At 37.6% G+C, this 230,686-nt stretch carries 221 protein-coding genes, 2 tRNA genes, 1 other RNA gene, 1 riboswitch and 6 other annotated features (1 of these 231 cut by a window edge); of the genes, 195 read left to right on the top strand and 29 right to left on the bottom strand.

Going from position 1 to position 230,686, the window contains the following annotated elements:
- Positions 1–38, bottom strand: the start of a protein-coding gene (ytvI, locus tag NSQ77_RS01120; protein ID WP_339228367.1) for a sporulation integral membrane protein YtvI. Its footprint begins 1,069 nt before the window's first position; the window shows 38 of its 1,107 coding nt (coding positions 1–38); its start codon is at positions 36–38; its stop codon lies beyond the left edge, outside the window.
- A gap of 388 nt (positions 39–426) precedes the next feature.
- Between ytvI and citZ the strand changes: the two genes are divergently transcribed.
- The 20 genes from citZ (at position 427) to NSQ77_RS01020 (ending at position 21,845) form a co-directional block, all read left to right on the top strand.
- Positions 427–1,548 carry a citrate synthase gene (gene citZ / locus NSQ77_RS01115; RefSeq protein ID WP_339228366.1) on the top strand — a complete coding sequence of 374 codons (1,122 nt, stop codon included), beginning with the start codon at positions 427–429 and terminating at the stop codon, positions 1,546–1,548.
- Positions 1,549–1,616: 68 nt separating this feature from the next.
- Entirely contained in the window at positions 1,617–2,891 is a 1,275-nt protein-coding gene (gene icd / locus NSQ77_RS01110; RefSeq protein ID WP_339228365.1) for an NADP-dependent isocitrate dehydrogenase, read from the top strand.
- A 191-nt stretch (positions 2,892–3,082) separates the two neighbouring features.
- On the top strand, positions 3,083–4,021 hold the full coding sequence (mdh, locus tag NSQ77_RS01105) for a malate dehydrogenase (protein WP_339228364.1): 939 nt from the start codon (positions 3,083–3,085) through the stop codon (positions 4,019–4,021).
- Positions 4,022–4,709: 688 nt separating this feature from the next.
- Positions 4,710–5,402, top strand: a complete 693-nt coding sequence (locus NSQ77_RS01100) for a response regulator transcription factor (RefSeq protein ID WP_339228363.1) — start codon at positions 4,710–4,712, stop codon at positions 5,400–5,402.
- Complete coding sequence (locus tag NSQ77_RS01095; protein ID WP_339230915.1) at positions 5,402–6,766, top strand: ATP-binding protein; 1,365 nt, start codon at positions 5,402–5,404, stop codon at positions 6,764–6,766. The genes NSQ77_RS01100 and NSQ77_RS01095 overlap by 1 nt, the downstream gene beginning before the upstream one ends.
- Positions 6,767–7,005: 239 nt before the next feature.
- Positions 7,006–9,648: a DNA polymerase I gene (gene polA / locus NSQ77_RS01090; RefSeq protein WP_339228362.1), complete on the top strand. Its 2,643-nt coding sequence runs from the start codon at positions 7,006–7,008 to the stop codon at positions 9,646–9,648.
- A gap of 14 nt (positions 9,649–9,662) precedes the next feature.
- Positions 9,663–10,490 carry a DNA-formamidopyrimidine glycosylase gene (mutM, locus tag NSQ77_RS01085; RefSeq protein ID WP_339228361.1) on the top strand — a complete coding sequence of 276 codons (828 nt, stop codon included), beginning with the start codon at positions 9,663–9,665 and terminating at the stop codon, positions 10,488–10,490.
- Positions 10,491–10,504: 14 nt separating this feature from the next.
- Entirely contained in the window at positions 10,505–11,104 is a 600-nt protein-coding gene (gene coaE, locus NSQ77_RS01080; RefSeq protein ID WP_339230914.1) for a dephospho-CoA kinase, read from the top strand.
- A gap of 189 nt (positions 11,105–11,293) precedes the next feature.
- Positions 11,294–12,325 (top strand): glyceraldehyde-3-phosphate dehydrogenase, encoded by a 1,032-nt coding sequence (locus NSQ77_RS01075; protein ID WP_339228360.1) that lies wholly within the window; start codon positions 11,294–11,296, stop codon positions 12,323–12,325.
- Between the two features lie 282 nt (positions 12,326–12,607).
- Positions 12,608–13,006: a cytosolic protein gene (locus NSQ77_RS01070; protein ID WP_339228359.1), complete on the top strand. Its 399-nt coding sequence runs from the start codon at positions 12,608–12,610 to the stop codon at positions 13,004–13,006.
- A 28-nt stretch (positions 13,007–13,034) separates the two neighbouring features.
- Positions 13,035–13,499 carry a transcriptional regulator NrdR gene (nrdR, locus tag NSQ77_RS01065; RefSeq protein WP_339228358.1) on the top strand — a complete coding sequence of 155 codons (465 nt, stop codon included), beginning with the start codon at positions 13,035–13,037 and terminating at the stop codon, positions 13,497–13,499.
- A 28-nt stretch (positions 13,500–13,527) separates the two neighbouring features.
- On the top strand, positions 13,528–14,871 hold the full coding sequence (locus tag NSQ77_RS01060; protein ID WP_339228357.1) for a DnaD domain protein: 1,344 nt from the start codon (positions 13,528–13,530) through the stop codon (positions 14,869–14,871).
- Between the two features lie 26 nt (positions 14,872–14,897).
- Positions 14,898–15,824, top strand: coding sequence for a primosomal protein DnaI (dnaI, locus tag NSQ77_RS01055; protein WP_339228356.1), 927 nt, complete (start codon positions 14,898–14,900; stop codon positions 15,822–15,824).
- Positions 15,825–16,029: 205 nt separating this feature from the next.
- The gene (gene ytxC / locus NSQ77_RS01050; RefSeq protein ID WP_339228355.1) at positions 16,030–16,878 is read left to right on the top strand and encodes a putative sporulation protein YtxC; all 849 of its coding nucleotides are present in this window, start codon (positions 16,030–16,032) and stop codon (positions 16,876–16,878) included.
- Between the two features lie 62 nt (positions 16,879–16,940).
- Positions 16,941–17,170: a binding site (T-box leader), on the top strand.
- A 133-nt stretch (positions 17,171–17,303) separates the two neighbouring features.
- Positions 17,304–19,247, top strand: a complete 1,944-nt coding sequence (gene thrS / locus NSQ77_RS01045) for a threonine--tRNA ligase (RefSeq protein ID WP_339228354.1) — start codon at positions 17,304–17,306, stop codon at positions 19,245–19,247.
- 147 nt (positions 19,248–19,394) lie between these two features.
- Positions 19,395–19,524 (top strand) — a sequence feature (ribosomal protein L20 leader region).
- A 68-nt stretch (positions 19,525–19,592) separates the two neighbouring features.
- The gene (gene infC / locus NSQ77_RS01040; RefSeq protein ID WP_339228353.1) at positions 19,593–20,096 is read left to right on the top strand and encodes a translation initiation factor IF-3; all 504 of its coding nucleotides are present in this window, start codon (positions 19,593–19,595) and stop codon (positions 20,094–20,096) included.
- Between the two features lie 80 nt (positions 20,097–20,176).
- Positions 20,177–20,371, top strand: a complete 195-nt coding sequence (gene rpmI, locus NSQ77_RS01035; RefSeq protein WP_339228352.1) for a 50S ribosomal protein L35 — start codon at positions 20,177–20,179, stop codon at positions 20,369–20,371.
- A gap of 63 nt (positions 20,372–20,434) precedes the next feature.
- Positions 20,435–20,791, top strand: coding sequence for a 50S ribosomal protein L20 (rplT, locus tag NSQ77_RS01030; RefSeq protein ID WP_339228351.1), 357 nt, complete (start codon positions 20,435–20,437; stop codon positions 20,789–20,791).
- A 90-nt stretch (positions 20,792–20,881) separates the two neighbouring features.
- Positions 20,882–21,160 carry a DUF1294 domain-containing protein gene (locus NSQ77_RS01025; protein WP_339228350.1) on the top strand — a complete coding sequence of 93 codons (279 nt, stop codon included), beginning with the start codon at positions 20,882–20,884 and terminating at the stop codon, positions 21,158–21,160.
- An 85-nt stretch (positions 21,161–21,245) separates the two neighbouring features.
- Positions 21,246–21,845, top strand: coding sequence for a VTT domain-containing protein (locus NSQ77_RS01020; RefSeq protein WP_339228349.1), 600 nt, complete (start codon positions 21,246–21,248; stop codon positions 21,843–21,845).
- 74 nt (positions 21,846–21,919) lie between these two features.
- Here NSQ77_RS01020 and NSQ77_RS01015 read toward each other — a convergent pair whose 3' ends face one another.
- Positions 21,920–22,312 carry a sigma-w pathway protein ysdB gene (locus NSQ77_RS01015; RefSeq protein WP_339230913.1) on the bottom strand — a complete coding sequence of 131 codons (393 nt, stop codon included), beginning with the start codon at positions 22,310–22,312 and terminating at the stop codon, positions 21,920–21,922.
- A 184-nt stretch (positions 22,313–22,496) separates the two neighbouring features.
- Here NSQ77_RS01015 and dut point away from each other — a divergent pair, with 184 nt between their 5' ends.
- The 3 genes from dut to NSQ77_RS01000 all read left to right on the top strand — a co-directional run bounded on the left by dut (position 22,497) and on the right by NSQ77_RS01000 (position 25,369).
- Positions 22,497–22,931 (top strand): dUTP diphosphatase, encoded by a 435-nt coding sequence (gene dut, locus NSQ77_RS01010; protein WP_339228348.1) that lies wholly within the window; start codon positions 22,497–22,499, stop codon positions 22,929–22,931.
- Between the two features lie 165 nt (positions 22,932–23,096).
- On the top strand, positions 23,097–24,182 hold the full coding sequence (locus NSQ77_RS01005; RefSeq protein ID WP_339228346.1) for a M42 family metallopeptidase: 1,086 nt from the start codon (positions 23,097–23,099) through the stop codon (positions 24,180–24,182).
- Positions 24,183–24,385: 203 nt separating this feature from the next.
- Positions 24,386–25,369, top strand: a complete 984-nt coding sequence (locus tag NSQ77_RS01000; RefSeq protein WP_339228345.1) for a ring-cleaving dioxygenase — start codon at positions 24,386–24,388, stop codon at positions 25,367–25,369.
- A gap of 159 nt (positions 25,370–25,528) precedes the next feature.
- Here NSQ77_RS01000 and NSQ77_RS00995 read toward each other — a convergent pair whose 3' ends face one another.
- The 6 genes from NSQ77_RS00995 to sspI form a co-directional block, all read right to left on the bottom strand.
- Entirely contained in the window at positions 25,529–26,167 is a 639-nt protein-coding gene (locus NSQ77_RS00995; RefSeq protein WP_339228344.1) for a lytic transglycosylase domain-containing protein, read from the bottom strand.
- A 69-nt stretch (positions 26,168–26,236) separates the two neighbouring features.
- Positions 26,237–26,908 carry an ABC transporter ATP-binding protein gene (locus NSQ77_RS00990; protein ID WP_339228343.1) on the bottom strand — a complete coding sequence of 224 codons (672 nt, stop codon included), beginning with the start codon at positions 26,906–26,908 and terminating at the stop codon, positions 26,237–26,239.
- Positions 26,901–28,034, bottom strand: coding sequence for an ABC transporter permease (locus NSQ77_RS00985; protein ID WP_339228342.1), 1,134 nt, complete (start codon positions 28,032–28,034; stop codon positions 26,901–26,903). The genes NSQ77_RS00990 and NSQ77_RS00985 overlap by 8 nt, the downstream gene beginning before the upstream one ends.
- Positions 28,031–29,254, bottom strand: coding sequence for an ABC transporter permease (locus NSQ77_RS00980; RefSeq protein ID WP_339228341.1), 1,224 nt, complete (start codon positions 29,252–29,254; stop codon positions 28,031–28,033). The genes NSQ77_RS00985 and NSQ77_RS00980 overlap by 4 nt, the downstream gene beginning before the upstream one ends.
- Positions 29,255–29,410: 156 nt before the next feature.
- Entirely contained in the window at positions 29,411–30,994 is a 1,584-nt protein-coding gene (locus NSQ77_RS00975) for a DUF6583 family protein (RefSeq protein WP_339228340.1), read from the bottom strand.
- Positions 30,995–31,398: 404 nt separating this feature from the next.
- Complete coding sequence (gene sspI / locus NSQ77_RS00970) at positions 31,399–31,626, bottom strand: small acid-soluble spore protein SspI (RefSeq protein WP_339228339.1); 228 nt, start codon at positions 31,624–31,626, stop codon at positions 31,399–31,401.
- 96 nt (positions 31,627–31,722) lie between these two features.
- Between sspI and NSQ77_RS00965 the strand changes: the two genes are divergently transcribed.
- From NSQ77_RS00965 to pheT, 3 genes are all read left to right on the top strand, one after another.
- Positions 31,723–32,460: an RNA methyltransferase gene (locus NSQ77_RS00965; RefSeq protein WP_339228337.1), complete on the top strand. Its 738-nt coding sequence runs from the start codon at positions 31,723–31,725 to the stop codon at positions 32,458–32,460.
- Positions 32,461–32,867: 407 nt separating this feature from the next.
- Positions 32,868–33,902 (top strand): phenylalanine--tRNA ligase subunit alpha, encoded by a 1,035-nt coding sequence (gene pheS, locus NSQ77_RS00960; protein ID WP_339228336.1) that lies wholly within the window; start codon positions 32,868–32,870, stop codon positions 33,900–33,902.
- 26 nt (positions 33,903–33,928) lie between these two features.
- Entirely contained in the window at positions 33,929–36,358 is a 2,430-nt protein-coding gene (gene pheT / locus NSQ77_RS00955; protein ID WP_339228335.1) for a phenylalanine--tRNA ligase subunit beta, read from the top strand.
- A 241-nt stretch (positions 36,359–36,599) separates the two neighbouring features.
- Here the strand turns inward: pheT and NSQ77_RS00950 are convergent, their stop codons facing one another.
- Together NSQ77_RS00950 and rnhC are read right to left on the bottom strand one after the other, a co-directional pair.
- Complete coding sequence (locus NSQ77_RS00950; RefSeq protein WP_339228334.1) at positions 36,600–37,298, bottom strand: uracil-DNA glycosylase; 699 nt, start codon at positions 37,296–37,298, stop codon at positions 36,600–36,602.
- Positions 37,299–37,320: 22 nt separating this feature from the next.
- Complete coding sequence (rnhC, locus tag NSQ77_RS00945; RefSeq protein ID WP_339228333.1) at positions 37,321–38,262, bottom strand: ribonuclease HIII; 942 nt, start codon at positions 38,260–38,262, stop codon at positions 37,321–37,323.
- 126 nt (positions 38,263–38,388) lie between these two features.
- Between rnhC and zapA the strand changes: the two genes are divergently transcribed.
- The 12 genes from zapA to uvrC all read left to right on the top strand — a co-directional run bounded on the left by zapA (position 38,389) and on the right by uvrC (position 51,923).
- On the top strand, positions 38,389–38,652 hold the full coding sequence (gene zapA / locus NSQ77_RS00940) for a cell division protein ZapA (RefSeq protein WP_339228332.1): 264 nt from the start codon (positions 38,389–38,391) through the stop codon (positions 38,650–38,652).
- A gap of 3 nt (positions 38,653–38,655) precedes the next feature.
- Positions 38,656–39,207: a CvpA family protein gene (locus tag NSQ77_RS00935; RefSeq protein ID WP_339228331.1), complete on the top strand. Its 552-nt coding sequence runs from the start codon at positions 38,656–38,658 to the stop codon at positions 39,205–39,207.
- Between the two features lie 142 nt (positions 39,208–39,349).
- On the top strand, positions 39,350–41,068 hold the full coding sequence (polX, locus tag NSQ77_RS00930; RefSeq protein WP_339228330.1) for a DNA polymerase/3'-5' exonuclease PolX: 1,719 nt from the start codon (positions 39,350–39,352) through the stop codon (positions 41,066–41,068).
- Between the two features lie 31 nt (positions 41,069–41,099).
- Positions 41,100–43,445, top strand: a complete 2,346-nt coding sequence (locus NSQ77_RS00925) for an endonuclease MutS2 (protein WP_339228329.1) — start codon at positions 41,100–41,102, stop codon at positions 43,443–43,445.
- 143 nt (positions 43,446–43,588) lie between these two features.
- Positions 43,589–43,996 carry a DUF350 domain-containing protein gene (locus tag NSQ77_RS00920; protein WP_339228328.1) on the top strand — a complete coding sequence of 136 codons (408 nt, stop codon included), beginning with the start codon at positions 43,589–43,591 and terminating at the stop codon, positions 43,994–43,996.
- A gap of 228 nt (positions 43,997–44,224) precedes the next feature.
- Positions 44,225–45,928 carry an AMP-binding protein gene (locus NSQ77_RS00915; RefSeq protein ID WP_339228327.1) on the top strand — a complete coding sequence of 568 codons (1,704 nt, stop codon included), beginning with the start codon at positions 44,225–44,227 and terminating at the stop codon, positions 45,926–45,928.
- A gap of 139 nt (positions 45,929–46,067) precedes the next feature.
- On the top strand, positions 46,068–46,652 hold the full coding sequence (locus NSQ77_RS00910) for a TetR/AcrR family transcriptional regulator (RefSeq protein ID WP_339228326.1): 585 nt from the start codon (positions 46,068–46,070) through the stop codon (positions 46,650–46,652).
- A gap of 29 nt (positions 46,653–46,681) precedes the next feature.
- Entirely contained in the window at positions 46,682–47,464 is a 783-nt protein-coding gene (locus NSQ77_RS00905) for an enoyl-CoA hydratase (RefSeq protein ID WP_339228325.1), read from the top strand.
- 27 nt (positions 47,465–47,491) lie between these two features.
- Positions 47,492–48,265 (top strand): electron transfer flavoprotein subunit beta/FixA family protein, encoded by a 774-nt coding sequence (locus tag NSQ77_RS00900; protein ID WP_339228323.1) that lies wholly within the window; start codon positions 47,492–47,494, stop codon positions 48,263–48,265.
- Between the two features lie 81 nt (positions 48,266–48,346).
- Entirely contained in the window at positions 48,347–49,318 is a 972-nt protein-coding gene (locus NSQ77_RS00895; protein WP_339228322.1) for an electron transfer flavoprotein subunit alpha/FixB family protein, read from the top strand.
- Between the two features lie 291 nt (positions 49,319–49,609).
- A complete protein-coding gene (trxA, locus tag NSQ77_RS00890) occupies positions 49,610–49,924 on the top strand; it encodes a thioredoxin (protein ID WP_339228321.1) in 315 nt (104 codons plus the stop codon).
- A gap of 220 nt (positions 49,925–50,144) precedes the next feature.
- Entirely contained in the window at positions 50,145–51,923 is a 1,779-nt protein-coding gene (gene uvrC / locus NSQ77_RS00885; RefSeq protein WP_339228320.1) for an excinuclease ABC subunit UvrC, read from the top strand.
- Between the two features lie 88 nt (positions 51,924–52,011).
- Here the strand turns inward: uvrC and NSQ77_RS00880 are convergent, their stop codons facing one another.
- Positions 52,012–52,449 carry a YslB family protein gene (locus tag NSQ77_RS00880; protein WP_339228319.1) on the bottom strand — a complete coding sequence of 146 codons (438 nt, stop codon included), beginning with the start codon at positions 52,447–52,449 and terminating at the stop codon, positions 52,012–52,014.
- Between the two features lie 382 nt (positions 52,450–52,831).
- On the opposite strand from NSQ77_RS00880, the gene NSQ77_RS00875 reads away from it, so the two are divergent.
- The 4 genes from NSQ77_RS00875 to NSQ77_RS00860 all read left to right on the top strand — a co-directional run bounded on the left by NSQ77_RS00875 (position 52,832) and on the right by NSQ77_RS00860 (position 57,060).
- Positions 52,832–53,452 (top strand): succinate dehydrogenase cytochrome b558 subunit, encoded by a 621-nt coding sequence (locus tag NSQ77_RS00875; RefSeq protein WP_339228318.1) that lies wholly within the window; start codon positions 52,832–52,834, stop codon positions 53,450–53,452.
- Between the two features lie 45 nt (positions 53,453–53,497).
- Positions 53,498–55,249 carry a succinate dehydrogenase flavoprotein subunit gene (sdhA, locus tag NSQ77_RS00870; RefSeq protein WP_339228317.1) on the top strand — a complete coding sequence of 584 codons (1,752 nt, stop codon included), beginning with the start codon at positions 53,498–53,500 and terminating at the stop codon, positions 55,247–55,249.
- A gap of 16 nt (positions 55,250–55,265) precedes the next feature.
- Entirely contained in the window at positions 55,266–56,030 is a 765-nt protein-coding gene (gene sdhB, locus NSQ77_RS00865) for a succinate dehydrogenase iron-sulfur subunit (protein WP_339228316.1), read from the top strand.
- 574 nt (positions 56,031–56,604) lie between these two features.
- Positions 56,605–57,060, top strand: coding sequence for a thioesterase family protein (locus NSQ77_RS00860; protein ID WP_339228315.1), 456 nt, complete (start codon positions 56,605–56,607; stop codon positions 57,058–57,060).
- Between the two features lie 15 nt (positions 57,061–57,075).
- Here NSQ77_RS00860 and NSQ77_RS00855 read toward each other — a convergent pair whose 3' ends face one another.
- Positions 57,076–57,300: a response regulator transcription factor gene (locus NSQ77_RS00855; protein ID WP_010651078.1), complete on the bottom strand. Its 225-nt coding sequence runs from the start codon at positions 57,298–57,300 to the stop codon at positions 57,076–57,078.
- Between the two features lie 457 nt (positions 57,301–57,757).
- Between NSQ77_RS00855 and NSQ77_RS00850 the strand changes: the two genes are divergently transcribed.
- The 17 genes from NSQ77_RS00850 (at position 57,758) to NSQ77_RS00770 (ending at position 75,149) form a co-directional block, all read left to right on the top strand.
- Positions 57,758–58,174 carry a MarR family transcriptional regulator gene (locus NSQ77_RS00850; protein ID WP_339230912.1) on the top strand — a complete coding sequence of 139 codons (417 nt, stop codon included), beginning with the start codon at positions 57,758–57,760 and terminating at the stop codon, positions 58,172–58,174.
- A 21-nt stretch (positions 58,175–58,195) separates the two neighbouring features.
- Positions 58,196–59,005, top strand: a complete 810-nt coding sequence (racE, locus tag NSQ77_RS00845; RefSeq protein ID WP_339228314.1) for a glutamate racemase — start codon at positions 58,196–58,198, stop codon at positions 59,003–59,005.
- Between the two features lie 166 nt (positions 59,006–59,171).
- On the top strand, positions 59,172–60,254 hold the full coding sequence (locus NSQ77_RS00840) for a GerMN domain-containing protein (RefSeq protein WP_339228313.1): 1,083 nt from the start codon (positions 59,172–59,174) through the stop codon (positions 60,252–60,254).
- Between the two features lie 153 nt (positions 60,255–60,407).
- On the top strand, positions 60,408–61,166 hold the full coding sequence (rph, locus tag NSQ77_RS00835) for a ribonuclease PH (RefSeq protein WP_339228311.1): 759 nt from the start codon (positions 60,408–60,410) through the stop codon (positions 61,164–61,166).
- Positions 61,167–61,176: 10 nt separating this feature from the next.
- Positions 61,177–61,770, top strand: coding sequence for an XTP/dITP diphosphatase (locus NSQ77_RS00830; protein WP_339228310.1), 594 nt, complete (start codon positions 61,177–61,179; stop codon positions 61,768–61,770).
- A gap of 39 nt (positions 61,771–61,809) precedes the next feature.
- Complete coding sequence (locus NSQ77_RS00825) at positions 61,810–62,319, top strand: metallophosphoesterase (protein WP_339228309.1); 510 nt, start codon at positions 61,810–61,812, stop codon at positions 62,317–62,319.
- A gap of 203 nt (positions 62,320–62,522) precedes the next feature.
- Positions 62,523–62,596, top strand: a tRNA-Gly gene (locus NSQ77_RS00820).
- An 11-nt stretch (positions 62,597–62,607) separates the two neighbouring features.
- Positions 62,608–62,681, top strand: a tRNA-Arg gene (locus tag NSQ77_RS00815).
- A 290-nt stretch (positions 62,682–62,971) separates the two neighbouring features.
- On the top strand, positions 62,972–63,988 hold the full coding sequence (locus NSQ77_RS00810; protein WP_339228308.1) for a metal-binding protein ZinT: 1,017 nt from the start codon (positions 62,972–62,974) through the stop codon (positions 63,986–63,988).
- A gap of 1,084 nt (positions 63,989–65,072) precedes the next feature.
- The gene (locus NSQ77_RS00805) at positions 65,073–66,053 is read left to right on the top strand and encodes a tetratricopeptide repeat protein (RefSeq protein ID WP_339228307.1); all 981 of its coding nucleotides are present in this window, start codon (positions 65,073–65,075) and stop codon (positions 66,051–66,053) included.
- A gap of 135 nt (positions 66,054–66,188) precedes the next feature.
- Complete coding sequence (gene tig, locus NSQ77_RS00800; protein ID WP_339228306.1) at positions 66,189–67,481, top strand: trigger factor; 1,293 nt, start codon at positions 66,189–66,191, stop codon at positions 67,479–67,481.
- A gap of 426 nt (positions 67,482–67,907) precedes the next feature.
- Positions 67,908–69,185, top strand: a complete 1,278-nt coding sequence (gene clpX / locus NSQ77_RS00795; protein ID WP_339228305.1) for an ATP-dependent protease ATP-binding subunit ClpX — start codon at positions 67,908–67,910, stop codon at positions 69,183–69,185.
- A 356-nt stretch (positions 69,186–69,541) separates the two neighbouring features.
- A complete protein-coding gene (gene lon, locus NSQ77_RS00790; protein ID WP_339228304.1) occupies positions 69,542–71,872 on the top strand; it encodes an endopeptidase La in 2,331 nt (776 codons plus the stop codon).
- Positions 71,859–72,446, top strand: coding sequence for a ribosome biogenesis GTP-binding protein YihA/YsxC (yihA, locus tag NSQ77_RS00785; RefSeq protein WP_339228302.1), 588 nt, complete (start codon positions 71,859–71,861; stop codon positions 72,444–72,446). Before lon ends, yihA begins: the two co-directional genes overlap by 14 nt.
- Positions 72,447–72,857: 411 nt before the next feature.
- Positions 72,858–73,667, top strand: coding sequence for a transporter substrate-binding domain-containing protein (locus tag NSQ77_RS00780; RefSeq protein ID WP_339228301.1), 810 nt, complete (start codon positions 72,858–72,860; stop codon positions 73,665–73,667).
- A gap of 61 nt (positions 73,668–73,728) precedes the next feature.
- Positions 73,729–74,391 carry an amino acid ABC transporter permease gene (locus tag NSQ77_RS00775; RefSeq protein WP_339228300.1) on the top strand — a complete coding sequence of 221 codons (663 nt, stop codon included), beginning with the start codon at positions 73,729–73,731 and terminating at the stop codon, positions 74,389–74,391.
- 17 nt (positions 74,392–74,408) lie between these two features.
- Positions 74,409–75,149: an amino acid ABC transporter ATP-binding protein gene (locus NSQ77_RS00770; RefSeq protein ID WP_339228299.1), complete on the top strand. Its 741-nt coding sequence runs from the start codon at positions 74,409–74,411 to the stop codon at positions 75,147–75,149.
- Between the two features lie 38 nt (positions 75,150–75,187).
- On the opposite strand, the gene NSQ77_RS00765 is transcribed toward NSQ77_RS00770, so the two are convergent.
- The gene (locus NSQ77_RS00765) at positions 75,188–75,667 is read right to left on the bottom strand and encodes a DUF5668 domain-containing protein (RefSeq protein WP_339228297.1); all 480 of its coding nucleotides are present in this window, start codon (positions 75,665–75,667) and stop codon (positions 75,188–75,190) included.
- A 259-nt stretch (positions 75,668–75,926) separates the two neighbouring features.
- Between NSQ77_RS00765 and hemA the strand changes: the two genes are divergently transcribed.
- The 8 genes from hemA to NSQ77_RS00725 all read left to right on the top strand — a co-directional run bounded on the left by hemA (position 75,927) and on the right by NSQ77_RS00725 (position 84,817).
- The gene (gene hemA / locus NSQ77_RS00760) at positions 75,927–77,297 is read left to right on the top strand and encodes a glutamyl-tRNA reductase (RefSeq protein ID WP_339228296.1); all 1,371 of its coding nucleotides are present in this window, start codon (positions 75,927–75,929) and stop codon (positions 77,295–77,297) included.
- A 156-nt stretch (positions 77,298–77,453) separates the two neighbouring features.
- Positions 77,454–78,263 (top strand): cytochrome c biogenesis protein CcsA, encoded by an 810-nt coding sequence (gene ccsA / locus NSQ77_RS00755; protein WP_339228295.1) that lies wholly within the window; start codon positions 77,454–77,456, stop codon positions 78,261–78,263.
- Between the two features lie 31 nt (positions 78,264–78,294).
- A complete protein-coding gene (gene hemC / locus NSQ77_RS00750) occupies positions 78,295–79,224 on the top strand; it encodes a hydroxymethylbilane synthase (RefSeq protein WP_339228294.1) in 930 nt (309 codons plus the stop codon).
- Positions 79,224–79,979, top strand: a complete 756-nt coding sequence (locus NSQ77_RS00745; protein WP_339228293.1) for a uroporphyrinogen-III synthase — start codon at positions 79,224–79,226, stop codon at positions 79,977–79,979. Before hemC ends, NSQ77_RS00745 begins: the two co-directional genes overlap by 1 nt.
- A 6-nt stretch (positions 79,980–79,985) precedes the next feature.
- Complete coding sequence (hemB, locus tag NSQ77_RS00740) at positions 79,986–80,969, top strand: porphobilinogen synthase (RefSeq protein WP_339228292.1); 984 nt, start codon at positions 79,986–79,988, stop codon at positions 80,967–80,969.
- 15 nt (positions 80,970–80,984) lie between these two features.
- Complete coding sequence (gene hemL / locus NSQ77_RS00735; protein WP_339228291.1) at positions 80,985–82,274, top strand: glutamate-1-semialdehyde 2,1-aminomutase; 1,290 nt, start codon at positions 80,985–80,987, stop codon at positions 82,272–82,274.
- Between the two features lie 294 nt (positions 82,275–82,568).
- The gene (spoVID, locus tag NSQ77_RS00730) at positions 82,569–83,747 is read left to right on the top strand and encodes a stage VI sporulation protein D (RefSeq protein WP_339228290.1); all 1,179 of its coding nucleotides are present in this window, start codon (positions 82,569–82,571) and stop codon (positions 83,745–83,747) included.
- Between the two features lie 65 nt (positions 83,748–83,812).
- Entirely contained in the window at positions 83,813–84,817 is a 1,005-nt protein-coding gene (locus NSQ77_RS00725; RefSeq protein WP_339228289.1) for a spore coat protein YsxE, read from the top strand.
- Here NSQ77_RS00725 and NSQ77_RS00720 read toward each other — a convergent pair.
- The gene (locus NSQ77_RS00720) at positions 84,814–85,032 is read right to left on the bottom strand and encodes a hypothetical protein (protein ID WP_339228288.1); all 219 of its coding nucleotides are present in this window, start codon (positions 85,030–85,032) and stop codon (positions 84,814–84,816) included. The two genes, NSQ77_RS00725 and NSQ77_RS00720, sit on opposite strands and share 4 nt — an antisense overlap.
- 121 nt (positions 85,033–85,153) lie before the next feature.
- Positions 85,154–85,387: a binding site (T-box leader), on the top strand.
- A gap of 60 nt (positions 85,388–85,447) precedes the next feature.
- Here NSQ77_RS00720 and NSQ77_RS00715 point away from each other — a divergent pair.
- On the top strand, positions 85,448–88,093 hold the full coding sequence (locus NSQ77_RS00715) for a valine--tRNA ligase (protein ID WP_339228287.1): 2,646 nt from the start codon (positions 85,448–85,450) through the stop codon (positions 88,091–88,093).
- A 48-nt stretch (positions 88,094–88,141) separates the two neighbouring features.
- Here the strand turns inward: NSQ77_RS00715 and NSQ77_RS00710 are convergent, their stop codons facing one another.
- Positions 88,142–88,993 (bottom strand): ATP-grasp domain-containing protein, encoded by an 852-nt coding sequence (locus NSQ77_RS00710; RefSeq protein WP_339228286.1) that lies wholly within the window; start codon positions 88,991–88,993, stop codon positions 88,142–88,144.
- Positions 88,990–89,880 carry a RimK family alpha-L-glutamate ligase gene (locus tag NSQ77_RS00705; RefSeq protein ID WP_339228285.1) on the bottom strand — a complete coding sequence of 297 codons (891 nt, stop codon included), beginning with the start codon at positions 89,878–89,880 and terminating at the stop codon, positions 88,990–88,992. The genes NSQ77_RS00710 and NSQ77_RS00705 overlap by 4 nt, the downstream gene beginning before the upstream one ends.
- Positions 89,881–89,935: 55 nt before the next feature.
- On the opposite strand from NSQ77_RS00705, the gene NSQ77_RS00700 reads away from it, so the two are divergent.
- The 26 genes from NSQ77_RS00700 to yajC all read left to right on the top strand — a co-directional run bounded on the left by NSQ77_RS00700 (position 89,936) and on the right by yajC (position 112,195).
- Complete coding sequence (locus tag NSQ77_RS00700; protein ID WP_339228284.1) at positions 89,936–91,207, top strand: folylpolyglutamate synthase/dihydrofolate synthase family protein; 1,272 nt, start codon at positions 89,936–89,938, stop codon at positions 91,205–91,207.
- Positions 91,208–91,333: 126 nt separating this feature from the next.
- Positions 91,334–92,200, top strand: coding sequence for an SPOR domain-containing protein (locus NSQ77_RS00695; protein ID WP_339228283.1), 867 nt, complete (start codon positions 91,334–91,336; stop codon positions 92,198–92,200).
- A gap of 246 nt (positions 92,201–92,446) precedes the next feature.
- Positions 92,447–93,118: a DNA repair protein RadC gene (radC, locus tag NSQ77_RS00690; RefSeq protein WP_339230911.1), complete on the top strand. Its 672-nt coding sequence runs from the start codon at positions 92,447–92,449 to the stop codon at positions 93,116–93,118.
- Between the two features lie 225 nt (positions 93,119–93,343).
- Positions 93,344–94,381 (top strand): rod shape-determining protein, encoded by a 1,038-nt coding sequence (locus NSQ77_RS00685; protein ID WP_339228282.1) that lies wholly within the window; start codon positions 93,344–93,346, stop codon positions 94,379–94,381.
- Between the two features lie 16 nt (positions 94,382–94,397).
- Positions 94,398–95,279, top strand: a complete 882-nt coding sequence (gene mreC, locus NSQ77_RS00680; protein ID WP_339228281.1) for a rod shape-determining protein MreC — start codon at positions 94,398–94,400, stop codon at positions 95,277–95,279.
- The gene (mreD, locus tag NSQ77_RS00675) at positions 95,279–95,818 is read left to right on the top strand and encodes a rod shape-determining protein MreD (RefSeq protein ID WP_339230910.1); all 540 of its coding nucleotides are present in this window, start codon (positions 95,279–95,281) and stop codon (positions 95,816–95,818) included. The genes mreC and mreD overlap by 1 nt, the downstream gene beginning before the upstream one ends.
- 69 nt (positions 95,819–95,887) lie before the next feature.
- Complete coding sequence (gene minC, locus NSQ77_RS00670) at positions 95,888–96,574, top strand: septum site-determining protein MinC (protein WP_339228280.1); 687 nt, start codon at positions 95,888–95,890, stop codon at positions 96,572–96,574.
- Positions 96,567–97,367, top strand: coding sequence for a septum site-determining protein MinD (gene minD / locus NSQ77_RS00665; protein WP_339228279.1), 801 nt, complete (start codon positions 96,567–96,569; stop codon positions 97,365–97,367). The genes minC and minD overlap by 8 nt, the downstream gene beginning before the upstream one ends.
- A gap of 164 nt (positions 97,368–97,531) precedes the next feature.
- Positions 97,532–98,305, top strand: a complete 774-nt coding sequence (locus NSQ77_RS00660) for a M23 family metallopeptidase (protein WP_339228278.1) — start codon at positions 97,532–97,534, stop codon at positions 98,303–98,305.
- Positions 98,292–99,152 carry a site-2 protease family protein gene (locus NSQ77_RS00655; RefSeq protein ID WP_339228277.1) on the top strand — a complete coding sequence of 287 codons (861 nt, stop codon included), beginning with the start codon at positions 98,292–98,294 and terminating at the stop codon, positions 99,150–99,152. The genes NSQ77_RS00660 and NSQ77_RS00655 overlap by 14 nt, the downstream gene beginning before the upstream one ends.
- 181 nt (positions 99,153–99,333) lie before the next feature.
- Positions 99,334–99,404: a sequence feature (ribosomal protein L21 leader region), on the top strand.
- A gap of 13 nt (positions 99,405–99,417) precedes the next feature.
- Positions 99,418–99,726, top strand: coding sequence for a 50S ribosomal protein L21 (gene rplU / locus NSQ77_RS00650; RefSeq protein ID WP_339228276.1), 309 nt, complete (start codon positions 99,418–99,420; stop codon positions 99,724–99,726).
- An 18-nt stretch (positions 99,727–99,744) separates the two neighbouring features.
- On the top strand, positions 99,745–100,074 hold the full coding sequence (locus NSQ77_RS00645; RefSeq protein WP_339228275.1) for a ribosomal-processing cysteine protease Prp: 330 nt from the start codon (positions 99,745–99,747) through the stop codon (positions 100,072–100,074).
- A 13-nt stretch (positions 100,075–100,087) separates the two neighbouring features.
- Positions 100,088–100,378: a 50S ribosomal protein L27 gene (rpmA, locus tag NSQ77_RS00640; protein ID WP_339228274.1), complete on the top strand. Its 291-nt coding sequence runs from the start codon at positions 100,088–100,090 to the stop codon at positions 100,376–100,378.
- A gap of 486 nt (positions 100,379–100,864) precedes the next feature.
- A complete protein-coding gene (locus NSQ77_RS00635) occupies positions 100,865–101,401 on the top strand; it encodes a Spo0B domain-containing protein (RefSeq protein WP_339228273.1) in 537 nt (178 codons plus the stop codon).
- Between the two features lie 17 nt (positions 101,402–101,418).
- Complete coding sequence (gene obgE, locus NSQ77_RS00630) at positions 101,419–102,699, top strand: GTPase ObgE (RefSeq protein WP_339228272.1); 1,281 nt, start codon at positions 101,419–101,421, stop codon at positions 102,697–102,699.
- 31 nt (positions 102,700–102,730) lie between these two features.
- Positions 102,731–103,582: a prephenate dehydratase gene (pheA, locus tag NSQ77_RS00625; protein ID WP_339228271.1), complete on the top strand. Its 852-nt coding sequence runs from the start codon at positions 102,731–102,733 to the stop codon at positions 103,580–103,582.
- A gap of 681 nt (positions 103,583–104,263) precedes the next feature.
- The gene (gene safA / locus NSQ77_RS00620) at positions 104,264–105,238 is read left to right on the top strand and encodes a SafA/ExsA family spore coat assembly protein (protein WP_339228270.1); all 975 of its coding nucleotides are present in this window, start codon (positions 104,264–104,266) and stop codon (positions 105,236–105,238) included.
- A gap of 174 nt (positions 105,239–105,412) precedes the next feature.
- Positions 105,413–106,153, top strand: a complete 741-nt coding sequence (gene nadE / locus NSQ77_RS00615; RefSeq protein WP_339228269.1) for an NAD(+) synthase — start codon at positions 105,413–105,415, stop codon at positions 106,151–106,153.
- Between the two features lie 68 nt (positions 106,154–106,221).
- Positions 106,222–106,782, top strand: coding sequence for a YhcN/YlaJ family sporulation lipoprotein (locus NSQ77_RS00610; protein ID WP_339228268.1), 561 nt, complete (start codon positions 106,222–106,224; stop codon positions 106,780–106,782).
- Positions 106,783–106,892: 110 nt separating this feature from the next.
- Positions 106,893–107,624 carry a YebC/PmpR family DNA-binding transcriptional regulator gene (locus tag NSQ77_RS00605; RefSeq protein WP_339228266.1) on the top strand — a complete coding sequence of 244 codons (732 nt, stop codon included), beginning with the start codon at positions 106,893–106,895 and terminating at the stop codon, positions 107,622–107,624.
- Positions 107,625–107,876: 252 nt separating this feature from the next.
- Complete coding sequence (gene ruvA / locus NSQ77_RS00600; RefSeq protein WP_339228265.1) at positions 107,877–108,482, top strand: Holliday junction branch migration protein RuvA; 606 nt, start codon at positions 107,877–107,879, stop codon at positions 108,480–108,482.
- Positions 108,483–108,498: 16 nt separating this feature from the next.
- Positions 108,499–109,500 (top strand): Holliday junction branch migration DNA helicase RuvB, encoded by a 1,002-nt coding sequence (gene ruvB, locus NSQ77_RS00595; RefSeq protein WP_339228263.1) that lies wholly within the window; start codon positions 108,499–108,501, stop codon positions 109,498–109,500.
- A 5-nt stretch (positions 109,501–109,505) separates the two neighbouring features.
- The gene (locus tag NSQ77_RS00590; RefSeq protein WP_339228262.1) at positions 109,506–109,697 is read left to right on the top strand and encodes a DUF2905 family protein; all 192 of its coding nucleotides are present in this window, start codon (positions 109,506–109,508) and stop codon (positions 109,695–109,697) included.
- A gap of 21 nt (positions 109,698–109,718) precedes the next feature.
- Complete coding sequence (gene queA, locus NSQ77_RS00585) at positions 109,719–110,747, top strand: tRNA preQ1(34) S-adenosylmethionine ribosyltransferase-isomerase QueA (RefSeq protein WP_339228260.1); 1,029 nt, start codon at positions 109,719–109,721, stop codon at positions 110,745–110,747.
- Positions 110,748–110,763: 16 nt separating this feature from the next.
- Entirely contained in the window at positions 110,764–111,903 is a 1,140-nt protein-coding gene (gene tgt / locus NSQ77_RS00580) for a tRNA guanosine(34) transglycosylase Tgt (protein WP_339228259.1), read from the top strand.
- Between the two features lie 31 nt (positions 111,904–111,934).
- Positions 111,935–112,195, top strand: coding sequence for a preprotein translocase subunit YajC (gene yajC / locus NSQ77_RS00575; protein WP_339228258.1), 261 nt, complete (start codon positions 111,935–111,937; stop codon positions 112,193–112,195).
- Between the two features lie 173 nt (positions 112,196–112,368).
- Here yajC and NSQ77_RS00570 read toward each other — a convergent pair whose 3' ends face one another.
- Complete coding sequence (locus NSQ77_RS00570; RefSeq protein WP_339228257.1) at positions 112,369–112,749, bottom strand: TIGR04086 family membrane protein; 381 nt, start codon at positions 112,747–112,749, stop codon at positions 112,369–112,371.
- A gap of 147 nt (positions 112,750–112,896) precedes the next feature.
- Between NSQ77_RS00570 and NSQ77_RS00565 the strand changes: the two genes are divergently transcribed.
- Positions 112,897–114,189 (top strand): ArsB/NhaD family transporter, encoded by a 1,293-nt coding sequence (locus NSQ77_RS00565; RefSeq protein WP_339228256.1) that lies wholly within the window; start codon positions 112,897–112,899, stop codon positions 114,187–114,189.
- 32 nt (positions 114,190–114,221) lie between these two features.
- Here the strand turns inward: NSQ77_RS00565 and spoVB are convergent, their stop codons facing one another.
- Positions 114,222–115,772 (bottom strand): stage V sporulation protein B, encoded by a 1,551-nt coding sequence (gene spoVB / locus NSQ77_RS00560; protein WP_339228255.1) that lies wholly within the window; start codon positions 115,770–115,772, stop codon positions 114,222–114,224.
- Positions 115,773–116,070: 298 nt separating this feature from the next.
- Here spoVB and NSQ77_RS00555 point away from each other — a divergent pair, with 298 nt between their 5' ends.
- From NSQ77_RS00555 to dtd, 7 genes are all read left to right on the top strand, one after another.
- Positions 116,071–116,373, top strand: a complete 303-nt coding sequence (locus NSQ77_RS00555) for a post-transcriptional regulator (RefSeq protein WP_339228254.1) — start codon at positions 116,071–116,073, stop codon at positions 116,371–116,373.
- A gap of 59 nt (positions 116,374–116,432) precedes the next feature.
- Positions 116,433–118,685: a protein translocase subunit SecDF gene (gene secDF / locus NSQ77_RS00550; protein ID WP_339228253.1), complete on the top strand. Its 2,253-nt coding sequence runs from the start codon at positions 116,433–116,435 to the stop codon at positions 118,683–118,685.
- 119 nt (positions 118,686–118,804) lie between these two features.
- A complete protein-coding gene (locus NSQ77_RS00545) occupies positions 118,805–119,122 on the top strand; it encodes a lipopolysaccharide assembly protein LapA domain-containing protein (protein ID WP_339228252.1) in 318 nt (105 codons plus the stop codon).
- Between the two features lie 56 nt (positions 119,123–119,178).
- On the top strand, positions 119,179–121,476 hold the full coding sequence (recJ, locus tag NSQ77_RS00540; RefSeq protein ID WP_339228251.1) for a single-stranded-DNA-specific exonuclease RecJ: 2,298 nt from the start codon (positions 119,179–119,181) through the stop codon (positions 121,474–121,476).
- Positions 121,477–121,569: 93 nt separating this feature from the next.
- Entirely contained in the window at positions 121,570–122,082 is a 513-nt protein-coding gene (locus NSQ77_RS00535; protein ID WP_339228250.1) for an adenine phosphoribosyltransferase, read from the top strand.
- Positions 122,083–122,320: 238 nt separating this feature from the next.
- On the top strand, positions 122,321–124,522 hold the full coding sequence (locus NSQ77_RS00530; RefSeq protein WP_339228249.1) for a bifunctional (p)ppGpp synthetase/guanosine-3',5'-bis(diphosphate) 3'-pyrophosphohydrolase: 2,202 nt from the start codon (positions 122,321–122,323) through the stop codon (positions 124,520–124,522).
- Between the two features lie 35 nt (positions 124,523–124,557).
- Positions 124,558–125,004, top strand: coding sequence for a D-aminoacyl-tRNA deacylase (gene dtd / locus NSQ77_RS00525; protein ID WP_339228248.1), 447 nt, complete (start codon positions 124,558–124,560; stop codon positions 125,002–125,004).
- Positions 125,005–125,050: 46 nt separating this feature from the next.
- Here dtd and NSQ77_RS00520 read toward each other — a convergent pair whose 3' ends face one another.
- Positions 125,051–126,112, bottom strand: coding sequence for an N-acetylmuramoyl-L-alanine amidase (locus NSQ77_RS00520; protein WP_339228247.1), 1,062 nt, complete (start codon positions 126,110–126,112; stop codon positions 125,051–125,053).
- Between the two features lie 112 nt (positions 126,113–126,224).
- Between NSQ77_RS00520 and NSQ77_RS00515 the strand changes: the two genes are divergently transcribed.
- The 4 genes from NSQ77_RS00515 to ssrS all read left to right on the top strand — a co-directional run bounded on the left by NSQ77_RS00515 (position 126,225) and on the right by ssrS (position 130,364).
- Positions 126,225–126,398, top strand: a complete 174-nt coding sequence (locus NSQ77_RS00515) for a hypothetical protein (protein WP_339231130.1) — start codon at positions 126,225–126,227, stop codon at positions 126,396–126,398.
- A gap of 50 nt (positions 126,399–126,448) precedes the next feature.
- Positions 126,449–126,669: a binding site (T-box leader), on the top strand.
- A 64-nt stretch (positions 126,670–126,733) separates the two neighbouring features.
- Positions 126,734–128,017 (top strand): histidine--tRNA ligase, encoded by a 1,284-nt coding sequence (gene hisS / locus NSQ77_RS00510; RefSeq protein ID WP_339228246.1) that lies wholly within the window; start codon positions 126,734–126,736, stop codon positions 128,015–128,017.
- 1 nt (position 128,018) lies between these two features.
- Positions 128,019–129,794 (top strand): aspartate--tRNA ligase, encoded by a 1,776-nt coding sequence (gene aspS / locus NSQ77_RS00505; protein WP_339228245.1) that lies wholly within the window; start codon positions 128,019–128,021, stop codon positions 129,792–129,794.
- A gap of 375 nt (positions 129,795–130,169) precedes the next feature.
- Positions 130,170–130,364: non-coding RNA, 6S RNA (ssrS, locus tag NSQ77_RS00500), on the top strand.
- 131 nt (positions 130,365–130,495) lie between these two features.
- Here ssrS and NSQ77_RS00495 read toward each other — a convergent pair.
- Both NSQ77_RS00495 and NSQ77_RS00490 read right to left on the bottom strand, forming a co-directional pair.
- Positions 130,496–131,161 (bottom strand): RsfA family transcriptional regulator, encoded by a 666-nt coding sequence (locus NSQ77_RS00495; RefSeq protein ID WP_339228244.1) that lies wholly within the window; start codon positions 131,159–131,161, stop codon positions 130,496–130,498.
- A gap of 171 nt (positions 131,162–131,332) precedes the next feature.
- Complete coding sequence (locus NSQ77_RS00490; RefSeq protein WP_339228243.1) at positions 131,333–132,610, bottom strand: replication-associated recombination protein A; 1,278 nt, start codon at positions 132,608–132,610, stop codon at positions 131,333–131,335.
- A gap of 131 nt (positions 132,611–132,741) precedes the next feature.
- Between NSQ77_RS00490 and NSQ77_RS00485 the strand changes: the two genes are divergently transcribed.
- From NSQ77_RS00485 to greA, 15 genes are all read left to right on the top strand, one after another.
- Entirely contained in the window at positions 132,742–133,161 is a 420-nt protein-coding gene (locus NSQ77_RS00485; RefSeq protein WP_339228242.1) for an Rrf2 family transcriptional regulator, read from the top strand.
- A gap of 39 nt (positions 133,162–133,200) precedes the next feature.
- On the top strand, positions 133,201–134,343 hold the full coding sequence (locus NSQ77_RS00480) for a cysteine desulfurase family protein (RefSeq protein WP_339228241.1): 1,143 nt from the start codon (positions 133,201–133,203) through the stop codon (positions 134,341–134,343).
- Positions 134,344–134,555: 212 nt separating this feature from the next.
- Positions 134,556–135,668, top strand: coding sequence for a tRNA 2-thiouridine(34) synthase MnmA (gene mnmA / locus NSQ77_RS00475; RefSeq protein ID WP_339228240.1), 1,113 nt, complete (start codon positions 134,556–134,558; stop codon positions 135,666–135,668).
- 19 nt (positions 135,669–135,687) lie between these two features.
- Positions 135,688–136,353: a tetratricopeptide repeat protein gene (locus NSQ77_RS00470; RefSeq protein WP_339228239.1), complete on the top strand. Its 666-nt coding sequence runs from the start codon at positions 135,688–135,690 to the stop codon at positions 136,351–136,353.
- Positions 136,354–136,389: 36 nt separating this feature from the next.
- Positions 136,390–138,708 carry an ATP-dependent RecD-like DNA helicase gene (locus tag NSQ77_RS00465; RefSeq protein WP_339228237.1) on the top strand — a complete coding sequence of 773 codons (2,319 nt, stop codon included), beginning with the start codon at positions 136,390–136,392 and terminating at the stop codon, positions 138,706–138,708.
- 67 nt (positions 138,709–138,775) lie between these two features.
- On the top strand, positions 138,776–138,964 hold the full coding sequence (locus NSQ77_RS00460; protein WP_339228236.1) for a hypothetical protein: 189 nt from the start codon (positions 138,776–138,778) through the stop codon (positions 138,962–138,964).
- A gap of 54 nt (positions 138,965–139,018) precedes the next feature.
- Positions 139,019–140,086, top strand: a complete 1,068-nt coding sequence (locus NSQ77_RS00455) for an AI-2E family transporter (RefSeq protein ID WP_339228235.1) — start codon at positions 139,019–139,021, stop codon at positions 140,084–140,086.
- A 42-nt stretch (positions 140,087–140,128) separates the two neighbouring features.
- Positions 140,129–140,337, top strand: a binding site (T-box leader).
- Positions 140,338–140,391: 54 nt separating this feature from the next.
- Complete coding sequence (alaS, locus tag NSQ77_RS00450) at positions 140,392–143,037, top strand: alanine--tRNA ligase (RefSeq protein WP_339228234.1); 2,646 nt, start codon at positions 140,392–140,394, stop codon at positions 143,035–143,037.
- A gap of 169 nt (positions 143,038–143,206) precedes the next feature.
- Positions 143,207–143,473 (top strand): IreB family regulatory phosphoprotein, encoded by a 267-nt coding sequence (locus NSQ77_RS00445; protein WP_339228233.1) that lies wholly within the window; start codon positions 143,207–143,209, stop codon positions 143,471–143,473.
- A gap of 11 nt (positions 143,474–143,484) precedes the next feature.
- Positions 143,485–143,898: a Holliday junction resolvase RuvX gene (gene ruvX / locus NSQ77_RS00440; protein WP_339228232.1), complete on the top strand. Its 414-nt coding sequence runs from the start codon at positions 143,485–143,487 to the stop codon at positions 143,896–143,898.
- 12 nt (positions 143,899–143,910) lie between these two features.
- Entirely contained in the window at positions 143,911–144,192 is a 282-nt protein-coding gene (locus NSQ77_RS00435; protein WP_339228231.1) for a DUF1292 domain-containing protein, read from the top strand.
- A 306-nt stretch (positions 144,193–144,498) separates the two neighbouring features.
- Positions 144,499–145,617 (top strand): endolytic transglycosylase MltG, encoded by a 1,119-nt coding sequence (gene mltG / locus NSQ77_RS00430; RefSeq protein ID WP_339228230.1) that lies wholly within the window; start codon positions 144,499–144,501, stop codon positions 145,615–145,617.
- Positions 145,618–145,690: 73 nt separating this feature from the next.
- Positions 145,691–146,359 carry an O-methyltransferase gene (locus NSQ77_RS00425; RefSeq protein ID WP_339228229.1) on the top strand — a complete coding sequence of 223 codons (669 nt, stop codon included), beginning with the start codon at positions 145,691–145,693 and terminating at the stop codon, positions 146,357–146,359.
- Positions 146,349–146,975, top strand: coding sequence for a uridine kinase (gene udk, locus NSQ77_RS00420; RefSeq protein ID WP_339228228.1), 627 nt, complete (start codon positions 146,349–146,351; stop codon positions 146,973–146,975). Before NSQ77_RS00425 ends, udk begins: the two co-directional genes overlap by 11 nt.
- 113 nt (positions 146,976–147,088) lie before the next feature.
- A complete protein-coding gene (gene greA, locus NSQ77_RS00415) occupies positions 147,089–147,565 on the top strand; it encodes a transcription elongation factor GreA (protein ID WP_339228226.1) in 477 nt (158 codons plus the stop codon).
- 185 nt (positions 147,566–147,750) lie between these two features.
- Here greA and NSQ77_RS00410 read toward each other — a convergent pair whose 3' ends face one another.
- Positions 147,751–149,172, bottom strand: a complete 1,422-nt coding sequence (locus NSQ77_RS00410) for a hypothetical protein (protein ID WP_339228224.1) — start codon at positions 149,170–149,172, stop codon at positions 147,751–147,753.
- A 609-nt stretch (positions 149,173–149,781) separates the two neighbouring features.
- Here NSQ77_RS00410 and NSQ77_RS00405 point away from each other — a divergent pair.
- From NSQ77_RS00405 to mtnN, 19 genes are all read left to right on the top strand, one after another.
- Positions 149,782–150,909, top strand: coding sequence for an AAA family ATPase (locus tag NSQ77_RS00405; protein WP_339228223.1), 1,128 nt, complete (start codon positions 149,782–149,784; stop codon positions 150,907–150,909).
- Positions 150,902–152,146: a CpaF family protein gene (locus tag NSQ77_RS00400; protein ID WP_339228222.1), complete on the top strand. Its 1,245-nt coding sequence runs from the start codon at positions 150,902–150,904 to the stop codon at positions 152,144–152,146. Before NSQ77_RS00405 ends, NSQ77_RS00400 begins: the two co-directional genes overlap by 8 nt.
- Before the next feature lie 4 nt (positions 152,147–152,150).
- Positions 152,151–153,098: a type II secretion system F family protein gene (locus NSQ77_RS00395; RefSeq protein ID WP_339228221.1), complete on the top strand. Its 948-nt coding sequence runs from the start codon at positions 152,151–152,153 to the stop codon at positions 153,096–153,098.
- A 6-nt stretch (positions 153,099–153,104) separates the two neighbouring features.
- Positions 153,105–153,968, top strand: a complete 864-nt coding sequence (locus NSQ77_RS00390) for a type II secretion system F family protein (RefSeq protein ID WP_339228219.1) — start codon at positions 153,105–153,107, stop codon at positions 153,966–153,968.
- 48 nt (positions 153,969–154,016) lie between these two features.
- The gene (locus NSQ77_RS00385; RefSeq protein WP_339228218.1) at positions 154,017–154,208 is read left to right on the top strand and encodes a Flp1 family type IVb pilin; all 192 of its coding nucleotides are present in this window, start codon (positions 154,017–154,019) and stop codon (positions 154,206–154,208) included.
- 46 nt (positions 154,209–154,254) lie between these two features.
- Positions 154,255–154,872, top strand: a complete 618-nt coding sequence (locus NSQ77_RS00380; protein WP_339228217.1) for a hypothetical protein — start codon at positions 154,255–154,257, stop codon at positions 154,870–154,872.
- Between the two features lie 9 nt (positions 154,873–154,881).
- The gene (locus NSQ77_RS00375; RefSeq protein WP_339228216.1) at positions 154,882–157,092 is read left to right on the top strand and encodes a DUF5702 domain-containing protein; all 2,211 of its coding nucleotides are present in this window, start codon (positions 154,882–154,884) and stop codon (positions 157,090–157,092) included.
- Positions 157,093–157,118: 26 nt separating this feature from the next.
- On the top strand, positions 157,119–157,781 hold the full coding sequence (locus NSQ77_RS00370; protein ID WP_339228215.1) for a DUF4352 domain-containing protein: 663 nt from the start codon (positions 157,119–157,121) through the stop codon (positions 157,779–157,781).
- Positions 157,782–157,941: 160 nt separating this feature from the next.
- Positions 157,942–158,568 (top strand): hypothetical protein, encoded by a 627-nt coding sequence (locus NSQ77_RS00365; protein ID WP_339228214.1) that lies wholly within the window; start codon positions 157,942–157,944, stop codon positions 158,566–158,568.
- 24 nt (positions 158,569–158,592) lie between these two features.
- Positions 158,593–159,186: a hypothetical protein gene (locus NSQ77_RS00360; protein WP_339228213.1), complete on the top strand. Its 594-nt coding sequence runs from the start codon at positions 158,593–158,595 to the stop codon at positions 159,184–159,186.
- Positions 159,187–159,199: 13 nt separating this feature from the next.
- Positions 159,200–159,718, top strand: a complete 519-nt coding sequence (locus NSQ77_RS00355) for a prepilin peptidase (RefSeq protein WP_339228212.1) — start codon at positions 159,200–159,202, stop codon at positions 159,716–159,718.
- Between the two features lie 65 nt (positions 159,719–159,783).
- A complete protein-coding gene (locus tag NSQ77_RS00350) occupies positions 159,784–161,289 on the top strand; it encodes a DUF6382 domain-containing protein (RefSeq protein ID WP_339228211.1) in 1,506 nt (501 codons plus the stop codon).
- Positions 161,286–162,230 (top strand): protein phosphatase 2C domain-containing protein, encoded by a 945-nt coding sequence (locus tag NSQ77_RS00345; protein WP_339228210.1) that lies wholly within the window; start codon positions 161,286–161,288, stop codon positions 162,228–162,230. Before NSQ77_RS00350 ends, NSQ77_RS00345 begins: the two co-directional genes overlap by 4 nt.
- A gap of 17 nt (positions 162,231–162,247) precedes the next feature.
- Entirely contained in the window at positions 162,248–163,156 is a 909-nt protein-coding gene (locus NSQ77_RS00340; RefSeq protein WP_339228209.1) for a serine/threonine-protein kinase, read from the top strand.
- A gap of 24 nt (positions 163,157–163,180) precedes the next feature.
- Positions 163,181–164,557 (top strand): type VII secretion protein EssB/YukC, encoded by a 1,377-nt coding sequence (locus NSQ77_RS00335; protein WP_339228208.1) that lies wholly within the window; start codon positions 163,181–163,183, stop codon positions 164,555–164,557.
- Between the two features lie 124 nt (positions 164,558–164,681).
- Positions 164,682–164,924 (top strand): hypothetical protein, encoded by a 243-nt coding sequence (locus tag NSQ77_RS00330; protein ID WP_339228207.1) that lies wholly within the window; start codon positions 164,682–164,684, stop codon positions 164,922–164,924.
- Positions 164,925–165,205: 281 nt separating this feature from the next.
- Entirely contained in the window at positions 165,206–165,460 is a 255-nt protein-coding gene (locus NSQ77_RS00325; protein WP_339228206.1) for a hypothetical protein, read from the top strand.
- Between the two features lie 189 nt (positions 165,461–165,649).
- Complete coding sequence (locus tag NSQ77_RS00320) at positions 165,650–166,312, top strand: YrrS family protein (protein WP_339228205.1); 663 nt, start codon at positions 165,650–165,652, stop codon at positions 166,310–166,312.
- A 24-nt stretch (positions 166,313–166,336) separates the two neighbouring features.
- The gene (mtnN, locus tag NSQ77_RS00315) at positions 166,337–167,026 is read left to right on the top strand and encodes a 5'-methylthioadenosine/S-adenosylhomocysteine nucleosidase (RefSeq protein WP_339228204.1); all 690 of its coding nucleotides are present in this window, start codon (positions 166,337–166,339) and stop codon (positions 167,024–167,026) included.
- Positions 167,027–167,108: 82 nt separating this feature from the next.
- On the opposite strand, the gene sigK is transcribed toward mtnN, so the two are convergent.
- Positions 167,109–167,813 carry an RNA polymerase sporulation sigma factor SigK gene (gene sigK, locus NSQ77_RS00310; protein WP_339228203.1) on the bottom strand — a complete coding sequence of 235 codons (705 nt, stop codon included), beginning with the start codon at positions 167,811–167,813 and terminating at the stop codon, positions 167,109–167,111.
- Between the two features lie 613 nt (positions 167,814–168,426).
- Positions 168,427–168,533: riboswitch (SAM riboswitch) on the top strand.
- Positions 168,534–168,658: 125 nt separating this feature from the next.
- On the opposite strand from sigK, the gene NSQ77_RS00305 reads away from it, so the two are divergent.
- The 3 genes from NSQ77_RS00305 (at position 168,659) to NSQ77_RS00295 (ending at position 172,320) form a co-directional block, all read left to right on the top strand.
- The gene (locus NSQ77_RS00305) at positions 168,659–169,324 is read left to right on the top strand and encodes a carboxymuconolactone decarboxylase family protein (RefSeq protein WP_339228201.1); all 666 of its coding nucleotides are present in this window, start codon (positions 168,659–168,661) and stop codon (positions 169,322–169,324) included.
- 29 nt (positions 169,325–169,353) lie between these two features.
- The gene (locus tag NSQ77_RS00300) at positions 169,354–170,721 is read left to right on the top strand and encodes an LLM class flavin-dependent oxidoreductase (protein WP_339228200.1); all 1,368 of its coding nucleotides are present in this window, start codon (positions 169,354–169,356) and stop codon (positions 170,719–170,721) included.
- A gap of 102 nt (positions 170,722–170,823) precedes the next feature.
- Positions 170,824–172,320 carry a sodium:pantothenate symporter gene (locus NSQ77_RS00295; protein WP_339228199.1) on the top strand — a complete coding sequence of 499 codons (1,497 nt, stop codon included), beginning with the start codon at positions 170,824–170,826 and terminating at the stop codon, positions 172,318–172,320.
- Positions 172,321–172,497: 177 nt separating this feature from the next.
- Here NSQ77_RS00295 and NSQ77_RS00290 read toward each other — a convergent pair whose 3' ends face one another.
- The 3 genes from NSQ77_RS00290 to NSQ77_RS00280 form a co-directional block, all read right to left on the bottom strand.
- On the bottom strand, positions 172,498–173,976 hold the full coding sequence (locus tag NSQ77_RS00290; protein ID WP_339228198.1) for a UDP-N-acetylmuramoyl-L-alanyl-D-glutamate--2,6-diaminopimelate ligase: 1,479 nt from the start codon (positions 173,974–173,976) through the stop codon (positions 172,498–172,500).
- 415 nt (positions 173,977–174,391) lie between these two features.
- Positions 174,392–175,453 (bottom strand): DUF1646 family protein, encoded by a 1,062-nt coding sequence (locus NSQ77_RS00285; protein WP_339231126.1) that lies wholly within the window; start codon positions 175,451–175,453, stop codon positions 174,392–174,394.
- Positions 175,454–176,320: 867 nt separating this feature from the next.
- Positions 176,321–176,461 carry a sporulation histidine kinase inhibitor Sda gene (locus NSQ77_RS00280; protein WP_339228197.1) on the bottom strand — a complete coding sequence of 47 codons (141 nt, stop codon included), beginning with the start codon at positions 176,459–176,461 and terminating at the stop codon, positions 176,321–176,323.
- 445 nt (positions 176,462–176,906) lie between these two features.
- On the opposite strand from NSQ77_RS00280, the gene NSQ77_RS00275 reads away from it, so the two are divergent.
- The 11 genes from NSQ77_RS00275 (at position 176,907) to NSQ77_RS00225 (ending at position 185,798) form a co-directional block, all read left to right on the top strand.
- Positions 176,907–177,422, top strand: coding sequence for a YqeG family HAD IIIA-type phosphatase (locus NSQ77_RS00275; protein ID WP_339228196.1), 516 nt, complete (start codon positions 176,907–176,909; stop codon positions 177,420–177,422).
- Between the two features lie 2 nt (positions 177,423–177,424).
- Positions 177,425–178,525 carry a ribosome biogenesis GTPase YqeH gene (gene yqeH / locus NSQ77_RS00270; RefSeq protein ID WP_339228195.1) on the top strand — a complete coding sequence of 367 codons (1,101 nt, stop codon included), beginning with the start codon at positions 177,425–177,427 and terminating at the stop codon, positions 178,523–178,525.
- Between the two features lie 19 nt (positions 178,526–178,544).
- Positions 178,545–179,390: a shikimate dehydrogenase gene (gene aroE, locus NSQ77_RS00265; RefSeq protein WP_339228194.1), complete on the top strand. Its 846-nt coding sequence runs from the start codon at positions 178,545–178,547 to the stop codon at positions 179,388–179,390.
- Between the two features lie 5 nt (positions 179,391–179,395).
- Positions 179,396–179,686: a ribosome assembly RNA-binding protein YhbY gene (gene yhbY, locus NSQ77_RS00260; RefSeq protein ID WP_339228193.1), complete on the top strand. Its 291-nt coding sequence runs from the start codon at positions 179,396–179,398 to the stop codon at positions 179,684–179,686.
- A gap of 103 nt (positions 179,687–179,789) precedes the next feature.
- Positions 179,790–180,353 carry a nicotinate-nucleotide adenylyltransferase gene (locus NSQ77_RS00255; RefSeq protein ID WP_339228192.1) on the top strand — a complete coding sequence of 188 codons (564 nt, stop codon included), beginning with the start codon at positions 179,790–179,792 and terminating at the stop codon, positions 180,351–180,353.
- On the top strand, positions 180,346–180,933 hold the full coding sequence (gene yqeK / locus NSQ77_RS00250; RefSeq protein ID WP_339228191.1) for a bis(5'-nucleosyl)-tetraphosphatase (symmetrical) YqeK: 588 nt from the start codon (positions 180,346–180,348) through the stop codon (positions 180,931–180,933). Before NSQ77_RS00255 ends, yqeK begins: the two co-directional genes overlap by 8 nt.
- Positions 180,923–181,279 carry a ribosome silencing factor gene (gene rsfS / locus NSQ77_RS00245; RefSeq protein WP_339228190.1) on the top strand — a complete coding sequence of 119 codons (357 nt, stop codon included), beginning with the start codon at positions 180,923–180,925 and terminating at the stop codon, positions 181,277–181,279. The genes yqeK and rsfS overlap by 11 nt, the downstream gene beginning before the upstream one ends.
- Before the next feature lies 1 nt (position 181,280).
- Positions 181,281–182,033: a class I SAM-dependent methyltransferase gene (locus NSQ77_RS00240; RefSeq protein ID WP_339228189.1), complete on the top strand. Its 753-nt coding sequence runs from the start codon at positions 181,281–181,283 to the stop codon at positions 182,031–182,033.
- A gap of 123 nt (positions 182,034–182,156) precedes the next feature.
- Complete coding sequence (locus NSQ77_RS00235; RefSeq protein ID WP_339228188.1) at positions 182,157–182,753, top strand: helix-hairpin-helix domain-containing protein; 597 nt, start codon at positions 182,157–182,159, stop codon at positions 182,751–182,753.
- Between the two features lie 72 nt (positions 182,754–182,825).
- Positions 182,826–183,377 (top strand): ComE operon protein 2, encoded by a 552-nt coding sequence (locus NSQ77_RS00230; protein ID WP_339228187.1) that lies wholly within the window; start codon positions 182,826–182,828, stop codon positions 183,375–183,377.
- 105 nt (positions 183,378–183,482) lie between these two features.
- The gene (locus NSQ77_RS00225) at positions 183,483–185,798 is read left to right on the top strand and encodes a DNA internalization-related competence protein ComEC/Rec2 (protein ID WP_339228186.1); all 2,316 of its coding nucleotides are present in this window, start codon (positions 183,483–183,485) and stop codon (positions 185,796–185,798) included.
- Positions 185,799–185,894: 96 nt separating this feature from the next.
- Here the strand turns inward: NSQ77_RS00225 and NSQ77_RS00220 are convergent, their stop codons facing one another.
- Positions 185,895–186,026, bottom strand: coding sequence for a YqzM family protein (locus NSQ77_RS00220; RefSeq protein ID WP_339228185.1), 132 nt, complete (start codon positions 186,024–186,026; stop codon positions 185,895–185,897).
- 319 nt (positions 186,027–186,345) lie between these two features.
- Between NSQ77_RS00220 and holA the strand changes: the two genes are divergently transcribed.
- Positions 186,346–187,368, top strand: coding sequence for a DNA polymerase III subunit delta (holA, locus tag NSQ77_RS00215; protein WP_339228184.1), 1,023 nt, complete (start codon positions 186,346–186,348; stop codon positions 187,366–187,368).
- 111 nt (positions 187,369–187,479) lie between these two features.
- On the opposite strand, the gene rpsT is transcribed toward holA, so the two are convergent.
- Entirely contained in the window at positions 187,480–187,740 is a 261-nt protein-coding gene (gene rpsT, locus NSQ77_RS00210; protein ID WP_339228183.1) for a 30S ribosomal protein S20, read from the bottom strand.
- Positions 187,741–187,983: 243 nt separating this feature from the next.
- On the opposite strand from rpsT, the gene gpr reads away from it, so the two are divergent.
- The 39 genes from gpr to NSQ77_RS00015 all read left to right on the top strand — a co-directional run bounded on the left by gpr (position 187,984) and on the right by NSQ77_RS00015 (position 229,470).
- A complete protein-coding gene (gene gpr, locus NSQ77_RS00205; RefSeq protein WP_339228182.1) occupies positions 187,984–189,078 on the top strand; it encodes a GPR endopeptidase in 1,095 nt (364 codons plus the stop codon).
- Positions 189,079–189,205: 127 nt separating this feature from the next.
- Positions 189,206–190,384, top strand: a complete 1,179-nt coding sequence (locus NSQ77_RS00200) for a stage II sporulation protein P (protein ID WP_339228181.1) — start codon at positions 189,206–189,208, stop codon at positions 190,382–190,384.
- A 12-nt stretch (positions 190,385–190,396) separates the two neighbouring features.
- Entirely contained in the window at positions 190,397–190,708 is a 312-nt protein-coding gene (locus NSQ77_RS00195; protein WP_339228180.1) for a hypothetical protein, read from the top strand.
- A gap of 214 nt (positions 190,709–190,922) precedes the next feature.
- Positions 190,923–192,731: a translation elongation factor 4 gene (lepA, locus tag NSQ77_RS00190; protein WP_339228179.1), complete on the top strand. Its 1,809-nt coding sequence runs from the start codon at positions 190,923–190,925 to the stop codon at positions 192,729–192,731.
- Between the two features lie 92 nt (positions 192,732–192,823).
- Entirely contained in the window at positions 192,824–193,990 is a 1,167-nt protein-coding gene (gene hemW / locus NSQ77_RS00185; RefSeq protein WP_339228178.1) for a radical SAM family heme chaperone HemW, read from the top strand.
- A gap of 90 nt (positions 193,991–194,080) precedes the next feature.
- Positions 194,081–195,124, top strand: a complete 1,044-nt coding sequence (gene hrcA / locus NSQ77_RS00180; protein ID WP_339228177.1) for a heat-inducible transcriptional repressor HrcA — start codon at positions 194,081–194,083, stop codon at positions 195,122–195,124.
- Between the two features lie 207 nt (positions 195,125–195,331).
- Positions 195,332–195,910: a nucleotide exchange factor GrpE gene (gene grpE, locus NSQ77_RS00175; protein WP_339228176.1), complete on the top strand. Its 579-nt coding sequence runs from the start codon at positions 195,332–195,334 to the stop codon at positions 195,908–195,910.
- Positions 195,911–195,943: 33 nt separating this feature from the next.
- On the top strand, positions 195,944–197,776 hold the full coding sequence (dnaK, locus tag NSQ77_RS00170; RefSeq protein WP_339228175.1) for a molecular chaperone DnaK: 1,833 nt from the start codon (positions 195,944–195,946) through the stop codon (positions 197,774–197,776).
- Between the two features lie 226 nt (positions 197,777–198,002).
- Entirely contained in the window at positions 198,003–199,130 is a 1,128-nt protein-coding gene (dnaJ, locus tag NSQ77_RS00165; RefSeq protein WP_339228174.1) for a molecular chaperone DnaJ, read from the top strand.
- A gap of 87 nt (positions 199,131–199,217) precedes the next feature.
- Complete coding sequence (gene prmA, locus NSQ77_RS00160; protein ID WP_339228173.1) at positions 199,218–200,156, top strand: 50S ribosomal protein L11 methyltransferase; 939 nt, start codon at positions 199,218–199,220, stop codon at positions 200,154–200,156.
- 31 nt (positions 200,157–200,187) lie between these two features.
- Positions 200,188–200,958 carry a 16S rRNA (uracil(1498)-N(3))-methyltransferase gene (locus NSQ77_RS00155; protein ID WP_339228172.1) on the top strand — a complete coding sequence of 257 codons (771 nt, stop codon included), beginning with the start codon at positions 200,188–200,190 and terminating at the stop codon, positions 200,956–200,958.
- The gene (mtaB, locus tag NSQ77_RS00150) at positions 200,946–202,301 is read left to right on the top strand and encodes a tRNA (N(6)-L-threonylcarbamoyladenosine(37)-C(2))-methylthiotransferase MtaB (protein WP_339228171.1); all 1,356 of its coding nucleotides are present in this window, start codon (positions 200,946–200,948) and stop codon (positions 202,299–202,301) included. Before NSQ77_RS00155 ends, mtaB begins: the two co-directional genes overlap by 13 nt.
- A gap of 23 nt (positions 202,302–202,324) precedes the next feature.
- Positions 202,325–202,996, top strand: a complete 672-nt coding sequence (gene deoC, locus NSQ77_RS00145; protein WP_339228170.1) for a deoxyribose-phosphate aldolase — start codon at positions 202,325–202,327, stop codon at positions 202,994–202,996.
- 154 nt (positions 202,997–203,150) lie between these two features.
- Complete coding sequence (rpsU, locus tag NSQ77_RS00140; protein ID WP_019377991.1) at positions 203,151–203,327, top strand: 30S ribosomal protein S21; 177 nt, start codon at positions 203,151–203,153, stop codon at positions 203,325–203,327.
- Positions 203,328–203,342: 15 nt separating this feature from the next.
- A complete protein-coding gene (locus NSQ77_RS00135; protein WP_339228169.1) occupies positions 203,343–203,789 on the top strand; it encodes a GatB/YqeY domain-containing protein in 447 nt (148 codons plus the stop codon).
- A gap of 303 nt (positions 203,790–204,092) precedes the next feature.
- On the top strand, positions 204,093–205,433 hold the full coding sequence (locus NSQ77_RS00130; protein WP_339228168.1) for a nodulation protein NfeD: 1,341 nt from the start codon (positions 204,093–204,095) through the stop codon (positions 205,431–205,433).
- Between the two features lie 33 nt (positions 205,434–205,466).
- Positions 205,467–206,459: a flotillin-like protein FloA gene (floA, locus tag NSQ77_RS00125; RefSeq protein ID WP_339228166.1), complete on the top strand. Its 993-nt coding sequence runs from the start codon at positions 205,467–205,469 to the stop codon at positions 206,457–206,459.
- Between the two features lie 30 nt (positions 206,460–206,489).
- Positions 206,490–207,005, top strand: coding sequence for a hypothetical protein (locus tag NSQ77_RS00120; RefSeq protein WP_339228165.1), 516 nt, complete (start codon positions 206,490–206,492; stop codon positions 207,003–207,005).
- Between the two features lie 596 nt (positions 207,006–207,601).
- On the top strand, positions 207,602–207,883 hold the full coding sequence (yqfC, locus tag NSQ77_RS00115; RefSeq protein WP_339228164.1) for a sporulation protein YqfC: 282 nt from the start codon (positions 207,602–207,604) through the stop codon (positions 207,881–207,883).
- A 19-nt stretch (positions 207,884–207,902) separates the two neighbouring features.
- A complete protein-coding gene (yqfD, locus tag NSQ77_RS00110; protein WP_339231123.1) occupies positions 207,903–209,141 on the top strand; it encodes a sporulation protein YqfD in 1,239 nt (412 codons plus the stop codon).
- A gap of 2 nt (positions 209,142–209,143) precedes the next feature.
- Positions 209,144–210,103, top strand: coding sequence for a PhoH family protein (locus tag NSQ77_RS00105; protein ID WP_339228162.1), 960 nt, complete (start codon positions 209,144–209,146; stop codon positions 210,101–210,103).
- 259 nt (positions 210,104–210,362) lie between these two features.
- Positions 210,363–212,495 (top strand): HD family phosphohydrolase, encoded by a 2,133-nt coding sequence (locus NSQ77_RS00100; protein ID WP_339228160.1) that lies wholly within the window; start codon positions 210,363–210,365, stop codon positions 212,493–212,495.
- Complete coding sequence (ybeY, locus tag NSQ77_RS00095) at positions 212,496–212,960, top strand: rRNA maturation RNase YbeY (RefSeq protein WP_339228159.1); 465 nt, start codon at positions 212,496–212,498, stop codon at positions 212,958–212,960.
- Positions 212,950–213,312, top strand: coding sequence for a diacylglycerol kinase family protein (locus tag NSQ77_RS00090; RefSeq protein ID WP_339228158.1), 363 nt, complete (start codon positions 212,950–212,952; stop codon positions 213,310–213,312). The genes ybeY and NSQ77_RS00090 overlap by 11 nt, the downstream gene beginning before the upstream one ends.
- Positions 213,313–213,545: 233 nt before the next feature.
- Positions 213,546–214,454, top strand: coding sequence for a GTPase Era (gene era, locus NSQ77_RS00085; RefSeq protein WP_339228157.1), 909 nt, complete (start codon positions 213,546–213,548; stop codon positions 214,452–214,454).
- 97 nt (positions 214,455–214,551) lie between these two features.
- Positions 214,552–214,692: a YqzL family protein gene (locus NSQ77_RS00080; protein WP_339228155.1), complete on the top strand. Its 141-nt coding sequence runs from the start codon at positions 214,552–214,554 to the stop codon at positions 214,690–214,692.
- A 164-nt stretch (positions 214,693–214,856) separates the two neighbouring features.
- On the top strand, positions 214,857–215,600 hold the full coding sequence (gene recO / locus NSQ77_RS00075) for a DNA repair protein RecO (RefSeq protein WP_339228154.1): 744 nt from the start codon (positions 214,857–214,859) through the stop codon (positions 215,598–215,600).
- A gap of 382 nt (positions 215,601–215,982) precedes the next feature.
- Positions 215,983–216,861, top strand: a complete 879-nt coding sequence (glyQ, locus tag NSQ77_RS00070) for a glycine--tRNA ligase subunit alpha (protein WP_339228153.1) — start codon at positions 215,983–215,985, stop codon at positions 216,859–216,861.
- Positions 216,862–218,946 (top strand): glycine--tRNA ligase subunit beta, encoded by a 2,085-nt coding sequence (gene glyS / locus NSQ77_RS00065; protein WP_339228152.1) that lies wholly within the window; start codon positions 216,862–216,864, stop codon positions 218,944–218,946. It begins immediately after the preceding gene.
- Between the two features lie 292 nt (positions 218,947–219,238).
- Entirely contained in the window at positions 219,239–219,868 is a 630-nt protein-coding gene (locus NSQ77_RS00060; RefSeq protein ID WP_339228151.1) for a helix-turn-helix transcriptional regulator, read from the top strand.
- A 35-nt stretch (positions 219,869–219,903) separates the two neighbouring features.
- A complete protein-coding gene (locus NSQ77_RS00055; RefSeq protein WP_339228150.1) occupies positions 219,904–220,707 on the top strand; it encodes a pyruvate, water dikinase regulatory protein in 804 nt (267 codons plus the stop codon).
- A 449-nt stretch (positions 220,708–221,156) separates the two neighbouring features.
- Positions 221,157–222,971 carry a DNA primase gene (gene dnaG, locus NSQ77_RS00050; protein WP_339228149.1) on the top strand — a complete coding sequence of 605 codons (1,815 nt, stop codon included), beginning with the start codon at positions 221,157–221,159 and terminating at the stop codon, positions 222,969–222,971.
- 31 nt (positions 222,972–223,002) lie between these two features.
- Complete coding sequence (rpoD, locus tag NSQ77_RS00045; RefSeq protein WP_339228148.1) at positions 223,003–224,118, top strand: RNA polymerase sigma factor RpoD; 1,116 nt, start codon at positions 223,003–223,005, stop codon at positions 224,116–224,118.
- A gap of 86 nt (positions 224,119–224,204) precedes the next feature.
- Positions 224,205–224,498, top strand: coding sequence for a hypothetical protein (locus NSQ77_RS00040; RefSeq protein WP_339228146.1), 294 nt, complete (start codon positions 224,205–224,207; stop codon positions 224,496–224,498).
- Positions 224,499–224,843: 345 nt separating this feature from the next.
- A complete protein-coding gene (gene cccA, locus NSQ77_RS00035; protein WP_339228145.1) occupies positions 224,844–225,227 on the top strand; it encodes a cytochrome c550 in 384 nt (127 codons plus the stop codon).
- 140 nt (positions 225,228–225,367) lie between these two features.
- On the top strand, positions 225,368–226,090 hold the full coding sequence (locus NSQ77_RS00030) for a tRNA (adenine(22)-N(1))-methyltransferase TrmK (protein ID WP_339228144.1): 723 nt from the start codon (positions 225,368–225,370) through the stop codon (positions 226,088–226,090).
- Positions 226,087–227,202, top strand: coding sequence for a Nif3-like dinuclear metal center hexameric protein (locus NSQ77_RS00025; RefSeq protein WP_339228143.1), 1,116 nt, complete (start codon positions 226,087–226,089; stop codon positions 227,200–227,202). Before NSQ77_RS00030 ends, NSQ77_RS00025 begins: the two co-directional genes overlap by 4 nt.
- 30 nt (positions 227,203–227,232) lie before the next feature.
- Positions 227,233–228,546 carry a DEAD/DEAH box helicase gene (locus tag NSQ77_RS00020; protein WP_339228141.1) on the top strand — a complete coding sequence of 438 codons (1,314 nt, stop codon included), beginning with the start codon at positions 227,233–227,235 and terminating at the stop codon, positions 228,544–228,546.
- A 30-nt stretch (positions 228,547–228,576) separates the two neighbouring features.
- Positions 228,577–229,470: a deoxyribonuclease IV gene (locus NSQ77_RS00015; protein WP_339228140.1), complete on the top strand. Its 894-nt coding sequence runs from the start codon at positions 228,577–228,579 to the stop codon at positions 229,468–229,470.
- 39 nt (positions 229,471–229,509) lie between these two features.
- On the opposite strand, the gene NSQ77_RS00010 is transcribed toward NSQ77_RS00015, so the two are convergent.
- Positions 229,510–229,794, bottom strand: coding sequence for a DUF2624 family protein (locus tag NSQ77_RS00010; protein ID WP_339228139.1), 285 nt, complete (start codon positions 229,792–229,794; stop codon positions 229,510–229,512).
- Between the two features lie 244 nt (positions 229,795–230,038).
- Here NSQ77_RS00010 and NSQ77_RS00005 point away from each other — a divergent pair, with 244 nt between their 5' ends.
- Positions 230,039–230,413: a hypothetical protein gene (locus NSQ77_RS00005; RefSeq protein ID WP_339228138.1), complete on the top strand. Its 375-nt coding sequence runs from the start codon at positions 230,039–230,041 to the stop codon at positions 230,411–230,413.
- The last annotated feature ends 273 nt before the right edge of the window (positions 230,414–230,686 follow it).

Genomic DNA, 230,686 nt, shown 5'->3' with positions numbered 1-230,686 from the left:
AAAAATCGTATCAGTTGCAGTAGAATAAATTTTTGCATTGGAAAGCTCCCCCAATATAGCGACTAGAAATTGCAAATAGTTGAAAGCCCGTACTATAGTTACATATGATAAATAATGTTAAATTAGACATGCATTTTCGAAATGAGAAAGAAAAAAATTAATTAACGACAAAATACCGATAAGTATCGCAAGAAAGCAGTTAAAAATTTAAAATGTTAAACGGTTTCAATTCACTTTCTAGTCATAATACTTTATAATAGATTTGGGCTGGACAATAATAGAATACTTTATTCAAATAGTAGATATATATACTGGGGTGAGTCTGCTATTACCATAACGAGATTCTGATGATGGTTATTATTGTCGTTAGAATTGTACATTTGTATAAAATGCTGCAATCAATTTAAAAAAAGGAGAGGGTTTAATATGACAACATCTACAAAGGGGTTAGAAGGTATTGTCGCAACTCAATCGTCCATCAGTTCCATTATAGATGACCAGCTATCATATGTTGGCTACCGAATTGATGACTTAGCTGAACATTCAAGCTTTGAAGAGGTCATTTATTTACTTTGGAATCTGAAGCTTCCGACAAAGACAGAGCTGGAAGAAGTGAAGCAGGAACTAGCTGAAAATATGGAAATTCCTGAGGGGATTATTGATCATTTGCGTTCTTATGATTTATCAACTGTCCACCCGATGGCAGCATTGCGTACTGCTGTTTCTTTACTTGGATTATATGATGATGAAGCAGATGTAATGGAACCAGAGGTAAATAAGCGTAAAGCTATTCGCATTCAAGCTAAAATTGCATCAATTGTTGCCGCTTTTTCAAGAATCCGCAATGGTCAAGAACCGGTGAAGCCGAAAACAAACCTTGGTTATGCAGAGAATTTCCTGTATATGCTTAATGGCAAAGAGGCAGAGGCTATTGAGATAGAAGCGATTAACAAGGCGCTCGTACTGCACGCAGACCATGAGCTGAATGCTTCCACGTTTACGGCAAGAGTATGTGTTGCAACACTTTCTGATATTTACTCCGGTATTACTGCTGCAATCGGTGCCTTAAAAGGTCCATTGCACGGCGGTGCGAATGAAAATGTAATGAAGATGCTAACGGAAATTGGCGAAGAGGAAAATGCCATTCCATATATTGAAAAAAAATTAGCAAACAAAGAAAAAATTATGGGTATGGGACACCGTGTATATCGCAATGGCGATCCACGTGCAAAACATTTAAAAGAAATGTCCAAGCAATTAACGACATTGACCAAGCAAGAGAAATGGTACAACATGTCTATAAAAATTGAAGATTATATAAAAGAAAATAAAGGTCTTCCAGCGAATGTAGATTTCTACAGCGCATCTGTGTATCATAGCTTAGGTATTGACCATGACCTATTCACACCAATTTTTGCAGTAAGCCGTACATCCGGCTGGCTTGCACACATTTTAGAACAGTACGATAATAATCGTCTGATCCGCCCGCGCGCTGAGTATATTGGTCCTGACTTGCAGGATTATGTTGAATTAAGCAAGCGTGGCTAACAATTACGATTAAGAATATAGCTGGGTAATCCAGCTATTCTTATTGAATATATTTAGGAGGTTTTTTTATGGCACAAGGTGAAAAAATTATCGTAGAAAATGGGAAAATGAATGTCCCTAACAACCCAATCATTCCTTTCATTGAAGGAGACGGTACTGGTCCTGATATCTGGGCAGCAGCAAGCGAGGTTATCGAAGCTGCAGTAGAAAAAGCTTATAATGGCGAGAAAAAAATTGATTGGCTGGAAGTATATGCTGGTCAAAAAGCCTTCGATAAGACTGGTGAATGGCTACCACAGGATACATTAGATAAAATTAATGAATATAAAATTGCAATTAAAGGCCCGTTAACAACTCCGATTGGTGGAGGAATACGTTCATTAAACGTTGCACTTCGTCAAGAGCTTGATTTATATACATGCCTTCGACCGGTACGTTACTTTGAAGGTGTACCATCACCAGTTAAGCGTCCAGAAGATGTAGATATGGTTATATTCCGTGAGAATACGGAAGACATTTATGCTGGAATTGAGTGGCAAAAAGGTTCCGACGAAGTGAAAAAGGTTATCGAATTTTTAAAGAATGAAATGGGTGTAAACAAGGTTCGCTTCCCTGAAACGTCTGGAATTGGAATTAAGCCAGTTTCAGAAGAAGGCACAAAACGTCTAGTTCGTTCTGCAATTGAATATGCATTAACTGAAGGACGTAAAAGTGTTACTTTAGTACATAAAGGTAACATCATGAAATTTACAGAAGGCGCATTTAAGAACTGGGGCTATGAAGTAGCTGAAAAAGAGTTCGGTGATAAAGTATTTACGTGGGCTGAATACGATCGCATTGTGGAAGCAGAAGGAAAAGATGCTGCAAATAAAGCACAGGATGATGCAATCGCCGAAGGTAAAATTCTTGTTAAAGATGCTATTGCAGATATATTCCTTCAACAGATCTTAACTCGCCCTAAAGAGTTTGATGTTGTTGCAACCATGAACTTAAATGGTGATTATATTTCTGATGCGCTTGCAGCACAAGTTGGAGGAATCGGTATTGCACCAGGAGCAAACATAAACTATAATACCGGACATGCGATTTTCGAAGCAACACACGGCACTGCTCCTAAATATGCAGGATTAGATAAAGTAAATCCTTCATCTGTTATTCTTTCAGCAGTATTGATGCTTGAGCATCTTGGCTGGAGAGAAGCAGCTGATTTAATTACAAATTCAATGGATAAAACGATTGCTTCTAAAGTTGTGACATATGACTTTGCACGTCTAATGGATGGAGCTACCGAAGTTAAATGCTCCGAATTTGGTAAAGAATTAATCAAAAATATGTCTAAATAACACGCACTGCGTCCCAGTTCTTAGGATCATGAGGTAAAGGAAGTCTTGCCAGCAGCCGGGGACTGAGGCTGTACGCGGCGTACTAGTGGCGAATGGGGACTTAAAAGTCCTCATTCGCCAATTGTAATGAACCATGTTGTCAAAATTATCTATTTGAAATCTGTTAATCTACTATAAAGGGGATATTTAAGATGGGTTTACAAAGAAAAAAGATTTCAGTTATCGGATCTGGCTTTACCGGTGCAACAACAGCATTAATGATCGCTCAAAAAGAGCTTGGTGATGTTGTCCTGGTAGACATTCCTAATATGGAAGACCCAACAAAGGGGAAGGCACTTGATATGGCAGAGGCAGCGCCAGTTCAAGGATTTGATGCGAAAATTATCGGTACTTCCAATTATGAGGATACAAAAGACTCTGATTTGGTTATTATCACTGCAGGTATTGCACGTAAGCCAGGGATGAGTCGTGATGATCTTGTAAATACCAATGCAAAAATCATGAAAGCTGTAGCAAAGGATATTGTAAAATATTCCCCGGATACGACCATTATTGTATTAACAAACCCAGTTGATGCGATGACATATACGGTATTTAAAGAATCTGGTTTACCGAAAGAGCGTGTTATTGGACAATCCGGTGTACTCGATACTGCACGTTTCCGGACTTTTGTTGCAGAAGAATTAAATCTTTCTGTTAAAGACGTAACTGGTTTTGTGCTTGGTGGACATGGTGATGATATGGTTCCGCTAATTCGTTATTCCTACGCTGGTGGTATTCCACTTGAAAATTTAATTTCAAAGGAACGTTTGGATGAAATTGTACAACGCACTCGTACGGGCGGCGGAGAAATTGTCAACTTGTTAGGAAACGGAAGTGCGTACTACGCACCAGCAGCTTCATTAACTGTTATGGCAGAAGCAATCTTAAAAGATCAGCGTCGCGTGCTTCCCGCAATTGCTTATTTAGAAGGAGAATACGGCTATAAGGATATCTACCTTGGCGTACCTACAATTTTAGGTGGAAAAGGTCTTGAAAAGATAATTGAATTAGACCTAACAGCAGAAGAAAAAGCAGCGCTAGATAAATCAGCCGATTCGGTTAAAAACGTACTTGGTGTACTAAACTAAACAATATTTATAGAAAAGCTCTGGTTACTATCATATAGCCTGAGCTTTTTCTGCGTTTTGATTGTCGTAATTGAAAGAAACTCTGAACAATGTGCAATTATGGATTATGCGTATACCCACTCCGGAAATATACTTCGTTTTCCACGGGGGCTGGTGAGCCATCTTGTGCTACCGCACGCACTAAGTAGTCTCACCGATGCACTTATGGCAGGAGTCTACGTATATTTTCTGTGCTAGTATTGGTTCACTATAAATAAGATGGTTAAAAATAGAAACTGGATTGTATTCTCACCAGTCCGGGTAAGCGTAGAGTAGTGACTCCTGCGGGCATGTGTCCTAAGGTGTGCATCCGCCGGGAGCGATTCCCGACGGTGTTGCTTACTCATACCTCAACAGTTAGTTCGAAGTCTATTTATTCTCCAAAACAACAACCACTAATGATTAACTTCCTTAACTTATAATTAAAAACATAAAATAAGCTGATTATACGGAAACTATTGTAAAATTTTGTTTACAAACCTTTATTCATTATGTGTTTTCTGTTAATAATGATAAGATAAATAAGAGTGTAAATATTATTGTTGGCAGAAAAGAAAATATAAAACTCTCTTTTCTGCATAAGTGCAACTAAGCTATCGCCTAAAAGTCAAGCGATACCAAGTTTACTAACAAAATGGGGGATGTTCAAATGAGTCAGAAGGTATTAATTGTAGACGATGAAAAACCAATAGTAACGCTACTGGACTATAATATAAAGAATGCTGGTTTTCAAACGGACGTTGCCTATGATGGAAAAGAAGCAGTTATTAAGTGCGAAACAAATGAATACGATCTAGTGGTACTGGATTTAATGCTGCCAGAAATGGATGGTATGGCAGTATGTAAACATTTAAGAATGAATAAAATTGAAACACCAATTTTGATGCTGACAGCAAAAGATGAAGAATTTGATAAAGTGCTAGGTCTGGAATTAGGAGCAGACGATTACTTAACCAAGCCATTTAGTCCAAAAGAAGTTGTCGCAAGAATTAAAGCTATTTTGAGAAGAAGCGCGAGAAATGATAAACCAAACTTTAGTTCGCTGAAAATTGGTGAGCTGACAATTTATCCCGAACGCTACGAAGCAGAAATGAACTCAAATGTCATTACATTTACAAGAAAAGAATTTGAGCTGCTGTTCCATCTTGCAAAAAATAAAGGAAAGGTTATTTCAAGGGATCAGCTATTAAGCAGTGTCTGGGATTATGATTTTGTTGGTGATACAAGAATCGTCGATGTCCATATTAGTCACTTAAGGGATAAAATAGAACCAAATACCAAAAAACCTGTATATATAAAAACCGTGAGAGGGCTTGGGTATAAATTGGAGGATCCTTCTTGATGAAAGTATTATTTTCAGTACCTATCCGGCCATATATGTTTGCTGTTCTGTTTACTTTCATTGTTATGGGGGTTATTTTATTTCAAGCGGCAGATGTGCCGTTTATTATGATAGTAGTTCTCTTCTTTGGATTTATTATCGTTCAGATTATTATATTTCTTTTGTATACGAACTATGTAAAACCCGTGCAAAAAGCAACCAATACAATAGATGAATTTATCAAAGGCAATTTTAATGCAAGATTTCATAATTCATCCAATGAAGCGATAGAGGAATTAAGCTATAAAATTAATACATTAGCAAGAAACATGAGTGCAATATCGATGCAAGAACAGATGCAGTCTGAACAGTTATCAACATTAATTGATAGTATACAAAGTGGTCTTGTACTGATTGACGAAAAAGGATTTATCCATGTGGTTAACCGCAAATTTATTTCTATGTTTGGCAAAACTGAAAAAGAATATAGAGGCCATCTGTATTATGAAGTAATCGAAAACGAAACCATTCATGAAACAGTTCAAAACACGTTTTTATATGAGCGAAATATTAAGGAAACTTTCACACAAACATATGGAGTAGATAAAAATTATTTTGAAATAGTTGGGGCTCCTATGTTTAATGAACGAAATCTATTAAAAGGTGCAGTTTTAGTACTCCACGACATTACTGAATTAAAGAAAATGGAGAAAACAAGAAAGGATTTCGTTGCAAATGTTTCACATGAGCTGCGTACCCCAATTACCTCCATTAAAGGTTTTGCTGAAACATTGATGGATAGTGGTGAAAATAAGGATGAAACAACGAGGGATTTTCTCGGAATTATTTATCATGAAAGTCATCGCCTGCAATTATTAATTGAGGATTTATTATCCTTATCAAAGCTGGAAAAGGAAGGATTTCACCTAGTTCTTCAAACGTTTAACGCAAAGGAACTAATTCAAGAGGTTATTCCAGCATTAAAGCATAAAGCAGCTGAAAAAAAGCTGGACTTATCCTTAAATATTGATAAAGAAACAGAAATGAAAGCAGATAAAGAACGAATTAAACAAGTAATCGTGAATCTACTAGACAATGCGATTCACTATACACCGGAAAACGGAAAAGTTGAGCTTAGCCTTGATTCTACAGCTGACTTTATTCATATTAAAATCGCTGATACGGGCATTGGAATTGATGAAAAATCAATCCCGCGCATTTTTGAAAGGTTTTATCGTGTTGATAAAGCACGCAGCAGAAATACGGGCGGAACTGGTTTAGGATTGGCAATTGTTAAACATATTGTCGAAGTGCATGATGGTAGGATAGAGGTTGAAAGTGAAGTAAATCAAGGAACAACCATACATGTATATTTACCGAAATAAACATCCTCATAATAGAGGGTGTTTTTTCGTAGTGATTATACAGCAGGTTTAATTGATATACCAATTCTGGTCTTAATTTTTTCATTTCTTTCCTTACAATGATAAAATGAAAAAAGAGAAGTAATTAATCACGCATTAACAGGCTAATATTTTTGCTCAAAGTGCGCGGAATTAAAAAGTGCTTGGGAAGGGAAACTGCCCCTTCACGCAAAATAGATTTAGTTTATTTGGAGGTTACCATGACAAAAAAATTAGTATTAATTGATGGCAACAGTATTATTTATCGGGCGTTTTTTGCATTGCCACTTTTAAATAATGATAAGGGTGTATATACGAATGCAGTTTATGGATTCACGACAATGCTTCTACGCATTTTAGAAGAAGAAAAGCCGACACACTTACTTGTGGCCTTTGATGCAGGAAAGACGACGTTTCGTCATGCGACGTATAAAGAATACAAAGGTGGTCGTCAGAAAACACCACCAGAGTTATCGGAACAGTTCCCTGTTTTAAAGGAATTGCTTGATGCATTTCAAATTAAGCATTATCAGCTGGAGCAATATGAAGCAGATGATATTATCGGTACATTATCAAAGCAAGGAAATGAGGAAGGCTTTGAAGTAACGGTTATTTCAGGGGATAAGGATATGCTGCAGCTCGTTTCGGATCATATATCCGTACATGTTACCAAAAAAGGGATTAGTGATATAGAGAGATACACTCCAAGCTATATGCTTGAAAAAATGGAAATTACGCCAGAACAAATTATTGATCTGAAGTCCCTTATGGGGGACAGCTCTGACAATATCCCTGGTGTTCCTGGTGTAGGACAAAAGACGGCAACGAAGCTGATTAAGCAATACGGCGATTTAGAATCAGTTTATGAGCATTTGGATGATGTAAGTGGCAAAAAATTAAAAGAGAACCTGACGAATCATCAAGATGATGCATTTATGAGTAAGGAACTTGTCACGATTAATCGCAATTCACCGATTGAAATAGAAATAAAGGATATTCCCTATGATGGTTTTGACCAGTCTGGAGTTCGTGCTGCTTTTAAAGAACTTGGATTCCAGTCATTATTAAATCGAGTTGCTGATGATGAGGCAGAAGCTGATGAAGAACTGCAAACAGAAATGAAAGAAATCACGTATACCGTTGTTGATAGAATAACCGAGTCTATTTTGGCTGAGGAAACGTCATTTGTAGTAGAAATGCTACATGACAATTACCATCAAGCAGAAATTAATGGATTTGGAATGGTGAATGAACATGGTGCTTATTTTATTCGACCGGCTGTTGCATTAGAGTCCGATTTGTTTAAACAATGGGCAGAGGACAGTAATAAAAATAAAATTGTTTTTGATGCAAAGAAAACAATGGTTGCTTTGCTGAGAAATAATATTCATATTCAAGGAATAACATTTGATATGCTGCTTGCATCCTATTTGCTCAACCCAGCTGAAAACAATCATGATATCCCAGCAATCGGAAACCGTATGGGAAAAACCGATGTCTTATTTGATGAGGAAGTATACGGAAAAGGTGCGAAACTAAAAGTTCCCGAAGAGCCTGTACTTTCCGAGCACGTTGTTAGAAAAACGATGACGATGCATGTGATAAAGGATGAGATGATTAAGGAATTGAAAGAAAATGAACAATATAAGCTGTTAAAAGAATTAGAAATGCCGCTTGCCATTATTCTTGCTGAAATGGAACATGTTGGTGTCCAGGTGGATATAAATCGTTTAGAGGAAATGGGAGTCGATTTAAAGGAAAGACTGCAAACATTAGAAAATGAAATCCATAAGCTGGCTGGAGAAGAATTTAATTTAAACTCGCCGAAACAGCTTGGTCCCATTTTATTTGAAAAATTACAGCTGCCAGTAATTAAGAAAACGAAAACCGGCTATTCTACTGCAGCTGATGTATTAGAGCAGCTGCAAAATGAGCACGAAATTATTCCAAAGCTGCTTTTATACCGACAGCTCGGAAAACTTCAATCAACCTACATTGAAGGTCTATTGAAAGTCGTGAGGAAAGATACGAATAAAATTCATACAAGATACAACCAAGCATTGACACAAACAGGAAGATTGAGTTCTGTTGATCCGAATTTACAAAACATCCCAATTCGTTTAGAGGAAGGCCGGAAAATAAGACAAGCTTTTGTTCCTTCTAAAAATGGATGGATCATGTTTGCAGCTGATTATTCGCAAATTGAACTTAGGGTTCTTGCGCATATTGCAAATGATGAAAAGCTTGTGAAAGCTTTCCAGGAGGATGTCGATATTCATACACAGACCGCGATGGATGTGTTCCATGTAGAAAAAGATGAAGTTACATCGAATATGCGAAGACAAGCAAAAGCGGTTAACTTCGGTATCGTTTATGGAATTAGTGACTATGGACTATCGCAAAATCTCGGCATAACGAGAAAAGAAGCGAAACAGTTTATTGATCGATATTTCGAAAGCTATCCAGGTGTGAAGCAATATATGGAAGAAATTGTCCAGGAAGCAAAGCATAAAGGCTATGTGACAACATTAATGAAAAGAAGAAGGTATTTGCCAGAAATTACGAGCCGAAATTTTAATGTAAGAAGCTTTGCTGAACGTACAGCAATGAATACACCAATTCAAGGTAGTGCAGCAGATATTATTAAAAAAGCAATGATCGATTTAGATGGAAGATTAAAGGAAGAAAAGCTGCAGGCAAAAATACTTTTGCAGGTGCATGATGAATTAATTTTAGAAGCGCCGAAGGAAGAAATAGATAAATTGAAAGAAATCGTGCCGGAAATGATGGAACAGACAGTGACATTAAATGTTCCATTAAAAGTTGATTATGAATTTGGAGCAAACTGGTTCGATGCCAAATAAGGAGAAACCGTGAAATGCCAGAATTACCAGAAGTAGAAACAATTAAAAATACACTTAAACGATTTGTGCTAAATAAAACGATTGAACAAGTAGATATATATTGGTCTAACATAATCAAAGAGCCTGATGATGCAGAACATTTTAAAACGTTGCTGAAAGGCCAGACGATTCGTGAGCTTTCCAGAAAAGGGAAATTTTTATTGTTTTACCTTGATGATATCGTACTTGTTTCACATCTGCGGATGGAAGGAAAATACAGTGTACATGATTCAAGTGAACCAGTAAAAAAGCATACCCATGTTATTTTTCGCTTTACGAATGGAGAAGAGCTCCGTTATAATGATGTCCGGAAATTCGGTACGATGCATGTCTATCCAGTTGGTAAAGAATTTTTGAATAAACCATTGAATCAGCTTGGTCCCGAACCATTTGATGAAGCATTTACACTAGATTATTTCTACCAGAAATTAAAAAAGACAGATCGTTACATTAAATCAGCATTACTGGATCAGACAATCGTTACTGGCCTTGGTAATATATATGTGGATGAAACATTATTCAAAGCAGGTATTCATCCATTAAAAAGATCAAGCAAGCTAACGAAGAAAGAAGTTAAAGCAATACGCGAACAAGCAATCAACACGCTTGAAGAAGCTGTTCGGGCAGGAGGAACGACTATTCGTTCCTATGTAAATGGACAGGGTGATATGGGGATGTTCCAGCAAGAATTATACGTTTATGGACAAGAAAGCAAAAATTGTAAAAACTGCAGTAATACGATTACGAAATTGAAAATTGGTGGTAGAGGAACCCATATATGCACGATATGTCAGAAGCTGTAAGAGGTGAATGGAAAGTGGCAATTGTAATTGGCTTAACAGGTAGTATCGCAACTGGGAAAAGCACAGTGTCTCAAATGTTTAAAGACTTTGGTATACCAGTAGTCGATGCAGATAAAATTGCAAGAGAGGTCGTATATCCTGGTGAAAATGCGTACGAGTCGATAGTGAAAGCATTTGGAGAATCGATTCTGCTTCCTGATAAAACGCTTGACCGAAAAGCACTTGGCTCAATTATTTTTGCGGATGAGGTAAAGCGTAAGCTCCTAAACAGCATTATTCATCCAGCAATCCGCGAAAGAATCTTCCAGCAAAAGGATGATTATATCGAAGCAGGGGAACAGTGTGTCGTGCTTGATGTACCTTTATTATTCGAAGGGAATTATTCAAAAGTTGTTGATCGTACGATTGTTGTTGCAGTGGATGATGCAGTACAATTGGAAAGATTGATGCAACGTAACGAGCTTACAGAAAAAGACGCAAGGGAACGAATTAATTCGCAGCTTTCGATAAAAGAGAAAGCTATGCTAGCGGATGCTGTGATTGATAACAATGGAACAGTAGCTGAATCGCGCGATCAATTGAAAAAGCTTTTAATCGCATGGAACATATTTTAACAGTTAAACCCTGGAAACGGATAACCGTTTCCAGGGTTTTCATGTTTATGACAATAGCATTAGTATTAGCATGGGAAGATATTTTAAAATACAAGTAAATTGTGCGACACAATTGCATTCTAATGTGATATACTATTTAATATAAATGAGATTAAAAGTATAACATATATGGGGAGGATTAAGTTTCTTATGAACAAAATTCGTGTGGCCATAACAGGTCTTGGTAGAATCGGACGTATGGTATTTCGTCAAGCAATTGCAGATGAACAATTGGATGTAGTCGCTATCAATGCGAGCTACCCTCCTGAAACAATCGCACATCTTATTAAGTATGACAGCATTCATGGTATTTTTGATGGTAAAGTGGAAGCGCTTCAAGATGGTATTGAAGTGAATGGAAAAAAAGTATTACTTGTAAATTACCGAGAACCAGAAAAGCTCCCATGGAAAGCCTTGGACATTGACATCGTAATTGAGGCGACAGGTAAATTCAAAACGAAAGAAAGCGCTGGTCTGCATTTGAAAGCTGGGGCTAAAAAGGTGGTTATTACAGCGCCGGGAAAACAGATCGATAAAACCATTGTAATGGGTGTAAATGAAGCAGCATACATGCCTGATGAGGATGATATAATTTCTAATGCTTCTTGTACAACAAATTGTCTAGCCCCAATTGTGAAAGTGTTAGATGATAAATTTTCAATTGTTAACGGGTTAATGACAACGGTACATGCTTTTACAGGAGATCAAAACAACTTGGATAATCCACATAAAGATTTACGACGTGCACGAGCGTGTACACAGTCGATTATACCAACTACAACGGGGGCAGCCAAAGCGTTAAGTGAAGTATTGCCACATTTAAAAGGAAAATTGCATGGGATGGCATTACGTGTACCCACACCGAATGTGTCACTTGTCGATTTGGTTGTTGATGTGCATACTCCAGTTACTGCCGCTGATGTTAATAAAGCGTTTCAAGAAGCTGCAGAAAATGAATTAGAAGGTATTGTGCATTATTCTGAGGAACCGCTTGTGTCAATAGATTATACAACTACCGATTACTCAGCAATTGTCGACGGGTTATCAACAATTGTAATGGGTGAGAATAAAATAAAAGTAATTGCTTGGTATGATAATGAATGGGGATATTCGAAACGAGTACTTGATTTAACAAAACATGTTGGAAGCTATTTATACCAACGAGAAGTTAAAATTCCATAAAATTGCGAATACCCGCTTCCCTCTTGAAGCGGGTATTTTTTATGCCGGAAAAATAACCCAGGTACTTGATTGTGGATTTTCATCGTGTAAAATAAGGGATTGCTAGATATTCTCAAGCTAATTTTACTTAAACATTTATTTTCATAGCTTTAACATATATAGTTAATCACTTTCTTTCGCTTCGCTTTAATAGTTCAACTAGTGGAATTAAGTAAAACATGTTAAAATAGAAAGTACTACTAAACGCGTTCAAATAGAATCTTGCAGGTTGGGGTGCGAAAAATGTCGATTGGCAATACATTGAAAAAGTATTTAAGTAATCATGCGGAGACAGCAGAGACACATGCTGATCCATCTTTACAAACGCATTATTATCAGACAACGAAAGATAAAGCACTTGCCATGTTAGACAACTATTTCCGTAATCATCCAGCATATGAAATGAATGCAATTTCCAAAGAACATGGGGAAATAAGTGTGAACCGCATAAAGGGAAAAAGAGCATTTATTGTAGCAACTGTGATTATGGTACGGCCAATCCATACTGCGATTGATTTTTCTGTAACGACGGAATCAGTGATACCATTTGACTTAGGATACAGTGCGAAATTAATTGAGCAGATATATGAAAAGGTGAATATGGAATTGCCATTAATCGATAGTAAAAATCGAAGAGCGTGAATGAACGGACGAATGGGGTTGAACGAAAATGCGATGTTCGAATTGCCAAAATAAGAATACAAAGGTTTTAGATTCCCGACCAATTGAAGAGGGCAGATCCATTAGAAGACGCAGAGAATGTGAAAAATGCGGTTTTCGCTTTACTACATTTGAACGGGTTGAAGAACTCCCATTAATTGTAGTCAAAAAAGATGGAGCAAGACAGGAGTTTTCCCGTGAAAAACTAACAAGAGGTCTTATTAGAGCTTGCGAAAAACGGCCAGTTCCATTAGAAACAATGGAAGCCTTGGCTTTAGATGTTGAAAAAGAAATGCGTAATTCAGGCATGTCCGAAGTATCCAGTCACGAAATTGGTGAACTTGTGATGGAGAGATTAGCTAAAATTGATGAAGTATCCTATGTTCGGTTTGCTTCTGTATACAGACAATTTAAGGATATTACCGTCTTTTTAGATGAATTAAAGGATATTATTAATACAGATAAAAACAAATAGTCATTGTAAGTATAGAGGTGTGTGGAATATGAATTTTATTGGACAAATTTTGCCGGTGGACGGCTATATCGTATCCCAAAAAGAAACCTTGCCGGTGGACTATGCCAAATCATTGACCCACCTGTATCAGCCATTGCTTGGGATAAAAGCAATTGCACTTTATCAAACTCTTCTGCACGACATCGATTTAAATCAGGAACAAGCTCCACAGACGCATCATACATTAATGAATTACTTGGATCTTCCTTTAGATGAAATCTTTGAAGCGCGATTAAAATTAGAGGGAATTGGGCTGCTGAAAACGTATAAACAAAATTGGGAGTCGAGTGATTTATATACATATGAATTGCAAAGCCCATTTGCACCAAATAACTTTTTTAAAGATGCAATGCTCTCCCAGCTATTGTATCATCATTTAGGTGATCAGAAGTTCGAGCTTTTGAAAAATCATTATGGAAGTCCAGCACTCCAAACCCAGGGTGTCAATATTACAGCTGTATTTAGTGAAGTTTTCCAAACCTTTACACCATCTGCAGATGCATTAGAAGCAGATGGCAGCAGAGAAACAGAATCTAAGGAAGAAATGGATACGACAGATTTTACATGGATAGAGCAAATGCTGAAGCAGCGAATGATTCCAATTGCAAAAGTTTTAACAGCGGAAAACCGTCGTTTGATTTCGCAAATGATGGTTTTATACGATTTAGATACACATGAAATCGATAAGTCTCTGCTTTGGGCGTTAAATGATGAAAATCGATTAGATACAGAAGAATTTAAAACAGCTTGTCATGATTTGTTTAAGGCGAAAAATAATCAAAAACCAATTCGGCTTGCAAAAAAAGTTGCCGTGTCTGAAACAAAGCAGATGAATGATAAACCGAAAACTAAAGAGGAAATTCTTATCGAGAGACTAGAAACGTTGTCACCAAAACAGCTGCTGGAAGATTTATCAAATGGAAATCACGCCTCTGAACAGGATATGAAAGCAATTCGCGATGTTATGACAACACAAGGCTTGCCTGCACCGGTGATGAATGTGCTAATCCATTATGTGTTGCTGCAGACGAATATGAAATTATCAAAGGCATACCTTGAAAAAATTGCCAGTCACTGGTCAAGGGCGAATATTCAAAGCGCCAAAGAGGCAATGGCATTTGCGAAGAAAGAACAGCAAAGCTTTCAAAATGCTGTAAGACGAAAACCAACTTATAATAAAAAACAGGTTTCGAAAGAAGTAATACCAGATTGGTTTAAAGATAGAAAGCATAAGCAAGAAACACAGCAGTCTGCAGCTAATCAGAACGTTGTAATGTCGGAACAGCAAAAACAAATTGCTGCGCGACTTAAACAATACTCCAATGGGAATTAAATTTATGTAGTGTTAGGATGGTGGCATTGAAACCAATACAATCCACATTAAAGGCATGGATGCAAAAGAATGAAAGCTTTAAAGATAATTATATGAAAATAAAAAATGAAGTACTGAACGACCCTGAGATTAAGGAGTTTCTCTCCCTTCATCCAAATTTGACACAACAAGAAATTAATAAGAGTCTAATAAAACTTTATGAATATACAACCCAATCAAAACAGTGTGATCAATGTGCTTCATATGGTTCATGTAAAAATATGGTTCCTGGATACTCACCGATTTTACATGTAGAAAAGGATGAGATTAGGCTATCTTATGAAAAGTGTCATAGCAGAACCATGTATGAAAAAGATCAGGAACAGCAAAAGTTGATTCAAAGTTTGCATGTTCCTAAAGAAATACTACAGGCTTCAATAGTAGATATTATCAATGATGATAGTAGAATCAAGGCTATTGAAGAGCTGCTTGACTTTCTGGATCAAGCAAAAACAAAGCTTCCAAGCAAAGGTCTATATTTTCACGGTCAGTTTGGAGTAGGGAAAACATATTTATTAGGTGCACTTGCCAATGAATTGAAAAAGCTTGGTCTATCGTCAACACTTATCTACATGCCTGAGTTTGTGCGAGAAATAAAAGCTTCCTTTAAAGATGACTCGACAAACGAGAAAATTGATTATTTTAAGAAAGCAGATGTGCTGATGCTTGATGATATTGGTGCAGAGCTGCAATCGGCTTGGTTCCGTGATGAAGTCCTCGGTTCAGTTCTCCAATACCGAATGATGGAACGATTACCTGTTTTCTTTACGTCGAACTACGATCTTGAACAATTAGAATTGCAATTAGCTACTACAAAAAGCGGTGTAGAGTCGGTAAAAGCAGGAAGAATTATAGAACGCATCAAACAGGTGAGTAAACCTGTGAAAATGGAAGGGCCAAATCGGCGTCTATAAAGTCTGAGGAAATAAATCCTCAGGCTTTTTATATTTCACGATTTAATCCAGCAACTAACGATGCAGCAATAAAATAATACTTGATATCATGTGAGTAAACTGTATCAATTAAAATATTCCAGTTTTAAATTTCGCACTTTATTCATTTTTTTAATTGTTTGTCCATATAATGTAACAGTTTGGTCGTGGATGAGGGTGATATTGATTGCTGGAGGTATATTTTGAATCTGACAAAGAAGTAATTAGTTTTTGTGAACATTTATTTCGCAGTCATAGACAAATTGAGTTGAATTGGAAAACAGATGATAGATGGGGAAATCATCTGCAGTTTAAGGAGCATGTAGCTACAAAGGAATTGATGGATGCCATTACAGATACAATGGCAAATGTGTTTATGACTCACCGTTTAAGCACAATGGTAAATCGTATTATTCAAGAGTATTACTACTATACGAACAAGGAAGAGATTGAGCGAATTCATGATTTGACCTATTGGATTATAACTGGTGAGGATGAAGAAAGTAAGCAGCTTCGAGAGAACAAAAATCACCATGCATTTTTAAAGTCTTTATTTACAGCAAGTTTAAAAGAGAGTCTTGTTATTCATTTTGATTCCATCGTGAATTTCCGTTTGAAGCCATTTAAAGACAAGCTCATTTATTTTATTGGCTTAGCAATTGATGAATTTAGGAGAGAAGAGGACCATCAAGCGTTTGTAGACATGCTTAGGGCTTATGTGGAAAAGAAAGAACCGGGAATACCAGTCATTCATATTTTACAAGGAAGTGATTTCGCCTTTTTTACGAAAAATGGAAAACGAATGACAAACATGGAATTACGGGTTTTGATGAAACAGGAGCCTCTTTATATCATTGGCTTGCATGACAATGAGTTTAATCTTGCCCCATTAATTGCCATGGCGCCGGAGAAACTAAAGATTTATGGTGATGACCCATCAGAACCAAAGACATTAACCGTCATTAATGTTTTTCAAGAAAAAGTTGATTTTGAACCAGTTAGCAATTTTCCTTTTACTTTTAACTTAAATAAATGATTACTACTTGATTTTCCTTTAACGTAGCGCTATAATACTCATTATATATGAAAAGTAATGAATCAAAAGTAATGAGAAGGACAAGATTATTTGTTCAAGGCGTATAGTTTAGAGAGGGAAGTCAGGGGCTGGAAGCTTCCTCTATACAGACAAGTAATTACCACCTTTGAACTCTGTCAGTGAATCTAAAAGTAAGTGACAGCGTAATTTCTGCGTTAAAGAATCAATGAAGCCGTAATTTAATTACGGGAATTAGGGTGGAACCACGATGTATCCAACACTCGTCCCTTTGCAGTAAGTGCAGAGGGATGGGTGTTTTTTATTTTGTTGTGCATTAGAAAAGTTATTACCTCCTGCACAAGTGCAACTAAGGAGTCAAACTGCTTGGCTAATGCCAAGTTTTCTAAGAAAAAGGAGTGTTTCAAATGGCAGAAATTAAGATTACATTTCCAGATGGAGCTGAAAAGAGTTTTCCACAAGGTACAACAGGGGAGGAGATTGCAGCATCAATTTCCTCAGGGTTAAAGAAACAGGCATTGGCAATTAAACTGGATGGAGAGCTCGTAGACTTACGGCGCGAGCTGGAAACTGGCGGCAAGCTTGAAATCATTACCTATAAGGATGAAGAGGGCATCGAAGTGATGCGCCATTCGACAGCACATTTGCTTGCGCAAGCAGTCAAACGACTTTATAAAGATGTGAAATTGGGAGTAGGCCCTGTCATCGAGGAAGGATTCTACTATGATATTGATATGGAACATACGTTAACTCCAGAAGATCTTCCAAAGATTGAAAAAGAAATGAAGCGCATCATAGATGAAAATCTTGAAATTAAACGAGTAGAAGTATCTCGTAATGAAGCGCAGGAAAGATTTCAGGAAATTGGGGATGGCTTAAAGCTTGAATTAATTGATGCGATTCCTGAAGATGAGCAAGTGACAATTTATGAGCAGGGTGAATTTTTTGACTTATGTCGTGGAATTCACGTTCCCTCGACAAGTAAAATTAAAGCATTTAAACTATTGAGCATTTCGGGCGCTTATTGGCGTGGAGACAGTAATAACAAGCAGCTGCAGCGCATTTATGGAACTGCGTTTGAAAAGCAAAAAGAGCTTGATGAACACTTGCGTATATTGGAAGAGCGTAAAGAGCGTGACCACCGTAAATTAGGAAAAGAATTAGATTTGTTTACTGTATCGCAAAAGGTTGGACAAGGGCTGCCATTATGGCTTCCAAAAGGGGCAACCATCCGTCGCAATATTGAGCGTTATATTGTTGATCTGGAAGAGCGTTTAGGCTATGACCATGTTTATACTCCAGTATTAGGAAGTAAAACATTATATGAGACTAGTGGTCACTGGGATCATTATCAAGACGATATATTCCCGCCGATGGAAATGGATAATGAAACATTAATTCTTCGTCCAATGAATTGTCCGCACCATATGATGGTATTTAAAAATAATTTATGGAGCTACCGTCAGCTGCCTGTACGTATTGCCGAACTTGGTACAATGCACCGTCACGAAATGAGTGGAGCACTTGCAGGGCTTCAGCGTGTACGTGGGATGACATTAAATGATGCACATATCTTCGCACGTCCAGATCAATTGAAGGATGAATTTGTCCGCGTTGTCGAATTAGTTCAAAAAGTATACAAAGATTTTGGTATTGAGGATTATTATTTCCGACTATCTTACCGCGATCCAGAAGATAAAGAGAAATATATTGATAACGATGAAATGTGGGAAAAAGCTCAAGCAACCTTGAAAGAAACTATGGACGATATGAACCTGGAATATGTGGAAGCAGAAGGGGAAGCAGCATTCTATGGTCCTAAACTTGATATTCAAGTGAAAACAGCTCTTGGCAAAGATGAAACCCTGTCAACTGTTCAATTGGACTTCCATTTACCAGAACGCTTTGATTTAACTTATATTGGTGAAGACGGCAAAGAACATCGTCCTGTCGTTATACATCGTGGTGTTGTTTCTACGATGGAACGCTTTGTTGCATTCCTAATTGAAGAATATAAAGGTGCATTCCCGACTTGGCTTGCTCCTGTTCAAGTGAAGGTAATCCCGGTTTCTCCACAGATCCACTTGGATTACGCAAAGGATATTGTAGACAAATTGAGATTGCAGGGTGTGCGTGTTGAATTGGATGAGCGCGATGAGAAAATCGGCTATAAAATTCGTGAAGCACAGACACAGAAAGTACCATTCTCACTCGTATTAGGCGATAAAGAAGTTGAGGGAAATGCGGTAAGCTATCGCCGATATGGAGAACAAAAGACAGAGTCACTTGGTTACGATGATTTTGAAGCATTAATTAAAGAGGAAATTGCAGAGAAAAAATTAAGGAAATAAGCTTTTTACTGTATGAAGCCTATTACTTTGTATTGTCCTTGTACTGTGTTATACTACATTTAATAGCAAATGTGTATCACCTTAAAAAGACTTTGACATAAATGAAATATAATGATACACTAATAAAGTTGAAAAATTAAATGATCTTAAGACAAGTAGAAGCACCCGCTTCTCACCTGATTGACGCCATTTTGGCAGTTAACGGGTTCCGAACTCTTTTTTTATAAAGTTATTGGAGATGTGTGGGTGCAATGTGTACCCACACTTTTTTCATGCGAAAAACAAGCTTGTCAACGATAGATCAGTAACAAAAATATTTGGAGGTGGCTGGCTATTAGCAAGGATATGAACGTCAATGAGAAGATTCGTGCGAGAGAAGTACGACTTATCGATTCAAATGGTGATCAGCTTGGAGTTAAAACTCGTCAGGAAGCATTGGAAATTGCACAAACTCGCAATCTCGATTTAGTACTTGTTGCTCCGAACGCAAAACCACCAGTGTGTCGTATCATGGACTACGGGAAATATCGATTCGAACAACAGAAAAAAGAAAAAGAAGCACGTAAGAAGCAAAAAGTAATTAACGTAAAAGAAGTTCGCTTTACTCCTGGGATCGGCGATCATGACTTTGAAACAAAGCTAAAGAATGCTCGCAAATTCTTAGAAAAAGGGGATAAAGTGAAAGCAGCAGTTCGTTTTCGTGGACGTGCAATTACACATAAAGAGCTTGGTCGCGAAGTATTAGACCGCTTTGCTGAAGAAGTGAAGGATATTGCTACGATTGAAACGAAACCGAAAATGGAAGGCCGTAACATGTTTATGATGGTCGCACCATTAGCTGAAAAATAATCTAGCTTATAAGTAAATGTGTTCAAGTTTTAATCTTTTTAATGATGACGTGCTTGAACCAATTCAAGGAGGAAATTATTATGCCTAAAATGAAAACTCATAGCGGAACAGCAAAACGTTTCAAACGTACAGGTTCTGGAAAATTAAAAAGATCTCATGCATATACAAGCCATATGTTTGCAAACAAATCTCAAAAACAGAAGCGTAAATTGCGTAAAAGTGCAATGGTTTCTTCAGGAGATTTCAAACGTATCAAAGCAATGATACCTAAATAAGTAAAAAATAAACGAAACGATTGAATATACAATGATTTACAATTGTACTAGGAGGGAATTATTATGCCACGTGTAAAAGGTGGAACAGTAACACGCAGACGTCGTAAACGCGTCCTAAAATTAGCTAAAGGATATTATGGAGCGAAGAGCTCGTTATTTAGAGTTGCAAAACAGCAAGTAATGAAATCAGGTCAATATGCTTACCGTGACCGCAGACAGAAAAAACGTGATTTCCGTAAACTATGGATCGCACGTATTAATGCTGCAGCTCGTTTGAATGATATTTCTTACAGCAAATTAATGCACGGTCTTAAATTAGCGGGAATTGAAGTAAACCGTAAAATGTTGTCAGAGCTTGCTATTAATGATGAAAAAGCATTTGCTCAATTAGTAAGCCAAGCAAAAGACGCTTTAAAATAATGATATAAAAGGGCCGAATCCGAATCATGCTTGGATTTGGCTCTTTTTTAATACATATCTTTTTCTGAGATACAAAAAAGGGGAATTATAGTGGAAGAACACAGTTCATTTTTAATGTATTTAATCGGTGTCAATATCATGAGTTTTCTATTAATGTATATTGATAAACGAAAGGCAATAAAAAAACAATACCGCATACCTGAGCGAACATTTTGGGCATTAGCAATTCTTGGTAGTTCCCTTGGAGCATATATCGGTATGAATTTATTCCGTCATAAAACAAAACACCGCTCTTTTATGATCGGAATGCCGATTTTAATTCTTGTCAATATCGTCTCCTGTATTTATATTTTCTTCTTTATGTCATAAAGGCTCGTCTATTGTCATATACATGTAGTGTAAAGGGCCTGAGTAGGGATGAGTTAGCTTTGTTGCAAGACCAAGGAGGTTGATTATGGAACTATTCGGGAACTATGTAGTGGCTATTGTTGAGATGGGAGGTTTATTCGCACCGCTTTTCTTTATTGTATTCCATTTACTCCGGCCATTATTTTTCCTGCCAGTCGTGTTTATATGTATATCTGGTGGCATTTTATTTGGCCCGGTGGCAGGTACCGTCTATTCCATTATAGGCATCACGTTATCCAGCATGCTTTTCTATATGATGATTGACTGCATGCCAAAGTCATTAGAGCGACTCATTCGTGTCAAACAAAAGCTATTGGGAAAGCATGGAGAATTGAATACATCACAGGTGACCTTGCTTCGGCTCGTACCGTTTATTCATTTTCATTTGCTGTCGCTTTGTCTTATTGAGGTATCTTCAAGTTTCAAAGCGTATATGAAATCATCTTTATTATCCAATATTCCTTTGGCAACAATTTATACCTTTATCGGTGGTTGGCTGTCCAACCTAACTCCATTTCATCTCTTCGGATTCTTAGTAACGTTATTGCCACTGCTTTACATTTTAAGAAGCAAAGAAATTATTATTAAATGGCAGGATTTCTTCCCATTAGCTGAACGTGAAAGTCACTCATCTATGAAAATATAGATGAGTGACTTTTTTATTATTGCTACAAAAATCAGCTGTAAAGGATAAATTAATAATTGAACATTTACTAATCGCTATTCAATTGGTGTCAAAATCAGTTCATTGATAGGATGCTTCCATGTGATTTTTGCATATGGGTAATGAATCAGGATTTCCTTCTCTAAAAAATATAAGTCATCTCTCGTGAAACCACGCAGTTCAATTGGATTACGAACCGTAATATGGATATCAACTACTTCAAAGGAATCCTCTGTTGTTCCAAGATATTTCTCACCATCAAATAGACAGCCTTTATATACAAGCTGCAAATTCCTTTTGTTATCATACGTATCATCGTGGAAATAGAAGTCATTGGATTCCTTAGCAATTCGCAGCCTTCTTTCCGGGTTACGAATATATTGAAACCATGTATAGAAGAGGAGAGCTAATGCAATTACAATTAATACCCGAAATAAAATAACTACAATCATATCAAATCGTCTCCCTGCTTTACTTTTATATATAAAAGCCTTTTAGATGTTTATACGAAACAGGCTATGGATAGGTTTCACTTATTTTTTTAAATCATGATACAATATGGAAGTGCGAGAAAACTTGAATCCATACTTATAAAATAATATGGGAAAATATGAAATAAGTTGAGGGATAGATATGACAGATACATTAAAAATTAAACTGGTGCATGAAAACGCAAAAATGCCATATCGGGCGAATGAAGGCGATGCCGGATTAGACTTATTTTCGATAGAAGAAAAAGTTATCAAAGCCACTGAGGCAGCCTTAATACGTACGGGCATTCAAATGGAATTGCCAAAAGGTACTGAAGCGCAGGTCAGACCAAGAAGCGGCTTGGCTTTAAAACATTCCGTAACGGTTCTAAACAGCCCAGGAACAATTGATGAAGGGTACCGTGGGGAAATCAAGATTATTTTAATTAACCATGGAAAAGAGGATTTTAAGGTTGAAAAGCAAATGAGAATTGCTCAGATGGTGATTGCACCGGTTTTACAAGTTAAGCTTGAACAAGAGAATGTACTCTCTAATTCTGAAAGAGATAGTGGAGGATTTGGTTCATCAGGTGTGTAAACTTAAAGCTTGATGTCTTCCTATTTTGACTTCGATAGAGGATACATACTTTTAAAAAAAAGAGATACATTAGAGATAGTAGATAAAACTGTATCCAGATTTGTAGTTTTATTTTTGAAGCGTATAATTAGTAATACATAAACTAAACACGGGAGGATTTTTCAAATGACCAAGTTAGATGAAACGCTTACAATGCTTAAAGCGTTAACGGATGCTAATGGCATTCCGGGGAATGAAAAGCCAGTGAGGGAGGTATTTGAATCCTATATTCGTCCATATTCTGATGAGGTGACCGTAGATAATCTGGGAAGTTCAATTGCTAAAAAAGCTGGCAAGGCAGATGGTCCGAAAATTATGGTTGCAGGTCACTTGGACGAAATTGGCTTTATGGTTACACGCATTGATGATAAAGGATTTGTGTACTTTCAAACGGTAGGCGGCTGGTGGAATCAGGTTATGCTGGCTCAGCGTGTTACCATTATGGGAAGCAAAGGAGATGTTACAGGGGTAATCGGCTCAAAACCGCCGCATATTCTCAGTGCGGAAGCACGTAAGAAGCCGTATGAAATTAAAGATATGTTTATTGATATTGGTGCATCCAGTAAAGATGAGGCAGCGGAATTTGGTGTGAAACCAGGTGATTCTGTTGTTCCATATTTTGAATTCACCCCAATGAAGAATGAAAAATTACTGCTTGCAAAAGCTTGGGACAACCGAATTGGACTTGCAATTGCAATTGAAGTGCTGAAGCGTTTGAAAGATGAAGATCATCCAAATGTTGTTTATGGTGTCGGTACGATTCAGGAAGAAGTTGGTTTACGTGGAGCAAAAACCTCGGCTCACGCCATTCAGCCTGATATTGGCTTTGGTGTTGATGTTGGAATCGCAGGTGACACACCTGGTATTCGAGAAAGTGAAGCAGATAATAAGCTCGGAGAAGGCCCGCAAATTGTTTTATATGATGCTTCGATGGTGTCACATAAAGGTTTGCGTGACCTTGTAGTGAAAACAGCAGATGAAAAAAATATACCATATCAATTTACATCGATTGCAGGCGGGGGAACTGATTCTGGATCAATCCATTTGACTGGAAATGGTGTGCCATCTCTTTCGATTACGATTGCTACCCGCTATATTCATTCGCATGCAGGAATTCTGCATCGAGATGACTTTGAAAATGCGGTGAAATTAATTGTGGAAGTGATTAAAAAATTAGATGCACAGACAGTTAAGGAGCTTGTCTTAGCATAACTGGATAATATATTTTAATAGCTCTAAGACTTTTGAAAACTCGGGACAGATGCTGAAGCAGCAAGGTTCCGAGTTTTTATTATCAAATTTATCATTAGTTATAATTTGTAACTATTGACAGGAAGACATGTACATGTTATATTTATACTGAATTAAAGATATTTTAATTACGATATAATCTCAACTACATGGAGGAATTATACATGAACCAATTACAAGGAATGCATCATGTTACTGCTATTACAAGCAGTGCTGAAAAGAACTATGAATTTTTTACGTTTACATTAGGAATGCGTCTCGTTAAAAAAACGGTTAATCAAGATGATATTCAAACCTATCATTTATTCTTTGCTGATGATGAAGGAAATGCTGGAACAGATATGACATTTTTCGATTTTCCGGGGATACCGAAAGGAATCCATGGAACGAATGAAATAGCTAAAACCTCTTTCCGGGTACCAAGTGATGCAGCTTTGGAATATTGGGTAAAACGTTTTGATCGTCTTGAAGTAAAACATACAGGCATCAAAGAACAATTTGGTAAGAAGACACTCTCTTTTGTTGATTTTGATGAGCAGCATTATCAATTAATATCAGATGAACTTAATAAAGGTGTCGCTTCTGGAACACCTTGGAAAAATGGGCCAGTTCCATTAGAATATGCAATTACTGGGTTAGGACCAATTTTTGTCCGGATTGCTCAATTTGATTATTTTAAAGAGGTGCTCGAAAAAGTATTCGGGTTTAAAGAAATTGGACAAGAAAATGATTTTCATCTATTTGAAGTTGGAGAGGGCGGAAATGGAGCACAGGTAGTCGTTGAACATAATACGGTGCTGCAGGTTGCGCGTCAGGGCTATGGTACAGTACACCACGCTGCCTTCGCAGTAGAGGATCGTGCTGAACTCGATGAGTGGAACAAACGTATGCAGGGATTTGGCTTCCAAACATCAGGCTTTGTTGATCGTTTCTTCTTTGGATCGCTCTATGCCCGTGTTGCACCACAAATTTTATTTGAATTTGCAACAAATGGACCTGGATTTATGGGGGATGAGCCATATGAAACGCTCGGTGAAAAACTCTCATTGCCGCCATTCCTCGAGAAAAAACGTGAACAGATTGAAAAAATGGTACGTCCAATTGATACAGTGAGAAGTACGATGCAATTTGAAAAAGAATACGAGTAAGATGTGTGCACGACTGTGTAATGAGCAGTCGTGCTTTTTATTGTATGCAAAAATGAAAAGCGATTCATTTTATAGTTTTAACGCTATTCACCGTATAAAATAACTCAAGCAAAAAAAGGAAACCCCGATTCAATAATCGGAATTTCCTTTAATAAAAAGCTATGCCAGGTAACTCCCCATAACTTTTCGAATATAATTTTGTGTTTCATTAAATGGTGGGATACCTTGATACTTCTCCACATTTCCTGGACCAGCATTGTAAGCGGCTAACGCAAGCTCAATGTTTCCATTATAACGTGTAAGCATTTGGCTTAGATACTTCGTTCCGCCATCTATGTTCTGGCGGGCGTCAAAAGAATTTGTTACGCCTAAACCTGCTGCTGTTCCAGGCATAAGCTGCATCAATCCTTGGGCACCGGCAGAGCTTTTGGCCATCGCATTGTAATTTGACTCATGTTTAATAACAGCATGGATTAGATTTTCATCAACCCCATATTTTTGCGCTGCTTCATTAATATACGCTTGGTAATTAGTAGGTCCTGCCTGATAGTTTGGTGTAGTTGCTCCAACTCGATAACTAGTATCAGGATTGGTATTATATATATTGTATGGTAGATTGTTTCGATTATCTGTAGGTATGCTATTCAATCGTTGTGCTTGATTCATTTTTTCTAATAATAGCTGTTGAAAGGATATCGCCGACGTTTGGTTGGTTTCTGATATCGTTGCAGCAGGATTACCTGACATAATTGCTAATGCTTGATATTGAAGCATTTGCTGCAAATCTCTTATTTCCATCGGGCTTCACTCCTCTCCAATTCTTTCTACTATCTATCATTTTACGATTAGCGGACAGGTTTAGCAATACTAAAATGTGACAATTTGCTTATTTGCTTCCTCAAGCAGGTTCTTATAAAATGGATCTTCTCCAATACAAATGATGCGATCACAAAGCGTACTGATTTCATCCATATCATGGGAAGTATACATAACCATTTTATTTTCTTTTATTGCAAGATTTTTTAGATGGTTGCCGATTTCCTTTTTGGATTTTAAATCAATACCAACGGTTGGCTCATCAAGAAGCAACAGGTCGGGGTCATGGATTAAACTAATCGCCATGTTCAGTTTCCGTTTCATTCCACCCGATAATGTTTTTACAGGCTCTTTCCATTTATCGAGCTCCATGTCCAGACAAAGCTGCCGTAATTCTTGTTTCGTTTTACTATTCCATGAAAGCTTCTCAAAGAAGACCATGTTTTCTTCTACGGAAAAATCTTCCCAAATCGCAATATCCTGAGGAACATAGCCAATTTGCTTACGAACCTCTTTTCGCTTTTCACGATACGGTTTGTCATAGAGAAAAATATTGCCGCTTGTCGGGCTTGCCAGGGTAGCCATAATGTTTAACAACGTGGACTTACCTGCGCCATTTTCTCCAACAAGACCAATAATTTCACCGGGCAGCACGGAAAAGGAGATTTGATTTAAGATTTGTTTTTTTCCATAGGATTTTGCAATTGATTGTACACTAAGCATTTAATTTCTCTCCTTTTGCGAACCAGATACTAACAAAAGCAAGGGTAACCACAAGCCATGGATTCCAAAGTGTTTGATCCAAAAGCGGCTGAAGCGGGTTTACATCTAATAGCAACGGAAATCGTGCTGTCAGTCCATCGATAGGTAGTATTGCCCCGCTTAATATGATTAAAAATAAAACGAGGATGAATGAAAAACTGTAATAAATGTAATTTTTTTTAAACAGAAATGCTAGTAAGAAAGCACCTGTACTGATAAATATCCGAAATGAAATAATTGCACCAATTAGTTCCAAACTGATGATTTCATCAAGCAATTGATTAAATACAATGATACTTAAGAAGTCAAATAACAAGAAAGCTGCCAGGTAAACAGCAAGATTTTGGATAACGTATTGTTTATAAGTAAAGCGGATAAAAGCAAATCGAGGCATAATACTTGAGTTCCGCTCCTTCATTAGCCAGTCGGATAATAGAAGTGTGGATAGGATACTGAAGATGGCCCAAAGTCCCCAAATATTCCAAATGGTAATGTCATCTGTTGTTCCTCCACTTGAATCATTATAAAAAGAAAATGTTGTAGCAAGTAAATTTTCCTGTGCTTGGATTTCATTTGTTTTTGCAATAATTTCCTCGAACGAAACCGTTGTTTCAGGCTGTATGCTTTCCTGCAGATTGATAATGGTATGAGCAGCTTTTGCTTTACCTGTGTCTTGCTGTACGTAAGAAATAAGCATTTCTCTAATTGGTGTATAGGCAAAGGAAAGGTTGGATTGATAGCTTGTTAAGAGGCGATTGCGACTGCCACGCAATATTTTTGCTTCATACCCGTCTTCTATAATAAATGCACTATCAAGTTCATGACTTTCAATCCGATTGCGCGCTTCTGATTCACTCAATTCATAAACGCGTAGAAGAGGGGAGTCTTTCATTGCTCCAAGCAGTGAATCTGCAAGCGCGCTATCCTCTTTAACAACCATTCCAATGGGGATTTTACTATCTTCTTGTACTATATTTGTAACTTGTATCATACAAACAGTCGCAAGGATTGGGAACAGAAACCAGAAAAGATGGGAAATCCAATGCTTCTTCCAGTTCATTAATCGAGTTTTGATGATTGACATCATATGGCAGCACGCTCCTTCCAAACAGAAATACTAATCAATATGAATGCTGCTGCAGCGTTCATTAAAAGGAGGGGAATATAATCTGCATAAAGTCTATTATTTAATAAAATATCCTGTATCCAGCTTAAAGCTTCATATGAAAATAAATAAGGAAGCAGTTTTTGAATCCATAATGGGTAATAGATAACTGGAATAATCGCACCGCTAATAATTACAGACGAGATTGTGAATAAGGATTGCATTAATAATCGAAGCTTATGCGATGTAATAAGTGATTCAATAATGCCAAGACATTGCATAAAAATTCCGCTGTATAACAATGTGAGTATTGTAATTCGCAGATAATCTACTGGAATAACCGTTTCCTCCAAAGTATTTTTTAAAACGAGAAAAGATAATCCAGCAAAAATTACAGTAACAATTACAGTAACAAACATTTTTGCGATTGTCTGCTGAATTTCAAGCACACCGTACAGACGCATCCGATTTCTTAGAAGCATTGGGTTTTCTTTCGTAAAAAAATTATAAATCGTCAAGAGCCATATTGAAATAAGGATAAACCAGCTTCCAACAGCAAAATATTGAATTGGAGAAGACGTTGCGAGATTAGTGATTTCCCTTTCTGTTAGCACGCGGTCACGTCCGACTGTGTAGAGCAGAAAGTCTTTAAACTGCTCGAAAACAAAATCATTTCTTTCATCATCATTCATTCCAAATTCCCGCGCATAAAAATTAATCGCAAGAATATTTGCTTGTGAAGCACGGATGTGACGGGAAACACTTTCAATAAGCTCATTTACAAGAAGACTTTCTGCTTGTTGATTTGGGTTTCCAGTCACAGGAATTTCAACTGATTGGCCTTGCATTAGATGATGGGTGAATTGATCTGGAAACGTAATATACGAACTAATTTTATTATTTTCTATTGCTGTTTCTGCTTCCTTCTCAGTCATGCTATGTATTGCTATAAATGATCCCAATTGCGAAGAATGTTCGATAAGCTTGACGATAAGCTCAGTTTGTTCATTTTCATCTAAATTGACTAAGCCTACTTGAACGGTTTCCTTCTCAGTAGGCATAAAATATGTAATTATAATTGCAGCAGTCAGCCCGACAATAATAATCGGAAACATGAAAAGAAGAGGAAGTGATAACCACTTCCTCCTTAGCTGCATTAAATGATTTTTTATGAATAATTGTATGTGTCTCATGTAATGCATTGTGGCACGCTCGTTTCGTGTTTATAAATTAAAGGTAGTTCAAAAAGACCGGTGAAAATGACACATCGAATTTCTTCGTTGGCAAAATGGGAACTTGAACTTCTCGGTCCTTTCCATCCGCCTTTTTGTACCTTATTTAAAAGCCGTTAGAATTATTTAAAATCCCATACCGCTGCCAGACATAAGGCCAAACAGCCATTGCTGGAAGCTTGGTGCTACATCGTTTTCGAAGTATTCCTGTAGCTCTGCAGTAGACATGCTACCTAGGTCTTTCACATTATCTTCACTCAATGATTCAACAGAATCAATTGTCTGACCTTCGGTATTCATATTTAATGTGAACATATCTTGACTAAAGTCTGGAGTTTCTAAAGAGAATTGATGTGCTGAATTCATTTTATCAGCTTCATACGTTGCATCTCCACTCCAATGTAGGCTTCCGCCACCACTGGCAGGGTCTTCAACAGTAAACACACGATTAAATTCACGTGTACCATCTGCAAGTGTCTCTGTTCCGTCATATGATAGAACAAAATCTTCAACTGTTAGATTAATAGAGTCTTTAGCTTCATTGTCCTTCCAGTTCAGGTCTCCTGCAATATTCATTGTGCCTTCTTCATATGCATCAGAAAAGGCAAAGTCATAGTCAAAGAATTGATTTTCATCTGTTAATAATTGTGAGCCTGTAATAGAAACTTTTGCAAGCTCTTCTGCGTTCGCTCCCATTTCAAGAACAAATTCGCGTTGAACGATCTTTTTGTCAGCAATCCACAATGTTGATGTTAACCCATCTGGAATCTTTATTTGTTCTAATCCATCTTTTGCTTCTGAAATACCAGCTTCAAAATCTTCCATAAATGTATCCAATTCATCATCCATATATATGCCGCCAAATTGCTGAGCAACCATTTGCTCTTTGATGATTTCTTTTAATTTATCATCCTTTTGCATCTTATCTAATACAGTTGTTAAAATGTCTTTAACCTGCTGCTCAGTAAGGTGCAGAACGATTTTTTCAGATTTAATTGATTCGCCGTTTACTTCAACCGTTTCATCGCTGCTCTTAAACGCGTCATCTGGCAATTCGTCATAAACCATTTTAAAATATTCATCTTCTAGATGAGTTTTGTATTCTTCAGGGAAAATTTCTCCTGCGCTTTCAAACATTGTATCTAATCCAAGTGTTTCCTCACCCGTAAATGTTGCAGGATCTACTTCATGCAGAAGAGGGCCAAAATCTTGATCGTTTAACTGTAAAACTTCCTCCAGGAAAGGCACTCCAACCATTACTTTTTCATCTGTTACAAAGACTTCCAGATCACTTATTTCCATCCCAGCGATATTGGCTGTGATACCCGTGTAAACTTGTTTGTTTTCCATATCGGTTTGAGAATCAAGCTTTATGCTGGAGTTGTTGATTAATGTTGCAGGATCCATGCCGTATCCTGTGCTGCCTGCAGCGGGATCATTATATTCAGCAGTTAATTCTACCGATGAAGCAGTCTTATCATTCTGTGTTTTTTCATACCAGTCAAATTCAGGCTGGTAACGTTCCTCTACACGTTCCACCATGTATTCCCATGTGTCTTTTTCAGCTAGAAAATATGCATTCTTCGGAGAATCCTTGATTAGCATAAATGCTAAAGCTGTTCCGCCAGCTAATACGACAATTCCTACGATAAGTGCTATTAAACCTTTGGAAACTCCTTTTTTCTGTTGTTCATTCGTTGTACCTTCCACAAACTTACCCCTTTCTTTTCCTTCTTCTTTCTGAGTTTATTATGAATCTCTGAAACATATAATAACAAACTGTTTCAACTTTTTATATCATTTAAAAACAAACTAGTCAAATGGTTCTAAAAAAAATTCGAAACCCCCTAATCCAAAAGGCTTTTATTAGTCTTAAATTCAAGATAATTTAGCAGGTTATTTTAACTATTTAAATGGTAAAAAAAGGTAATAATTATTGTTTTTGCTGTGAATTTTTAATGAGGATAGGCTTGCGATTAGGTATTTTTGCTTATTTTTATTTGGTTTGGGCGGTATAAGAGGGAACTTTCGGATGCAGGAGGTATTTTCAGGATTTATTATGATAGTTGGAATAGAATAGGGGAGATGGAAGCCATTTCCCCACAGTCTTCTCGTTATTGCAAACCTTGAGACGCAGATTTAACACCTTGCTCTAATGCATCGACCATTTCTTTTCTATCCTGTTCTGCTGATTGATTCCAAATTAATTCAAACAGCACTCCAAGGCCCGGAAGCATTTTTTCTTCGCCGTTTTGAATAGCATCAACAATCGTTGCCTCCAACTGCTGCTGATCGTTGGTTGCGATATTGGACAAAATTGCTTTTCTTAAATTTAAATTCATGTAAACACACCTCCACTTCTCAAACTAACGATAGTTTGACCAACGCACCTAAAAATATGTATGATGGATGAAGAAATAATAAGAAGGATGAAATCAATGATTACTTCAGTAAAAAATGAAAAAGTAAAACAATGGAAAAAACTGCATAAACGAAAAGAAAGAATACAAGCTGGTGCTTTTCTAGTGGAAGGCTTTCATTTAGTGGAAGAAGCAGTGAATAGTAACTGGACGGTTCGTGAAGTCATTATGCAGAAAGACGTTGAACTACCGAACTGGACAAATGCCTATCCAGTTGTTTCAGTCAGCGAAAATGTAATGGCCTACATCTCACAAACTGCGACCCCACAAGGAATAATTGCCGTCATTGAAAGCTATAAACAGTCAGAGCAAAATGGGAATCATTTGCTTCTTATTGATTCGATCCAGGATCCTGGTAATTTAGGAACAATCATTCGAACTGCGGATGCTGCAGGAATGGATGGTATTATTCTTGGAGATGGGACAGTGGATCTTTATAATGATAAGGTTATTCGGTCTACTCAAGGCTCGATTTTTCATATCCCAGTGCTTCATGCAGACCTCGGGGAAGAAATTACAAAGTTAAAGCAAAAAGGGTTTGAAATCTGGGCAACTTCGTTAGAAAAAGCTTCCAATTATAATGACATTATTCCAAAAGCCAAAGTGGCAATTATTTTAGGGAATGAAGGTGCTGGTGTACAGGCTGATTTGATTGAACAAGCAGACAGAGCGGTGAAGATTCCGATTTATGGACAGGCAGAATCTTTAAACGTAAGTATTGCAGCAGGAATTCTCATGTATCACCTTAAAAGATAATCTTGCAAGTATCATTGAAATTATCTATAATGAATGTAATCTAAATATGAAAGCGAAGAAGGAGTTCGTTCTTACTCAGGATGCGAAGCAGGGAAGAAATGCCTATGACTGAAAGCATTTCTATCGCAGGAATTCGAACATTTCACTCTGGAGCTGACACTTGGACCTTCGTTTGAAGTAAAGGTGTTCCGGATTTATTCCGTTATCAAGTTAAGTTGGGCAGCAATCGTATGCTTTTTCATACATATATTCTGTCAACAAGGGTGGTACCGCGAAATAACAGCCTCGTCCCTTTTAGGGATGGAGGCTTTTTTTATTTGTGTAAAGAGCAACGAAGGTCTCCACTCAGGCAGCTAGCTATGTTAACTTGCCATGATTTTAATCACATATTCAAGGAGGTAATTATTATGAAAGAACAATTAGAGGCTATACAGGCTGAAGCGTTGCAAAGAATAATCGCAACAGAGACAATTCGAGAATTGCAAGATATTAAAGTTGCATATTTAGGGAAAAAGGGATCTTTAACTGGTGTGTTACGTGGGATGGGCAAACTCTCTAAGGAAGAACGTCCAGTTGTCGGTGAAATTGCTAACCTTGTAAGAGCCGCTATTACAACGGCACTTGAAGAAAAAACAGAAAAGCTAGAAATGGAAGAATTGGAGAAACAGCTTGAAGCAGAAACAATTGACGTTACGCTGCCTGGCCGTCCGGTAAAGGTAGGAGGTCCTCACTTACTAACAAGTATTGTTCAAGAAATAGAGGATTTGTTTATTGGAATGGGCTATGAGGTAAGAGAAGGTCCAGAAGTGGAGACAGACTATTTTAATTTCGAAGCATTGAACCTACCGAAGAATCACCCAGCTCGGGATATGCAGGATTCATTCTATATTACAAATGAATTACTGCTTCGTACACATACTTCCCCAGTTCAAGCACGTACAATGCAGGAATTTAACGGAGAAAAGTCTTTTAAAATGATTTGTCCTGGAAAGGTATACCGCCGTGATACGGATGATGCAACACACTCTCATCAATTTACACAAATTGAAGGGCTTTATGTAGATAAAAATGTGCGCATGAGTGATTTAAAAGGAACATTGGATAAATTCGCTAAGAAAATGTTTGGTGAGGATCGTGAAATCCGTTTGCGTCCTAGTTTTTTCCCATTTACAGAGCCTTCCGTAGAGATGGATATTTCTTGTAAGGTATGTGATGGAAAAGGATGTAGTGTGTGCAAAGGAACTGGATGGATTGAGATTCTTGGTGGAGGGATGGTTCACCCTAAAGTACTTGAAATGGGCGGATATGACCCAGAGGTATACAGCGGATTTGCGTTTGGGATGGGTCCTGAACGAATTGCCATGCTGAAGTACGGTGTGAATGACATTCGGAACTTCTATGCAAATGATATCCGTTTCTTAAAGCAATACCATAAAGCATAAGTGATAACACGAAGGAGGTAAAACAATTGTTAGTATCATATAATTGGTTAAAAAAATACGTTGATTTAGGAAATTTAACGCCAGAAGAGCTTGCGGCAAAAATTACGAAGTCAGGGATTGAAGTAGAGGGTGTTGAATATGTGGCTGAAAAAAGTACCAATGTTGTAGTCGGCTATGTAGAGTCATGCGAAAAACATCCAGATGCAGACAAATTAAACCTGTGCCAAGTTGAAGTAGGAGGGGAGAAATTACAAATTATTTGTGGAGCACCAAATGTGGCACAAGGTCAAAAGGTTGCAGTTGCAAAGCCGGGGGCAGTTCTTCCAGGTAATTTCAAAATAAAAAAAGTCAAGCTTCGTGGAATTGAATCGAACGGTATGATTTGTTCGCTTAAAGAGCTGGGTATCGAAGAAAAATATATCCCAACCGATATTGCGAATGGTATTTTTGTATTTACGGAAGATGCAGCAGTCGGAGAGCCTGTTGACGACCTGCTTAATTTAAATGATGCAGTTCTTGAATTGGATGTTTTAGCAAATCGTGCAGATGCATTAAGTATGCTTGGTGTTGCATATGAAGTCGCAGCAATCCTTGATCAACCGGTAAAACTTCCGGATGAAGCAGTTCAAGTGGTAGATTCAGAAGTAGTAGCTAATTATGTTTCCGTTGATGTTGAAGCAGCTGATTTAAATCCATATTACGGGGCATTTATGATAAAAGATGTGGAAATCAAACCATCTCCATTATGGATGAGAAATTACTTAATAGCTGCTGGCATTCGTCCAATTAATAATGTAGTTGACATTACAAATTATGTGCTCCTCGAATATGGTCAGCCATTACATGCATTTGATTATGATAAATTTGGCTCTGAAAAAATTGTTGTACGCCGTGCGAAAAATGATGAGACCCTAACAACATTGGACGGACAAGAACGAACATTAACAGACGAGAATCTCGTTATCACAAATGGTAAGGAATCTGTAGCCTTAGCGGGTGTTATGGGTGGATTGGATTCAGAAGTTACGAGTGAGACAACGAATGTATTATTGGAAGCTGCTTATTTTGATGCTATTACAGTTAGAAAAACAGTAAAGCAAACTGGTCTGCGCAGTGAATCCAGTACGAGATTTGAAAAAGGAGTCGATCCAAACCGTGTCCGTAAAGCAGGAGTTCGTGCATGCTTACTGCTGCAGCAATATGCTGGTGGTAAAGTAATGACTGGAACTGCTGAATTTGATACGTTAGATCGAACAGAAAAAGTTGTCGAAATGGATACAGCACATATTAACAATCGTCTAGGTACAGAAATGACAACGGAAGAAATTGCTTCTATTCTGAAACGACTGCAATTTGATTACAATCAGAATAACGATCATTTTACTGTTCACGTGCCGACTCGCCGTGGGGACATTACCCTGTTTGAGGATATGCTTGAAGAGGTAGCTCGTATTTACGGGTACGATAACCTTCCATTTACATTGCCTGAGGGTGCGGGACAGTCTGGAGGCTTGACCGTAAGACAACAATTGAAACGTCGGGTTAAAAACTTTATTCAAAGTGCAGGTTTGATGGAAACATTAACCTATTCTTTAACGAATGGGTATGATGTGAAACGCTTGATTAGCCCAGAGGTTGCTAATGAAACGACTGCACCGGTTGCTCTGGCAATGCCAATGAGTGAGGATCATAAGTACCTTCGTCTAAGTATTTTACCAGAATTATTAAATGTGCTGTCCTATAACCGTGCGCGCAGTCAAGTAAATCTTGGCTATTATGAAATGGGAAGTATTTTTATTTCAGGGGAAAATGAGCTAACAAAACAGCCAAATGAACAACTTCGTCTCTCTGGAGCTCTAACAGGAACTTGGTCCGAGCAAGCTTGGCAGCAAGAGAAAAAGGAAGTTGACTTTTATGTTGTGAAAGGAATTGTTGAAGGATTATTTGATTATCTGCAAGTTCCCGCAACATTTAGCCAAACGAAGTTAACTGATATGCACCCGGGAAGATGTGCGTTAGTAGAAGTATGTAATAAAACCGTTGGGTTCATCGGTCAGCTCCACCCAACATTGCAAAAAGAACTTGATTTAAAAGAAACATATGTGTTTGATTTAAACCTGGAAGAAGTTTTTTCGGCATATAATGCTGTACCATCCTTTACTGCAATTCCAAAATATCCTTCCATTGCAAGAGATATTGCATTTATTTTAGATGAAAATGTTCATGCCGGTGATGTGAGAAAAGTAATTGAAGAAGTTGGTGCTCCCCTTGTTAATCGAGTGGAAATCTTTGACTTGTATCAAGGTGATAACCTAGAAGACGGTAAGAAATCGATTGCATACAGCTTACTTTATCAGCATCCAGAAAAAACGCTGAAGGATGAGGAAGTAGAAGAATCCTACCAAAACATAATTACAGCCGTTAATGAAAAGTTCAACGCATATGTAAGATCCTAAACAAATTAAAAGCTTACCTGTCATCTATAATGGCAGGTAAGCTTTTTCACTTTCTGAGCTGTCATCAAGGATTAACAAGCTGGCGACCAAATTAATGGCAGATTCTAATAAAATTAATCACAATCAATCCAGCCGTGCAGCACCTTTTAAATTCGATTACCTCTCTCTAGTGAGTAGATTGGTTCATACTAAACCTCCAAACATTCCAGTCTATTCAGCTGCATTATCAGATATATAGTAATTATTGATCAATATATTTTTCTTTTGGTGGCAAATCCCAATTTATTTCATTCAGTCCGATTTCTTTCAAAATGGCATTCGTTTTTGAAAATGGTTTGCTGCCGAAAAAGCCCCTGTGTGCAGATAATGGACTAGGATGAGGAGCGCGAATTATGAAATGTTTATTCGTGTCGATCAGCTTAATTTTACTTTGCGCTGCACTTCCCCAAAGGATATAGACAACGGGATCTTTTTTAGTATTTAACATGTCGATGACTCGGTCTGTGAATACTTCCCAGCCCTTGCCTCGATGTGAGTGGGCTTGGCCAGCTCTTACAGTCAGAACTGTATTTAAAAGCAGGACCCCTTGCTTAGCCCAATCAACCAAATAACCATGTGCAGGAACAGGCAGACCAAGATCATCGTGTAATTCTTTAAATATATTCCGTAACGAAGGTGGAATCTTTACCTCCGGTTGAACGGAAAAACTAAGCCCGTGTGCTTGATTCGGTCCATGGTAAGGATCTTGCCCAAGTATTACAACTTTAACTTTTTCAAATGAAGTGTAATGTAACGCATTAAAAATATTGTGCATATTTGGGTAAATCGTGTGTGTTGCGTATTCCGTTTTCAAAAATGCTCGTAATTGCTGATAGTATGATTTTTGGAACTCACTAGCCAGTATGGGTTCCCAGTCGTTTTGTAAAACTTTTTGTTTCATACAAACCCCTTCCTTTTCAGTATTATAAATAGCGCTGTGCTTTTTTGGTGTTTGCAAAATGTGTCTTGGCGTATTTATCTAAAATCGAATCACCATTGGTTTGTATTACCTTAGCAATTGTTTGGTCCACTTTAGCAGAGGCCCCTTTAGGAAGATTGATACCTATTGCTTCAGAAAGCTTATCCATTTGTTTGACAAAGCTTGCTCTAGCAATAATGGATGCAGTAGCAACAGCGATGGAATGGCTTTCAGCTTTTGTAATAAAAAATGTATTTTCTGGAAGCTGTTGTTTCTCTGTACCGATATGTCTACTATAGACAGCAGGTTCGCAAAATTGGTCTATTAGGATGCCATCCAGTTCGGCATTACCGATTTTATTTAATAAGTTTGTAATCGCATGATGGTGGAGCATTGCTTTCATTTTCCCTTGTGACCAGCCTTTTTTCTGCAGCCGATTATACTTTTCATTATGTAAAACAAGTAACGAATACGGGATTTTTAGCTTAACGATGTCCTTTGCTAATTTAGAAATAATAGGATCTGTAAGGCTTTTTGAATCCTTTACTCCAAGCTCTTTTAGAGTGGCAAATTGGTTTTTGTTTACATAAGCTGCAGCAACAGCAATCGGACCGAAATAGTCACCGGTTCCCGCCTCATCCGATCCGATATGGCTGCTTGTAAACAAACTGGTTTCAGGTGTAAATCGTGTTTTTCTTTTGCTCTGGTTTACTTGTTTTTCTGTTCTGGAGGTTGACTTGCTTGAGCTTGTCTGCCATTTTCCCGCTTCAACTTCAGGCGCGCTCCCTTGGAAAAGAACTTTTCCAGATTGATAGGCGGTTATAACAGCCGCATTTGTTTTCGCGCGAAAGACAGCCCCTGGGGGAGTGGTGTTTAATTCGTTCTGATAGTATGATTTCATCTCGTATATTGTATCCATCGGTAATACATGTACTTCTTGTCCCATCTATATCTCTCCAATCATTGCATATCTAGACTATAGCAAAATAGCTTTCATAATGAAATACTTCTTTTTAAAAGTACTTCGTGTTAATATTAAGTGAAGAATTTTTTGTTTGCAGGAGGTAACACCATGGGCAAGGGTGAAAAACAACGTATAACAGTTGATATATATAATAGAACATATACGATAATTGGACCAGAGTCAGAAAGCCATGTTCGATTAGTCGCAGATCTTGTGGATCAAAAAATGAAAGAACTGCATGAAATGAACCGACAATTAGATACAACAAGATTAGCAGTCTTAACTGCAGTAAATACAATGAATGATTACCAAAAACTAAAAGAAGATTACGCAACCTTATTAGGTTCGCTTAGAAAGAAAGAGGATAAGTAATTTATGTTAGACTTTATATTATTCATCATGCTTGTTTTCGGTTTTTTTATGGGCCTGAAAAGGGGGCTTATCTTACAATTGCTCCACTTAACTGGATACATTATCGCGTTTATTGTAGCGGTAAAATATTACGATGTGCTGGGTCCCAACCTATCCCTTTGGATACCATATCCGGAACTTACCGATGATAGTGCGTGGGCAGTCTTTTTACAGTCGTTGCCACTTGAGACAGCATTTTATAATGCAATTGCATTTGCGGTTATCTTTTTCGCAGTTAAAATTGCATTACAAATTATTGCCTCTATGCTCGATTTTGTAGCGTCTATACCGATTATAAAATCCGTTAATAAAATTCTAGGCTCTGTACTGGGATTTTTAGAAGTATATTTGATTTTATTCATCCTGCTATACATTTTAGCATTAACACCAATTGAAACAATCCAGAGCTGGATTAATGACTCTTCTATTGCACTTTTCATAATTGAGAAAACACCTTATTTCTCAGAAAAGCTGCTGGAGTTATGGTTTACCTATACAGAAGGGGAAGCCAGTTAGACACAAACCATTTACGCACGGAAGACTGATTCATCGTATTAGGGATACGCTTGTAAGCTTGAAGCAGGTAGTATGTACTAAAATAGAATCAGTCTTTTTATACGCAGTTTTACTTGAATACTTAAGGAATAGGTGATTCGTTGTGGCAATTAATAAGAAAGACGTTATTCAATTATTGGAAAGAATAGCTCTTTACATGGAGCTAAAAGGAGAAAATCCGTTTAAAATATCTGCATATCGTAAGGCAGCGCAAGGCTTGGAACAAGATGATCGTTCCTTAGCGGACATTGAGGATTTCACAAAAATCAAAGGTATTGGCAAAGGTACCAGCACCGTTATTGCAGAGTTTATCGAACAAGGGGAATCTCCAGTTTTAAAGGAACTTACAGAGCAAGTTCCACCGGGATTAATTCCACTACTAAGTTTACCTGGTCTTGGTGGCAAAAAACTTTCTAAGCTTTATCAAGAACTTGGTGTTATTGATGCGGATACATTGAAAGAAGCATGTTTAAGCGGGAAAGTAGAAAATCTTGCAGGCTTTGGCAAAAAATCTGCAGAGAAAATTGTCGCTGCACTAGAAGAATCTGGAAAACGCCCAGAGCGATTGCCAATAGCAATTATGCTCCCGTTGGCAGAGAGAATTGAAGCCTATCTGGATGAAATTGAGGAAGTCGAATCATTTTCCAGAGCTGGAAGTCTTCGCAGAATGCGGGAAACAATAAAGGATCTTGACTTTATTATTGCTACATCCAATCCAACTGCTGTTAGAGATGCACTGCTGGCAATTCCGAATATAAAAGAAGTCATCGCCAAAGGTGACACAAAAGTATCGGTGACGTTGGAAGATGTGTACGATATAAATGTCGATTTCAGATTGGTTTCAAAGTCAGAGTTTGCAACAACACTTCATCATTTTACTGGCTCAAAAGATCATAATGTCGCACTAAGACAGCTCGCTAAATCAAGAGGAGAGAAAATTAGCGAGTATGGAGTAGAAGTAGAAGAAACAAATGAAGTCGTTACATTTTCGAATGAAACAGAGTTCTTTCAATACTTTGGACTGCAATTCATCCCACCAGAAATAAGAGAAAATACGGGAGAAGTTGAGGCATATAAAGAAGAAAAAAGGTTAATTGAGCTTAATGATATAAAAGGCGATTTACATATGCATACGACATGGAGCGACGGAGGACAATCACTAGAAGAAATGGCAGACCATGTTCGTGCTATGGGCTATGATTATATGGCAGTTACCGATCATTCCAAATACCTTCGAGTAGCAAATGGACTAGATGAATTACGTTTACGCAAACAACGAGAAGAAATTGCTGCTTTAAATGAAAAGTGGACAGACTTTCATATTTTTGCAGGGGTAGAAATGGATATTTTGCCGGACGGAACTCTTGATTTCTCCGATGATTTTCTTCGTGAAATGGATTTTGTCATTGGCGCCATTCATTCGAGCTTTAATCAATCACAAGAGAAAATTATGAAGCGACTTTATACGGCTTTAGAAAATCCATATGTATCATTGATCGCTCACCCTACTGGAAGACTAATAGGCAGACGTGCTGGATACAACGTAAATGTGGAGGAATTAATCGAAAAAGCAGAAGAAACAAATACAGCATTAGAAATTAATTCCAATCCGAACCGGCTTGATTTATCTGCAGAATGGGTGCGGAAGGCTCAAGAGGCTGGTGTAACAATCGCAATCAATACAGACGCTCATAGCTACCAAATGCTTGATCACATGTCTTATGGAGTTGGTGTAGCTAGAAGAGGGTGGATTCATAAAGATACCGTTTTGAATACGTGGTCAAAAGAGAAACTTATGAGTTATTTGAATCGTAATAAATAATAAAGAAGCATATTTAAAGGAGTAAATAAGGATGAACGAACGGATTCTCCGTGTACTAGAATTTAAAAAAATAACAGAAAGCCTGTCAGCACATGCAGCTACATCGTTAGGGAAGGGACTTGTATCACAGTTAAAGCCTGCAACAGATTTAAATCACGTTATCGAGCTGCAAGACGAAACAGACGAAGCGACCCAAATTATTCGCTTAAATAAAGCTATTCCATTAGGGGGGATTACAGATATTCGTTCCAGCTTGAAACGGAGTGCAATTGGTGGTGTGCTTTCAACAGAAGAATGTCTTGATATTGCTAATACCATTTATGGCGGAAGACAAGTAAAGCTGTTTTTCGATCAGCTGGATTTAGAAGAAGAATTGCCAATTCTTGAAGATTTAGTGGAGCAAATAACACCTCTTCGTGAACTGGAAATGGAAATAAAAAATTGTATTGATGACCGTGGTCATGTGATGGATAGCGCATCAGCAAGCCTGCGGAGTATTAGAAGCTCCATACGTACATTTGAGAATCGGATTCGGGAAAGATTAGAGAGCTACACAAGAAATAATAGCAATATGCTGTCTGATGCAATTATAACAATCCGAAATGACCGATACGTGCTTCCAGTTAAACAAGAATACCGAGGTACAATTGGCGGGATTGTTCATGATCAGTCATCCTCTGGGCAAACCTTGTTTATGGAGCCTAAAGCAATTGTAGACCTCAACAATCAATTACATGGTGCAATTACAAAAGAGAAGCAGGAAATAGACAGGATTTTAAAAGGATTAAGTCAATCGATTGCAGCGGAGGAATATGATTTAGAGCAAAATGTGATGTTGTTAGGCAAAATTGATTTCATTTCAGCACGAGCTAAATTGGGACAGGAAATGAAAGCAGTCAGACCCAAAATGAATGATCAAGGATTTATCCAGATGAAGCAAGCAAGGCATCCATTAATTCCCATTGATGAAGTAGTAGCAAATGATGTGGAGATTGGAAAAACGTATACCTCAATTGTCATTACAGGCCCAAACACGGGAGGGAAGACAGTTACATTGAAAATGGTTGGTCTTTGCACATTGATGGCTCAGTCCGGATTGCAAGTGCCTGCTTTAGATGGCTGTGAGCTTGCAGTGTTCAAAGAAGTGTTTGCTGATATTGGGGACGAACAGTCAATCGAACAAAATTTAAGTACATTTTCTTCCCACATGACAAATATTGTAGAAATCATCAAGCATGTAGATAATCAGTCACTCGTCCTTTTTGACGAACTTGGCTCCGGAACAGATCCACAAGAGGGTGCGGCATTAGCGATGGCTATTCTTGACGAGGTTGTTTCCCGAAATGCTCGGGTCATTGCAACCACTCATTATCCTGAACTGAAAGCATATGGATATAATCGCAGCAATGTTGTCAATGCATCGGTTGAATTCAATGTCGAAACCTTACAGCCAACCTATCGGTTACTGATTGGTGTTCCTGGTCGAAGTAATGCGTTTGAAATATCGAATCGATTAGGGTTGAACAGCAATATTATTGAACGGGCTAAAGGTCTGATTGGTGTTGATTCGAAGAGTGTTGAGACTATGATTGCTTCATTGGAAAAATCGCATCTGGATGCAGAGCGGGATTACGAAAAAGCACATGAAGTTTTACTCGAAAGCGAGAAATTACGTGAAGACATCGAAAAAGAATGGAAGCAATTAGAGCAAAAGAAAGAAGAATTATATAAAAAAGCTGAAGAGAAGGCAGAAAAGGCACTAACGAAAGCTCGAGAAGAAGCAGAGCGAATTGTTGGCGAGATTCGTCAAATGAAAACCAATGTATCACTAAAAGAACATGAGTGGATTGAAGCTAAGAAAATGCTTGAAGACGCCCAGCCGCATCTTGCGAAAAAACAAACGAAGCATTCTGATAAAAAGAATGCTGAGCAAAGAGAGCTTGAGCCCGGTGATGAAATTAAATTATTAACTGTAAATCAAAAAGGTGAAGTATTAGAAAAGATAAGCGAGAATGAATTTTTAGTACAGGTAGGAATCATGAAGGTTAAAGTGAAACGCCATGAACTGCAATTTCTCGGAACACCAAAGCAAACAATAGAAAAGCCAGTAGCAACTATTAAAGGATCTAATTACCATGTTAGTACAGAGCTGGATTTGCGTGGTGAGCGCTATGAGGATGCTTTGCTAAAATTAGAGAAATATATTGATGATGTTCTGTTGGCAGGCTATCCGAAGGCATATATTATTCATGGTAAAGGTACTGGTGCGTTAAGAAAAGGAGTACAGGAATTTGTAAAACGACACCCACAAATTAAGAATGCACAGCCTGGAGGAAGTGGTGAAGGCGGCAGTGGTGTAACCGTTCTTGAATTTTAATAAGCGGTTTCATGCATACTGCTTTAAGTTAGGAAAGCAACTGACTTTCCTAACTGTATTTTCAATTGATTCACTAATCAGTTGAAATGGCTGAATTGAAATGAAGACGAATATACTATATAAAATAGGAGGGGTTGACTGTTATGGAAGGATTTTGGGAACATATCATCGTAGTTACAGCAGCTCGCTACAGTGTATTTGTCTTATGCACACTTGTTTTTTTAGCAGTATTTGAGCTTGTAACATCCTATAAAAATTGGGAAGAAATAAAAAAAGGCAACCTTGCTGTTGCAATGGCAACGGGAGGAAAGCTGTTTGGGATTGCAACAATTTTTCGTTATTCCATTGAACACAATGATTCTCTGCTGCAATCTGTTGGATGGGGTGTATATGGCTTTGTTTTATTATTAATGGGTTACCTCATGTTCGAATTTCTTACTCCAATTATGAAAGTTGATGAAGAAATCCGGAATGGAAATAAAGCGGTTGGCTTCATTTCCATGATCATATCTGTTGGATTGGCATTTGTAATCGGAGCAAGTATCCGATAAAGAGAGGAGAGACAAACAGTGGTTTTAGATCGATTAGCTAAGGTCTTAATTATAGTAGCAATTATTTTTGTTGTAGTAGGTATTTTTTACTTAATTTAAATGTTTTATATATGTCACTCTCCTTTTATTTTGTACATAATAAAAAATCAAAAGTTAATTAAAAAGATTTAAAAAAATAGAAATTAATCGGTATAATGATTATAGTATAGTATAAAGGGGAGTGAATAAATGATACCTAACCGAAAATGGCATGAACATTACCCGAACGAAATACCTACGTCACTGGAGTATGAGAAAAAAGCCTTGCATGTTTATTTGGAAGAAAGCGCTGATATGTACAAAGAAAAGAAAGCGCTTTATTTCATGGGGAAGGAGCTTTCTTACCACGAGCTGTTCATTAAATCCAAACAAATGGCAAACTACTTACAGTCCCTTGGAGTGAGAAAGGGGGATAAGGTGGCCATCATGCTGCCGAACTGTCCACAAGCGGTTATCAGCTATTATGGTATTCTGATGGCTGGTGGAACAGTTGTACAGACAAACCCACTTTATACAGAACGAGAATTGGAATATCAGTTAAATGATTCTGGCACTTCGGTAATTATTTGTTTGGATATTTTACTTCCACGCGTTACAAAAGTAAAAGGTAATACGGAATTAAAGCATACGATTGTTACGGGAATTAAAGATTACTTGCCATTTCCAAAAAATTTGATTTATCCGTTTATCCAAAAGCGGGAATATAATATGGTTGTTAGAGTCGAACAAAGTGCAGATACACATGTGTGGCAATTAATAATGGAGAGAACATCAACAGATTATTCCGAGCCTAAAATAGATCCTATGGAGGACCTGGCATTATTACAATATACAGGCGGTACGACCGGTCATCCAAAAGGTGTTATGCTCACTCACTTTAACCTGACCTCGAACGTTGAAATGTGTGAAAACTGGTTGTATAAAACGGAAAAGGGCAGTGAAATTGTGATGGGCGTACTCCCGTTCTTTCATGTATATGGTATGACGACCGTCATGAATCTCTCGATTAAACAAGGGTCAAAAATAATTCTTATGCCCAAATTCAATGCGCTGGACGTGCTTAAGACAATTGATAAGCAAAAGCCCAGCTTATTTCCAGGTGCTCCAACCATTTATGTTGCTTTATTGAACCATCCAGATTTGTATAAATATGATCTTTCATCAATTAAAGCATGTATTAGTGGATCAGCACCATTACCAATTGAGATACAGGATCAATTCGAAAAGATAACAGGCGGCAAACTAGTTGAAGGATATGGATTAACAGAATCATCTCCAGTAACCCATGCTAATTTTGTTTGGGAAAATCGTGTTAATGGCAGTATTGGTGTACCTTGGCCAGACACGGATTGTAAAATTTTTAAAATGGATTCGATTGATAAAGAAGCAGAAGTTGGGGAAGTGGGCGAGATTGCTGTAAAAGGTCCACAAATCATGAAAGGGTATTGGAATAACGAAGAAGAAACGAATAATGTTTTAAAAGATGGATGGTTATTTACGGGCGATTTAGGTTATATGAATGAGGAAGGCTACTTTTATATTGTAGACCGAAAAAAGGATATGATCATTGCAGGAGGATATAATATTTATCCGCGTGAAGTAGAAGAGGTTCTTTACGAACATGAAGGCATTCAGGAAGCAGTTGTCGCTGGTATCCCAGATGCATATCGCGGAGAAACGGTCAAGGCCTATATTGTCCTTAAACAAGACTACAGTATTACCGAAGAAGCGTTAAATGAATATTGCAGAAAACATCTCGCAGCATACAAAGTTCCGAGGATATATGAATTCCGTAAAGAACTTCCTAAGACTGCAGTTGGTAAGATATTAAGAAGGAAGTTAATAGACGAAGAGGCAGCCAAACAGACAGAAAAATCCGTAACAACAAGTTGAGCCATGTGCTCTTTTTCTTAGTTAATAATGGACAAGGTCATTGTTGACAGAATAATCTGTTGGAGTTAGAATAAAATTATGAATGACCATTCACTCAGTTTATAAAGTGAATAACATCATAGGAGAAGGCGCATGAAAAATGAAAAATAATAAACCGAAATATAACCAAATAATAGAAGCAGCAGTAAAAGTCATTGCTGAGAATGGCTATCATGGCTCACAGGTATCTAAAATTGCAAAGGCAGCCGGAGTTGCAGATGGCACAATCTATCTTTATTTTAAAAATAAAGAAGATGTCCTTGTATCTGTTTTTGAAGAGAAGATGGGTGAATTTATTGAACGGATTGAACAGTCAACCAATCAAGAACAGAACGCAAATGATAAATTATTTACATTGATAAAAATGCATTTTGAACAGCTTTCAGCTGATTATCATTTAGCCATTGTTACCCAGCTGGAATTAAGGCAATCCAATTATGATCTAAGGATTAAAATCAATAATGTTTTAAAGCGTTACTTAACGGTATTGGATAATATTCTTAAAGAAGGAATAGAAGAACAGCTGTTTCGCAATGATTTAACGATTCCTTTAGTAAGACAAATGATATTTGGTACTTTAGATGAAATCGTAACGAATTGGGTCATGAATGAGCAAAGATATGATATAAATAAACAAGTAGCAGCTGTTCATGATTTGCTAATGAAAGGGCTATCCAGAGATTGAAAAATTGTAGAAGTTCATTGAGGGAGGATATGATTAATTTGACAATGATTGCGAATGAAGTTAAAGGAAACGTAGCATATTTAACGATTCAAAGCCCGCCTGCAAATGCATTATCACGCACACTTCTAAAAGACTTAAATAATCAGCTTGATCGAATTGAACAAGAAAATAATGTAAAAGCAGTTGTTCTAAAAGGTGAAGGCAGATTCTTCTCCGCGGGTGCAGATATCAAGGAATTTACCGGTTTACAGAACACAGCAGATTATGCATCTCTTGCGACAAACGGTCAGCATGTCTTTAGTCGGATGGAACAGTTCTCTATACCGATTATTGCTGCTATTCATGGTGCTGCATTAGGCGGAGGATTGGAACTTGCAATGGCTTGCCATATCCGTATCGTCACAGCAAATGCGAAACTAGGTTTACCAGAAGTAAATCTTGGGATCATACCTGGTTTTGGGGGTACACAGCGATTGCCGAGGTATGTAGGTGCGTCGAAAGCTTATGAAATGATACTTACTGGTGAACCGATAAACGGAGAACAGGCAGCTGCATGGGGGCTTGCAAACAGTGTTGTTTCTGAAGAAGCTCTAATGAGCGAAGCTGCAAAACTCGCAGAGAAAATAGCAGCCAAAAGTAAACCAGCTATTCAACATATCATGCATCTTGTTTCTGTATCAAAAACAGAAGTGTTTTCCAAAGGTGAAGAAGAAGAAGCTAATGCCTTTTCACAAGTGTTTGGAAATGAGGATGCAAAAGAAGGCATTCAAGCATTTTTAGAAAAGCGTCAAGCGAATTTTAAAGATAAATAATATTTTAATTGATTAGGAGGATGCTAGATGGATATTTATGTGCTTTTAAAGAAAACTTTCGACACTGAAGAAAAAATTAGTGTATCAGGTGGAGTTATTGAAGATGATGGGGCCGAATACATTATTAATCCATATGATGAATATGCCGTTGAAGAGGCTATTACGCAGCGTGATGCACATGGAGGAGAAGTAACTGTTGTGACAGTTGGGGATGAAGACTCTGAAAAACAGTTGCGCACAGCCTTAGCAATGGGAGCAGATAAGGCAGTGCTGATTAATACAGAAGAAGATCTGGAGGAAGGGGATTCTTTTACAACTGCAAAAATTTTAGAAGCTTATTTTGAAGATAAAGAAGCAGATCTGATCTTAGCTGGAAATGTAGCAATTGATGAAGCAAGCGGCCAGGTGGGACCACGACTTGCGGAATTACTTGGACTTCCTTATGTAACGACCATTACTAAATTGGATATCAAAGATAAAACGGTTATGATAGAAAAAGATGTAGAGGGAGATGTAGAAGTAATTGAAACAAGCTTGCCTTTATTAGTCACTTGTCAGCAAGGTCTTAACGAGCCACGCTATCCATCACTTCCGGGGATTATGAAGGCAAAGAAAAAACCTTTGGAAGAGCTTGAAATTGATGACTTGGATTTAGATGATGAAGACGTGGAACCAAAAACGAAAACAATCGATATCTTTCTGCCGTCTGAAAAAGAAGCTGGAAGGGTATTAGAAGGCGAAGTATCAGATCAAGTCAGTGAATTGGTATCATTACTTAAAAACGAAAAGAAAGTGTTGTAAAAACTTAACTTCGTATTCAAAAGCGGATAAAAAATGGCCGGGACCGGTTAAGGAACATCTATAAGGGGAAGGAGCAATGACATGAGTGATAAATATTTAGTAATAAGTGAGACGAGAGACGGTGAATTACGTCATGTATCATTAGAGGCGGTTGCAGCAGCAAAGGAAATTAATCCTGATGCAGAAATCGTTGGTGTAATTGTTGGAGATGGCAATTTAGAAAATTTGGCAAAAGAATTAATTTATTATGGTTCTGACCGAGTGATCAATGTTTCCCACGAGAATTTGAAAACGTATACATCTGAAGGCTATGGGCAAGCGATAATGGCTATTGTAAACGAAGAAAATCCATCCGGTATTATTATGGGTCATACATCTATTGGAAAGGATTTAACACCGAAGCTTGCGAGCAAGTTAGAGACAGGTCTTGTTTCAGATGCTGTCGGAATAGAAAAAGATAGCGATCAGCCTGTATTCATTCGACCAATTTATTCAGGAAAAGCTTTTGAAAAGAAAATCATTACAAATGGAATTACTTTCGTAACGATTCGTCCGAATAATATTGCGGCATTAGAAAAAGATGAATCACGCTTAGGAGATATCGCAACAAAAAGTGTTGATATTAGAGATATCCGAACCATTGTTAAAGATGTAGTTCGTAAGGCATCTAAAGGAGTTGATCTATCCGAGGCTAATGTGATTATTGCTGGTGGGCGGGGTGTAAAAAGCGCAGATGGATTCAAGCCATTATATGAGCTTGCTGACGTTTTAGGAGGAGCGGTTGGTGCATCACGTGGAGCGTGTGATGCGGAGTATTGTGACTATGCATTGCAAATCGGGCAGACTGGAAAAGTTGTAACACCAGACCTATATATAGCAGTTGGAATCTCAGGTGCTATTCAGCATTTAGCTGGGATGTCTAACTCCAAAGTAATTGTAGCAATTAACAAAGATTCAGAAGCAAATATCTTCAATATTGCTGACTATGGAATTGTTGGTGACTTGTTTGAGGTTATCCCATTACTGATTGAAGAATTTAAGAAAGTAAAATAAACCGATGGATCTGATGATCATCAAATCCATATTTTTTATCAGGCATTAATGGGCTGTAATACTGTCACCTCTATAACAAAAGGATACGAAATATTGTGAAGGTGCGGGTAAACAGACCGTAAATTCCTGATTATGTTTAACTAACATTCCTTGGGGGGAGGAAGGGAATCCACCAAGGAATGATGTTTCACTTCATAATATGAAGCAAACTATTAGGAAGTATATACATCAGGTGATATACTCATAATAAGATTTATTCAATCTTGAGTTTTTATTAGGAGGTATATAATAATGGCAATTAAACATGTATCAGATCAAAATTTTGCAGAAGAAACTTCTAAGGGGTTAGTTTTAGTTGACTTTTGGGCACCTTGGTGTGGACCATGTAAAATGATCGCTCCAGTTCTGGAAGAAATCGATGGAGAAATGGAAGAAAAAGTTCAAATCGTTAAGTTGGATGTGGACGAAAACCAAGAAACAGCTGGCAAATTCGGTGTAATGAGTATCCCGACACTATTAATGTTCAAAGATGGTAATGTAGTGGACCAGGTAGTTGGTTTCCAACCAAAAGAAGCTTTAGCAGACTTAATTAACAAACACGCGTAAAACCTGTATAATAAAATTAGAAATAAAATCCCTTGTTACTGATGTGACAAGGGATTTTCTAAGAATAAAAGCGGAAGAGCCAGATTAGCGGGCTCCGTGCCCAAAAATTGAGAGTGGTTCGGCTTATCGAATATTCCTATATAGGAGTTAAATAAAACATTCAAATTTTACACTTGATTTCAAAAGAAAAAGGGGATAACTTAAAGGATTTGAATACAGAATGAATGAGACCATAAAGGGTAAATTAGCTATATTACCATCACAACCGGGCTGTTATTTGATGAAGGACAAGCATGGAGTCATTATTTATGTCGGTAAATCAAAGATGTTGAAAAATCGGGTTCGTTCTTATTTTAGAGGTGCAAATGACCAAAAAACACAGCGGCTAGTGCAAGAAATAGAAGACATTGAATACTTTGTAACTTCTTCTGAAATTGAAGCACTTATACTTGAGATGAATTTGATTAAAAAATATGACCCGAAATATAATGTGATGCTGAAGGACGATAAATCTTATCCATATTTGAAAATCACGTCGGAAAGACACCCGCGCTTGCTTATAACACGCAAAGTAAAAAAAGATAAGGGCAAGTATTTCGGGCCGTATCCAAATGTCTTGGCAGCGAGAGAAACAAAGAAACTACTTGATCGGCTTTATCCACTCAGGAAATGCAATAATCCACCAGGACGACCCTGTTTATATTATCATATGCATCAATGCAGAGCTTGCAGTGAAAATCCCCCTACAAAAGAGGAATATCAATCCATTGTTCAGGAAATTGCATCCTTTCTGCAGGGAGGATATAAAGATATTAAGTCTGCAATAACGGCAAAAATGTATGAAGCAAGTGAGCAGCTGCAATTTGAACGTGCGAAGGAACTGCGTGATCAAATTCAGCATATTGAAGTGGTAATGGAACAACAGAAAATGACGATGAATGATCAGGTCGATCGTGATATTTTTGGTTACAGTTATGATAAAGGCTGGATGTGTATTCAAGTGTTTTTCGTGAGACAAGGAAAGCTGATTGAAAGAGATGTAACGATTTTCCCGTTTTTTGATGACCATGAAGAAGCCTTCATCAGCTTTATTGGAAGATTTTATTTACATGAAAATCATTTAAAGCCAAAACAGATTTTAGTTCCAATCGGTACACAGGATGAACTGCTGCGGAAGTTACTCGAAATCGAAGTGCATACTCCGTTACGCGGAAGAAAAAAAGAGCTGGTTGAATTAGCAATGAAAAATGCTGAAATTGCTTTAGAAGAAAAATTTCTTTTAATTGAACAAAATGAAGAAAGAACGATTCAAGCAGTTGAGAAGCTTGGAGAACGACTTCATATTGAAACACCTCGTCGTATTGAAGCTTTCGATAATTCTAATATACAAGGGGCAGATCCGGTATCAGCGATGATTGTTTTTGAAGATGGAAAACCAAATAAAAAAGCATATCGCAAATATAAAATTAGAGATGTAAAAGGACCAGACGATTATGAAACCATGAGAGAGGTAATTCGAAGAAGATATACAAGAGTGCTAAAAGAAAATCTGCCATTACCAGACTTAGTGATTGTTGACGGAGGTAAGGGTCAGATGTCAGCTGCGTTAGATGTGTTAGAAAATGAGCTTGGTCTTGATATGCCGCTCGCAGGACTCGCTAAGGATGATAAACATAAAACAAGTGAGTTACTGTATGGAGACCCTCCAATTATCGTACCATTAGAACGCCAATCCCAGGAGTTTTATCTAGTTCAGCGCATTCAAGATGAAGTGCACCGATTTGCGATTACATTTCATCGCCAGCTTCGCGGAAAAAACCTTTTCCAATCAGAATTGGATAAAATACCAGGAGTTGGGGAAAAACGTCGAAAATTATTGCTGACGCATTTTAAATCGGTGAATGAAATTCGCAATGCTAAATTAACCGATATTACAAAACTTGGCATTCCGAGCAACATAGCAGAAACTGTGATTCATCACTTGAATAAAGAAGATTAACAGAAAAGGAAAAGGCAGGGGCGTGTTTATACATGCCCCTGCCTTTTAAAGTGAAGCCACACAAGGCTTGCAAAACTTATATTTTGAACTAGTTTGTTATAAAAACGGAAAACTCTATTTGATGAATACGCTTGTTGACCTCTTCGACACATTCACATTCTATACCTTCTACTTGTTGAATAGCTTCTGCCAGAAATCCAGCTTCAAACCGAAAGTCAACATGGAATGGAGCATTTAACCGCAAGACAACGGAGTCAGATAATAAATGAAAAACAAACATATTTTTATTTTGTTTAATTAAGTCGAGTGTTCCCCAGCCAAGTTTCTCGAACAGGTATACAATCTCATCAATTGATGTAATTTCAAATTTACGTGCGAGATTTCTTCCCATAAAATACAGTATCGGTTCTGTTTCTTGACCAAGTAAATCAGGTAAGCTTACATATCGCAGGATGTCGTAGCCAGCCCCTGGTGTGTGTAAATCTTCAAGATGTGATAAATTTAATGTTTGATGCTTTTTTGACATCCTTTTCATCCTTTCTAACAAATTCAAAGTAGTTTCCTTTCTCACACAATGATACGCTCGGAAGAACTATCCATATTATCTATTTAAATGGATAAAAAAACAAGTCATGCTATCAATTTTTCATATTCTCAATTAAAAAACATGGCTCTTTTCAGAGCTGAACTTAGAAAATGTACACTTATTGACTAGAAGTCTCGATTCTATGTAACTCTAATTGAGAATCTAGTTTTCTTGACGCTTTTTGTTGTTAGAAGTACAATAAATGTGTTACGAATTTGTGCTATTTTATAAAGTCTGCTTTTTTCAAATAAAAGCGCTTCATTACTTTGTGAAATGGCTACATATTATTTTAAATTATTGAATGAGACTAAGGGGGGTAAACATGGCAGAGCATCGTGAGTTTTATTACAGAAGATTGCATTCATTGTTAGGTGTTGTTCCAATTGGTATTTTTATGGTTCAGCATTTAGTAATCAATCATTTTGCTGTGTATGGAGAAGAGAGTTTTAATCGGGCAGCAGGATTTATGGCAGGGCTTCCATTTGTATTACTACTGGAAATCTTCGTCATCTATCTACCAATTTTATTTCACGCAATTTTAGGGGTATATATAGTATTTGTTGCACGCAACAATACTAGAAAATATGGCTTCTTCCGAAACTGGATGTTTAGATTGCAGCGAATTACGGGTATTATAACGCTAGTTTTCATAGCATGGCATGTATGGGAAACTCGAGTGCAGATCGGCTTAGGTAATGTAGACCTTGATTACAGCTTGATGGAAGGTATTTTAACTAACCCATTTATGTTCTGGTTCTACGTAGCGGGGGTAGTTTCCGCAGTATTTCACTTTGCTAATGGTTTGTGGAGCTTTTTGGTTTCATGGGGCATTACGCAGTCACCAAAATCGCAAAAGATTGCTACATATGCTGTAATCGTTGTTTTCTTTGCAATCAGCTATATTGGTGTTAGAACCTTAATTCAATTTGCGTACGGTGTTTAATTAAAGAAAGAACCTTTAGAAAGAGAATAGGAGTGAGCTAACAAAATGAATAATCGTAAAGTCGCTATTGTCGGCGGTGGATTAGCAGGTTTAATGGCTACCATAAAAGCAGCCGAGGCAGGCGTAAAAGTAGATGTTTTTTCCATCGTTCCTGTTAAACGCTCTCACTCTGTGTGTGCTCAAGGTGGTATTAACGGTGCGGTTAATACGAAGGGAGAAGGGGACTCTCCAATGATTCACTTTGATGATAGTATTTATGGTGGAGATTTTCTTGCAAACCAGCCACCAGTGAAAGCTATGTGTGAGGCAGCGCCTGGAATTATACATATGCTCGACCGGATGGGAGTTATGTTTAATCGTACACCTGAGGGATTACTGGATTTTAGACGTTTTGGTGGCACACAGCACCATAGAACAGCATATGCAGGTGCAACAACAGGACAGCAGTTATTATATGCGCTCGATGAGCAAGTTCGTCGTTTTGAAGTGGAAGGTCTAGTTACGAAATACGAAGGCTGGGAGTTCGTAAAAGCTATTCTTGATGAGAATGGAGTTAGTCGAGGACTAGTTGCTCAGGATATTAAAACACATGAAATTAAAGCATTTCGATCTGATGCAACAATTTTTGCTACCGGCGGACCGGGTATTATATTTGGTAAGTCAACAAACTCCATGATTAATACAGGATCTGCAGCAAGTATTCTGTATCAACAGGGCGCTAAATACGCCAATGGTGAATTTATCCAAATTCATCCGACTGCAATCCCAGGGGATGATAAACTTCGCTTGATGAGTGAATCTGCTCGAGGTGAAGGTGGTCGGGTCTGGACATATAAAGACGGCGAACCATGGTATTTCTTGGAAGAAAAATATCCAGCATATGGAAATCTTGTACCACGTGATATTGCAACACGTGAAATTTTTGATGTATGTGTAAACCAAAAGCTCGGCATCAATGGAGAGAACATGGTTTACTTGGATCTGTCTCATAAAGATCCAAAGGAATTGGATATTAAATTAGGTGGAATTATTGAAATCTATGAGAAGTTTGTTGGGGAAGACCCCCGTAAAGTGCCAATGAAAATCTTCCCGGCAGTTCATTATTCCATGGGCGGTCTATGGGTTGACTATAATCAAATGACAAATATTCCAGGGATTTTTGCAGCAGGTGAATGTGATTATTCACAGCATGGTGGAAACCGGCTTGGTGCGAACTCATTGTTATCTGCAATTTACGGTGGAATGGTTGCTGGACCAAAAGCAATCGAATACCTTGATAAATTGGATGTCCATGTCGAGGATTTAGCGGAAGAGATGTTTTCCACATATGAAAAGGAAGAGCAGGAAGAATTTGAGGAACTTATGCGAATGGAAGGAACTGAAAATGCGTATCAAATTCATAAAGAGCTTGGTGAATGGATGACTGATAACGTAACAGTAGTTCGTGAGAATGCAAAGCTCCAAAAAACAGATGAGAAGATTAAAGAACTGCTTGAACGCTGGAATAATATTAATATTAACGATACTTCACGCTGGAGCAACCAAGGAGTTATGTTTACGCGTCAGTTGAAAAATATGCTCCATCTTGCGCGAGTAATTACGATGGGGGCATATAATCGTAATGAGAGCCGTGGTGCACATTATAAACCGGAATTTCCGGAGCGTAATGATGAAGAATGGTTAAAAACAACGATTGCTGAATTTAACAAAGAAACAGAGTCTCCAGAATTCAGCTATGAGGATGTTGATATTTCATTAATCAAGCCTCGTAAACGTGACTACACAACAAAACACTAAGGGGGAGTAAGTAGTAATGGCTGAACAAAGTACAGTTACTTTTATTATAACTAGACAAGACGGCCCGGATTCTGCTCCTTATGAGGAAATATTTGAAATTCCTTACCGGAAAAACATGAATGTTATATCCGGACTCATGGAGATCAGACAAAATCCAGTAAACGCAAAAGGGGAAAAATCAACGCCTGTTATGTGGGATATGAACTGTCTTGAAGAAGTTTGCGGTGCATGTTCCATGGTTATCAATGGTACCGCTAGACAATCATGTGCTGCTTTGGTCGATCAGCTCGAGCAGCCAATTCGACTTGAGCCAATGTCTACATTCCCGGTTATTCGTGATTTAATCGTTGACCGTGAACGTATGTTTGATGCATTAAAACAAGTAAAAGCTTGGATTCCAATTGATGGTACCCATGATTTAGGACCTGGTCCGAGAATGCCTGAAAAGAAACGCCAATGGGCTTATGAGCTTTCTAAATGTATGACTTGCGGGGTTTGTTTAGAAGCTTGTCCAAATGTGAACGACAAATCGAACTTCATTGGACCGGCTGCAATTTCACAAGCACGCCTATTCAATGCACATCCAACAGGTGAAATGAATAAGAGTGACCGCTTGAATGGATTAATGGAAGACGGTGGAATTGATGGTTGCGGAAACTCTCAAAACTGTGTACAGGTGTGTCCAAAAGGCATTCCATTAACGACATCAATTGCGGCAATGAACCGTGCGACAAACATTCAAGCATTTAAAAACTTCTTTGGCAGTGACAACGCACATTAATTACTAGATTGATAGATTACAAATGACCCTCTCCGAATCGCTGGTGAGGGTCATTTGTATAATCGCACAGTCTGTCAGCTAGCTAGCTGCTGTGGTAGGAGCAGCTGTCGCCGTCCGGGATCGCTGCGGACGGATGGGCACCTTAGGGCACGGCTTCAGCCTCTCCGGAAGAAAGCCACTTCCGGTGAGTTTTTAGACACGTGCTGTTTCCGTTGGAGTCAACGCCCTTCGCTCACCCGAACTGGTTAAAGCAACATTTCTGTTTCGAAAAACCATGCTACTCTACTAATAGGAAGTGAGACGATTCTAGCGGAGGAAATACACGAAGACTTATGCGGGATACGTGACCAGAGTGAGACTACAAAGTACGATAGTTCGAGGAGGCTCACGGGTTACCCGTAAAAAGCGAAATGTATTTCCGAATTGGAGTATACGCACAATCCTTCACTCCAGATTAGTTCACCGTTTATATCATTTATAACCAAAAATCGGTAAGTTGATTAACCACCTGCTCAATCTGATTGTTTTAAGTTATCAGTAGAGTGTTTGAAATTAACTATTCAGGAGTGATCGTATGAAAACAGTTAACTATATTGAAAATATGGATCAATGGCGTTCTGAGTTTAGTTTTTATATACCTATAAAAGTACGTTTTTCAGAGACGGATATGTATGGACATGTAAATAATGTTTCAGCGTTTATTTATTTCGAAGAAGCGCGGGTAGACTTTCTGAATTCACTCGGTATTCTCAACAATCTCAAGAGCGATGAAGCGATTATTGTAGCAGATCTGCAATGTGATTATTTGCAGCAAATGTACTTTGATGAACGTCTTAAAATGTATGTAAAAGTTGCAACAATTGGCAATACTTCCTTTGATGTGCATTATATGGGTGTAAAAGAAAACAAAGAAATTGCCTTAACTGGACGAGGACGAATCGTTTATATAAATCCCAAAAAAGGTCGTCCAGTTCCAATACCTGACGAAATGAAACAGCTTCTAGCCAAACAAAATCGACTTCCCCTATAAAGGGAAGTCGATTTTTCAGAGCTTTAATTCCCCCATGCGAAGAAGTTCTACTACGGCTTGAGACCGCCCCTTAACTCCCAATTTTTGCATAGCATTTGAAATATGGTTCCGGACAGTTTTTTCGGAAATAAACAATTCTTGTGCTATTTCTTTTGTTGTCTTATCCTGCACTAATAGTTCAAACACTTCTTTTTCGCGTTTGGTCAGTAATTGCTTCGGTTTATACTCGTTGTCCTTCAAATGTTACCCCCTCCTTGCTCTATAGAGCTACAGTTATGAAGGGAAATTATTTAGTCAATAATAGCTTATGAAGACTGTCAGAAACGGTGCGTACATTTAGCGGAAATGTACAACTAAAATACAATAACTTTATTTTAAAAATTTAAAAATAAGGGACGATATTTTCCATAAGGATGTTTTTACAATTGAAAAGTAACGATTAGTTTCTAATTTTGCGGATATCGTTTAATATATAATAAAAGTAATTCTTAAGAATGTGTGTTTATGAATTATCAGTATTTTTTTGGACAAGCAGGGATTTTCCTATGATAGGCAAATTATTTAGTTTTGTATATACTGTGCAAAGGATATTTCCCTTATTTGGGAATATCATGTGATAAACTATTTGTTAAGGAGAAAATTAGGAGGTAACACTTTGGGAAAAGAAGTATCTGAATCAGCAGATTCTATAAAAAAAATGGAGAAGCAGCTCCGTTATATATCTGGAATGATCAAACAAAATGGTCGTAAAATCTTAAACAATTATCCAATTACATCACCTCAATTCGTTGCTTTGCAATGGCTGTTAGAAGAAGGTGATTTAACGATTGGAGAGCTATCCAATAAAATTAGTCTGGCATTTAGCACTACGACGGATTTGGTTGATCGTATGGAGAAAAATGAACTTGTTGAAAGAGTACGTGATACAAATGACAGAAGGGTCGTTCGAATCCATTTATTAGAAAAAGGGAAAACAATAATTCGTGAAGTAATACAGGAAAGACAAGACTATCTAGGTAAAGTTCTTAATAAATTCAGCGAAGATGAGAAGCTTTCACTAAATCATTTATTAGATTTCCTATATCAGGAAATGAAAATAGTGAATGGAAAATAACAACAAAGAGGAGAAACAGATTTGGATAAAGCAATTGGTGTAATCGACTCCGGTGTCGGCGGCTTAACGGTAGTTCATGAGCTCATGAGACAGCTGCCAAAGGAGAAGTTAATTTATATAGGGGATACAGCAAGATGTCCATATGGACCAAGGACTGAAGAAGAGGTAAAGAAATTCACATGGGAAATGGTAGAATTTTTATTAACAAAAAATATTAAAATGCTTGTTATCGCATGTAATACTGCAACTGCTTTTACATTGAAGGACCTAAAAGAAAAATTGGATATTCCAGTCATTGGCGTTATAAAGCCTGGTGCAAGAGCAGCAATTAAATTTACAAACAATAATCAAGTCGGAATTATTGGAACAGAGGGTACGGTAAGAAGTGGTGCATACGAGCTGGCATTAAAAAAAATAAAATCAGATATTCATGTAAATGCACTAGCTTGTCCTTTGTTTGTCCCAATGGTGGAAAAAGGGATTCTTAGCGGTGAGCAGGCCAAAAAGGTAGTGGAAGAATCACTGGTTCCATTAAAAAAAGACAAAGAAATGGATGTCCTTATTTTAGGGTGTACTCATTATCCACTATTGAAAAATACAATCCAAGAAGTGATCGGAGACCATGTGACCGTTATTTCCTCAAGCGAGGAAACTGCAAGAGAAGCAAGTACCATTTTAGATGTTCATCATTTATTGAATAAAGTGGAACATCCACCTGTTCATCAATTTTATGCAACTGGCGAGCTGGAAATTTTTATCGAAATTTCAAAAGGGATTTTTAAAGATGGAAATTTTCAAATGCTGACAATCAGAAAAGCAAATCTTGGATAAAAATCAGGTATTCTGAAAAAATCAGATACCTGATTTTTTCATAAGTGCTAATCTAATGGGCTTCATTTAAAAGCTGCATAATTGCCAAGTTTTCTAATATTGATTGGTCTATTTTCACAGAGGGCTCGTATATATAATAGTACAAACCATCGTAGGAGGTAATGGCATGCATAAGCGAGCAAAGCTTTTGATTGGAACGATTAGTATTTCGGTGATTCTATCTGGCTGTTTCAAGGGAGAACAATCGATGGAAGAGATGGACCCACCTCCAAATGCTGAGGCAGTTGATAATTTGGAAAATATATCAGAAGAAGATGCAGTGAATAAAGAAAATGAAGAAAATGTTAATGAAAAGGCAGATTCGGAGGAAACTGTTGCGAGGCAGCTGTACTTAATGGATGCAAATGGTATGGTAGCTCCGCAAACAATTGAATTGCCAAATACAAAACAAGTTGCACATCAGGTAGTAGAATATCTTGTAAAAGGTGGGCCGGTAACCGAGATGCTGCCAAATGGTTTTCAAGCTGTTTTGCCTGAGGGTACAGAGGTGCTTGGGGTCAATCTGCAAGAAGATGGCACAATGATTGTAGACGTTTCGGAGGAATTTAAAAACTATGAAGCTGCTGATGAGTTGAAAATATTAGAATCGATCACCCACACATTAACACAATTTGAAAATGTATCGAAAGTCAAACTTTGGATTAATGGGCATCCCCAAACGGAAATGCCGGTAAACGGCACGCCGATTGGCGAAGGTTATTCACGGACAAACGGTATTAACATTGCTGACACAGATACCTTAGATTTACTTGAAAGTACGGCGGTAACATTATACTATCCTGCAGAACACGGCGAGAATCGTTATTATGTACCAGTAACACAGCATATCGAAGTTGCAGAGGACAATGACAATGAATATAGTTCGATAGTCCAGGCGCTTATTGATGGACCAGGGTTAAATACGAATGTTGTTCATGTTTTTAACCCGGATACAATATTGACGAATAAGCCTGAATTAAATGATGGTGTACTGGAACTTGTTTTTAGCAAAGACATTTTACAAGATTCGGAGCAAGCAGTAATTGCTGATGAAGTAATGGAAACACTTGTAAGGACACTAACGGAACAAGAGAATATCGAGGCAGTTGATGTAAAGGTGGAAGATGTAGAGCAACTCGTTAATGAAAACGGGGAGGAATACACAGAGCCAGTAACGAAGCAGGCATTTACACCAACAGAAAAACTATAACCGAAAGAGGCTGCAGCCATTGCAGGCCTCTTTCTTATATGTAAGGAAATGTATCTTTTTTAATAGTGATGAAAGTTACGTAATAAAAATGTATCAGCATGTTGCTTTTGCAGAAAATATGATAAGCTAATGTTGTAAGAGGAGGAATTTTTTATGAGAAATGATCAACGTGAAGTGAATAATTTGAGACCGATAACGATTACGAAAAACTATATAAGTCACCCTGAGGGCTCTGTCTTAATAGAGGTTGGAAATACAAAGGTAATTTGTAATGCCAGTATTGAAGACCGTGTTCCTCCATTTATGCGAGGGCAAGGCAAAGGATGGATTACTGCAGAGTATGCAATGCTGCCGCGAGCGACTGCTCAGCGAAATATTCGTGAATCGTCAAAAGGGAAAGTCAGTGGAAGAACGATGGAAATCCAGCGATTGATTGGCCGCGCTTTACGTGCAGTAGTCGATTTAGACAAAATCGGTGAACGAACCGTTTGGGTAGACTGTGATGTCATACAAGCGGATGGAGGTACACGAACAGCATCGATTACAGGAGCATTTATCGCAGTCGTTCTTGCGTTTGGCAAAATGCTAGAGACAAAGGCAATCTCTAAAATGCCAGTACGTGATTACTTAGCTGCAATTTCTGTGGGTGTTTTACCGGATGGTAAGGAAGTATTAGATTTGAATTATGAAGAAGACTTTCAAGCCCATGTCGATATGAATATTGTTATGACTGGTTCTGGTGAATTTGTAGAGATCCAAGGAACTGGGGAGGAAGCAACTTTTTCTAATAAACAGCTGCAGGCGATGTTGGGGCTTGCTGAAGAAGGATTACAGCAAATCATAGAAATTCAAAAGGGAACGATTGGTGAGCTGGCAGATCGAATTGGTGAAACAAATTCCGTGAAAAAATAGGAGATCAATGATGAAACATATTATTATTGCTACAAAAAATCAAGGAAAAGCAAAGGAATTTAAGGAGTTTTTTGCAGAAAAATCAATTGAAGCCTTATCATTACTTGATTTAGATCAAGCAATTCCAGATGTCGAGGAAACTGGATCAACCTTTGAAGAAAATGCTGCTCTAAAAGCTGAGCAAATTGCAGCATTATTAAACATACCGGTACTTGCTGATGATTCCGGCTTAATAATCGATGCGCTAGGTGGACGTCCGGGCCTTTTTTCTGCACGATATGCAGGTGAGCCAAAAGACGACAAGGCGAACATTAATAAGGTTTTAGCGGAGTTGGAAGATGTACCCGTTGTTAAACGTACAGCACGTTTTATTTGTGTATTAGCAATCGCTGTACCTGGGAGAGAAACAACTTTTCGGACTGGATATTGCGAAGGAAGAATAACCGATTCGGAAAAGGGAGAAAATGGTTTCGGTTATGACCCGATTTTCATAGCAGATGGATATGGGGTTACCATGGCAGAATTAGACCCACAAGAAAAGAATCGAATCAGCCATCGCAGAAATGCGATTATTCAGTTAGAAAAATGGATACATACGTTATAAGTGCATTTTTAGTGCAGCCTTTAAACTGGAGGTGATGATTTGGCAGAAGTATTAATTTTAAGTGATAGTCATGGTTTGTCAAATGAAGTTGTTGCTATAAAAGAAAGGCACGACGTGAAATGGTCAATTCATTGTGGGGACTCAGAACTGGAATTCGATGCAGACGAGCTTCAAGGCTTCTACAGGGTAGGAGGAAATTGTGATTTCGACGTCCGCTACCCAGATGAACAAACAATAGAGCTTGATGGGTTGACTTTTTATATTACACATGGACATCTTTTTGATGTGAAAATGAATCTAATGCGGCTATCATACCGAGCAGAAGAAGAAAATGCGCAAGTAGTTTGCTTTGGGCATTCACATATCGCAGGTGCAGAAAAAGTCGAAAAGAAGCTCTTTATCAACCCGGGGAGTATCCGACTGCCTAAAGGAAGAAATGAAAAAACTTATGCTATCATGCGATGGGATGATCCTTCAGATATAACTATTCATTTTTATAATGTAAATGGGGAGTTAGTGGAAGCTCTAACAAAAAACGTATCAATATAAAATAAAGTTTACTTTTAAGGGAGTGCTTAAACACTTCCTTAAAAGTTTTTTACGAAAAGTGTTGACAAAAGACGGTTTCCTGCCTATAATAATTCTTGTCCGCTAAAAACAGCGAGAACAATTTGTGGTATTTTACATATATAGTTAAGTAGTGCATTCTTAATCAGCGTTTGAACAACATATTCTCACTTATAGAAAAAGACGCGGGTGTAGTTTAGTGGTAAAACCTCAGCCTTCCAAGCTGATGATGAGGGTTCGATTCCCTTCACCCGCTCCAAAACAATAATTGTCCCAGTAGCTCAGCTGGATAGAGCAACAGCCTTCTAAGCTGTGGGTCGCAGGTTCGAATCCTGCCTGGGACGCTATTTAAAGCCTTGTAAACAAATGTTTGCAAGGCTTTTTTTCATATTTATATAATTAGTTTAGGGAGTTTGCTTCCTCTATTAAAGAATCGTACTATTCTCTATCGCGCTAATTATAGTATTTTTATCCTTTCTATATAATAAATCTCTATCTATATTTCTAATCTAATAAAATTAATAATATTTTAATATTTATATTGACGCTCTCTAATAAAACTGTGTATAATCTAAATCGTAACTATTACGAATAGTAATAGTTACGATTATATAGAAAAAGGAGCGTGTTAAGAATGAAAAGTTTATTTGCAAAGGGGATAGGAATAGTAATTATTAGTCTTCTAGTTTTGTTGTTCGGCTGCCAGAACGCTGATTTGCAAGAAGGTAAGGCAGAGGAGCAAGAGAAAAAGGAATCATCTTCCAGTGCATTACATGATCATGACAGCAGTAACAATCATCAAGCACCAGAGGAAGTTGATATCCAAGGAGCAGCAGATCATTATCACACTGGGGATATTGTCGAACTAACGGCTGTATTTGAAAAAGGAAAAGAATTTGATCATTGGCACTGGTACATAAGAGATAATCAAGAGGTTGGATGGACTCTTAGTGAAGATCAAGAAGGCAGCAGTTTTAAAGGTGAGGCTATCAATAATGGTCAACAAATAAAAGCGGTTCTTTTCAATGATGAACATGAAGCTTATGTACAATCGGCACCAATAGAAATTGTGATTGATGATCATCATGGTCACGACCATCACCATAGTCATGATGAACAAATTTACAATGGTTATTTCGAAGACAGTCAAGTTAAGGATCGTGAACTTTCTGATTGGGAAGGAGACTGGCAGTCCGTTTATCCATACTTGCAGGATGGTACGTTGGATGAAGTGTTTTCTTATAAATCAGAGCATGATGGAGACATGAGTGCTAAAGGATATAAGGAATATTACAAGCATGGATACGAAACTGATGTTGACCGTATTATCATAGAAGGCAATACGGTGACGTTCTTTAATAATGACAACAAACTTACAGGTGAATATGTTTATGACGGTTATGAAATCTTAACGTATGAAGCAGGAAATAGAGGAGTTCGATTTATTTTTAAATTAGCAGATAAAAACGATGAGCTTCCACAATTTATTCAATTCAGTGATCATAATATCTATCCAACAGTGGCTGAACATTACCACTTGTATTGGGGGAACGATCGTGAAGCATTATTAGAAGAAGTAGAACATTGGCCAACATATTACCCAAAAGATATGGATGGAGCTAGTATCGTCCATGATATGATTGCACATTAAAAGGTAAAACTGTCTATAGAGCAGACTGGCGATAGTATTATATCAATGGAGGAGTGGCATTTTTAGATCAGTAGTATACGAGCCACTCCTTATTTATTTGGTATTGGCTTGTATCATTATAACGATTTTGAGGTGGGCTGTTTTCTTTGTAATCATCAGAAAATTGTTCGTTTATACCAGCCAGTTTGTCCAGTCACTCAGTACAATTAATCAATATACTATTAATGTGGCCGATCGATTTTTACGTCATGGGGGAGAAAATATATGTGTTGTTACGATAATTTTTTTCGGAAATGTAAAGAGTTGTAAAAATCGTAATCGGGTTCGCAACCATATGGATTTTGTTTGTGAATGCCATGCCTCAGAACATGAAAGACATGGTGGTGGCTGCTGCAAATATCATAAGCGGGGGCCCTCTCATAAATGTAAAGGGTACCAGCATTCGTAGACCAATGTCCATGAACGATGTTTCAAATCTTTTCCGCTTTTGCTGATATGGTAAGTAGCACGAAACAGTCTCAACTCACATCCCGTTATTATTAGATCTGACCTCCGCCAGAACCGTGACTTGGCGGAGGGATTTTTACTAAAAGCTTCCTGAAACTATCAGTTCATAAACATCTGAAATTTTTAAACCCATGTTAAAGAATGCACATCATAAAAATATTTGTTCTTTTGCTTGGCAGCACTTAAAATTCTATTATAGGTTTATGCAATTAAAGTCATAATCATATTTTAAATTATGATAATATATTCATCTACCCTCTCATTTTGAGAATGCGCTCTCCATAATTCTATAGCAAACCTTTTTCTTTGAAAATTGCAATCATTCTCAAATTCATTTATACTTAAATTAATTACATAACTAAGCTTCGGAGCTTATTTTTTAATTGATTATTAATAGTAGCGCTTACAAATAGTGGGTATACCGCTTTATGCTTTACTGAGAACGCTGCTAAAGAGAAACCTATCACATCAAATAGGTTTCTCTTTCTATATTTCTGTGTTTAATTTCTTTCATTTTGGGTATTTATACAAATTAAAGAAATTCATATACTATATAATAGAGGAAAGAGGTGAATAAATGGGTTCAAAATCAGAAAATATAATACTTTTTCCGAAGCTGCAGAAAAGACTTGAGGAAGAAAGCTTATTCGCTTTACAGGAGAAACGCTATGAAGAGGCATTAAATAAGCTGAATCTCCTATTGAGCTACCATATTGATAATCACGAAATTCTAATTGGTAAGCTGATATGTTTAATGGAACTAGGTCGAACTGCGGAAGCACAGGATTTATGTGAGGAATTGCTTCAGCTTAGGAACGAAGATTATTATCATTATGTACATATTTATTTAACGATTCTTTTTCAGACCAATCAGTATGATTTGTTGATGGAACAAATCGAATACGAATTTGAGAATGGTTCAGTTCCTGATTTTCTTGAGGAGCAATTTAAACAGCTGTATGATATGAGTGAACAAATGAAAATGGATTTAGCAGTAGAAAGTAAAAGTTCTATCATAGAAGAATTGTATGAAGCTATTAATCAAGATAATCATCAGGAACAATGGCGTATTGTTAATCGTATGCGGAGTATGAAAGTACGGCCTGACCGGGATGTTTTATCTCTTTTAACAAATGAACATGTTCATCCCGTTATTAAAACGGCTCTTCTAATTTGGATGAAGGAAAGCAATGTCTCTGATGAAGTGGAAATACATAAATTTAGTTTAAGCATGGGTATAGTACCTTTAAAGTTAGAGGATATAAAAAGCAATAACATCTATAACCAAATTCTAGTTATTTTACGGAATATGGAACAGGAGAATCCAACGTTATTTCAATTATTAAAGCAACTTTTATATCGTTATGTTTATGTCGTTTACCCGTTCATGCCAACGAATAAAGAAGTTGGCGACATTGCAGAAGCAATCAAGAAAATAGGAGAACAGTATTTACATATACCTACAAATGCTGACGATGGAGTATCGGAGACAATTGCACGGAAAATGAAAGAGATTAGTATGTGTGATTCTTTATACTTAAGCATTATCGAAGAATAGATGAATGAGGCAGTAAATGCTTGAAAGCCATACAAATTATGTTATAATGAGATGGTTGCAAATTCGAATATAACTATCATTCACACATTAAATTATGAAAATGAATTGATACAATAGATTTTGGAGGGATTATGAATGACAGCAAAATGGGAAAAACAAGAAGGTAACAAAGGAAAATTAACGTTTGAAGTACCTGCGGATGATTTTAATCTAGCATTGGACAAAGCATTCAAAAAAGTATCGAAAGATGTACAGATTCCAGGTTTCCGTAAAGGGAAAATTCCACGCGGCATGTTTGAAAAACGTTTTGGTGTAGAAGCACTTTATCAAGACGCTGTAGATATCGTTTTGCCAGAGGCATATACAAAAGCAATTGACGAAACAGATATCTTTCCAATTGCACAGCCGGAAGTAGATATTGAACAAATTGAAAAAGGAAAAGACTTGGTTTTCACTGCTGTTGTTGAAGTGAAGCCTGAAGTTACTTTAGGGGACTACAAAGGACTGGAAGTTGAAGAAGAATCTGTTGAAGTTACAGATGAAGATGTTGAAAATGAAATTAATACGATCCTTGAACGTCACGCAGAGCTTGTTGTAAAAGAAGACGGAAAAATAGAGGATGGCGATACAGCTGTTATCGATTTTGAAGGTTTCTTAGATGGTGAAGCATTCGAAGGTGGTAAAGGTGAAAACCATTCACTAGAAATTGGTTCAGGTTCATTTATTCCTGGATTTGAGGAAAAATTGATTGGTAAAGAAGCAGGAGAAGAAACAGAAATCGAAGTTAGTTTCCCTGAAGAATACCATGCAGAAAACTTAGCTGGTAAAGATGCTGTATTTAAAGTTAAGATTCATGAAATTAAATCAAAAGAACTTCCAGAACTTGACGATGAGTTCGCTAAAGATGTTGATGATGAAGTAGAAACACTTGACGAATTGAAAAATAAAAAACGTGAAGAGCTTGAATCACAGCGTAAGCAAGATGCAGACAACAAAAAGCGCGAATCATTAATTCAGCAAGCATCTGAAAACACAGAAGTTGACATTCCAGATGCAATGGTTGAGACAGAGCTTGATCAAATGCTAAGAGAGTTTGAACAGCAATTGCAAATGCAAGGCATGACACTTGAAATGTATTCTCAATTCGCTGGTCAGGATAAAGATGCATTGAAAGAGCAAATGAAAGAAGATGCAGCAAAACGCGTTAAAACAAACCTAACATTGGAAGCAATCGTGAAAGCTGAAAACATTGAAGCATCTGAAGAAGATGTTAATGCAGAGCTTGAGAAAATGGCTTCTATGTACGGCATTGAAGTTGACCAGCTAGTACAAATGCTTGGTGGAAGCAATGAAACAATTAAAAACGATCTGAAAATCAGAGCGGCAATCGATTTCCTTGTGGACAACAGTAAGATTGCAAAGCAATAACACCAAATTAATAAAACAAGGTGCGATTCATATCGCACCTTGTTTTACATTATGAGCGGGAACCATATGGCCAAAAAAGGGGAAGAAGAGGTGGACGAATTAAGAGTTTCCCTGTTTTTTTACTGCCCTTTTGGCACAGCCTTTGTAAATAAGTGAAATTTATCTTGTGTCTCCATCATATAGTAGCTATAACCGGAATGATGAAGTTAAATTTATTGACTTTTTCTGTAATATATACATAATAGATAAAACAAGGTAATTTTATTGTAGCTTTTTAAGCTAGTAATTTTGACACCATAAGAAGAGATGTTTAACATATTTAGCTTGATGATAAAGTATATTGTTTTGTTTTTTAAATTGTATCTGATATGATGACTATAAAAGTTGAAAGCTGAATTTATTTAGCTCGTTTAGGGGTGAAATGGTATGTTTAAATTTAATGAAGAAAAAGGACAGTTGAAATGTTCATTTTGTGGAAAAAGTCAAGAACAAGTACGTAAATTAGTCGCCGGGCCTGGTGTTTATATATGTGATGAATGTATTGAACTTTGTACAGAAATCGTTGAAGAAGAGCTAGGTACAGACGAAGATATGGAAATGAATGAAATTCCAAAGCCAAAGGAAATCTGTGATATTCTTGACGACTATGTAATCGGTCAGGATAAAGCAAAACGAAATCTTGCTGTTGCGGTGTATAATCACTACAAACGAATTAATTCTACGAAGAGCACAGATGATGTTGAAATATCAAAAAGTAACATCGCAATGATTGGACCAACAGGAAGTGGTAAAACATTGCTTGCTCAGACGCTCGCTCGTATTATTAATGTTCCATTTGCAATGGCTGATGCTACTTCATTAACTGAAGCTGGTTATGTTGGGGAAGATGTAGAGAATATTTTGCTCAAACTTATTCAAGCTGCAGATTATGATGTAGAAAAGGCAGAAAAAGGAATTATTTACATTGACGAAATAGATAAAGTAGCTCGCAAATCGGAGAATCCTTCGATAACAAGAGATGTATCAGGCGAAGGAGTACAGCAAGCATTGCTGAAAATCCTCGAAGGTACAGTCGCAAGTGTGCCGCCACAAGGAGGACGCAAGCATCCACATCAGGAGTTTATCCAAATTGATACGACAAATATTCTATTTATCGTTGGAGGAGCATTCGATGGGATTGATCAAGTAATTAAACGCCGTCTAGGTAAGAAAGTAATCGGATTTGGCTCGAATGAAAAGCAGGAAGACCTGGATATGGGACAGTTGCTTTCCAAAGTATTACCAGAAGATTTATTACGCTATGGTTTGATTCCGGAATTCATTGGACGTATCCCAGTTATTGGAAGCTTAACTCCATTGGATGAAGATGCATTGATTCAAATTTTAACTAAGCCGAAAAATGCGCTTGTTAAACAATATCAGAAATTGTTTGATATGGATAATGTTGAATTGGAATTTGAAGAAGATGCACTGATTGAAATTGCTAAAAAAGCAATTGAGCGAAAAACAGGTGCTCGCGGACTCCGCTCCATTATTGAAGGTATTATTGTTGACGTGATGTTTGACCTTCCATCTCGGGAAGACGTAATGAAATGCATCATTACGAAAGAAACAGTTGCCGATGAGAACGGCAGTCCAAAGTTGATTTTCCATGATGGAACAATAAAAGAAGGAAATGAAAAGCATCCAAAAGAAAGTGCATAATAGAAATTTAAGGCTGATTGAGCAGGTACTTCATTTCTAATAATGATCTGACTCAGTCAGCTCCTTTTTGTTTAGAATTATATACATAGGTAATACTAAGCACAAAAGAGAAAGCACCCTTACAGGTGAAAATCAAAAAGTCCTGAAGCTGAGCTTTGAGATCCGGCGCAAAAAAATGCCGGGTGCTCAAAATTTTGTTGTCCGTAAATAATTATTGAAAAATAGAATATAATTTTAGAAATGAAACCATTTACAAAAGGAAGATTTTTCTATAAACTGAAGAAATACATATTGAATTATTTATTTCCACTGTTTTGCGAGAGATCTTAAATACATAGATTATGGAGGTACAAACAATGGCGAAAGAAAACATTCAAGTCCCCCTCCTTCCTTTACGCGGATTGCTCGTGTTTCCGTCTATGGTTTTACACCTGGACGTAGGCCGAGATAAATCGATTGCTGCATTGGAAAAGGCCATGATGGACAATCAGCTAATTTTCCTAGCAACCCAGAAAAAAGTGAGTTTAGACAACCCAGAGCCAAGTGATATTTTTAATGTAGGTACGTTAGCAAAAGTAAAGCAGATGCTCAAGCTCCCAAATGGTACGATGCGAGTGCTGGTAGAGGGGCTTTCCCGCGGAGAAATTATCCGTTACACGGAATCAGAGGACGAATTCTTAGTCGAAATTGATAATTTGGAAGAGACGCATGGTGAAAAGCACGAGGAAGAAGCATTAATGCGCTCCTTGCTTGAGCAGTTTAGGCAATACATAAAGCTTTCCAGGAAATTAACAGATGAAACCTATGCAACTGTTTCAGATATCGAGGAACCGGGCGGACTAGCAGATATAATTGCTTCTCATTTAACGTTAAAAATAAAAGATAAACAGCAAATATTGGAAATGATTAATGTAGCTGCGCGAATGCAGCATCTTATTAAAATTATTTCCAACGAAAAAAAAGTTCTGGATTTAGAAAAGAAAATTGGCCAGCGAGTTAAAAATTCCATGGAAAAAACGCAAAAGGAATACTATCTTCGCGAGCAATTAAAAGCAATTCAAAAAGAGCTCGGTGATAAAGATGGCAAAACGAGTGAAGTGGATCAATTAAGAGAGAAGATTGAAAACTCGGACATGCCAGACCATATTATGGAAGTTGCTTTAAAAGAATTAGGAAGATATGAAAAGGTACCACAAAGTTCTGCTGAGAGCTCTGTTATTCGTAATTATTTGGAATGGTTAACGCTTTTACCATGGACAGAAAAAACACAGGACACGATAGAAATTAAACATGCTGAGAAAGTGCTAAATCGGGATCATTATGGTCTTGATAAAGTAAAGGAACGAATCCTGGAATATTTAGCTGTACAAAAGCTGACCAATTCAATAAAAGGACCAATCCTTTGTCTTGTTGGACCACCTGGTGTAGGTAAGACTTCCTTGGCAAAGTCAATTTCCAAAGCGATTAATCGGAATTTCGTGCGTATTTCATTAGGTGGGGTGCGGGACGAAGCAGAAATTCGCGGACATCGCAGAACCTATATTGGAGCGATGCCAGGCAGGATTATTCAAGGTATGAAAAAAGCTGGGACGGTTAATCCAGTATTCCTACTTGATGAAATTGATAAAATGTCCAATGATTTTCGTGGTGACCCTTCATCGGCAATGCTTGAAGTATTGGACCCAGAACAAAACAGCACGTTTAGTGACCATTTTATAGAAGAAAACTATGACTTATCCAATGTGCTTTTCATTGCTACTGCAAATAACGTAAACAGTATACCTGGACCATTATTGGATCGTATGGAGCTGATTTCCATTGCAGGCTATACGGAGGTAGAGAAGCTGCATATTGCAAAACAGCATTTATTGCCAAAGCAATTGAAGGAAAATGGACTCAAAAAAGTTAATTTACAAATCAGGGAAAACGCAATCCTTAAGCTGATTCGCAGGTATACAAGAGAAGCTGGGGTCCGGGGATTAGAAAGACAGCTGGCAAAGCTTTGCAGAAAAGCAGCAAAAATAATTACTTCCAATGAAAGGGAAAAAGTAATTGTTACAGAAAAAAGTCTGGAAGAGTTACTCGGGAAGCCAGTTTTCCGTTATGGATTAATGGAGCAAGAGGATCAAATAGGAACAGCAACAGGTTTAGCATATACATCTGCTGGCGGAGATATCCTATCCATTGAAGTTACCCACTATCCAGGCAAGGGAAAATTAACGCTTACCGGAAAATTGGGCGGTGTCATGCAGGAATCTGCCCAAGCTGCATTTAGCTATGTGCGCTCCAGAACAAAAGAATTTAATATTGAGCCCAATTTTTACGAAAAATATGATATTCATATTCATGTGCCAGCAGGGGCAACACCAAAGGATGGTCCATCTGCCGGTATAACGATGGCAACTGCTCTTGTTTCTTCTTTAACGGGCAGGGCGATTAAGAAAGAAGTTGGAATGACAGGAGAAATTACACTCCGTGGACGTGTGCTGCCAATTGGAGGCTTAAAAGAGAAATCATTGAGTGCACATCGAGCAGGATTAACAACCTTGATTATCCCGGAAGAAAATGAAAAAGATATAGAAAATATACCAGAAAGTGTTCGAAATGACTTAAATTTTATCACGGTGAATCACCTTGATCAAGTACTTGAGCACGCACTCGTGGAGGAGAAAAATGAAAGTAACTAACGCCGAAATCGTCATCAGTGCTGTTAGCCAGAAGCAATACCCAGGTGATATGCTGCCAGAAATAGCGTTAGCAGGACGATCTAATGTAGGAAAATCATCGTTTATTAATAAGCTGATTAATCGTAAAAATTTAGCTCGTACTTCGTCAAAACCAGGGAAGACACAAACATTAAATTTTTATAAAATTAATGAATCCTTTTATTTCGTGGATGTGCCAGGCTACGGTTATGCCAAGGTATCTAAAAAGGAACGTGAAAAATGGGGAGGCATGATGGAGGAATACTTTACAACAAGGGAAACTCTAAAAGCCGTAATCCTTGTCTCCGACCTGCGTCATGAACCAACAAAAGATGATTTGCAAATGTATGAATTTCTTAAATATCACGAGCTTCCAGTAATTATTATTGCAACGAAGCTTGATAAAATACCAAAGAATAAACGAGCACAGCACGTAAAACGAACAAAGCAAACATTCCAAGTAGCTCCAGAGGATATTGTCATTCCATTTTCATCTGAAACAGGTGAAGGGAAAGATGAATCATGGACTGTTATCAGTCATTATCTTAAAGGGTAATGAAAAAATCACCTTGTCTGAGAGAAATTCTCAGACAAGGTTTTTTATGAATAGTCAGCAATATTAGGAATAACAGCTCTCTCTCCAACTTAATCCAATCATAACCGCGCAATACAGACTGTTAAATTTTTAACTGAAATCCTCAAAGTACAATAATTTTTAAATTTTCAAGGAAACAAGATTATATTTTAGAAAACTTGGGTATATGTATGCTAAAGGGAGTTATTATTCGATAAAATCTGTAAATGTACATATATTGACGGATATCGTGCTATAGCCAGGTCGTGCGCAACTTCAATTATTGCTATACTTTAATACATGGCAAATTGGAGTGGAGTTGGCTGATACCACTTCGCGTTACAGATTAAAGATAATAGCTGTTATTTAAATGAAAAAGGGGATGTGGGAAAGTTGAAAAAACTGAATATTTTGTTATTTTCTATCGTAACTATGCTTCTATTTGCAGGTTGTGCAAATAATGAATCTGCTCATGAAGATTCGAATGCAGCAGGGGATGATGCTGGTTATAATTTAGTTGCAGACGGCAAGCTAACATTTGCAGCATCTGGAGAATTTAAGCCATTTAGTTACATGGAAGGCACTGACATGGTGGGATTCGATATAGCAGTTGGAGAAGCTATTGCTGAAAAACTTGGTTTAGAGCCGAATCCGCAACGAGCGAAATTTTCAGGAATTGTTACCGGTGTCACCGAAGGCCGCTATGATATTGCGGTTGCGAGTCATACGGTTACAGAAGAGCGTTTGCAGCAGGTAGATTTCTCTGAACCCTATTACTATTCTGGTCCAGTCATTTACACAAGACCCGACAGTGATATTGAAACAGAAGACGACTTGAAGGATAAAGAGATATCTGTTGCTAGAGGTACAACTTATCTTGAAGTTGCTCAGGAATACACATCAAATATACCTCAAGTAGATAGTGATGTAGTTGCTCTTCAATCATTGGCAAGCGGACATCACGATGCTGTAATCACAGATGATGTAACAGGCTTGACAGCTATTGATGCTGGTTTGGAAGTTGATGGGAGATTCCAGCTTGATGTTGCTGAACAAGCGGTTGCTGTAAATAAAGATAACACTGCATTGCTTGAAGCAGTTAATGAGGCCCTTAAGGAAATGAAAGAAAGCGGCGAGCTTGCAGCCTTATCTGAAGAATGGATTGGCGGTGACATTACCGAAGAACCTGAATTAGAAAAATAAAATTTAAGAATGTGTGCATCCTAGCATGCGCACATTCTTATCTAAAGGGGAGCTGAAGTACTTGGAAGACATATTACATTTTTTTGATGTTTTCACTGGTAGCTATGATGTATTTCTCGATGGCTTATGGATTACGGTGAAGCTATCTGTTGTTTCTTTATTAATTGCTATCATTATTGGTTTATTTGTAGCGTTGCTTAAAATATCAAACATAAAAATTCTTGAATGGATTGCAGATGCTTACATATGGATTGTTCGTGGGACACCATTAATCGTACAAATTTTTATTCTGTACTATGGTTTAACAGATATTTTACTTATTCCAATGTTCTGGGCTGGGGCTGCAGGATTGGCTTTTCATAGTGGAGCTTACATTGCTGAGATTATTCGAGGAGCCATCCAATCAATTGATAAAGGGCAGCGTGAAGCTGGTTTATCACTTGGTATGAATAAAGGTATGACGATGAAACGAATTATTTTGCCTCAGGCATTTCGAAGAGCAGTTCCATCACTGGGAAACCAATTTATCATCGGGATCAAAGATTCATCCTTAGTTTCCTTTATTGGTATGCAAGATCTGTTTGGTGTAGCAAGTACAATGGGTTCGAACACCTTTGATTATTTGCCATACTACGTAACAGTAGCCATTTATTATTTATTAATTGTTCTAATATTAACGTTTATTGTTAATAAAATTGAAAAACGATTAGCAGTTAGTGATTAAGAAAGAGGGGAACCTAGATGAATGAAGAAAAAGAAATGATCCGTGTAAAGCAGTTAAACAAGTCATTTGGTGAATTACATGTTTTAAAAGATATTAATCTTACTGTGAAGGAAAGCGATGTTGTCGTATTAATTGGAGCTAGTGGTTCAGGCAAGAGTACATTGCTGCGCTGTCTTAACTTTTTAGAAATAAAAAATAGCGGTAGCATTATTATTGGAGGAGAGCAAATTGAAAAAAAATCACATGACTTAAATAAAATCAGGCAAAAAGTCGGGATGGTTTTCCAGCATTTTAATTTATTTCCTCATATGACAGTGCTTGAAAACGTAATTGAAGCACCGACGCAAGTAAAAGGTATGAAAAAAAGCGAAGCAATAAAAGAAGGAAAGATATTACTTGATAAGGTTGGTTTAGGGGATAAATATAATGTGTACCCATCTAAATTATCTGGTGGGCAAAAACAGCGTGTAGCCATTGCACGTGCATTATCGATGAAGCCTGATGTGATGCTTTTTGATGAACCAACCTCAGCACTTGATCCAGAGCTTGTCAATGAAGTGCTTTCAACGATGAAAGAATTGGCGGAAGAGGGCATGACAATGGTTGTGGTAACACATGAGATGGGTTTTGCACGTGAAGTTGCCGATTGGGTTGTCTATATGCATGAAGGCAGAATTATAGAATATGGTCATCCAGATGAAATTTTTAATCAGCCGAAGGAGCAGCGAACACAGGATTTCTTAAGCTCTGTTTTGTAAAAGAATCCCGGGTGCAGTACAGCAACCGGGATTCTTTATTATTTACGTTTTAATAAGAAAACACCAATTATAATCAAGAGGACTGGCCAAAAGCGTTCCAATAAATTAATCACGGTATACAGCCAATCAAAGTAGACTGGTAGATTAACAGAAAAAATTAAAAATACAGCCAGAGTAATAAGGATCAGTCCAGTAAATAGTCCTTTTTTTGTTTTAATAAATCGGACAATAAAGGCAATTCCCGCAATCAGTATGTAAACAGCCCAATGATCAATCCAGAAGGAATAGTGCTGGACACCGTGTAAATGGATGCCAATCCCAAGTACAATGGTACCTGCGAGTAAATTTTGGTAATATCTTGAGCTATAACCATGAATTAATAATGCCAGTCCAATAATAATGAGTAATGTTTGCCATGAATAAAAATCTGTTAATATTGGTATTTTTAATTCGCGAAGCAGAAAATAAATACCGATACCAATTAGTAAATAAGCAAGCAATGAATGTTGTTTTTTCACTTTCCTAAACTCCCTCTACACCTGAGTTGAATTCTTGATTATCTGTGTGCAGTATGATAAAGTACACACTAGTTATAATAATTATTATCTAGAAACTGTTTTAATGCAGTGTTTTCTATTACGTCTCTATACTAACATATTGTTTCTTTTTCTGTTCACAATTTCAGAAAATGGAAAAGGGAATACATGTTATAATGATAAGAGAGCAATCATATATACAAATCATTTAAACCGTGTAAATTATTTGGGGGTAGGCAAATTGCATATTCTAAAAGTGGGCTTCAATTATAAAACAGCCCCTGTAGAAGTAAGGGAAAAGCTCACATTTTCAGAGCAATCACTTCACGAGGCAATGACTGAATTAAAAAATCGGAAAAGCATTCTGGAAAATGTGATCGTTTCGACGTGTAACCGTACAGAAGTATATGCGGTTGTTGATCAATTGCATACTGGTCGTTACTATATTAAACAGTTTTTGGCTGACTGGTTCCATCTCGATAAAGAAGAATTTTCCTCTTATTTACGAATTACGGAAGATGACGGTGCGATGGAGCATCTTTTCCGTGTAACTACAGGTCTTGATTCGATGGTACTTGGAGAAACCCAAATCCTTGGTCAAGTGAAACAGGCTTTTTTAACTTCACAAGAAATGAAAGCAACTGGAACTGTATTTAATGAATTATTTAAACAGGCAATTACATTTGGGAAACGCGCACATAAAGAAACAGCAATTGGTGAACATGCAGTTTCCATTAGCTATGCAGCTGTCGAGCTGGCTAAAAAGATATTTGGGGATTTACAAAATAAGCACGTTGCTATTCTCGGAGCGGGAAAAATGGGAGAGCTTGCTGCTAAAAATCTGCAGGGATCTGGAGCAACCAAAATTACCGTTATTAATCGGACGCTAGCAAATGCTGAAGATCTAGCCGCGAAATTCCAGGCGAAAGCAGAGAGTATGGATAATTTATTATCTGTTATACAGGAAACGGACATTTTAATCAGTTCTACTGGATCAGATTCAATCGTATTAACGAAAGACATGCTTGAACCGTTACAGAAAAAGCGTAAAGGAAAAGCTTTGTTCCTTGTGGACATTGCTGTACCCAGAGATGTTGATCCTGAGATTAGCGAATTGGATAATGTTTTCTTATATGATATTGATAATTTAAAACATATCGTGGATGAAAATTTAGAAACAAGAAAAGCTGCAGCAGAACAGATTGAAATTATGATGGAAGAAGAAATTGTTCTGTTCAAGGAATGGCTGAAAACACTTGGAGTTGTCCCAGTTATTTCAGCTCTGCGCCAAAAGGCACTGTCCATCCAAGCAGAGACAATGAAAAGTATCGAAAGAAAAATTCCTGATTTAACAGTAAGAGAAAAGAAAGTCATTAGCAAGCATACAAAAAGTATTATTAACCAGCTGCTGAAGGAACCAGTTACACAGGCAAAAGAGCTTGCTGGAACAGAAAATGCAGATCAATCTTTACAGTTATTTATTGATATTTTTGGTATTGAAGCAGAAGTAAAAGCAGAATTTGAAAAGCAAGCAAAAAAAAATGAAACAATGAAGTTATTATCAAAAGAAGACCAAGCTATCCCAGCACAAAGTAATTTTACAACGGCGTAGATAAACGTAAGCCACGCTGCTGGAGCTAAAGCTGTATCTCTTTGACGGAGGAAGAAGGATACCTCTGCTGATTGAGTTTTAATTTTATGCTTCGTGGACGTTAATCCTTCAAAATTATAAACGATTCTATCTTAGCGGAAAGGATTATAATATGGAATGAAGTGGCTCTACGAAATAATTCTGATTCTATATAGCCTTAGTTTAATTGGATTTTTTATTGATTTTATACATCACAACCGGAAGGCTAATAAAATTGCTTTCTGGTTGATTTGTATGGTTTGGGTACTGCAAACCGTTTTTTTCTTTTATGAAGTATTTGGGGAGAAAGGCTTTCCTGTCACAAATGTAGTGGATAGTCTCTTTTTTTATTCTTGGGTATTGATTACACTTTCCATTATAATCAATAAGCTTTTTCAAATCCGATTCATTGTGTTTTTTATCCAAGTATTTGGCTTTTTTATACTATTGCTATATTTTGCCGCAAGCACGACACATGTCCAGTTAAATGATTCAATTCAATTTGTACATGAAATATTAATTACACATATCACGCTTGCGATCGTTTCCTATGGTTTCTTTACAGTTGCATTTTTACTTTCCATTTTGTATTTAATTCAATATCGTTTCTTAAAAAAGAAAAAAGGGTTAAAATGGATGTGGCAAATAGGAGACTTGAAGCAATTGGATCGTTATAGTTTTATAGCTATTTCAATCGGGGTACCTTTATTATTAATTGCAATTATTTTAGGGGTTGTTTGGGCGCATGTTTCTGCCTCTGAATTTTATTGGTTTGACATGAAAACAATTGGTTCACTGCTTGTTCTGATTGTTTATGCCGGGTATCTAGTTTTGCGCCTTGTTGTAGGATATGTTGGAAAACCATTAGCTACCTACAATACCGCGGCATTTTTAATATTATTAGTGAATTTCTTCTTATTCAGCACGTTATCGAATTTTCACTTTTGAGAAGCAGCAACATAAAGGAGGTACGCAGGTGATGCGGAAAATTATCGTTGGTTCAAGAAAAAGTAATTTAGCTTTAACACAGACAAAGTGGGTGATTGAACAGCTGAAGGCAGCTGGTGTCGAAAATGAATTCGAAATCAAGGAAATTGTTACAAAAGGTGATCGAATTCTTGATGTGACATTATCCAAAGTAGGTGGAAAAGGTCTTTTTGTTAAAGAGATCGAGCAGGCTATGTATGATAAAGAAATTGATTTGGCAGTGCACAGTATGAAAGACATGCCATCAGAGCTCCCTGAAGGGCTAATTATTTCATCGATACCGGTTAGAGAGGACCACCGTGATGCATTTATCTCTAAAAACAATGTGAAGCTAAAGGATCTGCCAAATGGTGCAATTGTAGGTACGAGCAGCTTAAGACGCGCAGCACAAATACTCGCAGAGCGTCCAGATATTTCAATCAAGTGGATTCGAGGCAACATTGAAACAAGGCTTCGTAAACTGCATGAAGAAGATTATGATGCGATTATTCTTGCTGTATCAGGATTGAAGCGTGTTGGATTAAGTGAAACGTTAATTACAGAATACCTTGACCCAGAAATCGTTGTTCCAGCTGTTGGACAAGGTGCACTTGCAATCGAAAGTCGAGCAGATGATAAAGAGATTCAGGAAATTCTGCAAGCAATCAATGATGATTTGACAACTCGAACGGTCACTGCTGAACGAACGTTCCTGCATTTATTAGAAGGTGGCTGTCAAGTACCTATTGGGGGCTATGCCTATCTTGAAGAAGATGAGGTTGTCTTAACTGCCCTTGTAGGAACGCCAGACGGTAAAACGATTTTAAAAGAAACGGTGCGAGGAACAGATCCGCAAGCTGTCGGTAAAGAAGCAGCCGACGCTTTAATTAGCCAAGGCGCGAAGGAAATTGTAAATCGCGTAAAAGAGGAGCTTGACAAGTAATGGAAGAGTCCTTACATGAAAGCAAAATTCTAATAACGAGAGAAGCAAGCCAAGCAAAAGAATTCTCAAAAAAGGTGAAAGAGCTTGGTGGCATACCTGTTGAAGTTCCTTTGCTTGCAATTTCATGTAAAGATACAAATGCATCGAAGTCTATTTTTTCCAAAGTCGGTGATTACAAGTGGATTTTTTTCACAAGTGCAAATGGAGTTCATTGCTTTTTTAGTCTAGCAAAAAAGTATCATATGAAACAGCTGCAGGAACATCGTTTAGCAGTTGTAGGTCATAAGACAGATCAGGCATTAAAAAAATATGGCTATCAAGCAGATTTCATTCCGACAACCTATCATGCCGAGGCAATGGCAGAGGAGTTTTTGCAGAAGTTCCCTAAGGAAGGAAAAGTGTTGCTTATTAGAGGGAATCTTTCTCGTGATACACTTCCAGTCGAATTTACAAAGCACAACGTGCCGCATGATTTGCTGGAAGTTTATGAAACAGGATATAATTATGCAATGAAAGCTCGATTAAACGAGCTATTAGCAGAAGATATTATCGATTTTGTCACCTTCACAAGCCCTTCAACAGTTGAAGCGTTTGTCGAAATTGTTGATAGGATACCCGAAAAAAACTATGTTTGTATTGGGACAACAACAGAACAGCGTGCATTAGAGTTTGGAATTCAATCATTAAAACCACCTGAGGAATTTACGATTGAAGCCATGCTGGAAACGATATGTAACTACATAAAGAAAGGATAGATTACAATGTCACAACTTAATTTTAAACGTCATCGGCGCTTGCGCTCTTCAAATGCTATGCGCTTGATGGTGCGCGAACATCACCTAAGAACAGAAGATTTTATTTATCCGATTTTTGTAATTGAGGGTGACAATATAAAAAGCGAAGTTCCTTCCATGCCTGGAGTTTATCAGTTTTCTTTTGATTTGTTGCTTGATGAGGTAAAAGAAGTATATGAACTTGGTATACGTTCGATAATTTTATTTGGTGTTATTTCAGAGAAAGATGAAATAGGTACGGGGGCTTTTGCTGAAGATGGTATCATTCAGCAGGCGACAAGGCTTGTTAAAAAGGAATTTCCAGAATTACTCGTCGTTGCAGATACATGTCTTTGTGAATATACATCACATGGTCATTGCGGTGTAATCCATAATCATGACGTTGACAATGATGAATCCTTAAAGCTTCTAGCAAAGACAGCTGTTTCACAGGCAGAAGCAGGAGCAGACATTATTGCACCTTCCAATATGATGGATGGGTTTGTTACTGTTATTCGCCAGGCGCTTGATGAGGCAGGCTATTCACACATTCCAATTATGTCCTATGCTGTCAAATATGCTTCAGCTTACTATGGTCCTTTCCGTGATGCGGCAGACAGTACACCACAATTTGGTGATCGAAAAACGTATCAAATGGATCCGGCAAACAGAATGGAAGCACTTCGTGAAGCGGAATCTGATGTGGCGGAAGGCGCGGACTTCCTAATTGTAAAACCAGCTATGTCATACTTGGATATTGTGCGCGAAGTTCGCGATAATTTTAATTTGCCAGTAGTTGCTTACAATGTTAGTGGTGAATATTCGATGGTTAAAGCAGCAGCTCAGAATGGCTGGATTGATGAGAAAGCATTGGTAATGGAGAAGCTAACATCCATGAAGCGTGCTGGGGCCGATTTAATTATTACTTATTTTGCAAAAGACGTGGCGAAATGGTTAAGAGAAGAAAAATAGGGGAGGCGGATTAAAGTGGTAAGGTATAATCATTCGGTAGATGCGTATAAAGAAGCAGTTGATCTAATGCCAGGAGGCGTGAACTCACCTGTCCGTGCATTTAAGTCTGTTGGTATGTCACCAGTGTTCATGGAGTCTGGCAAAGGCTCTAAAATTTATGACATTGATGGAAATGAATATATAGATTATGTGTTAAGCTGGGGGCCATTAATTTTAGGCCATGCTGCCGACCATGTTGTAACAAAGCTGAAAGAAGTCGCTGAAAAAGGGACAAGCTTTGGTGCGCCAACATTGCTTGAAAACAAACTGGCAAAATTAGTGATCGACCGTGTTCCTTCAATTGAAATGGTTCGAATGGTAAACTCAGGAACGGAAGCAACGATGAGCGCGATTCGTCTTGCTAGAGGGTATACAGGCAGAAATATTATTCTCAAATTTGAAGGTAACTATCATGGTCATGGGGATTCTTTATTAATTAAAGCTGGATCAGGCGTTGCAACACTTGGGTTGCCAGATAGCCCAGGGGTTCCAGCATCCATTGCTCAAAATACGATTACGGTACCATATAACGATGCAGAAAGTGTTAAACTTGCTTTTGAGAAGTACGGGAAAGAAATTGCTGCTGTTATCGTTGAGCCAGTATCAGGGAATATGGGTGTTGTACCACCTAAAAATGATTTTCTGCAAAACTTGCGACAAATCACAGAGCAAAATGGTACACTTCTTATTTTTGACGAAGTGATGACTGGATTCCGTGTTGGCTACCACTGTGCACAAGGGCACTTTGATGTTACGCCAGACCTGACTTGTCTTGGTAAGGTTATCGGTGGCGGACTACCTGTTGGTGCTTATGGTGGAAAGCGTGAAATTATGCAAAGTGTTGCGCCTGCAGGTTCCATCTATCAAGCAGGGACCTTGTCAGGAAATCCACTTGCAATGACCGCAGGCTATGAAACATTATTCGCATTGACAGAGCAATCATATGAGGAAATAAGCAAGAAAATAGATCGACTTGCAGAAGGTTTCCAACAAGCCGCAGCAGAGTTCGATATTCCTTTGCATGTTAACCGTGCGGGATCGATGTTCGGTGTATTTTTTACAAACGAAGAAGTTATTAACTTTGAAACAGCACAACAATCAAACTTGGATTACTTTGCCCAGTATTATCGTGCTATGATGGAAGAAGGGGTTTTCCTGCCACCATCACAGTTTGAAGGATTATTCCTATCAACTGCACATACCGATGAAGATATTGAAAAAACAATCCAAGCAATTCGCACAGCATTTTCTAAAATTGAAAAATAAACACAAAAAAAGATAGTGACGTACAGGCTGGACGAAACTGTATGCTTTGATAAATCTGCAAGCTATTCCAATAAAGGCATCCATATTATGAGGATTGTTTCTTATTGGAATAGCTTTTTTTAATGCATATCTCTTTCAGTGGATTCATATAGATTATAAAGACATATCGGCATATTGGTTATATGTTGGCAGAAAAGAGAGTAAAAAAACTTTCCTTTTTTGCAAAAGTGCAAGCGAAGACATTCGCATAAGCTATTAATGAATGTCAAGTTTTCTAAAGAGGAGGGAATTCATTTGGCAAGCGATTCCAAAGCATTCACTTTTGATTTAGAGGAATCACTCTATTTTGAAAAGGGACAGGAAGTTGCAGAGTTAAGAGGAATAGCATTAGAACCTGAAATATCCATTCAGCCCTATGAAGAATATATTTCAATTCGCGGAAATATTGAGCTGCAAGGAGAATATGAGAAAGTAGAGACTGGGCAAGCTGAAAGATCACTGGATTTTGAAGACTTCCAAGCGAAACGTTATGTAGAAAAAGTAATCGATGAGGAAGGATTAGCTGCTTTTTCGCATCGATTCCCAGTAGAGATTTCTGTACCGCCCTATCGTGTAACGGACTTAAATGAAGTTACAGTACATGTCGATTCCTTTGATTATGAAATGCCAGAACCAAGTCATTTGAAATTGTATGCAACCATTGAAATTCACGGGATTAATAGTGAGGCAGAACAACCTCGGCAAGAAATGAAGGGTGTGGAGCCAGAAGAAACAAAAGAAACAGAAATGGACGCAGCAGTTGAGGATCTTTCTAACTCCGAAGTGGATACATTTGAATTTGAATTAAGAAAATCGCAAGAAGATGAATTGACCGTTACTGATTTGACAGAACCAGAACTTGATGCAGGGCCAATAGATGAACAGAAGGCGACGGAAAAAGAAGAAATAGAAGCAGAAGAAAGAGAGCAGAGTTCTGTTTCGGCAGAATATATAGAAGAAATAAAAGAAATAGAATCGATAGAAAAAGCAGATAGCATTGTGGAGGTTAGATCAGAAGAAGCGGAGCAAGAACACGAAGAGGAAGATCCAGATCGGTGGAAAAAGAAATCACAAACATTGGCAGAGTTTTTCAATCAATTATCAGAGGAAGAAACAGAGTCATCTGATGCTGAATCACAAGAAGTAGAGGAGCTGGATGCGGAAGATGATGTTGTTGCATCAGATGTCAGTGAAGCTGAAAGCTATGAAGAACGAGTGCCCGAAGATGCAAGTTTATTATCGGATATTTTCAGAGAAGCAAAAGAGGAGCAGTTTACGAAAATGAGGCTCTGTATTGTTCAAAATCAAGATACCATCGAAACAATTGCTGCACGATTTTCTGTAAGTCCGTTACAATTAATTAAGCAGAACGAGCTTGAAGATGACTTTGAGGTCCGTGAAGGACAGCTGCTGTATATACCGGTGAATAAATAGTTAACATTACCCCCTTCCACGCACTGAAAAAAGGGGGTATCTCTTTTAGTAGGTGGTGATAAATGATGGAAGCAGTGAAAGAGATATTGCAGGCGTATCGAATTTATCCAATTGAAATTGAAAAAGTCACCGACCGTCTCTTTCATATTAAAGACGGCCGGCGAGATTATGCACTGAAAAAAAGCACATTGAAACAAGAAGATATCGCAGCATGGGAGCATGTTTACTATATCGCAAATGAGAAAAACCTCTCAGAAATTGTCCCCGTATATTTAACCAATGATGGCAAGTTATATGAAAGGATAGATAATTCCATCTATTATCTCAGTCCTTGGTTAATATTCGCTCCCCGATCGAGTAATGAAAATAGAATCGATAGAACGATGGGAATTTTGGCGCGCATTCATGAAACAACAAAGCAAAGTCAACAGATTACAAAATCTGCATTAAATAAAAACTTCCATACATACCAAACATTCTGCGAGCAGCTTCCCAATGAATTATATTCTTATGTGCTCCGTTTTGAACAGCAAGCCTATATGTCTCCATTTGAATTGCAGGTGTGTACGCATTATCGAGATATGGAAATTGCGTTAAATCGGATAAATGGTGAAATTAGTGAATTTCTTGATCAGTCGGAAGAAGAATTGACTTGGAACCTTTCTCTTTGCCATGGTAATCTCGCACTGGACCATATATTGAACAATCATGTTATTAATTGGGAGAAGGGACGTTATAACCATGTCGCAGTGGATTTGACAAACTACTTCCATCAGCTAACTGGTGAATACGATCAACCAGATGAATTAATAATGAAAGGTTTTAAAGCATATAAACGAAAATATGACCTTGAGCAGTTTGACATGAAACTATTGTCAATTTATTTACTTAATCCTGCCGCATACATGACAACCATCCGAGAATATGTGCAAAACCCAAAAGAAAAGCCACTGACTTCCCAAGTCAGTGCACTGCAGAAACAATATCGCAAGCTTATTTTTGCATTAAAATGGACAGATTTTATAAAGGAAGAATATGAGGTAATAAATTTTGATGACCTGTCAAATTAAATCCATTCTAAATAAAAGGCGACAAAAAGCCCGATTAATACGCCTAATAAAAGCACATCAAAAGTGGTTGGAATTAACAATGTGCGAATCAACTGGAATATCGTGATTGGTAAAAGAATTCTCTCGAAGACAAAAAGGCATTGTCTTGCCCAAGGTGGGAGTTTGTAACGATAAAATCTAGCCACAGGGAACACCTCTTTTCTTTCTAAGCACATTTTGCGCTTTATTTTTATACTATGTATAAATACACCAAATTGGTGCAATAACAATAATAATAGTTGACGATAATACGTGGAAGCTATAAAATGATTGGTATAACAATATGTGCAGTTATAATTAAACGCAATGATAGGGAAGAGTACAAAATAAACGCTTTTAGAGAGGGAAATCATGAGCTGAAAATTTCCTAGGTAGTTGTTTTGGAAGGTCGCCCTTGATGCAGCTTCTTTGAAAAGTAATTCAAGTAGGAGGAGCCGGTAATTGACCGTTATCAATTAATGAAGTGTGCAAACAATTTTGGTTTGCAAACAAAGGTGGTACCACGGAAATCTAACCCTTTTCGTCCTTTATTTTAAGGATGAAAAGGGTTTTTTGGTTTTTAAGTGGTTGTTTAAATTAGGAGGTAAAACGATGAGCAATAATGAACAAACGTCCCTTCCATCAAAATACAATCCGCAGGAAGTGGAAAAAGGTCGTTATCAATTTTGGTTGGAAGGAAAATATTTTGAAGCAACGGCTGATCCAGATAAGGAGCCGTTCTCGATTGTTATTCCACCACCAAACGTTACTGGTAAGCTACATTTAGGTCATGCATGGGATACAACGATGCAGGATACCATTTCTCGAATGAAACGTATGCAGGGCTATGATGTGCTGTGGTTACCCGGCATGGATCATGCAGGTATTGCAACCCAGGCCAAGGTAGAAGCGAAATTAAAGGAGCAAGGAACAAATCGTTATGAATTAGGCCGCGAAAAGTTTCTAGAAAAATCATGGGAGTGGAAGGAAGAATATGCAGATTTTATTCGTTCCCAATGGGAAAAGCTCGGTCTTGCACTGGACTATTCACGTGAGCGTTTTACGCTCGATGAAGGTTTATCCGATGCGGTAAAAGAAGTTTTCATTAAATTGTATGAAAAGGGTCTTATTTACCGTGGCGAATACATTATTAACTGGGATCCGCAAACTAAGACCGCCTTATCCGATATTGAAGTAATTTATGAAGAGATTCAAGGTAAGTTTTATCATATGCGTTATCCAATTAAAGATAGTGATGAAACAATTGAAATTGCGACAACACGTCCAGAAACGATGCTTGGTGACACCGCAGTTGCTGTACATCCGAAAGATGAGCGTTACAAGCATTTAATCGGCAAAAAAGTAGTGTTGCCAATAGTTGGTCGTGAAATTGAAATTGTTGCAGACGATTATGTGGATATGGAATTTGGTTCAGGAGCGGTTAAAATTACACCAGCTCATGACCCGAATGACTTTGAAATCGGTAACCGTCATAACCTAGAACGTGTCCTCGTTATGCATGAAGATGGATCCATGAATGAGAACGCCGGTAAATATCAAGGGTTGGATCGTTTTGAGTGCCGTAAGCAAATTGTGAAAGATTTGCAGGAACAGGGCGTTCTATTTGAAATTGAAGACCATACCCATCAAGTTGGGCATTCGGAGCGCAGTGGTGCAGTTGTTGAACCATATTTGTCAACACAATGGTTTGTTAAAATGGAACCATTGGCTAAAGAGGCACTGGATTTACAACATGAAGAAGGTAAAGTTAACTTTGTGCCAGAACGCTTTGAGCGGACGTACTTTAACTGGATGGAAAATATCCGTGATTGGTGTATTTCTCGTCAGCTTTGGTGGGGACATCGCATTCCAGCTTGGTACCATAAAGAAACAAAAGAAATATATGTTGGAAAAGAGGCACCGGCTGACATTGAAAATTGGGAGCAGGACGAAGATGTATTGGATACATGGTTCTCCTCTGCATTATGGCCATTTTCAACGATGGGCTGGCCGAATGAAAAATCCGAGGACTTTAAACGCTACTTCCCAACCGATGTACTTGTAACAGGCTATGACATTATTTTCTTCTGGGTAGCTCGGATGATTTTCCAATCAAAGGAATTTACTGGTGAGAAACCGTTTAAGGATGTACTCATTCATGGGTTAATCCGTGATGCAGAAGGTCGGAAAATGAGTAAGTCACTGGGCAACGGGGTTGACCCAATGGATGTTATCGAAAAGTATGGTGCTGATTCATTACGTTATTTCTTATTAACTGGATCGACACCTGGTCAGGATTTACGTTTCCATTGGGAAAAAGTAGAGTCAACGTGGAACTTTGCGAATAAAGTATGGAATGCTTCTCGATTCTCCTTAATGAATATGGAAGGCTTTACCTATGATGATATTGATTTAACCGGAGAATTAACGCTCGCAGATAAATGGATTTTAACGCGTTTAAATGAAACGATTGATCATGTAACGAAAAACACGGCGAAATATGAGTTTGGTGAAGCGGGGCGTCATTTATATAACTTCATTTGGGATGAGCTGTGTGATTGGTATATTGAAATGGCAAAACTTCCGTTATATGGTGATGATGAAGTAAAGAAAAACACAACCAGATCTGTTCTTGCTCACGTTCTCGATCAAACGATGCGTATGCTTCATCCATATATGCCATTTATTACAGAAGAAATCTGGCAGCAGCTACCACATCAAGGGGACTCCATTACTGTTGCTAAATGGCCGGAAGTGGAGGAGAAGTATCATGATGAAACGGCTGCTGCTGAAATGAAGCGACTTGTATCTATTATCAAATCTGTTCGTAATAGCCGTGCTGAAGTAGATACACCGATGTCGAAGCAAATTCAAATGCTTATTCAGGCAGAAAATGAAACAATACGGCAAGAGCTTGAAGGGAACCGTGACTATTTAGAACGTTTCTGCAATCCAAGCGAATTAACAATTGCCGTTAACCTTGATATTCCAGAAAAAGCAATGACTTCTGTTGTGACTGGAGCAGAAATCTTCCTCCCGCTGGAAGGGCTGATCGATTTTGATAAGGAAATCGAACGATTAGAAAATGAGCATACAAAGTGGACGAAAGAAGTGGAACGTGTTCAGAAGAAGCTTTCCAACCAAGGGTTTGTTAGCAAAGCACCAGCAGCAGTTGTAGAAGAAGAAAAACGAAAAGAATCAGATTATCTTGATAAACAAGCAAAAGTAAAAGCAAGGCTTGATGAGTTAAAAGGCTAAGCAACATAAATGTAAAAAGCGGAAGTCCCACGCTGGGACTTCCGCTTTTTATGTAAGGCGCTGTTTTATATGCCCAATATATGCCTCAAGAATATTTACATTACTGCAAGCACTTAACGTTCTGGAGCCGACAACATCCTCAATTTCATTGAATAAGAGCGCTCCGTCAGATCCAATTAAAAAATCAATCCCGACCATACCAAAATCAAAGTGATCGATAATTTTATAGATCGTTTTCAACTCAGAATCATGGGGTGTATAAAGCCGGGCATGACCGCCCAGAGTGAAATTTGCACGAAAATCAGTTGAACTCTCTCTTAAGGCTGCACCGATAATTTTTTTTCCTACAACAAACACCCGAAGATCTTTTCCAAGCTGAACATCTGCTGATTGCAAGATGATATTTCCCTGGATTGTATTTTGGCAAGTATGCCAATCTTTTTCGTTCGTTATAAAATAAACCTGCTTACCGCCTCTGCCACTTACTTCCTTTACTATAATTGGGTAGTTGAGTGGCGGACTATCCGACATCAATACCTTTTTACTGTAAATTGTATCGACCATTGGTAAGCCAAGCTGCTGGATATAATGATGTGTCAGTGCCTTATTATTACAAATACTAGCAATAGCAGAAGAGTTAAAAACAGCAACTCCCAGTGTCTCTAAATGCAGATTTAATAATGGTTCAATTGTTCTCACAATAGCAAATTCAGGAAGTTCAACAGGCCTATTATTAAGCAGGACCTGCTGTTGGTTTTGTATAATTCCAATCGTCAGATCTTCTCGTCTAATAAGCTTTAGAGATAAGTCCTGCAATTGTGCCTCTTCAATGAACCAGTCAATATAGGAGGTATTTTGATTTGCATCTTCCATTTTATAGATGAGCCAGCCGGTTTTCATGACAATTCCCCCAAAACATGTTCTATTATGTAGTCGGCAGCATTAATCTCTGTACATTCCAGTAAATTTCGGATGTGCGCATTGGAATTAATTTCACAAACTAACCTTGTCTCATCCAGACCAATTAATAAATCAACTCCAGCAAAATCTGCACCGATTGCTCTGGCTGCTGCAATGGCTAATGCCGATTCATCATTTGTTGGTATATAGTTCTTCATCGTTCCACCGGATGTCACATTAGCGCGGAAATCGTTTGTATTTAATCGTTCCATTGCTGCAACAACCCGATCCCCAACCACTTGTAATCGTAAATCCATTCCATAACTTGAAGGGATAAATTGCTGATATAAATATGGCTTCCCCTGAATAGCTTTAATTTTTTCAATTATCTCTTCTAGACTGTGTAATAAGTAGACCTGTTCTCCAAAAGAGCCAAAGGCCTCTTTAATAATTAACGGCAAACCTAATTGTTCTACTGCCTTTTCGATTAATTCATAATCGATATTGCCCGTTGCAAAGATTTTCGGGGCGATAATTGTTTTCGGCATTGGAATATTCTTCGTTGCTAAGTGTTGATAGGAAGCAATTTTATCATCGCTGATCTCAATTGCTTTTGAGCTGTTGAAAACAGGTACTCCAAGAAGTTCCAATTGTCTTGCCAAATAAATATCCTTATCTGCAAAAACCACATAATCTGGAAGCTGCGATTTTTCTAGCTGTACAATATCTAGTTTATTTGTTGCTAATAGACTAAGTAAGTCATTGTTTTTATAGATTTCCATGCTACTGCCCTGGTGCAAAGCGGCTGTTTGAATCATTTCCGCATAATCAAGAAATTTGTTGCCTGGCAGATTTCCATTGTAAATAATCCATCCATTCGGTTTCATTTCACTCTATCCTTTCTGCTATAATAACGGTACTCTTATCGAAAGTGGTGTAATCATGTTTACGACGTTTCAAGAAATTGAAGACTTTTTCTATAGCCGAAAATCCTTTGGTATTAAGCCTGGCTTAGATCGAATTTATCGGCTGCTCGCATTACTCAATCATCCGGAAAAGAACGTGTCAGCCATACATGTTGCAGGCACAAATGGTAAAGGCTCAACCGTCCAATTTATAAAGGATGCTCTGCAGGCTAATGGGTACATTGTCGGCGTCTTTACATCTCCAAGCTTAACCGGCTTAACCGGTTATACGATGATAAATGATTCGGAAATAAGTGAACCATTGTTTATTGACTTATGTAATGATTTGTATCCCCATGTGATGCAGCTTGATCAGGAAAATAATCCTCCCACAGAATTTGAGATTATAACTGCCTTGTCTTTTCTTTATTTCTCAGAACGCGTTGATATTACCCTGATTGAGGCAGGGATGGGTGGGAGAGAGGATACAACAAACTGCTTCCAGCCAATCCTATCCATTATAACAAATGTTGCCAAAGACCATACAGCTTTTCTTGGGAATTCTATTTCTGAAATTGCTTATCAAAAAGCGGGAATTATTAAAGCGGGTGCTCCAGTTGTTGTTGGTCACTTGGAAGCAGATGCGTTCGCAGTGATTAAAGCGGAAGCAAAGAAACAATATACATCTCTCTATCAATTGGGGGAAGACTTTTCTTACAGTCGCAAACAAGCTCAAGGCATGGTTTGGTCTAGTAGAGAAAGGAAATTACAGACAAATCTGCAGATGTATGGAGACTATCAATTCCAAAATGCAGCAATTGCTTTAATGGCACTAGAAAAAATTGCTGATGCTGGTTATCAGATTTCTTTTACCAAAACAGCTGATGCAATTAGTCGGACTCAGCTTGCTGGCCGGTTTGAAATTGTAAATAAGGAACCTCTCATTATTCTTGATGGCGCACATAATCCTGCTGGAGTCGATGCGTTTGTAAAAACTGTAAATGAACAATACCCCGAAGATGAGAAGCAATTATTAGTCGCTGTATTTAAGGATAAAGAGTTGGATGCTATGCTTGAACAGCTGAGTACATCTTTTAGGTCAATTACACTAACGAGCTTTCAGCATCCACGTGCTGCCAGGGCTGAGGACTTATATCGATTAACCCCTGCAAGCCAAAAGCACATTGCTAATAATTGGAAACAGGAAGTGAATCAAATATTAAAAGCGAAGGATGCTAGTATATGGTTTATTTCAGGTTCTTTGAATTTTATTTCACTTGTTAGAGAATATATTTTTTCCACAAAATAAAACCGAGGAAAAAGCCAGATTATGTTGAACGATTTTTGAATGGATTGTCATTTTTCGTCTTACTTTTTAAAAATCCTGTGCTAGAGTTATAGAAACTATTCATAACCGGTCACAGGAGGGGAAGATGTGGAAAAGCATAAAGCAATTCTTGTAGAAAAAAATGGGGAACAGCTTAAATATAAACTGCATGACAAAAAGCATTCTTCTGCAACAACTAAACAAACTGCAGCGGCCGTCGAAGATTCTGATAAATCAATTCCTGTAATAACCGGGTCTAGTAAATCAAAGAAACCATATAGTAAAAAGAGACCTGGAAAGCTTAAGTCATTTAAACCACTAGTTGCTGCAGTCATATCTGCACTTGTTATAGGATCAGTCCTCGGTTTTTTCTTGCTTCGATTATTTGTGGATGTAGAAGGGCAAGTGATAGGTGAACCAACAGGACAAGCAACACCGGCGACAGTAGCAGAAACTGCTGCTGGTGCTGCGGAAACTGCTGCTGTTCAGCTTGATTCACTGCAAGCGTATGTTTTACAGGCAGGGATTTTTTCAAAAGAAGAAAATGCAGTTAAATGGGCTGAGGGCTATCTGGATAAAGGAGTACCAACAATGGTTTGGGAGAAGGATAATCAGTTTTTCCTATTAGCTGGAATAGCAGAGACAAAAGAGCAGGCGGCACAAATGGCAGAAAATCTGCAGGAAAATGGTTCGATTGATATTTACGTAAAGGAATGGAGTACATCCAGTGGGGAAGCTAAGCTAACAGAAGAGGAAAAAGGATGGATTGGTGAATTTCAGAATGCTTGGACCACCTCATTAGCTAGCTGGTCAGAGAAACAAACTTTGTCTGAAGAGACTTTGAACGAACTTGCCGAAGCTGCCCCCAAGAACACCGAAACGTTGACTCCGCTTTTATCTGCTGTTAACGAGTCAGATGAACAAGCAACCAAGCTGCTGCAGCTAATGTATAATTATGAAAAAACAATTCAATAATTTCATTAAAAAACAGGTAAAAAAGCGGCGCTTCTATTAACTTGAGCGGGGTGCTGAATTACCTGTTTTTTATTATTTAAATCGTTCGCCTTAACAAAGAGGCATTTTCTTCATGAGAAAATCAATTTATGCAGGTTACTAATCCTTGTATAGTAAATTTTTTGTAAGTTGTTGGCCAATTTATAAAAGGATATGATAGGCATAATCAAAAGAAAAGGAGGAACTATGTTGAAATTACAAGAGATTATGATAAAGGATGTACCGAAAGAAGATAGACCACGAGAACGATTGCTAAGTCATGGAGCTGAGCCTCTATCCAATCAGGAATTACTGTCTATTCTGCTTGGCAGTGGAACAAAAGATGAGTCTGTCATGTCAATTGCAAACCGTGTACTCATGCATTTTGAAGGATTAAAGCTGCTAAGAGGCGCTACGATTGAGGAACTAACCTCGATTAAAGGCATCGGAACAGCAAAGGGACTATTAATTTTGTCAGCAATCGAGCTTGGGCGACGTATGCATGTATATAAGTCGAATGATAAATATGTTATACGCTCGCCAGAGGACGGTGCCGATTATATCATGGAGGAAATGCGAAACCTAAATCAAGAGCATTTCATTGCTTTATTTCTGAATACGAAAAATCAAATTATTCACAGGCAGACTATTTTCATAGGCAGTCTCAACGCAGCAATTGTCCATCCTCGGGAAATCTATCGTGAAGCAGTTAAACGATCAGCCGCATCAATCATTGTTGCCCATAATCACCCCAGTGGAGACCCCGAACCATCTCAAGAAGACATTCATGTTACAAGGCGATTAGTTGAATCAGGAAAAATGATTGGCATCGATCTCCTGGATCATTTAATTATTGGAGATCGAAAATTTGTATCTTTAAAAGAAAAAGGCTACTTATAACACTATCTATTTTGAAGATTTTTTCGTATAATTATAGAAGGATTTATTAGCAGCGCCATTTTTCAAGCTTTTTAATGAAAGTGGCGCTTCTTATAATTACGAGATGTGGACAAGGTACAAGCTTTTGAACGTATTTCATGATGGTGGTTACAACAGATAAAATGAATCGGAATAGTTAGACTACATATGCTGAGAGCGAAAGGTGATTCGGAGAGGGAGATTTTATTGGGTATTTTTAGTTTTTCACAGGACTTTGGAATCGATTTAGGTACTGCCAATACATTAGTTTATGTAAAAGGAAAAGGCATTGTTGTGCGTGAGCCGTCAGTTGTTGCCCGAAATACTGAAACTGGCCAGATAGAAGCAGTAGGCAGTGCCGCGAAGAACATGATTGGAAGAACGCCTGGCAATATTTCTGTTATACGCCCGATGAAGGATGGTGTCATTGCAGATTACGATACGACAGCTGCGATGATGAAATATTATATAAAAAAGGCGATGAAAAACCGTTCCTTGTTTGCCAAAAAGCCGAGTGTGATGATTTGCGTTCCTTCAGGTATTACGATGGTTGAGGAACGTGCTGTTATTGATGCAACAAAACAGGCGGGAGCACGTGATGCTTTCCCAATCTCAGAACCGTTTGCTGCGGCGATCGGAGCAGGATTGCCTGTATGGGAGCCTACGGGCAGTATGATCGTTGATATTGGGGGAGGCACAGCGGAAGTTGCGGTCATCTCGCTTGGTGGAATTGTAACGAGTCAATCGATTCGAGTTGCAGGTGATAACATGGATGAATCCATTATTAGCCATATACGTAAAAAATATAGCTTGTTAATTGGAGAACGCTCTGCAGAATCACTCAAAATGGATATAGGCGCTGCTCGGGAATCAGAATCAAATGAAGAAATGGATATTCGTGGGCGGGATTTATTGACAGGCTTGCCAAAAACCGTTACGGTAACAGCGGAAGAAATTTCGCTTGCTCTGGATGATACCGTGGACGCTATTGTGGATGCAGTAAAAGTTACATTGGAAAGAACTCCGCCTGAACTTGCTGCTGATGTAATGGACCGCGGCATTGTTCTATCAGGTGGAGGAGCATTACTCAAAAATTTAGATCAAGTAATAAGTGATGAGACGAAGATTCCTGTTTTTGTTACCGAAAATCCCTTGGAAAGTGTGGCAATCGGTACGGGCAAATCATTGGACTATATTCAACAATTCCGTTCTAGCCCGAGCGTATCTTCTCGTCCTTTAAATTAATAAGTAGGTGTCTTAGGTGCAATTTTTTCGTAATAAACGACTTTTTATTCTATTAATTGGTTTTATAGTTTTAGTAGCTTTAATTGGCTATTCACTGAATAACCGGGAAAATTTAAGTACTCCCGTAAAATTCATTAATGATGCAGTTGGTTGGACGCAGCAAGTGATTCATACCCCGGTCAGGTTCGTTACCGATATTGTTTCAAATATTAACGATTTTAAAAACACATATGAAGAAAATCAGTTATTAAAAGAACAGCTATCGCAATATCAAACATTGACTTATGAAGTTCAAGAAATAAAAAAGGAAAATGAAGAGCTGATGGCACTGTTAGAAATCGAGGAATCGGCTCGTGATTATAATCCAATAAAAGCTACTGTTATAGCCAGGTCACCAGAGCGCTGGGTTGAGCAGGTGACGATCAATAAAGGGAAACAGGACGGTGTAGACAATAATATGGTTGTTATCACTGCAGAGGGCATGGTTGGGAAAGTTCAAAGTGCTTCCGAATTTACTTCAACGGTGCAACTGCTTACTGGATTTGATCAATTTAACCGAATCTCTGCTGAGATTTCCAGAGAAGACGGGGGGAAAAATATCTTCGGTATGATTGAAGGATTTGAAGATGAAACAAATTCATTGCTGTTCCGAATCATTGAAGAATCAGACAAGAATTTAAAAGAAGGTGAGCTTGTCGTTTCTTCTGAGTTAGGCGGAGAGTTTCCTGCTGGTCTTCCAATTGGTAAAGTCAAGGAAGTTGTATCTGATCAATATGGATTAACTCGTATCGCGATGGTTGAACCAGCAGCTGATCTATACGATTTAAGTCATGTCATCGTCGTAGACCGTGCTATGGAGTCACAAGAGGAAAGCAGTGATGAGGAGGAAGATGAGTGATGAAACGTCTATATTTTCCTCTCATTCTTTTTCTGTTAACCATCTTGGAAGGTGTTGCACTGGAACTCCTGCCATCTGATTTTGTAATGAGTGATATGCTAATGGTCCCGCACTGGGTTTTTGCATTTCTAATATATATGACGATTTTCTATGACAATGATAATACGTATCATTCGGTCGTCTATGCATTACTTTTTGGGTTATTAATTGATATTGTATATACAGGAGTTTTAGGTGTTTACATGTTTATGTATGCATTGATCATTTATATCATTCATGGCTTAAAGAAAATTCTCCAGGGGAATTTCTATGTTTTATTGTTATTGGGAGCCGTTGGGTTTTTATTAGTGGACCTTTCCATTTATTTTATATACATGGTTGTAGGATTAACAGATATGGTCTGGGAGTCCTATTTAACAGGGCGTCTTCTGCCAACAGTCGTTTCCAATTTAGTATTTTTATTGATTATATATCCTTTCGTAGCAAAACGTCTTGCTAGATGGGGAAGGGAACAGTTAACTGGAAGTAACTCACTGTGAGCGAAAGTATTCACTTGTGTGGTTACTATAAATTTACCGCAGGCTATTTTGTAATGAGGTGAACTTGCAGTGCTTGACAAGAAGCAAATAATATTAATTAAAGGTACCAGGGAAGGATTGAGTTTATTTATTGATGAATCAGCATCCTTCCATGATGTTATAAAAGAACTTGATGAAAAAATTATGGCAAGCAAACCAAAAGAAGATGAACCAATTGTAACGGTAAAAGTTAAATTGGGTAATCGTCTTTTAAATGAAGAGCAGGAGAAAGCATTGCGAAACATTATAAGTGTTCAAAATCGCTTTCAAATTACTGCTATTGAATCCGATTTAATAAGTAGAGAAGATGCTTTAAAATGGCGAGAAGAAAGCGAAATAAAAGCTATTAATCGAATTGTGAGATCTGGTCAAGTGTTGGAAGTTGAGGGAGACCTCCTGTTAATTGGAGATGTCAATCCAGGTGGAAAAGTAGTTTCTACGGGTAATATATACATTATGGGCAATTTATTTGGAGTTGCTCATGCTGGTGCAACTGGTGACCGCAACGCTTTCATAACGGCCTCTTATATGAAGCCGACACAACTTCGAATTGCTGATTATATAAGTCGAGCCCCTGATTATGAATCGGATGGTGTTTACATGGAATGTGGGATTATCGATGAAGAACAAGATAAGATCATCATCGATTCGTTAAAGGTTCTTTCTCGTAAGCGTAAGGAAATAAGCGGATTTGAAAGGAGAATAAATAATGGGTGAGGCAATCGTTATTACATCTGGGAAGGGTGGTGTCGGTAAGACAACGACATCAGCTAATATCGGAACCGCTTTGGCATTAATGGAAAAAAAAGTTTGTTTAATTGATACAGATATTGGTTTAAGGAACTTAGATGTAATTATGGGACTTGAAAACCGAATTATTTATGATATTGTCGACGTGATTGAAGGGCGTTGTAAGCTTAAGCAAGCCTTGATTAAGGACAAGCGATTTGATTATCTATCATTATTGCCTGCTGCGCAAACTAGTGATAAAACAGCTGTAACAACAGACGGAATGAAAGAAATCGTTTCCGAATTGAAGCAGGAATATGATTATATTATTATCGATTGCCCTGCCGGAATTGAGCAAGGATTTCAAAATGCTATATCAGGCGCAGATCGAGCAATTGTTGTAACAACTCCTGAGAAATCTAGTGTTCGTGATGCAGACAGAATCGTTGGATTACTAGAAAAAGAGGAAATGAGTGAAACACCGCGTTTAATTATTAATCGAATTCGAAATCATATGATGAAAAACGGAGATATGATTGATATTGAAGATATCGTTCAATTGTTGTCTATTGACTTGATTGGTGTCGTGATTGATGATGATGAAGTGATAAAAGCATCAAATAAGGGGGAACCAATTGCAATGAACCCTAACTCAAAAGCATCTATTGCCTATCGCAATATTGCTAGAAGGATTCTTGGAGAGACTGTACCTTTACAATCACTGGAGGATGAAAAAGGTGTATTTCAGCGTTTTAAGAAATTCCTCGGCCTCCGTGCATAACGAATAGGCCAACATAAAGTAAGAAGGATACAATACTTAATATGGCTAATTATAAATTAAAGGCTGGAATGAAAATCATTAATTTTCATTCCAGCTTTTTTGTTCATACTACATACCTTGCACACATATACTTGTACAAATGAATTTGAAGGAATGTGAGGAAAATGGACAATGATATCAAAAAGGTTCGCAAGGCGATTGAGCAGCGAAAAAAAATGCGGGGTCTTCCTTCTGGAGGAGAGACAACAAAGCAAATGCTTCCATCCATTCCAGGAGAGGAAGAAAAGCATGGTTATTATTCCGTATTTACAAATCATGAAGAAGTATCCAGCCGTAATAATCGTGCAGTAACAAGTATTGCATTGAAAGGAATTTTGTCAGCTATGCTTTTCTTTGGGACAGCTTTATTATGGCAAGCCGATACAACATTATTGCAGAAACCGAGAGAATGGACGAGCCAAGTAATGAAAAATGAATTTCCGTTTGCAAAGGTAAATGTCTGGTATAAAGAGACGTTTGGTAGGCCGTTGTCTCTTTCACCGGAACCAGAACCCGTCTTGGAAACCAACGAAGACCAAGCAATGGCACTTCCGGTTAATGGAAATATAACCGAAACATTTCAAACAAATGGAACAGGAATTATGATTACGCCGAAAGAAACTGCCAATGTCACTTCTATTCAGGAAGGTGTTGTTATTTTTGCTGGGAATGACAAAGAAACAAATAAAACGGTAACTGTACAGCATGCGGATGGAACCGTGACCAATTATGGAAACCTCAGTTCTATTGATGTCCATCTGTATCAATTTATTGCGGGTAATCAACAAATCGGAAGTTTTACACCAGAAGCTGACAATGAGACAGTATTTTTCTCCATTGAAAAAAATAATGATTATGTCGATCCAGTTCAGGTGATACAGGTTGATGAGCTTCCTTAACTATATCCCGAAAATTCATATCCATCCGATTTTATTTATCTTTATAATTATCTCGTTTTTGACAGGTACATTTCTGGAATTATTGATTATCTTTGCATTAGTATTATTTCATGAACTTGGTCACTACATTGCAGCAAGGATGATGAAGTGGCGAATCAGGTATATTGTACTTTGGGTATTCGGAGGGGTGATGGACACTGAGGAGCATGGGAATAAATCGATGAAGGAAGAGGCATTTGTCACACTAGCCGGTCCCTATCAACATCTTGTCGTCTATTATCTTTGCTTTCTTATGGAGGCGTTTCAGCTCATCCCAGCATCAATCCTGGAACTGATATTGTATTACAATACGATCTTTCTTCTATTTAACCTAATACCAGTATGGCCATTGGATGGGGGGAAATTGCTTTTATTGGTTGTTTCTTATTTTTTTCCGTACAAAAAAGCGTATCAATTCACACTTATATTTTCGATGGTTTTCATCACATTGATACTTGTACTTCAACTTTTATTTTTCCCATTTACGTTAAGTTCGTTTTTTATTTGGGCATTTCTTTTTATGGAGAATAGAAATGACTGGAAACAGCGTTCGTATGTTTTTATGCGCTTTTTATTAAGGCGATATGAGGGCGATGCAGCAATAAAAGGGGTTGTCCCTCTTACCGTAGCACCCGACAGCTCTTTTCTCGACTTATTTTCCCGTTTCAGAAGGGAAAAGAAGCATCCGATTTATATCGTATATGCTGAAAATAATCGAAAATCCGTTGATGAAGCAGACTGTTTGCAAAGCTATTTTTATGAACGGGAATATAATCAGTCTGTCGGAGATGCATTTTTATATAAATAGCAGGTCTGAACAAAAAGACTCGATGATTTGCAAAGAGTCTTTTTGTACTGTAAAATGTTATTATTGTAGAGTCAATTGCAGCAAGAACATCCACAATGCTAAAAATGTATATAATTTATAGGCAGGTTCTTGACAAACAGTGACGATACATGATAACATCAATACGTTAATTATCGTAGCACCCGTGCTACAACCGCACAGAACAGGTTTTAAACTTTTTGAAGTACCTGTATGGCGAGTCTGAGACTATTAAGGAGGTGCAAGTATGTACGCAATTATTGAAACAGGTGGTAAACAAGTTAAAGTTGTCGAAGGACAAGAAATCTATGTAGAAAAAGTTTCTGCTGAAGCGAATGATTCTATTACTTTCGATAAAGTTCTTTTCGTTGGCGGAGATGATGTTAAAGTTGGAGCTCCTTACGTTGAAGGTGCAACAGTTACTGCTAAAGTTGAAAAACAAGGCCGTCAAAAAAAGGTTATTGTTTATAAATACAAACGCAGAAAAAACTATCATCGTAAACAAGGTCATCGTCAACCTTATACGAAACTAGTAATTGAAAAAATCAATGCATAAACATAAGGGTTTTTTAATATGATTCAAGTTACTGTTTTCCGAACAGACAAGCAAATTACTGCTTTTGAATTATCTGGTCATGCTGAGAGTGGTCCATATGGCTACGATCTTGTATGTGCAGGTGTATCTGCTGTATCAATTGGTACAGTTAATGCAGTAATGGAATTATGTGATACAAATCTGGAAATTGAACAAGGAGCAGAAGGTGGTTACTTACATGTAACGTTACCGAAAAGACTTCCTTATGAACAAATGGGGAAAGTTCAGCTCTTATTCGAGGGAATGCTTATTTCACTGAAATCGATTGAACTTGAATATAGTCAATTTATAAAAATTGAGAACAAGTAAGGGGGTGCAGTCCATGATCCGTCTAGATTTACAATTTTTCGCAACGAAAAAAGGTGCAGGTAGTACGAAGAACGGTCGTGATTCTGAATCTAAACGCCTTGGTGCAAAACGTGCAGATGGTCAGTTTGTAACTGGTGGTTCAATTTTATACCGTCAACGCGGTACGAAAATTTACCCAGGTGAAAACGTTGGCCGTGGTGGTGACGATACACTTTTTGCTAAAATCGATGGTGTTGTTAAATTTGAACGCTATGGTAGAGACCGCAAAAAAGTAAGTGTTTATCCAGTAGCACAAGAAGCTTAATGAATTTCAAGAAACTCCAGTCAATCATTTTGACTGGAGTTTTTAGTTTATCGATAATATCTTATACTCTCACTCCATCAATGCTAAATTGGTGAAACATACTAAAAAAATTTGAACTTCGTTTAATCTTCTTGCTGAAAAGAATTAATTATACATAAAAAATATAGACTTCGAACTAACCCGTAATGTTTTGCGTATACACGTTCCTGAAATATACTTCGCGCACCTTAGGGGGCTACTGAGCCCCCTTGTGCTGCCGCTGCGTGTTGTCACGATGCCGTGCCCACGGAAAACATCCGCCCGGAGCGTTCCCGGACGGTGATCGTTGCTCCGATTAAGCAAATAATCATTAATTTGTAGTTTCCTTCAATTGTGACCACAGGTTACAATTGAAGGAAGTAAAAAAGAAATGCTCGGAAGCTTCATTGGCTTGCTTCCGCTTTTTGTTTATTTCTGCTATACTTTCATAATAATGGGGGGGAGAGCATGATGGGGGAGCAGGTTGTACAAATCTTACAGCATTATCGGCATGAATTAATGAATCATTTGCAAATTGTTCAAGGATATGTTGGGATGAGAAATATAGAAAAAGCTGAGAAAAAACTTAGTGAGATTGTAGAGTATTATAATGAGGAACGGAAACTAATGAATTTGAATGCGCCGGATTTTATGCTGTGGATTATCCAATTCAATATGCGTTATAATAATTTTCGGCTGACGTATACAATTCATCCGGAGTATAAAAACCTGCATGCTTCGGATTCGTTGCTAGTAAGTCAGTTTCATGATTTTATGGAACGATGCGTGGAAATTCTTAATCCAGAATTGCTATACGAAGTAAAGCTGGTTGCAGAAGAAAGATCGGATACACGCATAGAAATGATGCTTTCAATCATTTGTGAAATGGATGAAGCAGAGCAATTAATGGATGACATCAAGAAAATGCAAAAAGATGAAGCTGCGGAAATAGTGATAGCTAAAACAATGAATGGAGTAAGCTTTGGTTTAATTGTTTCGCAGTAATAATGAGGTGAATCACAATGTTTGTAGATCAGGTCAGTGTGTATGTAAAAGCCGGAGATGGTGGTAACGGACTAGTAGCTTATCGCCGAGAGAAGTATGTACCAATGGGCGGACCAGCAGGTGGAGATGGTGGAGACGGTGCAGATATTATTTTTAAAGTGGATGAAGGACTTAACACGTTAATGGACTTTCGTTATAATCGTCACTTTAAAGGGAAGCGCGGAGAAAACGGGATGAGTAAAACGCAGCATGGTAAAAATGCTGAACCGTTGATTCTGTCTGTTCCCCCAGGCACGACAGTTATTGATGAAGATACAGAGGAAGTAATTGCTGACTTAACGGTGCACAACCAACAAGCAGTTATCGTTCGAGGGGGAAGAGGCGGACGCGGCAATACGCGTTTTGCAACACCGAGAAATCCAGCACCAGATATGGCTGAGAATGGTGAGCCAGGACAGGAAAGAAATATTAAAGTGGAGCTAAAGCTAATTGCGGATGTCGGACTTGTAGGATTTCCAAGTGTAGGGAAGTCTACATTTTTATCTGTAGTAAGTGCTGCGAAACCGAAAATTGCAGATTATCATTTCACAACACTGTCACCGAACCTAGGTGTTGTTGATACTGGTGATGGGCGAAGCTTTGTTTTGGCTGACCTTCCAGGATTGATTGAAGGTGCGTCGGCTGGAGTCGGTCTAGGACATCAGTTCCTGAGGCATGTGGAAAGAACTCGAGTTATTGTTCATGTTATTGATATGGCTAGCATTGAAGGCAGAGATCCATATGACGACTATTTGAAGATTAATCAAGAATTAGAAGCATATGATTCAAAATTATCCAGCCGTCCACAGCTTATTGCAGCTAATAAAATGGACATGCCGGGAGCAAAGGAAAATTTAGAGAAATTTAAAGAGCAACTTAATAAAAGCTTACCTATTTATGAAATTTCGGCTTTAACAAGAGATGGTCTAAGGGACATCCTATTTGCAATCGCAGATCTTTTGGAAAAAACGCCTAAGAATAAGACAGAAATAGATGATACGGATGAAACAGTTATATATCGTTACCAGAAAGAAGAAGAGCCGTTCCATATAACGAGAGATCCAGATGGTGCTTTTGTACTTTATGGAAATAAAATTGAGAAGCTATTTAAAATGACAGATTTTCAGCGAGATGAAGCTACACAACGTTTTGCGCGGCAATTAAGAGGTATGGGCGTGGATGCAGCTCTAAGAGAAAGAGGCGCAAAAGATGGCGATACGATTCGCTTATTAGATTTTGAATTTGAATTCATTGAATAACAGCTATTGTGCTTTTAGGGGAGGAACAGTTTTGACGAAAATAGGCTATTTAGGACCGAAAGGGACATTTACAAAATTAGCAGTTGATACTGCGTTCGGGGATGAATTGAAGCAAAGCTTTCAAACGATACCGGAATGTATTGATGCTGTGGATAACGGAACCATAGATATTGGTGTCGTTCCCCTGGAAAATGCGATTGAAGGGACGGTGCAGATTACAGTTGATTATTTAATTCACCAGGTAAGGCTGCCAATAGTTTCTGAAATTGTTGTACCAATTCAGCAGCATTTGTTAGTGCGAAAAGATTTTAATGGAAATCTTTCCGATATTCAAGAAGTGCATTCACATAGTCATGCGATAGCACAGTGTCATCAATTTTTACACCAAAATTTGTCACATGCCAGCACTGTTTTTTCAACTTCAACAGGAAGAGCTGCTGAGATTGCAAGCGAGCGTAACGAACCGATTGCTGCAATAGGGAATAAGCTTGCAGCTAGTGAATATGGTTTACAGATATTTAAGGCGAACATACATGATTATCCAAATAATCATACGCGTTTTTTAGTGCTTACAAAGGACAGAGATTTGGTGCAAATAAAGCATGAAGCCCACTTGGAGCGAACAAGCTTATTAATTGGATTACCAAGCGATAAGCCAGGAGCATTACATCAAATACTATCTGCTTTTTCTTGGCGTAAAATGAATTTATCAAAAATCGAATCACGTCCAACAAAAACAGGACTTGGTAATTATTTTTTTATTATTGATGTTGACCAGCCGTACGATAATGTACTCTTCCCAGGTGTGAAGGCAGAGCTGGAAGCATTAGGCTGTGAAGTAACTATTCTTGGTACATATCCAGTTTACCATATGAACATTTAGAAAATTTCAGGACAAAATAAAGTGCCCCTTGACAATCAGGCACGGTTATTTCAGCAGCTGTTTGCTCAAAAATGAGTTCGATCTTATCGAACTCATTTTTAATTTTGCCTACTATAATATATTTCATCTCAATTTCAAACGCTTACCATTGAAGACATACCAGGTTTATCATAGAGTACTTTCCTATCTTCTGGGAATCGTGCAAAAATGCTGTGCCTTCTCTGTTTTTATGCCATTAAAACCTTTTTTAAGTTACCGAATGAGATTGAACGTGAAGCTGTTCTGTATTTCATCGCCTTTATAGTTTACTGTATGAAATTGAACTCTTAACGTTTGGTAGCTTTTCACCCTTATGAGCTACTAAATAGAATAAATTTCGTATCGTTCTGTAACTCATCCTCCTCAATAAAGATCAACAGCTTTGCTGGTTTTGATTTCAGAAAACGGTTTCTATTTTGCGCAATGTGATTTTTTACGGCTATCTGTTTAGGTAGCAACGTGTCCGTGGCAGTTATTGTCCGGCAGCAAACCATTTTATATGAAGAAACCTAATGTTATAAAAAATGATTTATTGCAAAAAAGACAGTCATAATTCAGGGGCAACTTTTGTTCAGCTAGTGCATATGCTGATATAGAGTAATTAGCCCAGATTCTAAAGCAATGAAAGGAGTATGGTTCGTTTTGAAAATACACATTGTACAAAAAGGAGACACTTTGTGGGAACTCTCCAAAAAGTATGGCGTTGATTTTGAAGAGTTAAAAGCAGTGAACTCACAATTATCGAGTCCAGATATGATTATGCCAGGAATGAAAATAAAGATCCCCGGCGATGCCAAGGCGGTAAAAAAAGAAAAAGTGGCAGGGAAAGAAGTCAAAAAGGAAGAAGTGAAAAAGCCATATGTCGACACTTCTCCCAAGCCGATGCCAGTTATTACTGAAGATGACTCTAAGTTGCATCAAGCTGTCAAGCCTCAAATGCCTGTTCCATCACTTCCACAAATGCCAATTATGGAACAGGATATAAATCAATACACAACAATAAACTTTCAACAAATGCCTTATCAAATGAAAGCACCGGAAACAAAACCAAAACAGCAAGTGAAACCAAAACAAGAAGTAAAACCGCCTAAAAAGGAAGTTAAAAAAGAGGTTAAAAAAGAGGTAAAGCAACCAATCCCTGAACAGAAACCAGTCATGGAGCCGACACATCTGCCGATGATGGAGCCAATGCATTATCCGGCACCAATGTATCATCATCCAGTTCAACAATGTTGTCCTCCGATGATTCCAATTTATATTCATCATTGTCCGCCACCATGCCCACCACCATGCCCGCCATCACCTTGTCATCATCATGGTGTACATCCTCATGAAGGATTTATGGCACCTCAATTTATGCCACCATATCATGGGCAACATGGGGGCCACCATATGGCAGATTGTGGGTGTGGATCAAGGGAGTTGGTGGATTACTATCCAGCAAGTACAGCAGAGGTTCCTGAAACTCAGCAATTAAAGGCTATACAACCGCAGCCACTGTCAACTGGTCAAATGTATCCACCACAGTTCGAAAGACTACAGACAGACGGTAGTACTTACCCGAAACCACCTATGTTCCCACAATTTAATCCAACGAATAAGCACGATAATGAGTAATCATATTTTTCTAACGAGGCGAATGAAGTTCGTCTCTTTTATTTTGCTTTTTTTGCAAGCTGTATTTCAAATTATAAATTTGGCTTCATTGATAAGGCAGGCTTTCGAAATTGAAAAATGAAAAATTAATGATAGAATAAAGGATAAACGGGCTATTTACAAGGAGAGATTAGCATGGAAAATGAAATAAACAAAATTGTAGAGTGGTTACAAGAGCAGGTTAAACAGGCTCATGTGAATGGATTACTTGTAGGAGTAAGTGGTGGGCTTGATTCGGCTGTAGTTGCGAATTTAATTAAGCGCGCTTGTCCAGATAACTCTCTCGGTGTAATGATGCCAATACAAACATCGGATTCCAATCTTTATGATGCAAGAGATGTTATTGAAAAAGCTTCCATCGATTCACTGACAATTGATCTAACAGATACCCATCAAGTCATGTATAAGCAGATTCGGGATCGTCTAAATGAAAAGGAGCAGTTCAATGCGGCGAATGATCAGCTTGCAGGTGCAAATCTAAGAGCAAGACTGCGTATGAGTACATTATATACAATTGCTACGAACTACAATTATTTAGTAGTAGGTACTGATAATGCTTCAGAATGGTATACTGGATACTTTACGAAATATGGCGATGGCGGTGTAGATATTCTGCCGATTGTTGAATTTACAAAAGCAGAAGTCAGAGAAATGGCAACACTGCTTGGCGTTCCGGAACAAGTGGTTGCAAAAAAACCAAGTGCGGATTTATGGGAAGACCAGACAGATGAGAAAGAAATGGGTGTCTCATATGATGTAATTGACGCCTATTTGAAAGGTGAAAATATTGCTAGTGCAGATAAGGAAATAATTGAAAGAATGCATCAGCGAAGTGCCCACAAACGTACAAGTTTACCGAAGTATAATCGAATATAGTTTTCCTTAATTTAACTGTGTAATTAGGCCTCCGTTATACAAACTATTTGTAAGGGAGGTCTATGTTTATGTATAAAAGAAAAGGAATGTGCCTGATTTTTTTAGTTGTACTTCTTACAGGCTGTAATGCAGGGCAAGAGACATCTGAGGAACAAAAGAGTGACATGGTACAGCCTATTCATTTTGAACCTGAGACGGACGAAAATAATAGGTATAAGTCCAGACAGCCATCTATTGGCGAGCGAGGCGGATATCCACAAAGTAAGCAAGAAGCAGCTAACAAGTCTGACTTTGCGCATTACTCGGATTCCTTTACAAATGAAGAGTCAGCTCGTATAACAGAAGAGCTGAGCAAACAAAAGGATATTATTCAAGCACAAGCAGCTTCCACTGAAGACCGCATTGTTGTTTCCGTCATTCTACGTGAGCACTTTAACCATGATATTTCACATAATATCAAAGAAGAGGTTAGAAAAATTGTGCCAAATACGGATAAGCAAATAATTGTATATACCGATGATATTGAATGGGACCGTATGAAAAACCTAGATGCAAGGCTGCAGGCGAAAAACAATGGTGATGATTTAGAAGCGTTTATCAAAGAATTATTTCAATTAAAAGACGAATAAAGATACACTTTAAGTATTTTGTATCTACAACCTCCATATGGTTTATTCTTTTCCTGCACAGCTTTTTTTGATATAGTAAGAAAAGAATTTCTAGAGAGGAGAATGTCCGAGTGGCTGGTCATTCTAAATGGAAAAATATACAGAGAAGAAAAAATGCACAAGATGCAAAAAAGGGAAAAGTCTTTATGCGACATGCTAAAGATATTTATATAGCGGCAAAACTAGGTGGATCAGACTTGAATACTAATGCCGCACTTCGAACAGCCGTTGAAAAAGCGAAGGCTGATAATATGCCAAACGATAATATTGAGCGTAATATTAAAAAGGCAACAGGCACACTTGATGGAGCTAGCTATGAAGAAATCACGTATGAGGGTTATGGTCCTGGTGGTGTTGCTGTTATCGTGCACGTATTAACAGACAATAAAAACCGTGCTGCTGCAGAAGTAAGACATGCTTTTAAGAAGAATGGCGGGAACTTAGGCGAAAATGGAAGTGTATCCTTTATGTTTGACCGAAAAGGTTACATTGTAATCGCGAATCAGGATGGCTCGATTGATGAAGATGAGTTAACACTAGCTGCACTTGAAGCAGGAGCAGAAGATATTGAATCCCATGATGATGTATATGAGATTTACACCATACCGGAGCAATATCAGGAAGTGGTCGACTATTTTCTGCAAAACGATTATGAAATTGTCGACAGTGAGGTTACATTAATCCCGCAAAATTATAACAAACTTTCGGATGAAGATGAAGAAAAAATGATGTCGCTTCTTGACACATTAGAAGAGAGTGAGGACGTTCAGGATATCCATCACAATTTGGAAACGTCCGAATAAGTCTGTGATAAACTTCTATTTCGATGAGGAATAGAAGTTTATCTTTATGTTATCAATTTATTCCGCATAAACGGATCATTAATTATGAGATAAATTAAATGAGAGTGGTCAGAAACACCTCACCACCATTTCAGATTTTCCTCGTACCATTAGGTCAGTTTCTTGTGGTACTATCATTCAATGGAGATAAAAGGAAAACTCCCCAATGAATGAAGTCTTGCTTTATGTTAAAATAATTAAAGGAATGATTACATGATAGCGTATATTAAAGGTCAGCTTGTATCAATGTTAGATGAATCGGTTGTCGTTGATGTGCACGGGGTAGGCTATGAAATACTGTGTGCTAATCCATTTGCATTTCAGTCAGCATTAAATAAAGAATTACTTATTCATACATACCATCACGTTCGTGAAGATAGTCAAATCTTGTATGGATTTAAAAATGAAGATGAAAAATATTTGTTTATTAAGCTGATTTCAGTTTCTGGCATTGGTCCAAAAGGTGCGCTTGCAATTCTTGCAAGTGTCGATATTTCTGAATTTGTAGCTGCTATTGAACGAGAAGACGATAAATTTTTGACTGGGTTTCCTGGGGTAGGCAAAAAAACGGCCCGCCAAATTATTTTAGATTTGAAAGGAAAACTGACTTCCGTATTCTCCATTCAAACCGAGATTGAACAGGTTACAGCATCAGCAGACTCGAATGCATTTGTTTATAAGGAAGCGGAAGAAGCATTGCAAGCATTAGGCTATACAGACCGGGAATTAAAAACTGTAATGCCAATGCTTAGAAAAGAAAATATTTCCAACACAGATGAAATTATTCGAAAAGCATTAGGACTGCTTGTTAGAAATTAGAAAGGTGGGACCGAAGATGGAGGATCGCATGGTTACCGGTGAATTACAAGAAGAGGATACGTCGATTGAACTGAGTCTTCGCCCTGTAAGTTTAAAGCAGTATATTGGACAAGATAAAGTGAAAGAGAATTTGAGCATTTTTATTCAAGCTGCTAAAATGCGGAATGAGCCTCTCGATCACGTTTTGTTATATGGGCCGCCTGGGCTTGGTAAAACAACCCTTGCAGCAATTATTGCAAATGAGATGGAAGTTAATTTTCGCTCAACGTCAGGTCCTGCAATTGAACGGGCGGGAGATTTAGCAGCAATCCTGTCTTCGCTTGAGCCTGGTGATGTACTATTTATTGATGAAGTACATCGCCTGCCACGTTCTGTGGAAGAAGTATTGTACTCTGCAATGGAGGATTTCTTTCTTGATATTGTAATTGGCACGGGACCGAGCGCACGATCGGTTAAAATTGATTTACCGCCTTTTACGCTTGTTGGAGCGACAACACGAGCTGGATTACTGACAGCACCACTCCGTGATCGTTTTGGTGTGTTAAGCAGACTGGAGTTCTATGAGGTGAAAGATCTATGCGCGATTGTTGAACGAACAGCTGAGATTTTCCACACGACAATTACGAAAGAAGGAGCCATCGAGGTAGCGCGGAGATCAAGAGGGACACCACGAATTGCGAACCGATTGCTTAAACGAATACGCGATATTTCTCAAGTAAAAGGAGAAGCTGAAATCTCGCTAGGAACAACAGATCAGGCGCTCGGCATGCTTCAAGTAGATGATGCAGGACTTGATCATATTGATCATAAACTATTAAAAGGTATAATTGATGGGTTCGGTGGAGGCCCGGTTGGTCTAGATACAATTGCTGCAACGATTGGGGAAGAGCCGCAAACGATTGAGGATGTCTATGAACCATATTTATTGCAAATTGGATTTATCCAGCGAACACCAAGAGGAAGAATCGTAACAGCGAAAGCCTACCAGCATTTTGGCATTACAAAACATGAGGAATGATAAATATGGGTAAGCTTTTTATCATAATTGGTATTCTATTAGTCATAATAGGATTAATCTGGACGTTTATTGGTAAATTACCGGGGGACATTGTGATTAAAAAAGGAAATTTTACGATGTACTTTCCAATTGTGACATCAATAGTAATTAGTATAATCTTATCGCTACTATTTTTCATTTTCGGTCGATTCCGTTAAGATACAGTAAGGAGTTTCATTATGAATATTGAAGATTTTGATTTTGATTTACCTGAATCGCTAATCGCACAAACACCATTGAAGGATCGTACGGCATCCCGATTGCTTGTATTGAACCCGGCGACAAAGGAAATAGCACATCAGCATTTTGCAGATATCAAAAATTACTTTAAAAAAGGGGATTGCCTTGTACTAAATGACACACGCGTACTTCCTGCAAGGCTATATGGTGTTAAAAAAGATACGGGTGCCAATATCGAGGTGCTTTTATTGCATCAAGAGGAACAGGATACATGGGAGGTGCTTACAAAGCCAGCTAAAAAGGTGAAAGTTGGCACAGAGCTAGTCTTTGGAGATGGAAAGCTGAAGGCGACCTGTACTGGATTAAAAGAGCATGGTGGAAGAGAACTGCAATTTTCTTATGATGGTATTTTTTATGAGGTACTCGATGAGCTTGGGGAAATGCCGCTGCCACCTTATATTAAAGAACAGCTTCCAGAAAAGGAACGCTATCAAACTGTTTATGCAAAGGAAGAAGGATCAGCTGCTGCACCGACGGCAGGGCTTCATTTTACAACAGAGCTCTTGGAAGAAATTAAAGAGCTTGGCGTAGAAATTGCTTTTATCACGTTACATGTTGGTTTAGGTACGTTCAGGCCTGTTAGTGTAGATGATATTGATGAACACGAGATGCATTCTGAATTCTATCAAATGACAGAAGAAACAGCTGCAACGTTGAATGAAATAAAAGAAAATGGCGGTCGAATCATTTCTGTGGGCACAACGTCAACACGAACTTTAGAGACAATTGCAAGAGACAATGATGGCAAATTTGCAGCATCCAGAGGTTGGACAGACATCTTTATTTACCCGCCATATCAATTTAAAGCGATAGATGGACTGATTACAAATTTCCACCTTCCAAAATCAACGCTAATCATGCTGGTTAGTGCACTTGCAGACAGAAAAACAGTTTTACATGCATATAAAGAAGCGGTTAGAGAGAAATATCGATTCTTCAGCTTTGGAGATGCGATGTTAATTTTATAAAAGAGGTAAGAATAAAATGACACCAATAACATATGAATTAATTAAAACAGATAAACAGACTGGAGCTCGGCTTGGCAGGGTTCATACCCCACATGGTTCATTTGATACACCTACATTTATGCCAGTAGGAACACTTGCGACAGTCAAAACAATGAGTCCAGAAGATTTGCATCAGATGGACGCGAAGATTATTTTGTCCAATACGTATCATTTATGGTTACGACCTGGGGAAGATATTATCCGTGAAGCTGGTGGGCTTCACAAATTCATGAACTGGGACGGAGCGATTTTAACCGATTCTGGTGGTTTCCAAGTTTTTAGCTTAAGTGATATGCGTGACATTACCGAAGAAGGTGTTCACTTCAGGAGTCATTTAAATGGGGACAAACTCTTTTTATCTCCTGAAAAGGCAATGGAGATCCAAAATGCGCTGGGCTCTGATATTATGATGGCATTTGATGAGTGTCCACCATACCCAGCTTCTCATGCGTATATGAAAGCTTCTGTAGAACGAACATCGCGTTGGGCGGAGCGCTGCCTGGAAGCTCACGCTCGAAAAGATGTACAAGGCTTATTTGGTATCATTCAAGGTGGCGAATATGAAGACCTCCGGAAGCAAAGTGCACAAGACTTAGTATCGCTGGACTTCCCAGGATATGCAATCGGCGGTTTATCTGTCGGTGAACCAAAGGATATTATGAACCGTGTTCTTGAAACGACAACACCATTAATGCCTGCAAATAAACCACGTTACTTGATGGGAGTAGGTTCACCAGATTCGTTAATTGATGGTGCTATTCGCGGAGTTGATATGTTTGACTGTGTGCTGCCAACTCGAATCGCGCGAAATGGGACATGCATGACTTCAAATGGACGTTTAGTTGTCCGAAATGCGAAATATGCTCGTGATTTTAGTCCTATTGATGAAAACTGTGATTGTCATGTGTGTAAAAACTATACACGTGCCTATATCCGACATTTAATAAAATGCAACGAAACGTTCGGATTCAGACTTACGACTTATCATAACCTGCATTTTCTGTTAAAATTAATGGAGCAAGTTCGAGCTGCTATAAAAGAAGATCGTCTTGGAGATTTCAAGGAGTCATTCTTTGAGCAATATGGTTTAAATAAACCGGATGCAAAGAACTTTTAATTCTTATAACTAGAAAGGGGTGAATATATACATGGAAATGCTCGTTTCATTATCACCAATTATTTTGATGTTTGTTATTTTCTATTTCCTGCTTATCCGACCACAGCAAAAGCGTCAGAAGCAAGTAAGAGAAATGCAAAGTGATCTGCAAAAAGGCGATGAAATCGTAACAATTGGCGGACTGCACGCAAAGGTTCATGCAGTGGATGAGGGTACAATCGTTCTTATTACGAATGATGGTGCAAAGCTTACGTATGACCGTTCAGCAGTTCGCGAAGTGAAACAAGGGTAAGTGTATCCACGTTATAAGCTGAGGAACATAGGTCTTTGGCTTATACAGATACATGCTTTATGTATGAACGTACATAGAATTAAATAAAAGGGTCCATAAGAGACGATAAAATAAAAAGAAGTTAATGCAATTGCATTAACTTCTTTTTATTTGAATTTAACAGTACAGCATACTTATTCAACTTGACCGCCAATCAAATTAACTCCGATAATTCCACCAAATAATGCAGCAGCTAGAAAGCTTAAATGATGAAGTGATTGCTCCAGTGAAAATCCTTGCTGGTATCCTAAATACTGCACTAAAAAAATCAATAATGTAAATCCTAAACCAATTGTTCCGCCAATCAGCCATCCTTTTGATTTTCCTTTCGCGCCGGCAGTAATTCCGCCTAGAAATAAAGCGAGCAGCCCAACAATTAATGTAGCCCATCTTAATCCAGGCTCATCAAAAGCTGTAAATTGTAAAACGAGAGCTAAGACCACACTTGACAACAGAATAATCCCAAATACTACGATCCAACCATACAACAATGCAGTTAGTTGAGTTCTTTGCATTTTCCTTCTCTCCTCTCATGATTGTCCGCTTATGTCCATTTTATTCGGACAAATTTTATTTAGAAGAAAATATTTATATTTTTCCATGCATACAATGCTAGTAGACAGGTTTCTAATGTGAACAAATTATGTTGAAAGAGGGCTGCTATGGATGTCATATTTGCAATTATAATCTTTATTGTCAGTTACTTCTTTATTATGACCGAGCGAATTAATCGTGCCACAGCTGCACTGTCGGGGGGAGCGCTTTTACTGTTAACAGGAATCTATACAACAGAAGATATATTTTTCCACTATATTGACTGGAATACAATCGCATTGCTATTCTCCATGATGGTGCTGATATCAATTACAGAAAAGACAGGCCTGTTCACGTTTATAGCTATCCGATTTGCACAAAGTGTACGTGGAGATCCAATGTTTTTACTGGTCGGATCAATCTTGCTAACAGCAATAGGATCTGCCTTTTTGGATAATGTAACAACGGTTTTAATTTTTGTTCCGGTAATGCTAAAGATAACAAAGCTTCTGAAGCTCCCTGCATTTCCTTACTTATTAATGATTATTTTCAGTTCGAATATTGGCGGAACAGCAACACTGATTGGCGATCCGCCGAATATCATGATTGGACAAGCGGTAGAGCATTTTACATTCCTGGATTTTCTCGTTCACACTGCTCCAGTAGCCTTATTTTTATTAATGCTGCTTATTGTGATTAGTTATCTTTTATTCAAAAAAAGGCTCCGTGCATATCAGCCGAATGTAACCGAGCTTCTTTCCATCGAAGCAAAAGAAAACCTAGTACGGTCTCCTATACTATATAAATCAGTCGCTGTTCTCCTTATGACAATTACAGGTTTTATTTTACATGCTATTGTGCATATTGAAATGACCACAATTGCATTAACGGGAGCAATTTTATTATTATTGCTTACAGAGAAAGAGTTAAAAACGGAAGAGATATTATCAAAGGTCGAATGGGTAACACTATTCTTTTTTATTGGCTTATTCACAATCGTAGGAGGCTTGCAGCATGCAGGTGTTATTGATGAAATAGCTAGATTAATTGTTGTTTCAACAAAAGGAGACTATGTGGAAACCACGCTGCTTATTTTATGGATATCTGGTTTAGCTTCGGGATTCATCGATAATATTCCTTTTGTAGCTGCAATGATCCCGGTAATCAACGAATTTGAAACATATGGAATGGTTTACTTAGATCCGATTTGGTGGGCGTTGGCACTTGGTTCTTGTTTAGGCGGGAATGCAACACTGGTAGGTGCTTCAGCTAATGTAGTTGTTGCTGGATTAGCAGAGGCGGATCAACAGAGAATTTCCTTTCTGCGCTTTATGAAGTACGGAATTGTCATTGTCGTCCTGTCTTTAATTGTTTCAACGGTTTATATTTACATTCGATATTTAGTTCCTTACATGGGATAAGAAAAGGACACTCGGTAACAAGTGTCTTTTTCTTATTTCTTTTTATTGAAAAATGGTATTTGCCTTAATTCATCCTTTGTAATAAATTTTAATACAAATAGAAGAATGATATAACCGGCTGCGAGTACTAATAAAACTGATAAGAAAAGAATTACATGCGGTTCCATTGTTTCATAGATACGTTTAAGGAAGCTGCCAAACAACCAGGTTAAACCAAGCAGAATAATCATTTTGCAAATATCTATCAGCGGAATAGAATAGTTAATTACTTTTCTCAGTACTGCCAAATGCAATAATGTAACTAAGACAACACCCGTACATAATCCAATTGCAGCCCCCTTTATTCCAAAGTTCGGGTTGGAGGCGAGGATAACTAATACAACTGATTTTAGTGCAACTCCACATAGACTATTCCACATGGCAGGCTTAGCTAAGTCGAGTGCCTGAAGTGCAGCTTGAAGCGGTGACTGAATGTAATGCAGTAAAAAGAATGGGGCCATCAGAACTAGGTAATGACTGGCATCCCCTGTTCCGTACATATATGTAAGTAATTGTACGGAAAATATCGATAGGATAACGGTTGAAATACCTCCAGATGCGAATGAGATGCGGATTGATTGGTGAATCCGGTAATGAATCAAGGACGTATTTTTTTTTGCTTCGGCTTCAGCGATTGAAGGTACAAGTGCAACAGCTAGAGAATGTGTAATAAAGGTTGGCAGAAATAACAATGGCATTACGTATCCTGTCAGTTCTCCATATTGCTTCGTGGCTATAGCACTTGCAACCCCCGCTATTGCTAAGCTTTGAACAACGAGGATCGGTTCTAAAAAGTTAGAGATGGATCCAATCATTCTGCTTCCCATACTTGGTAGAGCAATGGAAAGCAGTTCCTTGATTACATTTTTACTTGATTGTAGATAAGAGAAAAAACGATGTCTCAATCTTAATGTTTTTTTGCGCTTGAATGAATAGATCATATACATTAAGGAAATAAATTCACCAATGATGACACTGATCATTGCACCGGCTGCAGCATATTCAATGCCATATGGAAGTAAAAGATTTACGAAAAACGCAACACAGGTAATCCTTACAAGCTGCTCAATGACTTGGGCATAACTTTGCGGCTTCATATTCTGCTTCCCTTGGAAATAGCCCCTCAGTACAGCTGCAATAGCTGTGATTGGAATAATAGGACTAATTGCGAGAATTGGGAGCATCGCCCGGCTGTCCGTTAACAAGGTAGAAGCGATGTATGGTGCGCCAATAGCCATTACAATTGTAAATACGATACTCGAGATAAAAGTAATCATGAGCGATATTACAACAATTTTTTTTACTTTTGCCTGGTCATTTGCAGCATCTGCCTCGGCTACACGTTTGGATATTGCAACCGGCAAGCCAAGCTGTGTTAATGTCATAACTAAAAAGAGTGTTGGAAGAGCCATCATATATAAGCCAACACCTTCTTCTCCCATTAGTCTTGCAACGACAATCCGGTTAATAAATCCCATAAAGCGAGTAATCATTCCAGCAATGATTAAGATGATTGCCCCTTGTAAAAATGTTTGTTTGGTCATTTTAATCGACCCGCCTTCTCAAATAATAAAAATTACTATACAATGATATATATGCTAAAGAGTGGACAAAGCATGACAAGCTAATAGTGTGTGTTCGAAAAAGAAGGATAAAAAGAACCGAGAAGTTTGAGGCGAGGCGGCGTAGCTCCCAGTACCGGGCTAACACAAGATGTGCTGACTTCTATGTTGCCTACAGGACGTAGGCGGTTTTAGCAGTAGGTCCCCTTCGGTGTGTCATTTTTACCTGACTTTTTGAACAACCTCTAAAAAAGTATAGGATAGGAATTGGTGGGATAACATGGAATTAATACAGGGCGTTAACGAGTGGAAGCGGGTCGTTCAACCAGCTTTGGAAAGTAAAGCGGATGAACTGGAAATGATGGGATATTCGCAGGCAACACCTGATGATGTTTGGAATTGTCTTGTAAAAAAGGTTTGGAAGGGTGAACCTGATAAACGAATCTATGAAGTCGTTCAGGATATTTTTCATATGGCATCCAATACGTACCTAAGCTATTTAACATTAAGCTCTTATCAAAACGAGGATTTGATGGCCTCGATTGCTGCGCTAACCGGAGCAGAAGATACGACAGAAGAATAAACTAAAATTTACATATACATATCGGAATTGTTATTGGTATAAAAGGAGGCACCAAATTAATGAAAAAGAGAGGCAGAATCGTTGCCTTTTTTCTGGTTGTTATTGCTTTAGCAGTCACGATTGGAACAACGGTACCAGGAATTACAAAAAATATAAATCTTGGTTTGGATCTTCAAGGTGGATTTGAGGTCCTTTATGAAGTAGAACCTGTTGATAGCAGTCAGGAAATAACGAGAGGCTTAATGGAGGGGACGGTTCAAACATTAAATGATCGTGTGAATCGTTTAGGAATAAGTGAAGCAGTTATTGATATTGAGGGTGAAGACCGAATTCGTGTCCAGCTGGCAGGAATTGAAAACCAGTCAGAGGCAAGAGATATGCTGTCAACTTCTGCTCAATTGTCCTTTCGAGATGTTAACGACCAAGAGCTACTAGATGGTACGGACGTAAAAGAGGGCAGTGCTAAGCAGGATTTTGACCCAAATACAAATGCTCCAATTGTAACTCTAGAATTAAAGGATGCAGCAAAGTTTGGTGAAGTAACAACACAGATTAGCCAAATGAATATTCCTGACAACAAGCTTGTCATATGGATGGATTTTCAAGAAGGCGATTCATATGAAGAAGAAGCATCAAAAAGTGAGCCGAAATTTGTATCTGCTCCGAATGTCAGTGAGCCTTTACATACAACAAATGTGATGATCAGTGGTGATTTTACAGTTGAATCTGCGAAACAATTAGCAGATATCATTAATTCCGGTTCACTCCCAGTGCATATGACAGAAATATTCTCAACTTCAGTTGGAGCGCAATTTGGAGAGCAGGCGCTGAACCAAATGATTTTTGCTGGAGCTATCGGAATTGGATTAATCGTATTGTTCTTGCTGTTTTTCTATCGATTCTCAGGCTTCATTGCAACCATTAACTTAGCATTTTATATTTATTTAGTTATATTAGTATTTGAGCTATTAAATGGTGTCTTAACATTATCCGGTATTGCTGCCCTTATTTTAGGGGTTGGTATGGCAGTTGATGCGAATGTTATTACCTTTGAGCGAATTAAAGAGGAATTACGAACCGGAAAATCTGTTAAAGCAGCGTTTAAAGCAGGCAATAAAAGCTCCTTTATGACCATCCTGGATGCAAACCTAACAACAATTATTGCTGCTGTCGTACTGTTTATTTTTGGGACAAGCTCAGTAAAAGGCTTTGCAACGATGTTAATCATTAGTATTTTGATCAGCTTTTTAACAGCTGTTCTAGGAACAAGAATTCTACTTGGGTTCTGGGTGCAAAGTGGTTTCCTTACAAAACGAAAAACATGGTTCGGAGTGAGGAAGAAACACATAGGAGATATTGCGGATGAGCAAACTGAACCAACTCTTTTTAACCGGAAAGTTAATTTCGTGCAGCACCGTAATAAATTTTTCATCGGAACATCCGTGCTTATCATCTTAGGCTCCATTTGTATCTTAGTATTTCAGATTAATCCTGGAGTTGATTTTACAAGTGGTTCTAGAGTTGAGGTTGTTTCGGAAAACAGCCTGAATGAAGAAGAGGTAGAAGAAGGATTTAAAGAGCTAGGACATGAAGTTAAATCAATCGTCCTTTCCGGTGAAAACAGTGAGCTTGCTGTTGCAAGATTTGATAGTGTCCTAACAGATACTGAGTCGGAAGAAGTTCGCGTTTATTTTAATGAACGCTATGGCCATGAGCCTAGTATAAGCGTTGTCTCGCCAATTGTAGGGCAGGAACTCGTGAAGAATGCTATCTATGCAGTTGGGATTGCATCAATCTTCATGATAATTTACGTCACATTTCGATTTGAACTTTTCTTTGCAATAACGGCATTACTGACACTTTTACATGATGTGTTTTTCATGCTTGCCATATTCAGCGTCACACAAATCGAATTTGATATTACCATTGTTGCTGCAATTTTAACTATTGTTGGATACTCCATTAATAATACGATCGTTATTTTCGATCGTATTCGGGAAAACATTCGTAAAAAGAAACGTGTAAAATCCTTTAAAGAGCTTACAAACATCGTGAATACTAGTATTATACAGTCCTTTACAAGAACGATGAATACGTCGATTACTACCATTATTGCAGTAATTGCATTCTTAGTATTCGGGGCTTCCTCCATAGCAAGTTTTGCATTTGCATTAGCAATTGGGCTTGTTGCAGGAACTTATTCTTCCTTATTGTTAGCTTCTCAGCTGTGGCTTATATGGCGTGGGAAGTCGATAAAACAAAAACCACTAGATTTCACAAAGAAAAAAGCAGTAGATGGACCACAGGTATAATAGAGCAGGAATTCTTTGTCTTTGTTTTATAGACAAGGGATTTCTGTTTTTAATTGGTTGAAGCATACGAAAAAAGGGTACTCTAACAATATAGATAGAAATTAAGGAGGGGAATAAATATGACCAAAGGACAAACCTATGTTATTTTATCGATTATTTTCGTTATTATTGTAGCTGTCTTTGCTGTTACAAATGTGGATGCTGTCGAGGTAAACTACTTATTCTGGACACAGGAATCCCCGTTAATACTTGTAATTTTATTTTCTGTGTTAATGGGCGGGATTATAACGGCTTCCGTAGGCGCAATACGAATTTATCGTATACAGCGGGAGCTTAAAAGATTAAAAGCCGAAAACACAAAAATGATTGCAAAATTAGAAGAGAATGGTCAAACAATTGAGCGTAAAAAAAGAAGCGATCTACCGAAAACAAAATAATTCTAATTGCTACCCCTGACGGTCTCTAGTATAATAGATTAGTCAGGGGTGAAATCATGTTACAGAGTAAAGCAATTTGGAAATATACAGCATTACACGGAGCAGCAGGGGATTGGGAAGATGATTCGTTTGCAGGTACTCCAGTCGTTAAACAACTGTTGCAGCAAAGAGGTATTACAAGTATTGAAGAAGCAAGAAAATTTTTATCACCTGATACTAAAAATTTACACAATCCAATTAAAATTGATTTGATTGAAATTGCTGCAGCACGTGTACATAAAGCGATAGATAACGATGAGAAAATTTTAGTCTATGGAGATTATGATGCAGATGGTGTCAGTTCAACTACAGTACTAATAAAAGCCTTGGAAGAACTTGGGGCAAATTGTGATTTTTATATACCAAACCGTTTTACAGAAGGGTACGGGCCAAATGAAGCTGCGTTTAAAGCAGCAGCAGAAAATGGGTTTACGTTAATTATTACAGTAGATACGGGAATTGCATCTGTTAACGAAGCGCAAGTTGCACGAGAATTAGGAATCGATTTAATCATTACGGATCACCATGAGCCACAGGAAGAATTACCGGATTGCTATGCAATTATTCATCCGAAGTGTTCAGAAAGCTACCCATTTCACGAGCTTGCAGGTGTCGGTGTAGCATTTAAATTTGCACAAACATTGCTTGGCTATTTTCCAAAGCACTTGCTTGAGTTTGTAGCAATTGGAACAATAGCCGATCTTGTACCGCTCGTTGATGAAAATAGAGTACTTGCATTTTATGGACTCCATGCATTAACAATATCTCAAAATCCAGGAATTAAAGCTCTTAAAAGAGTTTGTAAGATTGAGGGAAATGTAACTGAGGAAGATGTCGGTTTCTTGATCGGTCCAAGAATTAATGCTGTCGGACGACTGGAAAATGCAGATTTAGCAGTTCAATTATTATTGGCAGAAGATGATGAAGTTGCACAGGAAATGGCCGAAGAAATAGATGGGATAAATAATGAACGCAAAAAGATTGTAAATGACATTTTCCAAGAAGCACAGCAAATTGTGGAATCCACTTTAATGCATGATGTAATTATCGTTGCAAAGGAAGGATGGAATGAAGGCGTGCTTGGAATTGTTGCGTCCAAATTAGTTCGTAAATATGATCGGCCGGCAATTGTCTTAACAGTCAAGCCAGAATCGGATGCTGTTAAAGGTTCAGCGAGAAGTATACCTGCATTTGATTTTTTCAAAAATGGCATGCGGATTAGAGAGCTATTTACTCATTTTGGAGGCCATTCGCAGGCTGCGGGAATGACATTTCCAATTGAGAACCTTCCGCTTGTACAAGAGAAGCTAGACGCCTTTATTAACGAAGAGCTAACCGAATCAGATTTTAAACAAGAAATTGAAATTAGTGCAAAGCTAAAAACAGAAGAAATTAATGAAGAACTTGTCCAAGAAATTAATAAACTCGCACCATTTGGCATGAAGAACCCTAAACCAATTTTTGAATTGAAGGAAGTACCAGCAGATGCCAGAAAGATTGGCAGTGCAAAAAATCATCTAAAGCTTCTATTCAAAAGAGATGGTCAGTCGTTAGATAGTATAGGGTTTGGCATGGGGGAATTGTACGAGTATATTTCGCCAAACGCAGTACTATCAATAGCTGGGGAACTTGGTATCAACGAGTGGAACGGAAATCGCAAAGCGCAGTTTCTTATTCAGGATATGAAAATTGATGAATGGCAGTTATTTGATTACAGAGGAAAAAAGAATCGTACCGTTCCTTTTGATACGGATAACGCATTGGTCATTGCAAAATCAATTCAGCGCATCCATTCAGATATTGAGCAAATCACCTTTGATGCCCCTACTCAAGCATTGGAGGAAAAGCAAACACTGTATATTTATGATCTGCCAGCTAACCTTGAACAATTAAAAGCTATTATTCGGCAAACAAAGCCAGTAAATATATATGCATGTTATTATATTGAAGAAAGTGCATACTTATCAGCTTTTCCAACGAGGGAAGAATTCGTTTGGTTCTATGCTCTGGTGCGAAAACGAAAAGTGCTTGATTTAAAAAACGAGCTTCAAACCATCATGAATCATAAAGGCTGGAGCAAGGAGCGAATTATCTTTATTTCAAACGTGTTTTTTGAACTAGGATTTGTTAAAATAGAAAATGGAGTTATTGAGGTGGAAACGAGTCCGATGAAAAAGGATTTAAGTGACTCGAAACTGTATCAGGAACGGTTGAATAGAGCGGATATTGAGAAGCAGTTATACTATTCAAATTATGAAGAATTGAAAAGGTGGATACAGAGCTGTATGGATTACTTGGCAGAAATGAAAGTATAACAATTTTCTATCTGCATAAGTGCAACGATACATCCGCCAAAATACATGGCGAATGCTAAGTTTTCTAAGATATCCCCGAGGAGGAAGTAGTAAATGGAATATAAGCAACATATAAAAATTGTTGAAGATTGGCCAAAAGAAGGAATTAAGTTTAAAGATATTACACCATTAATGGCTGATGGAAAAGCATATAAGGCTGCAGTAGATGAAATTGTAACATACGCGAAGGAAAAAAAGATCGACATTGTGGTTGGTCCAGAAGCAAGAGGGTTTATTGTAGGATGCCCAGTTTCTTATTCGCTTGAAGTAGGATTTGCTCCTGTACGTAAAGAAGGAAAGCTGCCTCGTGAAGTGATTAAGGTGGACTATGGTCTTGAATATGGAACGAATGTTTTAACCATTCATAAAGACGCAATTCAACCAGGACAGCGGGTTTTAATCACGGATGATTTGCTTGCAACTGGCGGAACAATAGAAGCGACGATAAAGTTAGTAGAAGAGCTTGGCGGTATCGTTGTTGGCTGTGCCTTCCTAGTCGAACTCAGTTATTTAAATGGTAAAGAAAAGCTGAAAGACTATGATGTATTAACATTAATGACATATTAATTTTAAAAAAGGTCTGACGTCTTTTTATCGTCAGACCTCTTATTATAGAGATTTAACAATGGACACTTTTTACGGAAAAGCATATAATTAAAAATATTTAGTGGTTCGTATACTTTTCTCTCTGCATGAAGTGTGATCGTCACACCCAATGAGAGGTTCCACTTTATGTTTCGGTGTGCTACCATTGTAGAAGAATAGCAATTATTAAATAATGCAGACAGCTAGTAAAGGTGATTTCATGGCAAAAGACGAAAATGTAACAATTAATGACATTATCAATATGGCAAAAAAATATCTAGCTACTGAGGATGTGGCCTTAATTCAACGCGCATATGACTTTGCAAATGAAGCCCATCATGATCAATTTCGGAAATCTGGTGAGCCATATATTATTCATCCGGTTCAAGTAGCAGGTATCCTTACCCAACTTGAAATGGATGCAGAAACAATTGCTGGTGGTTTTTTGCATGATGTTGTCGAGGATACGGAAGTAACGCTTGATGATTTAGAGCAAGCATTTAATTTAGAGATTGCCATGCTAGTTGATGGTGTCACAAAACTTGGTAAAATTAAATACGAATCGAAGGAAGTCCAGCAAGCGGAAAATCATCGTAAAATGTTTGTTGCAATGGCAAAGGATATTCGAGTAATTTTAATTAAACTTGCAGATAGACTGCATAATATGCGTACATTAAAGCACCTTCCTCCAGAAAAGCAACGGCGGATTTCTAATGAAACACTGGAAATTTTTGCTCCTTTAGCCCATCGTTTAGGTATTTCAACTATTAAATGGGAATTAGAGGATACTGCTCTACGCTATTTAAACCCACAACAATATTACCGTATTGTTCAATTAATGAAGCAAAAACGGGAAGAACGAGAATCATACATCAAAGAGGTTATCCGGGAATTAGAAGTTGAATTAAAAGATGTTAATATTGAAGCGGAGATGTCTGGTCGCCCAAAACATCTTTACAGTATTTATCAAAAAATGGTCAAGCAAAATAAGCAATTCAATGAAATATATGATTTATTAGCTGTTCGGATTATTGTAGAAAGTATTAAGGATTGCTATGCAGTTCTAGGAATCATTCATACAAATTGGAAACCGATGCCTGGACGATTTAAAGATTATATTGCAATGCCGAAGCAAAATTTATATCAATCGCTTCATACCACAGTGATTGGGCCTAAAGGGGATCCGCTGGAGGTACAAATTCGTACAAAAGAGATGCACGAAATCGCAGAGTACGGAATTGCAGCACATTGGGCGTATAAAGAAGGAAAGCAAGTAAAGAGCGGAAAGAAATCATTTGAAGAAAAATTAACGTGGTTTAGAGAAATACTGGATTGGCAAAATGATACACATGATGCGGAAGAATTTATTGAATCTTTAAAGATTGATTTGTTTTCCGATATGGTTTATGTCTTCACGCCAAAAGGGGAAGTAATTGAACTTCCATCCGGCTCTATTCCACTTGATTTTGCATATAAAATCCATACTGAGATCGGAAATAAAACGATTGGTGCAAAAATTAATGGGAAAATGGAGCCCCTGGATTACAAGTTGCAAAATGGCGATATTGTAGAGGTTATGACATCCAAGCATTCTTACGGTCCATCACAGGATTGGCTGAAGATGACGCAAACCTCACAAGCAAAGAGTAAAATTAAGCAATTCTTTAAAAAGCAACGCAGAGATGAGAATGTTATAAAAGGAAAAGAAGCAGTCGATAAAGAAATTCGGGCATTAAATATTGAACCGAAGGAAGTGCTTGTTCCTGAAAATATGCAGCGTGTGTTTGATAAATTTAATTTCTCAGGCGAAGAAGATATGTATGCAGCAGTTGGTTACCAAGGTATTACAGCTGCATTAATTGCTACAAGACTCACCGAAAAAATCAGACAAACAAAACAAAAGGAACAAAATTTAGAAGCGACTTTAGAAGAGGTTAAGACAGAAACGAAGCCGCAGCGATCGCATAAAAGGGATTCTGGCGTAAGAGTAGAAGGTGTTGATAATCTGCTTGTCAGACTCGCAAAATGCTGTAACCCAGTACCTGGAGACGATATTCTTGGGTATATCACAAAAGGGAGGGGTGTATCCGTACACCGTTCAGACTGTCCGAATGTGCAAACGGAGGAAGCAAAGGAACGTTATTTGCATGTGGAATGGGAAGAAGGAAACTCAGACCGTAAACAATACCATGTTGATATTCAAATTACAGGATATGATCGAAGAGGTATGCTTAATGAGGTTCTTCAAGTTGTTAATGAGATGAAAACAAATATGACCCATGTGAATGGCAAGTCAGACCGAAATCGAATCGTGGTCATACAAATTACCATACTCATTCATAATACAAAACATTTACGTAAGGTTGTTGAACGGATTAAACAAATAAGAGATGTATATACAGTAACGCGAACCGTACAATAATCAGGAGAAGTGATTGATTAAAGGAGCTTTTGATAATGAAGGCAGTGATACAACGTGCAAAAGATGCCAGTGTAACAGTAAACGGCGAAATTGCAGGAAAAATAGCCGATGGGTTTGTCGTACTACTTGGAGTTACCCATGAAGACACGATGGAGGATATTCAATATCTTGTAAATAAAATTATTCATTTGCGTGTGTTTGAAGATGAAAATGAAAAAATGAATCTATCATTAAGAGACGTCAATGGAAGTATTTTATCGATCTCTCAGTTTACGCTTTATGGAGACACGCGAAAAGGAAGAAGGCCAAGCTTTATACAGGCTGCGAAGCCAGAAATTGCGAATGAACTGTATACAGCTTTTAATGCATCGATTGAAGAGCAAGGAATTTCAGTGGAAACAGGAAAATTTGGTGCCATGATGGATGTACAATTAACCAATGTAGGTCCTGTTACATTAATTATTGATAGCAAGGATAAATAAAAGGACGTATAAAAATAAGGGAGGGTGATTGCCTCCCTTATTTTTATTACTCCACAAAGTGTTGACCCAGACCTTGCATGATCCCGTGCACAAGCTGTTGCTGATAACTTTGCGTTTGCAGCTTTGCTTCTTTTTCAGGATTTGAAATAAATCCTAATTCCAGCAATACCGACGGCTTGAGATTCTGTCGAATAACGTATAAATCACCTTCATGAACTCCTCTGTCTCGTTCTCCTGATTCTTCTATAATTCCCTGTTGAATGTTCTCAGCTAGTTTTTCACCGCTTCCTGTATAATAGAACGTTTCAATACCTGATACATTTGGAAATTCAGGAGTACTGTTATAATGGATGCTTAAAAATGCATCTGTATCGAGCACATTAGAGTAGGTGATCCTGCTTGCAAGAGAGATAAATTCATCTTCCTTCCTAGTGAGAAGTACATTTGCACCAAGTGCTAAAAGTTCCTTTTCAAGCTCTTGTGCTGTTAAATAAGCAATATCTTTTTCATATGTTTCTGATGCCCCGATTGCTCCTACATCACGTCCACCATGACCAGCGTCGATAACAATCGTTTTATTTTTCCATATATTGCTGTTTGGATTTGTTTTTTTAGAATCTTCAACAAGACCTTTCAAAACGAAACCTGTAACATTGTCATTTGCAACTTCATACCAATTGTTCGTTGCTGAAATAACGTCAAATTCAGTACCTTTATCTGCAAAATGTACTATGGCATTATCAGTGGAGGGGCCATCACGAAGCTGAGTATTATCCTGTTGGATCGTGATGGTATTCATATCGGTATTTACTTCGCTTTCTTCTTCCGCTCCATTAGATTGTGATTCGGTAAGTGTCACAAATTCCAATGCTACCCAGCCAGTTTCGTCGCCTAAATCTATTTTCACCCACTCGTTTTTTTGCTCAAGAACGGTAAATGCTTGTCCCGTATCGATTCTTCCAATGCTTTCATAATCTGTACCAGGTCCACTACGTACATTTAAATTTGAAGCGTTTATGATAGCTTCATCAGCATGAACGCTAAATGGGACCGATAGCAAGAAAAATATAGCTGTAGATAAGAATATTATAATTTTTCTTGAATGCACGACGTTCCTCCCCAACCCTAAGTAATTTATTTCATTTATCAAGTATAATAAAAAACTCTATTAAAGGCAAAGCTAGAGAAAGACTACATGCGCTATGAAGGAGGACGTTACTGTGCGAATGAATGAGAAACAATGGAACATTGGAAATCATAAGGATACCTTATCGGCGGATTTACATCGATTTACTGATTTAGAAGGAAGTGGAGCTAATTTGGAAACGACAAGTGAATTAGGTATCGCAATTGAAGATGTCAAATTATTAAAGAAAAAGCTGGATCGAGCTTGACAATCATTTCGGTACCGCTTAATATAATAGACATTCCAATATATAATATTAAAATACCGTTGAAGGAAAAAGTAATTGAGTTCCACTGGTGTAGAGAGAAAATGCCGTTGGCTGTGAGCATTTTCCCAGATGGCTTAATGAAAGACGCTCCTGAGGTTTTATATCGAAATAGAGTAGGTATGAACGTTTTGCAGGCGTTAACTGTGAAGAGCGGGTGCTATTAATTTAGCATCAACTAGGGTGGCAACGCGGGAAAAATCCCGTCCCTTATTTTATATAAGGGACGGGATTTTTTTAATACTATTATTATGAATTAGGAAGCAGGGGGTTTAGAGATGAGTATGAAGGCACCAAGAGGAACAGTGGATATATTACCAAAAGACGCTGCCAAATGGCAATATGCAGAGAATAAAATTAAAGATGTGTGCGATCGATTCCATTATAAAGAAATTCGCACCCCTTTATTTGAACATACCGAAGTATTCCAGCGTGGAGTTGGAGACTCTACAGATATTGTTCAAAAGGAAATGTATACCTTCGAAGATCGTGGAGGCCGAAGTCTTACACTGCGTCCAGAGGGTACTGCATCTGTATCGAGAGCTTTTGTTGAAAATAAACTATTTGGTGATCCAAACCAACCGGTTAAACTTTACTATTTTGCACAAATGTTTCGTTATGAGCGTCCTCAAAAAGGCAGAATGCGTCAATTGAATCAGTTTGGTGTGGAGGCACTTGGAAGTGCTGATCCAGCTGTTGATGCGGAAGTGATTGACCTTGCGATGACGGTGTATAAAGAGCTCGGATTAACATCATTAAAATTAGTGATTAACTCACTTGGAGATAAAGAGAGCAGAGACAATCACAGGCAAGCGCTTGTAAACCATTTTCAGCCGCATAAGGAAGAGCTATGCTCTGATTGTCAAACACGATTATCGCAAAATCCGCTTCGTGTATTAGATTGTAAAAAAGATCGTGATCACCCAGCAATGAAAACAGCTCCATCTATTCTTGAATATCTGAATGAGAGTTCTAAAGTCTATTTTGAGCAGGTTCAAGAATATTTAACATTAATGAATATTGACTTTGTTGTCGATGCAAATCTTGTTCGAGGACTTGATTATTATAACCATACAGCATTTGAAATTATGAGTGAAGCGGAAGGTTTTGGTGCAATTACAACGCTTGCTGGTGGTGGAAGATACAATGGTTTAATAGAGGAGCTAGGCGGGCCAGAAACGCCGGGAATAGGTTTTGGAATGGGTTTTGAGCGTTTGCTCATGGCACTCGAAGCAGAAAATATTGCAATTCCAATTGATGAAAGCCTTGACTGCTTTGTTGTAGCAACAGGATCATCTCAAGTTGAAAAAGAAGCAACACGACTCGTGCATGAGCTGAGAGCAAATGGAATTCAAGTGGATAAAGACTATCAAGGCCGTAAAATGAAAGCACAATTTAAAGCTGCTGACCGTTTTCAGGCGAAATATGTTTTAGTACTTGGTGAAGAAGAGCTGGAAAAGCAAACTGTGAATTTGAAAGAGATGGAAACTGGTCAGCAATCAGAAATATCCATAGATTGTTTAATTGAAGAATTGCAAAAAAGGCTTTTAGGAGGCAAATAACATGAGCGAAAGAATATATACAGGTAAATTAACAGAAGCGATGATTGAACAGGAAGTACTCCTAAAAGGCTGGGTACAAAAAAGACGTGATTTAGGTGGTTTGATATTTATTGATTTACGGGATAAATCAGGTGTGGTCCAAGTTGTATTTAATCCGGATAAATCACAAGAAGCATTAGAAACTGCGGAACGGGTTCGTTCGGAATATGTTTTGGAAGTTCGTGGAACCGTCGTTAAACGTAATGAATCGACTGTAAATCCGAATATGAAGACTGGAACAATTGAAGTTCTCGCAGGATCCGTTGCAATCTTGAATAAATCGAAAACACCTCCATTTGCAATTCAAGACGATACAGAGGTTTCTGAGGATATCAGATTAAAATATCGTTATTTAGATCTTAGAAGAAATGAATTACAGGAAACATTCAAGCTGCGTCACCAAACAACACAAATCATTCGTAACTTCTTGAATGACAATGAATTTTTGGAAATGGAAACACCAATCTTGACAAAAAGCACGCCAGAAGGTGCACGGGATTATCTCGTTCCAAGTCGTGTTCACCCAGGTGAATTTTATGCATTGCCACAATCACCACAGTTATTTAAGCAACTTATTATGATGAGCGGTTTTGAAAAGTATTATCAAATTGCCCGATGCTTCCGTGATGAGGATTTGCGTGCTGATAGACAGCCGGAATTCACACAAATTGATATCGAAACATCTTTTTTAACAAGTGATGAAATCATGGAAATGACGGAAAGTATGATGCAGCAGATTATGAAAGAAGTAAAAGGTATTGATATCGAATTGCCTTTACAACGGATGCCATATGATGAAGCAATGGGGCGCTTTGGTTCCGATAAACCAGACACACGATTTGGACTTGAATTAATCCATGTTTCAGATGTATTAGCTGGTTCAACTTTTAAAGTCTTCCAGGGAGCAATCGATTCAGGGGGGAAGGTTGCACTCTTAAATGTAAAAGGAGAGGCTGCTAATTACTCTCGGAAGGATATTGACAAATTAACCGACTTTGTCAAAGTTTATGGTGCAAAAGGGCTTGCTTGGGTGAAGGTAGAAGGAGACGAATTAAAAGGGCCGATTGCGAAATTTATCACAGATGATGAAAAAGCGGGACTTCTGGAAAAAGCAACAGCAGCAGATGGAGATTTGCTCCTATTTGTAGCAGATAAAACATCTGTTGTATATGACAGTCTAGGAGCATTACGCCTGAAGCTGGGCAAGCAGCTTAAGCTGATCGATGAATCCAAATTCAATTTCCTTTGGGTAACAGATTGGCCGTTGCTTGAGTATGATGAGGAATTAGGCAGATATTTTGCAGCGCATCATCCATTTACTTCACCAGTTGAGGAAGACCTTGATAAATTAGAAACAGACCCAGCTAATGTCAGAGCAAATGCCTATGATCTCGTGTTAAATGGATATGAGTTAGGCGGAGGGTCGATTCGTATTTATCAGAAAGAACAGCAAGATCATATGTTTAATGTGCTAGGCTTCACAAAAGAAAAAGCTCAAGAACAATTTGGATTTTTACTAGAAGCATTAGAGTACGGTGCACCCCCCCATGGTGGAATAGCACTCGGGCTTGACCGTATTATTATGCTTCTGGCTGGCAGATCAAATCTTAGAGATACAATTTTATTCCCGAAAACTGCATCTGCATCTGATTTAATGACAAATGCACCAAGCGAAGTTAGTCATGCACAGTTAGATGAACTAGCAATCAAGCTTTCAGAGAAAAGTGCGGCTAAATAAACAGGAATTTAGGATAACTGGAATTAATTTTTGTAAACAAAATATATAGACTTCGAACTAACTGCTAAGGTATGAGTAAGCCCCGCCGTCCGGGATCACTTTGGGCGGATGCATACCTAAGGGTACACCCGCGAAAAGCGGAATGTGTTTCCGGAGCGGGTATACGCTCAAGCCATAATTGACAATAGTTCGGAGTTTCTTTCGAATTTAACAGTAAAGACAGTAAAACAATCCTTTCCGGTTTGAGCATGACTAAAAAAATCATTTTCAAACCAGGAAGGATATTATAAAGAAATTGAGATTTTAATAGTTGTAAATATTGAAAAAAATCATCTGGTATGTTAAAATAAATTTGCAAATTAGCATGATTTTGTTTCAATCCTGATGTGTTCGTCTATTAAAAGTATTTTGACCGAACAACTGTATACTTGGGAGCTCGATTATGTTTTTATAGTGAATGCATGCCTTGTTATGTTTTAAATCCTGGAAGCATGATATCTATAAAACTGGGCACCCACCTGCCTGAAGCGGGATCAAAACTCATGATAGAACGGCACGATCGGGATTGAGCGAATACATAGAGGATGAAAAGCATGATCGCCTTGATCAGTTTAGCTGATGCGAAATTGTGTACTCTGCATTTATCATTCACAAAACAAAGAAAAAAAGGATCCTTTAAGGTTCCTTTTTTCTTTGCAGAATTAATTTGATCCTTGAGCTAATTGCTGCAAGTTACCGTTTTTGTCCATACGGAATGCAGGCGCTGTACGACTGTCTTTATCGTCAAGTACAGTCATTTTTCTTGCTCTATCCATAATTTGAATGAAAGTCTGGTAATCTTCTTGAATTGAAACCAGTTGATCCTCGGTAGATGAAAGCTGGTTTTCTAGTTCCTGAACTTTTGATTTTAGCATTACATTTTCTTTTTCAAGTGTCTCTAATGCTGCTTTTGATTGATTGGAAGCATTCGATTCTTTTTTTAATTCTTTTAAGTATTGAATAACCTTATCAATGCTTAAGCTTGATGTTTCAGCTACAGCAAGAGAATTAGTTTCAAGATTTGTTTCTGCTTTTTCATTTACTGAATGTAAGGAAACAGCAGGAACGCTTGTTTTCTTTGATACAGAGGATAATGCTCTTTTTTTCTCTTTACGTTGCCTTTTTGCAAGATCAATAGCACTTTCATATTTTGACCTAACTTCAGCATTCCAGCGAAAACCGCAAGCTGCAGAAGTCCGATTTAAATGGTCACCAACCTCATCAAATGCATTTAATTGTGTACTGCCCTCTCGAATATGGCGCAGTACTGTTTCTGCAAGCAGTAAATCATCTTCATGTGACCAAGCATCTTGTCTGACTTTAACCAATATATTCAACTCCTTTTTCATAGTGGCACAACAATAGATTGAATGTTTTAAGTCTATTATTACCGCATAGAAAAGGAATTATACATACGTGTTTGCATGAGAAATAAAAAAGAACAGCTAAAAAATTTGGTGTGTTATTTAACTGGACTCCTTTTAACAAACTCTTTTTCGTTACTTTTTAGTCTCTCTCTGAATTTTATCATGAACCTGCTTCAATGCTTGTTCGAATTTACCGCTGTTTTTGGGTTGGTAGTAGTTTTTATTTTTGATAGAATCAGGTAAATATTGTTGCTGAACCCAAGCACCATCGTAGTTATGGGGATATTTATAATCAATTCCCCGGCCTAGTTTTGCTGCCCCAGCATAATGCGAGTCCTTTAAGTGTGCCGGGATTTCACCACTTTTGCCACTTCGAATGTCAGTTAAAGCTGCGTCAAGTGCTTTATACGCCGTATTGGATTTAGGAGAAAGCGCAAGCTCAACAATTGCAACAGCTAATGGAATTCTTGCCTCAGGGAACCCAAGTCTTTCTGCAGCTTGAACTGCTGCCACAGCACGTGGACCAGCCTGAGGATTTGCAAGACCAATATCTTCATAGGCAATGACAATCATTCGGCGTGCAATACTATCAAGATCGCCTGCTTCAATTAATCTGCCTAAATAGTGGAGTGCCGCATTTACATCACTGCCACGTATGGATTTTTGAAAAGCTGAGAGCACGTCATAGTGTGCATCACCATTTTTATCATGTGAAAAACTTTTCTTCTGCATACATTCTTCAGCCACATCCAGATTAATGATGATTTGCTTATCTTCGTTTTCTGGCGTTGAAGCGACCGCAAGCTCTAAGCCATTTAATGCAGATCTTAAATCACCATTGGCTGAATTCGCAATATGATCAATAGCCGAATCCGTTATAACAATATCACGATTTCCATAACCGTTTTCTTTATTCTCTGCAGCACGGCGAATTGCAGTTATTACATTCTCTGGAGTTAATCCATGCAATTCAAAAAGATGACACCTGCTTCGAATTGCTGGATTAATTGAATGATAGGGATTGCTGGTTGTACAGCCAATCAATGTCACTAAATTGCTTTCTAAATGAGGAAGCAGGAAATCCTGCTTTGCTTTATCTAAGCGATGTACTTCATCCAATATTAAGACAATCTGTCCCATCATTTTTGCTTCTTCAACTACAATTTCCATATCCTTTTTTTTGTCCGTTACTGCGTTTAGCATTTTAACTGGTAAACCAACACTTTTGGCAAGCGCATATGCCATGGAAGTTTTTCCAGTTCCTGGTGGGCCGAAAAGAATCATCGATGCTAATTGATTTGCCCGTATCATACGATTAATGATTTTTCCTTCGCCTACAAGGTGTTCTTGTCCAATAATGTCTGTGATTAATTCAGGTCTCATTCGAAATGCGAGAGGTTTTTGTTTCATTTATATCTCCCTTTATATATAATTAATTAATTGTATTAGGATTGCTAAAATGCAAGACATACCCCATTCATGCTATAATAACTAATATTATAAACGAATGGACGATTGAAAGAAACAGAGGTGCATAATAGATGAAAATTTCAACGAAGGGCAGATATGGTTTAACCATTATGATAGCTTTAACAAAAAAGCATGGAGACGGTCCTCTATCGCTAAAGGCAATTGCCCAAGAAAATAACCTATCGGAGCATTATTTGGAACAGCTTGCTTCACCACTTCGAAATGCTGGATTGATTAAAAGTATCCGTGGTGCATACGGTGGATATATATTATCAAAGGAACCTAAGGAAATTACTGCAGGGGACGTAATCCGTGTTTTGGAAGGTCCACTTACAATTGTGGAAGGAATTGAAGAAGAAAAGCCTGCACAGCAAGCATTGTGGTTGCAAATTCGTGATGCCGTGAAAAATGTTTTGGATAGCACAACGTTAGAAGCTTTAGCGAATCATGATGAGGATGAAGTACAGGATGCATATATGTTTTATATCTAATCATTGCATACCGTATTAATAAAGGAAAGGAAATAAATTATGGAACCAATTTATTTGGATCATGCAGCAACAACGCCAATGGATGAGGAAGTTATTCAAGCAATGCTTCCTGTATATAAAGAAAATTTCGGAAACCCATCAAGCGTACATTCTTTTGGAAGAAAAGGACGCCAGATTCTTGATGAAGCTAGACGTATCATGGCGTCAAGCATCCAGGCAAATGAAAAAGAAATTACGTTTACAAGCGGCGGAACAGAAGCGGATAATCTGGCGCTTTTAGGAACAGCGCTGGCAAATCGGCATAAAGGAAATCATATTATCACAACAGTGCAGGAGCACCATGCGGTACTTCATACAGCAGAGGAGCTGGAAAGCCATGGATTTGAGGTTACGTATCTTCCAGTATATAAAAATGGGAAAATACGGATTGAAGATGTCCAGGATGCATTAACAGATCATACGATTCTTGTGTCGGTAATGTTTGTAAATAATGAGACGGGAATTATTCAGCCTATTAAAGAAATTGGAGAACTTTTAGAGGGGCATCAGGCATATTTTCATACAGATGCCGTACAAGCATATGGCTTGATTGATATTGATGTGAAGGAAATGGGAATTGATATGCTTACGGTATCTTCACATAAAATAAACGGTCCCAAAGGGATTGGCTTTCTATATGCCAACGAAAATGTGATGCTGAAATCTTTGCAGCATGGTGGAGAGCAGGAACGTAAACGTCGTCCAGGCACTGAAAATGTTGCAGGTGCCTTTGGTTTTCAAAAAGCTGTTGAGCTAGCAATGAAGCATAAGGAAATTAGAAAAGAACAGTATCAATCATATAAAGAGCTATTTATTCGAACGTTAAAAGAAAATAGAGTACAATTTGAGGTGAATGGAGATATGGAAGCATCTGTTGCTTCTATTATTAACATTAGCTTTCCGGGAACAAATGTTGAAGCACTGCTAGCAAATTTCGACTTAGATGGAATTGCGGCTTCCAGTGGCAGTGCATGTACCGCAGGAAGTGTAGAGCCGTCGCATGTATTGACAGCGATGTTTGGAAAAGATAACCCATGTACGACCAATTCGGTTCGATTCAGTTTCGGCATTTTTAATACAGAGGAAAATGTGAGAGAAGCAGCGAATCGTGTTTCTCGAATTGTCAAACGATTAACAGCATAAAGTGAAACCCCATTCAGCGGGGGAGACATTCCACTCCTACTGAATGTTTGCCCAACAAGGGAGCCCCGCAGGCCCTTGAACAGAATCAGCAATTTACGGGCTGCTTAACTTCCCACCTCCATTTATTTGCTTTTCCCATACTTAGTGGTGGGGTATTACAGCCTGTTAATGTGTGATAAATGTTTAACCTCTATAAAGGATAGTGAAGAAAAATGAAAAATAATAAAGATACACGTGTCGTAATCGGGATGAGTGGTGGTGTTGATTCATCTGTAGCTGCATTACTTTTAAAGGAACAAGGCTATGATGTTGTTGGCATCTTTATGAAAAACTGGGATGACACGGATGAATTTGGTGTTTGTACGGCTACAGAAGATTTTGATGATGTTGTTCGCGTCTGTAATCAGCTGGATATTCCATATTACTCTGTAAACTTTGAAAAGCAATACTGGGACAAAGTGTTTACTTATTTCCTAGATGAATACAAAGCAGGACGTACACCGAATCCAGACGTAATGTGCAATAAAGAAATTAAATTCAAAGCATTTTTAGATCACGCATTAGCGCTTGGGGCAGATTATTTAGCAACAGGACATTATGCACAAGTGCGTGAAACAGATGGACGTGTGGAAATGCTCCGTGGTGCAGATGATAATAAGGACCAAACCTATTTTCTAAATCAATTATCAGCTGACGTTTTAGAAAAAGTGATGTTTCCCCTAGGGCATTTACCGAAAAAAGAAGTAAGGAAAATCGCAAAAAATCATGGCCTTGTTACAGCCGACAAAAAGGATTCCACTGGAATTTGCTTTATTGGAGAGCGGAATTTCAAACAATTTCTTAGTGAATATTTACCAGCACAACCTGGTGAAATGCAAACCTTAGCTGGTGTCGTAAAAGGGCGTCATGATGGTTTGATGTACTATACAATTGGACAGCGCCAAGGATTGGGAATCGGCGGCTCAGGTGATCCGTGGTTTGTAGTAGGTAAGAATTTGAAAGAAAACATCTTATATGTTGAACAAGGCTTTCACCATGAAACATTATATTCCGATGCTTTAATCGCTACGGATGTTAATTGGATTAACAAAGATGTTATCAATGAAAGCTTTACCTGTACAGCGAAATTCCGTTATCGTCAAAAAGATAGCCGTGTAACAGTAAAACTCAGAGAAAATGGCGAAGTGTATGTAGAATTTGCTGAAAGCGAACGTGCAATTACCCCTGGTCAAGCAGTCGTATTTTATGATGGCGAAGTTTGTCTCGGTGGGGGAACAATCGATCAAATTATTAAAAATGACCGTTCATTGGATTACGTTGGTTAAGTAAGGAGTTTTGTTAATCGTGGACAAAAATGCACAAGCAATACAATATATGAAAGAACGTAAATTTGAAGAAGCTGCCAAGCTATTTAACGAAGTCATTGAGCAAAATCCAAAAGATGCAGTTGGCTATATAAATTTTGCTAATCTTTTAATGCAAGTAAATGAAAATGATCGTGCACTGCGTTTTTTGGAAAAAGCGGTTGAAATAGATCCAACAGCTGCAACAGCTTATTACGGATTAGGCAATCTTTATTTTGAGCAGTCCGCATTATCAAAAGCACAAACAAATTTTCAAAAAGCGATTGAGTTAGGTTTAGAAGAAAGTGATGTCTATTTCATGCTTGGCTTAACATTACAAAGTCAAGAACAGCCACGTCTTGCATTACCTTATCTGCTACGTGCAGCCGAACTTAACCCGGATGATGATGAAGTGCTTTTCCAATATGGACTTTCACTCGCGCAATGTGATAGTTTAACTGATGCGGAGGCAATCTTTAAACGCGTACTTAAAATCAACCAAGCGCATAGTGATGCCCATTACAATTTAGGTGTCATTTCACTGTTTAATGAAGAAGCGCAAGATGCTTTAAAACATTTTGATGAAGCGCTGCGTATACAGCCAGATCATCTGCTTGCATTAAACGGTAAGAAAAATGTGGAGCAGTTTATAAACGAAAACAAGTGATAAAAGAGCAAAAGAAAGATAGTGGGGTTGTTTCAAATGGAACAGGATCAACAAACAGTGAATGAACAAGGGTATATTAAAGGCGAAATTTTATATACCATTTTTCATAATGAAGCAGAGCATTTTTCTATCATTAAGGTCCGGGTTCAGGATACAAATGAAGATTTCAAAGAAAAAGAGATTGTTGCTAAAGGTTATTTTTCCAACCTCCAAGAGCAAACCCCCTATTTCTTTTATGGTACGTTTGAAAGACATGCCAGATTTGGATTGCAGTATAAGGTTGCTTCGTATAAAACAGTTGTACCAAATTCAAAGGATGGTTTAATATCTTACTTATCAAGTGATCTTTTTTATGGTGTTGGAAAAAAGACTGCTGAACGCATCGTTGAACATCTAGGCGAAACGGCTATCACACAGATTTTAAATGACGGAAGTATTTTACAAGGTGTGCCAGGATTAAAGAGAGAAACAGCTGAACGTTTAGCAGTTAGTTTGCAGGAAAACCAAGGATTTGAACACGTAGCAGTTTATTTAGCTAAATACGGTATTGGTTTAAAAATAGCGCAGCGTATCTATCAAGAATATAAGGATGAAGCTATAGCAGTTTTAGAAGAAGATCCATATCAGTATGTCTTTGCAATTGAAGGATTTGGTTTTCGAACAGCAGACGACATTGCTAGACAAAATGGGTTATCGATGACACACCCAAATCGAATTGGAGCTGGGTGTATTTATATGCTGCAAAAAAGTGTCCAAGAAGGACATGTATATATTCCCATTGAAATGTGTATCGACCAGGTTGGGGAGCTTCTTAGTATCCATCCCGAAGAAGCTGGCATCATAACCGAACAAATGGAAGAATTGAATAAAGAGAAGAAAGTTATCATGAAAGATACAAAGGTATACTTGCCTTCGCTTTATTATGCTGAGGATGGATTTGCAGCGAATTTGAAACGGATTATGGAAAAGCCTATTAAAGTTGAAACGCCGCTAGCAGAAATGATGAAAATTACGGGTGATATTGAAGAATCGGAAGTAATGAGCTATGGAAAAGAACAATTTTCGGCAATTAATCAATCGCTGCATTCGAAAGTAATGATTTTAACGGGTGGTCCCGGAACCGGAAAAACAACAGTGATTAAAGGTATTTTAAAAGCTTATTCAGTAATTCATGATGTTTCCCTTAATTTGAAAGATTATGATGATGCAGCTGATTTTCCATTTGTTTTAACGGCACCAACAGGAAGAGCTGCCAAACGTTTGAATGAGTCGACTGGTCTTCCAGCACTGACCATTCACAGACTCCTTGGTTGGAATGGAAGCAATGGATTCAGCAAGGATGAGCAAGAACAGCTATCCGGAAAAATTCTTATTGTAGATGAGTTTTCTATGGTTGATATTTGGCTTGCAAATAGTTTATTTAAGGCAATTCCTGATGAAATGCAAGTATTGCTAGTTGGGGATGAAGATCAGCTGCCATCCGTTGGGCCTGGTCAAGTATTAACAGATTTATTAAATAGTAATTTACTCCCGCTTGTTCGCCTTAATGAAGTATATCGCCAAAAAGAAGGTTCAAAAATCATTCAGCTTGCACATGAGATTAAAAATGATCAGCTGGCAGATCAGTCATTACAAAATGATAAAGATTTTAGTTTTATTGCTTGTAATGAACAGCAAGTGCTCCAAGTAGTAACATCAATTTTTAAAAAGGCGATGGATAAAGGACTTGATGCCATGGAAATTCAAGTATTAGCGCCCATGTACCGAAGCCAGGCAGGCATCACAATGATTAATGAACAGCTTCAGCAATTAATTAATCCAAAGACGAAAACAAAACGGGAAGTTAAGTACCATGATGTTGTTTACCGTGTAGGGGATAAAGTGATTCAGCTTGTCAATCAACCAGAGGATGGCGTTTATAATGGCGATATTGGAGAAGTTGTTGCTATTTTTCGAGAAGAAGAGAATGTAGATAACGTGGAGCAGGTTGTGATTAGTTTCGATGAGAAAGAAGTTGTCTATGAACGAAACAATTATAACAATTTCACTCATGCTTATTGCATTTCGATTCATAAGTCACAAGGCAGCGAATTTCCGATTGTTATCCTTCCTGTTGTATCGACCTATTTTCGTATGCTGCGAAAAAATTTACTGTACACAGCAATTACAAGAAGCAAAGAGTCTTTGATAATTTGTGGCGAAAAACAAGCATTTTTAAAAGGTATTCAGACAATGGATACGAATAAGCGCTATACGTCACTGAGAGAACAATTAAGTGATAGAATGAAAGATATCAAAGTGGAAAAATCGGAAGAAGCAGATGAAGAAGAAATCTCACCATATGATTTCATGTGAATAAACGTATAAAAAATACGGAAGCGGGCAAGTATAGTAGCGTATTACTCGTAAAGGAGTTAAAAACATGCTACGATGCCCGAATTGTAATGGAAGAGATATTGGAAAAATAGGTACACAGGATTATTATTGCTGGACCTGCTTTATTGAAATGACAGTGACAAGCAATGAGTTAATGGTACATCAAATTGAAGCTGATGGAAGCTTAAGCTCACTAGATGATTTGTTTACGAAAGAGGAAAGAAGATTACCATAGACACTCTCAGCCGGAAACGTGAGATAACTACAATACGCCCGAGGAGTGTCTATCATGGCTGAGGATAAAAAACGCTTTCGATTACTTTATTGGCTATTAATTGGGATTGTTTTATTTATTTTTTCCTTTTTGCTTGTAAAAACAATGCCATATTACGAAGCCTTTTTTTCATTTTTATGGAAACTGTTTATTCCTTTTATAGTTGCTGCATTAATTGCTTATTTGCTCCATCCACTAGTGGAAAAATTACATGAGTGGAATATTCATCGAGGTCTTTCTATCCTGCTGATCTATTTAGTATTCTTCGGTGGAGCTGGATATTTATTTTATAAAGGATATCCTGCTATTGTCCATCAAGTCCGTGATCTTAATGATAATCTGCCTGAATTCATTCACATGTACGAAAACTGGATTTATCAAGTATACAGCTATACTTCGTTTTTACCTGAAACGGTACATGACAAAATTGATCAGCTTGTAGCAACAATAGAAATCTCCTTGGATCATTTGCTTGGCAAATTAGTCGGAGGCTTTACAAGAATATTTGACATGATTATCATTATAACTGTTATCCCGGTATTAGTCTTTTACTTCATTAAGGATTATGTAAAGATCGAATCTTTTTTTATGTGGTTTATTCCACATAAATATAAGGATGAAGCGACTGAATTAGTGAAGGAAGTGGATAAAGGACTTGGCGGATACATTCGAGGACAGCTTATTGTCAGCTTGTTTGTCAGTATTGCATGTCTAATAATTTTTAAATTGCTGGACGTTAATTATGCGCTGCTGTTAGCGATTGTAATGGGTGTTACGAATATTATTCCGTATTTCGGACCAATCATTGGTGCAATCCCTGCGGTAATGATTTCCTATACAACAGGAGGCAACACTGTCATATTTGTGATTATTGCTATTTTTATTATACAGGTAATTGAAGGCAACCTTTTATCACCGTATATTATGGGGAAAACGGTTAAAATACATCCCGTAGCAATAATCTTTGTATTACTATTGGGTGGTCAATTATTTGGAGTGTGGGGCATGATATTGGCTGTTCCTGCATTAACGATTTTAAAAGTGATTGTCGTACAGTTTGTTTCTCTGCGGTCTAATCATTGACAATGCAACTAAAGTTCCTTATAATTACGCTATCATAATATATGAAACGCAAAGAAGGCACAAAGTACATGAACAGCTAGTTTAAAGAGAGGGGTTTCCTTGGTTGAAAGAAATCCTAAACATAGTCTCATGGAAAGCTAAGCCGGAGTACGGTTAATCCCCGTCGGTCTCAAACCGTTACCATGTTTAAGTGATGAATGATTTTGTCATTCATAATTAGGGTGGTACCGCGAACAAATCTCGTCCCTGCAATCATGCAGAGAGGAGATTTTTTTAATTTTATAGAACGTTTGGAGGAATGAATTATGAAACAATTAAGCTCAGCAGAAATTAGACAATTATTTATTGATTTTTTTAAAGAGAAAGGACATCAAGTAGAGCCAAGCGCTTCACTAGTGCCTGTCGATGACCCGACATTACTATGGATCAACAGCGGAGTTGCAACATTAAAGAAATATTTCGACGGTCGGGTGATTCCGAAAAATCCGCGTATAGTGAATGCTCAGAAGGCAATACGAACAAATGATATTGAAAATGTTGGTTTCACAGCAAGACACCACACTTTTTTTGAAATGCTTGGTAATTTCTCCATTGGCGATTATTTCAAAAAGGAAGCAATTGAATGGGCGTGGGAATTCTTAACGGATGAGAAATGGATTGGATTTGATAAGGAATTACTATCTGTTACCGTGCATCCAGAAGATGATGAAGCTTACGATATATGGTTGAATGAGATCCAAATACCAAAAGAACGGATTATTCGCTTAGAGGAAAACTTCTGGGATATTGGGGAGGGACCTAGCGGACCGAATACGGAAATTTTCTATGACCGCGGTGAGGCATTCGGAAACGATCCAAATGATCCAGAGCTTTACCCAGGTGGAGAGAATAGTCGTTATTTGGAAGTATGGAATCTTGTATTTTCTCAGTTTAATCATAATCCAGATGATACGTATACACCGCTGCCAAAGAAAAATATCGATACAGGCATGGGACTTGAACGTTTGACATCGATCATTCAGCAAGTACCAACGAATTTTGATACGGATTTATTTATGCCGATTATCCGAAAAACAGAAAATCTTGCCAATACTTCCTATGGAAAAAGTGACGCGGGCGATACGGCATTTAAAGTTATCGCTGACCATATTCGTACGGTAAGCTTTGCAATTGGCGATGGGGCAGTACCATCTAATGAAGGCAGAGGCTATGTATTAAGAAGGTTAATTCGAAGAGCTGTCCGGTTTGCTAAAGAAATTGGTATTGAGAAACCGTTTATGTATGAGCTGGTTAATACTGTTGGCAATATTATGAAGGATTTCTATCCGGAGGTATTGGGCCAACAAGAGTTTATTCAAAACATTATTAAAGTAGAAGAGGAAAGGTTCCATGAAACGCTCAATGATGGATTGCATATTTTATCCACCATTATGGACCGGGAAAAAGCTGCTGGAAATACGGTGTTTCCTGGTGAAGAAGTGTTCCGGCTCTATGATACGTACGGCTTCCCGAAAGAGCTGACTGAAGAATATGTAGAACAGCAAGGCTTTACAGTGGATCAGACTGGCTATGAGCAAGAAATGGAAAAGCAGCGAGAACGTGCAAGAAGTGCAAGACAAAAGGTAGATTCTATGCAGGTTCAGGATACAATTTTAAGTGAAATTGATATTGAGAGTGAATTTATTGGCTATCAGCAGCTAGAAATAGATACAACAATAGCATCAATTATAGGGGGAAAAGAAGTTGTTGGTACCGTACAAAAGGGTGATGAAGTTTTATTATTTTTAAATCAGACACCTTTTTATGCAGAAAGTGGTGGACAGGTTGCAGACCATGGCTGGCTATATACAGAAAATGCATCTGCATATGTGCTCGATGTACAAAAGTCGCCGAAAGGTCAGCATATTCATCGAGTTGAAATAAAGGATGGAGAATTTCATATTGGTGATAATGTAAAAGCAATTGTTGATGAACGTTTCCGTACAGCAATCATCAAAAACCATACGGCGACACATCTACTACACCAAGCATTGAAGGATGTTTTAGGCACACATGTAAATCAAGCTGGTTCATTAGTAACACCAGAACGATTACGTTTTGATTTCTCCCATTTTAATGCTGTTACAAAAGATGAACTGAAAGAGATTGAGCATATTGTTAATGAAAAAGTGTGGGAATCCATTGCGTTGGTTATAGATAATAAGAAACTGGATGAAGCAAAAGAGATGGGTGCAATGGCTTTATTTGGTGAAAAATATGGCGATGTTGTAAGAGTTGTTCAAATTGGTGATTACAGTCTAGAGCTATGTGGTGGTTGCCATGTGACGAACACTTCCGAAATTGGCTTATTCAAAATTGTGTCAGAAAGTGGTATCGGTGCTGGTACAAGAAGAATAGAAGCTGTCACAAGCAAACATGCCTATGAATTCCTGAATGATAAATTGGAGATATTGAGCACCTCCGCAAAACTTGCCAAAACAAAAGAAGAGCAGCTTCCTGAACGAATTGAAGGATTACATCAAGAGATTAAAGGATTACAAAAAGAGAATGAATCCTTGAGTGCGAAATTATCCAATTTAGAGGCTGCCTCTATCTTAGATAAGATAGAAACTGTCCATGATATAAGCCTTCTAGCTCAAAAGGTAAATGTAAAAGATATGAATCAGTTACGTAAAATGTTAGATGAGTTAAAACAGAAGTTAGATTCAGGCGTTATTTTACTTGCTGCTGAAAATGACGGAAAGGTTCAGTTAGCTGCAGGTGTATCAAAAGATTTAATAGGGCATGGCTTACATGCCGGGAATCTAATTAAACAAGCAGCTGCTATTTGTGGCGGCGGCGGTGGTGGACGCCCAGATATGGCACAAGCTGGCGGCAAAGACCCAGCAAAAATTACTGAAGCACTTGAAGCAGCCAAGACCTATATTGCTGAAAATGTAAAAGAGGCATAAGCAGCTGGCATCTAAATCTTTAACAAATTTAGATGGAAAATTGATTTAAAGTGGCGAGAGTTTGTATCCTTTTTGGTAAAAAGATATAATAAATTGTATAAACATGTTAGAATATGAAATATAAACGATTTGCAGCATTATAAGGCAAACTTGGAACGGGGTGTCATGAATGAGTTCAATAGACAAGACTATGAAATTTAATTTTTCTGAGGAACCTTTCGATCAGGATATTAAAGATATCCTTCTAACGGTCCATGAGTCTCTGAAAGAAAAAGGATATAATCCGATCAATCAAATAGTAGGTTATTTATTATCGGGAGATCCGGCATATATTCCAAGATACAATGATGCCAGAAATTTAATTCGTAAAGTTGAACGCGATGAGGTTATCGAGGAATTGGTTAAATTTTATTTGGAACAGCATAAAGATAAGTAAAGGATAAGTAAATGAAAATTGTAGGATTAGATGTAGGTTCAAAAACGATTGGTGTAGCAGTTAGTGACGCACTTGGATGGACAGCGCAAGGTTTAACAACGATTAAATGGGATGAAACAGATATTTATTCAGCAGATGCTGAACTAAAGTCTATTATAGAAACCCATGAAATCGGAAAAGCTATTGTTGGATTACCAAAAAATATGAATGGGACAATTGGCGAACGTGGTGAAGCATCTCAAAGATACGCAAGTCATTTGGAAGAAGTACATGGCATTCCAACTGAGTTGTGGGACGAAAGGCTTTCCACCATCGCAGCGGAACGCGTGCTTCTCGAAGCAGATATGAGCAGAAAAAAGAGGAAAAAAGTTATTGATAAAATGGCAGCAGTGATGATCCTGCAAGGCTATCTCGACCAAAAATAAAGGAGTGATTGTATGGCTTTAGAAGAAAAGGAACGAATTATTATACCAGACGAAAATGGGGAAGAACATTTATTTGAAGTCCTGTTTACATTTGATGTTGATGAAACAGGGCAAACATATATTGCTGTTGTCCCTGCTGAACAAGCAAATGATGATGAAGTAGAAGTTTATGCTTTTCGCTATGAGGAAACAGACGATACCGATTTATCACTTTTCCCGATTGAATCAGATGAGGAATGGGATATCGTTGAAGAAATGTTAAATACATTAGCAGACGAAGAAGATGAATCATAATAAGTAATTCCATAAAAATAAGGCTGATGTCAAATATTGACATCAGCCTTTGCTTGGCTAGAAGAATGCATAAGTGCAACTGAAACAATCGCTTAAAGCTAAGCAAATAAAAATTAAGCTAATGCGACTTTGATTCAGCAAAAAGAGATGTCGTATCTTAAAAATTGTTAGCTACATTCAATTTAAAATGAACGAACCAGCTTATAAATCGCTAGATGTGCGCTTGTGCTTTTGTTGAATTCCGCTATATTATGGATAAATAAATCATTTTTTAGTATAATATAGCGGATGAAAGGGGGATACTGGATGTCCAAAAAGAAACAATCAGGCAGTTTTAAGGACAACCTTATTACCAGAAGCCAAGAAGCAAGTACTGTAAGGAAAATTGTTTTGATTATACTTGTTGCTTTGTTCCTGATATTAGCCATTGGTGCAATTTCAGGTTATTTATACGTAAAATCGGCTCTGGAACCTGTTGATGCAGACAGCGAAGAAGAAATTACCGTAGAAATACCGATTGGTTCTTCAAGCTCAACTATTGGTGCAATATTAGAAGAAAACGGCATAATTAAAGATGGAAAGATTTTCCGATTCTATGTAAAGTTTAAAAATGAATCTGATTTTCAAGCGGGAGAATATACCTTTACACCTTCCATGACGTTTGATGAAATTATTGAATCACTTAAAAATGGAAGGGTAATTCTTGACGCGGTCCATACCATCACCATTCCAGAAGGACTGACAATTGATCAAATTGCTGACATATACAGCAAGCGATTTGATTTTACGAAAGAGGAGTTTCTCGAAACTGTAAATGATCGGTCATATATTAAAGAATTGATGAATCGCTACCCGGACCTTTTATCGGATGAAATACTTGATCCAGATATTAGAACTCCATTGGAAGGCTATTTATTTGCTTCAACTTATGATTTTTATGTCGAATCCCCAACAATTCAATCAATAGTTGAGGGAATGCTTGATCAAACACAAAAAGTAGTATCCAAATATATGCCAGCTATTGAAGAATCAGACTTTAATGTGCATGAAGCTATTACATTTGCTTCACTCGTCGAAAGAGAAACGGCAAGCGAGGAGCAAAGAAAGCAGATTTCCGGGGTGTTTTATAATCGTATGGATGCCGAGATGCCGCTTCAAACGGATCCTACCGTTTTATATGCTTTAGGAGAGCATAACGAAGTTGTTACGTACGAGGATTTAGAAGTAGATTCACCATACAACACATATAAAATCACAGACTTGCCAATCGGACCAATTTCCAATTTCGCAGAAAACTCTTTAAGCGCTGTTGTTGAACCAGCAAAAACGGATTATATATATTTCCTGCATGATAAGAAAGGAAATATATATTATGCTGAAACGTATAAGGAGCATTTGCAAAACAAAGAGAAATATATGAACTAATTACCCGGAAATGTGAAATACCTATTTCACATTTCCCATTTTTTATAAGTATATCGAATAAAGAGGTTAGAGAATGAATGAAGAAATAAATAACTATTTAACAGGTATCCTGCCTGAGCAGGAAGACTGGATAACTAGACTGGAAACAGAAGCGAAAGCAGATCATGTACCGATTATGGATCGGGCAGGTATGAATTTTGTAGTACAGCTCGTTCGATTAACACGACCAGAAAATATACTAGAAATAGGTACAGCAATTGGATACTCTGCATTAAGAATGCAAGATGCAAGTTCGGATTCGTTTATTGTAACTATTGAAAAAGACGAACAGCGCTATATGCAAGCAATCAAAAATATTGAAGCTTTAGGAAAACAACAGCAAATTAACGTGATTCAAGGTGATGCGTTGGATAAGCTGGTAGAGTTAGCAGATCAAGGGAAGCGGTTTGACTTGATTTTTATTGATGCTGCAAAAGGTCAATATGAGCGCTTTTTTGAACTAGCAAGTCCGATGTTAAACCCTAATAGTGTGATCATTTCAGACAATGTATTATTCCGAGGATATGTTGCGAATCCTGTTGATGTGCCAAAACGTTATCAGAAAATGGTAGAGAAAATAAGAAATTACAATAAAATGCTTATGAATCATCCTGATTTCAAAACATCGATTTTGCCGATTGGGGATGGAGTAGCAGTTAGTTATAAAATGAAAGAAGAAGAGGTGCTTTTACGTGAGGGATAGGCCAGTAGTTATTGGCGTTGCCGGTGGAAGTGGCAGTGGAAAAACCTCTGTAACACGATCCATCTGTCAGCGATTTACAGACAAGACGATACTTGTTGTTGAACAAGACTATTATTATAAAGATCAAAGTCATCTTCCGTTAGAGGAAAGATTAAATACGAATTATGATCATCCATTAGCATTTGACAATGATTTGTTAATTGAGCATTTACGTGAGCTAATGAATCATAAACCGATTGAAAAGCCCGTTTATGATTATAAAATCCATACACGTTCAGATGAAGTAATTCACGTAGAGCCGAAGGAAGTAATCATTGTTGAAGGAATATTAATTTTAGAAGATCCTCGACTGGTTGACTTAATGGATATTAAAGTATTTGTAGATACAGATGCTGATCTTCGTATTATTCGCAGGTTATTAAGGGATATTAAGGAAAGAGGTCGCTCATTAGATTCGGTTATCGACCAGTACATTAATAGTGTACGACCAGCACATTTGCAATTTATTGAGCCATCAAAACGCTATGCAGATATTATAATTCCCGAAGGTGGACAAAACCATGTGGCGATTGATATAATGGCATCTAAAATCGAAACAATCTTAGCAAAAAATTAAAAAAGGATTGAAAAACGTTTACAAATCTGCCATAGTAAACTTTAGTATATTTTTTTAAGCGAGCGCATAAGCTTTAACGCTTATTTGTATAGTGAAAAGAAGGAGTGTTTGGAATGGTTGTAGAGAAAAGTTATTATATGACACAAGAGGGGAAAGATAAGTTAGAGAAGGAATTACATTATTTAAAAACAGATCGACGTCAAGAAGTTGTGGAACGAATTAAAGTTGCACGAGATTTTGGTGATCTATCTGAGAACTCCGAGTATGATGCAGCAAAAGATGACCAAGCTTTTGTTGAGCAACGTATTACACAAGTTGAAAAAATGATTCGAAATGCAGTCATCATTGAAAATGATAATGATAATCCAGATATTGTTTCATTGGGTAAAACCGTAACCTTTGTGGAATTGCCAGATGGGGATGAAGAAACCTATACAATCGTTGGAAGTGCTGAAGCAGATCCATTTGAAGGGAAGATTTCCAATGACTCCCCAATGGCAAAGAGCTTATTAGGTCATGAAATTGGAACAGAAGTAGCAGTAGCAACTCCTGGTGGCGATATTCAAGTTAAGATTACGAAGGTAGAGTAGTAATTAATAATTCGGTTTTAAAAGGATAGTGGGCGCGATGTTCGATGGACATGGTACCCACTATTTTTTATTGAATAAGTTTGTTTCCGTTTAAAATGTTTATTCTCCAAAGGATACAAAGGAAAAAATAAAAGGGTGTCACATCTAAGTTAAAGTTAAATACTTACATGTGATACCCTTCATCCTTACTCGTCGATTTCAAATTCCTCAGCTTGAGAATCAATAATAATAAAGTATTCATTTACATTAGAATCAAGTTTCCATTCTCCTGCATCTTCATCATAAATGACAGTTAGTTTTCTCGATCTTGTGTAATGGTCCTCATCATTATCGCGTAATAGCCATCCTAGGTTGCTGTTTGGTTCATGGAAAACATGGTGAACATAAAATTCCATTGTATAGGCATCCTGGTCTTCATCAAATTGTGGATCGCTCACTTTCGACATATCGAATGTAGCGTGTACAAGTTTTCCGGTATAATCTGATTTTTTCTTTTCTACATCGTCAATTTGGTCTTCTAAGCTTTCTTTGAAATTATCTGTAATGCCATCAGTTAATAGGGAAGCATCTCTTTCAGAAAGTGCTACTTGATACTGTGCAATTGTTTCATTCAATTGTTCCATTAACGCATGAAGGGCTTCTTCATTTAACGCATGAAGCTTGTTAAAGCTCACATGGTCACTTTCAATTGTAACCTCTTCACTCTTTACCTCTCCCCATGGATAATCTTTTCTAATATCTAGGGAAACGGAACTGTCATTTGGAAAGGTTCCAATGGATTGTTCGCCTTCTGAAATCGTAATGTCAGATTCCTCATCGTTAATATATAACGTAAAATCGTCCTCAAGAGCGTGTGCGGTAACCGGTGCAAGTGGAAGATCAAAATTGTGCAGCGCTGCTTGCTGGCGAGTATTAAAGAGTTCAAGCTCACCACTTTGCTCTGTCGTTACATATGTATTATCAAATAAAGCGCGAACAGTGTATATTCCAGGCATAAATGGACCGAAGCTCTCTTCAAAGGGTTCCTCCGTTGTAGTAACAACTTCCTCTTCATTTATGGATAATGTTATGTTTTCATTCTCTGCTCCTAGTGTGATCATAGCAGGGATAACTTCAAACTTGTATTCATCAAATAATAACCATGCCTTACCATCTTGGATAAGGTTTAAGGTCGCATAAACATCATCCATGTATGCAGTACCATTATTTCCGTCGGTTTGGTTGATAAATTCTGCTTGACTATGAAATCTGGAAGTAAGCTCATCTAGTGAATCTGGATTAGAATGAAGATAATTGATAAATGCACTTGTATTTTCATCGGTTATTTCAAATGACTCAGCAGCTGGAACGAGTAAGGACTTAAGTTTGGCTGTATCTTCATTAGCAACAGCCTCTTCGAAAGCAGATATGCTTTGTTCTGTACCAAAAGACTTGTTTCCAACTACATACAAACTGACAGCTGCAATTAAAAATGCCCCGATAATTGCTCCTACAAATAGAAACTTTTTCTTATTTATCGGTGCTTTTTGTTCTGAAACATTAGCCCCACATTCCGGACAGAATTTCTTTTTTCCGGAAAGATTGTGGCTGCAATTCGGACACTTCATAAACATATTTCCTCCCTTTATCTATGTAAGTATTTTCATATTATCATAAGATGAGCGAATTAGGATGCTACTTATAGACTGTTTATTTCGGAAGACATTCGGGTATTTAAAATTAACTGAATAAAAAGTTTAATTGTTAATGAGTACGTATTTTCTTATAAATGACTGTCAAAAAGCGATTTTTGCATGAGATGAAATGTTAAAGAACATGTCGTTTATGTTACATATTTGTTACATTCCCGAAAAAAATCAGCTAATTATCACTAACTAGGCAAATAGTTCTGCGTATATAAGATTATGCAATTCCTTATTTTTCCAATGCGGAATATGAAATATTTTTTGAAAACAAAATAAAATAGTCTTTTTTTTCTTGTTTTATTCAATAAATGGTCAATAAACGTACGTTATTTAATTTTAAAAGGGAAATATATGCATTTAATCGATATGTCTTAAATTTAATATATCTCCTTATCTTAAAATCAAGATAAATCCCGAACTAAACCAGGACTATATAACTGTTTTTGGTAAAACCCCTTAAAATTATGTGACAGTTTTAGTAATATTATGTGAGAAAAAGTGAAGGCATTAAATAATGTGGTGGTGAATGAATTGAAAAAAATACGAATTGTCGTGGCAGACCATAATAGTAGCTATATGGAATCATTATCAGCCTTTTTGCGTACATCAGAGGAAGCGTCACGATTTATCGTTACATATTTTTCTGGACAGGGGAAACTGGCATCCTACCTTAGACAGGGAGACATAATCGACATTCTGTTAATTAGTCCAGAGCTATATGAACCAAAGCTGGATATAGCTCCTGAAACATGCACAATTCTACTCGAAGATGATCAGCTATCGACAAGCAAGGATTCAATGGAATCGGTGTTTCGTTATCAACGGTTAAATCAGCTGATTTCCAGTATCCTTGCAATCTATTATGAAAGAAATCAGTCAGCAGGGAAGTTACTGGCCAGAAGCAAGAAAACAAAAGTTCTATCGGTTTATTCTCCAATCGGAGGAAGTGGTAAGACGACCATTGCTACAAACCTAAGTAAACAGTTGGCGCTTAATCATGCAAAAGTATTTTATTTAAATCTTGAGCTGTTAAATACAACAAGACTATATTTTACATCTGCTGAAGACAATCCGTCACTGCAAATATTTTATTATGTAAAAGCAGAATCACCTCAGCTTTTGTCTAAAATTGAAGCGTTAAAAAAATACGATGCCTATTCAATGGTTGATTATTTCGATATTGCGATTAGTGCGGATGAATTACTTGAATTCAATGAAGCAGACGTAAAGCGATTAATTAATGGGATTGTTGAAACTGGTGCTTATGATTATATTGTTGTCGATCTTGATAGTTCCTTACATGAAAGAAATATAGCGGCTATCAAAGAGTGCGACCAAATCATCTGGCCAATTGCAAATGATGTGCAAAGTTTATTAAAGACAAAATCTTTTTTTGCTGAAGAATTGAAGTTAATTGGTAAGGAGAACGTCGTTAAGGATAAGCTGACAATACTTTTAAATAAGTATACTGACTCAATGATAGGTACGATGGAGGAATATGGTGTTACCGTTGAAGGCTATCTTCCATTTATAGAAGACTGGATAACGATGAAATCCAGTTCCGAAATATTAGGGAATGAGCAATTTAATCAAGAACTTCAATCCATTATTCACGATAAGATATTAGTCGAACTGGAGGGGGTTTCTACCATTGGATAAGGAACAAGTTGTGAAAAGGCTCATTCAGCAGCTTCGTGAAACCCTTGATTTAATGCACTCGATTACGAATGAAGAGTTAAAAGAATATGTGGAAGCTGCAGTCTTTGACTATGCGAAAGAACATCAGTTAAAGTCTGTCGAAATCAAATACTTAGTTGAGCGAATCTATAATTCATTCCGTGGATATGATGTACTTCAACCATTAATCGATGATAAAACAATTACCGAGATTATGATTAATAATCACAAGGAAATTTTTATCGAACGATTTGGTTCAACCACACAAGTAGATATTCAGTTTGAAAGTGAGCAAAAGCTGGAGGATATTATTCAATCCATTGTATCAAAAGTCGATCGGGTCGTTAATGAATCCTCACCAATAGTAGATGCTAGACTACAAGACGGATCTAGGGTAAATGTTGTTCTACCACCAATTGCATTGAAAGGTCCAGTAATGACAATTCGGAAATTCCCAGATAAACCACTGCTCATTGAAGATTTGATCAAATATGATTCTATTTCAGAAGAAGCAGCAGAATTTCTAAGGAAGCTTGTTGTATCAAAATATAATATTTTTATCGGTGGAGGTACTGGCTCGGGAAAAACAACATTCCTAAACGTATTATCGAATTTTATTCCACAAGACGAACGAATCATTACGATTGAGGATTCAGCTGAATTACAAATTAAAAATGTTCCGAATCTTGTCAGTTTGGAAACTCGTAATGCGAATACGGAAGGAAAGGGAGAAATTACAATTCGTGATTTAATCAAATCTTCCTTACGTATGCGGCCTGATCGAATTATTGTCGGTGAGGTACGTGGTGCAGAAGCGCTTGATATGCTGCAAGCGATGAACACTGGACATGATGGTTCACTTTCTACCGGTCATGCTAACTCTGTAAAAGATATGCTGAGCAGGCTTGAGACAATGGTACTGAATGGTGCGACCCTGCCGGTTGAAGTAATTCGTAAACAAATTTCCTCAGCAATTGATATTATGATTCACTTAATGCGGTTGCGGGATAATTCAAGAAAAGTTGTTGCTATTAGTGAGGTGCTAGGTGTTGAGAATGGGGAGGTCATTTTAAATCCACTCTATGAGTTTGTAGAAGAAGGAGAAAAAGAAAATGGAGAAGTAATTGGCAAACTCGTTTCTACGGGTAATCCATTGGTTAACAAATCAAAAGCGAATCTTGCTGGTATTGAAGTGGTTCAAGAAAAGGTAAGCGGGTGATTGTATGACTGACATTATTCTAGTTATCCTACTGGTTGCTTTGGTAGCAGGGTATATATTCGCTGTATCGAGAAGAAAGAAACAAGGGGGAAATCAATCAGAACTGGTAGATGAAGTTGCTAAAAACACAGAGTTGGAACAGTTAAAAAAGAAGCACTTTATGGAACGAATGCGTCATCGGTCAGATAAGCAAATTGATTCGCATCTTGTCGATTACTCGGAGTATCACCTTTCGATGAAAGAGTATATCTTATATGCAGTTATTGCAATCGTATTTTTCGCTTTTGTAGGTTATTTATTTTATGAGAGTGTTATAGCTGCCATTATTTTAGGAGCTGCTGGATTATTTTATCCAAAAATCCAGAAAAAAGCACTCCTGGAAAAACGTAAGGAAAAATTAAAGCTGCAATTTAAAGAAGCAATCGCATCGCTGTCCTCCTCACTTGCAGCAGGTAGGTCAATCGAGAATAGCTTTAAGGAAGTTGTTTCAGATCTTTACCTTTTGTATCCAGACCCGAATACTGAAATTATTCAGGAGTTCGAGATTATTAATCGGCGAATTGAGAATGGAGAAACAATCGAGAATGCAATTTTAGACTTTAGTATCCGTTCTGATATGGAAGATATTCAAAATTTTGCGGATGTATTTATTACATGTAAACGAACGGGTGGGAATCTCGTAGAAGTTATCCGAAGAACGTCGGATATTATTAGTGAAAAAATTGATATTCAGCAGGAAGTTGCCGTCATGATTGCATCAAAGAAATTCGAATCACGAATTTTAAGTGTTGCACCAGTAGGAATGATTCTATTATTGAAATACAGTGCAGAGGATTACTTAGCCCCAATGTATGATTGGAGCTCGGGTGGTCCGCTAATCATGACAGTTTGTTTAGGCATTCTTGTATTTTCCTATTGGTATGGACAACGAATTATGGATATTAAGGTGTGATGAAGCATGATGGTCTATGGGATATTGACTTTAGTAATTATCGTTATCTATTTTGGAATTTCTGTAAAAGTTGGAAAGCAATATGATGTAGTTTTGGAGGATTTTAAAAATGACTATCCACTAATGTTTATGGCTCCGGTGTCGTTATTCATTATCGACAATCTAAAAGTTATGGAACGGCTATACAGTCAGATTGCGAAAATTCAACAAAAAATGATTAGTTTGTATGGCAATAGAACAGCTCTGCAGCATACGAGAATGTATGTCGCACAACTAATCTCTACATCTCTCGTATGCTTATTAGGAACATTTTTATTCACCCTGCTGGCTGAGGGAGATGTGACGATCTTTATCGTTGGGGTTTTATTCACTGTTTTAATTCCGTATGCAATGATCAGCAAACTCTCTAGTCAAGAGAAGGAGCGCAAGGAAAAAATCCTTACAGAGCTTCCAGAGGTTGTTAATAAAATTATATTACTAGTCAATGCAGGGGAAACGGTGCAGCAAGCATTAATCCGATGTGTTACACAAACAAATGACCCGAATTCTCCGCTGATTAAAGAATTAACAGAAACGGTAAATAAAATGGTAAGTAATGAACCCTTTCATCAAGTATTGAATGATTTAAGTAAGAAATGCGGTGTGCAGGAAATTTCTATTTTTACTACAACAGTTCTATTGAATTATCGAAAGGGTGGAAATGATTTAATTCTGGCACTTCGAGAATTGTCTCATGAATTATGGGAGAAACGAAAGGCTATTTCCAAAACAAAAGGTGAAGAGGCTTCTTCTAAACTTGTATTTCCGCTTATACTAATCTTTGTGGCGGTTATGATCATAGTTGGTTATCCTGCACTTACCATTTTGTAAGTACAGGTTTCAAAATATAAAATTAAAGAATTTTTAGGAGGAAAAAAAATGAATATGCTTAAAGAATCGATCAAGAACTTTTGGAATGATGAAGAAGGATTGCAGACATTGGAGATTATGTTAATTATAGCTGTTATCGTCGTAATTGCATTACTTTTTAGAGATCAAATTATTGGTTGGGTTAAAGATCTTTTAGACTTTGGTGATGAGAATATTGGCAATTTCCAACAAAATGGATAATAACAAAAAAGGATAGACGATTATGTGTTAAGAAAGGACTCTGATCATGTCATACAGAAAAATGATCGACGATTTAAAGCGGGAAGAAAAAGGCAGCTTTACAATTGAAGCAACAATGCTCTTTCCAATTCTTCTAATCTTAGTCCTTTGTTTTATCTTTTTCAGTCTTGTAATCTATGAAAAAGTAACGTCACAATATCAAGCAAATGCGATTGCAAGTGCAATGGCCTATTCTTGGAATAATAGTTCTGCTGATGTTAGTACTGGTGAATTTAGTATGACTGAGCATACGACCATGAATGGTGATGGGCTTTATTGGCGTTTAACCGGTAATAATTTCTTGGATAAGTTTGGTCTAGGCGGTATCGTTCCTGGCAATGATTTAGTGTCTGCAAAAACGAGCAGAATTAATGGCTATGATGCAACAATTGAATTTCATAATAATTTTTTAATACCTGAAGTTGAAGTAAAAATAAGCAGATCACTGGCATTACCAGCATCTGTAGCAAATATATTTGGGATTTCAGAAATTGAAGCAGTTGCCAGTCACCCAATATCAGAGCCTGCAGAAGTAATTCGAACGACAGATTTTGCCATTTATGGTACCGAGAAATTAATGGAGTATGCACAGCACATCCAAAAATTTATTAGTAAAGGGAAGTAGGGTAGCTAAATGAAAAATTGTATAAAGAAGTTTATACATAAGTTCATCGTCGACGATCGTGGCGCTGTTTCCATTTATCTGATTATCGTTACCCTGCTTCTTTTCTTTTTTAATGCAGTGTTAATTGATTATGCTCGTATTATTGTAGCAGAGCGCCAGACAGATCAAGCGGCAAAGGTTGCATTGCGTTCAACGATGTCTTCGTACCATCAAAGTTTGCAGGATAAAGGATTATTTGCGTTTGATGGCGATCAGAGTGAAGCAAATGCCATTTTTAAAACGGTGTTCGAAAAGAATTTACAGCCTGGGGATGGCGAAGGGTTTAAATTTGTGAACCTCGTACCTGAAGAAGGTGAGCTAACAACGGAGTTGAATTTAGATAGAGGGCTCGCCAATAAAGAAATTTTAAAGCACCAAGTGTTGGAGGAAATGAAATACCAAGCACCGGTAGAGATTGGCGAAGCTCTAATTGAAGGTTTTCTAGCAATATCGGATGACATGGAGAAAGCATCCGTACTTACGGAGATTATCGGTGATATCGAAGAAGACGTGAAAAACAGGGATGAAAAGTTAGATGAAGCCATCGAGCTATTAAAAAGTGCAAAAGAAAAGTTGGATTCCATTCAGGATAGAATCCGTTCAACTGATAGAAATACCTATCCAACAGTAAATAATTTCGCGGATTTATTTTATGGGCATCTGGAATATATCAAGGTGTATCCCAAAAATCCATCACCGCCATCAGATGATGATGATGAAAAGAGTGAAGAAGAGTTAGAAAAAGAAGAAGAGGACAAAGAGAAAGCTGATTCCTTTAAACAAAATGCCCGCAGTCTTTTGAATGACATTATCCCAATAGCTGAAGGTGTCGAGCAGGATTTAAAAGATGCGTTAGAACTATTAAAAGAAGCTGAAGAGCTAAATAATAGTGTGAGTGAAACGATCGAGAATGCTAAGGATAGCAAGGGAGAACATTATGATAATGCTCAATCGGAGAATGAAAGTGATGTTGATACGGGAGATAGCTCACAATTAGATGCTGTATTAGATTCCGTAGATGACTATGTACTTGATCAAGAAATGTTAACAAATGTTATTCAAGAAGTGGAAGACGGCATTGAGGATATGGAAGGGAGTGAAGGACAGACAAATGGCCTAAATCCTAAATTGGGAGAAATCAAAGCTAATATTGATAGTAACTTTAAAAACCGAAGTAAAAACGAATTTGGTGACACGGGCAGAAGTGGTGATATCTACCATGCTCGGTTATATCATTCAAATGCCAAAGAGCATACAAACAATGCAATTAACCTTTTAGAAGAAGGAAGAGCTGAATTCGAAGATGAAGAAATGGAAGAAAAAGAAGAAGAGGCTGATGAAGCATTAGATGATTTATCGGATCAAATTGATGAAATTAGTGATGCCTATAATGATATCACTGGTGACGGAGATATCTATACGAAGCTAGCAGACCTTGTTGTTAAATATGAAGGGGCAGTAGAATCCAACAGTGAACAGTTTGAGCTTGAAGATAAAGATCAGACGGCAGATCAGGCAATGGGGTTTATTGATATTTTATTTGAAAACCTTGGTAACCTTTTAATTGCAGGTAGAGATGAATTATATTTTAATGAATACATTTTAACCCGATTCTCTCATCACACATTTCCAACCGATGGGACTTCTGGTTACAAATTTGAAAATAATCAGGTTGAATATATCCTATACGGACATCATTCATTTGGCGCCAATTACATGGCAGCCATGGGAGAAATCTTCGCTTTACGTTTCGCGATTAATTTAGTGGATGCACTTAAGAAGCCAAGAAGTAAAATTTTCGGACCATATTTCTGGGTTGCAGCTCTTGCAGATGCTTTTCTTGCGACGGCTGAGAATATGAGAGTTATTACTGCAGGTAGAGCAGTAGATTTAATACCTGGTAAACCAGAACCTAAGATGACTTATAAAGACCATCTGCGTTTATTCTTATTCGCACATCCTGAAGGAAAAACAACGGAAAGAGTGATGGCTGTTCTTGAACATGAAACAGATGCAGATTTAACCGAATCATCAACTTATATTACAGCAAATGCAACTACATCTATTGAGTTATGGTTTATTCCTGGAATTATGGATATGCTTGGTCATACAGGAGCACTTAGCGGAAGAGTAGAGGGTAAAACCTATTATATTGATAAAGAAGTAAACTATGCTTATTAGTAAATTTATACAAGAGGTGAGACATAATGAAAAAAATGTTGCAAATATTAGCGGTGTTGTTTATTAGTACTCTATTGTTGGGAGCTTGTAGTAGTGATGATTCAGAACCATCCGAAGAAATTGACAATGGCACAACAGAAGCAAACGATGATGAAACAAATGAATCTGCCGAAACAGAAGAGGATAACACAGAAGAAAAAAATACGGAAGAAGATACCGACAATGATTCAAATAGTGGCGGATTCAATACGGGAACTGAAGATCAAGAAGATTTATCAATTGGAGATACTGGAAAATTTGATTCTGACTTAACAACATATGAAATTACATTGGATGAAGCTCAAGTGTTAGATGAACTAGACGGTAATACTTCTCAACTAGATGCATATATATTGCTCGATATAACCGTTAAAAATACTGGCGACGATGCACAATCTGTACAGGATTTACTTTATGGCTTAGAAGTTACGGATAATCTTGAAATGACAGGTTACCAAAATTATGCGGAGAGCTTTGATAGTGTCGAAGAAATGACGGGCGAACTAGCTCCTGGTGAAGAAGTATCAGGTCAATTTGTTACAGAGATATATGAAGGAGAAAATTATTACTTCCGTCTTCGAACAGGTATTGCTGGTTCAGGATCAAGTAACCAAGTAACTTGGGTTATTCCAGCGGAAGAAGCAGAGTAATTTCAATTTAAATCAACAAACATACTGCACGTTTCTTTTTATAGAGCGTGCAGTACATACATAAAACTTTTAGTCCAAATTATCGATAATATTATTAAATCCATTAGTACATATAGAAACATGCTAAATAAAAAATGAATATAGAGTGGAGGTATTTGCAATGTGTAAAAAGTTCCGCTTCATACTACTACTTATAATTGGAATTACAATGCTAGCAGCTTGTGGAGCTGATGAAAATGACGAGGAAGCAGAGTCAATCCCAGTCCCAGAAGAATTAGTCGAAAGGGAAGACCCATTAAGAATTAAAGACCAATTAGGACTATCTATTGGTGAAACAGGGTGGGTTATTGATTGGGCTAATAGAAATATATTAGAGATCACACTAAATTCTGTTGAAATTACACCTGAAATTGGTGATCAACGACCACTAGGTCATAATTCCGAAGACAACGTTTTTGTTATTGGAAACTTTACGATGAAAAATCATGGAGAAGTTGGTATCCCAGGTCAAGGGTTTGCTTATCCTGACATCGTTGCTGGTGAAGATCGAGATAAGATTGAGAATGATGGTTTTGCAAATGCTGGGGAGTTACTAGGAAGAGGAGACACGTCCATTGTTATTGATGAAGCCATGAATAAACAGCCCCCAACTGAGCCTGGAGAAGAGCGAACTGGAAATGTAGTGTTGAATGCAGACTATGAAGTAGATACGTATATTATTTATTTTGGATTTGAAGATTACGAGAGTAAATTGACATGGGAATTTGATGCAACAGAAGCAAACTAAAGGCTTAGGCATGGAGGGGATCACTTGAGACGATTTATGAAAAATGAAAAAGGTAGTCTGACACTGGAAGCTGCTATGATATTACCTTTTTTCATGTTATTCATCGTATTTCTAGCTAATATTATACGAATTGGTATTGCAGACATGGCGCTCTATCAGTCCCTTGCCGAAACAAATGAGGTGATTGTCACCCATGCTTATCCTGCTGAAATTGCGGTTACTGGCATAACGGATTTAGCTGAAAGTAAATTCAGCGGGTTATTAGAGTCCACTGGTGCGGATCAAGTTGGTATTACTCCTGAGATCGCAGCAGACTTATTTAAAGAGGGGATGGACTACCTTGGTGTTGAAATCGATCCGCATGGATATTTAAATTCCTTTACCGCAAGTGTTATTGAACCAATTTTACGTGAAAAATTCAGCGCGAAGACTGGAGGAGAGTTTTTTGATCCAGCTAAACTGACAGTTGATCAGGTAGTTACACCAACATCATTCACAGGAAGCGGAGCGTATCTTGAAATTAATGCAAGCTATGAAGTAGATATCAATTTTCCATTTGTGAATCGAACGATTATTTTAAAGAAAACCTCCTATGAACGGCTTTGGGCAGGTGCCTAGAAGGGAGCAGGAAATGCTTGAGATTTACGATTATCTTTTATTTGTTTTAGTAATTATTGCTTTTATAACAGACGTTAAGTATCACAAACTTCCCAACTGGCTTACTGCTGGCGGGATGGCTGTAGGAGTTGTGTATCATCTGATTGCAGATGGAATAAACGGGATTCTATTTGCATTTTTTGGTTTATTGGTAGGCGGTGGCATTTTCCTAATCCTTTATGTATTTAAGGCAATTGGTGCGGGTGATGTTAAATTATTCGCTGCTATTGGGGCTTTTGTTGGTGTGAAAATGGTCTTATATATCATGATGTATTCCATCTTTTTTGCAGGTATTCTAGCTATTATTATTCTATTATCTACAAAAACAATCATGAAAAAATTAACAATTGCTGTTTTTCAACTTTTCGGTTCTTTATTATCCCGGGATTTTAGGAAACTGGAAGAATATAAAGTAACAAAAGCAACGCGTTTCCCCTTTATGTATGCTGTTGCCCCGGCAATTATTGCAGTTTATTATTACGCGTTCTTTTAAGGCTATCTGGAAAACGATCATTTATTCATTTTTAATTAGTACATATTCGTCTAGGAGGAAGAAAAATGGGAACAATCTACAATTTGGAGTATGATTATTCGACCCAAAATGGTCAATCAATCGTCTTTTCTAAAAAAGACAATAAGAAATTAACGGCAGACAACTTAAACGCTGTTCAAATAAAGATGATTCAGTCTAATCGAATACCACATATGCTGCCAATGTCATTGGAGAATATCGATTTGGTTACGAAGCTTCATTATGATATTAATTCGAAGCAAAAGTTAATTTCCTACTTGCGTGATAACAAGGCTACGATGAATGATTATTATCAATTATTTCTTTCCCTTATTAATACACTTGAGGAAGCAAGCTCTTATATGCTTGATCAGAAAAATTATATCTTACAAATGGAATTTCTATTTATCGGGCAAAATCCGAGTGATGTATATCTGACCTATATACCAGTTATCGATCTTGAGAAAACGAATAGTGTAACAGAAGACATGAAAAAACTTCTAACAGACGTTGCTGGTGAAATTGACGGACTGCAAGGAAATGAATTTAAAAGTATTTTGAACTACATCAAAAACGAATCCTTTAGTTTAAGTGGATTAAAAACATTATTATTAGAATTGATCTCACTTCGATCTAATGTCAACCAAATGTATTCAAATCATGAATATACAAATGACAATCAGATGGAAGGCAACTTTACGGAAAATCAAAACACAGCAGTTCAGTCACATCCAGAACCGATTGTAGCTGGCAGCCAAAGTATGACAAAGAAAAAGGTAAAAAAGAAGCTACCGCCTCTGACCTCAAGAACGAAAGTATATCTTGTCATGGGCTCATTACTAGCGATAGCACTGATTTGGAAGTTTTACGACATGTATAGAAATCCAACGGTACTGGTAACAAGCAGTATTTTAACAGTTGTTGTCATGGTAGCCGTATTGGTATTTTGGAAAATCTGGCGACCAGGAGTTACTAAGGTTGAGACAGAACTACCACAGACACTGGAAAAATCGGTAACTAAACAACCAAAACCTGAACAAAAATTAAGACAAAAGCAGCAACAATTTAATGTACAAATACCGAAACAGCAATATCAAACACAATTTAGACCATCAAATGCTACATCACTTGCTGCAACGCAATCAGATACAACTTTATTAGTTGCAGATAATGAAGATACAGTGCTTCTAGAGGAAGAGTCTAATCTTTCCGTTGCTACAATGGAGAAGGAAGTTGATGTTTCGGCTACACTTATACGGACGACAGCAGATGAAGCACCACAGACGATTGCAATCAATAAAAATAACTTCTTAATTGGCAGAAACGAAGAGGCAGTTGACAACCCTGATACCGCTGTTGGGGTTTCAAGAATCCATGCTGAAATTATTAAAATTGATAGCTCAAGCTTTGGTATTAAGGATTTAGGTTCGAAGAATGGATCTAAATTAAATGGAGCACCAATGGTTCCATACAAAGTCTACGCATTAAAAGAAGATGATGAATTTGAACTTGGGAAAGCACACTATACATTTAAGTGGAGCAGTCCACAATGAGCAGAAACTGGCAAACTGGTGTAGCTACACACCAAGGTATGAAAAAAAATAAAAATGAAGATTCCTATTTACATTTGATGGAGAAAGATTTTAATGGAAACGAAATAGCATTATTTGTTGTGGCTGATGGCATGGGCGGCTATGAAATTGGCGACATTGCAAGTCGATTTGCGATAGAAGAGCTCGAGAAATGGTGGAAAAAGCGGATACCAAAACTAGTTAAAAGAAAAGATACGATTGATCGTGTTTTAAAAGAAACAGAACATACATTGCAGCAAATCAATAAAGGAATTCAAGCTTTATCACAGCAAACAGGGAAGAAAATGGGTACGACACTTTCAATGCTTGTAATGTATCAAGGATCTTATGCAGTACTTCATATAGGAGACAGCAGAATCTATCATATGAAAAATTGGAATTACGGTCTTCAGCAATATTTTCAACAGGAAACTATGAACGAGCAATATCTGTCGAATTTATTAGAGGAACAGCATACTGAAATTCTTGAAACAAAACCCGAGCTTTTAAAGCTAACAGAAGATCACTCTTGGGTGCAGGTACAAGTAACAAAAGGGGCATTAAGTGAAGAAGAGGCAAGAAACCATCCAAAACGACATGTACTTACACAATGTCTTGGAATTGAAAATACGATTGATATGTATAGCCATAAAGGGGATTATCAAGCAAGTGATCTATTTCTAGTTTGCAGTGATGGGTTTTACTCATTGTTTTCCAATGAAGAAATTAAGAATATGCTTGTTAGCTTAGAAAAAGAGTATACCAATCTTCAAGCAATCTGTGATTACTTAATTAATTTCTCTAATTTTTCCGATGCAAATGATAATATTACGCTTATGCTCATTCGCAACCTATATGTAAATACAGAACATACAATGGAAAAGAAGGGGCTCTTTTCCTTCTTAAAAGGAAACAAAATGTGATAGACGAGGTGTTTGTAATGAATAAACATAATATCCATATAAAAAAAGGTGATATTTTAAATGGAAAATACCACGTTCTCTCACATATTGCTTCAGGCGGTATGTCAGAAGTTTATTTCGTTGAGGAAGTGAACGATACTAATCGGCGGTGGGCGGTAAAGATTACAAATATGGAAAGTAAACTAGCAGCCAAGTTAATTGACGAAACAAAGCTGCTGAGTGAATTAGAACATCTTAACTTGCCGCGTGTCGTTGATTTTTTCTCAACAGCGGATTATTTTTTCCTCGTACAGGAATACATCGATGCAGTGTCATTATCGGATTATTTTCAGCTATACAATAATCAATTGCCACTAGACACTATCATCAAAGTCGGCGTACAGCTTTGCGATGTACTTCACTATTTACATACACAAAAACCATATCCTATAATTTATCGAGATATAAAACCAGGAAATATTATGATCAACAAGGATAGAGAGATAAAGCTGATTGATTTTGGAATTGCAAGGAGGTTTCAGCAAGGTCGGATGAAGGACACCGTTCAAGTTGGCACGGTTGGTTTTGCGGCACCAGAGCAATTTGAAAAAAAGCAAACCGATACACGTACCGATTTATTTTCACTCGGAGCACTTATATATTACTTATTATCCCAAGGGAAATATGTCTATATTGCTCAAAAGCCAATCAAACAATTACATAAAAGACTTCCAAAAAGTCTTGATAAATGTGTTACGCATTTAGTTGAACTAGAGCCTGAGAATCGACTTCAAGATGCACGAGAAGCAAAGATATTGATGCTGAAGGCAAAAGAAGAATGGGAAAAAAAGCAAAATCGAAAGTGGGATTGGACGTTGCTCCGACCTATTTCAATTATATCCATATCCATTGTATTGATTGGTTACATTGTCTTTTCATTCATCTAATCTTAATAATAGGAGGGGAAATCCATGCCAGATCAACAGAATCTGCAATTTGGAATAATCGAAGAAAAAGATGATGTCGTCGTATATGAAATTCCAATAGCGGAAACGAATTTAGTAGAGGCAGAGCAGCTTGAAGAATTGAAACGAAAGGATCCTTTGTTTTTTGAATGTCAGCATTATATGGTGGATCAACAGGTCATACGTATTTTTTATAAAAAAGAAGGAAATTACAAAAAAATAAAAGAATACAAGCAAGCATCCAATAAATTAAAGCAAAAAGCAGCAACGAACATGCTGATGGTGGAAAGCTTAATTGGTACACAATATACAACACTGATTCATCCTGAAAACATTTATATGAATCCAGAGGGGGATATTAAATTTGCTCATCGAGGAATTCGTTCTGTTTTTCCTAAAGAGGAAATGAATACATCTGAGCTCTTAAAAGAACTGAAGCGGGTATTGCTATATTTTTACAGTACCTATAATTTTAATGATATGAATGAAAAATCGGAACTGAAATTTAATGAACCGATTGCAAAAAGTATTCGACACGTAAACTCCATTCGTGATCTAAATCAAATCATTCACACAGCACGTAATACACCTACACCAACATCAATTAAGAAACAGACTGAACCAGCCCAAAACCCGAATAAAAAAATGACACTCTTGTCTGGGGTGCTCATCGGTCTTATAGTTGGAATGCTTGTCATATATGTGATCCAAGTTGTGCCACTTAATAAAGAAGTAAATTCTGCTGGTGCAGAAGAAGAACAGAAGTCTGAGGAAAATATCGAAATGCTAACAGAAAAAAATAAAGAGCTTCAGCAGTTGCTTGATGATAACCGAACAATTATGCATGCATATCGTTCTACGATTGTAGGAGATACCGAAGAAGCGATTACGCAATTTGAATCAGCTAATCAACTGGATGAAAGTGCAGAGCATACATTAATGGAACAATATATTGAATTAGATACTGTTAAAAGTCTTACAGCTGCAGCTGACCTGGGAGAAGCATATCATAAAGAGGTTATAAAAGCACTTGTTGCAAAGAACTCAGATAAGGCAAAAAAGGCGATTTTAGGAATTGAATCAAGTTTGGCTGTGGTACAAATTGAAAAAGCTTGGATCAATGAAGCCTACGAGGAAGTTGTAACACTTTATGATGATCTAACCGATAATAAACGTGCAAAGTTATTAGCGGCTAGAAGTTACATACAACTAGACAATACAGAGGAAGCAATTAAACTAGCAAAAGATCTTGATAATACAAAGCTTCATATTTCAGCACTTAAAAAAGAAAAAAAGCTGATGAAAGCAAATGATGATCTTGATGATGATGAAAAAGAAAAGGCAATCGATAAAATTGATGAACAGATTGACGATCTTAATTAATGTATAAATTTGAATTTTTACTGAGTAAATTGGTCCTCATACATCAAGAAAGCTGTATAATATTGCATTATACAGCTTAATTTATTTAGAAGAGAATATGACCTATATATAAAGGAGGGATATAATGGCCAATTTTTTCGCACCGATAATTGATTTTCTAGAAGGTATTGTTGAGTTAATCTATCGATTTATAATTGGGTCAGCAATCTGGGTGATTATATTCTTTAGAGATTTATTGCTTAAAACTGGAATTGTTGACAGTGTTACAACAGCTACTGTTATACCGATTTTAGTGGTGTTAGGTATCTTCCTGATATTGATAGGGTGGATATGGGGTCCAATACGAAGAACGTATGGATCGAATTGATTGAATGGTAACAAAAAGCTTCTAACTTCAGCATATTTAAAAGTGAAAAGCTAATTGAAAAAGACGATGATTTGGCTAAAGATGAAAAAAATCAGATATTGAATCAATCGACTAAGAAACGGAGGATCTTGAAAATTTGTGGATAATAAGTAATTACCTATCTTTTACATTGAGGAGGTAGGTACAAGGTTTAGGAATAGAAAATGAAACTACCAACATAAATCGGTGCGTTAAAGTGAATCCATATGTATGGAAAGCAATTTTTTTAGGAGTGGTACATGGTGAACCAGATTGGCGAATATATTGGAAACGTAATAGACGCAATTCTAAAAGCTATATTAGCTGCTATAGAATTCACAAGCGACTTATTACTCGATACTGGTATAATTGATAGTGCAGGTGCTGCCACAGGAATAGCTTTCGGTATACCTATCATTATTGGAATCATTTTAGTAGGTGTTTTTATCGGTCCAAAGTACAAAAGAAATAGCTATCAAAGACGCTATTACAAGCATAAGAATCGCAGAAGTAAATAGTAATTGCATGGATAGATGAATCAGCATATTATCTGTGTTATGATACTATAATAGAGATAGGTGATGTTCAAAAAACTACTAAATGACATAATGGGCTTCCCGTTAATAGAGGAAAGGAATCCCCGTTTTACCTCGTAATTTTATGTTATTCTATTTTTGAACATGTATTTTTAGGAAGGGGGAAATAAAATGAGCGAATCAGATAAACATTCACGATTAAACAAATTTGAAAAACGCAGAAAAAATACAAAATTAATTTCCATTTTCCTTATCGCTGGCGCACTCCTTATCATCATATTGCTTGGTATGTGGTTATTTGGCGGCGGAAATGATGAAACGGAAAAGCAAACAGGAAATAATGAAAATGAATCCTCAGATTTTCTAATTACGGAAGAGAATAAGGAGGAAGCTGAAAGTGATAATCCTGAACAGGAAGAAAGCGACAATGATTTAGCTTCTGACGAGGAAGCTGAAAATGAAGAGAATGAAGAAAATGATGCTGATGAGGAAATCGAAACAGAGCCTGCTGAACCCTCAGATGGCAATGTTGCAGAAGCATATACTGGAGATTGGTCACCTGTTGGAACAGAACAAGAAGGTCCACATACGACAAATTATGACGATGGTTCACAAGATCGTAATGAAATGAGAAAAGCGATTACACAAGCTACTGGTTTAAACGAAGATAATATGGTTGAATGGTGGATTGAAAATGGTGGCGATCAAAAGGTAGTAGCTACTGTATCTGACACAGCAGAAACGGAAGTATATCGAGTTTTCTTAACATGGGTAGATAATGAAGGATGGCAGCCTACAAAGGTTGAAATACTAATTGAAAATGATAAAAAATAACAGCGGATTGATGGAGGATGTAGTATGACAATCGGAATTATTGGTGCAATGGATGAAGAAGTTGCGCTATTATTGGATCAGATGACAGAAAAACAAGAACAAACGGTAGCAAATTGCTTATTTGTTCAAGGGAAATTACAGGATAAATCTGTTGTTTTGTTAAAATCAGGGATTGGGAAAGTGAATGCGGCAATGGCTACTACCGTCATGCACGAACGGTTCACGCCAACACATGTTATCAACACTGGGTCTGCTGGCGGCTTTGCTAGTAATCTGGAAGTAGGAGACATCATTATTTCGACTGAGGTTGTCCATCATGATGTTGATGTAACTGCCTTTAATTATGAATATGGACAGGTTCCTGGAATGCCTCCAATGTACGAAGCAGATAAAACGCTGGTTGAAAAAGCAGTTGCTGCAGTAAAAAATATGGATATAAATTGTGAGCAAGGAATTATTGCGACTGGAGATTCGTTTATGGAAGATCCCGAACGTGTTGCGTTTGTTCATGGTAAATTCCCGACAATGCTGGCCTCAGAGATGGAAGCAGCAGCTGTTGCTCAGGTTTGTCATCAGTACAACAAGCCATTTGTTATTATTCGCGCACTATCTGATATTGCAGGAAAAAAATCATCCATCTCGTTTGATCAATTTCTTGAAACGGCCGCTAAAAATGCAGCACAACTAATTATTGCTGTAGTCAAAAGCATATAAAAAAACAATTATAAGAAAAGCAAAAGCCCAGAGACAATGATAAATTCATGTTTCTGGGCTTTTTGATAACTTGTAAATTAACCTAATTATTTCGCTCCTTTCGATAGTACTCATGAAACACCTTCATAAGGGCTCTTTTCTCAATTCGTGATACATAGCTGCGCGATATATTCAATTTTTTTGCAATTTCTCGCTGTGTCATTTCATTATAGTCATTTAATCCATAGCGATAAATAATCACTTCCCGTTCTCGTTTATCGAGTACAGAAAAATATTTTTGCATTTTGGCGATTTCCATATTCAATTGGATGTATTCAATTACATTATCATTCTCTGCTTCGAGTATATCAATTAAGCTGATTTCATTGCCTTCTTTGTCCTGGCCAATTGGATCGTGTAATGAAACATCTTTTTTCACCTTTTTCAATGCACGCAGATGCATCAATATTTCGTTTTCTATACAACGAGCAGCATATGTTGCCAATTTCGTTCCCTTATTTGTAGAGAAGCTTTCAACCCCTTTTATAAGACCGATTGTTCCAATGGAAATCAAATCTTCCATATCCTCACCAGTATTTTCAAACTTTTTTACAATGTGAGCAACAAGTCTTAAATTATGTTCAATCAGTTTGTTTCTAGCTGTTTCGTTTCCATTTTGCATTTCCTCAATGTATTTCGCTTCTTCATCAGGGGGTAATGGTTGCGGGAATGCATGATTTTTTACATAAGAAACGAAAAAGAGGGCTTCCTTAATTAGAAGAGCAAGCACAGATAGAATCCCGGACAAACTCAGGTCACCTCCTAAAGAACAATCTGCTTCAAGAATGGGCTTTTGCCTATATAACATCTTTATGAAGCAGTAAGGAGATTCGTGTCTGTCCCAGATAATTAATTATGAAAACGATTTTATTTGATATTAGAGAAACGATTAAAACCCTGATGCATCCTATCAGAATTACATACAGCTGGCGGTTTTTACAGACACAATAACTTATCGCTAGAAGTAACAAACTGCATTGTCAAGATAAAGAAGGAGCGCACTGTGTGGGTACTATTCTTGCTGGTATGTATGCGGGAACTGTGAAAAACAGAAACACAACAGATCGTGGCTGTTTTGAATTGAATAGGGATCTTTAATGGTGTTGATATATTCAAGGCAAAGGATGATGCAGTAGTACAAGAGTATTGGATTATTGGGGCTGCATAGGATTTAGATAAGAATAAGCTTTCTGCATAGCATTTTGGAATCAACTCGTTTCAGTAAAAAGCGGGTAAATAGGACAAAGGAACGTTAATCGACATCATATATCTAACTTTTGTAGTAAATTCAAAAAATATAGTTGACAAGTTCTATTGCCCGGTGTATGATGTGAACAATTCCTACAAATTGAATATGATTTTTCTTATCAAGAGTCAGGGGAGGAACTGGTCCTATGATCCTGCAGCAACCGTTACCAAAATGTAACAAGGTGCTAATTCCAGCAAGCATATGCTTGAAAGATGAGATTAGAGATATAAAACCTCTTCCTCATCGGAAGAGGTTTTTAATTTACTTTAAAGGCAAGTAATATGATAGGAAAAATTATATTTCGATGAATAGGTAAATTTAAATTGAAAAAGGGAGCGAAGAAAATGAGTATAACAAAAACAGATAGCTTGTACAGAAAGGATTACTTTGGAAGGATTCACGAATTAAAGAAACATGCACCCAATGCTTTTGAGTCATTTTTTGCTTTTAATAATCAAGCATTGGCTGAAGGGGAATTATCGGTAAAGGTAAAAGAATTAATTGCAGTTGCTGTGGCGCATATTACCGGGTGTCCGTATTGTATTGATTTACATGTCAAAAATGTGAAAAAACAGAAAGCAAGCAAAGCAGAGGTAGCAGAGGCAATTTTTGTCGCAACAGCATTAAAGGCGGGATCTTCAGCAGCGCATGGAGTAAATGCACTAAATGCTTATGATGAAAACGGGGATGAGGAGCTGTATAAAGCATCCTATTTTAATCGTATAAAGGAATTTTCCAAGTTAAATAAAGAAACATTTAAGGCATTTCTGGATTTTGATCATCAGGCTATAAAAGCAGAAAATCTGAGTGAGAAAGAAAAAGAGTTAATTGCAGTAGCTTGTGCCCATACAACAGGTTGTGCATATTGTATTGATTTGCACACAAAAAATGCGAAAAAAACAGGAGCAAATTTAAATGAGATTTCGGAAGCAATTTTTGTTGCAGTAGCGCTTAAAGCTGGATCAGCAATCGCTCATAGTGTAAACGCATTAAATGCTTACGATGAATAGAAATTGATACCATAAGAGGAGTGTTTCGTTTGAAAAAGCAGATTCATTTGAACGGATTTGTACAAAACTCGCCATCCCCGCATTCCATGGGGTTGTGGAAACATGAGAGAGATAAGGGAGTATTTCATAATCGAATTCATTATTGGACAGAAACAGCACAAGTGCTGGAGCGGGGAAAATTTGATGCCGTTTTTATTGCTGATGTTCTTGGTACGTATTCTGTTTATGGAAACAATCATGATGCTGCGATTAAACATGCTGTGCAATTGCCGGCACATGACCCCTTGATGCCAATATCAGCTATGGCTGCAGCAACGAAGCACATCGGATTTGCCCCGACAATTTCAGCAACCTATGCACAGCCATATGCACTGGCACGTCAGCTTTCAACACTGGACCATTTGACGGAAGGCAGAATTGCTTGGAATGTAGTAACTTCGTATTTAGAGAGTGAGGCAATTAATCTTGGTTTGTCGGGTAGATTACCTAAAAATATACGCTATGACCGTGCTGATGAATTTCTTGAGGTCGTTTACAAGCTATGGGAGCACAGCTGGGATGATGAAGCAGTTGTTTACGACAAGAAGACAGACACCTTTGCAGACCCCAAAAAGGTACATATAATCAATCATGATGGTGACTTTTTCCATATATCAGGTCCACATTTAACGGAGCCATCACCACAACGGACTCCTGTACTTTTTCAAGCTGGAGCTTCTCCGAGAGGAAGAGATTTTGCAGCAAAACATGCTGAAGCGGTTTTCACAAAGGGACATTCACTGGAAGCAATGAAAAATTACGCTGCAGATATTCGAAAACGTGCAGTAGAACAAGGAAGGAATGCAAATGATATTCGTATTTTTCCAATGGTTCTTCCAATTATTGGATCTACAGAAGAAGAAGCATTGGCCAAATATGAAAAATTAAAAAGTCTTGTTAGTTATGAAGGGACAGCTGCATTGCTCTCTGGCCATACAGGTATCGATTTATCCAAATATAATCCAGATCAATATTTAGATGATATGGAAACAGAGGCAGTACAGGGGAATTTAGATATGTATACAAAGGACCCTACAAAGAGATGGACACTTCGTGAGGCACTGCAGAATCATGGTCTAGGTAATGGCACAGTGAAATTTATCGGTACACCAGAACAAATAGCAAATAAGTTGGAGCAGTGGGCTATTGAGGCGAATCTAGATGGTTTTAATATAGCACAATCATATTCCTTAGAAACATTCCGGGAATTTGTTGACCATGTTGTACCTGAATTACAAAAGCGTGGGATATATCGAAAAGAATATAAAGGAAATACGTTGAGAGAAAATCTCTTCAGTACTGACAGTCCGTTTTTGCCTGACAGCCATCCAGCAAAAAAGCTGAAATCACATAGATGACAAGCATTATTTACTATACCTAAAAAACCAGCGGAGGACATGCAGTTCATAATTTTAGGTTAAATTGATTTCTGGTGATGAATCAGAGAAAGGAGACACTGCATGCAGGCTATCACATTATATACATGGATAGGATTTGCATTTTTCCTTGTGATAATGCTTTTTCTTGGATATATTGGAGCGCGTAAAACTAAAAATGTCCGTGACTTTGCAACTGGAGGAACAACGTTAGGACCAGTCATCCTAGGTCTATCTTTTGCCGCAACCTATTTAAGCGCTGCAACCTTTTTGGGATACCCAGGCTGGTCCTATGACTGGGGACTATCCAACTTATGGCTTTTTTTAGCAATGATAGGTGGTGGCCCAATAGGAATACTGATGGTTGCAAAAAAGGTAAGAAAATTGAATACAAAACAAAAATCGCTTTCCTTACCCGATTGGCTTGGTGACTATTATAATAGTGATATTTTGCGAGTTGGAACAGGTTTGATTTTGCTGTTCAATATTTTCTATATAGCTGCACAGTTTGTAGCTGGAGCGAGGATATTTGAGTATTTGCTTGGAATGAATTATTCCACAGGTTTGATTCTTATAACAGTAATTGTTGTATTGTATGTGTTTGCGGGTGGTGCACTTGCGGATATTTATACGGATGCTGTACAAGTCATTTTAATGGCAATTGCTGGTATAGCAGTATTCATTTCAGGGATTATTCTATTTTGGAATGGAGGAATTACAGCAACCTTTGCGGGTATTGTTGAAAATTTGGCTGTACAGGATGGTAATCTTGTTAAAGTTTTTAATGCTGAATCACTTCACTTTTACGCTATTGGACCAGTAATAGGTGCTATAACAATACAGTGGGCATTTGCGTCTGCTCCCCATTTATTTAATAAGGTACTGGGATTGAAGAGAGAAAGAGATTTAGGAAAAATGATTATAGTATATGTTATAACAGCTTCTTTATGTGTGTTGGTTTTATTTGGAGGATTGTATAGCAGAGCTGCCATTGGTGGCGGAATTGAAACAACTGACTTAGCATTAATGGAATATATCACATGGGCATTTCCCGCGATTTTTGTTGCACTCTTTGGTGTAGTGATTCTTGCTGCAGCTATGTCGACGACAGATGGGTTGTTTGTATCGATTTCAACCGTATTTGCTAATGATATCTTTCTCAAATTTTTAGTGAAACGTGGATATGTAAGCATTAGCGAAGAAAAAGCACAACGAATTGCATTTCTCATCAGCAGATGGAGTGTTCCACTAGTCGGCTTAGCAGCTTTTTTGCTTGTGCTTAACCCGCCAAAGTACATGGGAGACATTATGTGGATTGGGATTTCAGGTGTAGCAGCGGGAACCCTTGGCCCTATACTGTATGCTGTTTATGCTAAACGTAAAGTATCTCCGCGTGCAGCAGAAGGGTCGATGGTTATCGGTTTATTGTCATATCTTATCCTGTATTTCGGTGATATCATTCCCAGTACTATGTCAGCCGGTGCAGCTGCAACGTTTATAGGATTAGCAGTCATATTGATATTGGCAAGAATCTTTAGGAAACCTGACGAAGAATATGAAAGTATACAAGAAGCAAAGTGAATTGTTTATAAGAAGGAGGCTTTTCAATTGTTTGTTAATGAAATGTTAACGGTTTGGCTTTATGGACTCTTCACTATATATGTTGTTGTTGGTTTTTCACTTTGGAAATGGTATTTTGGAAAAAAATAATTTTTTTTAAAACAGCTTGCCCTGAAAAAAAATACAGGGCAAGCTATGTTACACGTTTAAATTATACTTAATCAAACAACTTTGTATTGCAATTTCCTTATCACTATGGGGTTGTTTTTTATCTTTAATAATTTGATATTTCTCAAGTCCTTTTCCAGCAATAATAACAATATCTCCAGGTTCACTCATATCGATAGCAAGACTTATTGCAGTTTTTCGATTCGGAATGGATCTGTAATTACCGTGCTTCATTCCTTTTTTCATATCTGTTAAGATAACTTGAGAATCTTCAGATCTTGAATCATTTATTGTCAAAAATACATAATCAGCAATTGATGCTTTCTCTGCCATAAGAGGACGTTTCGAGACGTCCCGATCACCACCGGTACCAACTACAAGCAGAATACGTTTTTGCTTAAACGGTTGGAGAGAAGCAATTACTTTTTCAATTGCATCGGGTGTATGAGCATAGTCAATGTAAATTGATATTGGTGCTCCAATATCAAGCTTTTGCAGCCTCCCAGTTATATGATCGATACTTGCGAAAGAGCGAACTAATTCAGTTACTGCAATTTTTGTTTTAATAAATACCGATGCAATCGCAGCCAGTACATTATATACATTAAATTCACCAATTAACTTTGTGGTCACTGGAATAGTTCCTTCTGGTGATTGTAAGGTAAAGCATGTCCGATCTTCATAGTAAGTAATAGAAGTTGCCTGAAAGTCAGCTTCTTTATAAATGCCGTACGAGATAACTTCAAAGGGTGTCATGTCATTATATACTTCATACCACGGATCGTCACGATTTAGAATAATATTTTTCTCTTCTGTCAAGTTATTTCCTAGCTGTGCAAAAAGCAACCCTTTTGTGTAGCCGTATTTCTCCATTGTCTTATGATAATCAAGATGATCCTGTGAAAGATTTGTAAAAGTCACCACATCAAAGTCAATTCCACGCTGTCTTCCTTGTGCAAGACCATGAGAAGATATTTCCATAACCATATGATTAATCCCAGTTTGTACAGCTTTATGGAGGACTTTTTGATTGGTTAATACATCACATGTCGTGTTATCACTTTCAGTGTATTCGTTTAAAAGTTCAATTCCGTTTGTGCCGAGCAATGCGGCTTCATGGTTATTCATATCAAGCAACTGCTTAATTAGGGTAGTGACGGTTGTTTTTCCATTTGTACCGGTAACGCCATACACTGTCATGTTAGTTGAAGGATAGTGATAAAATTTATTTGCAAGGATAGCCAGTGCTTTAGCGGTGTCTTTCACAATTACTAGTGCATATTTTGTAAGATCAATTGGCAGCCGCTCTTCTGCCACAATAATATTCGCGCCATTATGAAGCGCTTGTGAGTAAAAGGAATGCCCGTCTGTTTGAAAGCCTCTGATACATATGAATAATGAATGCTTCTTTACTTTTCTGGAATCTTGTTCAATGGAGAGTACTTCTGCGGGGAGCGCACCATATATTGACTTTATTTTTAAGCTGCTTAGTAATTCGTTAGTGTTCAACTTGAAAACCTCTCTATCCTGTGTTAGCAATATGAATAATTTCTTCCACCCATAGGTATGCCCGTATCTAATATTTTTTAATCGAGGAAATAACAGATAAAATAGGTGGGAATATAAAAAATATTCTTAGATTGTTGGCCAGGAAATAGAGTGGAATATAAATTTAGTCATTGCTTTAGATATTTTGGTTGGTAAAAGCCAGAAAGTCATTTTTGTTAGGAAAACTTGTTCTGTCCTGAAGAGAAAATAATACAAAATAAGAATATTTTTCAGTATTTGTATGTTGGGAAGACTTACAGAAGAACTTAATCTCGTTTTGAATCCACAGCTGTTTTATTCATAATCGCCATCTGTGATCTTAAACTAAAACTGTAAAAAGCACTCCCCATTATACAGGAAGTGCTTTATTTGTATTTTAACCAGTTATCAGAATAACGATGAAATATGCTACCATGGCGATTAATCCTACCGGAAAGGCAAAACGTGCATATTCTAAACTTGTAATTTTAAGTTTGCCGGCAGCAATGATATTCGGAATATTTCCCGGTATCAGCATTCCGCCACTAAGCATAAGCCCCATTAAAATCGCTTTGATTGTCGGCGCATCCATTGCAGGACTAATTTCTGCAGCAGCAAGTGTAGCATTATCCAATACTGCTGAGAGCATATTAATCCAGTATAATATTAATGGACTCAAGTCAAGTAAGTATCTCTCTATGAAAGGTTCAAATCCGGCTCCCAGGAAAGTCAATGCCATAACAAATAAATAAATTTTCAAACTGCGGATAATTATTTCAGCGTAAGATTCTGTTTCCGTTACAGTTTTCGTTTTCGATTTAGCTTCAGCATTAGATTCTTTTCCAGCGGCCATTTGAGTATGAGATAATTCCTCTCTCGATTTAACCATAAATGCGGCAAGAATACCAAAAATAATTACAGCCGGTATTACAGACGAACCTACTAACTTAAGTAAATAAAAGAAATCTTCATTTAGTTTACCGACAACAATTGTTGAGAGCGGTTCCCCGATAGGAGTGAGTGCAGCACCAAGTCCAATTGCAAAACAGGCTAAGATAACTAAGCGAATTTCTGATTTTCGATCCATCCGTAAGATACTAACTACTGCAGCCAGGATGATTGCAGCAACAATAGCGGTGATTACACTGGAAATCAGTCCAATGACGATTACGAATAGGGCAATAAACAACCGGTATGGCATTGCTCTGCTTAATCCCAATATGCCTTTTTCAATTGGTCCCTGAAACCAACGGAATAATAGACCGGCAATAAGTACTGCCAATGTAATATTTATTGGATGTACCAAAGCTTCCTTCGTGAGTTCCCAGTCTAATACTTGGCTGACCAATACGGCTGCAAGACCCATAATAAACAAAAATACTTCTAAGTTTTTTTCCACAACCTTAGTAAATGGTAAAAATAATACTAATAATAAAATAATCGTTAATCCAATTATCATTTTCAATCTTTTCCTTTCTTTCTATAATTGTAGATGATGTATGTATTATTTATAAAAAAATCATGGCTTAACATTTTGAATTGCCAGGGAAAGTCTAATTTTTTGAATTCAGCTTACAAGAATGTGAGCGATTAGTCACTTCTAACATAATATTTACTTTCCAAAGCATAAAAACATTAAATATATATGTAAACTATGTAGTGGAACAAGACAAACAGCCTTAGTCTTTCATTACATTCAGATAAATGCTTCCTCCATGTTTCTTATAATATTAATATCTCCCAACAATCATCTCACTTAATTATAATATCATTTTTTATTCGGGTTGCACTAATTAAACTCTTTTATAAGGAACAAGTTACAAAATTTCATTTTTGAGAAATGGATTTCACTTGTTATTAAAAAAGTTTTTACCCAAACTGTCATATAGATTGACTTATGTCTATCATTAAAATGATAGGGCATCTGATTAGGTGTCAGTATATTCATTAACAGATGACCCGCCGTTGTTTTGTCAAGTAATCTTAAGCGTATTAATCTTAGTAGTATACCTATTCCATATAAAAAAATACAGATTTATAGCAGTAAATAGATCCCTCTTCTTCTATTTTTTTGATTAGCTTTTTTGCTAAAGCAAATATAAAATCGATCTGTTCTCAATATTCTATATAAAACTGTAAGATGGGTTTTGACCTTTTTTACAGTTTAACCGAAATTCAGGTGGGTTGCATATCTTACAAAGCGTCAATATTCTTCATCTTAAAACCTTTTTATAAAGAGTAAAATTGGTTAGGATTTTAGCACAAAAATGGCCAGAACCTTTACGTGAATAGGTTTCTGGCCTTGTTTTAAATTATATTACGCTTACTAACCTGAACGTTTAATTTTTTGTGATAGACATCTTTTGTGAATTTCTTCTTCAAATAGAGATAAAAAGTCAGGGCTTAATTTCAATTCACATGCTGTATAATAGGATTCTAATAGTAAATCATCTGACAAATTTTCCATAATACAGCCCTCCTAAAATTTAAAATTTACTAGCTTAATCTATTAATAATTTAACATGATTAAACGGTAAGAACAAGGCGGAAGTTATCTACATAAGCCTGTAGATAACTTGTGTATAAGGATTTATGAATGCTTATTGTTTCTAATATGAGAAGACTAAATAATGTTGATAAAGTTATCCACAATTAGAAAAATGTATGAATTTGTCGAACGATTTTTTCGGATTTTAGCGATAAACAACGAATCCATCCCTGTAAAAATTCATATATATAATATTTGCCCTAAAACGAATAAATTAACTGTACTTACTTTAAAAGTATAGTCGGGAAGTAAGAGATTTTTTGAACACTCCCTTTAAATCTCTAGTAAGTTATTATAGGATTAGGTTATAATGTGGTATTGGATAAAAAATGAACTGATTTGCAGTTATATTGAGGTGTAATGGATGTTATCGAATTTTTTGCCTAATGAACATGTAAAGAGCGTGTTCGACATACAACCAGAAACTTTAAAGCGCCAAGGAATTAAAGGAATTATTACGGACTTGGATAACACGCTTGTTGCTTGGGATGTAAAAGATGCAACTTCTGAAGTAATTCAGTGGTTTAAGCAAATGAAAGATCATGATATAAAAGTGACTATTATTTCAAATAATAATCAAGAACGCGTACAGGTTTTCTCAGAACCACTTGGAACACCTTTTGTGTACAGCGCAAGAAAACCGCTTGGACGTGCGTTTAAAACAGTAGCTAAAGAGATGAATTTGAAAAAAGAAGAAATTGTTGTAATTGGGGATCAAATCCTTACAGATGTTCTTGGAGGGAACTTTGCTGGATTTTATACGATTCTTGTGGTTCCTATAGTTCAAACGGATGGTAAAATCACAAGAATTAACAGAAAAATTGAGCGAAAAATTCTAAATTACATGCGGCGAAAAGGAAAAATTAGCTGGGAGGAATAAGTTTGGAAATAATCTATTGTCAAGGGTGCGGAGCAGAAATTCAGACAGCTGATCCAGAGAAGATTGGTTATACACCAGCATCCTCATTAAATAAGGAAAATATATTATGTAAGAGATGTTTCCGTTTAAAGCATTACAACGAAATACAGGATGTTGCAATAACAGATGATGATTTTCTAAAAATGGTAAGTACAATTAGAGAAGCAAATGGACTTGTTATTCACATGATCGATATATTTGATGTGAATGGAAGTTTAATTAAAAGCCTGCCAAGAATTACAGGCGATAACCCAATTATATTAGTGGGAAATAAAGTAGACCTTTTGCCAAAATCTACAAACCACAATAAGCTCATACAATGGCTGCGTTCAGAAGCAAAAGAAACAGGAATTAAGGTAAAAGATGTTTTCTTAATCTCTTCAGCAAAAGGATTAGGAATTGAAAAGCTTTCCCAGGAAATCGATGCTTATCGCGAAAATAAAAATGTGTATATTGTAGGTACTACAAATGTAGGGAAGTCAACATTTATTAACCGTCTAATAAAACAATCAACTGGATATGCTGACGTTATTACGACTTCTTATTTCCCGGGAACAACCTTAGGATTTATTGAAATACCATTGGATGATCATAGCGCATTGATTGATACGCCGGGTATTGTAAATAAACACCAGCTAACCCACTATCTATCTGATGCAGATTTAAAAATCGTCACACCAAAAAAAGAAATTAAAGCTAGAGTGTACCAGCTTAATGACGGACAAACACTCTATTTTGGAGGACTGGCTCGAATTGATTTTATCAAAGGTGACCGGCAATCGTTTGTTTGCTATTTCTCAAACGAACTTCCAATTCATCGTACGAAGCTGGAGAATGCCGATGAACTCTATGAGAACCATATAGGGGAATTGCTAGCTCCGCCGAATGAGAGCACTTTAGAACAATTACCAAAGCTTACACAAAGTACCTTTAAATTGAATGGTGAGAAAATGGATATTGTTTTTCCGGGACTTGGCTGGGTAAGTATTTCAGGCAGTGAAACGACAGTTGCTGCACATAGTCCTAAAGGCGTTTCAGTTACGATACGTAAATCATTGTTGTAAACAAAGGGGAGAAAGATTGATGGATTACAGCTTAAAGCTAATTGGCTATCCGATACAGCATTCCTTATCTCCATGGATACATAAAAAATTCCTGGAGTGCACAAATTTAAAAGGAACTTATACATTGCACGAGATTAGTCCTGATGCCTCATTTGAAGAAAATATAATTAACTTGAAAAAAGAGAAAGTGGATGGGTTTAATGTTACAGTCCCATATAAACAAGACATCATTTCCCATCTAGATATGCTTGATGATACAGCAAAGCAAATGGGGGCTGTAAACACGGTTGTATATCGCGACGGTAAATGGATTGGATATAACACAGATGGAATCGGCTATCTACGGTCATTAGAAAGCAAATATCCTGCCTTTTTTCAAAATAAATCAAAACACATTTTGCTGATTGGAGCTGGTGGCGCAGCAAGGGGGATTTATTATGCATTGGACAGGGCCGGGTTTGATTATCTTGATATCGCTAATCGAACAAAGGCGAGTGCAGAAGAAATCGCTAAACTAGCTGAGCTGTCAAAAAATACGAATGTTGTATCATTAAAGGAAGCAGAAGAGGGAATAGGGAATTATGATTTAATTATCCAAACAACTTCCGTAGGAATGAACCCCAATGCAGATGCATCGATTCTTTCTTTCAGTCAACTGAAAAAAGATGCAATTGCCAGTGATATTGTGTATCAGCCACTCCAAACAAAGTTTTTGAAAGAAGCTGAAAAGGCTGGGGCTGCAATACACTATGGTCATACTATGTTGCTCTATCAAGCGCAGTATGCGTTTGAGATTTGGACAAACAAAAGGGTTCCCATGGATGATTTGGATATACAATTACAAGCTATTTTGGAAGGAAGATAATATTTATGTTAACAGGTAAACAAAAACGTTTTTTACGAGCTGAAGCACACCATTTGAAGCCAATTTTTCAAGTTGGAAAAATTGGTGTTAACGATAACATGATTGAACAAATAGGAGAAGCTTTAGAAAAAAGAGAATTGCTTAAAGTAAGTGTTTTGCAAAATTGTATGGAAGATAAGGATTCAGTCGCTGAACAGATTGCAGCTGGAACGGATGCTCACATTGTTCAAATCATAGGAAATCAGATTGTGCTTTATAAAGAGTCAAAGGAAAATAAACAACTGCAATTACCGTAAATGCTTTAGGTAAAACGAGTGCAGGTGCAACAATGAAAAGCTTGCACTCCGCAATTTAGGGTATACTAATAATTTTCATTAATGGACGGTAGAGGAGTTTGACATGGAACGGATTGGAATATTGGGTGGAACTTTTGATCCCCCGCATTTAGGACATTTATTGATTGCCGAGGAAGTAAGGCTAGCGATGGACCTACGGGAAATATGGTTTATCCCTACCTATACCCCACCACATAAAACAGCATCGAAGACAAGTGCCGAGGATAGGATTCAAATGCTGGAGTTAGCGACTGAGAGCAATCCTCATTTTAAAGTAAATACAATTGAAATAGAACATACAGGTAAATCATATACTGTTAATACGATGAGAGAATTGCAAAAATTACATCCAGAAAAAGAATTTTATTTTATTATTGGAGCAGATATGGTTGAATATTTACCCCACTGGCATAAAGTGGATGAATTATTTTCACTCGTGCGCTTTGTAGGAGTAAAACGATCGGGATATCAGCTTGATACAAACTATCCGATTACCGAAATTGACATTCCAATGATTGATATCTCCTCGTCGATGCTTAGAAATTGGCTGCGCAGGAAGAGATCGGTTCATTACATCGTACCAGAACCTGTCATTTCCTATATCAAGGAGAAAGATTTATATGAATAAAACAGAAGCAATTGAAAAGGTAAAAGCCCTTTTAACAGTGAAAAGATTTGAGCATACATTGCGCGTAGCAGAAACTGCTGTGAAGCTTGCTGACCGCTATAATGCATCAAAAACAAAAGCAGAGCTAGCTGCTATTCTTCATGATTATGCAAAATATCGTTCACTGGACGAGATGGAACGCTGGATCAGAAACTCGACACTTCCAAAAGACCTTCTTGATTATCATCATGAGCTATGGCATGGACCAGTTGGGGCGATTTTGATAGAACGGGAGTATGGTATAACGGATAAGGAAATTCAAAGTGCTGTTCATTACCACACAACAGGTAAGGCCGGAATGAGTAAGCTTGACAAAATTGTTTTCCTTGCAGATTATATTGAGCCGGGAAGGTCTTTTCCGAGAGTAGATGAAGTTAGAAGAATGGCTAAGCAGGATTTAACGCGTGCCTGTTGGATGGCATCCAAAAATACGATAACCTATTTAATGTCTAAAAACGCAACGGTTTATCCAGATAGTTTTCATGCGTATAATGATTTAACAAGACAAATTACTGGAGGTAGTTCCTTATATGAACAATAAAGAAATTATCGATTTAATTGCTGAAGCTTGTGACGATAAACGAGCAGAAGATATAATCGCTTTAGATATGAACCAAGTGTCCTTAGTAGCAGATTATTTCTTAATATGTCATGGTAACAATGAAAGACAGGTTCAGGCAATAGCACGTGGAATTAAAGATATGATGGATGAAAAAGGCATACACGTAAAGCGAATGGAAGGCTTTGAATCAGCTCGCTGGATCCTCGTAGATGTTGGAGATATTGTTTGTCATATTTTCCACAAGGATGAACGGAATTATTATAATTTAGAACGCTTATGGGGAGATGCCTCTCGCGTAGCCCTGCAGCTTGGTCAGGAAGGCTGATATGGCATACCAGCAAATGGCTTCCTTATATGATCACCTAATGATAAACGCACCTTATGATGCGTGGGTTTCTTTTACAGAAGAAATGATACAGCAGGCTGGGAAAGAGGCTGTAAGAATAGCTGACCTTGGGTGTGGTACAGGAGAGATTGCAGCAAGACTGGCATCACGGGGCTATCAAGTAACTGGTGTGGATTATTCAACAGATATGCTTGCTTATGCGGCACATAAAGCAACAGAGAAAAATCTGCCGATACAGTGGCTGCATCAGGATTTAACTAAACTAAGTGGGATATCGGGCTATGATGTAGCAATCAGTTATTGCGATGTCATTAATTATATAACAGAACCAGTGGATTTGCAGAAAACCTTCAACAATATAGCAAATTGCTTAAAGGAAGGCGGGCTATTCATTTTTGATGTCCACTCCTTATACCAAGTAGAACAAAATTATGCGAATGAAACATTTGCTGAAGTAACAGATGAAGCTTCTTATATTTGGTTTTGTTCGCCTGGTGATGATCCTGGAGAAATGTTTCATGATTTAACATTTTTCGCTCTGGATGGTGAAACGTATAAACGATTTGATGAATATCATCATCAAAAAACGTATTCGATACCATTTTATAAAAAAATGTTAAAAGAATCGGGCTTTGAAAATATTAAATTATTTGCTGATTTTTCCATAAAAATCAATGATATAGATGAAAAATCAGAACGAATTTTCTTTTTAGCTGAAAAAAGATCAGGATAATACAGATTCCTGATCTTTTTTGGTTAGCAGGATTTTCAAAAAAGATGGCGAATACCTCTTATAAAGACAAGTTTATATTTAAAAAACCTTCTATAAACCACAAAAGAGTGGAGGTGAAAAAGATTGATTAACCTTCTTAAAAAAGCCTCGTTTTTTATTGCTGCAGTGATTATTGTAATTATATTCCTCATTTTTACTCGTGATACAACCGAAAAACAAGAAGAAATTCCAGATTTACAAGCTGTTTCTTCCTCGGATAATCCATTTGAACAGTCGGCAGAAACAAGTCAACCTGCTGAAAAGTTTGCAGTAGTAGATATTAAAGGTGCAATTGCAAGTCCTGGAGTATATGAAGTATCTCCAGATGCAAGGGTGAACGATGTTATTTTAACTGCGGGGGGATTTACTGCTGATGCTGACGAAAATCAAATCAATCTCGCGCAAAAAGTGCAGGATGAAATGATAATTATTGTGCCTGAAATTGGGGTAGAAGGTGCGGCTGGCGGGGGAACCGCTGAAAGTAATGGAAAGATAAAAGTGAATACCGCTTCCCAGGAAGAAATCGAACAGCTTCCTGGGATTGGTCCTGCCAAGGCGGAAGCAATTATTCAGCATCGAGAGGAACATGGCTTATTTAACTCAATTGAAGATTTACTTAACGTTTCAGGCATTGGTCAAAAAACGCTTGAAAATATGCAGGATGCCATTCAAATTCCATAGACAGCAGTAACCATTGACGCGGATTCATTTTGGAATGTACACTAGTGTAATAATACGTAAAGGGGAATACATATGGAAAGAATTTCATGGGATCAATATTTTATGGCGCAGAGTCACTTGCTTGCACTTCGCAGCACATGTGCAAGATTAATGGTAGGAGCTACAGTTGTTCGTGATAAGCGGATTATAGCAGGGGGCTATAATGGGAGTGTGTCTGGAAGTGTTCATTGTATTGATGATGGTTGTTATGTCATTGATGGTCATTGTGTACGAACTGTTCATGCAGAGGCAAATGCACTCTTGCAATGCGCGAAGTTTGGTGTTGCGACAGATAATGCAGACATTTATGTAACGCACTTTCCTTGTTTGCAGTGTACGAAGCAGTTAATTCAAAGTGGAATTCGTACTGTTTATTATGCGGAGGATTATCACAATCATAAATACGCCATCCAATTATTTAAAGAAGCGGGAGTTCATACGGAAAAAGTAGAACTTGATTATCTTGCAGTTGATACAAACTACCAGGAGAAGGCGAAGCTTATGGAGAGTGTCTTGCAAAAGCTAGAAGCAGTAGATGATGAAGAAGCGCAAATACTGCAAGAACAAGTGAAAAAGCTTTTTTAAGATAGATTCATTTTTGTAGTGAGAAAAAATGGGCTTAACTCACCTATTCCTATAGGTGAGGGAGCTCAAAAACAACTTCATAAACAGAAATAGGTGAATTTGCAATTGAAAGGATATTGGCATGTTGCTGCATTTGCAGTAGGTGCAGCGACTCTAAGAATTTATTTCGAAAATGATTGGATAATCGTTGCCTTCTTGCTTTGGATTTTTTATTTATACTTTTATGAAAGATTAAAGAAACTTCCGATTTTCACTTCACTGATATTATTCTTCTTTTTCTCGGTTTATATCCCTTCACCCACTGCGATTCAATCCCCTAAAACATTTTCGGACAAGACTGCACATTATGCTGGAGAAATCATCAGTCCCGTACAGCTGACTAATGACAAGCTGGAGTTTGTCATTGAAGAGCAGCATTCAAAACACCGTATCCTCATTCTATATTTCCCTGAAGCAAGTAATCAAGAGACAATGTCTGAACCCAACCCTGGTAGTCTAAAATATGGCGCGAGTTGTATAATAAAGGGGAGCATGGAGCTTCCGAATGAAAGCAGGAATCCGGCCCAGTTTGATTACCGTGATTATTTATTAAAAAATGGAATAACCTATCAGCTCATATTACAGGATTTAGCGGATCTAGAATGTGAAGGTTCTAAATTTCTTGAACGGTTTTATATGTTACGTGAACAGCTGGTGACCCATGTGGAAAGTCGATTTAGTCCCTACACTGCTTCATGGTTAACTGCAATTGTGTTTGGTGACGACTCGACGATGGATTCGGAAACGGAAGATCTCTTTCAGCGATGGAGTCTATCACATATTATCGCTATTTCTGGTTCTAATATCGCTTTAATTGTTGCATTGTTTTACTTTTTACTAATCAAACTAAATCTGCTCACTCATGAAAAAGCGCAGTGGCTCATGATCTTCTTTTTACCTGTCTATGCACTGTTGGCGGGTGGAGAGCCTTCTGTATGGAGGGCAGCAATTATGGTGGTGCTCTTCATTCTGTTAAATAAATTTAAATTACGCTTTAGTTATACAGATATATTGTGCATTGTATTTATTTTACTAATACTATTCGACAAAAATATTATATATCATGTAGGATTTCAATTATCTTTTATCGTAACATTTGCTATTCTTTTATCGAGGAATTGGCTCGGTAAAACGGAATCTGCCATTTGGCAAGTACTCCAGATCAGCTTCGTCTCGCAAATGGTAATTATTCCAATTCAATTTGCTTACTTTTCTATTTTCCAGCCTTTATCCATTATACTGAACCTCATTGTTATTCCTTATTTCACTATTGTTGTTATTCCGTTAATGTATATACTGGTACCACTAAGTTTTTTGCCAGATCTGTTTATCAATATGCTGGATGCACTTTTTGTTAACATTCATCAATTGATAATCGCTTTAATTACTTTAATCGATGCTGTTCTTTACTTTCCATTTTTAACTTCGGGATTTCCATTTATTGCGATACTTATTTATTTTGGGTTGTTTATATGGTTTATGCGTGAATTGGAGTATGGGATGCTGAGACGCGCTTTTCGATCAGGTTTATTATTGTCGCTATTAATAATGAGCATTGTTGCCAGACCTTATTTTTCTTCAGAAGGTACTGTGACGATGTTCGATATTGGGCAAGGTGATGCGTTTTTAATTGAATTGCCTTATCGGAAAGGTGTTATGATGATTGATGCTGGTTCCCGGTTTTCTTTTGAAGATATGGAGCCGACTGACAGTGTTTATCAGCAAATATTACGACCTTACTTTAATTCTCGCGGTATTAAAGAACTCGATGCAATTATACTTACACACGAGGATATGGACCATATAGGGAGCGTTGAATTTTTATTAAAGGAAATGAAAATTGAACAATTAATTGTGAGCAGTTATTATGATTTATCTGCAATGCAAGCCTGGTCGGAAATACAAAAGCAACCAGAGTTGGTTCAAGTGAAGGGCGGGGAGCTGCTTACAATTTCCGGTCAGCCATTTTATGTACTGGCACCAGTTGATGATCGAGCATCCTCAAATGAAAATTCCATTGTTATTTTTACCGAATTTGGCGGGGTAAACTGGTTATTTACTGGGGATATTACGAAGGAAGAAGAAAGAGAATTGATACAAAACTATCCCAATTTGCCAGTTGATGTGTTAAAGGTTGCCCATCATGGTAGCAGTACATCTACAGATGAAAATTTTATTCAAGCGACTGATCCATCATTTGCGCTTATTTCTGTTGGGCTAAATAATTCTTATGGACATCCAACTTCAGAAGTTTTAGAAACACTTGAAAACGTTCATGCAGTAACTTTACGAACAGATCAGCATGGTGCAGTGCAATTTAAGTATCGAAGTGATGGAGGAACATTTTTCCCGTTTTTACATAAACTACGGGGAGAAGAATAAAGACAGTAATAAATGAACAAAGAGACTGTAACAAATACAGTCTCTTTCAACAAAATCCAGGTGAAAGGTAACGATTACATTATATGCAGTCTAATCTTAACCGAAAACGCTAATAGCAGCACCAATCGCGAAGATTAGGAAAAAGAAAACGAATGAAAAAACAAATCCTAAAGCGGAGTCAACTACGTCATTTCCTTTATACTGCACATCTTTTTCAAATTCATTCACAATATACCCCTCCTATGTCATCACCATTAGTATAAATTAAATGATTAAAAAAATCTACTTAATGCTAAAAACGTCCTTTCACTTTATTCTTCACCATATTTAGCAAGACTTAACATCTATACTTTTGCTGTGTCAGTATAAGCTAATGACAAGTAAAATATCGTCTGCTGTACAGTTTCTAGAGCTGTAAATCAGGCGTTTATATAGATGCATGTAGAGATGCTTTCGGAATGAAGGCATCTCTACTCAAACAAAAGTTCTTGCCATTCCATCTTTTCCGATTTACCATTATATTATATCGAGTTGGAGTGGATTATAGATGTCTTACTTGGAAGTAGTCAAACAATTAAAGAAAAACCAAATTTCCTCCGTATATCTTGCGTATGGAGCAGAGTCTTTTTTCCTGCAAAATTTAAAACAGGAATTAATTAAACGTGTTCTGAATGGAGAAGAAGAGAACCTTTCGTTATACGATCTTGAAGAAACGCCAATTCAAGAAGTTGTTGCTGATGCAGAAACATATCCTTTTTTTGGAGAAAGAAAACTAATTATCGCCACAAATCCTGAATTTTTAAAGGCCAAGCCTGGTAAATTGCCGTTTGAGCATAAATTGGATTCACTGGAACGCTATTTAAGTGAGCCCGCAACTTATTCTGTGCTCGTTCTTATAGCACCATATGAAAAAATTGATGAGCGGAAGAAGATCAGTAAACAATTGAAAAAGCATGCAGCGATTGCAGTTTGTAATGAAGTGAAAGAGCAAGAGCTAACACAGTGGATTAATGCTTTAGCAAACCAACTGCAAATAACGATTAACCAAGATGCTTATGAAATTTTCGAAACAGAATTGTCTACAAATCTCCATTTGTTGGAAAATGAACTTACAAAGCTAGCTCTTTATGTAGGGGAAGGCGGTGTAATAACAAAGGAAATCGCTGAGGATCTTATTTCACATACCTCAAACAGTTCTTCACTACGGCTGGTTGATGCTGTTATGGAAAGGAATTTACATAAAGCAATTGCTATCTATAAGGATTTAGAAAAAATGAAAGAAGAGCCTATCGCTTTGATTGGCCTGTTGGCTTTTCAGTTTCGAACTATTTTGCGTGCAAAGCTGCTTAAGGAAAAAGGTTATGGCCAATTTCAAATACAAAAAAGCATGGGAGCACATCCATATGTTGTAAAAATCGCTTTAAGTAGGGAAAGGCAATTTTCAACGCAAAAACTTCAGGATATCATTCGTAAATTGGCAGATACAGATGCTGTTATGAAGCAAGGGAAAATGGAAAAGGATCTCGCTTTTGAGCTTTTGCTCTACGATTTGATTCAACCTGCCTCGTAAACGATTAGTTTTACATGAAGGTGAAAAAGTTGCATACTTCTAGCCTGCAGTCGTATTTTGTAGTTATTTTAAACAATTAAAAAACGATCCTAAATGGATCGTTTTTTATGTTTACAGGCTGTTTACTTTTTTAGTAAGACGAGACTTTTGACGATCTCCAGCATTTCTGTGGATAAGTCCTTTTTGAACAGCTTTGTCAATACGTTTTACAGTATTTTTTAATGCAGCTTTTGCGTTCTCCACGTCATTTGCCTCAACTAAGTTTTCTACACGACGGATTTCAGAACGCATTTCTGCTTTTTGTGGTCCGTTATTCGCACGTTTTTTATTGTTAATTTTTACACGTTTGATTGCAGATTTAATATTAGCCATTTATTTCACCTCCTAAACAATGAACGAAATTCAAAATGTTTCGTGAAAATGTTCAATTATCCTATCAAAGTCAATCATTGCATTCGTTTAACTTTCAATGTGGACAAAGAGTATTTTACCAAAGGAACAAGATGTTTTCAATAAAATTGTTAGAACATGGAACAATTCGTATGTTTTTTGGCCAATTGTTCATTCTAATACTGATAAGAATTGTTAGTATTAGAATGAAGGGAAGACAAGCTAATGGCGGATAAAAACAAAGTGTTCCAGGTTCGGACGGATTTAGCAGTTGAAGCGAGAGATATGTATACAGAGACAGTGGAAAAAGAAAGTGAGATAAAGGGGGTTACGTTTAAAGAAAGACAAGAAGCGGATATAAAGGTTTCTTACGTTGATATTGATCAAGAAGGGGCAAAATTACTCGGTAAAAAACCGGGTAATTATGTAACGATTTATGCCGATGGTGTCAAAAAACAAGACACAGCTAGACAGGAAGCAGCTGCAAAAGTGCTTGCAAAGGAAATTGAACAATTGCTTGTTCGTAATAATATCCCGATCGATGCGAATGGCCTAATTGTTGGTCTCGGAAATTGGAATGTTACACCAGATGCATTAGGACCAATGGCAGTCGAGAAAGTCCTTGTGACGAGTCATTTATTTAAATTGCAGCAGGAAACAGTAGCTGAAGGATATCGTGAAGTAGCGGCAGTAACACCTGGAGTAATGGGTGTAACAGGTATTGAAACAAGTGATATTATCTTTGGTATCGCAGAAAAGTATAAGCCTGATTTCGTAATTGCCATTGATGCACTTGCTTCCAGATCTATTGAGCGTGTAAACGAAACGATACAGCTATCCGATACGGGAATCCATCCCGGCTCTGGTGTTGGCAATAAACGAAAGGAAATTAGCCAGGAAACCTTAGGCGTGCCAGTTTTAGCAATTGGCGTACCGACTGTAGTTGATGCTGTTACCATTACTAGCGATACAATTGATTTTCTTTTAAAGCACTTTGGACGTGAATGGAAGGAGAAAGACAGTCCTTCTAAATCTTTAGCACCGGCTGGAATGACATTCGGCGGGAAAAAGCTGACAGAAGCAGATATGCCGAATGAAGTACAGCGTCAATCTGTTTTAGGTATGGTTGGCGGGCTTTCTGAAGATGAGAAAAGAAAGCTGATTTCAGAAGTATTGACACCAATTGGTCATAATTTAATGGTTACACCGAAAGAAGTTGATGGCTTTATGATTGACATGGCAAATGTTATTGCAAATGGCTTAAATGCTGCGCTTCATGAAAATGTAAATGTTGATAATTTTGCTTCATACAGTCGTTAAAGCAAACCAGTGGCCAATTACTCTATTAATTGGCTCTATTTTTTTTATACATGGTTCTAGCTTCCGGTTTTAACTCATAGATTTAAAACAAGAGTTAACAGTTAGGAAGGTGGGATCATGTATTTTTATGAAAAACAAACACCTAAATCAAAATGTGCGTGGCATATATAGAAAAAGTGGACTATATCTGATCAGTATCTTAGTTCTATTTGTGAGTATAGGAATATTGACAACTGTACAGCCGGCATACCGCTTTTCATCAAGCCTATTAACGGAATGGACAAGAGATATTGATGGTTTTGTGTTTTATAACTTGCTGAGTATGGAAAATCGAGCATTTAAACAAGCGTTTCCGGAGGATCGCCAACTGCCTAAGCTTTCAAGTGTGCTCTTTCAGGTTGCAACTAATTTAAAGCCAGATGATCCACGAAGTCTACTTGGAAATGAAATTCCTGGATTTTCTATCTATGATAGGCAAATTTTAATCGCCGGCGAAGGAACAAATTATACAAACCTTCCTTTTGAATCGTCACCGCCACTTGAAGAAGTCTTAAGGGATCGGGAGGCTTTAATCGATGATCCGAAAGAGGGAAAGGCTCAAAATGAAGAAGAGCCTAAGAAAGATACTGAAGACAAAACTCCAGCAACAGATGATAAAAAAGTTGTTTATATTTACAACACACATACTCGGGAATCGTTTTTACCGCATTTGCCAGATGTTACAGATCCGGATCTCGCTTTTCATGGGGAAGTGAACATTACAAAGGTAAGTGACCATCTTGCTAAAGCTCTTGAGGACAAAGGGATAGGGGCTCAGGTGGAAGATGCGGATATTGATAAAGTTCTTAATGATAAAGGTATGAACCGCTCGCAAGCTTATGATGCATCTCGGGAATTTGTAGAAGAAGCGATAGCAATGAATGATGAAATTCGGTATGTATTTGATTTGCACCGGGATTCAGTACGTAAAGATGTGACAACAAAAGAGATAAACGGTAAATCGTATGCCAGAATTATGTTTGTTGTTGGAATGGAGCACCCTGAGCATGAGAAAAATATAAAAATTGCTTCTGAGTTACATGACTTAATCGAAGAAAAATATCCAGGCCTAAGCAGGGGTGTTGTACCGAAACAAGGTTCAGGTGTCGATGGTATTTATAACCAAGACCTTTCCCAAAATGCAGTTCTGATTGAAATGGGCGGTGTTGACAATAATCTAGATGAATTATACCGATCGGCGGATGCAGTTGCAGATATATTTAGTGATTATTATTGGGATGCAGAAGAAGTACAAGCAAATGAATAGGAGGTATGATCAATGCGGTTTGTTTTTGTTCTGCTTTTGCTCGCAGTTTTCTTTTTATCAGGGATTGTATATGGGATGAATAAAGAAACAACTCACGTAGTGGAGGATGATGACACTGTTGCTGAAGTAATAGAGGATACTGAGGAACAGGAGACTGCCGGCGAAACTGTTACAGTTCCAGTAAGTCAACCGATGGCGGATGCTGGCACAGACACTGCTGTCGAATATACGCAAAAAACTGCATCTATTCTAGGGGCAGGGGTTAAAGGTTTTTTTGAACTTTTAATGCAGGTGCTGTATCAAACTGCACAGTTATTTTTCTAACCTATCAGATTTATATTAGAGGTGGTACATTAAACCACATTGGAAATATTCAAGCAAAATAATACCTGATTCTCATTCCAGTATATAGTGCCTCTGCTTTTGTTCTTGAATATAACAGTTTCTATTGCTATAATCAACCTAGTATTTATTGGCTTTTATTTTGAAACTTTCATCTGGTTGTCGGATGATGGTATTGTAGGAGTGAGCAACACGAATGGTGAAAAAACAACGAAAAGTACGAAATTTTTCGATTATAGCACATATTGACCATGGGAAATCAACTTTAGCAGATCGAATTTTAGAAAATACACAAACCGTTACAAAACGAGAAATGAAGGAACAGCTATTAGATGGAATGGATTTGGAACGTGAACGTGGGATTACCATTAAGCTAAACGCTGTTCAATTATCATATACGAGCAAAAGCGGAGAGGAATTTATTTTTCATTTAATTGATACACCTGGGCATGTCGATTTTACATATGAGGTTTCAAGAAGTCTCGCCGCATGCGAGGGAGCTATCCTTATTGTAGACGCTGCACAGGGAATCGAGGCACAGACACTGGCAAATGTGTACCTTGCGCTGGAAAATGATTTAGAAATCATTCCTGTCATTAATAAAATTGATTTGCCAAGTGCAGATCCCGAACGTGTTAAAAAAGAATTAGAAGATGTACTGGGTATCGATGGAGATGAAGCGATCCTTGCCTCAGCAAAGGCAAATATCGGAATCGAGGAGATATTAGAAAGGGTTACAGAGGTTGTGCCAGAACCAGCCGGTGATTCGGAAGCACCATTGAAAGCATTGATTTTCGACTCTTTATATGATTCCTATCGCGGGGCTATTTCTTACGTATGTGTGAAAGAAGGAACGATTAAAGTTGGAGATAAAATTCAAATGATGTCATCTGGAAAACAGTTTGAAGTAAACGAGGTTGGAGTGTTTACGCCAAAGGCTGTTTCTAAAAATGAGCTGACTGTCGGGGATGTGGGCTATATAACTGCATCAATTAAAAATGTTGGCGACACACAAGTAGGGGATACCATAACACTTGCGGATAGACCAGCTAATGAAGCTTTGCCAGGTTATCGTAAGCTAAATCCAATGGTGTTCTGTGGACTTTATCCAGTTGATTCAAATGACTATAATGATTTACGAGAGGCATTAGAAAGATTGGAATTGAATGATTCATCCTTGCAGTACGATCCAGAAACTTCTCAGGCACTTGGATTTGGTTTCCGATGTGGCTTCCTTGGACTGCTGCATATGGAAATTATTCAGGAGCGCATAGAAAGAGAATTTAACATTGATCTCATCACAACTGCACCAAGTGTTATTTTCGAAGTAGAAAAAACAAATGGTGAACTTTTGACGGTTGATAATCCATCCAAAATGCCTGATCCGCAAGTAATTGAGGAAATCCGTGAACCTTATGTAGAAGCAACCATAATGGTGCCAAATGATTATGTTGGAGCTGTGATGGAGATTGCCCAGAAAAAACGTGGCCAGTTTATCGATATGCAATATCTTGACGATATTCGTGTGAATGTTATTTATCATATTCCGCTTTCAGAAATTGTATATGATTTCTTCGATCAATTGAAATCACATACAAAAGGATATGCTTCCTTTGATTACGAGCTAATTGGCTATCAGCCTTCCAAGCTTGTTAAAATGGATATCCTGCTTAATGGTGATACTATTGATGCTTTATCATTTATTGTCCATCGAGACTTCTCTTATGAGCGCGGAAAACAAATCGTTGATAAAATGAAAGAGTTAATACCTAGACAGCAATTTGAGGTTCCTGTTCAAGCGGCGATTGGGAATAAAATTGTTGCACGTTCCACGATTAAAGCGGTACGTAAAGATGTAACAGCCAAATTATATGGTGGAGATATTTCACGTAAACGTAAATTACTTGAAAAACAAAAAGAAGGTAAGAAACGAATGAAAATGGTTGGATCCGTGGAAGTCCCTCAAGAAGCATTTATGGCCGTATTACAAATGAACGATGATTAATAAATAGAATTGTGTCTAATTGGGAGAACTTGAACACAGCTATCTGTGGAATAGTTTTCCTTTTTGGCTTTTTCATACGGGAGTGAACAATTATGGAATCCATACAATCGGTTTATATTCATATTCCATTTTGCAGACAGATTTGTCATTATTGTGATTTTGTTAAGTTTTTTTATAATGAGGAACTGGCTACAGAATATTTAGAGGCTTTAATGCATGAAATCAATACTGCCTTGCCAGGAGATAAGCATAAGATGAGAACGATGTATATCGGTGGCGGTACTCCAACAGCTTTAACAATCGAACAGCTTCATACCTTGTTTCGATTTTTAAATAAAAAATTTGATTTCTCGAGCTTTGAAGAGGTTTCAATTGAAGTGAATCCAGGTGATATAGATGGGGAAAAGACCAAACTGTTAAAAGATTATGGAATAACCCGAATTTCGTTTGGTGTACAAGTGATGGATGATAAAATGCTTGAGCAGTTGGGGCGCGTTCATCGTGTGGAGGATGTATATGATACTGTCAATTTACTTAAGCAGCATCATTTTTCAAATGTCAGCCTTGATTTGATTTATGCACTTCCACATCAAACGGTTGAACAGTTTCAAGCATCGTTGGATGAGGCCCTTTCATTTGGATTGCCACATTATTCCACGTATGCACTGCAGATTGAACCCAAAACTATTTTTTATCAAAAGCACAAAAAAGGACAGCTCCATCGCCCACCAGAAGATGATGAAGTTATGATGTATGAAATACTTAAGCATACGATGAAATCGAAGGGGATTCACCAATATGAAGTAAGTAACTTTTCTGTACCGGGATTTGAGAGCAAACATAATTTAACTTATTGGAATAACGATTATTATTACGGATTTGGTGCTGGAGCACATGGTTATTTACCTGGTAAACGAATTACAAACCTCAGACCTCTTCCAGCCTATGTAAAAAAGGCATTTTCGGATGGAAAACCGATCTTGCAAATAGATAATGTTACGATAAAAGAACGAATAGAAGAGGAAATGTTTCTTGGACTACGGAAAATTAGTGGAATAGACAAGCGGCATTTTCATGGAAGGTTTGGAATTGAACCCGTGTGGTTATATAAAGAAGAGCTTGTAAATTTAGTGCAAAATGGGCTGATTCAGGAGGATGATCAAGCGATTCGTCTAACAGAGCAGGGGATGCTTCTAGGTAATCTTGTTTTCGAAAAATTTCTGCTGGATAGTAAGCCGAAAATAGAAACAATCTCTTAAGACGTTCTAATTGACAAAAAAATAGTCATTTGATAATTTTATAGTAGTATTAGCACTCAAGAGCTTAGAGTGCTAACAGGAGTGATCATCATGCTAACAGAAAGGCAACTTACAATTTTACAAGTCATAATTGATGATTTCATTGATTCAGCGCATCCCATTGGGTCTCGGGCACTTTCCAAGAAAGAAAATCTTCCATATAGTGCAGCAACAATTAGGAATGAAATGGCAGATTTAGAAGAATTGGGTTTCCTGGAAAAAACCCACACTTCTTCAGGGAGGGTTCCGTCAGAAAAAGGCTATCGTTATTACGTAGATCATCTGATAGGTCCAGGATTAGGTTCGAGTCATAATGAAGTAACGATAATTAAAAATATTATTGACGAAGGCTTTTTTGAATTTGAACAAATCGTACAAATGTCTGCAGAGGTTTTGTCGAAGCTTACGAGCTACACATCAATTATACTCGGTCCAGAGATGTTTGAGACGAAACTGAAACAAATACAAATACTCCCGCTTACGACCCATACCGCTGTAGCAATTCTTGTTACGAATACAGGTCATGTGGAGCATCGATCGTTTTCAATACCTGAAAAGATCCGTGCCTCGGATCTGGAAAAAATGGTAAATATAATGAATGACCGACTAAGGGGAGTACCGATTGTTCAATTGCAGGAAAAATTATCGACAGAAATTGCTCAATTGATGAAGATGTATATTGATGATTTTGACACATCCTTTGCCTATTTGAAATCTGTTTTCTTGAATGAGCATCCTGTCAAACTGTATATTGGAGGTAAGTCCAATATTCTAATGCAGCCTGAGTTTAACGATGTCGATAAAATACGCTCTTTTTTTACCATGATGGAAAAAGAAGATGAGATCGCCAATTTACTTAAAAATACGAAGAGTGGTATTGAAGTAACGATTGGTAATGAAAATGAAGTAGAAGCGATTAAAGATTTAAGTTTGATCACTGCTTCTTACCACATGGAAGGTGACCACATGGGGACCATTGCGCTGCTTGGACCTACACGTATGGAGTACAGGAAGGTCATCACACTCCTGAAAGGTCTGTCAAATGAGATGACAGACGCATTGTACATGTGGTACAAAAATGATGATGATGCATAAATGAATCAATAATATCGCAGGTCTAGCATCTGTACTAGTCCGGTTACAAATATAGTTTCATTAAAATGCTATTCATGATATAGTCTTACTTGGCAAATAGGAAGATATAAACTTTTCTATTAACGTTAACAGAGGAAAAGTCATTTGCTTAAAGCCTTGGCAGATGCAGTTTTTTTCTACGAATTTTTTAATATGGAGGTGGCATTGGTGGAAGATCAAAATAAAGATGCAGTTACAGATGATAGATCCATCACCAATGAAGAAGTTGAAGTTATTGATTCCGCTGACCAAGAAATAACGGAATCAACCGAAACGGATTCAGCTAGCATGGAAGAACTTAAAACAGAAAATGAGGCACTGAAAGCAGAAAAGGAAGAAGTATTCAACCGAATGCTGCGCATTCAGGCTGAATATGATAACTTCAAAAAACGATCTCAAAAAGAGAAAGAAGCGGAACGCAAATATAAATCCCAGGATTTAATTAATGAACTGCTTCCGGCTCTGGATAACTTTGAAAGAGCTCTGCAAGTAGAAGTTACAGATGCAAATTCAAGTCTTTTTGATGGAATTACGATGGTATATCGTCAATTTCAGGATGCGTTAAAATCGCAGGGTGTTGAAGTGATTGAAACAGAAGGAAAAACGTTTGATCCTAATCTGCATCATGCAGTAATGCAAACCGAAGACGATGAGTTTGAACCGAATATTGTTGTAGAAGAATTACAAAAAGGGTATCTATTAAAAGATCGCGTAATCCGTCCAGCAATGGTTAAAGTTAATAAATAATCGGATAGGTAGTTTAAGGAGGACATTGTAATTATGAGTAAAATTATTGGTATTGACTTAGGAACAACTAATTCATGTGTTGCGGTAATGGAAGGCGGCGAAGCTGTAGTTATTCCAAATCCGGAAGGTAACCGAACAGCTCCATCAGTTGTAGCGTTTAAAAATGGGGAAAGACAAGTAGGGGAAGTTGCAAAACGTCAAGCAATTACAAACCCGAACACTATTCAATCCATTAAACGTCATATGGGAACAGACTACAAAGTCAAAATTGAAGATAAAGAATATACGCCACAAGAAATCTCAGCGATTATTTTACAATATATCAAATCTTATGCAGAGGATTATATTGGTGAAAAAGTTGATAAAGCAGTAATTACTGTTCCGGCTTATTTTAATGATGCTGAGCGCCAAGCTACAAAAGATGCTGGTAAAATAGCTGGTCTTGAAGTTGAGCGTATTATTAACGAACCAACTGCTGCAGCATTAGCATATGGTATTGATAAAGATGATCAAGATCAAACAATTTTAGTGTATGACCTTGGCGGTGGTACATTTGACGTATCCATTTTAGATATTGGTGATGGTACATTTGAAGTAATTTCAACTGCAGGTGATAATCGCCTAGGTGGAGATGATTTTGATGATGTAATCATTAACCACATGGTTGAAGAATTTAGAAAAGAAAACGGAATTGACTTATCAAAGGATAAAATGGCTATACAACGATTGAAAGATGCTGCAGAGAAAGCGAAAAAAGATCTTTCCGGTGTATCACAAACACAGATATCATTGCCATTTATCACTGCTGGCGAAGCAGGACCATTGCACCTGGAAATGAATTTAACACGTGCCAAATTTGAAGAATTATCTTCTGATCTTGTTGAACGTACAATGATTCCAACACGTAAAGCACTATCAGACGCAGGATTATCAACAAATGAAATTCATAAAGTAATTCTAGTTGGTGGTTCAACGCGTATCCCAGCTGTTCAAGAAGCAATTAAAAAAGAAATCGGCAAAGAGCCGTCTAAAGGTGTTAACCCGGATGAGGTTGTAGCATTAGGTGCTGCAATTCAGGGCGGGGTATTGCAAGGCGACGTAAAAGACGTTGTATTACTTGATGTAACACCACTTTCACTAGGTATTGAAACAATGGGATCTGTATTTACGAAATTAATTGAACGTAATACAACAATTCCTACAAGTCATTCGCAAGTGTTCTCAACCGCTGCTGACAATCAAACAGCTGTTGATATCCATGTTCTGCAAGGGGAAAGAGAAATGGCTGCAGACAATAAAACATTAGGACGTTTCCAATTAACGGATATTCCACCAGCACCAAGAGGAATTCCACAAATTGAAGTTTCTTTCGATATCGATGCAAATGGTATTGTAAATGTGCGTGCGAAAGATATGGGTACGAATAAAGAACAATCTATCACAATCCAATCATCTTCAGGTTTATCTGAAGAAGAAATAGATAAAATGGTAAAAGACGCTGAAGAAAATGCAGAAGCTGATAAAAAGCGTCGTGAAGAAGTAGAACTGCGCAACGAAGCAGATCAATTAATCTTTACTACTGATAAAACAATTAAAGATCTTGGAGATAAAGTATCTGAAGACGATAAACAAAAAGCAGAGTCAGCAAAGGATGAGCTAAAAGCTGCAATCGAAGCAAATGATATAGACCAAATTAAAGAGAAAAAAGAAGCATTGCAAGAGCACGTCCAACAATTGTCTGTTAAGTTGTATGAGCAAATGCAACAAGATGCTGGAGCACAGCAAGGGCAGGAAGCAAATGATTCAAGTGATGATGTTGTTGATGCAGACTACTCTGAAGTTGAAGATGACAACGATAAAAAGTAAGTAATGAATAATAGATAGACCCAACGAAAAGTCAAAGTCAGGATTCTCTTGACTTTGACTTTTTTAAAGTACGTGTTCAAAAGGAAGGATGAAAAGGACCGTGATCAGCAAAGTATGCAACGTCTTGGTACTAAACATCCGTGTAAAGAAATCATGATTTGCTATTAAGCAAACATTGATGATATGATAAAACCTATGCTATAGTGTGTCGGGAGAGTGAAAAAGGTTGAGCAAGCGAGATTATTATGACGTACTTGGAGTAGAAAAAAATGCTTCAAAAGAAGATATTAAAAAATCCTATCGGAAATTGGCAAGGAAGTATCACCCGGATGTAAATAAGGCTGAAGATGCAGCCGATAAATTTAAAGAAGCAAAAGAAGCATATGAAGTGCTGAGTGACGAACAGAAGCGTGCGCAATATGATCAATTTGGTCATGCAGGGGCGAGTGGTCAAGGCTTTGGTGGTTTTGGCGGTGGAGCACAAGATTTCGGTGGCTTTGGCGATATATTCGATATGTTCTTCGGTGGTGGAGGACGCACGCGTGATCCAAATGCTCCTCAACAGGGAGCAGATTTGCAATATACGATGATATTAGATTTTGAAGAAGCTATCTTTGGTAAAGAAACAGATATAACAATTCCGAGTGAAGAAAAATGCGATACATGCAGTGGATCTGGTGCCAAGCCAGGTACGAGCAAAAAGACTTGTTCGCATTGTAATGGGTCTGGACAATTAAACCAAGAACAGAATACGCCTTTTGGTCGTGTTGTTAACCGCAGAGTGTGTCATTATTGTAATGGTACCGGCAGTATCATTCCGGATAAATGTAATACATGTGGTGGAACAGGCAGGGTGAAAAAGAACAAAAAAATTCACATCAATATACCTGCAGGAATTGATGAAGGACAGCAAATTCGAGTATCTGGAAAAGGTGAGCCAGGTAAAAATGGTGGCCCAGCGGGTGATTTATTTGTTGTTATTCAAATTAGACAGGATGATTTCTTTATACGTGAAGGAGATCATATTTTCTGTGAACTGCCATTAACATTTACACAAGCAGCCCTAGGAGACGAAGTGGAAGTTCCTACTGTGCATGGAAAAGTGAAATTGAAAATACCTGCAGGAACACAAACAGGGAAAACATTCCGCCTGAAAGGTAAAGGTGCACCGAATGTGCGTGGCCGCGGTCAAGGAGATCAGCATATTAAAGTGAAGGTAATGACGCCTACACAATTGACAGATAGACAAAAAGAACTGCTTCGTGAATTCAATGAAATTGGTGGAAATGATTCTACAGATGAGCAGGATGAAAATATTTTTCAGCGTTTTAAAAAGGCGTTTAAAGGTGATTAACGATGTTGCTTAGCAGCATCGTCTACATATTTTGGTGAAGCATCTTCTCCAAGAGGTTCACTATCCAATGAAATGGGTGAATAAATAATGAAATGGTCAGAGATTTGTATTCATACGACAAATGAAGCAATTGAACCGATTTCTAATATTTTACATGAAACAGGTGCAAGTGGATTAGTAATTGAGGACCCACAAGATTTAATAAAAGTACGCGACAATGTTTACGGCGAAATCTATGATTTGGATCCAAATGAATATCCTGAAGAAGGGGTTCGAATTAAGGCTTATTTACCTATGAATAGCTTTCTGGGAGAAACCGTGGAACAAATTAAACAAGCAATCAATAATTTATTGATTTATGATATTGATTTGGGTAAAAATCATGTATCCTTGAGTGAAGTTAATGAGGAAGAATGGGCTACAGCGTGGAAAAAATATTATAAACCTGTGAAAATCTCCAAAAAGATTACTATAACACCAACATGGGAAGAATATACACCGGTATCCAGTGATGAAATTATTATTGAACTGGACCCGGGTATGGCTTTTGGTACTGGTACGCACCCTACAACAGTACTAAGCATGCAGGCTTTAGAAACTTATTTAACAAAAGGGGATGCAGTTATCGATGTGGGGTGTGGTTCAGGGGTGCTCAGTATTGCTGCTGCAAAGCTTGGAGCAAAAGAAATCTACGCATATGACCTTGATGAAATAGCGGTTAAAAGTACACAGCTGAACGCAAAACTTAACAAACTTGATAACCAGATTGTTGCGGCCCAGAATAACTTGCTTGACAATGTGAACAAGCAAGTTAATATTATTGTTTCCAATATATTGGCAGAAATTATTGTTCGCTTTGTGGATGGTGCGTGGGATAATTTAGCGAATGGTGGGTTGTTTATAACCTCTGGAATAATTCAGAATAAAAAACAGCTTGTCAAAGATAAACTTACAGATCAGGGTTTTGAAATTATAGCTGTAAATGAAATGGAAGATTGGATTTCCATTGTAGCGAGGAAAAATTAAAAAACGTAATATACATGAAATGGGTGTGCATATGCAAAGATATTTCGTTCCAGCTTCTCAATTTCAAGGCAATTTAATACGAATAACAGGAGACGATGTCCATCATATTACCCGTGTCATGCGATTTAATAATGGAGATAAAATCATATGCAATAGTAATGAAGGCCGGTCTGCCATTTGTCAGATTAAGCAAATGGCAAGTGATGAAGTTCAGGCTATAGTTGAAACATGGCTTGAAGAAAATACCGAACTGCCATTTCATATTACGATTGCACAGGGTATCCCTAAAGGAGATAAATTCGATTTAATACTTCAAAAGGGCACAGAACTTGGGGCGAATGCATTTATTCCATTTCAGGCAGAACGCTCCATAGCAATCTGGGATCAAAAGAAGGCAGAAAAAAAACATAAACGATTTGAAAAAATCATTAAAGAAGCTAGCGAACAAAGCCACCGCAATAAAGTTCCTGATATGAAAAAAGCAATGTCTCTTGAGGTGTTAATCGAGGAAAGTCAAAACTATCATGTGAAGCTTTTTGCATACGAAGAAGAAGCAAAGGTTTCGAACCCTAATACATTTGGTAATATAGTTAGTAGATTTGAACCTGAACAAAATGTCTTAATTTGTATCGGCCCAGAAGGAGGATTTTCTGAAAAAGAAGTAAGCATTCTGAAAGAAAATGATTTTTATCCCGTTCGGCTAGGTCCCCGTATTTTAAGAACTGAGACTGCGGCGTTATATGCGTTAGCAAGTATATCATATCATTTTGAAGAAATGAGGTGTTCGGAATGCCAACAGTAGCATTTCATACATTAGGCTGTAAAGTGAATCATTACGAAACAGAAGGAATTTGGCGCATGTTTATGGAAAAAGGCTATGAACGTGTTGACTTTGATCATGATTCGGATGTTTATGTGATCAATACGTGTACTGTAACCAATTCCGGAGACAAGAAGAGCAGACAGGTAATTCGCAGAGCGATTCGTAAAAACCCGAATGCAGTAGTTTGTGTAACGGGCTGCTATGCTCAAACGTCACCAGGAGAAATTATGGAAATACCAGGTGTTGATGTTGTAGTCGGTACACAAGACCGCAAAAATATCTTCAGCCATATTGAAAAACATCAAGAAACAAAAGAGCCGGTTAATGGTGTCTCCAATATTATGAAAAACCGTGTGTTTGAAGAAATGGATGTACCTGTTTTCACAGACCGTACTCGAGCATCCTTGAAAATTCAAGAAGGCTGTAACAATTTCTGTACATTCTGCATTATTCCATGGTCACGTGGCTTATTGCGTTCAAGAGATCCTGAAAATGTTATCAAACAAGCAGAAAAATTAGTTGAAGCTGGCTATAAAGAGCTTGTCCTCACTGGAATCCATACAGCAGGCTATGGCGAAGATATGAAGGACTATAACTTTGCGATGCTGCTTCGTGAATTGGAGCAAGTAGAAGGATTGAAACGGATCCGAATTTCCTCGATTGAAGCAAGCCAAATTACGGATGAAGTTATAGATGTGCTGGATAAATCGGAGAAAATTGTAAGGCATCTGCATATACCGCTACAGGCTGGGTCTGATACCGTGTTAGCAAGAATGCGCCGAAAATACTCAACAGCATTCTACAAGGAAAAAATAAATAAAATTCGAAAAGCACTACCAGGCCTGGCGATTACTTCAGATGTTATTGTTGGTTTCCCTGGTGAAACAGAAAAAGAGTTCATGGAAACCTACAATTTCATTAAAGAGATTGGCTATTCAGAGCTGCATGTATTCCCGTTTTCAAGAAGAACTGGGACCCCTGCTGCGCGTATGGATAATCAAGTTGAAGAAGAAGTAAAAGAACAACGTGTTCATCGTTTAATTACATTGTCTGATCAACTAGCAAAGGAATATGCTTCTCAATATGAAAATGAAGTTCTGGAAGTTATACCAGAGGAACGTATTCTTGATAAGAACCACCCTGAATTGCTCGTAGGTTACACAGATAATTATATGAAAGTTCAATTTGAGGGAACAGCAGACATGATAGGAAAAATAGTCCGTGTAAAAATTACGAAGTCTGGTTATCCATATAATGAGGGTACATTTGTTAGGATCATGGACAATGCAACACATGCTCAAGAGAAGATAGTTAATCAATAACTTATTCTGAAAGGACGTTTTAGATGAGTAACAAATTAGCGAAATATATTGATCATACACAATTAAAGCCAGATACAACGAAAGATCAAATCCAAAAATTGGTTGAAGAAGCGAAGGAGTATGATTTTGCATCTGTTTGCGTCAATCCGTATTGGGTTTCTTATTGTTTTGAGAACTTAAGAGAAACAACTGTGAAAGTTTGTACTGTAATTGGTTTCCCACTAGGAGCTAATTCAACAACTGTAAAAGCTTTTGAAACAGAGCAAGCAATTAAAGATGGCGCAACAGAAGTAGACATGGTTATTAATGTAGGGGAATTAAAATCTGGGAATGACGATCTTGTAAAAGCCGATATCCAAGCAGTGGTGCATGCAGCTAAAGGAAAAGCCTTAACAAAGGTAATCATTGAAACTGCTTTGTTAACCAAGGATGAGAAGGTGCGTGCTTGTCAATTAGCTAAAGAAGCAGGCGCTGATTTCGTTAAAACTTCTACAGGCTTTGCAAGTGGTGGTGCAACAGTTGAAGATGTTCAATTGATGCGAAAGACAGTCGGCACTGAAATGGGCGTTAAAGCCTCTGGTGGTGTTCGTGATTTAGAAGGAATGAACGCAATGATTGAAGCCGGTGCAACACGTATTGGTGCTAGTGCTGGAGTTGACATTATAAACGGAAGTAAAGGTACAAGTGATTATTAATTAAGCAAAATTTGTAATAAAAGATGCATTTGCATGTATAATTGGTTAAATAATCGTTGACCAGATTGTAGGAATATATTATACTTTAAAAAGGCATGAAAAGGTGTCATGTCGGTATAAATTGGTTTTGTGCTTCGGAGGGAGGGAAATTAGCATGTCAAATACAACTCGCGTTCGTAAAAACGAGTCTCTTGAGGATGCTCTTCGTCGCTTCAAACGCAGTGTGTCAAAAAGCGGTACACTACAGGAATATCGTAAACGTGAACACTATGAAAAGCCTAGTGTTAGACGTAAGAAGAAATCTGAAGCTGCTAGAAAGCGTAAATTCTAAAGAGGGTGCAAGCGTATGACGTTACTTGATCGATTGAATCAAGACATGAAGCAAGCTATGAAGAATAAGGATAAAGAAACACTAAGCGTTATTCGGATGGTGAAAGCTTCTATCCAGAATGAATCGATTAAACTTGGTAAAGATACACTAAGTGAGGACGAAGATTTAACAATTTTATCCAGAGAAGTTAAACAACGGAAAGATTCCCTCCAAGAATTTAAATCTGCTGGACGTGAAGATTTAGTTGAAAAGCTTGAAAATGAATTGGTAATTTTACAAAAATATTTACCGAAGCAACTTTCGGATGAAGAATTACTTTCAATTATCCGTGTAACGATACAGGAAGTAAATGCTGCATCCATGAAAGATATGGGTAAAGTGATGGGCGCTGTAATGCCAAAAGTAAAAGGCCAAGCAGATGGCTCTCAAATAAAAAATCTGGTACAACAAGAATTGCAATAATAAGTTAAAGAATCTCAAGTCATTAGGCTTGAGATTCTTTTCTTATCTACGAAAAACACTTTATCTATTGGAAATGTGGAAGAGAAGCACCCTCAAAGTTTCTCTGAAGAAAAGATTATGATAGTATCTAATTATGACATAACTCCTGGTAGAGAACTTGCTAGTCGCTAAGCTGATAAGAAAGATACGATGGTGCGATACAGAAAATAGCAATATTTTATTCTTTTCTTTTTGTTGAAAAATGAAACCAATCCAATACCGCTTTCGTATTATTTGGTAACAGGCTGAGGGAGGTGAGTAATAATGTCTGGGAAACGATTTAAACAATACATACTTATAATTACAGCTATTTTCGCAGCGATTATTTTCCACGTTTCAAATAATCTTGCTGTCGCTAGTGCGGAGGAGCAGGGTGCAGGGAAGTCTGTTTATGTTATACCTATTGAACGAGAAGTAGAACGAGGATTAGAGGCCTTTCTAAAGCGAACAACGTCGGAAGCAGTTGAAGCCGGTGCAGATCATATTATTTTCGAAATCGATACACCAGGTGGCAGGGTTGATGCGGCAGGTCAAATTGGTCAAATCATCCAGGATTTGCCAATTCCGACTACGGCATTTATCGTGAATGAGGCATTATCAGCTGGTTCTTATATCGCGTTATTCTCTGAAACCATTTACTTTAAGCCACATGCAACAATGGGAGCAAGCGGTGTAATTAATTCTGATGGTACAGCAGCAGATGAAAAAGCTCAATCAGCATGGTTTGCAGCAATGAAAAGTGCCGCTGAATCTACTGGGAGAGATCCGCTTTATGCCTTAGCAATGGCTGATAGCAGTATCGATCTTCCCGAGTACGGGGCACCAGAAGGCAGATTTTTAACACTGGGACCAGCAGATGCTGAAGAAGTTGGTTATGCCGATGGGATTGTGGATGATCGAGTGGAATTGCTTCATGAACTTGGCTTGTCGAACGCTGCAATAATAGAGACAGAACCGAGTATTGCGGAGGAGGTTGCGCGATTTCTGACAAACCCAATTGTGATTCCAATTTTACTATCAGTGGCAAGTCTCGGTTTAATCGTGGAGCTTTATTCGCCAGGGTTTGGAGTACCTGGAATTATGGGGATTGTTTCTCTGTTATTATTTTTCTATGGCCATATTGTTGCAGGACTTGCAGGTATGGAAGCGGTCGTACTACTTATATTAGGAATTATTTTAATTGTAGCTGAATTCTTTGTCCCAGGAGGGATTTTAGGGCTTCTTGGTATTGGAGCAATCATCAGCTCATTATTTATGTCAGGATACGATTTAGGCCATATGTCAATGAGTATTGGAATTGCATTTCTTGTTACGCTCATTGCTGCTGTTATTCTTTTTAGACGAATAGGCATGGACAAAGGTGTTTTTCGGCATATTATTCTTAGAGATAGCACAGCAACAGAGCAAGGATATGTATCATCCGTAAATCGCCTGGAGCTAATCGGTATAGAAGGGAGTACTGTCACGCCTTTAAGACCATCAGGGATTGGTGAGTTTGACGGTGAGCGGATTGATATTGTTTCAGAAGGAAGCTTTATTGATCGAAATAAATCCGTTAAAGTGGTAAGGGTTGAAGGAGTTCGTGTCGTAGTTAGAGAAGTATAATGAAATGGATGAAAAATACAAGGAGGAATTTTAATGTCATTAACAGAACTAATGCCGCTTATTATTATTGCGGTAATCCTAATTGCTGTGGCAATTTTATTCACGTTCGTACCAGTTGCGCTGTGGATCAGTGCCTTAGCTGCTGGAGTAAAGGTCAGTATCTTTACATTAATTGGAATGCGATTGCGTCGAGTTGTACCAAATCGTGTAATCAATCCTTTAATTAAAGCACATAAAGCAGGCTTGAATGTAAAAACAAACCAATTGGAAAGTCATTACTTAGCAGGTGGAAACGTCGATAGAGTAGTAAATGCTTTAATTGCTGCCCACCGTGCAAACATTGAGCTTCCATTTGAACGTGGAGCTGCAATTGACCTAGCAGGTCGTGATGTATTAGAAGCTGTTCAAATGAGTGTAAATCCGAAAGTTATTGAAACTCCATTTATTGCAGGTATCGCGATGGATGGTATTGAAGTAAAAGCACTTGCAAGAATTACTGTACGTGCAAACATAGATCGACTTGTCGGGGGAGCTGGAGAAGAAACAGTTATCGCTCGTGTCGGTGAAGGTGTTGTAAGTACAATTGGTAGTTCTGATACACATGCAAAAGTATTAGAAAATCCAGATTCGATTTCACAAACAGTATTAAGTAAAGGTCTTGATTCAGGAACAGCCTTTGAAATACTATCGATTGATATTGCTGATGTGGATATCGGCAAAAACATTGGAGCTATCCTTCAAACAGACCAAGCAGAGGCGGATAAAAATATTGCACAAGCAAAAGCCGAAGAACGTCGCGCAATGGCTGTTGCCCAAGAACAGGAAATGGTTGCAAGAACACAAGAGATGCGCGCCCATGTTGTGGAAGCTGAAGCGGATGTACCAAGAGCGCTTGCTGAAGCATTGCGCTCAGGAAAAATGGGTGTTATGGATTACATGAATTATAAAAACATTGATGCTGATACCGGTATGCGTGATACAATTGGCAAATTAACTAAAGATAGCAATGAAGATGATCAAAAATAATGATCATCATGAAATTGAAGGAGGGGTCTGATGGACTGGATTTTCGATAACCTCTTCATAATTATCATTATTATTTCAGGGATTATCGGCTTTTTTAACAACTCGAATGAGAAGCAGAAGCAACAAGAAAAAGAGAAGAAAAAAGCACCTCCACAAAGGCCGAGAAGGACAGTATCAGAAAGAACTCCAGATCGTAAGCCGCAGCCTGTAGCAGAGCGGCGAGTATATCGTGAAGAAGGACCACGAGATACGGTATCAACTGCGTCAATTGCAGAGCAGCAAAAGCAGCAAATGGAGAAGCTGGCTAGTAAGTATAGCGCTATTTCAAATTCAAAAATTGAAGATTTGAAGCTACAGGCGGATAGCGGAAGTATTTTACTTGAACCCGAGAAAGAAACAAGTAAAAAACAAGAAAGACTTAGGAAACAAGTAGTTGGCAACTTGGGTGCAAAAGGATTAGTTAATGGCATTATCATGTCAGAAATACTAGGACCACCCAGAGCTAAAAAGTCATATAAAAGCGTATTAGACGATCGAATCAAATAAATTGAAGCTAACCACTGCTACATAAGCCTATAGACTTATGTAGCAGTGGTTTTTTTATTGCATTGAAAGAAACTGCGGACTAGTGTCAACTATGGATTGAACGTATACCCGCTCCGGAAATATATTTCACGCACCTTAGGGGGCTGGTGAGCCTCCTTGTGCTACCGCACTGCGTAGTCTCACCGATGCCCTTCCCACCGTAGGAGTCTACGTATATTTCCTGCGCTAGTATTGGTTCACTATAAATGATATGGGTTAAAAATATAAACAGTATTGTGTTCTAACTAGTCCGGGTGAGCACGGTGCCTCCTCGAAAATATGATGTAAATGCTTACGAAGCATTCCTTGTCCTGCGGGAACAGCATGTTTCCAGACGTGAGCAGAGTGGTTTTCTTGAGGAGGCTGAAGACGTGACCGCGGAAAGCGACTGCCTGAAGCAATCCCTGACGGCGACAGTTGCTCCTAACACAGCAATTAGTTCGAAGTTTATATTTAATCTAATTTACCAGCTGGTATAAAACTCACTTATTTTATCACGCATTTTGTTCTTATGTTTCAAGCACTTTCATACATATGTATGTGAGGGGGGATCATCATTGGCAAAATGGCAACAAAGATTACGCACCTTGTTAACGGAACAATTCTCTCTTCCTTCTGACATCATCCTTGAAATGCCCAGAATTACAGTAATTGGAAATATTCATTTATACATCGAAAACCATCAAGGCCTAGCTGTTTATTCTGAAAACGAACTAAAGTTAAAAACGAATAATGGATATGTTCAAATTAAGGGTACTTCCTTTGTACTGAAAATGATGCTTCCTAAGGAAATTCTACTTGAAGGGACCATCTCAGAAGTCAAATTCCTAGGGAGCTAAAACCTTGAACAAGAGGAGGATGCAATTGAAGCATGTAAATAGTAAAACAATAAGTGGCTATGTAACAATACAAGTAAAAGGAACAGCTCCTGAGATGTTTTTCCAAAAATGTGCGAATGCCGGGATTTCTGTTTGGGACGTGCGAAAAAAAGATAACGATTTATGTGAGGGTAATATAAAGCTTTCGGATATAAAACAAATGAAACAAATCAGAAGGAAAACGATATATAAAATAAAATTCGTTGGAAAAAATGGTTATCCATTTTTATTTAGAAGTTTTTTAAAAAAGAAGCCATTGGTACTTGGATTATTTTTCAGTGTACTTCTTTTCTTTTTTTTATCGAATATTATTTGGGAAGTAAAAATCAGCGGGGTCCCAAAAGATATCGAAGAAAAAATAGACAAGCAGTTAGATAGTTATGGAATCCATCCAGGGGCATGGCTTTTTTCATTGGATCCACCAACCGTGATTCAGCAAAAGTTAATGAAAGATGTACCTGAGCTGCTTTGGGCTGGGGTAGATCAAAAAGGGACAACCTTTTACTTAGAGGGGGTAGAAAAGGTTGTGGTTGAAGAAGCCGACCCAAAACAGCCGCGAAATTTAGTAGCTGCCAAAAAAGGTGTGATTACAAATTTGTATGTATCAAAAGGGACTTCTCATGTTCAAGTAAATGACTATGTAGAACCTGGTGATTTATTGGTATCTGGAATATTGAAAGGACAAGAGTTATCTGAAGACGAAGAAAACGAAACAGAAGAACGGCAGGAACAAGCTAAGGAGTTAGTTGCTGCTGAAGCTGAGATTATAGCAAATACATGGTATGAGGTTTCCGTTAAGGTACCACTGGAATTTAATTATGAAGAGATAACGGGAAATCAAAAAAAGAAATATTATCTCAAAACAGGTGAATTTCAAATGCCAATCTGGGGATTTGGAGAGCCTGATTATAATGAAATTCATCGGGAATCACATCATAATAACCTGCGTTTTTTCAAATGGGAGCTCCCAATTGAATTTGTTGAAACCATTTTAAGCGAAAAGATGTATAATAAAGTAAGCCGAACGAAAGAAGAAGCAATCCAAGCAGGGATTGATCAGGCTATTATTCAACTGCAGAATGAATTAGGTGCAGATGCAAAAATATTGTCTGAAAAAGTTTTGCATGAAAGTATAGAGCATGGTAAAGTTAACTTAACCCTATTTGTTTCAGTTGAAGAAAATATTGTAAGAGTAGAACCATTAAATCAAGGAGACTGATTATGCCAGGTAACTTAATTGAAATTGACTTGCAATTAACAGGTACGAATGAAGCGCTCGCATTATTCGGCATAAACGACAAGCACCTCAAGCAGCTTGAAAACCTTTTAAACGTGTCAATCGTGTCTCGTGGGGAAGCTGTTCGTGTTTCTGGTTCAGAAGAAGCTATTGCGCTTGTGCAAGAAATTCTTCTAACACTTTTATCTGTTATAAGAAAAGGACAAACCATTTCTGAACGTGATGTCGTTTACGCTGTTGATTTAGCAAAAAAAGGTGAAATTAAACAACTAGAAGCGCTTTTCGAAGATGAAATTACGAAAAATGTAAAAGGCAAATCAATTCGTGTAAAAACACTTGGTCAAAAAAACTATATTGCTGCAATTAAAGCAAATGATCTTGTCTTTGGAATCGGTCCAGCTGGGACTGGTAAAACATATCTAGCTGTAGTAATGGCAGTCCATGCTTTAAAAAATGGATTTGTTAAACGAATTATTCTCACACGTCCAGCAGTGGAAGCTGGTGAAAGTCTCGGATTTCTGCCAGGAGACTTAAAGGAGAAGGTAGATCCTTATTTAAGGCCTTTATATGATGCGCTTCATGATGTGCTGGGCTCTGAGCACACACAGCGTTTGATCGAGAGAGAGACGATAGAAATTGCCCCACTTGCCTACATGCGCGGGCGGACGCTGGATGATGCATTTGTTATTTTAGATGAAGCACAAAATACTACACCAGCACAAATGAAGATGTTTTTAACCAGATTGGGCTTCGGTTCAAAAATGGTTATTACCGGGGATATCACGCAAATTGATTTACCAAAAGGGGTTAAATCTGGTTTGCACATTGCACAGCAGCTATTGTCATCTATCGATGGAATTTCCTTAGTGCATTTGAATGAAACGGATGTTGTAAGACATCCATTAGTTCAACGTATTATTGCGGCATATGAAACTGAAAACTAAAATGAATTAATAAACAGGTAAGACCCTGAGCTATTTGGGTCTTATTTCTGTATAGCTGTCTGGTAAAGTAAAATTATACGTGAGGATCACTTGGGCATCGACTGAATGATTGCACCACAAGAAATTACTTAAAGGCCTTTCAACAGATTCAAAAATTTACGGGCTGTTTACCTCTGCATATTTACATATTTTGGTTCCCTTACGCTTAAAAGCGGGGGTATTTATTGCCCGTTAATGCGTATAAAATGGGGGGATAAGAATGAAGGAGCGAATAAGAAAAAGCCTTGAAACATTAAGTAAAAAACATAGCTGGCTAATGATATTATTGCCGGTGGTTTTATTAGGTTTCATTTTCTTTTTTATAACGCTGAACAATGTTCAAACAGAAATTTATGATATTGAACGATTTAGTAATGCAAATGAGACGATTCGTTCTCCTATTACAATTGAAAATGAACAAGAAACGGAACGAAAAACAAGAGAAACGGTTCAATCTGTTCAAGATAGATATAGTATATCTAATGAAGTTACGATGGAGCAGGTTAGCTTTGTTGAGGAAATATTTGATGGCATCTTAAAATTAGAAGAAGAAAGTAAAGGTAAACGCAATGAAAAGAAAACAGCTGCGCCTCTTACAGATCAAGAAAAAGTAATCCAGTTAAAGCAAGTTTTATCGGATGAAATAAGCAGCTCTGTGAAAGATGGTACATTGCTACACCTTTTACAATTCAGCGAAGATGAGCTGAATACGGGAAAAGAAATACTAGCAGAAGCGATTGAGGAAACGTTAAACAATGGTGTCCGTACAGAGAATTTAGAAACAGCAAAAGCAAACGTGAATCAGCATATAGAATATGCGGACATAGAAGAAACCTTGAGGGAGCCATTAATGGAGCTTACCGATTTTGCTGTGGTGGAGAATTCCTTTTTTGATGTGGAAAAAACCTCAGAAGCTAGAAAAGAGGCCGCAAGCAGTGTTGATCCAGCTATAATTCGTGCTGGTGAAGTAATTGTCAGAGAAGGACAAACAATAACAAATGAAATATATGAAAAGCTTGATCTTGTCGGATTGTTAGACGAGCAAAGTAACATTTATCCAGTGATTGGTCTGGCGTTGCTTATTGTGATGATTTGTGGATTTATTGCTATTGAGATGTATCATTTATCTAAGCAAAACAAATGGAACTTTGCAAAAGTGCTTGCAATCTTTTTTATTAGCATTATTGTCGTTGCCTTGTTGAAGATTATTAGTATCTATACAACACAATCCAATCAGCTTTTTTTCGTTACACCAATTGCTACAGGTGTTATCCTAATTAAAATGTTAGTCAATGAGAGATTAGCTATTGTGTTATCTATACTTTATGCTATTTTAGGAAGTGTTATTTTTAATGGACAAATAGCAGGATCTTTAAATGTAGAAGCTGGGATTTACTTTCTTGTCAGTCAATTAGCTGGTATTATCTTTTTAATGAATGTTAAGGACCGACTTACCATATTAAAGACAGGGCTAGGCGTAGCACTTGTCAATATTGTTACTGTATTACTATTCTTATTTCTTTCCTTTGAAAAATATTCCTGGTTTGATCTATTTGTACATACAAGCTTTGGGCTTGCATCTGCGATTTTGGCGACTGTATTAGCTATCGGCTTGCTTCCATTTTTTGAAACAATACTTGGGATACTTTCAGATATAAAATTACTTCAGCTTTCTAGTCCAAATCAACCGCTTTTGAAAAAGCTGCTAACAGAATCGCCAGGAACTTACCATCATTCTGTCATGGTAGCAAATATTAGTGAAACAGCATGTGAAGCAATTGGTGCAAATGGACTGTTGGCCAGAGTTGGAGCTTATTATCATGACTTAGGTAAAACCGTGCAGCCGCATTATTTTATAGAAAATCAATTATCTGTTCGCAATCCACATGACTTTCTTGATCCGAAAAAAAGTGCAGAAATTATTATTCGGCACCCATACGATGGAGCAAATCTGCTGGAAGAACATAAAATGCCAAAAGAAATTATTGATATTGCAAAACAGCATCACGGCACATCATTATTGAAATTTTTCTATTACAAAGAGAAGGACATCAATCCAGATGTTGAAGAATCCATATTCAGATATCCGGGACCGAAGCCGCAGACGAAAGAAGCTGCCATTATTTGCATTTGTGACTCGGTTGAAGCAGCAGTCCGCTCTTTGAAAGAACCTACAACTGAGAAAATTGAAGAGATTGTAGCTTCCATTGTAAAAAGCCGGCTCGCTGATGGACAATTGGATGAAAGTCCTTTAACATTAAAGGAGTTACATGTTATTCATCGAACAATTATTGAATCATTAAAAGGGATTTTTCATTCTAGAATTCAATATCCATCGAAGGAGGGAAATTAAATGCACATTGATTTTCATGATGAAACAAATTCAGTATCTAGTGACTATGTTGATTTACTAGAACGTCTACTTCAATTTGCAGCTGACAAAGAAGGGATCTCTAAAGAGGCAGAGATGTCTGTTAACTTCGTTGATAATAAAGAGATTCAAGAGCTTAATCGTAATTATCGCGGCAAGGATGCACCGACAGATGTTATTTCTTTTGCGATGCAGGAATCGGTTGATGGTGAGCTCGAAATTGTTGGTGAGGATATGCCTCTGACACTCGGGGATATTGTTATTTCCGTAGATAAGGCAAAGGAACAGGCAATTGAATATGAACATTCCGGCGAAAGAGAGCTTGCCTTTTTGACAGTTCATGGTTTCTTGCATTTGTTAGGATATGACCATATGAATAAAACTGACGAAGAGAAAATGTTCAAAAGGCAAGAAGAAATTCTAGGTGATTTCGGAATTGAGAGATAAGAAACGAAAAATAGGATTTAATTATGCATGGAATGGGATTAAAGAGATTGCAAAAACAGAGCGCAACTTTAGGATACACTTGTTTGCAACAATATTAACAGCTTCTGCAGGGTTTGTATTTAAGCTGACAATGACTGAATGGGCGATTATTGTTCTTACAATTGGATTGGTTCTAATGGCGGAGGTGACAAATACCGCTATCGAGAAGCTGATTGACTATTTAAAGCCGGAAATACATCCAACAGCTAAAATAATCAAAGATATTGCAGCCGGAGCTGTATTCATTACTGCCATTATTGCTGCGATTATCGGCTTGCTTATTTTTCTGCCCAAATTGTATATTTTTTTCTAAAAGTCCTTTTAATGAGGGCTTTTTTATTTGTTTTGCTCTATAATAAATCGGGTATATCTAGCTATAAGCTACATATTTTTGGGTTCCATCTTTGCTTTTGGAAATTATTGTGGTACTTTAGGTGAAAAGATAATCTTTTTAAAGCTTTTGTCGATTAAATGAAAGCTTGCATTATTTGTAGTATTATAATGTAAAGAATCACATATTAAAGAAATCGTCGCGGAGGATACAGCATGGAAACAAATCAACAATTTAAATCAGGATTTATTACAATAATTGGTAGACCAAACGTTGGTAAATCAACATTTATGAACCGAGTTATCGGTCAGAAGATTGCTATTATGAGTGATAAGGCGCAAACAACCAGAAATAAAATTCAAGGTGTACTTACAACAGATGATGCTCAGCTCATCTTTATCGATACACCTGGTATTCATAAGCCGAAACACCGACTGGGCGATTTCATGGTAAACATGGCAGAGAGTACACTAAATGAAGTGGATGCTGTTTTGTTTATGATCAATGCAAAGGAAGGATATGGGAAAGGCGATCAGTATATTCTCGATCGACTTCAAAAGGTAAATAGTCCAATCTACTTGGTCGTAAACAAGATAGATTTAATTCATCCGGATGATTTGCTTTTACTGATCGACCAATATAAAGATAAATGTAAATTTGAAGAAATTATACCAATTTCTGCACTGGAAGGAAATAACGTAAGCCATTTAATTGAAGTATTAAAAAGCCATTTACCAGTAGGCCCGCAATACTATCCGAAAGATCAAGTAACTGACCATCCTGAACGCTTTATTATTTCTGAGCTTATTCGGGAGAAGGTTCTGCATTTAACCAAAGAGGAAGTACCACATTCAATTGCAGTTGCAATCGAAAATATTGAAAAGCGTGAACAGGAGAAGGTGCTTGTTCAAGCAACTATAATTACCGAAAGAAGCACCCAAAAAGGTATTCTAATTGGAAAACAAGGGAGCATGCTGAAAAATATTGGAAAAAATGCCAGGAAGGATATTGAAGCATTGCTCGGCTCAAAAGTATACCTGGAGCTTTGGGTTAAGGTTAAAAAAGACTGGAGAAATAAACAAAGCCAATTGCATGAATTTGGTTATCGAAGAGATGAGTATTAAACCTGGTAATTTTTAATACTAATGAATTTCAGCTGAAGTGCCACTCTAAATAGTAAGTTACATTTTCATTAAATATTAAAGAAAGGTGGGGTTTCTTGTGATCGAACTAACTTGGAAAATCTTTAGTCAGACAGGAAACATTGAAACCTATTTATTATTAAAAGAATTGGAAAATGCAACATCGCAACAAGAGTTTGGACGGACTGAAACAGAAACAACACTGGATGCAAAGTTATAATATTACTAAATGCCGTAAAGGCTTGAAACTAAAGGAATGGTTGTGTGAGTATTTTTGCTTGCAGAACCATTCCATCAATAATCTATAGAAAAGCATGCATCTTCAAAAGAGGAGATGGAATAATTGCTTATATGGTTCTTGTACAAGAAAAAGGGTGAGGCTGTGTGCTAGAGAAAATAGATGGAGTTATCATCAAAACAAGAGATTATGGAGAAACCCATAAACTTGTTACGATCCTTAGTAAAAACATTGGAAAATTCACAGCGCTTGCTAAGGGAGCTAAAAAACCAAAAAGCAGGATGGCTGCTGTAATACAGCCATTTATTCGTGCTCAATTATTTGTATATGTGAATCAGGGCTTGAGTACAATCCAGCAAGGAGAAATCATTGATTCCTATCGTCCAATTCGGGAAGATATTGTCAAAACAGCTTATGCAGCTTATATGACGGAGCTTACGGATAAATTGCTTGATGAAAAAAGGCCAGACCCATATTTATTTGATCAGTTTGTGCAGACTATGACTTGGATTTCAGAAAAAGAAGAAGCAGAAATACCGTTAATGATGTATGAGTTAAAGCTATTTGAAAAAGGAGGATTTGCTCCTGCTGTTGATCGTTGTACGAATTGCGGGAATCGACAAATGCCATTTGCCTTTTCAATTGCTGAAGGTGGAATGCTTTGTACGCGCTGCAGGTATCTGGATGGAGAAGCAATTGGACTTCCAGATGCAATCGCTAAATTACTCCTCATGTTTTCATCCGTTGGTTTAGAACGTATAGGTACGATTTCCATTAAGCCAGAAAATAAAGAGCTTCTTAGAAATATATTAAATGCTTATTATGATCAATATGGGGGCTTTTATTTAAAAACAAGAAAATTTCTATCCCAGCTAGATAAATTAATGTAGCTAACGATTGACAGAATGAAAAGGATAAAGTATGATTTTTACATATTTCAATATTAAATAATGATTTGCGACGATGGAGAAGAGTACCAGTTCCAATACTATTTAAAGCGAGTCCAGGTCAGTGAAAGCTGGATAATTAGGTGGCTGTGAAAGGAACTCCTGAGCAAAATGAATAAAGTGGCTCTTATATCAATTGTTCAAACAGGCTGTTGAAGAGGATGAATTGAATTTCTCGGTCTTTCAATATTCCTTTTGAACAGGCAATTACATAGAGCAAATAGGGTGGAACCGCGGTAAAAGCCGTCCCTATGTCTATCACCATGTAGACATAGGGACGGCTTTTTTTACGTTCTATAATTAATGTATATGGAGGGATTTTTGAATGAATATCCAGGAAATGATTTTAACGTTGCAAAAGCACTGGTCAGATCAAAATTGTATCTTGATGCAAGCATATGATACGGAAAAAGGAGCAGGAACGATGTCACCAATGACATTGTTACGCAGTCTTGGTCCAGAGCCATGGAATGTTGCATATGTTGAGCCGTCAAGAAGACCAGCAGATGGGCGATATGGAGAAAACCCAAATCGTTTGTATCAGCATCATCAGTTTCAGGTGATTATGAAACCATCACCGGCTAATATACAGCAGCTTTATTTAGATTCTTTGGTTAAGCTTGGTATTAATCCGCTTGAACACGATATTCGTTTTGTGGAGGATAACTGGGAAAATCCCACATTAGGTGCTGCAGGGCTTGGCTGGGAGGTTTGGCTTGATGGGATGGAAATAACCCAGTTCACATATTTCCAGCAAATTGGCGGACTTGAAGCAAGTCCAGTAACCGTGGAAATAACTTATGGAATTGAACGTCTTGCTTCCTACATTCAAGATAAGGAAAATGTATTTGATTTAGAATGGAATAACGGTGTAACGGTTCGTGATATCTTTTATCAGCCGGAGTTCGAGCATTCCCAATATACGTTTGAAGAATCTGATACTGAAATGCTATTCCAGTTGTTTTCCATGTATGAGAAAGAAGCAGAGAGTACGATGAATAAAGGGCTTGTATTTCCTGCTTATGATTATGTTTTAAAATGTTCACATACCTTTAACTTACTTGACGCCAAAGGTGTGATATCTGTGACTGAACGGACTGGCTATATCTCACGAATCCGCAATTTAGCGCGCAGTATTGCTAAAACATATGTTGCAGAACGTGAAAAACTTGGATTTCCAATGCTTGAAAAGGAGGAAAATTAAATGGCAAGAGATGTTTTATTTGAAATCGGACTAGAAGAGCTGCCTGCACGATTTATCGATGATGCGGAACAGCAACTATTAACAAAAACAGAAGCATGGTTAAAGGATCTGCGAATTCCATTCGATTCGATCACTACATTTGCGACACCAAGACGTTTAGCTGTCTATATTCACGAAATGGAAGATTTTCAAACGACTATTGAGGAAGAAGCAAAAGGACCAGCAGAAAAAATTGCTAAAGATGAAAATGGCGATTGGACAAAAGCGGCTACTGGTTTTACAAGAGGTCAAGGGAAAACACCTGAAGATATTTATATGAAAGAGATCAAAGGTATTTCCTATATTTTTGTGAAAAAGCATATTGAGGGAAAGTCCGTCCAAGAATTGCTTCCTGGCTTTAAAACGATACTTGAATCGATTCAATTTGGCAAAAATATGCGTTGGGCAAAAGAAACGCTTCGCTATGCTCGCCCAATCCGCTGGCTTGTTGCATTGTTCGGAAGCGAGATTATCCCATTCGAAATCACAAGTGTACAAACAAGTAATAAAACATACGGTCATCGTTTCCTGGGAAACGAGATTCATTTAGATAATCCTTCTGAATACGAATCTTCCTTGCTCGAAAATTACGTAGTTGTGAATCCTAAAAAACGTGAGGAAATGATTATTGAGGGAATTAAAACACTGGAAGAGGTTAATAATCTGTTAATTCCAGTTGATTCTGATCTGCTGAATGAAGTAAAGAACCTTGTTGAGTATCCAACTGTATTCATGGGCGCTTTTGAGGAAGGTTTTCTGAAATTGCCATCAGAGGTTTTAATTACTTCTATGAAAGAGCATCAGCGTTATTTTCCTGTAACATCAACCGACGGCCAATTATTAGCACGGTTTGTTGGGGTTCGAAATGGTGATGTACATGAGCTGGCGACTGTTATCCGAGGAAATGAAAAAGTACTTCGTGCACGTTTAGCAGATGCAGAGTTTTTCCTGGAAGAAGATCTTAAACAATCCATTGGCTTTTATCAGGAAAAATTAGAACGTGTAGTATTCCAGAAAGATTTAGGTACGATTCATGATAAAGTGAATCGCGTGGTTCATATAGCTGAAAAAATAACTGATTTAATTGGGTTCGATGAAGCTCAAAAGGATAAAGTGGTAAGAGCAGCAACGATAAGTAAGTTTGATTTAATGACAAATATGGTGAATGAATTTACGGAGCTTCAAGGTATCATCGGTGAGAAATACGCACATCATTTTGGTGAGGATCAGGATGTGGCTGCAGCAATACGCGAACATTATTTACCAAAGCAGGCAAATGGAGAGCTTCCTGAAACGCTAATTGGTTCGGTTGTTAGTGTTGCAGATAAGCTGGATACGATTGTTGGCTGTATCTCGGTAGGTTTAGTTCCCTCCGGATCACAGGATCCATATGGACTTCGCAGACAAGCAGCAGGTGTACTGCGGATTCTTGCCGAAAGAAAATGGGGAATTTCGCTGGAGAAGATGCTGGAGATTGTCAGTGCTTTATATCAAACATTAGATATTGAATTGGAAAACCAAGAAAAAGTAGCGGCGGAGCTTAAAGAATTCTTCCAGCTTCGCGCATCGTACTTGCTTAAGGAATTACATGTTGAACAAGACGTAATTAATGCGGTTATTCATCGTGCAATAGGGAATTTTGATTATACTATTGCTAAAGCAAAACAATTATCTGACAAGCGAAATGAGGAAAGCTTTAAACACATCCAAGAGGCTCTAGTACGTGTACTAAATCTATCTAATAAAGCAGACGAAGCAAATGTGCGTCCAGAATTATTTCAAACGGAATCTGAAACAGCATTGTTTACACAATATAATTTGGTTCATGGCGATTTTGAAACGTACAGCGAGCGGAAAGATGCGATTAAAGCATTAGCGTGCTTGGAAAAATTAGCGGATCCAATCCATGCGTTCTTTGACAATAATATGGTAATGGCAGATGATGAGGATATACGTATAAATCGTCTAGCATTAATTAATAAACTCTCTATGTTAATTAACGAATATGCTGACTTAAGATTAATTGAATGGAAACAGCATTTCTAAGCACAAAAGCCAAGCGACAGGGCTAGACATATGGACTGTGCCCTGAATTTTTGGGTGTTGTTCTTGCCGAACATTCTTACCTAGGAGATAAATGGTGGAATACGGCGATTGCAAGGGGGTTATGCCCGCTTTCATCACATGGGTATATGTGCGGCTAGATCTCATTTCTTAGCCAGTCGGCAAGCCTTGCTAGTCACTGAAGCTGGGCGTAATCAAAAGTATAACGTACTTTCCCTTTTTGCTATATAATATAAAGTAATAGTATGACATATTGTTTTCGGGTGGTGAAAAGGTGGAATTATCTAAAAGACAGGAACAAATCATTGAAATAGTTAAAGGAAACGGTCCAATTACAGGGGAACATATTGCAGACCGATTACATTTGACTCGCGCTACATTAAGACCAGATTTAGCAATCTTAACCATGGCGGGATACTTAGATGCCCGCCCGCGTGTTGGTTATTTTTATACGGGGAAAACTGGTTCAGAATTACTTACAGAGAAAATCAAAAAGTTTAAGGTACAAGAATTTCTGCAGGTCCCAATCGTTGTGAAAGAAAGTGTGTCCGTATATGATGCTATATCGGCCATGTTTCTTGAAGATGTAGGAACATTATTTGTTGTAGATGATAACTCCTGTTTAACTGGAGTTCTATCCCGCAAAGACTTGTTACGTGCAAGTATTGGTCAGCAGAATTTAACTGCTGTGCCTGTACATATCATCATGACACGGATGCCCAATATTGCCGTATGTCGAAAAGATGATCTGCTAATTGATGCTGCCCAAAAACTGATCACAAGACAAATCGATGGCTTACCAGTTGTAAAAGATACGGATAACGGGCTTGAGGTCGTTGGCAGAGTAACAAAGACGACAATGACAAAAGTATTAGTTGAGCTAACGATAGGTGACCATGTGTAAGAAATCTACGAAAGGGATGGAGGAGAGTTATCGAAATGAATACTCAACCAATTGTTTTTGTACTATCTGACTCTGTGGGGGAAACTGCTGAATTGGTAGTTAAAGCAGGGCTAAGTCAATTTTCAAGTGGAGATTACAAAATACAACGTGTGCCGTATGTGGAGGATAAAGAAACAATTGATGAATTCCTGCAAATCGCAAAAGAAAAAAGAGGAATGATTGGCTTTACACTTGTAGATCCTGAATTACGAAATTATTTGAATCAGCGATCAATAGAAATGAAGATCGAAGCAGTTGATATTATGGGACCAGTGCTTAATGCAATGGAACGCGTATTTAATAAAAGCCCACGAAAAGAGGCAGGATTGATACATAAACTTGATGAGGATTATTTTAAGAAAATAGAAGCAATTGAATTTGCCGTGAAATATGATGACGGCAGGGACTCTCGTGGCATTGCTCGTGCAGATATTATTTTAATTGGTGTTTCTCGTACATCAAAAACCCCATTATCTCAGTATTTAGCACATAAACGAATCAGGGTTGCTAACGTGCCGATTGTTCCCGAGGTCGATCCGCCAGAAGAGTTATTTGAAGTGGATCCTTCAAAATGTATTGGACTTCGGATCACTGCTGATAAATTAAATGGCATACGCAAAGAAAGATTAAAAGCTTTAGGGTTAGGTGATCAAGCAACTTATGCTAACATGGACCGCATTCATCAAGAGCTCGAGTATTTTGATAAAGTAATCAGCAAAATTAAATGTCCCGTAATTGATGTTTCCCATAAAGCAGTTGAAGAAACAGCAAATCTTATTATGCGTATGATTCAAAAATAAAAGAACTGGAATATAGAAAACGTTCTGCCCATTAGACAAGGGCGGAATTTTTTCTTTCTAACGGAAATAGTTCATTTTAATAGATATCTTTTAAAAAATGTATTATAATAAATCTTTGTGTAAACATATACGTGAAAAAGCTATCGTTTGCTGTTATTCTGAAAAATAAAACATTCATCAATAAGAAGGATTTCAAGGTGAATATGTAGAATTACATTATTAAAGATAGCTTAACTATCGTTAAAATCTCTATAGTTTGTTATTCATTAGTTTATATTTTAGCTGCAGGAGGTACAATAGTAATTAAATATGTAGTAGATGGAAATCACCTTCTTAGACTTACCGATCGTAACAGAGGGTAATTTTTTTCGGTTTTTAAGAAAAAAATGTCGAAACATGAAGGATTTTTTTAGTCCGTCGCGAATATTAGTATAGTATGGTGGTTAAATATGGCCAATCAAATACCAGAAGAGGTAATTGAAGAGATTAGAAAGTCCAATGACATTTTAGATGTTGTTGGCGAATATGTACAATTAAAGAAGCAAGGCAGAAACTACGTCGGTTTATGTCCATTCCATGGTGAGAAAACGCCGTCCTTTACAGTAACTCAAGAGAAACAGATTTTCCATTGTTTTGGCTGTGGCAAGGGTGGAAATGCTATAACGTTCATGATGGAAATCGAAAGTTTTTCATTCTACGAAGCATTAAAGTTTCTCGCTGACAGAAGCGAGATTTCACTGCCGGAAAGTGGTATGAATAAAGAGTCATCTATGTCTTTGGAAAGCCAGAATGTATTATCAGCATATGACTGGCTGCGAAAGCTGTATCATCATCTTTTGCGATTTACAAAGGATGGAAAAGAAGGATACCACTACTTAAAAGAAAGAGGAATGGATGACGAGACGATTGAAGCTTTTCATTTAGGCTTTGCACCTAACGCTCAAGACTTCATTGCAGAGTTTCTTGCTAAGAAGGGATTCCAGCAGCAATTATTAATAAAAGCTGGAATTGTTTCCGAGCTCGATAACAATCGGGTTACGGACCGATTTAGAGGAAGAGTGATTTTTCCAATACGAAACCATATTGGAAAAACAGTAGCCTTCGGGGGGCGTTCAATAACAGATGAACAGCCAAAATATTTAAACAGCCCGGAGAGTGAGCTCTTCCAAAAGGGAAAGCTACTATATAATTTCGACCTAGCCAAAAAACATATTCGAAAGCAAAATGAAGTTGTTTTATTCGAAGGGTATATGGATGTCATTTCAGCATATCAGGCTGGAGTGAAAAATGTGGTCGCAACACTCGGCACATCGCTGACTGAACCTCAGGCAAAGCTTTTAAATCGTTATGTTGATACGGTTATTATTTGCTACGATGGGGACAAAGCTGGGCTGGCAGCAACTTATAAGGCAGCGAATTTATTACGAAGTATCGGCTGTGCAATAAAAGTAGCAAACCTTGATGAAGACATGGATCCTGACAGTTTTATAAGAAAGCATGGATCAGAGGCTTTTGTGAATCAAATCATAAAAGCAAGTGATACCTATATGAGTTTCTATATGCGCTACCTTCAAAAAGATTATAATCTAAATTTGGAGGGTGACCGCATATCCTATATAGAAAATGTATTGAAAGAGCTTGCCATGATTGAGAGCCCTATTGAAAGGGAATATTATTTAAAAGAATTGAGCGAAGCACATCAGATTTCTATTGAAACTTTATCTGCCGAAATGCATGGCTATAGGCAAAAACAAGTAAAGCTTGAGGATAACCAGAGAAAGAACAGATATACTAATAACACAGTAATCAAGCAACGTAGTAATAAGCTTCTGCCTGCGTTTTATAACGCAGAAAAAAAATTAATAGCATATATGTTGCAGAATTCTCATATTACAGAGAGGGTGCAACATGAATTAGGTGCAAGATTTAATGTTGATGATTATAAAATTATTGCGACCTATTTATATGCATTTTATGAAGAGGGCCATCCGCCTGATATCAGCTTATTTATTGAGAAGCTGCATGATGACCGATTGAAACAGGTTGTAACAGAGATTGCGCTGACTCCTATAAGGGAAGAAATTAGTGACAGGGAAATTAATGATTATGTGCGAATCATACAAAATCAATCAAATGATTCTGTCAATATCAAATCACTGAAAGAGCAGCAAAAGGTTGCTGTGCAACAGAATGATCCCTTAAAAGCAGCTCAAATAGCGATGCAAATTATTGAGCTTCAAAAACAATTGAAAAATACAAATTAATTATCTAATTAGTCTAGAAGGAGGGGGACTCATGACCGACAAGAAGCCTTCGCAAACAAAGGAAACTGAAATGACGCTTGAGCAAGCAAAGGAAAAGCTTGTTGAAATGGGTAAAAAACGCGGTACGTTAGCCTATGAAGAGGTGGCAGACCGTTTATCCAACTTTGATATTGAATCCGATCAAATGGATGAATTTTATGAGCACCTGGAAGAACAAGGTGTAGAAGTAATTGGCGAATCTGATGAAGACCCGAATATGCAGGAAATCGCGAAAGAAGAGGAATTTAATTTAAACGATTTAAGTGTTCCTTTAGGGATTAAAATAAATGACCCTGTTCGTATGTATTTAAAGGAAATCGGAAGAGTCAACCTATTATCAGCAGCAGAAGAAATTGAACTCGCATCAAGAATTGAAGAAGGCGATGAAGAAGCAAAACGCCGCTTGGCAGAAGCGAATTTACGTCTGGTTGTTAGTATTGCAAAGCGCTATGTTGGCCGCGGTATGCTCTTCCTTGATTTAATCCAGGAAGGCAACATGGGTCTTATTAAGGCCGTTGAGAAATTTGACTACCGTAAAGGGTTCAAATTTAGTACCTATGCAACTTGGTGGATAAGACAAGCGATTACACGGGCTATCGCTGACCAAGCCAGAACAATTCGTATTCCTGTTCATATGGTTGAAACGATCAATAAACTAATTCGCGTTCAGCGATCATTATTGCAGGACCTAGGTCGTGAGCCTACACCAGAAGAAATTGGTGAAGAAATGGAACTCAGCCCGGATAAGGTTCGTGACATTTTAAAAATCGCGCAAGAGCCTGTTTCACTTGAGACTCCTATTGGGGAAGAGGATGACTCTCACTTAGGTGATTTTATTGAGGACCAGGAAGCTGTTTCTCCATCAGACCATGCTGCATATGAGTTATTGAAAGAACAGCTTGAAGACGTGCTGGATACATTAACTGATAGAGAAGAAAATGTATTGCGTCTTCGTTTCGGTCTGGACGACGGACGTACAAGAACACTTGAAGAAGTTGGTAAAGTTTTTGGCGTAACGAGAGAACGTATCCGCCAAATCGAAGCAAAGGCACTTAGAAAATTAAGGCATCCAAGTCGCAGCAAGCGATTAAAAGACTTTTTGGATTGATAGGTATGGTCATTGTTCACAATGAGTGTGAATAATGACTATCCTGGCTTCCCCAGATTATCCACCCTCTATAGAGGTGATATTTATTGGCGTCGGAACGAATCGCTATTATTGTAAAAGAAATTAGGTATTGGAAAGAGCACCGCTTGCTCCCCGAAACCTATTGTGACTATCTCCTTGCACTTTACACAAATGGAGAAGCGCACTCGGAAGAAGTGGATAACAAAGTCAAAACAAGACAATGGACGATAATAAATGTAATTCATTTATTATTAGCATTGCTCATGGTACCGTTTTCACTTCTTGTTTTATATTTTACTGAATTTGATTCCTTTTTGCAACTCGTTATTTTACTGTTATTTTTCAGTTACTTAATTTAGATTGCGAATTATTTTCGTAAAAGAGGTTATCCTTATTTATATGTACCTCTCATTTCAGGGTTACTAGTACTGCTGCTATTTACTACATTTATTTCGAAACTTATCTTGGAAAGCAATTTATTGCAAATTTTAGTTTTAATGGGTAATTTTATATATTGGCTTTTAGTAAGTAAGAAGCGAAAGATTAAATTCCTGCAGGTTATTAGTATTTTAGCGATGGTGTTTACATTGCTGTATGCTGGTTTTACAAATTTATAACTTATTCCTTTAAAAATAACCAATTTTCGAGTAAACTATATAATGTATGTATAAATATATTGGGGAGTACATAAGGAGGAACTACAAATGAGAAGAAACCCAGTTGTACCGTATGCAATTATTGCAATTTTAGGGGTACTAACAGTAGTAATTATTTCATTTGTCGGCTTGAATCAGCGTGCAGACATTCAAGTTGCTGAAGAGGGCGGATCTGAACAAACAGAAGAATCACAAGAAGGGGAAACAACAGGCGGAGACCCTGAGGCAGTTTTTCAGGCAAACTGCGCGGCTTGTCATGGTGGGGACTTATCCGGTGGAATGGGACCTGCTTTAACAACTGTGGGATCCACTCACTCTGCTGATGAGATTGCAGATATCATTCAAAATGGTACCGGTTCAATGCCAGCGCAATCCCAAGTTGCTGGTGAAGAGCTAACTGCCCTTTCTGAATGGCTTAGTGAACAAAAATAATGAATGAGTAAGATGAAGTCTAAGCTTTCTGCTAAAACAGAAAGCTTTTCTTTTTTACATAGGAATTTGCTTTTAGAAATATCACTCTAGGTAGATTCAAATTCTAGAGGTGTTTAAACATCCTCTAAAAGGAGAATACGATGATAAATACATTAAAACTATCAGAACGTTTAAAGAAAGTTTCCTCATTTCTTCCTGAAGGAGCTTATTTTGCTGATATTGGTTCCGACCATGCTTATTTGCCGTGCTATGTATGCTTACGTGATCAAAAAGCAAAAGCTGTAGCAGGCGAAGTCAATATAGGCCCATTTAATAGTGCAAAATCAACAGTAGATGCCTACCAACTTTCCAACCGCATTGATGTAAGACTTGGCAATGGGTTAGAGGTGCTGAATGGCGATACAGATATCAATCAGGTTGTAATAGCAGGGATGGGAGGTTCCTTAATCAGAACCATTTTAGAGGAAGGAAAATCAAAATTATCAAATGTTGAGCGAATTATTGCCCAGCCTAATGTGGATGAACGTAATGTTCGCAGATGGCTTTTAAGGGAAGGGTTTACTGTGACAGATGAAACAATTTTGGAAGAAAACGGACATCGCTATGAAATAATTGTTGCAGATCATGAAGGAAATCAAGAACTTATAAATCCTTATACTGAAAGTCAATTAGAAAAACAATTGCTGTTTGGGCCTATACTGTTGCGGAATAAAACAGATATATTTTACGAAAAATGGCGCTCGGAATATAAGAAGCTAGCTAGGATTGTTGGTCAAATGAAAGAAGCCAGCAATGTCGACCACGAGAAAATTGAGCGATTTGAGAGAGAATTATTATGGATTAAGGAGGAAATTACCGGATGAAAAATAACGTGACAAATTCAGAAATTTTTCAGCTTATAGAACAATGGGCCCCAAAGCAATTAGCCTATGAATGGGATAACGTTGGATTACAAATTGGTTCCTATCATAATCCTGTAACCAAAATTCTTATTACACTCGACGTAATGGAAAATGTTGTCGACGAAGCAATTGAAAAAGGCGCCAATTTGATTATTGCACATCATCCATTCTTGTTTAAATCCATAAAACAAGTTAATATAGACACACCGCAGGGAAGAGTTATTCGGAAATTGCTAGAAAATAATATATCTGTTTATGCTGCACATACCAATTTGGATATTGCTGCTGGTGGTGTCAACGATATGTTAGCTGATACACTTGAAATCGAAGGAAATGACATAATTGTAGAGACAGACAGAGAAAAGCTGTACAAAGTAGTCGTATATGTGCCAGAAACACATATTGATGAAGTTAGAGAAGCATTCGGTGAAAATGGTGCTGGACATATTGGTAATTATAGCCATTGTACATTTCAGTCCAGGGGACAGGGGACTTTTAAACCGCTAGATGGCAGCCAGCCATTTATTGGGACAAAAAATGAATTGGAATTCGTAAACGAAGTGAAGATGGAAACGATTGTCCCGGGTGCAATCTTGCATAAAGTAATAACCGCAATGATTGCTGCTCATCCGTATGAAGAGGTGGCATATGATATTTTTATGCTGCAAAATGAAGGAAAGCGTTTTGGAATTGGAAAAATTGGTACCCTAAGGGAAAAAACAGACCTAAATAACTTTTGTGAACGTGTGAAAAAAGCACTTGATGTCCCGGCACTTCGTGTGACTGGTGATCTGAATAAAAAGGTTCAAAAAGTAGCTGTTCTTGGCGGTAGTGGTGAAAAGTATATACATCACGCAAAGAAAAAAGGAGCAGATGTTTATGTTACTGGAGACATGACTTTCCATATGGCGCAGGAAGCCTGTCTTATGGGCCTTGCAGTTATCGATGCTGGCCATTATATTGAAAAAATAATGAAGCAATTTACGGCAGCATATTTAAAGGAACAATTGGATAAAGAAAATATAGACATTCTTGTCTCTGAATCGAATACAGATCCTTTTCAGTTTGTGTAAATTAGAAAAGACAAAAGGAGTATTGCATCTATGAAAACAAATAACTTTGAGCCCTTCGCTTTCGAGCCTTCGCTAATACGTGCTATTGATAAGCTGGGATTTAAGCACCCTACAGAAATACAAAACAAGGTAATACCTGCTATCCTGCAAGGAGAAAGCGTAATTGGTCAGTCGCGCACAGGGTCTGGGAAGACACATGCCTATTTACTTCCGCTTTTTAACCGCATAGTTACGAATAAACGAGAAGTTCAGTTTGTGATAACAGCTCCTACACGAGAACTGGCAACACAGATTTACAACGAGGTCAAAACAATTATTGACTATGCAGAAAAAGAAGGCACATGGGTTGCGAAGCTATTAGTAGGTGGAACTGATAAACAGAAAATGGCAGAGAAATTAAAAACACCTCCACATATCATCGTCGGTACACCGGGTAGAATTCTTGACCTTGTAAAAGATGAAGCAATTTCAATTTACACAGCGACTTCTTTTGTGATTGATGAAGCAGATTTAATGCTTGACCTTGGTTTCATTGAAGACGTAGATCAATTATTGATCCGCTCGCAAAAAGATATTCAATTAATGGTATTTTCAGCAACGATTCCGCAACGTCTGCAGCATTTCTTCAAAAAATATTTGGAAAATCCGTTGTACGTTAAAATTGATGAGCATTTTTCTCCTGAAACAATGGAACATCGTTTAATTGCTCGTAAGCATCGCAGCGAGGCAGATATTATATTTGAAATCTCAGAAGCAATACAGCCATATTTGGCAATTGTTTTTACAAATGGAAAAAAACAAGCAAATGAACTAGCTGAATCATTGCAGGAAAGAGGATTAGACGTCGGTTTAATTCATGGCGGACTAACACCCAGAGAACGTAAACGGGTGTTGAAGGATATTCAAAATTTACGCTATCAATATGTCGTTGCAACAGATTTGGCTGCAAGAGGAATTGATATCAAAGGAGTCAGTCATGTTATTAACGCCCAAATACCTAAGGAAGAAGAATTTTACATTCATCGAGTAGGCCGAACAGCAAGAGCTGGAATGGAAGGTACAGCAATCAGCATCTATAATGAAGCAGATTTGCCTTTAGTAGAAAAGCTTGAACAAAAAGGGCTGAGCTTCTCCTATGTCGAAGTGAAAAATGGAGAATGGAAGGAAGCAAAGTCTTGGAATGAACGGCACTTACGTACTAAAACAACCACAAATATTGAAAAAGAGGCGTGGAAGCAAGTTCCTAAAGCGAAAAAGGTAAAACCGGGCTATAAGAAAAAAATGAAAAAACAGCAGGAGTCCATTAAACGTAAATTATCAAAGCGTACTAAATATAAGAAATAGACTTTTTAGGAATAGGGAGAGGTGCAGCAAGTGGTGAAAATTGGATCGCATGTATCAATGAGCGGGAAAAAAATGTTGTTAGGTTCGAGTGAAGAAGCTCTAGCATATGGAGCAAATACTTTTATGATTTATACCGGTGCACCACAAAACACGAGAAGAAAGCCAATTGAGGAATTAAATATTATGGCGGGTCGTGAGCATATGGAGCAGCATGGCATGTCGGATATCGTTGTACACGCACCGTATATCATTAATATTGGGAATGCGATAAAGCCTGCTACATTTGAACTTGGTGTCAATTTCCTGCGTAATGAAATTGACCGTACCGCAGCTATCGGAGCAAATCAAATTGTGCTTCACCCCGGAGCACATGTAGGTGAAGGATCAGAAACAGGAATAAAAAAGATTATTGAAGGACTAAATGAAGTTCTTGAAAAGGACAGTTCAGTCCAAATCGCATTAGAAACTATGGCTGGAAAAGGATCCGAAGTTGGACGCACCTTTGATGAATTAGCAAAAATAATTGATGGTGTCACACATAATGAAAATTTATCCATCTGTATGGATACATGTCATATTCATGATGCAGGCTATGATATTGTAAACGACTTTGATGGTGTCTTAAATGAATTTGATAAAATTATTGGGGTAGACCGAATTAAAGTTGTTCATGTAAATGATAGTAAAAATGAACGTGGTGCCCATAAAGATCGGCATGAGAATATTGGGTTCGGCCATATTGGGTTTAAAGCATTACATTATGTTGTTCACCATCCACAATTAACGGCGTTGCCAAAAATTCTTGAAACACCATATGTAGGAACAGATAAAAAGGACAAAAAGGCGCCATATAAGCTGGAAATCGAAATGATTCGCGATGGCTCATTTGTAGAGGATTTAAAAGAAAAGATTATGAATTCATAATAAAGAAGAGGAATAGTACTCAGCTATTCCTCTTCTTTATTATTGAAAAAGATGTTCTAATCCATAAGATTGAACTAATGAATATAATAATTGCTCAGCTTTGCTGGCTGTTTGGTCGTCTGTTATAGCTGCTAAATGACTAAACATTTGTTGCCGTGCTTTTCGATTAAATGGATCAAGCGTATTATTGCGTAAGTATAATGCGATTTGTTGTGCTTGCGCTTCAGTTAATCGGAACCCATATTGTTGACTATAGTGTAAAAGCTCATCTGTTTTAATATTTTTTAATTTGTTTTTTATCATTTCCTTAATAAAAATTGACATACACTCATCCTCCTCATTATCTACATCTTATTTTATGCCCAGGTGTTTAATTGGTGAATTTAAATCATACACCTCTTAGAATACCTCGAATTCTTTAAAGGAATTCTTAATAAGTCCTTATAGTATGCGGAGTGTCGGCTTATGGTCAGATGCCCTAAGCTGCCAATAAATAACACATTTATAAAATGGATCTTTCCATAAACTATAATTGCACCTCATTAATGGATAAGGAGGTCTTGAAGATATGGATGAAATGAATAGACGTACAGATAGAACGACACCGGCTCCTAATCATGGAGAACATACCGAAGAAAAGGATTTTATCGGCATTGAATCAGATAGTTTAAGAAATGAGGAATTTGCTGCTGAGTTAACTGCAGATGACTACGAAATTGAATCCGATGACCGTAGCATGGAAGGTGCAACAACAGTTTACGGATGGATCGGTATAGCACTTTCTGTAATATCCTTTTTCATGTGGCCAGTAGTTCTGGGTATCGCTGGTATCATTTTCGGTTTTGTATCTAGAAGCCGTGGAGCGGATACGCTAGGAAATATCGCGATAGCAGCTGGAGCAGTATCCATTTTAATCACACTTTTTATATTACCATTCTTTTAACAAAACGTATGGGGCTGATTTTTTCAGCCTCTTTTTTATTTTTTATTTTTCCTTATGAATTAATACCGTTAATCAACTCTCCACATATTTCAGAGCGAATATAAACTTTGAACTAACTACTGAGGTATAAATAAGCCCGACCGTCCAGGATCGCTTCGGGCGGATGCGCATCTTAGGGCAAGGCCTCCAACCTCTACGGAAGGAAATCACTTCCTACGAGTCTTCAGACACGTGCTGTTCTTGCTGGAGTCACCGCCCTACGCTCGCCCGGAT

It is taken from the genome of Oceanobacillus sp. FSL K6-2867, from assembly GCF_037963145.1.
Lineage (GTDB): Bacteria > Bacillota > Bacilli > Bacillales > Amphibacillaceae > Oceanobacillus.
Note: the sequence above shows the minus strand (reverse complement) of the source record. Positions and strands in the feature narration are given on the sequence as shown.

What these genes read in the sequence shown, in the direction of transcription:
- NSQ77_RS00995 (WP_339228344.1), bottom strand. Translation starts at nt 26,167, where the DNA reads ATGGAAATAAGAGATTTGCAGCAAATGCTTCAATATCAAGCATTAGCA.
- NSQ77_RS00195 (WP_339228180.1), top strand. Translation starts at nt 190,397, where the DNA reads ATGCGGTTTGTTTTTGTTCTGCTTTTGCTCGCAGTTTTCTTTTTATCA.
- tgt (WP_339228259.1), top strand. Translation starts at nt 110,764, where the DNA reads ATGACACCAATAACATATGAATTAATTAAAACAGATAAACAGACTGGA.
- obgE (WP_339228272.1), top strand. Translation starts at nt 101,419, where the DNA reads ATGTTTGTAGATCAGGTCAGTGTGTATGTAAAAGCCGGAGATGGTGGT.
- yqfD (WP_339231123.1), top strand. Translation starts at nt 207,903, where the DNA reads ATGCAATTGAAGCATGTAAATAGTAAAACAATAAGTGGCTATGTAACA.
- NSQ77_RS00390 (WP_339228219.1), top strand. Translation starts at nt 153,105, where the DNA reads ATGATGGTCTATGGGATATTGACTTTAGTAATTATCGTTATCTATTTT.
- NSQ77_RS00435 (WP_339228231.1), top strand. Translation starts at nt 143,911, where the DNA reads ATGGCTTTAGAAGAAAAGGAACGAATTATTATACCAGACGAAAATGGG.
- NSQ77_RS01100 (WP_339228363.1), top strand. Translation starts at nt 4,710, where the DNA reads ATGAGTCAGAAGGTATTAATTGTAGACGATGAAAAACCAATAGTAACG.
- thrS (WP_339228354.1), top strand. Translation starts at nt 17,304, where the DNA reads ATGGCAGAAATTAAGATTACATTTCCAGATGGAGCTGAAAAGAGTTTT.
- NSQ77_RS00335 (WP_339228208.1), top strand. Translation starts at nt 163,181, where the DNA reads ATGCCAGATCAACAGAATCTGCAATTTGGAATAATCGAAGAAAAAGAT.
- rpoD (WP_339228148.1), top strand. Translation starts at nt 223,003, where the DNA reads ATGACCGACAAGAAGCCTTCGCAAACAAAGGAAACTGAAATGACGCTT.
- NSQ77_RS00950 (WP_339228334.1), bottom strand. Translation starts at nt 37,298, where the DNA reads ATGAAACAAAAAGTTTTACAAAACGACTGGGAACCCATACTGGCTAGT.
- NSQ77_RS00200 (WP_339228181.1), top strand. Translation starts at nt 189,206, where the DNA reads ATGAAAAACAAACACCTAAATCAAAATGTGCGTGGCATATATAGAAAA.
- NSQ77_RS00770 (WP_339228299.1), top strand. Translation starts at nt 74,409, where the DNA reads ATGAATGAAGAAAAAGAAATGATCCGTGTAAAGCAGTTAAACAAGTCA.
- NSQ77_RS01095 (WP_339230915.1), top strand. Translation starts at nt 5,402, where the DNA reads ATGAAAGTATTATTTTCAGTACCTATCCGGCCATATATGTTTGCTGTT.
- nadE (WP_339228269.1), top strand. Translation starts at nt 105,413, where the DNA reads ATGGAAAATGAAATAAACAAAATTGTAGAGTGGTTACAAGAGCAGGTT.
- mnmA (WP_339228240.1), top strand. Translation starts at nt 134,556, where the DNA reads ATGAAAAATAATAAAGATACACGTGTCGTAATCGGGATGAGTGGTGGT.
- mutM (WP_339228361.1), top strand. Translation starts at nt 9,663, where the DNA reads ATGCCAGAATTACCAGAAGTAGAAACAATTAAAAATACACTTAAACGA.
- citZ (WP_339228366.1), top strand. Translation starts at nt 427, where the DNA reads ATGACAACATCTACAAAGGGGTTAGAAGGTATTGTCGCAACTCAATCG.
- holA (WP_339228184.1), top strand. Translation starts at nt 186,346, where the DNA reads ATGTCTTACTTGGAAGTAGTCAAACAATTAAAGAAAAACCAAATTTCC.
- NSQ77_RS00230 (WP_339228187.1), top strand. Translation starts at nt 182,826, where the DNA reads ATGGAAAGAATTTCATGGGATCAATATTTTATGGCGCAGAGTCACTTG.
- aspS (WP_339228245.1), top strand. Translation starts at nt 128,019, where the DNA reads ATGAGCGAAAGAATATATACAGGTAAATTAACAGAAGCGATGATTGAA.
- era (WP_339228157.1), top strand. Translation starts at nt 213,546, where the DNA reads ATGGAAACAAATCAACAATTTAAATCAGGATTTATTACAATAATTGGT.
- NSQ77_RS00830 (WP_339228310.1), top strand. Translation starts at nt 61,177, where the DNA reads ATGAAACATATTATTATTGCTACAAAAAATCAAGGAAAAGCAAAGGAA.
- cccA (WP_339228145.1), top strand. Translation starts at nt 224,844, where the DNA reads ATGAGAAGAAACCCAGTTGTACCGTATGCAATTATTGCAATTTTAGGG.
- yhbY (WP_339228193.1), top strand. Translation starts at nt 179,396, where the DNA reads ATGTTAACAGGTAAACAAAAACGTTTTTTACGAGCTGAAGCACACCAT.
- hemB (WP_339228292.1), top strand. Translation starts at nt 79,986, where the DNA reads ATGTCACAACTTAATTTTAAACGTCATCGGCGCTTGCGCTCTTCAAAT.
- NSQ77_RS00910 (WP_339228326.1), top strand. Translation starts at nt 46,068, where the DNA reads ATGAAAAATAATAAACCGAAATATAACCAAATAATAGAAGCAGCAGTA.
- dtd (WP_339228248.1), top strand. Translation starts at nt 124,558, where the DNA reads ATGAAGGCAGTGATACAACGTGCAAAAGATGCCAGTGTAACAGTAAAC.
- prmA (WP_339228173.1), top strand. Translation starts at nt 199,218, where the DNA reads ATGAAATGGTCAGAGATTTGTATTCATACGACAAATGAAGCAATTGAA.
- NSQ77_RS01000 (WP_339228345.1), top strand. Translation starts at nt 24,386, where the DNA reads ATGAACCAATTACAAGGAATGCATCATGTTACTGCTATTACAAGCAGT.
- NSQ77_RS00395 (WP_339228221.1), top strand. Translation starts at nt 152,151, where the DNA reads ATGACTGACATTATTCTAGTTATCCTACTGGTTGCTTTGGTAGCAGGG.
- NSQ77_RS00990 (WP_339228343.1), bottom strand. Translation starts at nt 26,908, where the DNA reads ATGCTTAGTGTACAATCAATTGCAAAATCCTATGGAAAAAAACAAATC.
- queA (WP_339228260.1), top strand. Translation starts at nt 109,719, where the DNA reads ATGAATATTGAAGATTTTGATTTTGATTTACCTGAATCGCTAATCGCA.
- NSQ77_RS00705 (WP_339228285.1), bottom strand. Translation starts at nt 89,880, where the DNA reads ATGAAACCGAATGGATGGATTATTTACAATGGAAATCTGCCAGGCAAC.
- hemC (WP_339228294.1), top strand. Translation starts at nt 78,295, where the DNA reads ATGCGGAAAATTATCGTTGGTTCAAGAAAAAGTAATTTAGCTTTAACA.
- NSQ77_RS00920 (WP_339228328.1), top strand. Translation starts at nt 43,589, where the DNA reads ATGGAAGGATTTTGGGAACATATCATCGTAGTTACAGCAGCTCGCTAC.
- radC (WP_339230911.1), top strand. Translation starts at nt 92,447, where the DNA reads ATGATAAAGGATGTACCGAAAGAAGATAGACCACGAGAACGATTGCTA.
- NSQ77_RS00985 (WP_339228342.1), bottom strand. Translation starts at nt 28,034, where the DNA reads ATGATGTCAATCATCAAAACTCGATTAATGAACTGGAAGAAGCATTGG.
- ybeY (WP_339228159.1), top strand. Translation starts at nt 212,496, where the DNA reads ATGCACATTGATTTTCATGATGAAACAAATTCAGTATCTAGTGACTAT.
- yihA (WP_339228302.1), top strand. Translation starts at nt 71,859, where the DNA reads ATGAAAGTAACTAACGCCGAAATCGTCATCAGTGCTGTTAGCCAGAAG.
- NSQ77_RS00255 (WP_339228192.1), top strand. Translation starts at nt 179,790, where the DNA reads ATGGAACGGATTGGAATATTGGGTGGAACTTTTGATCCCCCGCATTTA.
- NSQ77_RS00240 (WP_339228189.1), top strand. Translation starts at nt 181,281, where the DNA reads ATGGCATACCAGCAAATGGCTTCCTTATATGATCACCTAATGATAAAC.
- NSQ77_RS00635 (WP_339228273.1), top strand. Translation starts at nt 100,865, where the DNA reads ATGATGGGGGAGCAGGTTGTACAAATCTTACAGCATTATCGGCATGAA.
- tig (WP_339228306.1), top strand. Translation starts at nt 66,189, where the DNA reads ATGACAGCAAAATGGGAAAAACAAGAAGGTAACAAAGGAAAATTAACG.
- ruvA (WP_339228265.1), top strand. Translation starts at nt 107,877, where the DNA reads ATGATAGCGTATATTAAAGGTCAGCTTGTATCAATGTTAGATGAATCG.
- NSQ77_RS00700 (WP_339228284.1), top strand. Translation starts at nt 89,936, where the DNA reads ATGTTTACGACGTTTCAAGAAATTGAAGACTTTTTCTATAGCCGAAAA.
- NSQ77_RS00895 (WP_339228322.1), top strand. Translation starts at nt 48,347, where the DNA reads ATGAGTGATAAATATTTAGTAATAAGTGAGACGAGAGACGGTGAATTA.
- sdhA (WP_339228317.1), top strand. Translation starts at nt 53,498, where the DNA reads ATGAATAATCGTAAAGTCGCTATTGTCGGCGGTGGATTAGCAGGTTTA.
- NSQ77_RS00320 (WP_339228205.1), top strand. Translation starts at nt 165,650, where the DNA reads ATGAGCGAATCAGATAAACATTCACGATTAAACAAATTTGAAAAACGC.
- rph (WP_339228311.1), top strand. Translation starts at nt 60,408, where the DNA reads ATGAGAAATGATCAACGTGAAGTGAATAATTTGAGACCGATAACGATT.
- NSQ77_RS00485 (WP_339228242.1), top strand. Translation starts at nt 132,742, where the DNA reads ATGAAAATTTCAACGAAGGGCAGATATGGTTTAACCATTATGATAGCT.
- NSQ77_RS01070 (WP_339228359.1), top strand. Translation starts at nt 12,608, where the DNA reads ATGTCGATTGGCAATACATTGAAAAAGTATTTAAGTAATCATGCGGAG.
- NSQ77_RS00135 (WP_339228169.1), top strand. Translation starts at nt 203,343, where the DNA reads ATGACGTTACTTGATCGATTGAATCAAGACATGAAGCAAGCTATGAAG.
- NSQ77_RS00570 (WP_339228257.1), bottom strand. Translation starts at nt 112,749, where the DNA reads ATGCAAAGAACTCAACTAACTGCATTGTTGTATGGTTGGATCGTAGTA.
- NSQ77_RS00745 (WP_339228293.1), top strand. Translation starts at nt 79,224, where the DNA reads ATGGAAGAGTCCTTACATGAAAGCAAAATTCTAATAACGAGAGAAGCA.
- dnaK (WP_339228175.1), top strand. Translation starts at nt 195,944, where the DNA reads ATGAGTAAAATTATTGGTATTGACTTAGGAACAACTAATTCATGTGTT.
- NSQ77_RS00380 (WP_339228217.1), top strand. Translation starts at nt 154,255, where the DNA reads ATGTCATACAGAAAAATGATCGACGATTTAAAGCGGGAAGAAAAAGGC.
- polA (WP_339228362.1), top strand. Translation starts at nt 7,006, where the DNA reads ATGACAAAAAAATTAGTATTAATTGATGGCAACAGTATTATTTATCGG.
- NSQ77_RS00460 (WP_339228236.1), top strand. Translation starts at nt 138,776, where the DNA reads ATGCTACGATGCCCGAATTGTAATGGAAGAGATATTGGAAAAATAGGT.
- NSQ77_RS00280 (WP_339228197.1), bottom strand. Translation starts at nt 176,461, where the DNA reads ATGGAAAATTTGTCAGATGATTTACTATTAGAATCCTATTATACAGCA.
- NSQ77_RS00925 (WP_339228329.1), top strand. Translation starts at nt 41,100, where the DNA reads ATGAACGAACGGATTCTCCGTGTACTAGAATTTAAAAAAATAACAGAA.
- NSQ77_RS00455 (WP_339228235.1), top strand. Translation starts at nt 139,019, where the DNA reads ATGGCTGAGGATAAAAAACGCTTTCGATTACTTTATTGGCTATTAATT.
- NSQ77_RS00720 (WP_339228288.1), bottom strand. Translation starts at nt 85,032, where the DNA reads ATGTGCTTAGAAAGAAAAGAGGTGTTCCCTGTGGCTAGATTTTATCGT.
- floA (WP_339228166.1), top strand. Translation starts at nt 205,467, where the DNA reads ATGTCATTAACAGAACTAATGCCGCTTATTATTATTGCGGTAATCCTA.
- aroE (WP_339228194.1), top strand. Translation starts at nt 178,545, where the DNA reads ATGGATTACAGCTTAAAGCTAATTGGCTATCCGATACAGCATTCCTTA.
- sdhB (WP_339228316.1), top strand. Translation starts at nt 55,266, where the DNA reads ATGGCTGAACAAAGTACAGTTACTTTTATTATAACTAGACAAGACGGC.
- NSQ77_RS00660 (WP_339228278.1), top strand. Translation starts at nt 97,532, where the DNA reads ATGGACAATGATATCAAAAAGGTTCGCAAGGCGATTGAGCAGCGAAAA.
- gpr (WP_339228182.1), top strand. Translation starts at nt 187,984, where the DNA reads ATGGCGGATAAAAACAAAGTGTTCCAGGTTCGGACGGATTTAGCAGTT.
- ruvX (WP_339228232.1), top strand. Translation starts at nt 143,485, where the DNA reads ATGAAAATTGTAGGATTAGATGTAGGTTCAAAAACGATTGGTGTAGCA.
- lon (WP_339228304.1), top strand. Translation starts at nt 69,542, where the DNA reads ATGGCGAAAGAAAACATTCAAGTCCCCCTCCTTCCTTTACGCGGATTG.
- hisS (WP_339228246.1), top strand. Translation starts at nt 126,734, where the DNA reads ATGAGTATGAAGGCACCAAGAGGAACAGTGGATATATTACCAAAAGAC.
- NSQ77_RS00370 (WP_339228215.1), top strand. Translation starts at nt 157,119, where the DNA reads ATGAAAAAAATGTTGCAAATATTAGCGGTGTTGTTTATTAGTACTCTA.
- NSQ77_RS00340 (WP_339228209.1), top strand. Translation starts at nt 162,248, where the DNA reads ATGAATAAACATAATATCCATATAAAAAAAGGTGATATTTTAAATGGA.
- rpsU (WP_019377991.1), top strand. Translation starts at nt 203,151, where the DNA reads ATGTCAAATACAACTCGCGTTCGTAAAAACGAGTCTCTTGAGGATGCT.
- NSQ77_RS00905 (WP_339228325.1), top strand. Translation starts at nt 46,682, where the DNA reads ATGATTAATTTGACAATGATTGCGAATGAAGTTAAAGGAAACGTAGCA.
- greA (WP_339228226.1), top strand. Translation starts at nt 147,089, where the DNA reads ATGGTTGTAGAGAAAAGTTATTATATGACACAAGAGGGGAAAGATAAG.
- NSQ77_RS00375 (WP_339228216.1), top strand. Translation starts at nt 154,882, where the DNA reads ATGAAAAATTGTATAAAGAAGTTTATACATAAGTTCATCGTCGACGAT.
- NSQ77_RS00875 (WP_339228318.1), top strand. Translation starts at nt 52,832, where the DNA reads ATGGCAGAGCATCGTGAGTTTTATTACAGAAGATTGCATTCATTGTTA.
- NSQ77_RS00655 (WP_339228277.1), top strand. Translation starts at nt 98,292, where the DNA reads ATGAGCTTCCTTAACTATATCCCGAAAATTCATATCCATCCGATTTTA.
- ruvB (WP_339228263.1), top strand. Translation starts at nt 108,499, where the DNA reads ATGGAGGATCGCATGGTTACCGGTGAATTACAAGAAGAGGATACGTCG.
- NSQ77_RS00555 (WP_339228254.1), top strand. Translation starts at nt 116,071, where the DNA reads ATGGAATTAATACAGGGCGTTAACGAGTGGAAGCGGGTCGTTCAACCA.
- NSQ77_RS00295 (WP_339228199.1), top strand. Translation starts at nt 170,824, where the DNA reads ATGCAGGCTATCACATTATATACATGGATAGGATTTGCATTTTTCCTT.
- recJ (WP_339228251.1), top strand. Translation starts at nt 119,179, where the DNA reads ATGTTACAGAGTAAAGCAATTTGGAAATATACAGCATTACACGGAGCA.
- rsfS (WP_339228190.1), top strand. Translation starts at nt 180,923, where the DNA reads ATGAACAATAAAGAAATTATCGATTTAATTGCTGAAGCTTGTGACGAT.
- NSQ77_RS00590 (WP_339228262.1), top strand. Translation starts at nt 109,506, where the DNA reads ATGGGTAAGCTTTTTATCATAATTGGTATTCTATTAGTCATAATAGGA.
- NSQ77_RS00350 (WP_339228211.1), top strand. Translation starts at nt 159,784, where the DNA reads ATGGGAACAATCTACAATTTGGAGTATGATTATTCGACCCAAAATGGT.
- NSQ77_RS00645 (WP_339228275.1), top strand. Translation starts at nt 99,745, where the DNA reads ATGATTCAAGTTACTGTTTTCCGAACAGACAAGCAAATTACTGCTTTT.
- NSQ77_RS00545 (WP_339228252.1), top strand. Translation starts at nt 118,805, where the DNA reads ATGACCAAAGGACAAACCTATGTTATTTTATCGATTATTTTCGTTATT.
- NSQ77_RS00345 (WP_339228210.1), top strand. Translation starts at nt 161,286, where the DNA reads ATGAGCAGAAACTGGCAAACTGGTGTAGCTACACACCAAGGTATGAAA.
- NSQ77_RS00305 (WP_339228201.1), top strand. Translation starts at nt 168,659, where the DNA reads ATGAGTATAACAAAAACAGATAGCTTGTACAGAAAGGATTACTTTGGA.
- NSQ77_RS01075 (WP_339228360.1), top strand. Translation starts at nt 11,294, where the DNA reads ATGAACAAAATTCGTGTGGCCATAACAGGTCTTGGTAGAATCGGACGT.
- mreD (WP_339230910.1), top strand. Translation starts at nt 95,279, where the DNA reads ATGAAACGTCTATATTTTCCTCTCATTCTTTTTCTGTTAACCATCTTG.
- rplT (WP_339228351.1), top strand. Translation starts at nt 20,435, where the DNA reads ATGCCACGTGTAAAAGGTGGAACAGTAACACGCAGACGTCGTAAACGC.
- NSQ77_RS00480 (WP_339228241.1), top strand. Translation starts at nt 133,201, where the DNA reads ATGGAACCAATTTATTTGGATCATGCAGCAACAACGCCAATGGATGAG.
- yajC (WP_339228258.1), top strand. Translation starts at nt 111,935, where the DNA reads ATGGAAATGCTCGTTTCATTATCACCAATTATTTTGATGTTTGTTATT.
- NSQ77_RS00105 (WP_339228162.1), top strand. Translation starts at nt 209,144, where the DNA reads ATGCCAGGTAACTTAATTGAAATTGACTTGCAATTAACAGGTACGAAT.
- glyS (WP_339228152.1), top strand. Translation starts at nt 216,862, where the DNA reads ATGGCAAGAGATGTTTTATTTGAAATCGGACTAGAAGAGCTGCCTGCA.
- dnaG (WP_339228149.1), top strand. Translation starts at nt 221,157, where the DNA reads ATGGCCAATCAAATACCAGAAGAGGTAATTGAAGAGATTAGAAAGTCC.
- deoC (WP_339228170.1), top strand. Translation starts at nt 202,325, where the DNA reads ATGAGTAACAAATTAGCGAAATATATTGATCATACACAATTAAAGCCA.
- NSQ77_RS00285 (WP_339231126.1), bottom strand. Translation starts at nt 175,453, where the DNA reads ATGATAATTGGATTAACGATTATTTTATTATTAGTATTATTTTTACCA.
- rpsT (WP_339228183.1), bottom strand. Translation starts at nt 187,740, where the DNA reads ATGGCTAATATTAAATCTGCAATCAAACGTGTAAAAATTAACAATAAA.
- secDF (WP_339228253.1), top strand. Translation starts at nt 116,433, where the DNA reads ATGAAAAAGAGAGGCAGAATCGTTGCCTTTTTTCTGGTTGTTATTGCT.
- infC (WP_339228353.1), top strand. Translation starts at nt 19,593, where the DNA reads ATGAACGTCAATGAGAAGATTCGTGCGAGAGAAGTACGACTTATCGAT.
- NSQ77_RS00935 (WP_339228331.1), top strand. Translation starts at nt 38,656, where the DNA reads ATGTTAGACTTTATATTATTCATCATGCTTGTTTTCGGTTTTTTTATG.
- NSQ77_RS00385 (WP_339228218.1), top strand. Translation starts at nt 154,017, where the DNA reads ATGAATATGCTTAAAGAATCGATCAAGAACTTTTGGAATGATGAAGAA.
- clpX (WP_339228305.1), top strand. Translation starts at nt 67,908, where the DNA reads ATGTTTAAATTTAATGAAGAAAAAGGACAGTTGAAATGTTCATTTTGT.
- pheS (WP_339228336.1), top strand. Translation starts at nt 32,868, where the DNA reads ATGAAAGAACAATTAGAGGCTATACAGGCTGAAGCGTTGCAAAGAATA.
- NSQ77_RS00130 (WP_339228168.1), top strand. Translation starts at nt 204,093, where the DNA reads ATGTCTGGGAAACGATTTAAACAATACATACTTATAATTACAGCTATT.
- NSQ77_RS00330 (WP_339228207.1), top strand. Translation starts at nt 164,682, where the DNA reads ATGGCCAATTTTTTCGCACCGATAATTGATTTTCTAGAAGGTATTGTT.
- NSQ77_RS00275 (WP_339228196.1), top strand. Translation starts at nt 176,907, where the DNA reads ATGTTATCGAATTTTTTGCCTAATGAACATGTAAAGAGCGTGTTCGAC.
- NSQ77_RS00810 (WP_339228308.1), top strand. Translation starts at nt 62,972, where the DNA reads ATGAAAAGTTTATTTGCAAAGGGGATAGGAATAGTAATTATTAGTCTT.
- NSQ77_RS00425 (WP_339228229.1), top strand. Translation starts at nt 145,691, where the DNA reads ATGAATGAAGAAATAAATAACTATTTAACAGGTATCCTGCCTGAGCAG.
- NSQ77_RS00840 (WP_339228313.1), top strand. Translation starts at nt 59,172, where the DNA reads ATGCATAAGCGAGCAAAGCTTTTGATTGGAACGATTAGTATTTCGGTG.
- NSQ77_RS00025 (WP_339228143.1), top strand. Translation starts at nt 226,087, where the DNA reads ATGAAAAATAACGTGACAAATTCAGAAATTTTTCAGCTTATAGAACAA.
- NSQ77_RS00850 (WP_339230912.1), top strand. Translation starts at nt 57,758, where the DNA reads ATGGAGAAGCAGCTCCGTTATATATCTGGAATGATCAAACAAAATGGT.
- NSQ77_RS00805 (WP_339228307.1), top strand. Translation starts at nt 65,073, where the DNA reads ATGGGTTCAAAATCAGAAAATATAATACTTTTTCCGAAGCTGCAGAAA.
- rplU (WP_339228276.1), top strand. Translation starts at nt 99,418, where the DNA reads ATGTACGCAATTATTGAAACAGGTGGTAAACAAGTTAAAGTTGTCGAA.
- NSQ77_RS00535 (WP_339228250.1), top strand. Translation starts at nt 121,570, where the DNA reads ATGGAATATAAGCAACATATAAAAATTGTTGAAGATTGGCCAAAAGAA.
- NSQ77_RS01020 (WP_339228349.1), top strand. Translation starts at nt 21,246, where the DNA reads ATGGAACTATTCGGGAACTATGTAGTGGCTATTGTTGAGATGGGAGGT.
- dut (WP_339228348.1), top strand. Translation starts at nt 22,497, where the DNA reads ATGACAGATACATTAAAAATTAAACTGGTGCATGAAAACGCAAAAATG.
- mtnN (WP_339228204.1), top strand. Translation starts at nt 166,337, where the DNA reads ATGACAATCGGAATTATTGGTGCAATGGATGAAGAAGTTGCGCTATTA.
- NSQ77_RS00465 (WP_339228237.1), top strand. Translation starts at nt 136,390, where the DNA reads ATGGAACAGGATCAACAAACAGTGAATGAACAAGGGTATATTAAAGGC.
- rpmI (WP_339228352.1), top strand. Translation starts at nt 20,177, where the DNA reads ATGCCTAAAATGAAAACTCATAGCGGAACAGCAAAACGTTTCAAACGT.
- hrcA (WP_339228177.1), top strand. Translation starts at nt 194,081, where the DNA reads ATGCTAACAGAAAGGCAACTTACAATTTTACAAGTCATAATTGATGAT.
- rnhC (WP_339228333.1), bottom strand. Translation starts at nt 38,262, where the DNA reads ATGGGACAAGAAGTACATGTATTACCGATGGATACAATATACGAGATG.
- glyQ (WP_339228153.1), top strand. Translation starts at nt 215,983, where the DNA reads ATGAATATCCAGGAAATGATTTTAACGTTGCAAAAGCACTGGTCAGAT.
- icd (WP_339228365.1), top strand. Translation starts at nt 1,617, where the DNA reads ATGGCACAAGGTGAAAAAATTATCGTAGAAAATGGGAAAATGAATGTC.
- NSQ77_RS00900 (WP_339228323.1), top strand. Translation starts at nt 47,492, where the DNA reads ATGGATATTTATGTGCTTTTAAAGAAAACTTTCGACACTGAAGAAAAA.
- yqeK (WP_339228191.1), top strand. Translation starts at nt 180,346, where the DNA reads ATGAATAAAACAGAAGCAATTGAAAAGGTAAAAGCCCTTTTAACAGTG.
- nrdR (WP_339228358.1), top strand. Translation starts at nt 13,035, where the DNA reads ATGCGATGTTCGAATTGCCAAAATAAGAATACAAAGGTTTTAGATTCC.
- mtaB (WP_339228171.1), top strand. Translation starts at nt 200,946, where the DNA reads ATGCCAACAGTAGCATTTCATACATTAGGCTGTAAAGTGAATCATTAC.
- NSQ77_RS00005 (WP_339228138.1), top strand. Translation starts at nt 230,039, where the DNA reads ATGGATGAAATGAATAGACGTACAGATAGAACGACACCGGCTCCTAAT.
- uvrC (WP_339228320.1), top strand. Translation starts at nt 50,145, where the DNA reads ATGAATGAGACCATAAAGGGTAAATTAGCTATATTACCATCACAACCG.
- mdh (WP_339228364.1), top strand. Translation starts at nt 3,083, where the DNA reads ATGGGTTTACAAAGAAAAAAGATTTCAGTTATCGGATCTGGCTTTACC.
- mltG (WP_339228230.1), top strand. Translation starts at nt 144,499, where the DNA reads ATGTCCAAAAAGAAACAATCAGGCAGTTTTAAGGACAACCTTATTACC.
- NSQ77_RS00020 (WP_339228141.1), top strand. Translation starts at nt 227,233, where the DNA reads ATGAAAACAAATAACTTTGAGCCCTTCGCTTTCGAGCCTTCGCTAATA.
- NSQ77_RS00565 (WP_339228256.1), top strand. Translation starts at nt 112,897, where the DNA reads ATGGATGTCATATTTGCAATTATAATCTTTATTGTCAGTTACTTCTTT.
- trxA (WP_339228321.1), top strand. Translation starts at nt 49,610, where the DNA reads ATGGCAATTAAACATGTATCAGATCAAAATTTTGCAGAAGAAACTTCT.
- NSQ77_RS00055 (WP_339228150.1), top strand. Translation starts at nt 219,904, where the DNA reads ATGAATACTCAACCAATTGTTTTTGTACTATCTGACTCTGTGGGGGAA.
- NSQ77_RS00100 (WP_339228160.1), top strand. Translation starts at nt 210,363, where the DNA reads ATGAAGGAGCGAATAAGAAAAAGCCTTGAAACATTAAGTAAAAAACAT.
- rpmA (WP_339228274.1), top strand. Translation starts at nt 100,088, where the DNA reads ATGATCCGTCTAGATTTACAATTTTTCGCAACGAAAAAAGGTGCAGGT.
- NSQ77_RS00410 (WP_339228224.1), bottom strand. Translation starts at nt 149,172, where the DNA reads ATGAAGTGTCCGAATTGCAGCCACAATCTTTCCGGAAAAAAGAAATTC.
- NSQ77_RS00030 (WP_339228144.1), top strand. Translation starts at nt 225,368, where the DNA reads ATGATAAATACATTAAAACTATCAGAACGTTTAAAGAAAGTTTCCTCA.
- sspI (WP_339228339.1), bottom strand. Translation starts at nt 31,626, where the DNA reads ATGAATTTAAATTTAAGAAAAGCAATTTTGTCCAATATCGCAACCAAC.
- NSQ77_RS00610 (WP_339228268.1), top strand. Translation starts at nt 106,222, where the DNA reads ATGTATAAAAGAAAAGGAATGTGCCTGATTTTTTTAGTTGTACTTCTT.
- NSQ77_RS00530 (WP_339228249.1), top strand. Translation starts at nt 122,321, where the DNA reads ATGGCAAAAGACGAAAATGTAACAATTAATGACATTATCAATATGGCA.
- NSQ77_RS00120 (WP_339228165.1), top strand. Translation starts at nt 206,490, where the DNA reads ATGGACTGGATTTTCGATAACCTCTTCATAATTATCATTATTATTTCA.
- ccsA (WP_339228295.1), top strand. Translation starts at nt 77,454, where the DNA reads ATGAAGTGGCTCTACGAAATAATTCTGATTCTATATAGCCTTAGTTTA.
- alaS (WP_339228234.1), top strand. Translation starts at nt 140,392, where the DNA reads ATGAAACAATTAAGCTCAGCAGAAATTAGACAATTATTTATTGATTTT.
- hemW (WP_339228178.1), top strand. Translation starts at nt 192,824, where the DNA reads ATGGAATCCATACAATCGGTTTATATTCATATTCCATTTTGCAGACAG.
- NSQ77_RS00155 (WP_339228172.1), top strand. Translation starts at nt 200,188, where the DNA reads ATGCAAAGATATTTCGTTCCAGCTTCTCAATTTCAAGGCAATTTAATA.
- NSQ77_RS00860 (WP_339228315.1), top strand. Translation starts at nt 56,605, where the DNA reads ATGAAAACAGTTAACTATATTGAAAATATGGATCAATGGCGTTCTGAG.
- NSQ77_RS00445 (WP_339228233.1), top strand. Translation starts at nt 143,207, where the DNA reads ATGAGTTCAATAGACAAGACTATGAAATTTAATTTTTCTGAGGAACCT.
- minD (WP_339228279.1), top strand. Translation starts at nt 96,567, where the DNA reads ATGGGTGAGGCAATCGTTATTACATCTGGGAAGGGTGGTGTCGGTAAG.
- NSQ77_RS00710 (WP_339228286.1), bottom strand. Translation starts at nt 88,993, where the DNA reads ATGAAAACCGGCTGGCTCATCTATAAAATGGAAGATGCAAATCAAAAT.
- NSQ77_RS01060 (WP_339228357.1), top strand. Translation starts at nt 13,528, where the DNA reads ATGAATTTTATTGGACAAATTTTGCCGGTGGACGGCTATATCGTATCC.
- NSQ77_RS00880 (WP_339228319.1), bottom strand. Translation starts at nt 52,449, where the DNA reads ATGTCAAAAAAGCATCAAACATTAAATTTATCACATCTTGAAGATTTA.
- spoVB (WP_339228255.1), bottom strand. Translation starts at nt 115,772, where the DNA reads ATGACCAAACAAACATTTTTACAAGGGGCAATCATCTTAATCATTGCT.
- NSQ77_RS00725 (WP_339228289.1), top strand. Translation starts at nt 83,813, where the DNA reads ATGGAAGCAGTGAAAGAGATATTGCAGGCGTATCGAATTTATCCAATT.
- NSQ77_RS00980 (WP_339228341.1), bottom strand. Translation starts at nt 29,254, where the DNA reads ATGCATTACATGAGACACATACAATTATTCATAAAAAATCATTTAATG.
- NSQ77_RS00365 (WP_339228214.1), top strand. Translation starts at nt 157,942, where the DNA reads ATGTGTAAAAAGTTCCGCTTCATACTACTACTTATAATTGGAATTACA.
- NSQ77_RS00355 (WP_339228212.1), top strand. Translation starts at nt 159,200, where the DNA reads ATGCTTGAGATTTACGATTATCTTTTATTTGTTTTAGTAATTATTGCT.
- NSQ77_RS00965 (WP_339228337.1), top strand. Translation starts at nt 31,723, where the DNA reads ATGATTACTTCAGTAAAAAATGAAAAAGTAAAACAATGGAAAAAACTG.
- NSQ77_RS00715 (WP_339228287.1), top strand. Translation starts at nt 85,448, where the DNA reads ATGAGCAATAATGAACAAACGTCCCTTCCATCAAAATACAATCCGCAG.
- lepA (WP_339228179.1), top strand. Translation starts at nt 190,923, where the DNA reads ATGGTGAAAAAACAACGAAAAGTACGAAATTTTTCGATTATAGCACAT.
- NSQ77_RS00010 (WP_339228139.1), bottom strand. Translation starts at nt 229,794, where the DNA reads ATGTCAATTTTTATTAAGGAAATGATAAAAAACAAATTAAAAAATATT.
- zapA (WP_339228332.1), top strand. Translation starts at nt 38,389, where the DNA reads ATGGGCAAGGGTGAAAAACAACGTATAACAGTTGATATATATAATAGA.
- NSQ77_RS01005 (WP_339228346.1), top strand. Translation starts at nt 23,097, where the DNA reads ATGACCAAGTTAGATGAAACGCTTACAATGCTTAAAGCGTTAACGGAT.
- NSQ77_RS00490 (WP_339228243.1), bottom strand. Translation starts at nt 132,610, where the DNA reads ATGAAACAAAAACCTCTCGCATTTCGAATGAGACCTGAATTAATCACA.
- NSQ77_RS00915 (WP_339228327.1), top strand. Translation starts at nt 44,225, where the DNA reads ATGATACCTAACCGAAAATGGCATGAACATTACCCGAACGAAATACCT.